Origin of the sequence: Marinilactibacillus sp. GCM10026970 (assembly GCF_042660675.1) — a bacterium.
Classification (GTDB): Bacteria; Bacillota; Bacilli; order Lactobacillales; family Carnobacteriaceae_A; genus Marinilactibacillus.
This window is the reverse complement of sequence record NZ_JBHSUL010000027.1, coordinates 115,344-327,255: the sequence shown is the minus strand read 5'-3', so window position 1 is coordinate 327,255 and position 211,912 is coordinate 115,344. Positions and strand designations below refer to the sequence as shown.

212 protein-coding genes, 2 tRNA genes, 1 rRNA gene, 2 other RNA genes, 2 pseudogenes, 2 riboswitches and 2 other annotated features (1 of these 223 running past the window's edge) are annotated in these 211,912 nt (G+C 37.6%); of the genes and pseudogenes, 193 read left to right on the top strand and 26 right to left on the bottom strand.

The genetic code is table 11. The annotated features are described in order from the left end of the window. Positions 1-113 precede the first annotated feature (113 nt). The 7 genes from rrf to ACFP65_RS08965 all read left to right on the top strand — a co-directional run bounded on the left by rrf (position 114) and on the right by ACFP65_RS08965 (position 5,089). A 5S ribosomal RNA gene (gene rrf / locus ACFP65_RS08995) occupies positions 114-229 on the top strand. Positions 230-249: 20 nt separating this feature from the next. Then, positions 250-322, top strand: a tRNA-Val gene (locus tag ACFP65_RS08990). Positions 323-329: 7 nt separating this feature from the next. Continuing rightward, positions 330-402, top strand: a tRNA-Lys gene (locus ACFP65_RS08985). A gap of 311 nt (positions 403-713) precedes the next feature. Next, positions 714-1,187 carry a CtsR family transcriptional regulator gene (locus ACFP65_RS08980; protein WP_225744599.1) on the top strand — a complete coding sequence of 158 codons (474 nt, stop codon included), beginning with the start codon at positions 714-716 and terminating at the stop codon, positions 1,185-1,187. Positions 1,188-1,205: 18 nt separating this feature from the next. Next, complete coding sequence (locus ACFP65_RS08975; protein ID WP_379917833.1) at positions 1,206-3,707, top strand: ATP-dependent Clp protease ATP-binding subunit; 2,502 nt, start codon at positions 1,206-1,208, stop codon at positions 3,705-3,707. A 138-nt stretch (positions 3,708-3,845) separates the two neighbouring features. After that, positions 3,846-4,667 carry a manganese catalase family protein gene (locus ACFP65_RS08970; RefSeq protein WP_379917831.1) on the top strand — a complete coding sequence of 274 codons (822 nt, stop codon included), beginning with the start codon at positions 3,846-3,848 and terminating at the stop codon, positions 4,665-4,667. Positions 4,668-4,750: 83 nt separating this feature from the next. Then, a complete protein-coding gene (locus ACFP65_RS08965; protein WP_379917829.1) occupies positions 4,751-5,089 on the top strand; it encodes a hypothetical protein in 339 nt (112 codons plus the stop codon). A gap of 55 nt (positions 5,090-5,144) precedes the next feature. Here the strand turns inward: ACFP65_RS08965 and ACFP65_RS08960 are convergent, their stop codons facing one another. Continuing rightward, positions 5,145-6,008 (bottom strand): helix-turn-helix domain-containing protein, encoded by an 864-nt coding sequence (locus ACFP65_RS08960; RefSeq protein ID WP_379917827.1) that lies wholly within the window; start codon positions 6,006-6,008, stop codon positions 5,145-5,147. A 100-nt stretch (positions 6,009-6,108) separates the two neighbouring features. On the opposite strand from ACFP65_RS08960, the gene tadA reads away from it, so the two are divergent. Continuing rightward, positions 6,109-6,648, top strand: coding sequence for a tRNA adenosine(34) deaminase TadA (gene tadA, locus ACFP65_RS08955; protein ID WP_379917825.1), 540 nt, complete (start codon positions 6,109-6,111; stop codon positions 6,646-6,648). Between the two features lie 17 nt (positions 6,649-6,665). On the opposite strand, the gene proC is transcribed toward tadA, so the two are convergent. Further along, positions 6,666-7,457 carry a pyrroline-5-carboxylate reductase gene (proC, locus tag ACFP65_RS08950; protein WP_379917823.1) on the bottom strand — a complete coding sequence of 264 codons (792 nt, stop codon included), beginning with the start codon at positions 7,455-7,457 and terminating at the stop codon, positions 6,666-6,668. Between the two features lie 394 nt (positions 7,458-7,851). Here proC and ACFP65_RS08945 point away from each other — a divergent pair, with 394 nt between their 5' ends. The 4 genes from ACFP65_RS08945 (at position 7,852) to ACFP65_RS08930 (ending at position 12,355) form a co-directional block, all read left to right on the top strand. Then, entirely contained in the window at positions 7,852-8,865 is a 1,014-nt protein-coding gene (locus ACFP65_RS08945) for a PTS transporter subunit IIC (RefSeq protein ID WP_379917822.1), read from the top strand. A gap of 38 nt (positions 8,866-8,903) precedes the next feature. Next, positions 8,904-9,938 (top strand): branched-chain amino acid aminotransferase, encoded by a 1,035-nt coding sequence (locus tag ACFP65_RS08940; RefSeq protein WP_379917820.1) that lies wholly within the window; start codon positions 8,904-8,906, stop codon positions 9,936-9,938. Positions 9,939-10,182: 244 nt separating this feature from the next. Continuing rightward, on the top strand, positions 10,183-11,082 hold the full coding sequence (locus ACFP65_RS08935) for an ABC transporter ATP-binding protein (protein WP_379917818.1): 900 nt from the start codon (positions 10,183-10,185) through the stop codon (positions 11,080-11,082). After that, the gene (locus ACFP65_RS08930; RefSeq protein ID WP_379917816.1) at positions 11,075-12,355 is read left to right on the top strand and encodes an ABC transporter permease; all 1,281 of its coding nucleotides are present in this window, start codon (positions 11,075-11,077) and stop codon (positions 12,353-12,355) included. The genes ACFP65_RS08935 and ACFP65_RS08930 overlap by 8 nt, the downstream gene beginning before the upstream one ends. A gap of 58 nt (positions 12,356-12,413) precedes the next feature. Here the strand turns inward: ACFP65_RS08930 and ACFP65_RS08925 are convergent, their stop codons facing one another. Beyond that, positions 12,414-14,228, bottom strand: coding sequence for a S9 family peptidase (locus ACFP65_RS08925; RefSeq protein WP_379917814.1), 1,815 nt, complete (start codon positions 14,226-14,228; stop codon positions 12,414-12,416). 171 nt (positions 14,229-14,399) lie between these two features. Here ACFP65_RS08925 and ACFP65_RS08920 point away from each other — a divergent pair, with 171 nt between their 5' ends. From ACFP65_RS08920 to ACFP65_RS08835, 18 genes are all read left to right on the top strand, one after another. After that, positions 14,400-14,969: a GNAT family N-acetyltransferase gene (locus ACFP65_RS08920; protein ID WP_379917812.1), complete on the top strand. Its 570-nt coding sequence runs from the start codon at positions 14,400-14,402 to the stop codon at positions 14,967-14,969. Between the two features lie 208 nt (positions 14,970-15,177). Beyond that, positions 15,178-16,452: a cytochrome P450 gene (locus ACFP65_RS08915; protein WP_379917810.1), complete on the top strand. Its 1,275-nt coding sequence runs from the start codon at positions 15,178-15,180 to the stop codon at positions 16,450-16,452. A gap of 57 nt (positions 16,453-16,509) precedes the next feature. Continuing rightward, positions 16,510-16,608: signal recognition particle sRNA small type (gene ffs, locus ACFP65_RS08910), an RNA gene on the top strand. 223 nt (positions 16,609-16,831) lie between these two features. Then, on the top strand, positions 16,832-18,565 hold the full coding sequence (gene dnaX, locus ACFP65_RS08905; RefSeq protein WP_379917808.1) for a DNA polymerase III subunit gamma/tau: 1,734 nt from the start codon (positions 16,832-16,834) through the stop codon (positions 18,563-18,565). Between the two features lie 32 nt (positions 18,566-18,597). Further along, entirely contained in the window at positions 18,598-18,918 is a 321-nt protein-coding gene (locus ACFP65_RS08900; RefSeq protein ID WP_379917806.1) for a YbaB/EbfC family nucleoid-associated protein, read from the top strand. A gap of 74 nt (positions 18,919-18,992) precedes the next feature. After that, positions 18,993-19,589 carry a recombination mediator RecR gene (gene recR / locus ACFP65_RS08895; protein ID WP_379917804.1) on the top strand — a complete coding sequence of 199 codons (597 nt, stop codon included), beginning with the start codon at positions 18,993-18,995 and terminating at the stop codon, positions 19,587-19,589. An 11-nt stretch (positions 19,590-19,600) separates the two neighbouring features. Beyond that, the gene (locus tag ACFP65_RS08890; RefSeq protein ID WP_379917802.1) at positions 19,601-19,819 is read left to right on the top strand and encodes a YaaL family protein; all 219 of its coding nucleotides are present in this window, start codon (positions 19,601-19,603) and stop codon (positions 19,817-19,819) included. Between the two features lie 206 nt (positions 19,820-20,025). Then, entirely contained in the window at positions 20,026-20,676 is a 651-nt protein-coding gene (gene tmk, locus ACFP65_RS08885) for a dTMP kinase (RefSeq protein ID WP_379917856.1), read from the top strand. Positions 20,677-20,692: 16 nt separating this feature from the next. Further along, positions 20,693-21,022, top strand: coding sequence for a cyclic-di-AMP receptor (locus ACFP65_RS08880; RefSeq protein WP_208560255.1), 330 nt, complete (start codon positions 20,693-20,695; stop codon positions 21,020-21,022). An 18-nt stretch (positions 21,023-21,040) separates the two neighbouring features. Beyond that, on the top strand, positions 21,041-22,024 hold the full coding sequence (gene holB / locus ACFP65_RS08875; protein WP_379917800.1) for a DNA polymerase III subunit delta': 984 nt from the start codon (positions 21,041-21,043) through the stop codon (positions 22,022-22,024). Positions 22,025-22,222: 198 nt separating this feature from the next. After that, on the top strand, positions 22,223-22,567 hold the full coding sequence (locus tag ACFP65_RS08870) for an initiation-control protein YabA (protein ID WP_379917798.1): 345 nt from the start codon (positions 22,223-22,225) through the stop codon (positions 22,565-22,567). Positions 22,568-22,979: 412 nt separating this feature from the next. Further along, a complete protein-coding gene (gene nrdH, locus ACFP65_RS08865; RefSeq protein ID WP_379917796.1) occupies positions 22,980-23,213 on the top strand; it encodes a glutaredoxin-like protein NrdH in 234 nt (77 codons plus the stop codon). Positions 23,214-23,218: 5 nt separating this feature from the next. Then, the gene (nrdI, locus tag ACFP65_RS08860; RefSeq protein WP_379917794.1) at positions 23,219-23,590 is read left to right on the top strand and encodes a class Ib ribonucleoside-diphosphate reductase assembly flavoprotein NrdI; all 372 of its coding nucleotides are present in this window, start codon (positions 23,219-23,221) and stop codon (positions 23,588-23,590) included. Continuing rightward, positions 23,577-25,763, top strand: coding sequence for a class 1b ribonucleoside-diphosphate reductase subunit alpha (nrdE, locus tag ACFP65_RS08855; protein WP_379917792.1), 2,187 nt, complete (start codon positions 23,577-23,579; stop codon positions 25,761-25,763). The genes nrdI and nrdE overlap by 14 nt, the downstream gene beginning before the upstream one ends. Before the next feature lie 112 nt (positions 25,764-25,875). Then, positions 25,876-26,838: a class 1b ribonucleoside-diphosphate reductase subunit beta gene (gene nrdF / locus ACFP65_RS08850; protein ID WP_327757948.1), complete on the top strand. Its 963-nt coding sequence runs from the start codon at positions 25,876-25,878 to the stop codon at positions 26,836-26,838. 97 nt (positions 26,839-26,935) lie between these two features. Continuing rightward, positions 26,936-29,128, top strand: coding sequence for an anaerobic ribonucleoside-triphosphate reductase (gene nrdD, locus ACFP65_RS08845; RefSeq protein ID WP_379917790.1), 2,193 nt, complete (start codon positions 26,936-26,938; stop codon positions 29,126-29,128). After that, positions 29,118-29,678: an anaerobic ribonucleoside-triphosphate reductase activating protein gene (gene nrdG / locus ACFP65_RS08840; protein WP_379917788.1), complete on the top strand. Its 561-nt coding sequence runs from the start codon at positions 29,118-29,120 to the stop codon at positions 29,676-29,678. The genes nrdD and nrdG overlap by 11 nt, the downstream gene beginning before the upstream one ends. Before the next feature lie 134 nt (positions 29,679-29,812). After that, positions 29,813-31,165 carry an APC family permease gene (locus tag ACFP65_RS08835; protein ID WP_379917786.1) on the top strand — a complete coding sequence of 451 codons (1,353 nt, stop codon included), beginning with the start codon at positions 29,813-29,815 and terminating at the stop codon, positions 31,163-31,165. A gap of 97 nt (positions 31,166-31,262) precedes the next feature. Here ACFP65_RS08835 and ACFP65_RS08830 read toward each other — a convergent pair whose 3' ends face one another. Beyond that, positions 31,263-32,804, bottom strand: coding sequence for an ATP-binding cassette domain-containing protein (locus tag ACFP65_RS08830; protein ID WP_379917784.1), 1,542 nt, complete (start codon positions 32,802-32,804; stop codon positions 31,263-31,265). 141 nt (positions 32,805-32,945) lie between these two features. Between ACFP65_RS08830 and ACFP65_RS08825 the strand changes: the two genes are divergently transcribed. From ACFP65_RS08825 to ACFP65_RS08815, 3 genes are read left to right on the top strand one after another with little or no spacing between them, the layout of a single operon-like run. Beyond that, positions 32,946-33,434, top strand: coding sequence for a helix-turn-helix domain-containing protein (locus ACFP65_RS08825; protein WP_379917782.1), 489 nt, complete (start codon positions 32,946-32,948; stop codon positions 33,432-33,434). Between the two features lie 6 nt (positions 33,435-33,440). Next, positions 33,441-33,887: a hypothetical protein gene (locus tag ACFP65_RS08820; protein ID WP_379917780.1), complete on the top strand. Its 447-nt coding sequence runs from the start codon at positions 33,441-33,443 to the stop codon at positions 33,885-33,887. Further along, positions 33,880-34,776: a YtnP family quorum-quenching lactonase gene (locus tag ACFP65_RS08815; protein ID WP_379917778.1), complete on the top strand. Its 897-nt coding sequence runs from the start codon at positions 33,880-33,882 to the stop codon at positions 34,774-34,776. The genes ACFP65_RS08820 and ACFP65_RS08815 overlap by 8 nt, the downstream gene beginning before the upstream one ends. A 29-nt stretch (positions 34,777-34,805) precedes the next feature. Here the strand turns inward: ACFP65_RS08815 and rpmF are convergent, their stop codons facing one another. Beyond that, a complete protein-coding gene (gene rpmF, locus ACFP65_RS08810; protein ID WP_379917776.1) occupies positions 34,806-34,973 on the bottom strand; it encodes a 50S ribosomal protein L32 in 168 nt (55 codons plus the stop codon). A gap of 195 nt (positions 34,974-35,168) precedes the next feature. On the opposite strand from rpmF, the gene ACFP65_RS08805 reads away from it, so the two are divergent. The 19 genes from ACFP65_RS08805 (at position 35,169) to recQ (ending at position 67,028) form a co-directional block, all read left to right on the top strand. After that, positions 35,169-35,678, top strand: a complete 510-nt coding sequence (locus ACFP65_RS08805; RefSeq protein ID WP_379917774.1) for a helix-turn-helix domain-containing protein — start codon at positions 35,169-35,171, stop codon at positions 35,676-35,678. Beyond that, positions 35,629-36,693 carry a M protein trans-acting positive regulator PRD domain-containing protein gene (locus tag ACFP65_RS08800; protein ID WP_379917772.1) on the top strand — a complete coding sequence of 355 codons (1,065 nt, stop codon included), beginning with the start codon at positions 35,629-35,631 and terminating at the stop codon, positions 36,691-36,693. The genes ACFP65_RS08805 and ACFP65_RS08800 overlap by 50 nt, the downstream gene beginning before the upstream one ends. Before the next feature lie 249 nt (positions 36,694-36,942). Next, positions 36,943-46,482 carry a SpaA isopeptide-forming pilin-related protein gene (locus ACFP65_RS08795; RefSeq protein ID WP_379917770.1) on the top strand — a complete coding sequence of 3,180 codons (9,540 nt, stop codon included), beginning with the start codon at positions 36,943-36,945 and terminating at the stop codon, positions 46,480-46,482. 511 nt (positions 46,483-46,993) lie between these two features. After that, positions 46,994-47,107, top strand: a riboswitch (TPP riboswitch). A 126-nt stretch (positions 47,108-47,233) separates the two neighbouring features. Then, positions 47,234-47,992: a 3-oxoacyl-ACP reductase gene (locus ACFP65_RS08790; RefSeq protein WP_379917768.1), complete on the top strand. Its 759-nt coding sequence runs from the start codon at positions 47,234-47,236 to the stop codon at positions 47,990-47,992. Positions 47,993-48,188: 196 nt separating this feature from the next. Next, positions 48,189-48,911 carry a tRNA1(Val) (adenine(37)-N6)-methyltransferase gene (locus tag ACFP65_RS08785; protein ID WP_379917854.1) on the top strand — a complete coding sequence of 241 codons (723 nt, stop codon included), beginning with the start codon at positions 48,189-48,191 and terminating at the stop codon, positions 48,909-48,911. Continuing rightward, entirely contained in the window at positions 48,886-49,239 is a 354-nt protein-coding gene (locus tag ACFP65_RS08780; RefSeq protein WP_379917766.1) for a GIY-YIG nuclease family protein, read from the top strand. The genes ACFP65_RS08785 and ACFP65_RS08780 overlap by 26 nt, the downstream gene beginning before the upstream one ends. Then, positions 49,217-50,092, top strand: coding sequence for a 16S rRNA (cytidine(1402)-2'-O)-methyltransferase (gene rsmI / locus ACFP65_RS08775; RefSeq protein WP_379917765.1), 876 nt, complete (start codon positions 49,217-49,219; stop codon positions 50,090-50,092). Before ACFP65_RS08780 ends, rsmI begins: the two co-directional genes overlap by 23 nt. Positions 50,093-50,155: 63 nt before the next feature. Then, a complete protein-coding gene (locus ACFP65_RS08770; RefSeq protein WP_379917763.1) occupies positions 50,156-50,980 on the top strand; it encodes a hypothetical protein in 825 nt (274 codons plus the stop codon). A gap of 141 nt (positions 50,981-51,121) precedes the next feature. Continuing rightward, the gene (locus ACFP65_RS08765; protein ID WP_379917761.1) at positions 51,122-52,072 is read left to right on the top strand and encodes an NAD(P)-dependent oxidoreductase; all 951 of its coding nucleotides are present in this window, start codon (positions 51,122-51,124) and stop codon (positions 52,070-52,072) included. 224 nt (positions 52,073-52,296) lie between these two features. After that, positions 52,297-52,558, top strand: a binding site (T-box leader). Between the two features lie 60 nt (positions 52,559-52,618). Beyond that, positions 52,619-53,890, top strand: coding sequence for an argininosuccinate synthase (locus ACFP65_RS08760; protein WP_379917759.1), 1,272 nt, complete (start codon positions 52,619-52,621; stop codon positions 53,888-53,890). Then, positions 53,887-54,927: an N-acetyl-gamma-glutamyl-phosphate reductase gene (argC, locus tag ACFP65_RS08755; RefSeq protein ID WP_379917757.1), complete on the top strand. Its 1,041-nt coding sequence runs from the start codon at positions 53,887-53,889 to the stop codon at positions 54,925-54,927. Before ACFP65_RS08760 ends, argC begins: the two co-directional genes overlap by 4 nt. A 16-nt stretch (positions 54,928-54,943) precedes the next feature. Then, positions 54,944-56,194: a bifunctional glutamate N-acetyltransferase/amino-acid acetyltransferase ArgJ gene (gene argJ / locus ACFP65_RS08750; protein WP_379917755.1), complete on the top strand. Its 1,251-nt coding sequence runs from the start codon at positions 54,944-54,946 to the stop codon at positions 56,192-56,194. After that, the gene (gene argB, locus ACFP65_RS08745) at positions 56,157-57,053 is read left to right on the top strand and encodes an acetylglutamate kinase (RefSeq protein WP_379917753.1); all 897 of its coding nucleotides are present in this window, start codon (positions 56,157-56,159) and stop codon (positions 57,051-57,053) included. Before argJ ends, argB begins: the two co-directional genes overlap by 38 nt. A 36-nt stretch (positions 57,054-57,089) precedes the next feature. After that, a complete protein-coding gene (locus ACFP65_RS08740; RefSeq protein ID WP_379917751.1) occupies positions 57,090-58,265 on the top strand; it encodes an aspartate aminotransferase family protein in 1,176 nt (391 codons plus the stop codon). Beyond that, positions 58,265-59,188: an ornithine carbamoyltransferase gene (gene argF / locus ACFP65_RS08735; protein ID WP_379917749.1), complete on the top strand. Its 924-nt coding sequence runs from the start codon at positions 58,265-58,267 to the stop codon at positions 59,186-59,188. The genes ACFP65_RS08740 and argF overlap by 1 nt, the downstream gene beginning before the upstream one ends. Next, entirely contained in the window at positions 59,178-60,566 is a 1,389-nt protein-coding gene (argH, locus tag ACFP65_RS08730) for an argininosuccinate lyase (RefSeq protein WP_379917747.1), read from the top strand. Before argF ends, argH begins: the two co-directional genes overlap by 11 nt. Positions 60,567-60,878: 312 nt before the next feature. Next, the gene (gene pepF, locus ACFP65_RS08725; protein WP_379917745.1) at positions 60,879-62,684 is read left to right on the top strand and encodes an oligoendopeptidase F; all 1,806 of its coding nucleotides are present in this window, start codon (positions 60,879-60,881) and stop codon (positions 62,682-62,684) included. Between the two features lie 427 nt (positions 62,685-63,111). Continuing rightward, positions 63,112-64,752, top strand: coding sequence for a ribosomal protection-like ABC-F family protein (gene abc-f / locus ACFP65_RS08720; RefSeq protein ID WP_379917743.1), 1,641 nt, complete (start codon positions 63,112-63,114; stop codon positions 64,750-64,752). A 125-nt stretch (positions 64,753-64,877) separates the two neighbouring features. Continuing rightward, positions 64,878-67,028 (top strand): DNA helicase RecQ, encoded by a 2,151-nt coding sequence (gene recQ, locus ACFP65_RS08715; RefSeq protein ID WP_379917741.1) that lies wholly within the window; start codon positions 64,878-64,880, stop codon positions 67,026-67,028. Positions 67,029-67,075: 47 nt separating this feature from the next. On the opposite strand, the gene ACFP65_RS08710 is transcribed toward recQ, so the two are convergent. Continuing rightward, positions 67,076-68,353, bottom strand: a complete 1,278-nt coding sequence (locus ACFP65_RS08710) for an NAD(P)/FAD-dependent oxidoreductase (protein ID WP_379917739.1) — start codon at positions 68,351-68,353, stop codon at positions 67,076-67,078. A gap of 266 nt (positions 68,354-68,619) precedes the next feature. On the opposite strand from ACFP65_RS08710, the pseudogene ACFP65_RS08705 reads away from it, so the two are divergent. From ACFP65_RS08705 to ACFP65_RS08650, 12 genes and pseudogenes are all read left to right on the top strand, one after another. Further along, positions 68,620-69,045, top strand: a pseudogene (locus ACFP65_RS08705) (RDD family protein). A 133-nt stretch (positions 69,046-69,178) separates the two neighbouring features. Continuing rightward, positions 69,179-70,612 carry a 6-phospho-beta-glucosidase gene (locus ACFP65_RS08700; RefSeq protein WP_379917737.1) on the top strand — a complete coding sequence of 478 codons (1,434 nt, stop codon included), beginning with the start codon at positions 69,179-69,181 and terminating at the stop codon, positions 70,610-70,612. Between the two features lie 123 nt (positions 70,613-70,735). Further along, complete coding sequence (locus ACFP65_RS08695; RefSeq protein WP_379917735.1) at positions 70,736-71,125, top strand: GFA family protein; 390 nt, start codon at positions 70,736-70,738, stop codon at positions 71,123-71,125. A gap of 12 nt (positions 71,126-71,137) precedes the next feature. Further along, on the top strand, positions 71,138-72,586 hold the full coding sequence (locus ACFP65_RS08690) for an amidase (protein ID WP_379917733.1): 1,449 nt from the start codon (positions 71,138-71,140) through the stop codon (positions 72,584-72,586). A 20-nt stretch (positions 72,587-72,606) separates the two neighbouring features. Then, positions 72,607-72,966: a DUF2200 domain-containing protein gene (locus ACFP65_RS08685; RefSeq protein WP_379917731.1), complete on the top strand. Its 360-nt coding sequence runs from the start codon at positions 72,607-72,609 to the stop codon at positions 72,964-72,966. Between the two features lie 581 nt (positions 72,967-73,547). Continuing rightward, the gene (spxB, locus tag ACFP65_RS08680) at positions 73,548-75,329 is read left to right on the top strand and encodes a pyruvate oxidase (protein WP_379917730.1); all 1,782 of its coding nucleotides are present in this window, start codon (positions 73,548-73,550) and stop codon (positions 75,327-75,329) included. Positions 75,330-75,523: 194 nt separating this feature from the next. Continuing rightward, on the top strand, positions 75,524-75,937 hold the full coding sequence (locus ACFP65_RS08675; protein ID WP_379917728.1) for an RrF2 family transcriptional regulator: 414 nt from the start codon (positions 75,524-75,526) through the stop codon (positions 75,935-75,937). Between the two features lie 70 nt (positions 75,938-76,007). After that, complete coding sequence (locus ACFP65_RS08670; RefSeq protein WP_379917726.1) at positions 76,008-76,910, top strand: NAD(P)/FAD-dependent oxidoreductase; 903 nt, start codon at positions 76,008-76,010, stop codon at positions 76,908-76,910. A 12-nt stretch (positions 76,911-76,922) separates the two neighbouring features. Next, positions 76,923-77,522, top strand: coding sequence for a class I SAM-dependent methyltransferase (locus tag ACFP65_RS08665; RefSeq protein ID WP_379917724.1), 600 nt, complete (start codon positions 76,923-76,925; stop codon positions 77,520-77,522). Positions 77,523-77,659: 137 nt separating this feature from the next. After that, the gene (locus tag ACFP65_RS08660) at positions 77,660-78,256 is read left to right on the top strand and encodes a TraX family protein (protein WP_379917722.1); all 597 of its coding nucleotides are present in this window, start codon (positions 77,660-77,662) and stop codon (positions 78,254-78,256) included. Positions 78,257-78,272: 16 nt separating this feature from the next. Next, positions 78,273-79,151, top strand: coding sequence for a ribokinase (gene rbsK, locus ACFP65_RS08655; RefSeq protein WP_379917720.1), 879 nt, complete (start codon positions 78,273-78,275; stop codon positions 79,149-79,151). Positions 79,152-79,344: 193 nt separating this feature from the next. After that, the gene (locus ACFP65_RS08650) at positions 79,345-80,961 is read left to right on the top strand and encodes a Mur ligase family protein (protein WP_379917718.1); all 1,617 of its coding nucleotides are present in this window, start codon (positions 79,345-79,347) and stop codon (positions 80,959-80,961) included. A 49-nt stretch (positions 80,962-81,010) separates the two neighbouring features. On the opposite strand, the gene ACFP65_RS08645 is transcribed toward ACFP65_RS08650, so the two are convergent. Then, on the bottom strand, positions 81,011-81,217 hold the full coding sequence (locus tag ACFP65_RS08645; RefSeq protein WP_379917717.1) for a glycine zipper family protein: 207 nt from the start codon (positions 81,215-81,217) through the stop codon (positions 81,011-81,013). 162 nt (positions 81,218-81,379) lie between these two features. Between ACFP65_RS08645 and ACFP65_RS08640 the strand changes: the two genes are divergently transcribed. The 19 genes from ACFP65_RS08640 to smpB all read left to right on the top strand — a co-directional run bounded on the left by ACFP65_RS08640 (position 81,380) and on the right by smpB (position 101,343). Beyond that, entirely contained in the window at positions 81,380-82,159 is a 780-nt protein-coding gene (locus ACFP65_RS08640) for a MurR/RpiR family transcriptional regulator (protein ID WP_379917715.1), read from the top strand. Between the two features lie 115 nt (positions 82,160-82,274). Beyond that, a complete protein-coding gene (gene malX / locus ACFP65_RS08635) occupies positions 82,275-83,843 on the top strand; it encodes a maltose/glucose-specific PTS transporter subunit IIBC (protein WP_379917713.1) in 1,569 nt (522 codons plus the stop codon). Beyond that, a complete protein-coding gene (locus ACFP65_RS08630; protein WP_379917711.1) occupies positions 83,836-85,017 on the top strand; it encodes a MalY/PatB family protein in 1,182 nt (393 codons plus the stop codon). The genes malX and ACFP65_RS08630 overlap by 8 nt, the downstream gene beginning before the upstream one ends. Before the next feature lie 141 nt (positions 85,018-85,158). Continuing rightward, the gene (locus ACFP65_RS08625) at positions 85,159-85,635 is read left to right on the top strand and encodes a nucleoside 2-deoxyribosyltransferase (protein ID WP_379917710.1); all 477 of its coding nucleotides are present in this window, start codon (positions 85,159-85,161) and stop codon (positions 85,633-85,635) included. 22 nt (positions 85,636-85,657) lie between these two features. Then, a complete protein-coding gene (locus tag ACFP65_RS08620; RefSeq protein ID WP_379917708.1) occupies positions 85,658-85,996 on the top strand; it encodes a hypothetical protein in 339 nt (112 codons plus the stop codon). A 126-nt stretch (positions 85,997-86,122) separates the two neighbouring features. Continuing rightward, positions 86,123-86,719, top strand: coding sequence for an ATP-dependent Clp endopeptidase proteolytic subunit ClpP (gene clpP, locus ACFP65_RS08615; protein ID WP_225744526.1), 597 nt, complete (start codon positions 86,123-86,125; stop codon positions 86,717-86,719). 208 nt (positions 86,720-86,927) lie between these two features. Continuing rightward, complete coding sequence (locus ACFP65_RS08610; protein ID WP_379917706.1) at positions 86,928-87,479, top strand: DsbA family protein; 552 nt, start codon at positions 86,928-86,930, stop codon at positions 87,477-87,479. 270 nt (positions 87,480-87,749) lie between these two features. After that, complete coding sequence (locus ACFP65_RS08605; RefSeq protein WP_379917704.1) at positions 87,750-88,787, top strand: sugar-binding transcriptional regulator; 1,038 nt, start codon at positions 87,750-87,752, stop codon at positions 88,785-88,787. A gap of 29 nt (positions 88,788-88,816) precedes the next feature. Then, entirely contained in the window at positions 88,817-89,809 is a 993-nt protein-coding gene (gap, locus tag ACFP65_RS08600; protein ID WP_379917702.1) for a type I glyceraldehyde-3-phosphate dehydrogenase, read from the top strand. Positions 89,810-89,906: 97 nt separating this feature from the next. After that, entirely contained in the window at positions 89,907-90,908 is a 1,002-nt protein-coding gene (gene gap, locus ACFP65_RS08595) for a type I glyceraldehyde-3-phosphate dehydrogenase (protein ID WP_379917700.1), read from the top strand. 298 nt (positions 90,909-91,206) lie between these two features. Next, positions 91,207-92,394 (top strand): phosphoglycerate kinase, encoded by a 1,188-nt coding sequence (locus tag ACFP65_RS08590; RefSeq protein WP_379917698.1) that lies wholly within the window; start codon positions 91,207-91,209, stop codon positions 92,392-92,394. 117 nt (positions 92,395-92,511) lie between these two features. Then, entirely contained in the window at positions 92,512-93,267 is a 756-nt protein-coding gene (tpiA, locus tag ACFP65_RS08585) for a triose-phosphate isomerase (RefSeq protein ID WP_379917696.1), read from the top strand. A gap of 1 nt (position 93,268) precedes the next feature. After that, positions 93,269-94,804 (top strand): 2,3-bisphosphoglycerate-independent phosphoglycerate mutase, encoded by a 1,536-nt coding sequence (gpmI, locus tag ACFP65_RS08580; protein WP_379917694.1) that lies wholly within the window; start codon positions 93,269-93,271, stop codon positions 94,802-94,804. Positions 94,805-94,887: 83 nt separating this feature from the next. Beyond that, a complete protein-coding gene (eno, locus tag ACFP65_RS08575) occupies positions 94,888-96,186 on the top strand; it encodes a phosphopyruvate hydratase (protein WP_379917692.1) in 1,299 nt (432 codons plus the stop codon). A gap of 198 nt (positions 96,187-96,384) precedes the next feature. Next, positions 96,385-97,206: a ZIP family metal transporter gene (locus tag ACFP65_RS08570; protein ID WP_379917853.1), complete on the top strand. Its 822-nt coding sequence runs from the start codon at positions 96,385-96,387 to the stop codon at positions 97,204-97,206. A 127-nt stretch (positions 97,207-97,333) separates the two neighbouring features. Beyond that, complete coding sequence (secG, locus tag ACFP65_RS08565; protein WP_379917690.1) at positions 97,334-97,564, top strand: preprotein translocase subunit SecG; 231 nt, start codon at positions 97,334-97,336, stop codon at positions 97,562-97,564. A 199-nt stretch (positions 97,565-97,763) separates the two neighbouring features. Next, the gene (locus tag ACFP65_RS08560) at positions 97,764-98,513 is read left to right on the top strand and encodes an alpha/beta hydrolase (protein WP_379917688.1); all 750 of its coding nucleotides are present in this window, start codon (positions 97,764-97,766) and stop codon (positions 98,511-98,513) included. Continuing rightward, complete coding sequence (rnr, locus tag ACFP65_RS08555) at positions 98,510-100,852, top strand: ribonuclease R (RefSeq protein WP_379917687.1); 2,343 nt, start codon at positions 98,510-98,512, stop codon at positions 100,850-100,852. The genes ACFP65_RS08560 and rnr overlap by 4 nt, the downstream gene beginning before the upstream one ends. Before the next feature lie 29 nt (positions 100,853-100,881). Continuing rightward, complete coding sequence (gene smpB, locus ACFP65_RS08550; RefSeq protein ID WP_225744514.1) at positions 100,882-101,343, top strand: SsrA-binding protein SmpB; 462 nt, start codon at positions 100,882-100,884, stop codon at positions 101,341-101,343. Between the two features lie 64 nt (positions 101,344-101,407). Here smpB and ACFP65_RS08545 read toward each other — a convergent pair whose 3' ends face one another. Beyond that, the gene (locus ACFP65_RS08545) at positions 101,408-102,235 is read right to left on the bottom strand and encodes an ABC transporter permease (RefSeq protein WP_379917685.1); all 828 of its coding nucleotides are present in this window, start codon (positions 102,233-102,235) and stop codon (positions 101,408-101,410) included. A 93-nt stretch (positions 102,236-102,328) separates the two neighbouring features. Further along, positions 102,329-103,234, bottom strand: coding sequence for an ATP-binding cassette domain-containing protein (locus ACFP65_RS08540; RefSeq protein WP_379917683.1), 906 nt, complete (start codon positions 103,232-103,234; stop codon positions 102,329-102,331). Positions 103,235-103,465: 231 nt separating this feature from the next. On the opposite strand from ACFP65_RS08540, the gene ACFP65_RS08535 reads away from it, so the two are divergent. Both ACFP65_RS08535 and ACFP65_RS08530 read left to right on the top strand, forming a co-directional pair. After that, positions 103,466-104,146, top strand: a complete 681-nt coding sequence (locus ACFP65_RS08535) for a histidine phosphatase family protein (RefSeq protein ID WP_379917681.1) — start codon at positions 103,466-103,468, stop codon at positions 104,144-104,146. Between the two features lie 29 nt (positions 104,147-104,175). Further along, a complete protein-coding gene (locus ACFP65_RS08530) occupies positions 104,176-104,952 on the top strand; it encodes a Cof-type HAD-IIB family hydrolase (RefSeq protein WP_379917679.1) in 777 nt (258 codons plus the stop codon). Between the two features lie 62 nt (positions 104,953-105,014). On the opposite strand, the gene ACFP65_RS08525 is transcribed toward ACFP65_RS08530, so the two are convergent. Both ACFP65_RS08525 and ACFP65_RS08520 read right to left on the bottom strand, forming a co-directional pair. Then, positions 105,015-105,539: a hypothetical protein gene (locus ACFP65_RS08525; protein ID WP_379917677.1), complete on the bottom strand. Its 525-nt coding sequence runs from the start codon at positions 105,537-105,539 to the stop codon at positions 105,015-105,017. Positions 105,540-105,653: 114 nt separating this feature from the next. Beyond that, positions 105,654-106,064, bottom strand: a complete 411-nt coding sequence (locus ACFP65_RS08520) for a hypothetical protein (protein ID WP_379917675.1) — start codon at positions 106,062-106,064, stop codon at positions 105,654-105,656. Positions 106,065-106,545: 481 nt separating this feature from the next. Between ACFP65_RS08520 and ACFP65_RS08515 the strand changes: the two genes are divergently transcribed. The 4 genes from ACFP65_RS08515 to ACFP65_RS08500 all read left to right on the top strand — a co-directional run bounded on the left by ACFP65_RS08515 (position 106,546) and on the right by ACFP65_RS08500 (position 108,932). Then, entirely contained in the window at positions 106,546-106,743 is a 198-nt protein-coding gene (locus ACFP65_RS08515) for a hypothetical protein (RefSeq protein WP_379917673.1), read from the top strand. A 157-nt stretch (positions 106,744-106,900) separates the two neighbouring features. Then, positions 106,901-107,242, top strand: a complete 342-nt coding sequence (locus ACFP65_RS08510; protein ID WP_379917671.1) for a hypothetical protein — start codon at positions 106,901-106,903, stop codon at positions 107,240-107,242. Positions 107,243-107,279: 37 nt separating this feature from the next. Beyond that, on the top strand, positions 107,280-107,678 hold the full coding sequence (locus tag ACFP65_RS08505; RefSeq protein WP_379917669.1) for a VOC family protein: 399 nt from the start codon (positions 107,280-107,282) through the stop codon (positions 107,676-107,678). A gap of 207 nt (positions 107,679-107,885) precedes the next feature. Then, positions 107,886-108,932, top strand: coding sequence for a YrzE family protein (locus ACFP65_RS08500; RefSeq protein WP_379917667.1), 1,047 nt, complete (start codon positions 107,886-107,888; stop codon positions 108,930-108,932). A 180-nt stretch (positions 108,933-109,112) separates the two neighbouring features. Here the strand turns inward: ACFP65_RS08500 and ACFP65_RS08495 are convergent, their stop codons facing one another. Continuing rightward, positions 109,113-110,252, bottom strand: a complete 1,140-nt coding sequence (locus ACFP65_RS08495) for a hypothetical protein (RefSeq protein ID WP_379917665.1) — start codon at positions 110,250-110,252, stop codon at positions 109,113-109,115. 412 nt (positions 110,253-110,664) lie between these two features. On the opposite strand from ACFP65_RS08495, the gene ACFP65_RS08490 reads away from it, so the two are divergent. The 17 genes and pseudogenes from ACFP65_RS08490 (at position 110,665) to ACFP65_RS08410 (ending at position 123,051) form a co-directional block, all read left to right on the top strand. Beyond that, positions 110,665-111,477: a hypothetical protein gene (locus ACFP65_RS08490; protein WP_379917663.1), complete on the top strand. Its 813-nt coding sequence runs from the start codon at positions 110,665-110,667 to the stop codon at positions 111,475-111,477. Between the two features lie 196 nt (positions 111,478-111,673). Then, a complete protein-coding gene (locus ACFP65_RS08485; protein WP_379917661.1) occupies positions 111,674-112,087 on the top strand; it encodes a hypothetical protein in 414 nt (137 codons plus the stop codon). Between the two features lie 262 nt (positions 112,088-112,349). After that, the gene (locus tag ACFP65_RS08480) at positions 112,350-113,150 is read left to right on the top strand and encodes a formate/nitrite transporter family protein (protein ID WP_379917659.1); all 801 of its coding nucleotides are present in this window, start codon (positions 112,350-112,352) and stop codon (positions 113,148-113,150) included. Between the two features lie 221 nt (positions 113,151-113,371). Continuing rightward, on the top strand, positions 113,372-114,298 hold the full coding sequence (locus ACFP65_RS08475) for a sugar phosphate isomerase/epimerase family protein (RefSeq protein ID WP_379917657.1): 927 nt from the start codon (positions 113,372-113,374) through the stop codon (positions 114,296-114,298). A gap of 39 nt (positions 114,299-114,337) precedes the next feature. Continuing rightward, positions 114,338-115,711, top strand: a complete 1,374-nt coding sequence (locus ACFP65_RS08470) for a PTS transporter subunit EIIC (protein ID WP_379917655.1) — start codon at positions 114,338-114,340, stop codon at positions 115,709-115,711. Positions 115,712-115,735: 24 nt separating this feature from the next. Beyond that, the gene (locus ACFP65_RS08465) at positions 115,736-116,197 is read left to right on the top strand and encodes a PTS sugar transporter subunit IIA (protein ID WP_379917653.1); all 462 of its coding nucleotides are present in this window, start codon (positions 115,736-115,738) and stop codon (positions 116,195-116,197) included. Positions 116,198-116,230: 33 nt separating this feature from the next. Then, positions 116,231-116,890, top strand: coding sequence for a ribulose-phosphate 3-epimerase (gene rpe, locus ACFP65_RS08460; protein WP_379917651.1), 660 nt, complete (start codon positions 116,231-116,233; stop codon positions 116,888-116,890). Further along, entirely contained in the window at positions 116,890-117,327 is a 438-nt protein-coding gene (rpiB, locus tag ACFP65_RS08455) for a ribose 5-phosphate isomerase B (RefSeq protein ID WP_379917649.1), read from the top strand. Before rpe ends, rpiB begins: the two co-directional genes overlap by 1 nt. Positions 117,328-117,446: 119 nt before the next feature. After that, positions 117,447-118,187: a DeoR/GlpR family DNA-binding transcription regulator gene (locus ACFP65_RS08450; RefSeq protein WP_379917648.1), complete on the top strand. Its 741-nt coding sequence runs from the start codon at positions 117,447-117,449 to the stop codon at positions 118,185-118,187. Positions 118,188-118,283: 96 nt separating this feature from the next. Further along, the gene (locus ACFP65_RS08445) at positions 118,284-118,706 is read left to right on the top strand and encodes a GNAT family N-acetyltransferase (protein WP_379917646.1); all 423 of its coding nucleotides are present in this window, start codon (positions 118,284-118,286) and stop codon (positions 118,704-118,706) included. 623 nt (positions 118,707-119,329) lie between these two features. Next, positions 119,330-119,464, top strand: a pseudogene (locus tag ACFP65_RS08440) (tail fiber domain-containing protein); the annotation flags it as partial. 450 nt (positions 119,465-119,914) lie between these two features. Further along, entirely contained in the window at positions 119,915-120,079 is a 165-nt protein-coding gene (locus ACFP65_RS08435; protein WP_379917644.1) for a hypothetical protein, read from the top strand. A 161-nt stretch (positions 120,080-120,240) separates the two neighbouring features. Further along, the gene (locus ACFP65_RS08430) at positions 120,241-120,543 is read left to right on the top strand and encodes a hypothetical protein (RefSeq protein WP_379917642.1); all 303 of its coding nucleotides are present in this window, start codon (positions 120,241-120,243) and stop codon (positions 120,541-120,543) included. A gap of 673 nt (positions 120,544-121,216) precedes the next feature. Beyond that, positions 121,217-121,444 (top strand): hypothetical protein, encoded by a 228-nt coding sequence (locus ACFP65_RS08425; RefSeq protein WP_379917640.1) that lies wholly within the window; start codon positions 121,217-121,219, stop codon positions 121,442-121,444. A gap of 627 nt (positions 121,445-122,071) precedes the next feature. Then, the gene (locus tag ACFP65_RS08420) at positions 122,072-122,299 is read left to right on the top strand and encodes a hypothetical protein (protein WP_379917639.1); all 228 of its coding nucleotides are present in this window, start codon (positions 122,072-122,074) and stop codon (positions 122,297-122,299) included. Positions 122,300-122,407: 108 nt separating this feature from the next. Continuing rightward, positions 122,408-122,632, top strand: a complete 225-nt coding sequence (locus ACFP65_RS08415; protein ID WP_379917637.1) for a hypothetical protein — start codon at positions 122,408-122,410, stop codon at positions 122,630-122,632. A gap of 149 nt (positions 122,633-122,781) precedes the next feature. Continuing rightward, positions 122,782-123,051, top strand: a complete 270-nt coding sequence (locus ACFP65_RS08410) for a hypothetical protein (protein ID WP_379917635.1) — start codon at positions 122,782-122,784, stop codon at positions 123,049-123,051. A gap of 223 nt (positions 123,052-123,274) precedes the next feature. Here the strand turns inward: ACFP65_RS08410 and ACFP65_RS08405 are convergent, their stop codons facing one another. The 4 genes from ACFP65_RS08405 to ACFP65_RS08390 form a co-directional block, all read right to left on the bottom strand. Next, complete coding sequence (locus ACFP65_RS08405) at positions 123,275-124,420, bottom strand: site-specific integrase (protein ID WP_379917633.1); 1,146 nt, start codon at positions 124,418-124,420, stop codon at positions 123,275-123,277. Between the two features lie 114 nt (positions 124,421-124,534). Continuing rightward, positions 124,535-125,095, bottom strand: a complete 561-nt coding sequence (locus ACFP65_RS08400; protein WP_379917631.1) for a hypothetical protein — start codon at positions 125,093-125,095, stop codon at positions 124,535-124,537. An 11-nt stretch (positions 125,096-125,106) separates the two neighbouring features. Further along, positions 125,107-125,544 (bottom strand): ImmA/IrrE family metallo-endopeptidase, encoded by a 438-nt coding sequence (locus tag ACFP65_RS08395; protein WP_379917629.1) that lies wholly within the window; start codon positions 125,542-125,544, stop codon positions 125,107-125,109. A gap of 4 nt (positions 125,545-125,548) precedes the next feature. Next, positions 125,549-125,986, bottom strand: coding sequence for a helix-turn-helix domain-containing protein (locus tag ACFP65_RS08390; protein ID WP_379917627.1), 438 nt, complete (start codon positions 125,984-125,986; stop codon positions 125,549-125,551). A 302-nt stretch (positions 125,987-126,288) separates the two neighbouring features. Between ACFP65_RS08390 and ACFP65_RS08385 the strand changes: the two genes are divergently transcribed. The 10 genes from ACFP65_RS08385 to ACFP65_RS08340 all read left to right on the top strand — a co-directional run bounded on the left by ACFP65_RS08385 (position 126,289) and on the right by ACFP65_RS08340 (position 132,445). After that, on the top strand, positions 126,289-126,486 hold the full coding sequence (locus tag ACFP65_RS08385; RefSeq protein ID WP_379917625.1) for a helix-turn-helix domain-containing protein: 198 nt from the start codon (positions 126,289-126,291) through the stop codon (positions 126,484-126,486). 11 nt (positions 126,487-126,497) lie between these two features. After that, positions 126,498-126,695 carry a hypothetical protein gene (locus ACFP65_RS08380; RefSeq protein ID WP_379917623.1) on the top strand — a complete coding sequence of 66 codons (198 nt, stop codon included), beginning with the start codon at positions 126,498-126,500 and terminating at the stop codon, positions 126,693-126,695. A gap of 117 nt (positions 126,696-126,812) precedes the next feature. Further along, positions 126,813-127,031: a hypothetical protein gene (locus tag ACFP65_RS08375; protein ID WP_379917622.1), complete on the top strand. Its 219-nt coding sequence runs from the start codon at positions 126,813-126,815 to the stop codon at positions 127,029-127,031. After that, positions 127,015-127,233: a hypothetical protein gene (locus ACFP65_RS08370; protein WP_379917620.1), complete on the top strand. Its 219-nt coding sequence runs from the start codon at positions 127,015-127,017 to the stop codon at positions 127,231-127,233. The genes ACFP65_RS08375 and ACFP65_RS08370 overlap by 17 nt, the downstream gene beginning before the upstream one ends. Beyond that, positions 127,230-127,490, top strand: coding sequence for a helix-turn-helix domain-containing protein (locus tag ACFP65_RS08365; protein ID WP_379917618.1), 261 nt, complete (start codon positions 127,230-127,232; stop codon positions 127,488-127,490). Before ACFP65_RS08370 ends, ACFP65_RS08365 begins: the two co-directional genes overlap by 4 nt. A gap of 14 nt (positions 127,491-127,504) precedes the next feature. After that, positions 127,505-127,768 carry a hypothetical protein gene (locus ACFP65_RS08360; RefSeq protein ID WP_379917616.1) on the top strand — a complete coding sequence of 88 codons (264 nt, stop codon included), beginning with the start codon at positions 127,505-127,507 and terminating at the stop codon, positions 127,766-127,768. 17 nt (positions 127,769-127,785) lie between these two features. Further along, a complete protein-coding gene (locus ACFP65_RS08355; RefSeq protein ID WP_379917614.1) occupies positions 127,786-129,120 on the top strand; it encodes an AAA family ATPase in 1,335 nt (444 codons plus the stop codon). Next, complete coding sequence (locus ACFP65_RS08350) at positions 129,121-130,284, top strand: ATP-binding protein (protein ID WP_379917612.1); 1,164 nt, start codon at positions 129,121-129,123, stop codon at positions 130,282-130,284. A gap of 16 nt (positions 130,285-130,300) precedes the next feature. Continuing rightward, positions 130,301-130,852, top strand: coding sequence for a hypothetical protein (locus tag ACFP65_RS08345; RefSeq protein ID WP_379917610.1), 552 nt, complete (start codon positions 130,301-130,303; stop codon positions 130,850-130,852). Positions 130,853-130,867: 15 nt separating this feature from the next. Further along, a complete protein-coding gene (locus ACFP65_RS08340) occupies positions 130,868-132,445 on the top strand; it encodes a DEAD/DEAH box helicase family protein (RefSeq protein WP_379917608.1) in 1,578 nt (525 codons plus the stop codon). A gap of 10 nt (positions 132,446-132,455) precedes the next feature. Here ACFP65_RS08340 and ACFP65_RS08335 read toward each other — a convergent pair whose 3' ends face one another. After that, complete coding sequence (locus ACFP65_RS08335; protein ID WP_379917607.1) at positions 132,456-133,259, bottom strand: Abi-alpha family protein; 804 nt, start codon at positions 133,257-133,259, stop codon at positions 132,456-132,458. An 81-nt stretch (positions 133,260-133,340) separates the two neighbouring features. Between ACFP65_RS08335 and ACFP65_RS08330 the strand changes: the two genes are divergently transcribed. The 10 genes from ACFP65_RS08330 to ACFP65_RS08285 all read left to right on the top strand — a co-directional run bounded on the left by ACFP65_RS08330 (position 133,341) and on the right by ACFP65_RS08285 (position 139,910). Continuing rightward, complete coding sequence (locus ACFP65_RS08330; RefSeq protein ID WP_379917605.1) at positions 133,341-135,551, top strand: AAA family ATPase; 2,211 nt, start codon at positions 133,341-133,343, stop codon at positions 135,549-135,551. A gap of 323 nt (positions 135,552-135,874) precedes the next feature. After that, the gene (locus tag ACFP65_RS08325) at positions 135,875-136,048 is read left to right on the top strand and encodes a hypothetical protein (RefSeq protein WP_379917603.1); all 174 of its coding nucleotides are present in this window, start codon (positions 135,875-135,877) and stop codon (positions 136,046-136,048) included. A gap of 14 nt (positions 136,049-136,062) precedes the next feature. Continuing rightward, a complete protein-coding gene (locus tag ACFP65_RS08320; RefSeq protein ID WP_379917601.1) occupies positions 136,063-136,425 on the top strand; it encodes a hypothetical protein in 363 nt (120 codons plus the stop codon). Then, the gene (locus ACFP65_RS08315; protein WP_379917599.1) at positions 136,422-136,589 is read left to right on the top strand and encodes a hypothetical protein; all 168 of its coding nucleotides are present in this window, start codon (positions 136,422-136,424) and stop codon (positions 136,587-136,589) included. Before ACFP65_RS08320 ends, ACFP65_RS08315 begins: the two co-directional genes overlap by 4 nt. Beyond that, a complete protein-coding gene (locus ACFP65_RS08310; RefSeq protein WP_379917598.1) occupies positions 136,586-136,996 on the top strand; it encodes a RusA family crossover junction endodeoxyribonuclease in 411 nt (136 codons plus the stop codon). Before ACFP65_RS08315 ends, ACFP65_RS08310 begins: the two co-directional genes overlap by 4 nt. Then, positions 136,996-137,208, top strand: a complete 213-nt coding sequence (locus ACFP65_RS08305) for a hypothetical protein (protein ID WP_379917596.1) — start codon at positions 136,996-136,998, stop codon at positions 137,206-137,208. Before ACFP65_RS08310 ends, ACFP65_RS08305 begins: the two co-directional genes overlap by 1 nt. Then, positions 137,205-137,612: a hypothetical protein gene (locus tag ACFP65_RS08300; protein WP_379917594.1), complete on the top strand. Its 408-nt coding sequence runs from the start codon at positions 137,205-137,207 to the stop codon at positions 137,610-137,612. The genes ACFP65_RS08305 and ACFP65_RS08300 overlap by 4 nt, the downstream gene beginning before the upstream one ends. A gap of 139 nt (positions 137,613-137,751) precedes the next feature. Next, the gene (locus ACFP65_RS08295) at positions 137,752-138,099 is read left to right on the top strand and encodes a hypothetical protein (protein WP_379917593.1); all 348 of its coding nucleotides are present in this window, start codon (positions 137,752-137,754) and stop codon (positions 138,097-138,099) included. Between the two features lie 55 nt (positions 138,100-138,154). Further along, the gene (locus ACFP65_RS08290) at positions 138,155-138,664 is read left to right on the top strand and encodes a terminase small subunit (RefSeq protein ID WP_379917591.1); all 510 of its coding nucleotides are present in this window, start codon (positions 138,155-138,157) and stop codon (positions 138,662-138,664) included. After that, positions 138,657-139,910, top strand: coding sequence for a PBSX family phage terminase large subunit (locus tag ACFP65_RS08285; RefSeq protein WP_379917589.1), 1,254 nt, complete (start codon positions 138,657-138,659; stop codon positions 139,908-139,910). Before ACFP65_RS08290 ends, ACFP65_RS08285 begins: the two co-directional genes overlap by 8 nt. 4 nt (positions 139,911-139,914) lie before the next feature. Here the strand turns inward: ACFP65_RS08285 and ACFP65_RS08280 are convergent, their stop codons facing one another. After that, positions 139,915-140,460 carry a hypothetical protein gene (locus ACFP65_RS08280; protein WP_379917587.1) on the bottom strand — a complete coding sequence of 182 codons (546 nt, stop codon included), beginning with the start codon at positions 140,458-140,460 and terminating at the stop codon, positions 139,915-139,917. A gap of 47 nt (positions 140,461-140,507) precedes the next feature. On the opposite strand from ACFP65_RS08280, the gene ACFP65_RS08275 reads away from it, so the two are divergent. From ACFP65_RS08275 to ACFP65_RS08155, 25 genes are all read left to right on the top strand, one after another. Continuing rightward, positions 140,508-142,007, top strand: coding sequence for a phage portal protein (locus tag ACFP65_RS08275; RefSeq protein ID WP_379917585.1), 1,500 nt, complete (start codon positions 140,508-140,510; stop codon positions 142,005-142,007). Next, positions 141,973-142,896 carry a phage minor head protein gene (locus ACFP65_RS08270; protein WP_379917583.1) on the top strand — a complete coding sequence of 308 codons (924 nt, stop codon included), beginning with the start codon at positions 141,973-141,975 and terminating at the stop codon, positions 142,894-142,896. Before ACFP65_RS08275 ends, ACFP65_RS08270 begins: the two co-directional genes overlap by 35 nt. A gap of 28 nt (positions 142,897-142,924) precedes the next feature. Further along, complete coding sequence (locus tag ACFP65_RS08265) at positions 142,925-143,473, top strand: ADP-ribosyltransferase (protein ID WP_379917581.1); 549 nt, start codon at positions 142,925-142,927, stop codon at positions 143,471-143,473. Further along, positions 143,466-143,636, top strand: coding sequence for a hypothetical protein (locus tag ACFP65_RS08260; protein ID WP_379917579.1), 171 nt, complete (start codon positions 143,466-143,468; stop codon positions 143,634-143,636). The genes ACFP65_RS08265 and ACFP65_RS08260 overlap by 8 nt, the downstream gene beginning before the upstream one ends. 58 nt (positions 143,637-143,694) lie before the next feature. Then, a complete protein-coding gene (locus ACFP65_RS08255) occupies positions 143,695-143,883 on the top strand; it encodes a hypothetical protein (protein WP_379917578.1) in 189 nt (62 codons plus the stop codon). Positions 143,884-143,968: 85 nt separating this feature from the next. Continuing rightward, positions 143,969-144,169, top strand: coding sequence for a hypothetical protein (locus ACFP65_RS08250; protein ID WP_379917576.1), 201 nt, complete (start codon positions 143,969-143,971; stop codon positions 144,167-144,169). 136 nt (positions 144,170-144,305) lie between these two features. Beyond that, the gene (locus ACFP65_RS08245; RefSeq protein WP_379917574.1) at positions 144,306-144,929 is read left to right on the top strand and encodes a phage scaffolding protein; all 624 of its coding nucleotides are present in this window, start codon (positions 144,306-144,308) and stop codon (positions 144,927-144,929) included. Continuing rightward, a complete protein-coding gene (locus ACFP65_RS08240) occupies positions 144,929-145,813 on the top strand; it encodes a P22 coat protein - protein 5 domain protein (protein WP_379917572.1) in 885 nt (294 codons plus the stop codon). The genes ACFP65_RS08245 and ACFP65_RS08240 overlap by 1 nt, the downstream gene beginning before the upstream one ends. Before the next feature lie 45 nt (positions 145,814-145,858). Then, positions 145,859-146,395, top strand: coding sequence for a hypothetical protein (locus ACFP65_RS08235; protein WP_379917570.1), 537 nt, complete (start codon positions 145,859-145,861; stop codon positions 146,393-146,395). Continuing rightward, entirely contained in the window at positions 146,392-146,712 is a 321-nt protein-coding gene (locus tag ACFP65_RS08230) for a head-tail adaptor protein (protein ID WP_379917568.1), read from the top strand. Before ACFP65_RS08235 ends, ACFP65_RS08230 begins: the two co-directional genes overlap by 4 nt. Then, on the top strand, positions 146,705-147,136 hold the full coding sequence (locus tag ACFP65_RS08225; RefSeq protein ID WP_379917566.1) for an HK97-gp10 family putative phage morphogenesis protein: 432 nt from the start codon (positions 146,705-146,707) through the stop codon (positions 147,134-147,136). Before ACFP65_RS08230 ends, ACFP65_RS08225 begins: the two co-directional genes overlap by 8 nt. A gap of 4 nt (positions 147,137-147,140) precedes the next feature. Further along, positions 147,141-147,518, top strand: coding sequence for a hypothetical protein (locus ACFP65_RS08220; protein ID WP_379917564.1), 378 nt, complete (start codon positions 147,141-147,143; stop codon positions 147,516-147,518). Continuing rightward, on the top strand, positions 147,509-148,141 hold the full coding sequence (locus ACFP65_RS08215; protein ID WP_379917563.1) for a hypothetical protein: 633 nt from the start codon (positions 147,509-147,511) through the stop codon (positions 148,139-148,141). The genes ACFP65_RS08220 and ACFP65_RS08215 overlap by 10 nt, the downstream gene beginning before the upstream one ends. 2 nt (positions 148,142-148,143) lie before the next feature. After that, positions 148,144-148,578, top strand: coding sequence for a hypothetical protein (locus tag ACFP65_RS08210; protein ID WP_379917561.1), 435 nt, complete (start codon positions 148,144-148,146; stop codon positions 148,576-148,578). 29 nt (positions 148,579-148,607) lie between these two features. Beyond that, positions 148,608-148,889, top strand: a complete 282-nt coding sequence (locus ACFP65_RS08205; RefSeq protein WP_379917559.1) for a hypothetical protein — start codon at positions 148,608-148,610, stop codon at positions 148,887-148,889. Next, a complete protein-coding gene (locus ACFP65_RS08200; protein ID WP_379917557.1) occupies positions 148,890-152,084 on the top strand; it encodes a tape measure protein in 3,195 nt (1,064 codons plus the stop codon). After that, entirely contained in the window at positions 152,081-152,764 is a 684-nt protein-coding gene (locus ACFP65_RS08195) for a distal tail protein Dit (RefSeq protein WP_379917555.1), read from the top strand. Before ACFP65_RS08200 ends, ACFP65_RS08195 begins: the two co-directional genes overlap by 4 nt. Next, the gene (locus tag ACFP65_RS08190) at positions 152,761-157,089 is read left to right on the top strand and encodes a phage tail spike protein (RefSeq protein ID WP_379917553.1); all 4,329 of its coding nucleotides are present in this window, start codon (positions 152,761-152,763) and stop codon (positions 157,087-157,089) included. The genes ACFP65_RS08195 and ACFP65_RS08190 overlap by 4 nt, the downstream gene beginning before the upstream one ends. Then, entirely contained in the window at positions 157,089-157,532 is a 444-nt protein-coding gene (locus ACFP65_RS08185; RefSeq protein WP_379917551.1) for a DUF1617 family protein, read from the top strand. The genes ACFP65_RS08190 and ACFP65_RS08185 overlap by 1 nt, the downstream gene beginning before the upstream one ends. Next, positions 157,529-157,921: a hypothetical protein gene (locus ACFP65_RS08180; protein ID WP_379917549.1), complete on the top strand. Its 393-nt coding sequence runs from the start codon at positions 157,529-157,531 to the stop codon at positions 157,919-157,921. The genes ACFP65_RS08185 and ACFP65_RS08180 overlap by 4 nt, the downstream gene beginning before the upstream one ends. A 99-nt stretch (positions 157,922-158,020) precedes the next feature. Beyond that, positions 158,021-158,323, top strand: a complete 303-nt coding sequence (locus tag ACFP65_RS08175) for a hypothetical protein (protein ID WP_379917547.1) — start codon at positions 158,021-158,023, stop codon at positions 158,321-158,323. A gap of 46 nt (positions 158,324-158,369) precedes the next feature. After that, entirely contained in the window at positions 158,370-158,873 is a 504-nt protein-coding gene (locus tag ACFP65_RS08170) for a phage holin family protein (protein ID WP_379917545.1), read from the top strand. Between the two features lies 1 nt (position 158,874). Next, positions 158,875-160,029, top strand: a complete 1,155-nt coding sequence (locus ACFP65_RS08165; protein ID WP_379917543.1) for a hypothetical protein — start codon at positions 158,875-158,877, stop codon at positions 160,027-160,029. 116 nt (positions 160,030-160,145) lie between these two features. Next, complete coding sequence (locus ACFP65_RS08160; RefSeq protein WP_379917541.1) at positions 160,146-160,946, top strand: DUF5677 domain-containing protein; 801 nt, start codon at positions 160,146-160,148, stop codon at positions 160,944-160,946. A 72-nt stretch (positions 160,947-161,018) separates the two neighbouring features. Next, positions 161,019-161,285 carry a hypothetical protein gene (locus tag ACFP65_RS08155; RefSeq protein ID WP_379917539.1) on the top strand — a complete coding sequence of 89 codons (267 nt, stop codon included), beginning with the start codon at positions 161,019-161,021 and terminating at the stop codon, positions 161,283-161,285. 188 nt (positions 161,286-161,473) lie between these two features. Here the strand turns inward: ACFP65_RS08155 and ssrA are convergent. Then, positions 161,474-161,841: a transfer-messenger RNA gene (gene ssrA, locus ACFP65_RS08150) on the bottom strand. Between the two features lie 165 nt (positions 161,842-162,006). Here ssrA and ACFP65_RS08145 point away from each other — a divergent pair. Next, the gene (locus tag ACFP65_RS08145) at positions 162,007-162,744 is read left to right on the top strand and encodes an NAD-dependent protein deacylase (RefSeq protein ID WP_379917537.1); all 738 of its coding nucleotides are present in this window, start codon (positions 162,007-162,009) and stop codon (positions 162,742-162,744) included. A 54-nt stretch (positions 162,745-162,798) separates the two neighbouring features. Here the strand turns inward: ACFP65_RS08145 and ACFP65_RS08140 are convergent, their stop codons facing one another. Next, positions 162,799-163,155: a hypothetical protein gene (locus ACFP65_RS08140; protein WP_379917535.1), complete on the bottom strand. Its 357-nt coding sequence runs from the start codon at positions 163,153-163,155 to the stop codon at positions 162,799-162,801. A 539-nt stretch (positions 163,156-163,694) separates the two neighbouring features. Between ACFP65_RS08140 and ACFP65_RS08135 the strand changes: the two genes are divergently transcribed. From ACFP65_RS08135 to ACFP65_RS08100, 8 genes are all read left to right on the top strand, one after another. After that, a complete protein-coding gene (locus ACFP65_RS08135) occupies positions 163,695-164,924 on the top strand; it encodes a M20 metallopeptidase family protein (RefSeq protein ID WP_379917534.1) in 1,230 nt (409 codons plus the stop codon). Between the two features lie 42 nt (positions 164,925-164,966). Further along, on the top strand, positions 164,967-166,151 hold the full coding sequence (locus ACFP65_RS08130) for an amidohydrolase (RefSeq protein ID WP_379917532.1): 1,185 nt from the start codon (positions 164,967-164,969) through the stop codon (positions 166,149-166,151). A 45-nt stretch (positions 166,152-166,196) separates the two neighbouring features. Continuing rightward, entirely contained in the window at positions 166,197-167,147 is a 951-nt protein-coding gene (locus ACFP65_RS08125) for an ABC transporter permease (RefSeq protein ID WP_379917531.1), read from the top strand. A 13-nt stretch (positions 167,148-167,160) separates the two neighbouring features. Then, positions 167,161-168,117 (top strand): ABC transporter permease, encoded by a 957-nt coding sequence (locus ACFP65_RS08120; protein WP_379917529.1) that lies wholly within the window; start codon positions 167,161-167,163, stop codon positions 168,115-168,117. 124 nt (positions 168,118-168,241) lie between these two features. Then, entirely contained in the window at positions 168,242-169,924 is a 1,683-nt protein-coding gene (locus tag ACFP65_RS08115; RefSeq protein WP_379917527.1) for an ABC transporter substrate-binding protein, read from the top strand. 88 nt (positions 169,925-170,012) lie between these two features. After that, the gene (locus tag ACFP65_RS08110) at positions 170,013-171,107 is read left to right on the top strand and encodes an ABC transporter ATP-binding protein (protein ID WP_379917525.1); all 1,095 of its coding nucleotides are present in this window, start codon (positions 170,013-170,015) and stop codon (positions 171,105-171,107) included. Beyond that, a complete protein-coding gene (locus tag ACFP65_RS08105; RefSeq protein ID WP_379917523.1) occupies positions 171,091-172,071 on the top strand; it encodes an ABC transporter ATP-binding protein in 981 nt (326 codons plus the stop codon). The genes ACFP65_RS08110 and ACFP65_RS08105 overlap by 17 nt, the downstream gene beginning before the upstream one ends. Positions 172,072-172,275: 204 nt before the next feature. Continuing rightward, on the top strand, positions 172,276-173,643 hold the full coding sequence (locus ACFP65_RS08100; protein ID WP_379917521.1) for a M20/M25/M40 family metallo-hydrolase: 1,368 nt from the start codon (positions 172,276-172,278) through the stop codon (positions 173,641-173,643). Positions 173,644-173,688: 45 nt separating this feature from the next. Here the strand turns inward: ACFP65_RS08100 and ACFP65_RS08095 are convergent, their stop codons facing one another. After that, positions 173,689-174,966 (bottom strand): MFS transporter, encoded by a 1,278-nt coding sequence (locus ACFP65_RS08095; RefSeq protein ID WP_379917851.1) that lies wholly within the window; start codon positions 174,964-174,966, stop codon positions 173,689-173,691. A 576-nt stretch (positions 174,967-175,542) separates the two neighbouring features. On the opposite strand from ACFP65_RS08095, the gene ACFP65_RS08090 reads away from it, so the two are divergent. Beyond that, entirely contained in the window at positions 175,543-177,255 is a 1,713-nt protein-coding gene (locus ACFP65_RS08090) for a Na/Pi cotransporter family protein (RefSeq protein ID WP_379917519.1), read from the top strand. 62 nt (positions 177,256-177,317) lie between these two features. On the opposite strand, the gene ACFP65_RS08085 is transcribed toward ACFP65_RS08090, so the two are convergent. Next, positions 177,318-178,211, bottom strand: a complete 894-nt coding sequence (locus ACFP65_RS08085; RefSeq protein WP_379917517.1) for a fumarylacetoacetate hydrolase family protein — start codon at positions 178,209-178,211, stop codon at positions 177,318-177,320. A 184-nt stretch (positions 178,212-178,395) separates the two neighbouring features. Here ACFP65_RS08085 and ACFP65_RS08080 point away from each other — a divergent pair, with 184 nt between their 5' ends. The 16 genes from ACFP65_RS08080 (at position 178,396) to ACFP65_RS08005 (ending at position 191,967) form a co-directional block, all read left to right on the top strand. Beyond that, positions 178,396-178,626: a DUF2969 family protein gene (locus ACFP65_RS08080; RefSeq protein WP_225744478.1), complete on the top strand. Its 231-nt coding sequence runs from the start codon at positions 178,396-178,398 to the stop codon at positions 178,624-178,626. A gap of 178 nt (positions 178,627-178,804) precedes the next feature. Beyond that, positions 178,805-179,848 carry a YihY/virulence factor BrkB family protein gene (locus ACFP65_RS08075; protein WP_379917515.1) on the top strand — a complete coding sequence of 348 codons (1,044 nt, stop codon included), beginning with the start codon at positions 178,805-178,807 and terminating at the stop codon, positions 179,846-179,848. Between the two features lie 122 nt (positions 179,849-179,970). Then, complete coding sequence (locus ACFP65_RS08070; protein ID WP_379917513.1) at positions 179,971-180,342, top strand: Spx/MgsR family RNA polymerase-binding regulatory protein; 372 nt, start codon at positions 179,971-179,973, stop codon at positions 180,340-180,342. Next, positions 180,339-180,698 (top strand): glycine cleavage system protein H, encoded by a 360-nt coding sequence (locus ACFP65_RS08065; protein WP_379917511.1) that lies wholly within the window; start codon positions 180,339-180,341, stop codon positions 180,696-180,698. Before ACFP65_RS08070 ends, ACFP65_RS08065 begins: the two co-directional genes overlap by 4 nt. Before the next feature lie 69 nt (positions 180,699-180,767). Continuing rightward, positions 180,768-181,024: a binding site (T-box leader), on the top strand. A 119-nt stretch (positions 181,025-181,143) separates the two neighbouring features. Beyond that, positions 181,144-182,175, top strand: coding sequence for a methionine ABC transporter ATP-binding protein (locus ACFP65_RS08060; protein WP_379917509.1), 1,032 nt, complete (start codon positions 181,144-181,146; stop codon positions 182,173-182,175). Then, positions 182,168-182,869, top strand: coding sequence for a methionine ABC transporter permease (locus ACFP65_RS08055; RefSeq protein WP_379917507.1), 702 nt, complete (start codon positions 182,168-182,170; stop codon positions 182,867-182,869). Before ACFP65_RS08060 ends, ACFP65_RS08055 begins: the two co-directional genes overlap by 8 nt. A 55-nt stretch (positions 182,870-182,924) precedes the next feature. Beyond that, positions 182,925-183,788: a MetQ/NlpA family ABC transporter substrate-binding protein gene (locus ACFP65_RS08050; protein ID WP_379917505.1), complete on the top strand. Its 864-nt coding sequence runs from the start codon at positions 182,925-182,927 to the stop codon at positions 183,786-183,788. A gap of 154 nt (positions 183,789-183,942) precedes the next feature. Further along, positions 183,943-184,122 carry a 2-hydroxymuconate tautomerase gene (locus ACFP65_RS08045; RefSeq protein WP_379917504.1) on the top strand — a complete coding sequence of 60 codons (180 nt, stop codon included), beginning with the start codon at positions 183,943-183,945 and terminating at the stop codon, positions 184,120-184,122. Between the two features lie 132 nt (positions 184,123-184,254). Next, positions 184,255-185,673: an SLC13 family permease gene (locus ACFP65_RS08040; protein WP_379917502.1), complete on the top strand. Its 1,419-nt coding sequence runs from the start codon at positions 184,255-184,257 to the stop codon at positions 185,671-185,673. Between the two features lie 287 nt (positions 185,674-185,960). Next, on the top strand, positions 185,961-186,914 hold the full coding sequence (locus ACFP65_RS08035; protein ID WP_379917500.1) for a substrate-binding domain-containing protein: 954 nt from the start codon (positions 185,961-185,963) through the stop codon (positions 186,912-186,914). Between the two features lie 309 nt (positions 186,915-187,223). After that, the gene (pstC, locus tag ACFP65_RS08030) at positions 187,224-188,063 is read left to right on the top strand and encodes a phosphate ABC transporter permease subunit PstC (protein ID WP_379917849.1); all 840 of its coding nucleotides are present in this window, start codon (positions 187,224-187,226) and stop codon (positions 188,061-188,063) included. A gap of 2 nt (positions 188,064-188,065) precedes the next feature. Further along, positions 188,066-188,881, top strand: a complete 816-nt coding sequence (pstA, locus tag ACFP65_RS08025; protein ID WP_379917498.1) for a phosphate ABC transporter permease PstA — start codon at positions 188,066-188,068, stop codon at positions 188,879-188,881. Beyond that, positions 188,882-189,646, top strand: a complete 765-nt coding sequence (gene pstB, locus ACFP65_RS08020) for a phosphate ABC transporter ATP-binding protein PstB (protein ID WP_379917496.1) — start codon at positions 188,882-188,884, stop codon at positions 189,644-189,646. It abuts the gene before it with no gap. A 33-nt stretch (positions 189,647-189,679) separates the two neighbouring features. After that, complete coding sequence (gene phoU, locus ACFP65_RS08015; protein WP_379917494.1) at positions 189,680-190,357, top strand: phosphate signaling complex protein PhoU; 678 nt, start codon at positions 189,680-189,682, stop codon at positions 190,355-190,357. A gap of 110 nt (positions 190,358-190,467) precedes the next feature. Continuing rightward, on the top strand, positions 190,468-191,133 hold the full coding sequence (locus tag ACFP65_RS08010) for an alpha/beta fold hydrolase (RefSeq protein WP_379917493.1): 666 nt from the start codon (positions 190,468-190,470) through the stop codon (positions 191,131-191,133). A 63-nt stretch (positions 191,134-191,196) separates the two neighbouring features. Next, a complete protein-coding gene (locus tag ACFP65_RS08005) occupies positions 191,197-191,967 on the top strand; it encodes a GNAT family N-acetyltransferase (protein WP_379917491.1) in 771 nt (256 codons plus the stop codon). Between the two features lie 60 nt (positions 191,968-192,027). On the opposite strand, the gene ACFP65_RS08000 is transcribed toward ACFP65_RS08005, so the two are convergent. Continuing rightward, positions 192,028-192,768 (bottom strand): gamma-glutamyl-gamma-aminobutyrate hydrolase family protein, encoded by a 741-nt coding sequence (locus ACFP65_RS08000; protein WP_379917489.1) that lies wholly within the window; start codon positions 192,766-192,768, stop codon positions 192,028-192,030. Positions 192,769-192,896: 128 nt separating this feature from the next. Further along, entirely contained in the window at positions 192,897-194,075 is a 1,179-nt protein-coding gene (locus ACFP65_RS07995) for a cation:proton antiporter (protein WP_379917487.1), read from the bottom strand. Positions 194,076-194,153: 78 nt separating this feature from the next. Beyond that, positions 194,154-194,225, bottom strand: a riboswitch (Fluoride riboswitch). A gap of 154 nt (positions 194,226-194,379) precedes the next feature. Between ACFP65_RS07995 and ACFP65_RS07990 the strand changes: the two genes are divergently transcribed. From ACFP65_RS07990 to ACFP65_RS07920, 15 genes are all read left to right on the top strand, one after another. Then, the gene (locus ACFP65_RS07990) at positions 194,380-194,673 is read left to right on the top strand and encodes a hypothetical protein (RefSeq protein WP_379917486.1); all 294 of its coding nucleotides are present in this window, start codon (positions 194,380-194,382) and stop codon (positions 194,671-194,673) included. Positions 194,674-194,717: 44 nt separating this feature from the next. Further along, entirely contained in the window at positions 194,718-194,990 is a 273-nt protein-coding gene (locus ACFP65_RS07985; protein ID WP_379917484.1) for a hypothetical protein, read from the top strand. A gap of 271 nt (positions 194,991-195,261) precedes the next feature. Further along, complete coding sequence (sufC, locus tag ACFP65_RS07980; protein ID WP_379917482.1) at positions 195,262-196,038, top strand: Fe-S cluster assembly ATPase SufC; 777 nt, start codon at positions 195,262-195,264, stop codon at positions 196,036-196,038. 20 nt (positions 196,039-196,058) lie between these two features. Beyond that, positions 196,059-197,357: a Fe-S cluster assembly protein SufD gene (sufD, locus tag ACFP65_RS07975; protein WP_379917480.1), complete on the top strand. Its 1,299-nt coding sequence runs from the start codon at positions 196,059-196,061 to the stop codon at positions 197,355-197,357. Further along, on the top strand, positions 197,354-198,592 hold the full coding sequence (locus ACFP65_RS07970) for a cysteine desulfurase (RefSeq protein WP_379917478.1): 1,239 nt from the start codon (positions 197,354-197,356) through the stop codon (positions 198,590-198,592). The genes sufD and ACFP65_RS07970 overlap by 4 nt, the downstream gene beginning before the upstream one ends. Further along, positions 198,579-199,055 carry a Fe-S cluster assembly sulfur transfer protein SufU gene (sufU, locus tag ACFP65_RS07965; RefSeq protein ID WP_379917477.1) on the top strand — a complete coding sequence of 159 codons (477 nt, stop codon included), beginning with the start codon at positions 198,579-198,581 and terminating at the stop codon, positions 199,053-199,055. Before ACFP65_RS07970 ends, sufU begins: the two co-directional genes overlap by 14 nt. Positions 199,056-199,095: 40 nt before the next feature. Then, positions 199,096-200,490, top strand: coding sequence for a Fe-S cluster assembly protein SufB (gene sufB / locus ACFP65_RS07960; protein WP_379917475.1), 1,395 nt, complete (start codon positions 199,096-199,098; stop codon positions 200,488-200,490). Positions 200,491-200,976: 486 nt separating this feature from the next. Beyond that, entirely contained in the window at positions 200,977-201,369 is a 393-nt protein-coding gene (locus ACFP65_RS07955; protein ID WP_379917473.1) for a hypothetical protein, read from the top strand. Next, positions 201,350-202,528, top strand: coding sequence for a hypothetical protein (locus ACFP65_RS07950; RefSeq protein WP_379917471.1), 1,179 nt, complete (start codon positions 201,350-201,352; stop codon positions 202,526-202,528). Before ACFP65_RS07955 ends, ACFP65_RS07950 begins: the two co-directional genes overlap by 20 nt. Before the next feature lie 179 nt (positions 202,529-202,707). After that, entirely contained in the window at positions 202,708-203,397 is a 690-nt protein-coding gene (locus ACFP65_RS07945; protein WP_379917470.1) for a hypothetical protein, read from the top strand. Positions 203,398-203,399: 2 nt separating this feature from the next. Further along, positions 203,400-203,672: a hypothetical protein gene (locus tag ACFP65_RS07940; RefSeq protein WP_379917468.1), complete on the top strand. Its 273-nt coding sequence runs from the start codon at positions 203,400-203,402 to the stop codon at positions 203,670-203,672. Positions 203,673-203,691: 19 nt separating this feature from the next. After that, positions 203,692-204,105, top strand: a complete 414-nt coding sequence (locus ACFP65_RS07935; protein ID WP_379917466.1) for a protein-export chaperone SecB — start codon at positions 203,692-203,694, stop codon at positions 204,103-204,105. 400 nt (positions 204,106-204,505) lie between these two features. Next, on the top strand, positions 204,506-205,432 hold the full coding sequence (locus tag ACFP65_RS07930; protein WP_379917847.1) for an ATP-binding protein: 927 nt from the start codon (positions 204,506-204,508) through the stop codon (positions 205,430-205,432). Between the two features lie 348 nt (positions 205,433-205,780). Further along, a complete protein-coding gene (locus ACFP65_RS07925) occupies positions 205,781-207,367 on the top strand; it encodes a type I restriction-modification system subunit M (protein WP_379917464.1) in 1,587 nt (528 codons plus the stop codon). Next, positions 207,364-208,566, top strand: a complete 1,203-nt coding sequence (locus tag ACFP65_RS07920; protein WP_379917462.1) for a restriction endonuclease subunit S — start codon at positions 207,364-207,366, stop codon at positions 208,564-208,566. Before ACFP65_RS07925 ends, ACFP65_RS07920 begins: the two co-directional genes overlap by 4 nt. A gap of 171 nt (positions 208,567-208,737) precedes the next feature. On the opposite strand, the gene ACFP65_RS07915 is transcribed toward ACFP65_RS07920, so the two are convergent. After that, positions 208,738-209,667: a site-specific integrase gene (locus ACFP65_RS07915; protein ID WP_379917460.1), complete on the bottom strand. Its 930-nt coding sequence runs from the start codon at positions 209,665-209,667 to the stop codon at positions 208,738-208,740. Between the two features lie 82 nt (positions 209,668-209,749). Further along, entirely contained in the window at positions 209,750-210,964 is a 1,215-nt protein-coding gene (locus ACFP65_RS07910) for a restriction endonuclease subunit S (protein ID WP_379917845.1), read from the bottom strand. Positions 210,965-211,044: 80 nt separating this feature from the next. Here ACFP65_RS07910 and ACFP65_RS07905 point away from each other — a divergent pair, with 80 nt between their 5' ends. Continuing rightward, positions 211,045-211,912, top strand: partial view of a type I restriction endonuclease subunit R gene (locus ACFP65_RS07905; protein ID WP_379917458.1) — the start only. The gene runs 2,294 nt beyond the window's last position; only the first 868 of its 3,162 coding nucleotides appear in the window; the start codon lies at positions 211,045-211,047; the stop codon falls past the right edge of the window.

The window sequence follows — 211,912 nt, the reverse complement described above, 5'->3', positions numbered from 1 at the left end:
ACCACAAAACGGGGTTAAGAGTATGAAGGTGTTGGATCAAAACATGTGCGTGAACAGTCAACTATCTAGTTTTCAGAGAACGGAGTTCTCTTATAAAAAGAAAAGAGTCATTGTGCGGTAATGATGGCGGGAAGGATCCACCTGTTCCCATTCCGAACACAGCCGTTAAGCTTCCCAGCGCCGAGGATAGTGAGGGGTTTCCCCTTGTGAAAGCAGGACGTTGCCGTGCAAGGCTTTTTTTTCTTTAAAGGAGGTTTAGCTCAGTTGGGAGAGCATCTGCCTTACAAGCAGAGGGTCAGCGGTTCGAGCCCGTTAACCTCCATTTTTTTGAGCCGTTAGCTCAGTCGGTAGAGCATCTGACTTTTAATCAGAGGGTCGCAGGTTCGAACCCTGCACGGCTCATCTCAATAGATATGATACAAATAGATTAGTTAAAGCCAATGTATAATTATGATGCAATGGCTTTTTTTGTTTACTCTATTTGCTGTAACTTTACTGAGAAAAGAGTGGATATTTAATTATTCTGTTCAAGAAAAATAGCAATGGTGACAAGAGTTCTTGCTCTTTTAAAATTCATGTAACACTGGTATAATGTGTTTAGTCAAAGTTAGTCAAAGAAAGAAATTGGTTTGAAAAGGAGGATATTGAAACGTAGTTTATTGATCACTATAGCTATTAGTGAAAGGTAACAATCGTTTTGATAATGATTCAACATGGAAAATCAAAACATGTCAGATATTATAGAAGCTTATTTGAAAAAAGTTTTGAAGCAGCAAGAAAAAGTTGAAATCAGACGTAGTGAGATCGCACAATTGTTTGATTGCGTTCCTTCTCAGATAAATTATGTAATCAATACAAGATTCACAATCCAGCAAGGCTATCTCGTTGAAAGTAAACGCGGAGGTGGCGGATACATTCGGATTATCAAAGTTCGTTTGCTTGATGAGTCTGATTTAATGGATACGATGATTGAAATAATTGGGAAGAGTATCTCTGAAAGAGATGCACAATCCATTGTACAAACGTTGTACGAGGATGATATCATATCCAAAAGAGAAGCGAAGTTAATGCTAGTAGCTGTTGACAAAACATTGTATACTGGAGACCGAATAATTGATAATCAGATTAGAGCTAATTTGTTGAAAAGTATGATCGCAAATTTGAAGTATGAAGAGCCAAGAGAATAGAAGGGCGGATTAAATTTTATGAATGAGTTATTTACGGATAAGGCCAAAAAAGCCTTGTTAATTGCACAAGAAGAAGCGAAGGGATTCCGCCACCGTACTGTAGGAACTGAACACATCCTATTAGGCTTGGTAATGGAAACTGAAGGAATCGCTGGAAAAACTTTAAGACAATTGTCCCTTTCAGAAGAAGAAGTAAAAGAAGAAATCGAACATTTTACAAGTTATGGACCGGGTAAGGCACTACCTTCTAGTGCGGTACTACCGTACTCTCCTAGAGCGCGTCAAGTCATTAAGTATGCTACTGATGAAGCGAGAAGAATGCAACGTCCGCAAGTTGGAACAGAACATCTACTTTTAGGACTTTTAAGAGATGATGATATTCTTTCTTCTAAAATTATGAATAATCTAGATATCAACTTATCTAAAACAAGACAAATGGTATTGAAAAAACTAGGTGTTCAAGAGAATAAAGGAAGAAATGGATTCAAAGGTCGTAGAGCAGCAAAAGGCCCGAAATCTGTAGAAGGAACACCTACGCTAGATTCTTTAGCTCGTAATTTGACGCAGGCAGCAAGAGAAGACCGTCTGGATCCAATTATCGGAAGAAACAAAGAAGTTCGTAGAATTATTCAAATTTTGAGTAGACGTACAAAAAATAACCCTGTACTAGTAGGGGATCCTGGTGTCGGTAAAACGGCAATTGCTGAAGGGCTTGCGCAAAAAATCGTTGCGGGAGAAGTACCTCCTGTATTGAGAAACAAACGATTGATGACATTAGATATGGGTTCTCTTGTTGCAGGAACTAAATACCGTGGAGAATTTGAAGAGCGTATGAAAAAAATCATTGATGAGATTTATGAAGATGGAGAAGTTATCTTGTTTATCGATGAATTGCATACGTTAATAGGCGCCGGTGGAGCTGAAGGCGCGATAGATGCATCTAATATCTTAAAACCGGCATTAGCTAGAGGTGAGTTGCAAACAATTGGTGCAACGACGCTTGATGAGTACCAAAAGCATATTGAAAAAGATGCTGCACTTGAACGCCGTTTTGCATCTGTGCAAGTAGATCCGCCATCAGAGATTGAAGCGGAAGCGATCCTAATGGGATTGAGAGAACGTTATGAGGAACATCATGGTGTATCGATAAAAGATGATGCTGTGCATGCAGCTGTACACTTCTCAACACGGTATATTACTTCAAGACAATTACCTGATAAAGCGATTGACTTGATGGATGAGTCAGCTTCCAAAGTCCGTATAGATGCTAGTGATCAACCAACAACGATGTCTAAAGCAAATCAAAAATTGGAAGATCTGACTAGAATGAAAGAAGAAGCTATACAAGATCAGAACTTTGAAAGAGCAGCACAAATTCGAGAAAAAGAGATGAAACAACGTAAGCGTATTGAGACACTTGTTCAAAATGAACAGACTTCGGATGAAGATCAACTTGAAGTAACAGCTAAAGATATCGCCGAAGTTGTTTCTCAATGGACAGGTATTCCTATCCAGCAAATGGAGCAAAAAGAATCTGATCGATTACTCAATCTGGAAAAAGTACTACATGAACGCGTTGTAGGACAAGAGAAGGCTGTTGTAGCGGTCTCCAAAGCAATCAGACGCGCTAGAAGTGGATTGAAAGATCCAAATAGACCAATTGGTTCGTTTGTGTTCTTAGGACCTACTGGAGTCGGTAAGACTGAACTGGCAAAATCTTTAGCTGAAGCTATGTTTGGTAGTGAGGATTCTCTGATTCGAGTAGATATGTCAGAATATATGGAAAAATACAGTACAAGCAGACTAGTAGGATCTCCTCCTGGCTATGTAGGATATGATGAAGGTGGACAACTGACAGAGAAAATTCGTCAGAAACCATATTCTGTCATTTTACTAGACGAAGTGGAAAAAGCGCACCCAGATGTATTTAATATTTTACTACAAGTACTGGATGATGGTTTATTAACTGACGGAAAAGGTCGTCAGGTCGATTTTAAAAATACCATTATTATCATGACATCCAACCTTGGTGCAACTGCGTTGAGAGATGAAAAATCAGTAGGCTTCGGAGCTGTTGACAAAAGATTCGATCATACAGCGATGGAAAAGAAAATTCGCGAAGAGTTAAAAAATGCTTTCCGCCCAGAATTCTTGAACCGAGTAGATGATACCATCGTATTCGAATCACTTAAAAAAGAAGAACTACGTGAAATTGTTAAATTGCTTACTCAAAACATTGTTAAAAGAATGGATGAACTGGGTATCACTCTTAAAATTACTTCATCAGCAATGGATGTTATTGCTAAAGAAGGATTTGATCCTGAGTATGGTGCTAGACCTTTACGAAGAGCTATTCAATCTAAAATTGAAGACAAACTAAGTGAAGAATTACTATCAGGTAATATTGTTTTAGGAGATAAACTGACGATTGGTGCTTCTAAAGGTGAAATTACACTGAAGATAAAAAATCAATCTAGTGATAAAGACACAAAAGAAGCGATTACAGTTAAAAATCGTTAATAAGAAAAAGATCAGCTGAAAAATAAGCTGATCTTTTTTTATAATCAAAAGTAGCAAGCCCTATTATTTGTCTGCTTTAATTGATGATGATATAGTTCTTTGTGTACAACACTATCATAAAAGGAGATGTTTATTTTTATGTTCATGCACAGTAAAAAATTACAATATCCTGCAAAACCAGATCGTCCGGATCCAATTATGGCAAGAAGACTCCAAGAGATTCTCGGTGGGCAATGGGGCGAAATGTCCGTTATGAATATGTACTTGTTCCAAGGTTGGAATGCACGTGGAAATGAAAAATATAAAGACTTATTATTAGACACAGCAACAGAAGAAATCGGACACGTTGAAATGATTGCAACAATGATTTCACACCTTCTTGAAGGCGCACCACTTTCTGCACAAGAAGAAGCTGTTAAGGATCCTGCAACTGCTGCAATTATGGGTGGAATGAATCCACAACACGCTATTGTATCTGGACTTGGAGCAGCTCCAAGAGATTCCAACGGTAATCCATGGACTTCTAATTATATCGTTTCCAGTGGTAACCTGTTAGCAGATATGAGAATGAACGTAACAGCTGAATCACAAGGTAGACTACAAGTTGCGAGACTTTATGAAATGACAGATGACAAAGGAATCAAAGATATGCTAGGTTTCCTACTTGCTCGTGATACACAACACCAACTTCAGTGGATTGAAGCGATCAAAGAACTTGAAGGAAAAGAAGGTATTGTAGTACCTGGACAAGTTCCTGAAAGTTATGAAGTCAGTGATGTTTCGCATATTCTTTACAACTTCTCAGAAGGTGAAGATAGCAAGAAAGTCGTAGACGGTAAAAAAGCTTTAGATGGAAAAGAATTTAAGTACGGCGAAAAACCAGAAGCAATGGGAGAAAAACCAATGCTGAAACCTGTAAGCAAAGACGTGTACAATACACCACCAAGTGACTTACTTTAATGAGTTAAAAAGCATATCTTTAGTTAAATAACAAGTTTTCTGTTATCCTGTATATAACAGTTCGAGGAAGGATGACACATTTTATGAAAAATATGGACAATTCAAACAAGGGTATTTTCTTAGGAATCGGTCTTGCCGTTTTAGTGGGTGTCGCAGCATTTGTATTTTCTTCTGAAGATGCAATGGAAAAAACACAATCTGCTGTAAACCGCCAGAAAGCAAAACATTTATTCAAAAACAAAATGCATGGTGGGAAAAAATCTTCTAAAGTTGTTGATAAATTATCAGATAAAGAAATCAATAGCTTGATGGGAACAGTCAGTAAAGTTAAAGATATTGAAAATAGCTTATCTGACGTGTCATCTGACTTCAAAGATTTTTTCAATGATAAAGTGAAAGATGCAAAAAAAGCCATAAAATAAAATAAAAGACCGTACAGTTGTTTCTGCTGTACGGTCTTTTATATGGAATAAATACTTAAAGGGTCAGCAGATAACAAAGCGCTAACTCATCGATTTGTTTTAAAGCTAGACCAGTTAACTCGTGGAATCGTTCGATTCTATATTGAAGTGTATTCCTATGAACGAAAAGTGATTTAGCGGCCATACTGACATTACCTTGATTTTCCCATAAGGCACGAATCAATTCTTTAGCATCTTCTATAAGATCAATTTTTTCTTTTAAGGCTTGGATGAGATGACTTTTACTAAGTGCACTCTCCGTAAAGTAATGAAGCGATACATCGGTCAACGAACCCATACGTCCATTAAAATGAGGGGCTTCTTGTTGAAAAATCATACGTTCTTCTTGAAAAAGCTGACGAAGTTCCAATATAGGGTCCCAATATTGGCCTACATAACAGATTGTTTTTAATGAGAAATCGTCTTCAAGAGTCTGTAAAGTACCTTCGATCTCATCATTATCTAAAATAGCTGCTTCAACAGGTTGTATGATGGTGTATAAGTCGTCTGACCAGAAGAAACTGTCAATAAGCGGTTCAAATAGAGTCTTGGCAGATTCGGACCACAAAGTAGGATCAAATTGACTATCTTTTTTTTCAAGTTTAAGTTGAATCATTCTAATTTTACCGGTAGTTTTAGGAATGCCTTTTCGCTTACCAATCAAATACTCATACCAATGAGAAGTTTGATGTTGAGTAAAGGAAGACTCCTGATTCTGATAAAACATCGTCAATAAATCGATTTCATTTTTCGAAAGCCCAGATTTAGGTATTTGAATCCATTTGTTTTTATAAGGTAAAGATAGTAAATTTTGTTTAATCGTTGCGGTATCCACTAAAGTGGCTTCAGGATAAAGCATTTTTAAATTTGAAAACTTCACAATTGGTCCTCCAGATGATGATGTGATTAAATTCATTTTAACACTGTTCAGGAGAATAAGAAACTACGGTATAATGTAGAAAAGGCATAGGAGATAGTCGATGGATCAATATGAAAAAGAACGATGGATGCAAGAAGCAATTGCTGAAGCAAGGAAAGCTGAAGCTATAGGAGAAGTCCCAATTGGCGCAGTAGTGGTTCATAAGGGAAAAATTATTGGTAGAGGTCATAATTTGAGAGAAACCTCACGGAATGCTACAACCCATGCTGAAATGATTGCGATACAAGAAGCTAATCAGCACTTAGACAACTGGAGACTTGAAAATTGTCAGCTGTTTGTAACGCTTGAACCATGTGCTATGTGCAGTGGAGCGGTTTTACTTTCTAGAATTGGGGAAGTGTATTACGGACCGGGAGATCTTAAAGGTGGGACGGCAGGTACTTTAATGAATTTGCTGGATGACTCCAAAATGAATCATAGAGCAACTGTTGAAAGTGGTATCCTTGAAGAAGAATGTAAGGCGCTACTGACTGATTTTTTCAGATCTTTAAGAGAAAAGAAAAAAAGGTTGAAACAAGCACGTATCGAGATAGAGGCACAAAAAATCGAATCCGTTGATTCAGAAAAAGACTCTCCTTAGAAAGGAAAGTCTTTTTTTTATTTAGACATTTGATCGTTCTTTTCAACCATTTGATCAACAGAGGTGATTATGGAAGAAGAAAAGTCTGATTGTAAAAGGGATAATATACCATCTATTGTGATGCCACCTGGGGAAGAAACCTGATCAATCAGTGTCCAAGGTGTATCCTCAGATTCTAAAACAGTTTTTCCACTACCTAATACAGCCTGAGCAGCAATCATCGTAGCCTTGTCTTTTGGAAGCCCATATTTTACAGCAGCGCGAGCCAAAGTATCTATAAACATAAAAACTAGTGCGGGAGAGCTTCCAGCAATTGCAATAAAAGCACCTAACTGAGACTCAGGTAAAACAACAGTTTCTCCTACTGCTGAAAATATTTTCTTTGATTGCTCCAGTTGATCAACAGTTAAATCATTTTGTTCAATGATTGCGGTTATGCCTTCGCCTACTTGAGCATTTAAATTCGGCATTGTTCGAACAAATGCTGATCCACTCAAAAGGTGATTTAATTGAGCATTCGTGATACCAGCAACCACTGAAATAATGAATGGTTTATTCTGCTGATCGATTTCATTCAACACGGTTTCTACTTGATAAGGTTTCACAGCTAAGATAATCACTTCTGACTGATCCCAGACGTTTTGGTTGTTAGAATAACCTTTTATATTAAAACGGTCTTCCAGTTGTTTTCTTTTGGACTCTGTTTTATTTGAAAATAAAAGGTCTTCTGGTTTTGCTAGGTGATTTTTGAGTAGTCCGGTAGCGATAGCTTGTGCCATATTTCCAAATCCAATAAATCCTATTTTCATAATTAAGCCTTCTTTCTTACATAGTAGTTAAAGTATAGCATATCAGATATCACGGAAAGTAGAGGTGAAAACAAAAGAAAATATATAGATTAAATTAATTTAATGATTATGGTTGACTTATCTGATAGTACCCTTTATGATTGTCATAATATAAAAAAGAGAGGAGATGGACAGGAATGAATTTTAAAAAAGTAAAATCACTTAAAGCTTTTTCTGGTTCATCTATTCTCTTATTAGTCAGCCCATAAACAGGATTCTATTGTCATAATAGAGTCCTATTTCGTATTTTGAATGGGCTCGCGGTAAAGTGCACAATCGCCGGCCTATTTAAAATATAGGCTGGCTTTTTTATATAAAATTAAAGATCTGTAAAAAAAGAAAGGGGATAGGTCAAATGAAACAGTATATAAAGAATAACGTATTGAAGGTATCATCGGGAGTTGCGAATGCCATTTTTGTAACAATAGGAATCGGCTTTTTATTTGGAACGTTAGGAGATATGTTTAATTTACCTATTCTAGTGACTATAGGAAGTTTTACACGCGTACTTCTTGCACCGGCTTTGGGTGCAGGGATCGCCTTCAATATGCAAGCGAATAGTTTAACACTATTTTCGGCAATGGCTGCTTCAACCATCGGTGGTGGAGCGCTGACAGCTACAGATGCCGGGTTCACAATTGTAGGGGGAGATCCAATCGGTGCGTTGATTGCCGGGGTCATTGCAACTTGGATCGGTAAAAAACTAACAGGCACCTCCCCGCTAGATATGATGTCAATCCCGACATTGTCTTTACTGGGTGGTGGTATAGCGGGAATAGGTCTCGCTCAGGTCATCCAACCCATATTACTGGCCGTTAGTGAAACTGTATCAGGGGCAGTAGCTGGAAGTCCGGTGATTGGTTCGTCTGTAATGGCTGTCTTATTCGGTCTATTCCTGATGTCACCACTATCTTCAGCAGCCTTGTCTATAGCACTGGCACTTAGCCCAATGGCGAGTGGAGCGATGCTGATTGGAACAACTGCACAATACTTCGTATTCTCGATTCTTTCAATGAAAGAGAATAACTTAGGTGGTTATATCGCTCAAGGATTGTGTACACCAAAGGTACAATTACCCAATATCATCAAGAATCCTAAAATACTCATTGGACCCACGATTGCTTCGGCTATATGTGGCCCCATTGCAACAGTACTTTTTGGATTTGAAACTATTCCTGAAATGGGTGGTGTTGGCTTTGCGGCCGGCGTAGCACCACTATGGGTAATCAACAATTCAGGTCTACAAGTATTTGGTGTATACTTATTATGTGGAGCCATTTTGCCTATCGTGATTACGCTGTTCGTGAATAAACTATTGTATTCTGCATCAGCTATAAAAGTTGGAGATATGGCGCTAGAAGTCAGTTAAGGATTATTAATTTATTAAAGAATAGGGGAAACAAGTTCATGACAGAAGCATTAAGACCAGAAACGATTAAATGGGAAGAGTTAGGATTCTCATACATCAAAACAGATTACCGATTTATCTCTCACTACAAAGAAGGTGCATGGGATGAGGGGGCATTAACAAAAGACAATCAACTTCACATCTCAGAAGGATCGACAGCACTCCATTATGGACAACAATGCTTTGAGGGGTTAAAAGCATATCGAACAGCTGATGGATCCATTCAGTTATTTCGCCCATATGAAAATGCTAAGCGGATGAAGATGAGTTGCGAGCGACTACTCATGCCTGTTTTTCCAGAAGATAAATTTGTAGAAGCTGTTAAAAAAGTCGTTAAAGCTAATGAAGCTTGGGTTCCTCCATATGGTACAGGAAGTTCTCTTTACATTCGTCCTTACATCATAGGTACAGGAGATAATATTGGTGTTAAACCTGCAGATGAATATATCTTTTCTGCATTTGTTATGCCGGTTGGCCCTTATTTTAAAGGTGGATTGAAACCAACGAATTTCTTGGTAACCGATTACGATCGTGCTGCACCAAAAGGAACAGGAGCAGCCAAAGTTGGAGGGAACTACGCAGGCAGCTTACTGCCAGGAAAAGAAGCCAAAGAACGTAGCTTCAGTGATGCTGTATATCTAGATCCTGAGACGCATACTAAAATAGAAGAAGTAGGCGCAGCAAACTTTTTCGGAGTTACAAATGATGATTTGTTTATTACACCGAAGTCTTCTTCTATTTTACCGAGTATTACAAAATATTCTTTGCTTTGGTTAGCGGAGAATCGTCTGAACATGAAAGTTTCTGAAGGAGACGTTTACGTTGATCAACTTGATCAGTTCAAAGAAGCCGGAGCTTGTGGAACAGCTGCAGTCATTGCACCAATCGGTGGTCTTCAAATTAAAGATGATTTCCATGTGTTTTATTCTGAAACAGAAGTAGGACCAGTAACAAAACGTTTGTACAATGAACTCGTTGGAATTCAAACTGGAGATATAGAAGCACCTGAAGGCTGGATAGAAAAAGTATCATAGTAAAGATTAAAAAGACTTGGTCCATCGGGATCAAGTCTTTTTTCATAACGACTGGAAATATCGATGATGAATGTTGAAGTTCTTAACCGGATCAGAAATAGTATTATCAAGAAAGTATGAATTTTTTATGAAATTTCGTCCTTTAGACGGATGCATTAAGAAAGAAACAATAGTACAATGAATTCAGAGTCCGGGGAACAATGCTGGATAATCATACATAAAAAAATAGGAAAGGAAGGATAAAATGCTAGAAGTTCATAATCTTCGAAAGACTTTCGGAGACGTAACAGCCGTTGATAATATCGGATTCAAAATCGATAAAGGCGAAATCATGGGGTTAATTGGTCAAAACGGAGCGGGAAAAACAACAACGTTTCGTATGATACTAGATCTACTTACTCCAGATCAAGGGGAAGTTCTATGGAAAGGTCAAGCCCTAACGAACCGCGTTTTCAATCAGATCGGATATTTACCAGAAGAGAGAGGTTTATATTCCAAAGTATCAATAGAAAATCAGATTTTATACTTTGCACAACTAAGAGGAAAGTCTAAAAAAGAAATCAAGCCATTGATTGATGTCTGGCTGAAGAAATTCGAAGTGAAGGGTAAAAAAGGCGATAAAGTCAAAACACTATCCAAAGGGAATCAACAAAAAGTTCAATTGATTACAACATTGATTCACCAGCCGGAACTAATCATTTTAGATGAGCCGTTCAGTGGTTTAGATCCTGTCAATGCCGATTTACTTGAAGAAGGAATCAAAGAAGCACAAAAAAATGGTGCAAGTATTATTTTCTCTAGTCATAATATGAATAACGTTGAGGAATTATGTGATAGTCTGATTATGCTCAAAGATGGTAAGCAGATACTAGAAGGCTCTATTAAAGAAATCAGAGAAACCTTCGGAAGAACGAAATTATTCCTTGAATCACCACTTACACTTGAAGAATTGCACCAATTTCCAGGTGTAGAAAGTGCACGTATCAATAAAGATGAAATCACAGAAGTGAAATTAAGTTATGCAGAAGATGGAAAAGCCATCTTTGATGCAGCAACAAAGAACGGTTATATTACAACATTTAGCCAGCAACCACCAACATTAGAAGAAATCTTTAAACAGATGGCAGGTGAAAAACATGAGTAAATTCTGGATTATCACAAAAGAAGTATACAAGAAAAATGTCAAATCTTTTGGATTTTTAATCATGGTCTTGTCTCCCCTAATTGTTGCTGGAATTGCCATTGCAATTGGGTATTTCACATCACAAGAAGCAGAAAATGCTGAAGCACCAACTATTGCGGTGATATCCGAAAGTCCAGGCATCCAAGAGGTGCTGAATCAGGAAGGTAGCCCATTTGATGTTCAAGTCGACATTACCACTCAAGAAGCGGCTGAAGAGGCATTGGTAGACGAATCACTAGATGGTTACTTAACTGTAGATGAGAGCGCAGGTTCAATTCAAGCCAGACTTTCTCATACAGATTCATTAACCGATTACGTTCCCTTATTGAATGAACAACTAGCAACTTATCAAGCGATGTTAAGAGCGAGTGAGTTGGGGTTGTCGCAAGAAGAAGTGATGTCCTTATCTGAGCCGGTAGAAGTAGAAGAATCTATCATTACAGTCGAAGATGGTATGCTGACGACTGAAGAAAACAATGACACATTCGTGCAAGAATTTGGCGCTTACTTTGTCTGTATCGGAATCTTTATTTTTATTATGACCTATGCTTCTATCATTGCTGAAGAGGTTGCCAATGAAAAAGGTACACGGATTATGGAAGTCATCTTATCGAGTGCGACAGCAGGTAACCATTTCTTCGGTAAGTTAGCAGGCGTTATTCTAGTCATTCTGACTCAAATTGCTGTATATGTTGTGGTTGGAGTCATTGGATATTTCTTTGCAAAAGATATCGCATTCGTACAAGAGATTATCCGTTCAATTGATATTTGGGACGTTATTCAGCAATTGTTAGGTTACACGATCATCTTCTTCATCACAGGTGTATTGATGTATGTCATTCTGGCCGCTTTCTTTGGGTCTCTGGCATCTAAAATGGAAGATGTAAATAAAGCTGTAACACCAATCGTTATGATTGCGTTAGCTGGATTTTACGTAGGACTGTTTGCGTTTATCTCTCCAGAAAATATTTTACCAGTGGTATTCTCCTATATTCCGCTGTTTACACCTTTTGTAATGCCTTTTAGAATTGCTTCTGAAACGGTTGGAACACTAGAAATTTGGATTTCAATTATCGGAACAGTAGCCTTTACTGTAGTATTAACAGCTGTATCTTTAGCATTCTACCGAGCAAATGTACTGATTTACTCGGATTCAGGCATTATTGGAACAATGAAACGTTCTTACGCCGTGATGAAGAGTAACCGAAAAGCTAAAAAAATGAATAAAGCTTAAACGAAAAAGAAGCGACTCGCCGTCACGTAGCGAGTCGCTTCTTTTTTTTGAAATGTATTTATACAGTAGTAGATTCAGAAGATTTTTGATGCTGTTCTAAAAAGTTCATGACTTTTTTGTATACCGCAATTTCGTTTTCTTTTTTTGCAAATCCATGTCCTTCATTTTCTAAAACAAGGTACGTAACATCTCGTTGCTTTTCTTTAAGTTTTTCTACGATTTGATCCGATTCTTCTTTTACCACTCTAGGATCTTTTGCACCTTGGACCACTAACATAGGTTTGGTCATGGTCTCCAAGTAAGTAATAGGGGAATCTTCTATAAATTTCGCTCTGTCTTTTACTGGATCTCCAAGCCATAAGGTCATAATGGGCTTCCAGTGAGCTGGAACAGACTCATAAAAAGAAAACAAATTAGAAGGGCCGAACAAATCAACCACTGCTTGGAAGTATTCTGGATGGCGTCCGTGGAGTAGCAAACTCATATAGCCACCATAACTGCCACCAACTAAAAACAGAGAATTTCTGGTGGCGATTTTTTGGTCAAATAGCCATTCAATGGCTGCAACGTTATCTAGACGGGGAGCGTTGCCCCAATCTTGTTCAACAAGTGTTGCAAAAGTCTTCCCATAACCCGTACTTCCACGAAAATTCGGTGCGAAAAGGGAATAGCCATTATAAAGTAATGCTTGAAAGATAGATCGGAAACTTTGTCTTTCTGCAGCTTGAGGGCCACCGTGAGGCCAAAAAATTGTATAACCATTTGCTTTTTCCTCATCAGCTTTAAAGAGTAAAGCTTCTATTTTCAGCCCATCAAATGACGGGAAAGTAACGGTCTCTGGTTGGATCATTTCAGTTGATTCAATTCCTAATACACGGTTTTCAGTTAAGGACTCCCAGTGAGTACCATCAACTGAACGAAATAGGTTAACCGGCATGACAGGACTAGATCCTGAAAGATAAATCGTACCATTCTTAGCGACTTTGATTTCATTAATGACATGAATAGGCGCAACCAACTCTTCTAAATCTTGGGTGAATGGATCAAACCGATAGAGATTATCTGTTGAACCTGAAGTCGTCATCAACACAAAAGTTTCCGATTCTTTATGCCAAATAGCTTCCGAGATACTTTCGTTTTTAAAAGAGAGAACAGTCTCGCTTTGTTTTGTTTCGATATCATAGCGAACGAGATGACATTGTTCATTCATATAGTCTGTAGTAAAGTATACCTTGTGATCATCTGTGATGGTTGTGTTACTAATGGTATAGGGTGTTTCAGTATTTTCAGGGAGTAAAGGAATAATCTCTTCACCTGCTTTAAGATAAGCAAACTGGCTTGTATTTGAATACATTTTGGTAAAGACAAACAATTTTTCATCTTTCGAAACGGCTGTCAGGTAAGTCGGTGCTGCTTCGCCTTTTTCAATCAACGTGTCTTGCCCCGTCTCTAAATCTCTAACATAGGTAGAAAGGAAATTGGGGTTTTCTTTTGAAGTTGTATAATACAGTCGAGTACCATCTTCGGAGAGTTCAGCAAAATAGAATTTATCAGAGGGATCGCCTGTAACAAGTGGTTCTGGATAGCCGCCCTGACTAGGAAGTACGTAAATTTGAGTATTTTCGTCCCCGTCTTTATCAAACCCAGCCAGAACATAAGAGTGATCTGGACTGATCTGAACAAAGGAAATGGATTCATCATACTTGGAGAACAAGTAAGGAGACGTACTTTCTTTTAAATCGATTGCCCAAAGGTTCGGATCCCCGGAAATATCTGTCATATAAATGAGTTTTGTTTCATCGCTTGCAATAGTGAAAGTACCGATACGATTCGTATGAAAAAATTGTTCGAATTGTGCCTTTTTAAGATTCATCTTTTTCCCTCCTCAGGGTGGTTTAATGTATGTATCGTTAATTTTAGCTTACCATATTCTAATGATGATAAACAGTGTATATCCTATATTGAAAGTGGAAATTTAAAAATATAGTAGAACTATTTTTCTTTTTTATGATAAAATGATTAAAATTTTAAGGAGTGAAAAAATTTGGCGAATCTAGATACGATATACATAAAACATCATACAATTGAAACGGACCGTCTTTTATTACGTCCAGTAACCTTAAACGATGCAGAAGATATGTATGAGTATGCTTCAGACGAACAAACTGTGTTTTATGTATTCAAACAAATTCATCAGTCTGTTGAAGATACTGAAGATAATATTGTGGCCTATTTCTTAAAAGATCCAATTGGAAAATACGCAATGGAAGTAAAAGAAACAAGGAAAATGATTGGAACGATTGATTTGAGAGTGAAAGAAAAACAGTTTCAGGCAGAAATAGGCTATATCATGAACAAGGCTTATCAGGGTAAAGGTTATATGACGGAAGCAGGTCAGGCTCTAATTAAATTGGGCTTTGAGACATTAGGTCTCGAAAGAATATACGCACTGCATGATGAGCGAAATGCAGCTTCTGGTAAGGTGATGCAGCGATTAGGCATGATAAAAGAAGGCACCTTGAGACATGCGAGCAAAGATCACGAAGGAACTTATGTAAATGACGTTTATTATTCTATTTTGAAAAAAGAGTATAGAGCAAATCAAGATATTTAAAAGAAGAGGACTGACAAGAGTATGCATGTTGATGGAATAAAATAAAGGTAAATACAATGATGATTTTGAGCATATGAGCGGGCGTACATAGTCTTTTAAATTGGAATTATAAGGAATATCATTTGAAACTCTGTTTTCATTAAGATTATACTTAAAGGAGATGCAAGAAAATCGAATAGATCCGAATGATTCCAAGGGGGAAGTATGCATGCAAGAGATTAAACCATTTCCAAAAGAAGAAGGACTTGAGAACGGGTTGAGTGTGCTGCGCGAAGGGTACCTTTATGTACCAAACCGGTTGAAAATCTACCAGTCTGATGCAGTCAGAACACGTCTACTTGGACAAGAAGCAATTTTATTAGGTGGAGAAGAAGCAGCTGAACTATTTTACGATGAGGACAAGTTTAAAAGAGAAGGGGCAGCACCGGAACCGGCAGTAGCTACTTTACTGGGTAAAGGTGGTGTGCAGCAACTGGATGATGAAGCACATCGTCACCGTAAAAAATTGTTTCTCGACTTGATGTCCAAGGAGCGGATTGAAATATGGGCTAAGCTTGTTGAAAAACAGTTATATATAGCTACTAAAGAGTGGATTGTTAAAGACTCCATCAACTTCTACGAAGAAAGTCAAAAAGTTTTAACAAAAGCAGCTTGTGAATGGTGTGGCGTACCACTAAAAGACAAGGAAGTAGATAAACGTACAAAACAACTAATCAGTATGATCGAATCACCAGTTGCGGTCAGTAAAAGACATATTGAAGGTCGTATTGGAAGAAAGAAAGCAGAAAAATGGATAGCAGATTTGATTGATCAAGTCAGAAAAGGCGAACTACATCCTGCTGAAGAAACAGCACTTTATCAGATTTCATGGCATGAAGAATTAAATGGCGAAAAGATGGATCTTAAGACCGCTTCAGTAGAATTACTGAATGTCATTAGACCTTCAGTTGCTATAGCCCTTTATTTTGCCTTTACAGCCTTGACACTACAGCAATTTCCAGAAGAAAAAGCGAAGCTCAATGGAGACAATCCCTACTATCTGCACATGTTTATTCAAGAAATTAGACGTTATTATCCGTTCTTTCCTTTCAACGGTGCAATTACGCGTAAAGATTTCGTATGGAATGGATATCAGTTTGAAAAAGATACGTTAGCAATATTTGACTTCTATGGAACAAATCATGATCCGAGAATATGGGAAAATCCCAATCAGTTCAAACCGGAGCGATTTAGTGACTGGCACCAGAGTCCAACAGATCAAATTCAGTTCAAACTGCTGGCACAAGGTGGCGGTAGCTATACAGCGGGACACCGATGTCCCGGGGAATGGAACACCGTTCGCGCAATGGAGATCGTGACGGATTTTCTAGTCAACAAAATCGACTATACTTTGCCAGAACAAGACAGTGGATTCAGTCTAGTGAATATGCCGACCACTCCTAAAAGCGGCATGATCTTTGAGAATATCCAGCTCAAAGGTTAAGAATTTTTAAAATTACACTGGATATCTTGTTCTTTCTATAGTATACTTATAAGTGCCGAGAGGCCACATGACAATGGCGGGTGTATGAACCGTGTCAGGTCCGGAAGGAAGCAGCACTAAGTGCAGTCCTCCATGTGTTATGTGATACATAGTTATGAACAATGGATAGTTGTGCATATGAGAAAAGAGATGTCCCTTTTATTAGGGCATCTTTTTTCTGTTTCTGAAGCATTAAGTAGAAGCAATGATTTCAAAATAAATCAAAAATTTAGGTTTCATTCACTTGTATTTCGCTTATAATAAAAGAGGAAAGTTATACGGTGCAACTATAAATACGTTCAGAAGTAAGTAGATTTAGGATAAAGAAAAGAGGCGAAATATGAGTTATCAAGCACTATATCGTGTCTGGAGACCCCAGCGCTTTGAAGATATAGCCGGACAGCAGGCCATCACAAGAACGCTGAGAAATGCCTTAGTTCAAGATAAGACGAGCCATGCCTATCTATTTACCGGTCCTCGTGGAACAGGTAAAACGAGTGCTGCTAAGATTTTCTCCAAAGCAATCAACTGCCCGCACGCGCAAGATGGTGAGCCTTGTAATACATGTGAAATTTGTGAGTCGATTACGAAAGGAAAACTCGGCGACGTTATCGAAATTGATGCAGCGAGTAATAATGGCGTAGAAGAAATCAGAGATATTAGAGACAAAGCGAATTATGCACCGACACAAGCAGAATATAAAGTGTATATCATCGATGAGGTCCATATGCTGTCTATGGGTGCCTTTAACGCTTTACTGAAGACTTTAGAGGAACCACCTTCAAATGTGATTTTTATTTTGGCAACGACGGAACCGCATAAAATTCCATTGACGATTATTTCAAGAACGCAACGCTTTGATTTTCGAAGAATTTCTCCTCAAGATATCGTGGAACGGATGCGGTATATCTTGACTGAGAAAGGTGTCGGCTATGAAGAAGATGCTTTGATCACAATCTCAAAAGCGGCTGAAGGTGGGATGCGGGATGCACTTAGTATTCTTGACCAGGCATTATCATTTTCAGATGGCGAGTTGAAAACAGAAGATGCCATGCGCATCACTGGAAGCATCACACAAGAACTTCTTATAGACTACATTCGAGCTCTGCACAATCGTGAGACCGAAAAAGGATTAAATATTTTGCATGAACTGATTGCGGAAGGAAAAGATCCTTCGCGGTTTGTGGAGGATATGATTTTATTTAGTAGGGATATCCTTCTGTATCATACGGCTCAGTCAGACACGTTACTTAAAATGGCAAAAGTGGATGATCCTTTCGAAACATTGGTGTCCGAATTATCTCCGGAATTACTATATGACGTCATCCAAGTCTTTAATGGAACGCAACAAGAAATGCGGTTATCTAATCATGCAGAAGTTTACTTGGAAGTCGCCACTGTTCGCCTGACTCAAGTTAAAAAAAATGTACAAGCGGAATCTATGCCCGTTCAAAGTCAACCATCAGCCGGGCAAGCAGAAGAAGTTGCTTCGCTTATGAAGCAAGTCGCTGAAATGCAAAAAATGATGCAGACGATGAGCTCAGGTGAAGGAGCAGTCAAACAAGCAGCACCTAAAGCTAAGCGTCCTGCCAAAAACGGAGCGGTCTTCAAAGTGAACAGACCATCCGTTTATAATATTTTGGAAAAAGCAACAAAACAGGATTTGGTTCAGTTGAAAGATGTTTGGCCGGATTTGATGAATTTCTTGGAAACGAGCCAGAAGGCTATCATGAATACATCTACTCCAGTTGCTGCTAGTGCTCGAGGGTTGGTCGTGACCTTTGATTATGATATTCTATGTGAGAGAGCGACAAATGACAAACTTCTGATCCAAACAGTTGGAGATTATCTGGAGAAAGTGATCGGCCATAGAGCTGAAATGGTCAGCGTACCTGCTGAGCAGTGGCCAACGGTTCGTCAAGATTTCATCAAGCAAATGAAAGCTGAGGAAGTGTCAGAAGAACCAGAACCATCCGGAGATACTCCAAAAGACGTCAAAGAAGAACCGGAAGACATTGTTTCCGAGGCGGTCAAATTTTTTGGAGAAGATTTAGTCAGAATTGAAGAGTCATAAAAATGAATGGATAAAAGAGAGGGAGAAATAATATGCGCGGTGGAATGGGAAATATGCAAGGTATGATGAAAAAAATGCAGAAGATGCAAAAAGAAATGGCATCTGCTCAAGAATCATTAAATGAAACAACTTTTACAGGAACAGCGAATGATGATTTAGTAACGGTTACGTTTACAGGAGATAAGAAACTGACAAACGTTTCTATCAAAGAAGAAATCGTAGATCCAGAAGATGTTGAAATTATCGAAGATCTTGTATTACTTGCTGTAAATGATGCATTAGAAAAAGTGGATGCTGAAACAGAACGCGTTATGAGCAAATACACAAAAGGAATGGGTATGCCAGGACTATAGTCTGACTGGACAGCCTAATTGACCTTTGAAATTGTGAGCTTTTATTAAGAGAACTTTCTAGAAAGGAACCGGTCATGCATTATCCAGAACCGATCTCAAAATTAATGGAAAGCTATATGAAATTGCCAGGAATTGGGGAGAAAACAGCTGCCCGCCTGGCTTTTTATACAGTTAACATGAATGAAGATGATGTAACAAAATTTGCTAGATCACTAATCAGTGTGAAACGTGATCTACATTACTGCTCAATCTGTGGCAATATGACAGAACAAGACCCTTGCGAAATCTGTCAGGACAAAACCAGAGACCGATCACTAATTTTGGTGGTTGAACATCCTAAAGATGTGATCTCTATGGAAAAAATGCAAGAATTCAAAGGGCTGTACCATGTTTTACAAGGTGTCTTGTCTCCTATAGAAGGAACCGGTCCAGAAGACATCAATATACCTGATTTAATCAAAAGACTTCAAAATGAAGAAGTTAAAGAAGTCATCATCGCTACCAATGCGACAGCAGAAGGTGAAGCAACAGCGATGTATCTTTCAAGATTGATCAAACCTTCAGGTATTAGTGTGACACGTCTTGCACATGGTCTTTCTGTAGGAAGCGATATAGAGTACGCTGATGAAGTGACCTTGCTGAAAGCAGTCGAAGGCCGTAGAGAGATGTAGGAGAAGAATCAATGGGACTATTTAAAAGAAAATCCAAATTAAAAAAACAGTACGATGATCGGCTATTGTCTCTCATGAATAGACAAAAAGAAGCTTGGGAAGATTCCAAAGTTATGGAAGAAATCATCGTGGAAGAGCACCCAAGATTGAAAGCCGAGAGGAAATTGGCTCAAGCAAAATACTTCTACCTTTTCAAAGAAGCTAAAGTAAGACAAATCAAAGGAAAATAAAGAATGTTAAAAGCAGACAGTACAGATAGATCAGTAAAAGCTTAGAGATAAGACTTTTCTGATCAGTCCGTAGTGCGCTGCTTTTTTTATTTTCAAAAGAGACAGTTCACTACATAAACAAATCCTTTTGCAAAATCCGTAGACATTCCAGTAAGTTCTACCGTATAATGAAAGAAATAGCAATTATTAGAATTGAGGAAATGAACGTGACAGGGTTGTTTATTACAATAGAAGGTCCCGATGGAGCAGGGAAATCGAGTCTAGTCCAAAAACTGATTCCAGCAATTGAATCCATGATTGATTGTCCACTAGTGGTTACAAGAGAACCTGGAGGGAGTGAGATTGCGGAAGAAATTCGAGAAATTTTACTAAATCCAGCACATACAGCCATGGATCCTAGAACAGAAGCCTTGCTACTTGCAGCAAGTCGTAGACAGCATGTCGTTGAAAAGATTTTACCCGCTTTATCTAGAGGTGAAATTGTACTTTGCGACCGATTTGTTGATAGCTCAGTGGCCTATCAAGGACAGGCTAGAGGGATAGGCATGGAAAAAGTCCTTTCCATAAACGAATTTGCAATTGAAGGATTGACACCGGATATAACGCTTTATTTAGATGTAGAAGCTGAAGTAGGACTTGAAAGAATTAAAGATAAAAACTCCAATCGAACGCAGGATCGTCTGGAAATGGAAGCTATAACGTTTCATGAAGAAGTTCGAAATGCGTATCAGATGATGATAGAAAAAGAACCAGAACGGTTTGTCGTTATCGACGCCGCTAAGAGTCAAGATAGTGTATTTGATGCAGCTAAGAAAGCATTGGAGAGTGCTATTCAAGACTTCAAGAAAAACGAATGAGAAAGGATGAATCAAAATGAAATTAATCGTAGCGATCGTTCAGAACCAAGACAGTAAGAGGTTAGCAGACGAATTCGTAGAAAAAGGTGTACGGGCAACAAAACTATCTTCTACTGGAGGATTTTTAAGAGCTGGGAATACGACTTTCTTAATGGGGGTTGAAGACCGCAAAGTTGATAGCGTACTAGCCTTGATCAAAGAAAATTGTTCTACAAGAAGTCAGACAATGATGAGTCCACCTTCTTATGATTTCACTTTGGAATCAGACTTAACCTATCCTGTAGATGTAGAAGTTGGTGGTGCAACACTGTTTGTTCTTCCAATCGAGCAATTCCAACAATATTAAAGGTAAGGGAGACGTTCAATGTCGACCATCGTTGAAAAACAGTCGAGTATCAGTCGACTGTTTTCTAAATTAATCAGTAATCAGACCATGCAGCATGCCTATGTTTTTGAGGGGGTTGCAGGTACAGGAAAAAAAGAAATGGCTCTTTGGATCGCTCAAGCTCTTTTCTGTCAGAACTTTGAGAAAGAGCAGCGTCCATGTGGAGAATGTAGCCAGTGTCAAAGGATTCAAACGCATCAGCATCCTGATATTATTGAAATCAAACCAGATGGATTATCCATTAAAGTTGCTCAAGTAAGAGAACTGAAAGAAGAATTCTCTAAAAGTGGAGTAGAAAGCAAACGTAAACTGTTCATTATAGAAGATGTCGAGAAAATGACTCAGAACGCCGCGAATAGCTTGCTTAAATTTTTGGAAGAGCCAGATGGAGAAACGACGGCATTATTGCTCACGACAGCAAAACAGCGGTTACTGCCTACTATCCTTTCGCGTTGCCAGATCGTCCATTTCCCAGTTCAACCACTTGGAGATCGAATAGATGAATTGAAAGAGCGTGGACTGACGGATTCGCAAGCAGCGCTGACTGCAAGAGTGACCCATGACGCAGAGAAAGCGATTGAACTAGCTGGAGATGAATCCTTTCAGAATTTGGTGAAAGCGACTTGGAACTGGTTCAAGTTTTTATCGAAAAAAGATGACCAGGCTTTCGTATATGTTCAGACAGATTTAATGGGAACGGTCAATGACAGAGAATCAAACCAGCTCGTAGTTGATCTACTCATTATTTTATACCGAGATCTATTGAATCTAACCTATTCTGATTCGGTTATCGTAGCGTTTTTAAATTATGAAGCACAACTTAAACAAATAGCGGAACAGTATTCTAGTAGACAAATTATCTATATCCTAGAACAATTGCTGGAAGCGAAAAAGAAATTGAACAGCAATGTAGCTGCCCAAGGTGTTTTTGAAGATATTTCACTTCAAATGATAGCTGGGTAAACTTATTCGATAAATGGTCACGAAAACTGTCCCTTTACAAAAATCAGCAAACTTTATGCATTGAGTGTTTGCCATTTCAATTCTAATCATGTTATGCTATTACAAGGCAGTAGATTGAAAAATAGACTGCCTACTGACAATCAAAGTTAAAGTTGAAACCGATAAACACTCTGTAGAGAAATGAAAAAGTGGTGAACAATGAATAAGAAAGAATTACATGACACATTTTCTGATTTGGAAACCCAAGCAGAAGCCACTCTGAAGACGCTCAAGCAAGTGAAAGTAGAGCTGTCTCAGTTAACTGAAGAAAACCATGCATTAAGTATGGAGAATCAGCATCTGAGAGACAGATTAGCTGAAGTTATCAAACAGCAGTCGATTGAAAAACAATTAAGTGATACAGGTATGACAAAATCTCGGATGAATCTTGAAAAAATATATGAAGATGGTTTTCATGTATGTAACCTGTTTTATGGTTCTAGAAGAGATGGCGATGAGCCTTGCGCATTTTGTTTGGAAGTTATTTATGGTGAACGGAAATAAAGTCTATCTGCTTCAAAAAAAATTACCACTATATATAGTTATGAGGCAAAAAAACAAAAAAGCATTTTTCAAGTGCAAATCCTTGTACACTCTCGTTCTGCTCGAATTATTGAGCAAAATAGCGAGAGTGTATTTTTGTGCCTTGACACAACATGTAGTGTTCGGTTTAAAAATCTTTCCCATATACAGTGTTTTAGACTTGAAATTTTTCTATAGTCATGTAGAATAATAGATACGATAGAAGAAGAGCTGAGCGCTGAAAAGTACACATGTTCGATAACGAAGTGGTACCATATATAGATTAGCTCTTCTGCATTGAAGCGAACAGAATTTGTGTTTTAAGACAAGAGATTCAGTCGCTTATCACATTGAGCTCAACAACCAGCAGGTTACTTAATAGGAGGAAAACATCATGTCAAACAAAACAGTCATCGTATATTCAAAACCAAATTGTATGCAGTGTAACTTTACAAAGAAATTTTTAGAGGATAAAGGTATCCCATTTGAAATTAAAGATATTGCTGAAAACGAAGCAGCAATCGAAGAAGTTAAAAGTTTAGGATTCAGCTCTTTGCCAGTTGTTCTTGCTGAAGGACTAGAAGCATTTAACGGCTTTCGCCCAGATATGCTGAATCAATTAGCGTAATCATTATGAAGGTAGTGTATTTTTCTCTGACAGGACAGACCAGAAAATTCGTAAACAAACTTGAGATGGATTCGTTGGAATTAACGCCAACCAATCCATTTATTCCTGTAAACGAACCTTACATCGTTATAACTCCCACGTATGATAAAGAAATGACCGAAATCTTAAACGATTTTATTGAGACAGAAAACAATCAATCTTTTTTAAAAGGAGTAGCTGGCGGAGGAAATCTTAATTTTGCACAGCTATTTGTTTTTACTGCGAAAGATTTGGCAAAAGAGTATAACGTTCCGTTAATTCATAGTTTTGAATTTCAAGGAAACGAAGAAGACGTATCAAAAATAAAGAAAGTGGTGGATGATCTTGGCTACAAATAGTCCAGTAAAAGAACAATCTAAAGAAGTGACGTATTTTCAATTAAACAATGAAATCAATCGCCCGGTAAATAATCAGATTCCCCTTCATAAAGATCGCGAAGCTGTAAAAGCTTATTTTATCGAGCATGTAAATCCGAATACAGTTTCGTTTGACAGTATTAATGAAAAAATCGATTATCTGATCAAGCACGATTTTATTGAAGAAGCGTTTATTGGAAAGTACTCAAGAACATTCATTACAGAATTGATCGAAGGACTCTATAACCAGAAATTCCGTTTCCGCTCATTTATGTCTGCGTATAAATTCTATACTCAGTATGCTTTGAAAACAGATGATGGTAAACGTTTCTTGGAAAGATTCGAAGACCGTATCGCTTTCAACGCACTGTATTTAGCACATGGGGACGAAACTCTGGCAACGAATATTGCTGAAGAAATCATCAATCAGCGTTATCAACCAGCGACACCAACATTTCTGAATGCAGGTAGAAAACGTCGTGGGGAATTGGTTTCTTGCTTCTTGATTCAAACAACAGATGATATGAACAGTATTGGACGCGCAATCAACTCAGCGCTTCAATTGTCTCGTATTGGTGGAGGCGTTGGAGTAAATCTTACAAACCTTAGAGCAGCTGGAGATCCTATCAAGAAAATTGAAAATGCTTCTAGTGGTGTTTTACCTGTTATGAAGTTATTAGAAGATAGCTTTAGTTATTCCAACCAGTTAGGACAAAGAAATGGTGCTGGCGCGGTTTATTTGAATATTTTCCATCCGGATATCATGAGTTTCCTTTCTACTAAAAAGGAAAACGCAGATGAGAAAGTTCGTGTGAAGACACTTTCTTTAGGTGTTACCGTTCCAGATAAATTCTATGAATTAGCAGCACATAATGAAGACATGTACTTGTTTAGTCCTTATGATGTTGAAAGAATTTATGGCGAGCCATTTGCATATATCGATATTACTAAAGAATACGACAATATGGTAGCGAATCCTGAAATCACTAAAACAAAGGTGAAAGCACGTGACCTTGAAAATGAAATTTCTAAACTTCAACAAGAATCAGGCTATCCTTATGTGATCAACATCGATACAGCAAACAAAGCGAATCCTGTATACGGAACAATCACAATGAGCAATTTGTGTAGTGAGGTCCTCCAAGTACAAGAGCCTTCACTGATTAAAGATAATCAAGAGTATGAAACGCTTGGAACAGATATCAGCTGTAATTTGGGTTCTACTAACGTAGTAAACTTGATGAAAACACCTGACTTTGAAAAGTCAGTAGATGCAATGGTTCGAGCATTAACATTCGTTACAGATCAATCAAATATTGAAGCTGTACCTTCTGTAAAAAATGGTAACGACAAATACCACACAATTGGTCTTGGCGCTATGGGACTACACACTTTCTTTGCGTTGAATCAAATGCACTATGGCTCACCTGAATCAGTAGAATTCACAGATGCTTACTTTATGCTTTTAAATTACTATACGCTTAAAGCAAGTAACAAACTGGCAGCAGAAAGAAATCAAGTGTTCTTTAATTTTGAAAAGTCAGATTATGCAAATGGTTCTTATTTTGACAAGTACACATCGGCAGATCATACATTTGAATATGATAAAGTTGCAGCTATCTTTGCGGATAATGGTATTCATATTCCTTCAGCAGCGGACTGGGATGCTTTGAAAAAAGATGTTCAAGAAAATGGACTATATCACCAGTACAGAATGGCCGTTGCACCGACTGGATCTATCAGTTATGTAAATGAAACGTCTGCAAGTATTCATCCGATTACACGTCTGGTAGAAGAACGTCAAGAAAAACTGACTGGTAAAACATACTATCCTGCACCATATCTTTCAAACGAAACAATGCCATACTATAAGAGTGCCTATGATATGGATATGCGTAAAGTAATCGATATCTATGCAGCAGCTCAAAAGCACGTCGATCAAGGTATGAGTCTTACACTCTTTATGCGTTCAGATATCCCAGAGGGAATATACGAATGGAAAGAGGGCAAGACAACAAAACAAACGACTCGTGACTTAAATATTTTAAGACATTATGCCCATAAAAAAGGGATTAAATCGATTTATTATGTTCGTACGTTTACAGATGATGCAGAAGAAATCGGATCAAATGCTTGCGAAAGCTGTACAATCTAATCCACTTGATTAGGTAAAGGGGTATAGCTAGAAAGTGGTATCCCTTCTACCTACAGGTTGTTTGTGCAGAGACTAAAGAGCAGATTAAACGATGGGACAAGGAGAATAAAGAATGGTTGAAACCTATAAAGCAATTAACTGGAACCAGATAGAAGATATGGTCGACAAACTGACTTGGGAAAAACTGGTTGAACAGTTCTGGACAGATACACGAATTCCACTATCTAATGACTTAAGTGACTGGCAAAAATTGCCTCTTGCAGAAAAAGATATGGTTGCGAAAGTGTTCGGTGGACTGACACTACTAGATACACTTCAATCTCAAGATGGTATTGAAGCACTGAAAAAAGATATTCGTACACAGCACGAAGAAGCTGTTTATAACAACATCGAATTCATGGAATCGATGCATGCTAAAAGTTATAGCGCGATTTTCAGTACGTTGAATACAAAATCAGAAATCGATCAGATTTTTGAATGGACACATTCAAATGAAATGCTTCAAAAGAAAGCGCAAATCGTTAATGCCATCTATCAAGAAGGTACAGATTTACAGAAAAAAGTAGCAAGCGTGTTTCTTGAGTCTTTCTTATTTTATTCAGGGTTCTTTGCACCGCTACATTATCTTGGAAACAGTAAGATGACGAATATCGCAGAAATCATCAAGCTCATTCTAAGAGACGAATCGGTTCACGGCACATATATTGGATATAAATTCCAAATTGGATACAATCAACTTTCTGAAACAGAACAGGAAGAACTCAAAAACTGGACCTATGATTTGTTATTCAAACTTTATGAGAACGAAATGGAATACACAGAGTATCTTTATGGAGAAATTGGTTGGACGGATAGAGTGGGTGTATTCTTACGTTATAATGCCAATAAAGCGTTACAGAATCTTGGATTTGATCCATTATTCCCGGATCAGGCAAATGATGTCGATCCAATTATTATGAACGGAATTTCTACAGGCACAAGTAACCATGATTTCTTCTCGCAAGTTGGAAATGGTTATTTATTAGGTATGGTAGAATCAATGGAAGATGAAGACTACGTGAAATGGTATTCTTAAATCAATAAACAAGCTTTCCTGCTGAAAAGTGGGATTTGCTTTTAATATTAATTGTGAAAAAACCATCAAAGTTATAAAGCTCGAAAGGAGAATTATTATGAAAACAATAGATAAAGCTAGAACAATGAGGAAAAGAACTCTAAAAGAATTGAAGGTAAAAAAGCGTGATGGAAGAATACAAGATTTTTCAATCGATAAACTGCTAAAAGTATACATAAATATCAATAAAGATAATGTAGATATTAAAAAAGACCAACAAATGCTTTTGAAAAATAGACTTGAAGAAAGAATCAATAAACGAACCTATTCTATTATACATGTTTGTGAAATAGAACACATTTTTAAAAGCGTGCTAAATGAAATAGGTCAACCAAAGCTGATTTTTCAACTAAATGCTCAAAAAGAACAAAAAAAAAGCGACAAAGAGAAGCGAAGAGATGTGAATCAAATGATTCGGCATCTTTTGGATAAAGATAAAAGTATTGTAAATGAAAATGCGAATAAAGACAGTAAGGTATTTAATACACAACGAGACCTAACAGCAGGAGTGATTGGAAAAGCAATAGGACTGAAGTGGCTTCCAGAACACGTAGCGAATGCTCATGAAAAAGGAGAAATCCATTACCATGATCTAGATTACACTCCCTATGCACCTATGAGTAATTGTTGTTTGATTGATTTCAAAGAGATGTTTGAAAAAGGATTTCAAATCGGGAACGCAGATGTAGAGTCTCCTAAATCCATTCAAACTGCAGCGGCTCAGACAGCTCAGATCATTGCAAATGTAGCTTCTAGTCAATATGGGGGATGTAGTTTTGACCGAATCGATGAAGTGCTGGCACCTTATGCAGAGTTGAATTACAAAAAGCATCAGAAAATAGCTGTAAAGTGGATGAAAAATTCTATAGAACAACAAGCATTTGCCACAGATCAAACAAAAAAAGACATCTACGATGCTATGCAGAGTTTGGAGTACGAAATTAATACCTTATACACATCCCAGGGACAGACACCTTTTACGAGCATCGGTTTCGGACTCGGTACCTCTTGGGTTGAGCAAGAGATTCAAAAAGCAATCTTGAAGGTACGACTAAATGGGCTTGGAAAAGAGAAAAGAACGGCCATTTTTCCTAAACTGATTTTCACACTGAAAAGAGGTATTAACTTAAATAAAGAGGACCAGAATTATGCAATTAAACAGCTTGCGCTAGCGTGCTCCGCTAAAAGGATGTATCCAGATGTCTTATCATACGACAAAATTGTGGAGCTGACAGGTAGCTTTAAAGCGCCGATGGGATGTAGATCTTTTCTACAAGGATGGAAAAACGAAGAAAACAAAGAAATCAACGCGGGGAGGATGAACTTAGGTGTTGTGACTTTAAATGTTCCAAGAATAGCTCTGGAAGCAGAGGGCGATCAAGATAAATTTTGGTTTATTTTGAAAGAACGTCTAGAGGTCTTGCGTGACGGTCTAATCTTTAAAGCAAGAAGGGTCATGGAAGCCAAGCCTGAGAACGCACCCATCCTTTATATGCATGGTGCCTTTGGCAATAGGCTAAGTAGAGAAGAAGCTGTTGAAAGTCTATTTTTAAATAGAAGAGCGACTGCATCAATAGGGTATATTGGTTTATACGAAGCCGCAGCTTCTTTCTTTGGTAGTGACTGGGAGCAGAACAAAGCGGCAAAAATCTTTACTTTAAGCATATTAAAAATACTGAAACAAGCAGCGGATAAGTGGAGCGAAGAAATAAATCTTCATGTCAGTGTTTATGCAACACCGAGTGAGAGTCTGACGGACCGATTCTGCCGACTAGATACAGAGAAGTTTGGCGTAATCAAAGAGATTACAGATAAAGGGTATTACACTAATAGCTTCCACTACGATGTTAGAAAAAATCCAACACCATTTGAGAAGATTGAATTTGAAAAAGACTATGCACCTTTTACGAGCGGAGGGTTCATCCATTATTGTGAATATCCTAAACTACAGACCAATCTTAAAGCTTTGGAAGCTGTTTGGGACTTTGCATATGACAGAGTCGGTTACTTAGGAACAAACACACCGATTGATCATTGTTATCAATGCGACTTTGAGGGAGACTTTAGACCTACAGAATATGGTTTTAAATGTCCACAATGTGGAAACTCAGATCCCAAGACCTGTGACGTAGTGAAAAGAACATGTGGATATCTCGGTAACCCACAAAAACGCCCAATGGTAGAGGGTAGACACAAAGAAATTTCTTCTAGAATAAAGCATATGGAAAGTTGTGAGAACGATGAGAACTGATCCAATAGCGTGGACATCTGAACAATTTAGTAAACACTATATCGCAGATTACAAACCTTATAACTTTGTAGACGGAGAAGGCGTAAGGTGCAGTATTTATGTCAGTGGCTGCCCATTTGCCTGTAAAGGATGCTATAACAAAGTCGCACAAAATTTTGCATATGGCAAGCCTTATTCCAATGAACTGGAAGATCGAATCATCGAAGATCTACGTGCAGATTACTGTCAAGGGATGACCTTATTAGGTGGAGAGCCATTCTTGAATACCGGGGTTACAATCCGGTTGAGCAAACGCATTAGGGAAGAGTTTGGAAACCAAAAAGATATTTGGTCATGGACGGGTTATACGTGGGAAGAATTAATGTCCGGAACAGAGGATAAGCAGATGTTGTTGTCTTATCTGGATGTAGTCGTAGACGGACGATTTGAGTTGGAAAAGAAGGATTTGGGTCTGGCATTTAGAGGGAGTTCGAATCAGCAAATCATCGACGTTCAAAAGTCATTAAAGACTGGAAAGTGTGTATTGTGGCAAGATGGACACTACTTATGATTTAAAGCAAAACATTCTTTTCTTAAGCTGTGATTTCTGTTATATTCTCTATTATACTGTATTCAGTATAATTATTGATAATATGAATAAAGTATAATAAAAAATACTTTTCAACAGTAAAAAGGAGAGAAACAGTGGGAGATAAGAAGATTGAAATAAAACAGCATTATGGATTACTGACAGCACTGTCTATGATTGTCGGTATTTGTGTAGGTTCAGGTATCTTTTTCAAGTCAGATGATATTTTAGCTTATACGGGTGGCGATGCTTTACTAGGCGTGCTTGTATTCTGTATTGGTGCTTTATGTGTGATTTTTGGGAGTATCACATTAACTGAATTAGCTAGTAGAACAGAAAAAACAGGTGGCGTAGTTGGATATTTTGAAGATTTTATATCACCTGCGGCAGCTAGTGCATTCGGCTGGTTCCAAGTATGGGTTTATTTTCCGACAATCACCGTAGTGGTTGCATGGGTAGCGGGAATTTATACCACCATGTTATTTGATTTACCATCGACTCTTGAAACACAAGTGGGTATTGGCCTTATTTATTTAACATTCTTGTTTGGGATGAATTATGTTTCACTTAAAGCAGGTGGACGTTTCCAGAATCTTACGACGTTCATTAAACTGATTCCCTTAATTGGGATTGGACTTGTGGGATTGTTCTGGAGCGCACCAAACCCTGAAATTCCAAACGAAGTGGCTGTAATTGGAACAAGCTCTGTTGGGCTCGGCTGGCTTGCAGCCTTAGCACCAATGGCCTTTTCTTTTGAAGGATGGGTCATCTCGACAACCATCACACCAGAAGTTAAAAATGCTAAACGCAATATGCCAATCGCGTTGACCATTGGACCTTTGATTGTACTCGTTGTTTACCTAGCGTACTTTTTGGGAACAGTATCGATTGTTGGAGAAGAATATATCTTGTCCACAGGAGATGCTGCAATCAGTCAGATTGGTACAGCTATACTCGGTGCGAATGGTGAATCGATCATGCTTACATTTGTTTTAATTGCTGTTTTAGGTGTAGTGAACGGATTGACTTTAGGGTATATCCGGCTGCCTCAAGCACTGGCAACAAAAAATATGATTCCGATGAGCGACAGGATCAAAGTAATGGATGCAAAAAGAGAATTATCACCCGCTTCTACTATTTTTGCTTTTGTAGTCAGCTTGGTGTGGATGGGATTACATTACATCTCACAAAAAACGTCCTTGTTATCGGGCGGAGATATCAGTGAGATTGCGATTGTATTCAGTTACTTGGCATACGCTGTTCTTTATTTGAAAGTTATCCAATTGAAACGAGAAGGCGTCATCAAAAATGTCTTCTTAGGTTACGTTGCACCAGTGCTCGGAACACTTGGCTCACTTGTGATTTTAGTAGGAGGTATCTTCTCTAATCCAACATTTGTACCATTCTTCCTAATTTTTTCTTTACTTGTCTGTATCGCAGGATTCGTCTATTACCAAAAGAAAAATTAAAGCGTATAATCATTTAAATAAACCATCCTCTAACTTACGGCTCAGCTGAAAGCGAAGAGGATGGTTTATTCTTTTAGTGGGTAATCCTACAATAGAATCAACTTAAAGATAGTAAGCCATCTAATTGAGACCTTATAGAATCTCTTAGATGATGCGTAATCATCAAAACAGTTAATTTGGGATTGCTCATAAGATGCTGTTCAATTTTGATTGCACTGGCTTCATCTAAGCTGGAAGTTCCCTCATCGATTAAAATAATGGATTTACCGCGAACCAATCCGCGAGCTAAAGCAATGCGTTGACGTCGCCCACCAGATAAAGAGCGGCCGCCCTCTCCAACAGGCGTATCCAGACCTTCAGGAAGTTGTAGAATGAATTCATCTAGTGCACTTTGTGCCAAAGCTGTTTTCAAAATATCGTCTCCGAAAGTCTCACCCAGTGTGATATTATCTCTGATTGTACCATCAAATAGATAAGGGACTTGCTCAACGTAGAGCACATGTTGCCGCAACTGTTGGCCAGTTAAAGTTTCTAGCTCGTGCCCAGCGAAAGAGACCGAACCTGAATAGTCTGTTAGTTTACCGCTTAAAACATTAAATAAGGTAGATTTACCGCTACCGCTGGCGCCAGTAATTGCATACTTTCCGCCAAGAGAGAAAGAATAAGAGAGTTGATCAAATAGGGGGGGACCACCGTACGAGTAAGAAACATTGGATAGTTCGAAACCACTACGACAAGAAATATGCTCATTAACGTGCTCATCAAGAGAATCTATTTTTTCAAACTTTTCAAAAATAGGGCGCGTTGCTCGAATACCAGCGATACGTTGACTAAGGTTGCCCACCGTATTAAAAATGGTGCTTGCTAAATTACCGGTAGAGGCAATCGAGCCAAGACTCAGTAAAGACTGAAAGGCTAAGAATCCAGTTAAGGCCAGTACCGATAACTGTCCAAGGATGTTCCCGAAAGCACCTAGACTCACCACAAAGCTCATGACTCGTGCCTGGCGATTTTTTGCCTCGGCTAGCTCTAATGAGGCAAGACGTACAGATGAAGTGATTCGACTCAATAAATTAAAAGAAAACAGAGTATCAAAACCAGATAGTGCGTCAGAAGACTTGCTCAGAAAGACTTCATTTTGCCGAGTAGTTTCAAGCGACGCAGTAGCCAGTTTCTTCTCAAATAATTTGGGCAACCAAAGGGTCAGAGCCCCGATAACAAAACTTAAAATCACGATACTCCAATGGAAAAAGAAGAGTGCAAATACTGAAGTTGCAGTAGCGATAATACCTGAGAGAACAGCATAGAACTCATCAAAAGCATCCACTTCGATTGTATTCATATCGTTGCTTAACCAAGATGCATATGTACCCACTTGCTTTTCGTGAAAAGTCTTGTAGCTGACTTTTTCAAGCCTTTCAGTAATGGACCGGCGAATGGACGTTAGCATTCGCTGTTTGACTCGACTCATAGTGTTGATCTGCAAAAATGTAAAAAATAGGAATAACATAAAAATCATAAACATCTGTAGAGTTGTCCAGAAAAATAGTTCAAAATCTAAGTCAATCAGTGCATTGAATGCTCGTGCATTCAAAACGCTCACAACGGTTTGACAAGATGCGGTTATAAGTAACAACATGCCAATCCATACATTTTCTTTCCAAAATCGTTTAACAATCGAAAACATTATCTCACGTCCTTTTTTATTTGTACCTTTAGTGTAAGTGAGGTAAACTAATCGCAAGTATAAAGTTGCAGATGTGCAAAAAAGGAGGTCGCTATGTACGGTCAATTATTTAAAAAAATCAGAAAGGGCAAAGGGATTACATTGAAAGAAGCTTGTGGATCAGTTCTTTCCGTTTCACAGTTATCCAGGTTTGAAAACGAGAAATCTATGATTCCAGTAGACTTATTTTTTCAGTTATTAGATCAAATCAATACGACAGCAGAAGAATTTTTGTACTTAAGAGGATCAGATTTGGAAACCGATATCCGCTATTATTTTATTCGTATAGAAGACTACGTAAATAATAATCATTATCAGCAACTCAAGAAACTAAAAGAGGAAATCAAGGCTGCTCGTCCAGCCCCTTATAGCTGGCAACAATTTTTACTCTATTTTATCGAAGGCGTAGAAGATATAAATGAAGAAAAACATAATAGTAATCTACTGGTATTAGATTACTTGATGCAAGTTGAAGACTGGGGAGAGATGGAATTAAGACTATACGCTATATTTGGTTTCAATCTTGATGTCGAAACGACTTAGGTTTTAATGCGGACAGCCCTGAAAAGAAGTAAAGTATACCAATCGATTCCAAGAGACAGCAAATTACTACATACGATTTTAACGAACAACTTTTCAACGTTTATCTATCACGGTAAAATTGACTATGCAGAAGAAACGATCAAAGCTTTTGACCGGCATTATTCCAAAAATGTCGACTTACTTAGTCCACATATTGATTTCATCTTTAATAAAGGCATACTGGAATTTAAAAAACAAAATGAAGCAAAAGGGAGACAGTATTGCGAACAAGCTCTTGAAATTTGTACATTATTCAATCAAGAACAGATGCTAAAAGTGCTTCAGAAAAGGTACAAGGTATGGTTGAATCGACACAAAGATCCTGAATTCAAAGAACTTACAATCAATATTGGATTTATTGATGATTGGAAAACAGAAAAAGACTTCAGAGAAAAGGGGAAATTGAATGACTGACCGATTAGATACATTAATATTTCACGATATAAAGTTGACATGGATAGACGGAGGCATTACTTCAATGGATGGGGGTGCCATGTTTGGTCCTGTTCCGAAACCACTCTGGTCAAAAAAATATCCCGCAAATGAAAAGAACCAAATAGAATTACCAACAGATGCAATTTTAATACAATACAAAGATAAAAATTACTTGATCGATGCAGGGGTAGGTACTGGCAAGCTTACAGATAAACAGATTCGAAATTACGGTGTGCGAGAAGAAACAAAGATTGAAGAGAGTCTGAATCAAGTTGGATTGACCGTTCAAGATATTGATGGGGTGATTATGACCCATATGCATTTCGATCATGCGGGAGGGTTAACCCAATTAAAAGAAGGGCAGTATGTATCTACTTTTAAAAACGCAGTGATCTATGTAAATGCTATTGAATGGGACGAAATACGCCATCCCAATATTCGCTCAAAGAGTACATATTGGAAAGAAAATTGGGAAGCGGTAGAGGAACAAGTCAGAACCTTTGAAAAGAGTCTTGAGATTGTACCTGGTATCGAACTATTTCATACAGGTGGGCATAGCAAAGGACATTCTATTGTAAAGCTGACACAAGACGGAGAAACGGTCCTTCATCTAGCCGATATTATGCCGACACACGCTCATCAGAATCCGCTTTGGGTACTTGGATTCGATGATTACCCGATGAATTCTATTACAGCTAAACAGTATTGGATGGAAGAAGCACGCAAGCTCGGTGCAAAATTTATCTTTTACCATGATGCTTTTTACAGGATGGTGCAGTGGAATCATAGTGGGAAACAAATCATTGATAGACTGGAAAGAAGCAAAGAACCTTATATAAATTTCGATACGAAAAAAGACAACCAGTAAGCTATGGTTGTCTTTTTCAATCGTTTTGATTAATCGATCACTTTCTTTCCGTTATAGTAACCACTTTTAGACACGCGATGACTCATACGGTATTCTCCCAATTTTTCATCATAAGAGATATTTGGAGCTTTCAATTGCTTATGTGTACGTTGTTTCTTTTTCTTAGAAGTCGACCTTCTACGTTTTGGTACGGCCATATTTGATATCGTCCTTTCTAGTCATCTTCAGAATATTTATAAAACGTAAACGTTACGATTTAGATTATATAAGAGATATTCATAAATTGCAACTGATGAATTTATAAGAATGTTGGAAATCGGACAAGATTAACTAGTAGAAAAAAAGAATTAAATTGTATAATGTTCTAAACAGTATACTGAGAAGGTGAAAAGATGTTAAGAAAGTTGCTAGATTCAAATGAATTAAGAAAGCTAGAAATTATTGAATATCTCGATTCGAAAGAAAATTGGGTCACTTTAAAAGAATTATCAGAACAAACGGGCTATTCAGAAAATGTTTTGAAGAAAGATATTAGTCTGATGAAACAAGACTACGTTGAGGGCACTTGGGAGACATCTCATAAAGGAATCTATTTCAAATTATCGGAAAACGACAGTATAGACACTATTTATCGCTCTTTTTTAAAAAATAGTATGGCTTTTCAACTATTAGAGCTTTTACTCTACGAAAACGAAGCGCAAATTCCTGAGTTGGCTGAATCTTTGTTTACGAGTTCATCTACTCTAACTAGATTAATCAAAAGAATGAATGGACTACTAGTAGATACAGCGATTCAAATAGAAATAAATCCTTGTAGGGTCGTTGGTAACGAAGGAACGATACGTAATTTTTATGGTCATTACTTTTATGAATGTTATTCTCCTTTTGGAGTGGCCGTTTGATTCCATTAATCAGACATTGGTTGAAAAATTACTCACAACAGTAGTGAGATTATTACATATGAATTTGGATTACGCTGATTATACTAGAGTCAAGCATTGGATCATAGTCGCCTATTTTAGAGCGAAAAATCTGCATCATGTAACGGTGAGACAAACCGCTTTTGCGGACAAAATATACTCCATCGTATCCAAACAACCGATCAAATTAATCATGGAAAAGACACTCAAAATAAAAGTGACTAAAGATATTGTTGAACAGTTGCTGGCTGGATTTATTAATTCTAATTTTATTCCAAACTATGAATCACTAGAAGAATCAAGTTTGGAAGACCAAAAGATCCGTAATAGTATAACCATATTAGATCAGTCACTTGCAGAATTATCAGAAATAATGAACATTCCACTTTTAAATAAAGAGGATATTATTTTAGATTTGTACAATATTGTAAATTTATTGGGTTTATTGAATAAAGGGAAATTGAACTCCGCTTCAAGCATTTTATTTAGTCAGAAAAAATTATTTGTTCAGCAAATGAAACAAGAATTTCCAGAATATACGAGCGCTACTTTTGATATGATTGATGAGACATTAGATAGAACAAATACTTATTTGAATCGAAAAGGAAAAAATGAAGTCTTTTACATCCTAACTATTGGTTGGAAAGGCTTGATTCCAGCTTTAATCGATCAAGAAGAAAAAACGACGGTTATGGTTATCAGTAGATATGATCAAGAACATGCAGAGATGATCCAAGATGTCATGAATCAACATTTTCATGGAACAGTTTCTGTGGAGTTATATGACAAAATGCAGTTGACGCCACATCTTCTAGAGGGGATAGAACAAGATCTAATCATTACTACTTTTTCATTAGGAACATATTCAGATAAACCATCCGTTGTGATTAACAGTTACCCTACCAAAAAAGATTTAAGACGAATTCAAGAAAAAATTGATACAATCAAACTAAATAAATCAACTAATAAGCTCGATGAGCTTTTAATACAAAGTTGAACATAATATTACCAAATAAGCTGAGAGTGCCTTACTTTCAGCTTATTTTTTTGTGTAAAAATACTCAATGTCAAAAAGGATCTAGTTACGGACCTTTAATGATTTGAGAGCAAGTGGTGAAATGAATAGTATATTAATACGGAAGGTCTATCACGTGGAGGAAGAAAAAGAAAGGAGTAACGGGTGATATAAAGAACCAATACTTAAAGAAAAAAGAACAGTATCATCTATAAGAAAAAGGAGAAAAAGATGAAAAAGAAAATACACATCAGTATGCTAATGGTTCTGTTATTACAGACGCTCTGGCCATCGATGACGGCTATTGCGGAAATGATTGAGTCAAAGGCACTAGTCAGTATAATAGACGTCACACAAGAAGGAAGCGATGATTCATCGGTATTAAGCTTCGATGAAAGTGAACAAGAACTACAACTCGAACTTGAAATTGAATCAAAAGCAGCGCAAGAGACGAAAGAAGTTGTCATAAGCGTATCAGAAAACTTCGAACTTGCTATGATGCAAGAACAAGTTATTATTTCGGAAGCAGAAGAAATTGGTACGTATAGAGTTGAAGGACAGAATGTCTACTTATCTTTCAACGATAAAGAATATAGTGGAACGACTTCAATTACAGTAAAAGGTCTGTACATTACTACACCAGGGAAAACAACAGACATACTTGGAGTATCCCTCTTAGGGAAAAACTTTGAAAAGACAATTCAATATACGTTAAATGAAAGCGTTACAGAAATTTCCGAACAAAATGCAGAAGAAAGTGACAACGAGGCTACTGAAAGTATCCAAGAAGTTGAAGTAGTAACTATCGAAGAGGAAACAACAGAAGCGACTACGACTGAGGAAGAATCAGTCATTAGTGAAGAGTTTAATGAACTTGAAGAATCACAGATGATGAGTGCAATGAATATACAAGCGACAGACTCCCAAATGATGCTGAGGAATGTGAGATTCACAGATAGTCAAGATAAAGTCTTTGGAGCAGATTACCCGTATGACTTGAATGCAAAGCCAGTTGGGAGACTTTCTTTTGACTGGTTATTATCAGAAGGTCATACAGTATCCGGCGGAGATGTATTTAGTTTCAACTTACCAGCACAGTTTAGACCGGTTTCTGGAACGAATGGTACATTAGGTGACGTAGGAACATGGGCGGTGAATAACGCTGGAGTAGTGACTTTTACATTCAATGATAATATTGATGGAGATGATGCAAGTGGTGATTTCTGGTTTGAGATTATTTTGGATGAATCTGCACTAAGTGACGCAATAGAACAAGAAATTATTTTTGAAGATCTTCCTGAATTTACGATTAATTTCCCTGTTATTCCAAAAGGTGGAAGTCTAGTTGATAAAAGTGGAACAATCAACAAAGAAGGATTCAATTCTAGTGAAGCGTCTTGGACGGTAGATATCAATACAACGTTAGCTACATTGATAAATGCTTCAGTAACAGATGAGTTACCTCGTAATATGATTTATAAAGAAGAATCTCTAGAAATCGTCCGCCTACAAATGACGTCATCTGGGAATAAGACAGAAGTAGAGGTATTGGATCCAAGTAAATACTCATTGAATATAGATGAAGAAGGCAATCCTCTCATAACCTTTGATGGACTTAACGAAACAGAATCTCAACAAGCATACCGTATAAAATATGTCACTGAGATCGTAGAACCAAGTGAAGGTTTTGATGGAAATCAAACCTTTACTAATAATGCCGTTCTTAGTAATAACAATCAAAATCATAATGCAAGAGCCACTGTAAGTAGCGGGTATGGTAAAGCGATTGAGAAACTTGATCCAAAATATGATGCTACTAGTCAAACTTTTGAATGGACAATCAATTACAACTACAATGAAAAGTATATTGATGCTGATAAAGCGACCATTCAAGATAACTGGTCACCAGTCGGATCAATGGGACTAAGTGAAGATAATCTGAGTGTATATCCAGTTATGATTGATGAAAATGGTGCAGCTACGGTAAGTGAAACACCGATTGATAACAACAATTATAAACTAGAAATTCAATCAGACTTTTCAGGATTTAACCTTGAGTTCTTAGAAGATATTGACCAGCAAGCTTACCAAATCCGATATACAACTAACCTTAGAGGCTCAAAAGGCACAGGTATAGTAGATAATAGTGGAGCAATTTCAAATAATATTGAGACGGGAACTGAAAAAAACGACGGTAGTAGAGGGACTTGGACACAACAGGGCTTAATCAAACGTCGAACAAATACCAATATTGATCAAAAAACGATTTCTTGGAATATAGCTATTAACGGAAATAGTTATCGGATGGATAACTTAGTGCTTACAGATACCTTTACTGGTGATGGTTTGACTTTAATAAAAAATGAAACAAATCATTCGAAATTTGAATTGAGAATTATGAATGGAGAAGAAGAATTTACAGACTATACATTAGTTTATAATGAACCTGACCAATCCGAAGGCAGAGCTGGAGGATTCGTTATAGAATTCACCCAACCAATTAACCAGCCACTTAATTTGCAATATACAACTCATTTTGAAAGAAACTCAGATGGATCAGGAGTCTACAGAAACCATGCTTCTATAGATTGGGAATTAGCCGATAGAAAGTATACTATAGAAAGTGGACAGGTTGATGGTGGGAATACCCGTTATACAGCAAGTAACGGAGTGAAATCAGGATCCTACAACGCTGTAACTCAAGAAATTACATGGGCAGTGAACACAAACTATGCACGTCTACCGATTCAGGAAAATTATAAAATTTCAGATAAAATACCCGCAAATCAAGAAATGGTTGAAGAATCTTTAACTGTATATGAATATAGAATCAATGAATCTGGAGCAATTATCAGTAAAACAGACCTGAACGTTGAAAATTATACTATGACTTTTCCAAACCAAGATAACGATGAAACACTGGATGTTAGCTTATCTGATTCTATGATAGGTGAGCATACAGCGATTGGAGTTGAGTTTAAAACTCGATTCAAGAATAATCTGGCACAAGACAGTAGAGTTGAAAATACAGCGGTCGTTACAAATGGAGAAACGTTTACATTGCCGGCTTTAGTTAGTATTCCAAATGGTGGTTTATATGGGAAGAAATTTGGGAATCAAGCCGGGGAATCTAATGAGAGAATTGACTGGACAATAGAAATGAATCCAAATCAATCAACGATTTCCCAATTTAAGTTAACAGATAATCCAGACTTGAATTCAATTTTACTAGAAGAAACGTTTAGAGTTTACGAGGCATCTGTTAATGCTTCAGGAGAACTTTCTAAAACAGAAGTCATTCTTGAAGAAGGCAAAGAATACAATTTAACAATTGATACTGATAGTGAGACAGGCTACCAAGAATTTATATTATCTTTTAACGATGAAATTAATAAAGCTTACATTTTAGAATATAGTTCGTTTATTGATCCTTTAGTTGGAAGAGGTGAAAATATCACCAACCAGTTTAAAATTGAGGGGTTAAACGTAAGTTTTGCTACTAATACAGAAGAAGAGATTAATATAGTCAAAAGCAATGCCGGAGGCGGGTCTGGTTCAGCTGTTCGAGGAAGCTTTGTGATTCAAAAAGAAAATGAATCAGGAGAACAATTAGCTGGAGCGGTCTTCAATCTATATACTAGTAATGGCCAACAATTATTGCGTACTGGAGAAACGAATGCTGACGGTGAATTAGAATTTGGAAATCTTAGAAGAGGGAATTACCTATTAAGAGAAGTCCAAGTACCAGAAGGATATGTAATCAGTGATGAACTAGCAGAAGGCATCAGAGTTCAGCTTGCTCATACTGACGATAATCCAATGATGAATGTAACTTATGTAAATGCGCTCACTAAAGTAACAATCAATAAAGTGGACGATCGCGGTCAAAGAATTAATGACAATGTAATCTATAGAATCTTTGATTCTGAACAAACACTGGTAAGGGATAACGTTGTTGCTGAAGACGGAACGATTACCGTTGAAGATTTAGCACCAGATAATTACTTTATAGAAGAAGCTGAAGCACCAGAAGGATATATTTTAAATACTAGACGATCGGAATTTGTTATTCGACTGGAAGACAACGGGACACAAGAGATCCCTACTGTTGAATTTAGAAATTATCAAGGTTCAGCACAGCTGAAAAAAACAGATGCAGCTAGAGGGAATGTGAGTGGTGGAACTTTTGAAGTAATCGACGCAGAAACTAAAGAAGTGGTTGCAAGTGATCTGACAAGTGTAGAGGGTGTGGTTACAGCAACTGGTCTAGCGCCAGGAACTTACCAGTTTAGAGAAGTCACAGCACCTACTGGTTATATTAGAAACACAGATTCTAGTGCACCGTTTACGATTGCAGAAACAGCAGATGGCGCACCATCTGTAGTAGAAGTAGAAGAACCATTCGTAAACTACCAAGGGTCTATTCAATTTGTTAAAACAGATGGAGCAACTGGCTTAGAAAATGCTATTTTTGAAATTATGGATGCTAATCAAAATGTGATTCAAGGAAATCTTGTTTCAAATAGTGAAGGTGTGGTTACAGCAACTGGTCTAGCACCAGGAGCATACACCTTAAGAGAGACAGAAGCACCAGAAGGATATATCTTGGATACGAAGACGATTGATTTTGACATTCCAGAAAAATATGCCGGAGCTATAGGTATTAAATCTTTAGGAGATATTAGAAACTACCAAGGAGAAGTTCTGTTAACGAAAACAGACTCAACGGGTACAATAGACTTAGAGAATGCTGTCTTTGAATTGTACACTGGGGATAACGTTCTAATAGGGGCATTCACATCGAACGATCAAGGACAAATCCGTGTAAAAAACTTGGTACCTGGTGAATATAAATTTGTGGAGAAAACAGCGCCAGAAGGCTATATCAGAAACACAGAATCTATAGACTTTACGATTAATCCAATTTCTGACGGAGTGCCTGAATTAAAAACGTTAATAGCCGTTAATTATCAGGGTTCTATTGAATTCAATAAGGTCAGTGGTTCAAACGAAGAAACTCAAACCTTATCTGGAGCAGAATTCCGAGTAGTGAATGCAGAATTGAATCCAGATGATGAAAACTATGTCGTACAAGAAGTCATCATCTCTCAAGAAGATGGAAAAGTAGAAGTAACAGATCTTGCACCGGGAAGATATTATTTTGAAGAAACTCAGGCGCCAGCAGGTTACTTGATCAATACGGAACGAGTAGAATTCATAATTGATGAAACAGCAGAAGGCGAACCAGAAGTTCAGTCACTATCTGATTTCAATAATTATCAAAGAACGGTCCAATTAACTAAACGATCCGTTGAAGAAGTACCAATCACAACGGGTGCGGTATTCAATTTAGAAGATTCTGAAGGAAACCTATTACAAAGTGATTTGCGAACAAATGATGAAGGAATCATTATCGTAGAAAACTTGGCTCCAGGAGCTTACAGATTTGTTGAAAAGGCAGCACCGGAAGGCTATATTTTAAATACTGAACCCATTACCTTTAATATAAAAGAAGAAGCTAAAGGCGAACCATCAGTTCTTAATGTAGAAGCAATCAATTATCAAGGTGTTGTGGAACTAGAAAAGGTAGATGCCTCAGGGAACAAACTTGCAGGAGCTGTATTTAATCTGGAAACAGAAGATCAATCTGTTATCCGAGAAGATTTGATAACTGAGCCAGATGGTAAACTTACAGTAAGTAACCTAGCACCAGGAACTTATTACTTCAGAGAAACAACAGCACCAACAGGATATCTTATTAACGAAGATCTTATTAAGGTAATTGTCGGAGCTGAAGCAGATAAAACGCCAGCTCTAATTAAAGTAGAAGCGGTCAACTATCAAGGTAGTGCCCAACTGATCAAGACTTCTAATTCTGGAACAACTTTATCTGGAGCAGTATTTGAGGTTATTAACAGTAATGGTGAACTTCAAGAAGGTAACCTTATATCAAACGATGATGGTCTAGTTGAAGTCGATGACTTAGCACCAGGGGATTATCAATTTATCGAAACATCAGCACGAGAAGGATACATTAGAAACACAAAACCGATAGATTTTAAAATATTAAACTCAGCAGGTGGAGCACCAGAAATGGTTGTCGCTGATAACAACTTTATTAATTATCAAGGTAATATTCAATTTGTAAAAATCGGAAATGACAATGTTGGTTTACCAGGAGCGGTTTTCCAGATTCTCAATGATCAAGAAGATGTTGTTCAAACGGTAACTTCTGATAGCGAAGGTGTCGTTAGAGCTACAGGACTAATTCCGGGTAGCTATTCTTTACAAGAAATAGAGGCACCAAATGGTTATCTAGTGAATTCTAGAGCCATTACGTTTGTAGTGGAATCTGAGTATGAAGGTGATCCTGGTATTCAGTCGCTAGGTGATTTCCAAAATTACCAAGGATCCGTTCGTTTAACAAAACGAGCAGCAGATTCAACCTTACTACAAAATGCAGAGTTCCGTTTAGAAACGACCAGTGGATTTGTCTTATACACAGATTTACGAACAAACGAAAATGGAGAACTACAAGTCGATGGATTAGCGCCAGGTTCTTATCGCTTTGTTGAGATAAATGCACCAGCAGGCTATGTTTTAAACACGAATCCAATTACATTTGATATCGATTCATCGGCGTTATCAGAACCTAGCACAGTAGAGGTTGAAGCAATCAATTATCTAGGATCTGTTGAATTAACTAAAATAAGTGCAGATGATACGTTACTAGAAAATGCAGAGTTTGTTTTGGAAAGCGAAGAAAATGGCGTAATCCAAGAGAACTTATCAACTGATTCTGAAGGCAAAATAAGAGTTGATGGTTTAGTACCGGATAACTACTTCTTCAGAGAAACCAAAGCACCAGAGGGGTACGTTGTGAATAACGAATTGGTGAAATTTACAATTGATCCTGAAAGTAAAGGAATACCGGTTTTACAAGAAGTTGAAGCAATCAATTATCAAGGATCCGTTCGTTTAGTAAAAACAGACCAGACAGGTAGAGTACTAAGCGGCGCAGTGTTTGATCTAGTAGATAGTGAAGATCAAGTGATTGAAAATAACTTAGAATCAACAACTACTGGTGAAATTTTAGTAGATGGCTTAGCTCCGGGAGAGTATCATTTTATCGAAACACAAGCACCAGAAGGATATATCATAAATACATCACCAGTAGGTTTCACGATTGTGGATTCAGCACTTGGGGAGCCCGTTGAAGTAACGGCTGATGCAGGTTTTATGAACTATCAAGGGAGCATTCAGTTCATTAAAGTCGATAACAACATAGGTATATCAGGAGCGATTTTCCAGATCGTCAATGATAGAGATGAAGTGATTTTATCAACTCTGATTTCTGATGCAAATGGAGTCGTGCGTGCAGACGAACTTGCACCAGGCACTTATTACCTGGAAGAAACAGCTGCACCAGTAGGATACGTTCGTAACACAGAACGCATTCAATTCACCATCGCTGCTGAAAACGCAGGAGACCCTGGGGTTCAGGCGTTAGGAGACTTCCATAATTACAAAGGATCAGTCACTTTGACGAAACAGTCTGCAAATCAGACAGTCCTTGAAGGAGCAGAATTCCGCTTAGAAACAATTGATGGACAAGCCCTTCAATCAGGATTAGTCACTGGGGCAAATGGAGAACTAACCGTAGCTAATTTAGCACCGGGTTCATACCGATTCATTGAAACGAAAGCACCAGCAGGACATGTCCTGAATACGGAACCGATTGAATTTACGATTGATCCAACGGCTTATGCTATACCACTAAATAAATCAGTAAACGCCGTCAACTATCAAGGTTCTGTCGAATTAACGAAGGTTAGCAAAAACGACGAACCACTGGAACAAGCCGTGTTCAGTTTGATGAATCAAGACAGTAAAATGATTCATGAAACTTTAACGACCAACTCTGAAGGAAAAATTCGAGTCGATGGTTTAGCTCCAGGAACGTACACGTTCAAAGAAATCAAAGCACCAGTAGGTTATATCTTAAATGAAGAAGAAGTCACTTTTACGATTGATGCACTAGCAGAAGGAACACCAAATGTCCAAAGTGTTGAAGCTATCAATTACAAAGGACAAGCGCGTCTAGTTAAAACGGATGCAGCCGGAGAAATTTTAAGTGAAGCGACATTTGATTTATTAGATCAGGCAGGAAATGTGATCCGTGAGTCTCTTATTTCAGACGTTAATGGTCTGATCACAGTTAGTGATTTAGCACCGGGAGACTATCGTTTCATTGAAACAAAAGCACCAGATGGCTACATTTTAAATACAATGCCAGTGGACTTCACAATAGAAGCATCAAGCTTAAAAGAGCCGGTTGAAGTTATTGCTGACGCTAGCTTTGAGAATTATCAAGGAAGTATTCAGTTTGCAAAAGTAGATCAAGAAACGGGGATTCCAGGGGCGATATTCCAGATCGTGGATGAGTCGGATTTAGTGGTTCAAACAGACCTGATCTCTGATGAAAATGGGATCGTCCGTGCAGAAGGGCTCGCACCGGGAACCTATTACCTGAAAGAAACAAAAGCACCAAACGGGTATGTTTTAAATACGGAGCAAATTGCCTTCACAGTAGAAGCCGATCATGCAGGAAACCCAGGTGTGATGACTTTAGGAGACTTCCCGAATTATCAAGGAACGGCTAGGTTAACGAAATATTCTTCGGAAGAAACGGTACTTGAAGGAGCAGAATTCCGCTTGGAAACAGTAGCTGGATTTGTTCTGGAAACAGGATTAATAACGGATAAAAATGGTGTGTTGAGTGTAAACACTCTTGCTCCAGGCGCATACCAATTCGTAGAAACAAAAGCGCCAACTGGTTATGTACTCAATACAGAACCAGTTGAATTCGAAATCGAATCTGTAGCAAAATCAGAACCCGTTATTGTTGAGGTAGCAGCTATAAACTATCAAGGTACAGTACAATTAAGTAAAGTAACAGAAACAGGCGAAGCCTTACCGGGCGCAACATTTGCCTTATTCGATGCAGATAGTTTAGATGTTGAGCAAGAGGTCGTTTCAGACGAACAGGGGATCGTTCGCTTCGCACAACTTGCACCAGGAAATTATATTATTAGAGAAACACAACCAGTCATAGGATATATTCGAAATACTAGAGAAGTAGAAGTCATTATTGAAGATTCGTCAAGTGGACAACCTGTTGTTACAGATTTAGGAGAATTTACAAATTACCAAGGTGCAGTCTTATTGACTAAACGTGATTCAGCAGATGCGACAATTACATTAGCAGAGACAGCTTTCACCTTATTTGATCAGTCAGGTACAGAGCTGATGGCCGATATAGTCACGAATGCAGATGGTCAAGTAGAAGTTGATGGCCTAGCACCAGGGGAATACCACTTTATTGAAACTCAGGCGCCACCAGGATATGACATTTCTTATATCCCGATTGAATTTGAAATCGAACCTGAGACAGTAGATAAACCAGAAATGGTTTTAGCGACAGCAACAAATAGTAAGCTCATTATTACTGAACCGACAGAAGATTCAGAATTGATCATTAAAACACCAAAACCAGTTCTGAACCAAGAGTCGAATAGAGGGCTGAACTCAAATGTGATCACAAAACTGACGACTGATCCAGAAGTCATTAAACCAGTAAAAACGAATCAGTCTCAGTCTAAGCTTCCGCAAACCGGATTCCAACAATATGGTGGAATCGCGCTTCTGGGAGGGGTCCTAACATTGATGGGTACAGGTATCTTCTTATCAAATAGAAAAAAAGTAAAATAATCAATTAACGACCGAAAAAGCCAGGGCTCTATAGCCTGGCTTTTTTCTGTGACAAATTCTTAATTTTAATATAAGAATAGTTTTGGATGAAATAACCTTTAAGATAAACCTTTTTTATTATTCGTCCCGAACCGTCCGAATTGATTATTTTTAAATGTATGGTATAATGTAACTACATTAAGAATAAATATGAAGTATTATATAAAATCGTTTTAACGAAGTTTAATCGATCTGGCGCAACTATAGAGTTGTAAGGACACAGTAGAGGTAGGGACTGTGTTGTTTAAATGAGAAACTCAGTCATATAATTTGAATAGTAATTTAGCACGAATTAACTGTATAAGTCATTTATTTTTAATCAGAGAGCCGCTCCCTTAATTGGGAGGGGCTTTTGTCAATTCTAAGGCAATTTAATCCAGGTACTTTAGATGCGCATCGGGATGAGCAATTTTTTATAATACAGTATATTATTTTAAAAGCATATGATATGATTTATGTAATTGAATACACAATAGACCACTAGGGGAGCTTCTTGTTGAAAAGCTGAGGCTGAGATAGGTAGAAACCTGACCCTTAGGACCTGATCTGGATAAAGCCAGCGTAGGAAAAGTGGAATGATGATTTGACTCTAGCACTCTCTTTTGAGAAGGCTTTATTAAGATTGTAAATGAACCCACACCCTTTTTCTGTCTGCTTAAGACAGAGAAGGGGTGTTTTTTGTTTATTCAAAAAAGCGAAAAGAGGGCAAGGAATGAGTGAACAGAAAACCGTTTTAGTTACAGGATCAAGTCGAGGACTAGGAGCTATGATTGCGAAACAGTTTGGTGAAAAAGGATATAAAGTAGTAGTCAATTACTTTAAAAACAAAGAAAAGGCGCTTAAAGTTATTGAGGAAATTGGAAAAGACAACGCAATCGCCATTCAGGCAGATGTTAGAGATGAACAGCAAGTAGAAGCTATGGTAAAAAAAGCCACAGAACATTTTGGAACAATTGATATCGTCATCAACAATGCTTTAATCAATTTTGAATTTAATCCAGTCACCCAAGGAACAGTGGAAGAATTGACTTGGGAGAATTATAATGAACAGCTTCAAGGAACAGTCCAGTCTGCCTTAAACACGATTCAAGCTGTCCTTCCTGAAATGAAAAAACAGCAATACGGTCGGATAATCAACATAGGTACAAACTTATTTCAAAATCCCGTAGTCCCCTATCACCAATACACAACGGCCAAAGCGGCACTCGTAGGATTTACTAGGAATATGGCGAAAGAACTCGGAAAAGATCAAATCACAGTTAATATGGTGTCTGGTGGCTTGTTAGAACGAACAGATGCTAGTGCAGTTACTACGCCAGAAGTCTTTGATTTGATTGCAGCAAGTTCTGCACTAAATCGCGTGACAGAACCAGCAGATGTAGCGGAAGTCGTTGTTTTCCTAGGGTCTGAGGCTTCCAGAGGTGTCACGGGACAGAATATTGTTGTAGACAGCGGATTAACAATGAATTAAGAAATAAATAATGTGTAGAAAGTGTTTGATCATTTTATTGATGAGAAGTAAAAAGCTGCGCCTTAGTGGGTGTAGCTTTTTACTTGTTCGGGGTAATGTTCACTAGAAAATTTTGGTATACTATAAGAAACTGATAGATAAGGAAGCTAAGCTATTGAAAGACTTACTTAAAGATGACGAACGTATTGATCAGTTGATGCAATACGATATAGAAATTATACAAAGCCCTTCAGTCTTCTCTTTTTCACTAGATGCCGTATTATTAGGAGAATTTGCTCAAGTACCCAAGCATAATCGTGCTAAAATTGTTGATCTCTGTTCTGGAAACGGTGCAGTTGCACTCATGCTTAGTCAAAAGACGGCTAGTCCGGTGACTGGGGTTGAAATTCAAGAAAGACTTGTGGATATGGCAAATAGAAGTATTGAATTGAATCAATTACAGGAACAAGTAATGATGAAACATGCGGATGTTAAAGAAGTCAGAGAACTGATTCGACATGATTCAGTGGATGTCGTGACGTGTAACCCGCCTTATTTTAAAGTGACAGAAGAAAGCCTTCAGAATCCAAACACAAACCTTGCGATTGCCAGACATGAGATTCACTTGTCTTTAGGTGAAATGATGAAAGCAACGGCATTTTTACTTAAGACAAAAGGAAAAGCTTATTTTGTACACAGACCGGATCGGTTTCTAGAAATTCTAGACGCTATGCGTGCCGTTAATCTTGCACCTAAAAGAGTGCGATTTGTCTATCCTAAAGAACATAAAGAAGCAAACATGATATTGATTGAAGGCATTAAAAATGGAAAAGAAACAGGCTTCACTGTGCTCCCGCCTTTATTTGTGTTTGATCAAAATGACCAATATTTACCTGAAGTGAGAAGGATGATTTATGGAGCCGAAAGAAGTGAAGAATAGCTATTTTTATGTACTACATTGCAAAGACGGTTCATTTTATGGTGGGTATACTACAGATTTAGAACGAAGACTGGATGAACATAATTCTGGTACGGGTGCGAAATATACAAAACCAGCCTACAGACGCCCTCTTAAAATGATTTATGCTGAGATTCATCCAACAAGAAGTGCAGCGACAAAAGCCGAAGCAGCCTTTAAAAAACGAACAAGGATCAGCAAAGAACGGTATTTAAAACAGAACGGAGTGAGTTTGCCGTTTAGTCAACAAGACCGATGTAAGATTGTAAGAAGAGAGGATGCAGTTGATGCAGACGCAAAAGAGTTATGAGAAAACAGAAACAGGTATGCTATATCTAGTACCGACACCGATTGGTAACTTAGAAGATATGACGTTTAGAGCCATCAGAATGCTAAAAGAAGCAGATCTAATTGCTGCTGAAGATACAAGAAATACACAGAAATTATTGAATCATTTTGAAATTCAGACAAGTCAGATTAGTTTTCACGAACACAATTCACAGGAGCGTACACCAAAACTGGTTGAAAGAATGATTGCTGGAGAAACGATTGCTCAGGTGAGCGATGCGGGTATGCCTTCTATCAGCGATCCAGGTGTTGACTTGGTCAAGGCAGCTATTGAAGTGGGGATTGCAGTCGTCCCATTACCGGGAGCAAATGCTGCACTGCCAGCACTCATTGCTTCTGGCATTTTACCCCAACCGTTTTACTTTCATGGGTTTTTACCGCGGAAGAAAAAAGATTTGCATACTGAGTTGGAAACACTAAATAAGCGCCAAGAGACCATCATTTTTTATGAATCGCCACATCGATTAAAAGCGTTACTGGAACAAATTGAAAAAGTCATGGGTTCAGATCGAAAGATTGTTCTAGCTAGAGAGTTAACGAAAAGATATGAAGAATTTATTAGAGGAACGGTTTCTGAAGTGTCTGACTGGGCACAAGCAGAACAAATTCGAGGAGAGTTCTGTGTGATTCTTGAGGGGAATGCTGATCCGATTTTAGACCAAGAAATAGTGGAATGGCAGAATTGGTCTGTAAAAGAACATGTCGAAAAATTAATGGAATTAGATGGGTTAAATAGCAAGCAGGCAATAAAAGAAGTGTCTATTTTAAGAGGACAGCCTAAAAGGGATATTTATTCTGAGTACCACGAGATTTAAGACAATTATAGTATTCTTAAAAAAGATACAGTATACTATAGTCAAATGAAGGAGGTAGTCTTTATGAAAAACTGGACGAAACTAATCACACTTTTAACTGTTGGGGCTGCGCTAGCTGCATGTAGTAACGATAATGATGAAGCCGTAGTGGCACCTGAAACAGAACAAGAAACGACTACTGAAACAACAGAATTAGTAGATGAAACGGATGATCTAGCAGTCGCGTATCAAGCTGAATTAGATCAGGCGCAAGCACAATTTGATAATGAGCAGCTGGATGAATCAGCTGGAACGTTATCTGTTTTACTTAAAGAAGATTTAACAGAATATCAAGCAATTAAGGTTGAAGCTGAAGGACTTTTAGAAAAAGTCACGCTCGCTCAAGCGGAACAAGCAAGACAAGTAGCGGGAACCTCTTCTGACAAAACTGAGTATCAGACAGAGCGTAGTTCTTCCGTGCTTGCAGAAAAATACTTAGCTGAAACAGGTCAGTCTATCGAAGCTGCAACAGATGAAGAATTGGGAAGCTGGTTATCTGCTCAGGATAAGAAAGCAGAAGAAACAAGTTCGAATTCAGAAACAGACTCAGAAGAAACGACAGAAACAGAAGCTGAACCAGAAAATAAATTTGCTACTGACGAAGAAGCGGAAGATTATGCATTTAATCAACTAATTGGAAGACTAGGATTATCGAATGAAACCTACTCTTACTTTGTGAATAAAACAGATGATCAGTGGGTAACAATTGAAGCAAGAGAGTCAATGGAACAAGACGGCGTAGAATGGTCGAACATGATTGGGATGTACCGTTATAACCTTGAAAATGACTCCATTGAAAAACTGAATTCTGTTTCTGGAAACTACGAAAATGTAAATAAAGGTATTTAAACTCTAAATTAAAATTGGTCTCTTAAAGACATTGACGCTCTAAAAGGTCAATGTCTTTTTTTTATCGTATTTTCTTAAGAAGCGGATAATAGAAATTTGAAGCTCCCTATGTCATAATAGAAAAAAGGAGTGGAAGAATCTATGTCAAAATATATTTTAGCATTAAGAGAGCTTCAGCCAGAACATCAAAAACGGGTGGAAGAAATAGCACCAGATCATAAGGTTGTTCGTTCAATAGAAGAAGCGGATGCCATTGAAGATATTGAAATTCTGTATAGTTGGAAAAAAGATCAAGGAACAACACTACTTAATAACGATAAAAATCAGATCAAATGGATTCAAACAGCCTCTGCAGGAATAGATTATCTGGACCTTGAAGAACTCGAGAAACAAGAGATTGTCTTAACCAATTCAAGTGGAATTCATGCAAAAGGTATTGCAGAATCCACTATGGCCATGATTTTGAATTATACTAGAGGAATTGGCCACTCTTTAAAAGCGCAGCTTAACGCTGAATGGTCTGAACTGGAGACTTTGATTGAACTTGAAGAAAAAACGATTATGATCGTTGGAACAGGAGAAATAGGTAAGCAAATTGGAAAACTAGCGAAAGCTTTTGATATGAAAACAATCGGAATTAACCGAAGTGGCGATCATGCAGAGCATATGGACGAACAACATACGCAAGACGATCTTTCAAAAGCGATCGGTCAGGCGGACGTTGTGGTCAATATCTTACCTCTTACAGATGAAACCGAAGACTTTTTCGATAAAAAACGATTCAGCGAGATGAAAGAACAGTCAATTTTCATCAATGTTGGTAGGGGTGGATCCGTTGTCACGGACGATCTAATTGATGCACTAGAAAATGGAAAACTGGCTTATGCAGGATTAGATGTACTACACGAAGAGCCACTTCCAGAAGATCATCCTTTGTGGAAAAGAGATGACGTATTAATTACGCCACATATTTCAGGTCATTTAGAGAATTATGACCGTCACCTTTTCCCTATTTTTGAAAAAAATCTTAAGGCATTTGTAGATGGTGAATCATTACCAGTCAATGTGGTTGATTATTCAAAAGGATATTAATCTCAGAGTTATATAATGATTTGATTGAAAAGCGAGAGAAAGCTACTTTGTAGCTTTTTCTCGTCTTTTTTTATGTAATATTTCTAGAATCATTTAAGTGTATATGAATTATAAATTTGTATAAAAATTTATATTTAACGAATTTAATTAATAATATGTATTAAAATATGCAAAAATAAGTATAAAAGTGTTGACTTCTATTTTTAGCTATTGTAGACTACGTCATAACATCAATGAACAAGAGAGTAAGTGAATGATTTCATAAATGCTTAAAGCAGTCAGCGAGTCGACACAGAGTGGAAGGTCGGCATGAAGTTTTCACTGAACCGCACTTGGAAGATGCTGTTTCAACTGATTTTTTGTTAAAGAATTCAGGAGAGATAGCCGCTTTGCAGCGTTAGCGCACTGAGGTGGCAGACACCCGAAAATAGTTAATAATAGTGGTCTGCAAGTAGAGTGGTACCGCGATGAACAATCGTCTCTGTGTAAAAACAGAGGCGATTTTTTTTATACCCAAAGACTAAAATGAGAAGAGGAGCAGACATCATGACAGAAAAAACATACAACAAAATCGTATTAGCTTATTCGGGAGGGCTCGATACTTCGGTCATCATACACTGGTTAAAAGAGCAGTATAACTGTGAAATTATAGCCGTTACCGCTAATGTTGGACAAGAAGATGAACTAGAAGGATTAGAAGAAAAGGCTTTGAAAACGGGCGCTTCAAAGTTCTATCTAGCAGAAATTGAAGAAGCGTTTGTTTATGATTCCATCTTTCCTACACTGAAAGCAGGAGCGGTTTACGAAAACAAATACCTTCTCGGAACAGCAACGGCTCGTCCCGTTATTGCAAAAGCATTAGTGGATATTGCCAAACAAGAAGGAGCAGATGCGATCTGTCATGGTTGTACTGGAAAAGGCAATGACCAAGTTCGTTTTGAAATGGGGATCAAGGCACTCGCGCCGGAAATCGAAATTATCGCCCCGTGGAGAACTTGGGACATCACTTCTCGTGAAGAAGCAATTGAATATGCAGAGAAAAATGAAATTCCTTTGAAAATTTCTCGTGAAACCAATTATTCCAAAGATAAAAACCTTTGGCACTTGTCTCACGAAGGATTAGATCTTGAAGATCCAATGAATGAGCCAAAATACGATGCGATTCTAGAAATGAGCGTTACACCAGAACAGGCACCAGACAAAGCAACTTATGTCAGTATCACATTTGAACAAGGCATTCCAGTAGCGATAGATGGAAAAGAAACAGACGGCGTTCAGTTAATCAAACAATTAAACAAAGTAGGAGGCGTCAATGCGATTGGGATACTCGATATGATTGAGAATCGTCTTGTTGGGATGAAGAGCCGTGGGGTATATGAAACACCAGGTGGCACACTCCTTTACTTTGCCCATGAACAACTAGAGATGATTACGCTAGACAAAGAAACCTTACAGTACAAGCAAGATCTCGCTCAAAAATATGCGAACCTGATTTACAATGGACAGTTTTTCACACCTTTAAAACAAGCGATGGATGCTTTTATTGATGAAACACAACAGACCGTTACAGGCACTGTTCAATTGAAATTGTATAAAGGGAATATGGTCATTTCAAGTGTGGAATCACCATTCAGTCTTTACTCAGAAGCTTTTGCGACCTTTGATGAAGATGATGTATACAACCAAGAAGATGCAGCTGGTTTCATAAATCTTTACGGCTTATCCAGTGTGATCCAAGCTGAAATGAAACAGAAAACACAATTTGCAAAAGAAGCACAAAATCAATTCACTACAAAACAAGAAGGTCTTAAAGTATGAAAAAAGTAAAAGTTGGGGTGATTGGAGCAAGCGGCTTTGTTGGAGCGGAACTAATCGGAATCTTACTGACTCATCCAAACGTGCAGCTGACTGGTCTATCTTCAATGAATCATATAGGAGAGCCACTTTCATCGATTTTTCCAGCTTTTACAGGCGTTTATGATTCAATTTTTTCAGACAATGAAACGGTCATCGAACAGTCTGACATGTTGTTCCTTTGCTTACCACATGGAAAAAGTGAAGCATTGGTTAAACAATGTTTGGATAAAAGCAAAAAAGTGATTGATATTGGAGCGGATTTCAGATTAAAGAATCTGACTGCTTACGAGGATTGGTATGACGTTACAGTGGACTATCCCGAGTTACGAGAAGCAGCCGTTTATGGCTTGCCGGAGCTAAACCGTGAGGACATTAAAAAAACTCAGCTGGTTGCCAATCCTGGTTGTTATCCGACAAGCATTTTACTAGGCCTTTATCCAGCAATCGCCAAGCAATTAATTGATCCAAGCCGTTTGATTATTGATTCCAAGTCAGGTGTAACTGGAGCTGGGAAATCCTTATCTGAAGCAACACATTTTGCTTTTAAAAATGAGGGATTCAATGCTTATAAAGTAGGCAGTCACAGACATACGTCAGAAATCGAAGAAACGATTCAAGTTATGGGTGGCGGAAAGATTCAATGTTCTTTTGTGCCACATCTTCTTCCAGTCAATCGGGGGATTTTATCCACACTCTATGTGGATATCAAGGAAGGCGTGACTGCTGAAGAAATTTATACCGCTTATAGAACATTCTATGAGAAAGAACCTTTTGTAACCGTACTTGAAGAAGGAAAGTTACCGGATATCAGTCATGTGAGTCACTCCAATCAGTGTCATATTGGCTTAACGGTGGATTCAAGGACCAATCGACTGATTATCGTCAGTGTGATCGATAATATGCAAAAGGGCGCTGCAGGACAAGCCGTGCAGAACTTTAATTTGATGACAGGAATAGATGAGACAAAAGGACTTTCGATGGTAGCACCATCGTTTTGAGGGGAGAGGTGAACGGATGCAAGCCAATACGAAACAAAAACCAGAGCAGCAATTAGAGTGGATCGAAGGAAATGTCTGTGCACCTAAAGGATTTTTAGCTTCTGGAATACATGCCGGATTTAAACGGAGAAGAAAAGATTTGGCACTGATTTACAGCGAGCAGCTGTGTTCAACGGCCAGTGTGTACACCCAAAACAAAGTAAAAGGTGCGCCGCTTATCGTAACGCAAGAGCATAGTGCAAATGGTTATGCGCAGGCCATTATCTGTAATAGTGGAAATGCGAACACTTGCAATGCGAATGGGATCGAAATTGCACATCAAGTCTGTGAATTACTTGGAGAGTCACTTGATGTATCCAAAGAAGATGTGATTGTAGCGTCAACAGGCGTTATCGGACAACCGTTGGATATTGAACCTTTTAAATACGGGATTCCGGAACTAGTGGATAAACTAGATGAAGCAGGTGATCAAGAGGCTGCAGAAGCCATTTTAACCACAGACACAGATATCAAAGAAAGTGCTGTTGCCTTTGAAATAGAAGATACAGTTGTCAAAATCGGGGGGATGTCAAAAGGCAGTGGCATGATTCATCCCAATATGGCGACAATGCTTGGCTTTGTAACAACAGATGCGGCGATTGAACCGGAGATTTTATCAATGGCACTTAAGTCTGTCGTAAAAGATACCTTTAATATGATCAGTGTAGATGGAGATACGTCTACAAATGATATAGTCACTGTACTAGCGAATGCAGAAGCCGGAAACGCAATTATTGATTCCGTGGAACACTCTGGTTACGCTATTTTCAAAGAAGCATTACACCAAGTCTGCAAAGAACTGGCTATTGCCATTGCTGAAGACGGAGAAGGGGCAAGTACATTGATCACATGCAATGTACTAGAAGCAAGTACGGAACATGATGCAAAGTTGATCGCAAAAGAAGTGATCAGCAGTAGTTTGGTCAAAACGGCTGTACACGGAAGAGATGCAAATGTCGGTCGTTTGCTGTGCGCGATCGGATACAGTGGAGCAGAGTTTGATCAACAGAGCATGGATATATACTTACGCGCAGAAAACTATCAAAGCATCTGCGTATGTGAAGCAGGATCCATTTTGTCATTTGATGAAGAGAAAGCTTTTGAAATCTTAGGAACAGATCAGCTGAGTATTGATATTTATTTGTATAGAGGACAAGAAAAAGCAACAGCTTGGGGGTGCGACCTGACCTATGACTACGTCAAAATCAACAGTGCTTACAGAACATGATCAGGCATTAGATTCATTTAAAGTAGCAGAAATCCTTACCAATGCGCTCCCTTATATTCAGCGTTATGATCAAAAGATGGTCGTTATCAAATATGGCGGTTCAGCTATGCAAGATGAAATGCTGAAACGAGCGGTTCTTTCTGATATCTTGTTGCTAGCCAAGGTAGGTATCAATGTGGTGATTGTACATGGGGGCGGTCCAGCGATCAATCATTGGCTTGATAAGGCCGACGTGCAAAGTACTTTTGTAAATGGACTCAGAAAAACAGATGCAGCTACAATGGAAATTGCTCAAATGGTCTTGGCTGGGAAAATCAATAAAGATTTGACTCGTACAATACACAATTTAGGTGGAAAAGCCATGGGCATCAGTGGGATCGATGGCGGAATGATTTCAGCAACTTTAAAAGATCCAGAACACTTAGGAGCGGTCGGAGAAATCACAGGAGTCCATACACAAGTGATCAAGGACCTCGTCCAAAATGGGTATATACCGGTCATTGCTTGTATTGGAACAGATGAAAACGGGGAAAGCTGTAACATTAATGGAGATGAAATGGCTAGCGGTATCGCAAAAGCACTGGGTGCAGATAACTTTGTCCTGATGTCAGACGTTGCCGGCGTACTTGAAGACCCTAATGACTCAGAAACGTTGATCAAACAAATCGATATCGATGCAGTGTCTTCCCTTTATGAAAATCAGATCATAAGTGGCGGAATGATACCTAAAGTTCAGTGCTGCGTGGAGGCGGTTAGAGAATCTGTTAGACAAGCGGTTATTTTAGACGGACGCATACCGCATTCTCTGATCGTAGAATTTTTAACGGATAGTGGGATTGGAACCTTGTTTTATAAATAAATCAAGAAATGGAAATGAAAGGAAGTGTGCACACAAATGGATAGTATGACTTGGACGGATGACTATATAACACCAACTTATGAGCGCGTAAATGTCGCCTTGGAAAAAGGAGACGGTTATTATGTATACGATGAAGATGGAAAGCAGTATTTGGATTTTACGGCTGGTATTGGCGTCAACTCCTTAGGTTATCAACATAAAGAATGGGTGACGGCTACACAAAATCAACTCAGCCAACTTCAACATACCTCAAATCTTTACTATACGACTCCCGCGGCAGAGCTTGCTAAAAAATTGTGCGAAAAAACTGGGATGAAGCATGTACTATTTGTGAACTCTGGTGCAGAATCAAACGAAGTAGCCATCAAAGTGGCCAGAAAATATGGTCATCTTAAAAATTTGAATAAGCATAAGATACTGACACTCAGTAATTCTTTTCATGGTCGTACTGTAACAACTTTATCGGCAACTGGACAAGATGTTTTTCATCAATACTTTGATCCATTTACGGAAGGTTTTGACTTTGTGGAAACCAATAACCTTGAAGATCTACATGAAAAATTTGATGAAACGGTCTGTGGAATCATGATTGAGCTGGTTCAAGGTGAAGGAGGCGTCATTCCTTTAGATCAAACGTTTGTTGAAGAAATTAAAATACTTTGCGCACAAAATGACTGTTTGTTAATGATTGATGAAGTACAGACAGGGATGGGGCGTACTGGGAAATTATTTGCCTATGAACACTTTGAATTAGAACCAGATATGGTTACGAGCGCAAAAGGACTTGGAAATGGCTTACCCATTGGAGCAGCGTTACTGGGAGAAAAAGTACAACATGTACTGGAAGCAGGAGATCATGGATCGACTTTTGGAGGGAATCCCGTGGTAACGGCTGGTGCGAATGTGGTGATGGATACCTTAACGGATTCTTTTTTAGCACATATCACAGCTAATGGCGAATGTTTAAAAGCAAAGCTGCTAGCCTTAGAAGGCGTTCAATCCGTTTCAGGTATGGGACTGATGATTGGAGTGACCTTTAAAGATATTTCTGCTAAGGAAGTGGTAGCCAAAGCTAAAGAAGAAGGTGTATTATTTCTGACAGCCAAGGAAAAATTGCGATTATTGCCACCGCTCATTATCGACGAGCGAGCAATCGATGAAGCTGTGAATTGTTTGAAAAAGATTTTAACAGTACAAGTGGGGGTCAGTTAATGGAACATTTACTTAAACTATCAGATTTGACAAAAGATGAACTGCTCATACTTCTTGAAACAGGACATGACTTGAAAAAGAAACTCAAGGCAGGGATTGAAACACCCTATTTGAAAGGGAAAACGCTGGGGATGATTTTTCAAAAAGCCTCTACGCGTACACGTGTATCTTTTGAAGTTGGCATGAATCAGTTAGGCGGACATCCACTATACTTGAGTGTAAATGATCTTCAAATGGGGCGCGGAGAATCGATTGAAGATACAGCTCGAGTCTTGTCTAGATATTTGGATGCGATCATGATTCGTACATTCGATCAGGAAGATGTCGAAACACTTGCAGAATTCGGGTCTATACCAATTATTAACGGACTGACTGATTTATATCATCCTTGTCAGATTCTCGCAGATTTAATGACAATCCAAGAAGTGAAAGGGACTCTAGAAGGCTTAAAATTCGCTTTTGTTGGAGACGGTAATAACATGGCAAATTCACTGATTGTTGGTGCCCTACTTGCCGGCGCATCAATTGCTGTGGCGTCACCAAGAGGGTATCAGCCTAATGAAGCTATTTTAGATCAGTACATTGATCATCCCGATTTTCTATTAACAGAAGATCCATATGAAGCTGTACAAGATGCGGATGTCGTTTTTACAGATGTATGGGCAAGTATGGGAGATGAAGCAGAAGCGGAAATCAGGAAAAAAGTCTTTCAAAGTATTTATCAAGTCAATCACGACCTTTTAGCGGTTGCTGATTCAGAGGTTATGGTCCAGCACTGTCTGCCAGCACATAAAGACGAAGAAATTTCTACAGATGTCTTTGAAGAGCATGCAAAGGTCATCTTTGAAGAAGCAGAGAATCGTCTCCATATTCAAAAAGCCGTACTGCTTCATTTGATGGGAGTGCCTGCCCATGTCAGCTAATTCCAACAAAGTATGGAAAGGGCGTTTCAGCGGTAAAAGTGCTCATGAAGTAGATGTATTCAATTCTTCTATCAGCTTTGACTATGTTTTATTTGAAGAAGATATCGCTGGAAGTATTGCCCATGCCAAGATGCTGGGACAGCAAAAAATCATTTCCAGTGAAGACACACAACAAATCATCGAAGGTCTGCAAACTATCTTAAATGATTTAAAAAGTGGTCAGCTAGCATTTGATGAGCAAGCTGAAGATATTCATATGTTTATTGAAGCAGAGTTGACAAAACGTATCGGTGACGCTGGGAAACGACTTCATACAGGAAGAAGTCGTAATGACCAAGTAGCTTTAGATCTGAGACTATATGTCAAGAAACAGATCACTGAAATCAAATCACAATTGATTCAGTTCGAGCAAGTCATCATTCAACAAGCTGAACAGCATATCGAAACGATCATGCCAGGTTATACGCATCTTCAAATTGCTCAACCGATCACCTTTGCGCATCATATTTTGGCATACGGTCAAATGGTTGCCAGAGATATTCAGAGACTGGACGAAACGATGGAACATACAGATTCAATGCCGTTAGGGAATGGTGCTTTAGCTGGAACAACGTATCCACTAGACCGTCAGTTTGTTGCAAAACAGTTAGGCTTCAAAGAAGTTACGGCTAATAGTCTGGACGGGGTTTCGGATCGAGATTTTGTACTGGATACGGCTTATGCATTGAGCATGATTATGATGCATCTCTCTCGTTTGTCAGAAGAGATTATTCTTTGGTGCACGCAGGAATTTCGATTTGTTGAATTGGATGATGCTTTTGCGACAGGGTCATCTATTATGCCACAGAAAAAGAATCCGGATGTAGCTGAGCTTGTTCGGGGTAAAACAGGTAGAACGTATGGGAATCTTCAAACCCTACTAACGATGATGAAAGGAATGCCACTAGCTTATAACAAGGATATGCAAGAAGATAAAGAAGCCTTGTTTGATAGCATCAGTACAATCAAGATCGCCTTATCAGCTATGATTCCCATGGTAGAGACGATGACAGTCCATAAGGATCGTATGAGAGTAGCCGCTTCAAAAGGCTTTATCAATGCGACAGATTGCGCTGACTATTTAACTAAAAAAGGTGTTCCATTTAGAGAAGCTTATGAAGTGATTGGTTCACTAGTCCAGACTTGTATCGACAACAAACAGACATTAGAAGAAATTTCGCTGGAACAGTATCAAGTCCTGCATCCAGTTTTTGAAAAAGACTTATATAAAGCCATCGATCTAGATGAATGTGTCAATAAAAGAAATCTTGAAGGTGGACCAGCGCCAGAAGCGGTCAAAAAGCAAATCAATAGATTAAAAAAACAACTCCATATCTGAATCGCTATCCGTTGTTTCTCCAAGATGAGAAGTAATGGATAGTGCTTTTGTCGTGATAAAGATTATAACCAGAAGTAATATTATGACATTTTGTTTCTAAGTGTTTAATTTGAAAAATCTTAAATTTTCTCACACAACTATTAAAAAGAATGCTATAATAGTCAGAAATAGCGAATAGTTTGATGAGGATACACAAAGAACTTCCAAGAAACGCAAAGGAATCTAGGATATATTTTGGATCCTGTAAAAAGTTATATTATTATAACTGAAACGATTTGCCATATACTTATAAGATTAAAAGGGGAGAACAGAATGGCTGAACAATTAAAACCACGTACAGAAATACCTGAAGAATTAACATGGGATTTATCCGCAATTTTTAAAACGCAAGAAGATTTTGAAGCAGCAGCCGAACAACTTCCAAAAGATGTTCAAGCTTTTGCAAATCAGTATGATGGAAAGCTAGACAGTGTAGATAGCTTAGTCGCAGCGATAAAAGAATACGAAGTTTTAATGGCGAAAGCCTCTCATTTAGGACAATACGGCATGTTGCCGGTATCTGTAGATATTTCAGATAGTGAAGCACAACAACAATCTCGTCACGTATCCAACGTGCTTGCTAATTTCGGTGCAGGAATGAGTTTCTTTAATTCTCAAATCCAAGAAGTAGACGAAGCAACGTTAAACGAAGTTGTTGAAAAAGAAGCGAAATTTGGACCATTCATTAGAGAAGTCAAAGCAGCTAAAAAAGCGAAGTTGGCTCCTGAAGTTGAAAAAGCGTTAGCACAACTGGATCCTATCTTTGAAGCGCCATCAGAAATATTTGAACAAGCGCGCTCAGCTGATGCAGATTACGGAACATTCGAAGTTGATGGTGAAGAATATGAGTTAAGTTTTGTATTATATGAAGAAGTTTATATGTATCACGAGAATCCAAAAATTCGACGTGCAGCGTATGATCAATTCAACAAAGTTTTAGCTCAATATCAAAATGTTGTCGCAACAGCTTATTATACACATTTACAAAGCGAAAAAACGCTGGCGACGATGCGTGGATATGATTCTATTTTTGATTACTTATTAGAGAGTCAAGAAGTAGATCAAGAATTGTATCACCGTCAGATTGATATGATCATGAATGACTTCGCACCGGTCATGCGTAAATTCATTACGCATTTAAAAGACGTTCATGGATTAGAAAAAATGACCTATGCGGATCTGAAAGTAGATTTGGATCCTGAGTACACGATGCCAGTTTCCATTGAAGAGTCTAAAGATCTTGTTCAAGAAGCGTTAGCTCCTCTTGGAGACGACTATGTAAACATGATCATGCGCTCTTATCCAGAACGTTGGACAGACTTTGCACAAAATATCGGAAAACGTTCAGGTGCCTTCTGCTCAACAACTTACGGAAAACATCCATATGTAATGGTGACTTGGACAGGTCAATTGACAGATGCTTATACCTTATTCCATGAATTAGGTCACGCTGGTCAAGGTGTATTATCAAATGAGAACAATCCATTAACGAGTGCACGTCCATCACTTTACTTGATTGAGGGACCATCTACCTTCAATGAATTATTACTGACTGATTATCTGAAAAATAAAACAGATGATCCACGTATGGAGCGTTCGATTCTTTCTAAAATGATCTCACGTACGTATTTCCATAACTTTGTGACTCACTTACTGGAAGCTGCTTATCAGCGTGAAGTCTATAAACTGATTGATGCTGGTAAGAGTTTCGATGCTAAGAAATTGAGTGAATTAAAATTAAGCGTACTAAAACAGTTCTGGGGTGATTCTGTTGAACTTGAAGCGGGCGCAGAATTGACTTGGATGCGTCAGATTCACTACTACATGGGATTGTATCCTTACACTTACTCTGCTGGTTTAACGATTGCAACGCAAGCATTCCTTAAAATCAAGAGTGGAGAAGAAAAAGTAGATGGCTGGTTAGAGTTTCTTGCATTAGGTGGACAAAAAGTTCCAGCTGAAGCAACCCTTGTAGCAGGTGTAGACATCACAACCGATCGTCCGCTTTCTGATACAATCAAATATCTAGATGAATCTGTAGATCGTATTATTGAGTTAACTGGCGAATTAGAAAAATAAGTAGCTTCAAAGAAAAATCTTCACGTTTATAGCGTGGAGATTTTTTATTAATTCTTGAATAGAATAAGGTATTGTTTTTAATATCAAAAGATTATAAAATAGAAGTATCTTAAATGAACGGAGGTGGAGGTTAGATGTTTCTAACTGCGAAAAAGCACGGAAAACAAGAATATTATTTATATATTTGCCGTGCTGAATTTTCTATTGTCGTTGCGTAATTGGACCAGTCTGTCCATTTTTAGCAACTGAATAGTAGAATCGCAGAAAAAACATCTTACCCCTACCATTTATATGCAGATTAGAAAGTTAAAACAGGCTTTTTGATTTGTAGCAGAATAGCCATAGGAGAGGACTCTTTTCTATGGTTATTTTTGTATGCTTTGACTTTTGTCTAATGAAGAGGGTGTAAGACAAAAGGAGCCGGAAAATGATGATATGTAATGTAAATGCAGTTTCTCAACAATATGGAGGAACAACCATCTTTGAAAATGTCACCTTAGAGATCGAACAAGGAGAAAAAATTGGACTTGTCGGTCGAAATGGAAGTGGCAAAACAACTTTAATGAAATTACTCGCACAAGTTGAAACGCCAACTTCTGGTCAGATTCATTGGAAAAAAGGATGCTCTATTGGATACTTGGAACAGATTCCAGCTTATTCAGATGACATGAGTGTCAATGACGTTTTGAAAACCGTTTTTGAAGAGTTGCTGGAAAAAGAAACAGCGATGAAACAATTAGAAATAGTAATGAGTCAAACAGAGAGTCAAAACCAACTTCAAAAGTTTATGGATCAATATGGAAAAATTCAGGAAGCCTATCTTCAAGAGGGTGGATACGAGATAGAGTCACGGATTCATCAAGTCACACAAGGGTTAAATATAAACCATTTAATTGAAACTTCTTTCAATTTATTGAGCGGTGGAGAACAGACAAAAGTTGGACTAGCCATGACTTTACTGATCAATCCTGATTTACTGTTACTGGATGAACCCACCAATCATTTGGACTTTGCAGCAACTGAATGGCTGGAACAATTTGTTTCCAACTACACTGGAACAGTCGTGATGATTTCTCATGACCGATATTTCTTGGATGAAGCGATTCAAAAGATTATAGACGTAGAAGATGGTGAGTGTACGGTTTATCATACAAACTTTTCGAATTATGTGACAGAAAAAGAAGAGAAAGTTGCCAGAGAATTTCAAGTATATGAAGAACAGCAGCGTAAAATAAAGAAAATGAAAGAACGTGCAAAAATCCTGAGAGAGTGGGCTAACCGAGCGGTACCGCCTAATCCAGGTTTGCATAAGAAGGCAAGACATATGGAAAGAATGATCGAAAGAATGGAAAAAGTGAAAAAACCTTTATTCCATAAGCAAATGAGCTTGGATATCACGGCATCAGAACGCAGTGGAAAAGATGTAGTCATCGCCAAAGCTGTAACCAAACGTTATAGGAACAGACAGATTATAAAAGAATCAGATATACACATTCGCTTCGGTGAGAAAATTGGATTGATTGGAGAGAATGGCGCAGGTAAATCAACTTTATTGAAGTTATTACTAAAAAAAGAAATACCAGATTCAGGTCTGATCAAAATAGGAGAGAATTCGAAAATAGGCTATCTCTCCCAGCATCTTTTCACAGATAAAAAAGACGAACGGTTGATAGATGTTTTCAGAGAATCCCTCCAAATAGAGGAAGGACAGTCCAGACATCAGCTTGCTCGATTCATGTTTTATGGAAGTGACGTATTCAAGCCCGTATCGAGTTTAAGTGGCGGAGAAAAAATGCGCTTAAGACTAGCGCAACTGATGCATGAAGAGATCAATTTCTTGATTTTAGATGAGCCAACCAATCACTTGGATATTGAATCGAGAGAGTTAGTGGAAGAGACATTAGATCATTTTCAGGGAACTATTTTAGCGGTGTCTCATGACCGCTTTTTCTTAGATCAAACCTTCAAGAAAATTTTTTGGATTGAAGATCATAAAATAGAAACCTTTGAAGGCGGCTATTCTTGGGCTAAAGAAAAGAAAGCAGAAAGGTTAAAGAGAATGGAGTAAAAGCCAGCATTAGAATTCCGAATCGAATGTAAAAAAAGAAGACCAATTATGTTACAATTATAAAGCAGAAAAGGGCACAAATAGCCCCCTAATAATAGAATCGGAATTAGAGTGTTGGAGGCAGTATGGAAAGCATCTTTAAAACATTAAAACAGTATTATGGTTACGAGGCTTTTCGTCCAGGGCAGCAAGAACTGATTGATGCGATTATGGAAGGAAGAGATGTGCTGGGCGTTATGCCTACGGGAGGCGGAAAGTCTCTTTGTTACCAGATTCCAGCTATATGTATGGAAGGCGTGACACTCGTCATCTCGCCATTGATCTCGTTGATGAAAGATCAAGTCGATACCTTGCAAACGATGGGTGTGCGTGCAGCTTACATCAATAGTCAGTTGTCTTATTTTGAACAGCAAGCCATTATAGATGAAGCGATTAGAGGAGATTTGGATCTGCTGTATGTTTCTCCAGAGCGACTAGGAAATGATCAGTTCCTTTACGCTGCGAGACAAATGGATGTAAACCTAGTTGCGGTAGACGAAGCGCACTGTGTGTCTCAGTGGGGACACGATTTTAGACCAAGTTATCAGGCGATTCCGCAAATCATGAATGCCTTGACCAATCGACCACCATTTGCAGCTTTCACAGCAACGGCTACAAATATCGTGCAAGAAGATATGATCCGACAATTAAATCTAGAGCAGCCTTATCAGCATATCGCAAGTTTTGATCGCCCAAATCTTTATTTCTCAGTGATCAAGCCCGATAAGAAATTGAATGAGCTGAGTCGAATTCTAGACAAGAAAGAATCCAGTATCATTTATTGTAATACGCGGAAAAATGTAGATACCGTCTATAAAAACTTAAATAAAAAAGGCTTTCCTGTAACTTTTTATCACGCTGGGATTGATCCTGAGGTGCGCGCAATGAATCAGGAACAATTTCTGTATGATGAAAAACCAATTATGGTAGCGACAAATGCTTTTGGAATGGGCATCGACAAATCCAATGTTCGCCGAGTCATTCATTATAATATGCCGCTCGATATGGAAAGTTATTATCAAGAAGCTGGGCGTGCTGGTAGGGACGGGGCTTCTGCGGAAGCGATCCTATTTTATTCAGCGCAAGATATCATTACAAATACTATGCTGATTGAACAAGGGAACTCACCCCATGCCAAGAAAAACTTGAATTCCATGATTACGTATTGTAAAACCGGTAACTGTCTTCGTAAAAGCATTTTAAAATACTTTAATCAAGAAGTAGAGTGGCAAGCGTGTGATTATTGTACGAACTGTGATGAAGAGACGGTTACAACGGATATTACTGTGGAATGTCAGAAAATTTTGTCTTGTATTTACCGAATGAATCAGCTTTATGGAACAGGTTTGATTACGGATGTCTTGAGAGGGAAGAAGACAAGTCGAATCGAGCAGCTGAAGTTTGATGGTTTAAGTACGTACGGGATTATGTCTGACTATACGGATAGTGATATCAAAGATATGATTTCGATTATGATTAGTGAAGACTATCTGAAAGTTGGCGGAGATGGCTATCCGATACTGGAATTCACCGGGAAAACTTCGGAGCTGCTGAAAGGTCAGACGACATTGGCAATCCGTAAGCAATTAAAGCAAGAACCCACGCATAAAACCAAAGCGATGGAAAATATTGAAAATTATGATGCGCAGTTATTTGAACGCCTAAGACAACTAAGAACAACGATTGCGCAAGAAATTGGTAAACCTCCTTTTGTCGTTTTTACAGACAGAAGTTTGATCGATATGTCGGCTAAGTTTCCGCAAACGGATGATGCTTTTCTAGCGACAAATGGTGTAGGGGAAGCGAAATTAGCAGAGTACGGTGAACAGTTTATTTCGTTGATTAAAGAGTATGTAGAAGAGCAGGATATTGATACTGAGCAAGAAGTCCATCAGAACGTTTCAGTCAAAGAAGTCACAAAACCGGCTAAATTAGCGAGTAAGCATACAGTTGAAGAAACCTTGCGACTGTTCGATGAAGGGGAAGACGTTGCGGCGATTTCTGAAATGAGAGGCTTGTCGACCAATACGATTATTAATCATCTTTGTAAAGCGATTGAAGAACACAAGCAAATTGATTATGACCAGCTCGTCTCTAAACAGGCAGATACTGAAATTCGAGAAGCCATTGAGGCAGTAGGAGACGGTTTCCTTAAGCCGATCAAAGAAGCTGTAGACGATTCAATCACCTATGATGAAATCAAATTTGTTTTAGCTAAGATTAAAAGTGAAAAATAAAAACAGTAGTGATGATAGAAGTGATTTTCTACCATCCTACTGTTTTTTTATTGAGCAATTGCCATACTTGCCTGAGCAGCGTGCATGCCAGCAACACGTCCGGTAATAAAGGCACCTGTGATATTATAACCACCAGTGTAGCCGTTATAGTCAAGAATCTCTCCAGTAAAGTAAAGATTCTGCATCTTTTTACTTTCCAGAGTTTTCGGATTCACTTCTTTTGTATCAACTCCGCCACCTGTAACAAAGGCTTTCTCTATCGGAAGAGAGCCATTTACAGTGAACTGAAAATCTTTGAAAAATTCAATGATTGAGTAGATTTGAGTCGGCGTTAATTGTTTTAATGGCAGACCGTCTTCAATACTTAGTTTTTCTAATCCAAACAAGAGATAACGTTCCGGAACAAGTCCTTTAAGTGAATTTTTTACACTTTTATCTCCGGCATCTTTGATTAGTTTAGCCATATCTTGTCTAAGTTCTCCCACAGATTGATCGGGTAAGGCATCGATTTTGATGGTTGCTTTATCAGATTTATCGCGCTTCATCACTTGATGTACAAACATCGAGCAGCGAAGAACGGCAGGACCGGAAATGCCAAAGTGAGTAAAGATCATATCCATACGATGTGAAATCGCGGGCTTACCTTTTTTGTTCAATACACTCATATTCGCATCTCTTAAAGCTAGCCCTTGTAAGACTCTTTCCTCTATAAAAGGTTCATCAGATGTGATGGGGACTTCAGTTGGATATAGAGGTTTCAATGTATGTCCAGCTTTTTTAGCCCATTGGTAGCCATCTCCAGTTGAACCGGTTTTAGGCATAGCACGTCCACCAGTCGATAGAATCACGCTTCTTGAAAGAAGCGTGCGTCCATCTTTCAATAAAACACCTTGCGCTTTTCCCTCTTCATATAGGACAGTTTCTACAGGGGCATTCAAGAAGACTTCGATTTTTTGTTCATCCATGATTCGCTTCAAGGCATCCACGATTGTTCTGGATTTATCAGTGGTTGGAAACATTCTTCCATGATCTTCTTCTTTTAAAGCAATACCATTTGATTGGAAAAAGTTCATAATATCGTAATTGTCATATTGGTAAAACGCGCTATATAAAAAGCGTCCGTTTCCAGGGATATGGGTGATAATTTCTTCTTTATCACGGTTGTTTGTCACGTTACAGCGACCATTTCCCGTTACTAAGAGTTTTCTACCCAGTAATTTATTTTTTTCAACGACAGCGACTTTGGCGCCGGCTTCTGCAGCTGAGATGGCAGCCATCATTCCACTTGTTCCGCCTCCAACGACGAGTACATCGTAGTGAGCCATGTAATTTCCTCCTACTTGTTCATTAAGCTATCCGTAACTGTATCATAATTCTTGTGCTATAACCATAGAATCAAAAGATATGTTAACGTTTCTTTAACAAAATATGACAGATTCAATAAAGTGCCGAAGTTCATTGTGTAAATCGGCAAAGTAAAAGCTTTAGTATAAAAGTAGTTCATTTTATATCTTGTAAAATAGAATGTCATTCTCTACACTGAGGTTATAAAAATGAGTAGTTCATAATTCAAAAGTACGGAGGGATTTGTATGGTCTTTGAATCTGACAGAAGTAGCTTTGGTATAAGAGTCATGGCTTTTATCATAGATGGTACATTAATGACGCTACCTATTGCACTCTTTATCTTCTTAGTTAATGGACGATTTTCGCTTGATTTTACGCAAGGCATGATCTGGAATTTATTATATGTTGTTTACTCTACCATTACTCCGGTATATTGGGATGGTTACGTCATCGGTAAGAAAATCATGAATATTAAGATAGTATAAGCGAACGGATCGGCGCTCACATTATCTGATATGTTTCTTCGAGAAGTAGTAGGTGTTTTTATTCTGGGCTATCTAACAGCGGGCATGAGTACACTAGTAAGCGGACTTATGGTGCTGTTCCGAAAGGACAGGCGTGCGATTCATGATATGTTAGCGGGTACCTTTGTGGAAAATACTTACGATTGATTCTTGAGTCAAGAAGTTGAATCCATACAAAAAATTTACAATATTGTTCTTGTGTGTAATGGATTACACCATTTACTATAAATATAGAATCAATTGATAGCGAATACAATAGACTCAAGGAGGAAAATCAATAATGGGATTTAGAAAAGACTTTTTATGGGGCGGCGCTACTGCAGCCAATCAACTTGAAGGTGGATACGATCAGGACGGACGTGGACTAGCAAACGTAGATGTCGTGCCAGTCGGAGAAGACCGTGGACCGATCATCACTGGACAAGTGAAACATTTTGATTTTGACGATGAACATTTCTATCCAGCAAAAGGTGCAATCGATCACTATAATCGCTATAAAGAAGATATTGCATTGTTTGGAGAAATGGGCTTCAAAACCTATCGTCTTTCAATCGCATGGACTCGTATTTTCCCGAAGGGTGACGAGACAGAACCAAACGAAGCAGGGTTGAAATTCTATGAAGATTTATTTAAAGAGTGTCACAAATACGGAATCGAACCATTAGTTACAATTACTCACTTTGACTGCCCAATGCACTTGATCAAAGAGTATGGCGGATGGCGTAACCGTAAGATGGTTGGGTTCTACGAGAACCTTTGCCGTGCGATTTTCTCACGCTACAAAGGTCTTGTAAAATACTGGTTAACATTCAATGAAATCAACATGATCCTACATGCACCATTTATGGGTGCTGGATTAGCCTTTGAAGAAGGGGAAAACCAGAAACAAGTGAAATATCAAGCAGCTCACCACGAGTTAGTGGCTAGTGCTTTAGCAACTAAAATTGCGCACGAAGTAGACCCTAACAACCAAGTAGGTTGTATGCTTGCGGCAGGTAAATACTATCCAAATACACCGAATCCAGAAGATGTATTTGCAGCACAACAAGAAGATCACGAAAACTATTTCTTTATTGATGTACAGTCTCGTGGACAATATCCTGCTTATGCAATCAAAGAACTTGAACGTGAAGGTATCGAAATTCCGTTTGAAGAAGGCGACAAAGAACTACTAATGGAAAACACAGTAGACTTTATTTCATTCTCGTACTACTCTTCTCGTGTAGCTTCTGGAGATCCGAAAGTGAACGAAAAAACGGCTGGAAATATTTTTGCTTCAATCAAAAACCCTTACTTGGAAGCAAGTGAATGGGGATGGCAAATTGATCCACTTGGATTACGTATCACAATGAACGATATTTATGATCGTTACCAGAAACCATTGTTCATTGTAGAAAATGGACTAGGTGCTGTGGATGAGCCAGATGAAAATGGATACGTTGAAGATGATTACCGTATCTCTTACATGGCTGAACACATCAAAGCAATGAAAGATGCCGTTGAATTAGATGGTATTGATTTGATGGGTTACACTTCTTGGGGATGTATTGACCTTGTAAGTGCCGGAACTGGAGAAATGAAAAAACGTTACGGTTTCATCTACGTTGACCGAGATAACGACGGTAACGGAACATTGAAACGTACGAAGAAAAAATCATTTGACTGGTACAAAAAAGTCATCGCCTCTAATGGTGAAGACGTTAGTAACGGTTAATTGTTTTTAGAATAAAATACTGAGCCTATCAATTCCTCATGAGTTGATAGGCTCTTTTCTTATTGTATCAACAAGCACTTTTAGCTAAAATAAGATTAAAGAACGATTAGGGGAGTGGTGCAATTGAAACAAGTTAAAGGAACTTGTCTATGCGGGGCAACGGTTATTACAGTTGCTGAGCTTGGAAATCATGTAACGGCTTGTCACTGCAAGATGTGCAGAAAACAGAATGCTTCTGCGGCATTTTTTACTGAAGAAGTAGCAGTAGAAAGCTTGATAGTTAACCAAGAAGAGACAATCAGTATTTATCCTTCTTCAGAATGGGCTGAGAGAGGTTTTTGTAATCGATGCGGAACATTTTTGTTTTATCGTTATCGTAGGGAGAAACAGATGCATTTAAATATCGAACTATTCGATGACTGGTTAAAAGAAGCTCATTTCGGCGAACAGATTTTTTACGGAAATAAACCAGACTACTATGAGTTTGCGAATACTACAGAAAAACATATTTAATGGGAGATAAAAATGAGTGAACAGACAAGTTGGGTTGAAGAAAAAACGGTTAAAAATTTACAAGAAGCGTTGGAATCAGGAGAACTCACTTCTAGAAAATTAGTCTTGACCTATCTGAAACGAATATCAGAACTAGACTCTACAGGACCAAATCTGAATAGTATCATTGAAGTGAACCCAGATGCCCTATACTTAGCGGACAAACTGGATACAGAAAGAAAAGAAGGAAAAGTTAGAGGGGCTTTACATGGCTTACCTGTAGTTATCAAAGATAATATTGATACCAATGATAAGATGCATACCTCAGCCGGTTCTTTATTGTTAAAAAATCATGTTGCAAAAGAAGATGCTTTTATCGTTAAGCAATTAAGAAAAGCTGGCGCCATCCTATTAGGAAAAGCCAATCTGACAGAATGGGCTAATTTTATCGCGGAAGATATGCCAACTGGGTACAGTTCTCGCGGTGGGCAAACGTTAAATCCTTACGGTAAGGACTTCATGGTCGGAGGATCAAGTGCAGGTACGGGAGCCGCTATTACCTCAAACTTAGCGGTCGTCGGAATCGGGACAGAAACATCGGGTTCCATTTTAAGCCCGGCAAGTCAAAATTCTCTTGTGGGTGTTAAGCCAACCGTTGGCTTAATCAGTCGCAGTGGTATTATTCCAATATCTCACACGCAAGATACTGCGGGACCAATGACACGAACAGTTGAAGATGCAGCAATTTTGCTTTCGGTCATACAAGGAAAAGATGAAAACGATCCAGTGACAGGTATTGGTCCATCAACAAAAATAGACTATACAAATCATTTAAAAAAAGGTGGCTTAAAAGGAAAACGAATCGGAATTGCACGTAAACCTTATTTTGACTACGTAGAAAAAGAGAAACAGCAATTAATGGACGAAGCAATTGAACAATTAAAAGCTCAAGGCGCTGAAATCGTTGAAAATATTGAAGTTCCTTCCGCAGGCGTAGATTGGGATATCAACGTGATGTTATATGAGTTCAAACCCGCACTAGAAGCGTACTTGAAGACAGTCGATTCAAGTTTTGGCTTAAGAACACTAAACGACCTGATCAATGGTAACCGGAACCTAGGAAGTAAAGCATTGAAATATGGACAAGCCCTATTCTATCAGGCTGCTGCAACGAGTGGACAGCTAACGGAATCAGCGTATTTAAATAGTTTGATTTTTGATCAAGAACAGTCCAGAGAAAAAGGGATAGATGCCGCTCTCGAAAAAAATCAATTGGACGCAATTGTTACACCAAATAATGCAGGTGCAATGATACCGGCCAAAGCAGGCTATCCATCTATTACAGTTCCGGCTGGATATACCACTGAAGGTGAACCGGTTGGTCTAACCTTCACAGCAAGTGCTTATGCTGAGCCCACTCTTTTTGAGTGTGCTTATGGCTATGAACAAGCGACAAATTGCCGAAAAGCACCTCAGTTCTAGAAAAAAAGGAGGAAATCATCATGGCTGAACATAAAATTTATTCAATGAGTTTTGGAAAAGTTTATCCACTTTATATAAAAAAGGTAGAGCGAAAAAATCGGACTAAAGAAGAAGTAGATCAAATCATTTATTGGTTAACAGGATACGATGCTATTCAATTAAAGAAAATAGTGGAAGAAGAAAAAGACTTTCGAACTTTTTTCAAAGAAGCGCCGCAACTGAATCCGAATAGAGAGCTAATTAAAGGCGTAATTTGTGGCGTTAGAATTGAAGAAATCGAAGAACCGCTTATGCAAGAAATCAGATATATGGACAAATTGATCGATGAATTAGCAAAAGGTAAAAAGATGGAAGCTATTTTACGATCAGAAAAGTCGTGAATAGAGGAGAAAGAACGATGCAAAATCATTACCGATTTGATTCAATAAATGAGCTCGAAGTACAGAAAATCATGCAGTGGACTTATCCAGAAAAATACAAATTTTATAGCATGACAGACGATTCTTAGACATTGGCTTAGAAAATTACAGTCAAAGCGTATGCGCGAGTAGACTTTGATAAAAAGCAAGTCTTTGAAAACGGAGAAGCTGAAAATAAAGTCAGCTTTGTATCAATGGAGAAAAAATAGTACTTTCTAGCAAATATAAAAGCTAAAATGAATGGTAGAATCCTATCCTTCGTTTTAGCTTTTTGTTTTAAAGAAAATAATTCTAAAAACATTCAAACGCAATGAACCTCATTTTAAAATTACATAAGGCGTTATTTTAATGGGAGCGGTTTCCGTAATCGTGAATACGTTTTCTGTTATTTTCCAGCAATAAATATGTACAATAAGTGACGTTTTTTTTAATATTTATCGTTGATTTATGCTAGTTAATGAAAATGAACTTTGAATTTTCATAAAATCATGATAATATATTCTAGCATTTATCAGTTTTAATATTGTAGGAGGATTTTTTGAATGACAAATGGAAAGACTAAAGTTAGTACAGCTTCACTTAAAGTTTTAGAAGGATGGGGAATTGACACAATTTACGGAATTCCTTCTGGAACGCTAGCGCCTTTAATGGAATCTTTAGGTGAGCAAGAAGATACTGATATTAAATTTATTCAAGTAAAACATGAAGAAGTTGGCGCAATGGCAGCCGTAATGCAACGTAAATTCGGTGGAAACATCGCTGTTTGTGTTGGATCAGGTGGCCCTGGTGCTTCTCACTTAATCAATGGTCTTTATGATGCAGCAATGGATAACACGCCTGTTTTAGCTATTTTAGGATCTCGTCCTCAAAAAGAGTTAAACATGGATGCATTCCAAGAGTTGAACCAAAATCCAATGTTCGCAAGTATTGCAGTATACAACCGCCGTGCGGCTTACGCTGAACAAGTACCAAAAATGATTGACGATGCAATCCGTACTGCTATCTCTAAACGCGGTGTATCAGTAATCGAACTACCTGGTGATTTTGGTTACCACGAAATCGATAACGATGCATTTTACTCTTCAGGTCACAGCTACCGTGATTATGTATCTCCAGCAATCAACGAAGCGGATGTTGACGCTGCAGTTGAATTATTAAACAATGCTAAACGTCCTGCAATTTACGCAGGTGTCGGAACAATGGGACATGGTCCAGCTGTTCAAGAATTATCTCGTAAACTTAAAGCGCCAGTCATTACAACTGGTAAAAACTTTGAAACTTTTGAGTATGATTTTGAAGCATTGACTGGTTCAACATACCGTGTAGGTTGGAAGCCAGCTAACGAAACAGTTAAAGAAGCAGATACAATTTTATTCGTTGGATCAAACTTCCCGTTTGCTGAAATCGAAGGTACATTCTCAAACACTGAAACTTTTATCCAAATTGATAACAACCCAACTATGCTTGGTAAACGTCACAATGCAGATGTTGCGATTCTTGGTGATGCAGGCGAAGCAGTTCAGTCATTACTTGAAAAAGTAACAGCTGTTCCAGAATCAGCTTGGTGGAATGCTAACTTGAAAAACATTCAAAACTGGCGTGACTACATGACTAAGTTAGAAACAAAAGAAAGTGGCGCGTTACAACTTTATCAAGTATACAATGCAATCAACAAATACGCTGATGAAGATGCGATTTATTCAATCGACGTTGGTAACTCTACTCAAACATCTATCCGTCACTTACACATGACACCTAAGAATATGTGGAGAACTTCTCCATTGTTTGCGACTATGGGAATCGGACTTCCTGGTGGTATTGGTGCTAAAAACGTGTATCCTGATCGTCAAGTCTTTAACATTATGGGTGATGGTGCGTTCTCAATGAACTATCAAGATATCGTTACTAACGTACGTTACAACATGCCTGTTATCAACATCGTATTCACGAACACTGAGTATGCATTCATCAAGAACAAATATGAAGATACAAACACAAATACTTTCGGTACTGATTTTACTGATGTAGACTACGCTAAAATTGGGGAAGCTCAAGGTGCAGTTGGTTTCACAGTAAGCCGTATTGAAGATATAGACCAAGTAATGGCTGAAGCTGTTAAAGCTTATAAAGAAGGCAAAACAGTCGTAGTAGATGCTAAAATTACTAAAGATCGTCCAATTCCAGTTGAAACACTAAAATTAGATTCAACATTATACAGTGCTGAAGAAATTACAGCTTACAAAGAAAAATATGAAGCTGAAGAATTGGTACCATTTAGTGAATTCCTAAAAGCTGAAGGTCTTGAATCTAAAGTAGCTAAGTAATTTCTGCATTATAACAGATCATTTACTATTTTAGAGACTAAGATAGAAGTCTTTTTAAAGTCTTAAAATACAGAGAACCCCTGAAAGAGTTGTACTTACAATTCTTTCAGGGGTTTTTCTATTGACTTTACACCAAAGTAGCTTTATTATCTAATTAAAGACAAAATGAATCTGCAATTAAAAGGATGGCTTTTATGAAGTTTTCTAAAGCGACTAACTATGCTTTACATTCCATGGTTCACTTAGCTATGGAAAATACGGATGAAGCGGTTGGGGTGGATAGCTTGGCACAGCGCCAGAAATTATCATCTACCTATTTATCAAAGATCTTAACAAAATTATCAAAAGCGGGTTTGATCGAATCGACGCCTGGAGTTAAAGGTGGCTACCGATTAGTACGTGCACCAGAAGAATGCTCCTTTTTAGATGTAATACAGGCCACAGAAGGTTATGAATCTTTACTGAACTGTACAATGTCACATGACGGAAAATGGAGTCAAACGTGTTTAATTGAGCGTACAATGTCTGAAGTGGAAGATAAAATGAAAGAAGAATTAGCAAGTAAAACCATTGCAGGAATTCTTTCGCAAATGCCAAGAAAAAATTAGTGAGTCGCTAATTTTTAGTTTGATTATAGATATTAAAGATCTTTAATAGAGGTTATGGGAGGGTGTCAGAATGTTAGATGTTGTAGTGATCGGTGGAGGTCCTGCTGGGATGAGTGCAGCTTTAGTTGCCGGAAGAGGCAAAAAAGAAATTTTACTAATTGATGAAGAACAGCCAAGAAATAGCGTAACGCAAGAATCGCATGCCTTTTTAACAAGAGATGGTATAACGCCTAGACAATTCAGAGAAAAAGGTCGCAGAGATTTAGCTAAATATCCAACAATCAAAATAGAAAATACCAGAGTTTTATCTATTGATTCAAAACCTAAGGATATATTCGAACTCAAAATGGAAAATAGAAAAACGATACAAACAAGAGCGGTCGTTTTAGCCATAGGTTTCAAAGAAACGCTGCCAGCTATTAAAGGTATTGAGTCTTATTATGGCAAAAGTTTATTCTCTTGTCCATTTTGTGATGGATGGGAAATGCAAGATCGTTCATTAGTATTAATTATAGATAATAAAGAAGCGACGCATCTACCAATGATGCTGAATAACTGGTCAGATGATTTGATTGTTGCGACAAATGGTATGGATATTTTTGATAAACAGCAGAAAAAAGATTTAGAGTTGAATCAGATTAGACTGATCGAAAAAGATATTCGAGAGTTGAAAGGTGATAATGGAGCATTACAGAGTATAGTATTTGAAGATGGAGAAGAAATTATAAGAACAGGTGGTTTTTGTACGCCGATGATTGATCGAAACTTTCCTTTCATAGAACAGTTGGGTATTGAAATCAGTGAGTCAGGCTTTGTGGTAACAGATTCTATGGGAAGAACCAATAAAAAAGGGATTTATGCGGCAGGAGAGATTACAGGGCCTTCTCAGTTAATTGTATCTGCTAGTCAAGGACATATGGCTGGAATAGGCATAATTGCTGATTTCAGTGCCGAAAGTTACAAAAACGGTTAAAAGGAGCATGAAATGGGACATATAGAAGCATTTAACAGCATGGCAGCAACATACGATACACCAGATAGAATTCAGATGGCTAAACATTCTGCAGCGACCGTTCGCCGTTTATTGAATCAAAAAGTGTCTAGGACGGCCATTGATTTTGGTTGTGGTACAGGGCTTCTAAGTCTAGAGTTGTCAAACACTTTTGAGTCGATCCTGATGATTGATTCATCTTCTGAAATGATCAAAGAAGTGAAAAAGAAATTAAAAAAAGCTACACTTAGTCATTTAACAGCGAAACATTTAGATATCGAAACAGATCGTGTGCTTCCTGAAACAGTAGATACCATTTTTATGTCTCTTGTCTTGCATCATATCGCTGAGCCAGAAGATATACTATCTAAATTGTCTGATGCGATTCATCTGGGCGGACAATTGATGATTATTGAAATGGAGCGAAGCGATAACTCAAGTCATCATCACAGCTCACTTTCTAAAGCTGAATTGATGCGAAAACTAGATAAACAAAACTTTGTTAATATTCAGTCAGAATATTTTTATGAAACGATTGATGAAAAGTCGGGAGATTCGTTTAAACTTTATATTGTTACAGCGGAAAAAGTTTAAATTTATATAAGAGAGAAAAGCCAGGGAAATGACCTATTGTCATTTTCTTTGGCTTTTTTGTTTTGAATTGGAAACCTTATAAAATTCGAAACTGGTATAATACAGTCAAAGCAAATTACATTGAAAGGACGGATGAGATGCAGACAAATTTTGATTACAAACTGAATATGATCAAGTGGATAGGAATTATCACAATGACGATAGACCACGCTGGCGCTTTTCTTTTCCCTCAGTATTTATGGTTAAGATTAATCGGACGAATCGCTTTTCCTTGTTTTTTGTACAGCACAGTAGAAGGAACCTTGCGAACCAGAGATTATAAACAGTACATTATAAGATTATTGCTTTTGGGGATAATTTCTATGCCGATTACGCCAAATACTATCAACGTTGTATTTTTATTGGCAGTCTTCTCGCTTTCCATAAAGTATCAGCGGTATTTTTTAGTGTTCTTGTTATTAAGTATACCAACTGAATACAGTGTTTATGGTTTCTTGTTTGGTTGGAGTATCTATTGGATAAAAGAACGTAATGTACTGCAAGGGATAGTGGCTACTGGGATTGTCCAGTTTATTGTAGGCATTTCTTTACAAACCTATTCTTTACTGTCTATTCCAATATTTTTATCAGAAAAGGCCATTAAGTTGCCTAGATTACCTAAATATTTTTTCTATTGGTATTATCCATTGCATCAAGTTTTCCTTATCCTCTTGTCTATGTGGATGATTTACTAGAAAGGAATGAAATGACATGTCAAAACTGTTAGTAGTCGGAAGTATATCAACGGACTTTGTTGTAGAAACAAAAAGAGAACCCAAAGTAGGTGAAACGATATTTGGGGAAACCTTTCAAACCTATTTTGGAGGTAAAGGTGCTAATCAGGCAGTTGCAGCTGCTCGACTAGGTGCTGAAGTTGAAATGTTTGGAGCCGTTGGTTCTGATGTATTTGGAGAAAGTTTGATCAATAACTTAAAAGAAAACAATGTCGGAGTTGAATATGTACAGACAGTGGACCACTTACCATCGGGTTCGGCTTTTATAACAGTAGTGAACGGAGACAATAGCATTATTTACGTTGCGGGAGCAAATGATGCCTATACACCTGATTGTCTATTTCAAAATCAACAACAGCTAGACATGCTAAAAAGAAGTGACATGGTCATAGTCCAAAATGAATTACCGCAAGCTACGATTGAAAAATTGATAGATCAAAGCAATCAAAATCGTATTCCAGTATTATACAACCCAGCTCCGGCTAGAAAAATAACAGAAAAGTTGATGGAATTCATTACTTTCCTGACGCCGAACGAATCAGAATTTCAAGAAATGTTTCCTGGACAGTCGATAAGTGAGATGCTTGAGAAATATTCCAATAAACTGATTGTGACGCTAGGACAAAAAGGAGCAACATTTCACGATGGAGACAAAATCGTAACAGTGCCTGCCATAGAAGTAGAGCATGTTGTGGATACTACTGGAGCCGGAGATACCTTTAATGGAGCCTTTGCAGTAGCATATATGGAAGGACAGTCATTAGAAGAGTGCGTACGATTTGCAAACAAAGCCGCCGCTGTTTCTATACAGAAGCTAGGAGCACAAAACGGCATGCCTACTAAAGAAGAGATTTAAAAGATTTTGTAACATATAGAATTTTAAAAACCAAACAAAGATTTATCACAAGTGTTATTCTCTGACATCCTTGAGCAAATGATATGACATAAAATAGAAAAGATAGTAAACTAGAAGTTACGTAAAGGCTTAAATTGAACGAACACCTTACTATTAGACACTGTATGCATTCATTGGAGGAGTCAAGATCAACATGAACCTAACTGACCTATTGACCTCGGTAGAGATCGACTCTAGCCGTCCAGCTCAACTTGAGATGGAAAAAAAAAATATTCATATTGAAAAAATAGCTTATCATTCAAAAGAAGTAAAACCTCAAACACTATTCGTCTGTATAAAAGGGCATCAAGCAGATGGACATCAATATGCAAGAGACGCCGTAAAAAAAGGCGCGACAGTTGTAATTGTCGAACACTTTCTTGAAGAATTAGACGTACTACAGATCAAAGTTAAAGATAGCCGTGAAGCATTAGCGATTATATCCAGTAATTTCTTTGGTAATCCGTCTAAATCTTTAAGTGTATTTGGAATTACAGCGACCAATGGTAAAACAACGATTACTTATATGACAGAAGAAATCTTTAAAGCACAACAGCTGAAATCAGGTCTGATTGGAACAATTTTAGTAAAAGTGGATAAGGAAATTGAAATGAGTCGGTTAACGACACCTGAATCCTATGATTTGCAGCAGCATTTTGCAAACATGAGAGATCGTGAAATCTCTCATGTTTCTATGGAGGTTTCATCTTCAGCGCTTGAACTGAAGCGAGTTTATGGTACAGAGTTTGATGTTGTGGCATTTATGAACATAAGCCCAGAACACATTCGATTACATGAATCTTTCGATGCGTATTTTAATGCGAAAGCCGCATTAATCAGGGAAGCGTCCAAACAAAGCACAGCGATTTTAAATATTGATGAACCACTATTAGTTCCTTTAGAAAAGGAGACAGAGGCTCAAGTTGTCACGTTTGGTATCGAAAATCAGACGGGTACGATCACTGTTTCCGATCTTCGTTTTTCATCAGGGAAACCTCAATTTAAAGTGAACATTACGAAACCTTTTTCTTCCTTAACTGGGAAGCAAATCGATACGATAAGTTTCGATTTAAAGATGTCAGTTCAGGGATATCATTCTATTTACAATGCACTGACGGCGGTTGTTACAGGACTTGTCAATGATATACCTATTGATATAATTCAAAAAGGTATCAAAAATTTTACGGGTGTCGAGAGACGCTTCCAAATGCTTTATGACAAGAAATTTAAAGTCATAGATGATTTGTTATTAAATCAAAATAATATTGATTCATGTATGGAAACAATCAGCCATCTTGATTACAAGGATTTACATCTAGTTCACGCTATCCGAGGGAACAATGGACCGGAACACAGCACGGAAATTGCAAATTCCTTGGCAGAATGGTTCCATAAAATAAACGTTAATAAAATTATATTAACGACTGCGCCTTCTCATGTGGAAAAAAAAGATAAAGTGTCAGAAGAGGAATTAGATGCCTTTTTAAAAGTAATGAAACAAAATGACATTGACATCACATTTTATGAAGAATTGGATGAAACGTTACGTTTCGGCGTTGAACAATTAAAACCAGATGATATTTTATTGATTTCTGGAGCACACTCAATGGATCAAGGCGCTGGGAAAACGCTGGAACTATTAAAAGAAATACATCCTGACGTAGATCACGAGTCCATCAATCAAGTCTTGGATCGGAAATTGATTGGTATGGATCCGGATGATGTTACTAAAAAACTTCTACAATATAATTCTAGACAAGAAAATAGTTAGATTCATAAAACAGGCCTATTCTACATAAGTTGTAGAATAGGCCTGTTTTTTACTTATCTTTTTTGTCTTTTTTTGAATAACTGAATGCACCAATGCCTGAACCGAATACAAGACCTAATGCGATTCCGATAGCTAAGTTATTCGTAAGTATACCAAGTGCAGCGCCGAGTGCTAAGCCTACACCGAGATACGAGCTTGCTTCTGCGGCGTTCTTTTTGTTAGTGTCTTTATCTTGTTTTTGCTTATTAACGCTCATTACATCTAACCTCCTTCAACTCTTGTTTTAGGAACAGTCGCGATTATAATAATTGCAGTATAGAACAAGAATAGATAAAAGTAAATTGAAAGAGTAGATGGAATTTTTCTGAGACAAATATGGTATCATTCATCTTATAATAAATAGAAGAGAGAGGCATAAATGGACGCATTAATTAGCAAATTACAAAAACGGAAGTCTTATTTGAGTAATTTAGAAAACCAAGTACTTGAATACATTCTTGCGAATCCAAAAGAAGTATCTGAGAGTACTATTGAACAGTTAGCAGAGAAGCTATTCATTTCTACAGCCACAATTTCAAGAACAGCTAAGCACCTAGGGTTTAAAGGATTTCAAGAATTGAAATACGCTATATTGAATTATTATGATGTCGAGCGTGGAGAAATGAATACTGCTAGGCTAGCAAAGGAAGCCACTGTATTTGGAAATAATATATCAAAACAAATTGAAAAGTCATTTGAATCTTTAAGCGAAAGTCAGGTAGACGAAATTGTTTCTATTCTAATCCATTCCAATACGATTGAAGTAGTGGGCGTAGGTGGTAGCTTACCAGCTTGTGTAGATGTATCAAAAAAATTAATGGCTTTGGGTAAAAAAGCGACAGCTCGAACAGACTGGGATGAGCTTAGAGCAATATCCAAATCTTTGAACAAAAACGATTTAGCAATCCTAGTTAGTTTAAGTGGAGAAACCATTCACATTATTGAGTACGCAACAAACTATATTGAAAGAGGTGTTCCGATTATTGCTGTAGTAGGTGTCTCAGAAAGTACTTTAGAAAAAATTGCCACTTATACTTTAAAAGCTTTTGTGGAGCCAGTGTACTTTCAGGATGTAGATCTAAGTTCTAGAGCTGCCTTGAATAGTATATTAGATTTCATATTGATTAGAATGGCTGAGTGGAAAAAGCAAGACTTGTAAAGCTATACAAAAGGCTGTAAGGAAATACAGATTAATGTAAGCGGTAGCAATTTTAATGTTATCCCATTATACTTCTAGAGTAATGACAAATAAGAAGTAAAGGAAGGGATAAAGGATGGATAACAAGAAAAAAGTGAGCTTCTGGGAATTCTTTCAAGGATTAGGAAAGACTTTTATGTTGCCAGTAGCTTTATTAGCATTTATGGGATTATTGTTAGGAATTGGGAGTTCTTTTTCAACAGAGTCGACTATTGAAGCTTTACCATTTTTGGGAAATCCTATTTTACAGATATTATTTAGATTTATGTCGACTATTGGTTCATTTGCCTTTAGTTATTTGCCCGTTATGTTTGCTATGGCTATTCCGTTAGGATTAGTCAGAAAAGAAAAAGGTATTGCTGCTTTCTCTGGATTTGTCGGGTATACAATTATGAATTTAGCAATTAATTTTTATTTAACAGAAAATAATACCCTAGCTGATCCAGAAGCACTTAGAGAAGCCGGTCAAGGAATGGTATTTGGTATTCAAACGATTGAAATGGGCGTCTTAGGAGGTATTATTGCGGGATTAATTGTTTATCAACTCCACAAGCGGTTCTATAAAGTGCAATTGCCAGATAGCTTTTCTTTTTTCTCAGGAGTGAGATTTGTTCCAATCGTTACGTCTCTCGTCCTAGCTATTGTGGGGTTGATTATTCCGATTATTTGGCCAATCTTTGCGATGGTTATAACAGGTATAGGTACGTTGATACAGAGTGCCGGAATTTTTGGACCTTTTTTATTTGGAGCAGGAGAGCGACTTTTGCTTCCTTTTGGACTGCATCATATTCTTGTAGCGATGGTTAGATTTACAGAAGCGGGAGGAACAGCAGTCATTGATGGGAATCAGATATTTGGTGCTTTAAACATTTTTTATGCTGAATTACAACAAGGACTACCAATATCTGGAGATGCTACAGCTTTCTTATCTCAAGGTAAAATGCCTACTTTCATCTTCGGTTTACCTGCAGCAGCACTAGCTATGTATCGTGTAGCGACTCCTGAAAATAGACATAAAATAAAAGGATTATTAATATCAGGAGTAGTTGCAACAGCTGTTACAGGGATTACGGAGCCTGTTGAATTTCTCTTCCTATTTGTCAGTCCGCTTTTATGGATCTTTCACGTAATTATGACAGGTTTAGGATTTATGGTAATGCCATTAGTTGGAGTTGTTATCGGAAATACAGATGGTGGATTGTTAGATTTCTTGATTTTTGGAATTATGCAAGGTAGCTACACAAGATGGTGGATGGTCATTGTCGTTGGAGCTATATGGTTTATGATTTATTACTTTGTATTTAAAACTGTTATTCTAAAATTTAACTTAAAAACACCAGGAAGAGAACAGTTAACGACAGATACTGACTACACTGAGGAAGAAATAAGTTATGCCAAAAAAGGGAATTATGATGTAAAAGGCATGATTGATGCGCTCGGAGGTTCCGAAAATATTGAAGTGGTTGACAATTGTATCACTCGATTAAGATTAGTTTTAAAAAATGGGAAAATCGTAAATGACAATAGGCTAAAGGAGTTAGGTGCATTAGGGGTCGTTCATTTAGGAGAAAATAATGTACAAGTCATTATAGGAACTAAAGTAACCAGTGTTAGGAATGAATTGGATACATTACTGTATGGATAGGTTGTGGGAAGAAATGAATTTCAATCAAGTTATTGATCGTAGAGGAACACATTGTACTCAATGGGACTATGTCGAAGATCGATTCGGAGAGAAAGATTTATTACCGTTTACAATTTCTGATACAGATTTTGCTTTGCCTCAACCAGTCATTCATTCACTTTCTGAGAGGTTGAATCATGGTGTTTTTGGTTACACACGTTGGAATCATGATGACTTCAAGGAAGCTGTAGTAAAATGGTATGTAAATCGATTTGGATTCAAGGTAAATAAAGAATGGATACAATATAGTCCGTCTGTCATATATAGTGTTTCAGCTTTAATCAAAATGCACTCAAAAAAAGGAGAAGGGGTAATTATTCAAACCCCCGCATATGATGCATTTTTTAAAACAATCAAAGCAAATAAGAGAAAGCTTGTTCAAAATCCGTTACTATATAAAGAAGGTAAATACCAGATTGATTTTGATGATCTCGAGAAAAAATTATCGAATAAAAGCAATAAGATTCTGCTTTTTTGTTCACCACATAATCCTACAGGACGTGTCTGGAATGAAAAAGAGCTAACAACCTTGATTCATCTCTGTAGAAAGCATAATGTTTTTATTATATCTGATGAGATTCACATGGATGTTATTAGGAAAGGATTAAAACATAGTCCGCTTTTAAAATTTGGTGAAGATCAAGTGGCTATAGTTACATCAGGTTCTAAAACCTTTAATTTTCCGGGGCTCATTTTTTCTTATACACTCATTCCAAACAAGTATGATCGCGAAATGTTTTTAGAACAACTAAAAAATCAAGATGGTCTATCTTCGGCAAGTATATTAGGATTGGAAGCTACGATAACAGCTTACAGTGAGTGTGAAAATTGGGTAGAAGAATTGAATAGCTATATTGATCAGAATAGTGACTACGTTAAAAAAACTTTAAAGTTAAATTTTCCTGAACTTGACATATTTGAATCAGAATCTACTTATTTGATGTGGCTAGATATGACAGCTTATCCTGAAAAGATGACTGAGATTCAAAACAGATTAAGAAGTATCGGTAAAGTAGCGATTATGGATGGTGGGGTATATGGAGGAAATGGGAAACATTTTTTAAGATTGAATATAGGTTGCCCGAGATCTAAGTTGAAACAAGGTATAGAACGATTGGTCAGTAGTTTAATTTAAATAATGTTCAAAAGAGTCTAACTATCAAACTTAAAGATAGTTAGACTCTTTTGTATAAAATATAATGATTGTATCTATTGAAATATAAGTGTGCATGATAAGATGAATGATAGTAACGTTTAAATAAAAAGGAGAGTACAGATGAAAAAAATATACTTAGGTGGCCCGCTTTTCAGTGAAATGGAGGCTGAATACAACAAAAGTCTTGCAACTGAAATAAGAGTAGCGTTTGACGTTGAAGTTTATAACCCTGTTGAAAATGAAGCCATTAATGATAAGTCAGGTTATGCAGATAGCATCATGATTGCAGAAGGCGATAATGCACATATTGAAGCTTCAGACATCTTAGTAGCTTTACTAGATGGCCCAGTCATTGATCCAGGACTAGCAGCAGAAATTGGCTACTTTTACTCAATGAATAAACCGATCATTGGATTGTACACGGATTCTAGACAAGGAAGCTTCGGTAATCAGCAGAAACTAGAAGCAATAGACGAAGTTGCAGAATCTCAATTTTCTTATGTAAATCTCTATATTGTTGGACTCATCAAGAAACGTGGTAAAATCGTACAGTCGAAAAAGGGTCTGTTGGAAATTCTGAAAAACGAATTAAACTAATTGGGGGCTGAGAAAGGGATATATGCTAAATCAAGCGAACGATACAATATACAAAAAGTGCTTATTTCCATTATTTGGTGCACTAATGGGTTCGATTTGGAAATACGTATGGGGATTGAATGATACGGTATTGGATCTTATTTTAGGTATAATCGTAATCGGCTTATTTATTTTTGCGCTGATTAATATTAAAAAGATGATTGATCGTCAGTTATTTATGAAGCTGATTTCCTACACTTTGGTTTTTGTAGTAGTGTTTCAGATTGCTATTTACGCTATATCGATTGTTTTTCAAGGAATGATTGCGTTCATAATGGCCATTATTTTACTCAAAGGCTTTTGGGAAATAGTAACTTCTTAAAATCAGATAAAAGATCAAATTTATTATTTGACCTTTTTTGACCTTTGGAGTACAATATCTTTAGTTTCATGAATTTAAGTAAACATGATAGAATAAGTTTGACTGAATTAGAGGAGGACAATAAAAATGAATTTAGTACCAACAGTTATTGAACAATCACCCCGTGGTGAACGTGCTTATGATATTTACTCTCGTTTATTGAAAGACCGTATTATTATGCTTGGTGGACCAATTGATGATCAAGTTGCCAATTCTGTTATTGCCCAATTATTATTCTTGGATGCACAAGACCCTGAGAAAGATATCTATCTTTATATCAACTCTCCAGGTGGTAGTGTTACAGCAGGACTAGCCATTTACGATACAATGAACTTCATCAAATCTGATGTTCAAACTATCGCAATCGGACTAGCAGCTTCAATGGGAAGTTTCTTACTTGCAGCAGGTGAAAAAGGGAAACGTTTTGCACTTCCAAATGCAGAAATCATGATTCACCAACCATTAGGTGGCGCTCAAGGACAAGCAACTGAAATTGAGATTGCTGCTAAACATATCTTGAGAACACGTTCAAGATTAAATGATATTTTGGTTGAACGTACTGGACAACCTTTAGAAGTCATCGAACGAGATACAGATCGTGATAACTTCATGATGGCTGAAGATGCTAAAAATTATGGCTTAGTCGACCAAATCATGGATAGCGCTGCTGATTTAAACAAATAATTCTTCAATTTTAATAGAAAGCGAGGACATCCTAAACAGGGTGTCCTCTTTTTATACATAAAAAACTAGAAAAAGAAAATCTAGTTATTCTGGTCTTATTTCTACTATACAAAGTAAGACTCAACAAACCGGTAAAATACAACCGTCTGACTGGTTATCTAAGGCTTCTAGCGTTATACTGTACGGGTAAGAATGAAGAAAAGGAGAGATGTTATTGGATACTTCAATGATCAGAGCATCAGAAGTGACGACTGAAGGCGGTATACACATTGGGGACAAGAACGCTCCAATTAAAATCGTGGAATTTATGAATTTGAGATGTCCGTTTTGTAAGCAATGGTGGGAAGAATCTGCTCCTGTGCTAGATAAATATGTATCAGAAGGAAAAGTAGAACGAATCGTTAAACTCTTTGACAAGGAAAAACCAAGCTTGAAAAGAGGAAACGTTATTCATCATCACTTAGATTATACAGCTGGTAATAAAGTAAAAGAAGACATATCCTACTTCTTAGCACGTCAAGAAGAGTGGGGCAACCTTGAGGAAAACGATATCGTGGACTATGCCAATATTAGAAGAGGATTAAGCAAGCAGAGAAGTGAAAAAGAAGCTCAGCATGTAATTGATGAGGCTGAAAGAGCTAATGTAACACTTGTTCCTTCTGTCTTTATAGAAGACTATATTTTTGATGAACATATCACAAATGAAGAACTAAAAGAAATCATTGAAATAAAATTAAATCGCGGAAACATTGACCAGTAAGTTTTCGTAAATCATGGACGAAAAACGTCCCTAGAATTTGGTATTATGGGTTGAAAAATGCCCCACATCTTGTTACACTAAACATGTAATCAGAAAAGAAGTGTTCACTAGATCGCGAGCAGTTGAAATCTTTAATCAACTATGTAAAATGGATTTCGACATTATGCAGTTTAAACGCTGGCACTTTTTCGCTGCGAACCTTTGCGCTTTCGGTCGAGATGATAATCTCAGTTGAATACGCGCAAAAGTAGTCGAGAGAGAGGGCCTAGGATGCTGTCAGTTATCGAAAAAGTTGCACCCGATATGTTTCAAACGCTGAAAAGAAGATATCATATCTTGAAGCAGATTCAAAAATCCAGTCCAATCGGAAGAAGATCTCTTGCAGGAAGACTAGGATTTACTGAACGTGTTTTGAGAAGCGAAGTCGATATATTACGTAACCAAGGATTGATAGATATATCCTCTGCGGGAATGGAATGTACGTCTACAGGATTAGAAGTTTTTCGTCAGCTTGAACGTATGATGGGGCATCATGTCAGATCAAAAGACCAGGAGACTATATTGGCGAACAGGTTAAGCATTAGCCATTGTGTCATTGTACCTGGAAACTCGGACGAAGACCCCGCAATATTAGAAGATATAGGTTTAGCAGCAGTCAAAGCACTTGACTTCCTTCTTCCTGAAGGTAAAAACGTTATTGCAGTGATGGGTGGAACGACAATGGTCGAAGTTGCCCACGCAATGGACGAAAAGTTCGGTGAGAAAAGACAGTTATTGTTTGTACCTGCACGCGGAGGGCTCGGAGAATCAGTTGATATCCAAGCTAATGTGATCGCAGAAACAATGGCCCGGAAATCCGGTGGAAAAAGCAGGGCGCTATATGCTCCTGAACATGTCCGTTCTGATACGTACTCTTTACTATCAGAGGAGCCTGAAATTAAAGAAACACTTCAATTAGTTGAAAATGCTTCCTTAGTCTTGTACAGTATAGGTAGTGCTTTCGAAATGGCAGAAAGACGAGGCATGAATAGAGAGACACTTCAATTACTGAAAAATCAGAATGCTGTAGCAGAAGCATTTGGAGAATTCGTTAACCCCGAAGGAGAGATTGTTTACAAACTCTCTCGTATTGGCTTGCAATCAAGTCAAATGGGACGTATTCCACATGTGGTCGCAGTAGCCGGTGGTAAAAATAAAGCCAAGGCAATTGAAGCTTACGTGAAAACTGTCCCTCCTCACACGTGGTTAGTGACGGATGAGGCAGCCGCAAACGAGATTTTAAATGGGGGCAACCCTTTAAAAAATTAGTAATAAAAATTCCAAGGAGGAAATCATTAATGGCAAAGAAAGTAGCAATTAACGGATTCGGACGTATTGGACGCTTAGCACTTCGTCGTATTTTAGAGGCAGATACAGGATTAGAAGTTGTGGCAATTAACGACTTAACAGATAATAACGATCTAGCTTATTTATTGAAGTATGACACTGCACAAGGAAGGTTCCCTCATGAAGTAGAAGCGAAGGAAGATTCCATAACTGTTGCAAGAAAAGAGATTAAAGCTTACGCTGAAAAAGATGCTAGCCAATTGCCATGGGGTGACCTAGGTATTGATATCGTCTTGGAATGTACAGGATTTTACACTTCACCAGAGAAATCTCAAGCACATATTGATGCTGGAGCGAAGCGCGTATTGATTTCAGCACCAGCTAAAGGTGATCTTAAGACAATTGTATTCGGTGTGAATCACGAATCAATAGAATCAGACGATAAAATCGTTTCAGCAGCTTCATGTACGACTAACTGCTTGGCACCGATGGTTAATGTATTGAATAAAGAATTTGGACTTGACCACGGATTAATGAGTACAGTGCATGCATATACTTCAACGCAAACACTACAAGATTCACCAGGCGGACGTAAAAGTCGTGCTGGAGCTCAAAATGCCATTCCTGCTTCAACAGGTGCTGCTAAAGCAGTAGGTAAAGTTATACCTGAAGTTGATGGAAAAGTAGACGGAACAGCTGTAAGAATTCCGGTTGTAACAGGATCTATGGTTGAGTTATACTCTGTCTTGAATAAAGAAGTATCAGTTGAACAGGTTAATGCAGCAATGAAAGATTATGCTTCTGATGCCTATCTATATAATGAAGACGAGATTGTTTCCTCTGACATTATTGGTGTCCCTGCTGGTTCTGTATTCGATGCTACTCAGACTAAAATCATCGAAGGTGACTCAGGACAACTGGTTAAAACTGTCGCTTGGTACGACAATGAGTATGGTTTCACTGGCAACATGGTGAGAACATTAGATTATATGGCTAACTTATAATAAGTCGGTCTATCATAACGTGTTTAAGACTTAATTGATTCGTTTCGATTAAGATTTAAAATAAAAAATTTTGATTTTCACAGGAGGAAATCGTATTATGTCAGTAAAAGTAGCTATTAACGGATTTGGACGTATTGGACGTTTAGCATTCCGTCGTATTAACGAAGTAGAAGGTTTGGAAGTTGTTGCAGTAAACGACTTAACAGATCCTAACATGTTGGTTCACTTGCTTAAATATGATACAACTCAAGGTCGTTTCAACGGAGATGTAACTGTTGGAGACAACAGCTTCACTGTTGATGGACGTGACGTTAAAGTATTAAGCGAACGTAACCCAGAAGATCTTCCATGGGGAGACTTAGGCGTAGACATCGTTCTTGAATGTACTGGATTCTTCACTACTCAAGAAAAAGCAGAATTACACCTTAAAGCTGGAGCGAAACGTGTTGTTGTTTCTGCACCTGCAACTGGTGATATCAAAACTGTTGTTTACAACACTAACCACGAAGTTTTAGATGGTTCTGAAACTGTTATTTCTGGTGCTTCATGTACGACTAACTGTTTAGCTCCAATGGCTAAAGCATTAAACGACAAATTCGGAATCGAAACTGGTTTAATGACTACTATCCACGCATACACTGGAGATCAAATGACTCTTGATGGACCACACCCTAAAGGTGACTTCCGTCGTGCTCGTGCTGCTGCAGCTAACATCGTACCAAACTCTACTGGTGCTGCTAAAGCAATCGGTGAAGTATTACCTGAACTTAAAGGTAAATTAGATGGATCTGCTCAACGTGTACCAGTTCCTGCTGGATCATTAACTGAATTACAAGTTATTCTTTCTAAAGAAGTAACTGCTGAAGAAGTTAATGCTGCAATGAAAGAAGTTGCTAACGAGTCTTATGGTTACACTGAAGACCCAATCGTTTCTTCTGACATTTTAGGAATGACTTATGGTTCATTATTCGATGCAACTCAAACTAAAGTCATCTCTGCAGGTGGAAAACAATTAGTTAAAACTGTAGCTTGGTATGATAACGAAATGTCATACACTGCACAACTAGTTCGTACTCTTGAATATTTCGCTTCTCTATAAAAAGAAGTAAGTGTTCAAATAGTCAATTGATTTTTAATCAAACAGAACAAGAATGAATAAGCGGGGGAGCTCTCACTCTATGCGGTAGACTATGTAAGAAACGCGTGAACGATTACAATCGTTTCATCACGGATTCTTTTCAGATCTCTATCAGCTAGAGTATCGCGCTTCCCCGTTTTTTATTTTGTAAACAGAATGGTTTATAGTTCTTTTATTGACGTAATGACGAAACGGTTAATGCTTATTTTAAATATTAATGAAAGACAAAATCACGTATACAAAGGAAGGTTGAGTAACGATGCCTAAGAAAACTGTAAAAGATCTAGATCTTAAAGGGAAAAAAGTATTGGTTCGTGCTGACTTTAACGTACCAATGAAAGACGGTAAAATTTCTAATGATAACCGTATCCAAGCAGCACTTCCAACTATTCAATACGTACTTGAACAAGGCGGAAAAGCGATTGTATTTTCTCACCTTGGACGTGTTAAAACGGATGAAGACAAAGCTGGTTTATCTTTAGCACCTGTTGCTGAGCGTTTAGGCGAATTGTTGGAAAAAGATGTAACATTCGTAGCTCAAACTCGTGGAGAAGAACTAGAAACAGCTGTAAACAACTTATCTGACGGCGACGTTTTAATGTTTGAAAACACTCGTTTTGAAGACGTTGACGGTAAAAAAGAAAGTAAAAATGATCCTGAACTAGGTAAATACTGGGCAAGTCTTGGCGACGTATTCGTAAATGATGCATTCGGTACAGCTCACCGTGCACACGCATCTAACGTAGGAATTGCTTCTAACGTTGAATCAGCAGCTGGTTTCTTAGTAGAAAAAGAAATCAACTTTATTGGTGGAGCTGTTGATGAACCAAAACGTCCATTCGTAGCGATTTTAGGTGGAGCTAAAGTTTCAGATAAAATTGGTGTAATCGAAAACTTACTATCTAAAGCAGATAAAGTATTAATCGGTGGCGGAATGACTTATACTTTCTACGAAGCATTAGGAAAAGGTATCGGAAGTTCACTTCTTGAAGCAGACAAAGTATCACTTGCTAAAGAATTAATTGAAAAAGCTGGCGACAAATTAGTTCTTCCAGTGGATTCAGTAGTTGCTTCTGAATTTTCTAACGATGTACCTACAGAAGTTGTTGAAGGAGACGTTCCTGAAGGTAAAATGGGGCTAGACGTTGGACCTAAGACTGTTGAATTATTCGCTAAAGAATTAGAAGGCGCTAAAACAGTTGTATGGAACGGACCAATGGGCGTTTTCGAAATGTCTAACTTCGCTAAAGGAACAAGCGATATCTGTGAAGTGTTAGCTAAACTAGAAGATGCAACAACAATTATCGGTGGTGGAGACTCTGCGACTGCTGCACAACAACTTGGATTTGAAGATGACTTCAGCCACATCTCTACTGGTGGTGGAGCAAGTCTTGAATACCTTGAAGGTAAAGAATTACCGGGAATTGCTGCAATCTCAGATAAATAAATCTATTTAAAAATACTCTAAAAACCTGTAAACTATAGAGTGTAGTCAGGCGGTACTTAAGTGCTGCTTTGACCTCTGTAGTGAACACATAATATAATCGAAAGAAGGAATCGAATTATGCGTAAACCAATTATTGCTGGTAACTGGAAGATGAACAAAACTGCGGCTGAAGCTGCGTCATTCATTGAAGAGGTTAAAAATAATATCCCTTCTTCTGATAAAGTAGATGCTGTTATCGGAGCTCCTAACCTTTACACTCAAGCATTGCTTGACATGACTGCTGGAACTGAACTTAAGATTGCTGCTCAAAACTGCTACTTCGAAGACGAAGGTGCATTCACTGGGGAAACTTCTCCTGCAGCATTAGCAGATTTAGGAACTCAATATGTGATCATTGGACACTCTGAACGTCGTGAGTACTTTGGCGAAACAGATCAAGATGTAAACAAAAAAGCACATGCGATCTTCAACCATGGAATGGTTCCAATCATCTGTGTTGGAGAAACATTAGAACAAAAAGAAGCTGGCGAAACAAATGAACTTGTTTCTGACCAAGTAACGAAAGCGTTAGAAGGACTATCTGACGAGCAAGTTAAAAATTCTGTTATCGCTTATGAGCCAATCTGGGCAATCGGAACTGGTAAAACTGCGACTTCTGAAGAAGCAAATGAAACAATTTCTGTAGTGCGTCAAACAGTAAAAAAACTTTACAGTGACGCTGTATCAGAAGCTGTTCGTATTCAATATGGTGGTTCTGTAAAACCTGGAAACATCGCTGAATTAATGGCACAATCTGATATTGATGGTGCATTAGTTGGTGGAGCAAGTCTAGAAGCGGAGTCATTCCTACAATTATTGGAGGCGGCTAAGTAATATGAGTAAAGCACCTGTAGCGATTATTATCTTAGATGGATTTGGGTGGAGACCTGATCAATACGGTAACGCAGTAGAACAAGCTGAAAAGCCAAACTTTGATCGTTTCTGGAAAACATATCCACATGCAACCCTTCAAGCTTCTGGTCTACCAGTTGGCCTTCCTGAAGGTCAAATGGGGAACTCTGAGGTAGGTCATACGAATATTGGTGCTGGACGTATTGTTTACCAAAGTATTACTCGTATTGACAAAGCTATTTCAGATGGAGAATTTCAAACAAATGAAGTTTTGACCGGAGCGTTTAATCACGTTAAGGAAAATGATTCAGCACTACACTTCTTTGGATTGATTTCAGATGGTGGTGTGCATAGTCATGTTCGTCACCTAACAGCACTACTTGAAACAGCAAAAGAACAAGGAATCAGCAAAGTTTTTGTTCATGCATTTACAGATGGACGCGACGTTGCACCGGATTCTGGAGCTGGATTTATTGAAGATTTACAAAACGTTATTGCAGAATTAGGTATTGGCGCGATTGCATCTGTATCTGGTCGTTTCTACGCAATGGACCGCGATACTCGCTGGCCACGTGTAGAAAAAGCATATGACGCCATCTTTAATGGTGAAGGGGTAAAAGCCACAGATCCGGTAGAAGCTGTCAAAGCAAGTTACGCAAAAGATGAAATGGATGAATTTATTGTACCAACAGTTATCGAAAAAGATGGTCAACCTGTAGCAACTGTTCAAGATAACGATGCGATTGTGTTCTTTAACTTCCGTCCTGACCGTGCCAGCCAATTGTCTCGCGCGATCACTGAACCGGATTTCAATGAATTCGATCGTAAAAATACACCGAAGAATATCAAGTTTGTAACAATGACACAATACTCTGCTGACATGGATGCAGAAGTGATGTTCCCGCCAGTTCATTTGAAAAACGTTATTGGAGAAGTATTATCTAATCACGGTTTATCTCAATTGCGTATTGCTGAAACTGAAAAATATCCTCACGTTACATTCTTTATGAATGGTGGGACAAATGATGAGTTTCCTGGGGAAAATCGTATCCTGATTCCTTCTCCACAGGTCGAAACTTATGACTTGAAACCTGAAATGAGTGCGTACGAAGTAACAGACGCATTAGTAAAAGATATTGAAGACGATAAACACGATGCAATCATCTTAAACTATGCAAATCCTGATATGGTTGGACATTCTGGTATGCTAGAACCAACAATCAAAGCGATTGAAGCAGTAGATGAGAACTTAGGTAAAGTCGTTGATTTAATTCTTGAAAAAGGTGGATACGCAATTATCTTTGCGGATCATGGTAATGCGGATACTGAGTTAACACCAGATGGTAAACCGCATACTGCCCATACAACTGTTCCAGTACCGGTAATCGTCACTAAGCACAACATTCATTTGCGTGAAGACGGTAAATTAGCTGACGTATCACCTACTATGCTTGAGCTATTAGGCATCGAAAAACCTGAAGAGATGACTGGAGAAAGTCTGATCATTCAAGATAAATAATCACCAATGCAACACTAAAGCTGTATTTAACCACTTAAAAAGTGAGTATAAATAAAAAAACAATTTTAAAGGAGATCAATACAATGCCATATATTACAGATGTTATTGCACGCGAAGTTTTAGATTCTCGTGGTAACCCAACAATCGAAGTAGACGTATTTACAGAATCAGGAGCTTTCGGACGCGGAATGGTACCTTCAGGTGCTTCAACTGGTGAACACGAAGCTGTTGAATTACGTGATGGAGACAAAGATCGCTACCTTGGAAAAGGTGTTACTAAAGCTGTTGATAACGTAAACGATACAATCGCTGAAGCGGTTATCGGTATGGATATTCGCGATCAAATGGGTATCGACAAAGCGTTGATCGAATTAGACGGAACTCCAAACAAAAGCAAATTAGGCGCTAACGCTATTTTAGGTGTGTCTATTGCGGTTGCGCGCGCTGCTGCAGATTACCTTGACTTACCATTGTATAGATATCTTGGTGGAACAAACACTAAAGTATTACCTACACCAATGATGAATATTATTAATGGTGGTTCTCATGCTGATAACAGTATCGATTTCCAAGAATTCATGATCATGCCTGTAGGAGCACCTACATTCAAAGAAGCTATTCGTATGGGTGCGGAAGTATTCCACGCATTAGCAGCAATCTTGAAATCTAGAGGATTAGCGACTTCAGTTGGTGACGAGGGTGGATTTGCACCTAACTTGAGCTCTAACGAAGAAGGTTTCGAAGTCATCATCGAAGCGATCGAAAAAGCTGGATACAAACCAGGTACTGACGTTATGTTAGCAATGGATGCTGCTTCTGCAGAATTCTACGATGCTGAAAAAGGCGTTTACAACTTAGCTGATTCAGGCGAAGGTGAAAAAACTGCTGATGAAATGATCGAAATCTACAAAAACCTAGTTGAAAAATATCCATTAATTTCTATTGAAGATGGATTAGATGAAAATGACTGGGAAGGTACTAAAAAATTAACGGAAGCTTTAGGAGATAAAGTACAACTTGTTGGGGACGATTTATTCGTAACAAACACTGAAAAATTATCTAAAGCAATTGATATGGGTGTTGCAAACTCTATCCTTATCAAAGTTAACCAAATCGGTACATTAACTGAAACTTTCAATGCAATCGAAATGGCTAAAAAAGCTGGTTACACTGCAGTTGTATCTCACCGTTCTGGTGAAACAGAAGATGCTACAATTTCTGATATCGCTGTTGCAACTAACGCTGGACAAATCAAAACTGGTTCATTAAGCCGTACTGACCGTATTGCTAAATACAACCAACTATTAAGAATCGAAGATCAATTAGGTTCTCAAGCAGTATACGAAGGTCTTTCTGCTTTCTACAACCTTAAAAACAAATAATTTTAGTTTAAAAAGTTTCTCTTCAACCAGTAACCTCATTTGCTGATTGATGAAGAAAATAATCGAAACCTCTTGCTCACAATCTGAGTAAGAGGTTTTTGATTTATTTTAAAAGCTTTTCTTTGACTTATCTATTTGAAAGGATATACTTTTCTTTAGTTGCTCTATACATAAATTTAAAATAAAGGAGATAGTATCATTTTAGAAACGTTCAGTACCTTTCATCCAGTTTTACAAGCACTAATTGCCGGTCTCTTTACTTGGAGTTGTACGATAGTTGGGTCTGCATTTGTATTTTTGTTCAAAGAAATCAACCAAAAGTTTTTAGATATCATGAATGGATTTGCAGCGGGTGTTATGATCGCGGCATCTTTCTGGTCACTTTTAGCACCAGCAATTACCAATGCAGAAGAGAGTGGATACGGAGTCTGGTCTTTCTTTCCAGCAGCTGTCGGATTTTTAGTGGGGGGATTTTTCTTAAGATTGATAGATGTAGTTATTCCACATTTACATTTGAATGAGCCGGAAGAAAATAAAGAAGGACCCCAAACAAAAGCCTCTAAAAATTTACTACTCTTTTTAGCGATCACCATTCATAATATTCCAGAAGGCTTGTCCGTAGGTGTTGCATTTGGAGCGATTGCGGCAGGTGTGGCAAACGGAGATGCTTTTTTAAGTGCAGTAGGTCTTGCACTTGGAATAGGTATACAGAATATCCCAGAAGGATCTGCTTTATCTATGCCAATCAGAGCAGCTGGGACTAGCCGTTGGAGAGCTTTTAATATTGGGCAGCTGTCAGCAATCGTCGAACCGATTGCCGCAGTCATTGGAGCCATAGCTGTTATTTCAATCTCAGCTATTTTACCTTACGCTCTGGCTTTTGCAGCTGGTGCAATGATTTTTGTCGTTGTAGAAGAACTGATTCCTGAATCTCAAACAAATGGGAACAAAGATAGCGCGACATTGGCCTTAATGGGTGGTTTTACAATTATGATGATCTTAGATGTAGCGCTTGGGTAATCCAATTAAAATCATCGATGCTTAGGGTATTTTATTAAAAAATCAACTTGAATCCGGGCTGGCAATGCAGGTCAGTTTGTGCTATATTAATGAATGAGAGACTTATAAATGGGAGGTCAATTCCGAGATGTATGATTTTTTATTAGGATTTATGCTCGTATTATCAATATTTATTATAATCGTAGTGGCTATGCAGCCAACTAAAACTCAAAGTGCATCCAACGCTTTCTTAGGTGGAGCAAGCCAATTATTTGGGAAACAAAAAGCAAGAGGATTCGAAGCGGTTCTGATTAAGACAACAATCGTTTGTATCGTACTTTTCTTCGTTCTTGCATTAGCGTTAACTCGATTTTTCTAATTAATATAATATGATACTGATTAAGGAGCAGATCCAAAAGTACGTGAGCTGAATATCTCAGCTTGCAGAGTGTACAAATGGGCCGCTCCTTTTTATTGTCTTTTAGTTAGTAAGCCACTTGGATACGGTAGGCGTATTTCAGTATTAATATTTCACAAAGTAAGGTAAAATATAGGTATAGAGTTAAGGAGTGAACGAAGTGAGAGATCGAACAATATTTTTTGAAAAGGGACCGAGAGCGGTGATTTTATTCCACGCTTTTACGAGTACCCCAAATGACGTGAGAAGTTTAGCCAGGGCGCTGGAGCGTGCAGATTATACAGTCTATGCACCAACACTGTCTGGACATGGAACGGAAGATCCAGACGATATCTTTAATTATGGTATTGAAGACTGGAAGCGAGACGGTGAAAAAGCCTACTCATTTTTAAAAGAAAAAGGCTACAATGAAATTGCGACCTTTGGCTTGTCTCTTGGCGGTATCGTTGCAACGCATTTAATGTTGACACAAGATGTTAAAGCCGCTGGAACCTTTTCTTCACCAGTAATGGATAACGGAAAAAACAGAGTGCCGGAGAATTTTATGATCTGGTATGAACAAGTGAAAATGAATGCCGGATTTTCTAGAGAACAAATTGCTGGATTGAAAACAGCTTCAGAACCAAAATTGGAAATGATTTTAAATGGGTTAAACACTTTCGTTAAAACAATGGTGCCTCAATACCCAAATGAAACAGGAATGGTCTTTATTGCGCAAGGTGGCGATGATGAGATGATTAATCCACATCAATCTGGAGAATATAGAGATGCGCTGACGAATGCTACAGTTGATTTCCATTGGTATGAAGAGGCACCGCATGTGATCACAACTGGACAGTTCGGAAAACAGCTACAAATTGATTTATTAACATTCTTATCCACATTAGAATGGGATGGAGGGAATACATGAATAAAGAATTAAACGAAGACATAGAACAATTAAAAGAAACGATTCTGAATTTTATCGAGAATCATAAAGAAAATAGTGTAGAGGTTAAAGCGATTAGCGAAGGTGTAAATAGTACAGGCTCAAAAGCTTTCAAGAAAATGATTAACGCGATCGCTGAACTAGAACGTGAAGGCAGAATTGTACTGACTCAAGAAGGCCGATTTAAACTGAAAGATGCAGAACCGGTTATGCAAGGTGTCTTTAGTGGTACGGACAAAGGATTTGGGTTTGTTCCAATAGAAGAATTTGACGAAGATATTTTTATTCCACCCCACGAAACAAACTCAGCACTGAATGGCGATCTAGTCACGATTGAAGTGACAAAAGAGGCTGTTCCTTGGAAGGGTAAAGGACCTGTTGGGAGAGTTCTTGAGGTCGTTGAACGTGCAACAACAACGCTGATAGGAGAATTCCATGCTTACTCGGATGATGAAGTCTCAAATAGTGGACTATTCGGATATGTCAAAACTCAAAGCAAGAAAATTCCAAGCATGAAGATGCAAATCACAGACAAAGGAATTCGTCCTGTAGAAGGTAGCATCGTTCAGGTTGAAATTTCTAAATATCCTCGAAGCAATGATGAGGACATGTTTGGATTTGTTGTTCGTACGATTGGGCATAAAGACGAACCAGGAATTGAAATTCTTACAATCGTGAACAAATATAATATTCCTTCAGAATTTCCTGATGAAGTGATTGAAGAAGCAGAATCTGTACCGGATCAAATCACTGAAGCAGATTTAGAAGGCCGTAGAGACTTGCGAGATGAAGTCATTGTGACCATTGATGGAGCAGATGCAAAAGATTTAGATGATGCAGTTGTGGTCAAAAAGCTTGAGAATGGCCATTACCACTTAGGTGTTCATATCGCAGATGTTTCGCATTATGTAACAGAAGATAGCCCAATGGATCAAGAAGCTTTTGAGCGTGGGACTAGTGTGTATTTGACTGACCGAGTAGTACCAATGTTACCGCAACGTCTTTCAAACGGAATCTGTTCACTGCACCCAAATGTTGATCGTCTGACATTAAGTTGTGAAATGGAAATTGATCCGTCTGGTGATATCGTAAGCTATGAAATCTTTCCCAGTGTCATCCGTTCGTTCCGTCGGATGACGTATACAGCAGTCAATGAGATTTTAACAGAAAAAGACCCGGACACATTGAAGGAACATGCTGACTTAGTAGGTCTTTTCGAAACGATGGGAGAACTACATCATATTCTTGAGAAGAAAAGAGTCAGTCGTGGATCTATCGACTTTGATACAAGAGAAGCAAAAATCGAAGTTGATCCTGAAGGGATGCCTGTGGATATTCTTGTGCGCGATCGCGGCATAGGTGAACGTTTGATAGAGTCTTTTATGTTAGCAGCGAACGAAACAGTTTCTGAATATTATGCAAAGCAGCAATTACCTATTTTATATAGAATTCACGCGCGTCCAGATGAAGCAAAAATGCAGAGGTTCTTGGAATTTGTTTCAAGTTTTGGAATCAATGTAAAAGGGACAAAAGATAGTGTCTCTCCACTTGATTTACAAGCTGTGATGAATGAAGTTAAAGGGAAACCAGAAGAGACGGTTGTTAGTATGCTGATGCTGAGATCGATGCAGCAAGCAAAATATGACGTGGATCCTATTGGACATTACGGATTAGCAGCTGATTATTATTCTCACTTCACTTCTCCAATCAGACGTTATCCTGATTTGATTCTTCATCGATTGATTCATTACTATGATGAAGTCGGAAAAGATCAGAAAGCTCGTCAACGCTGGGAGAAAAAATTACCAGAAATAGCAGAGCACAGTTCCAAAACCGAACGTCGTGCAGTAGATGCTGAACGTGAAACTGATGAACTGAAGAAAACAGAATATATGGCTGGGAAAATTGGGGAAGAATTCGAAGGACTCGTTACATCTGTTACGAATTTTGGAATGTTTGTTCAATTACCGAATACAGTTGAAGGACTCGTGCATATCTCTAAAATGGATGATGATTACTATGAATTCAACGAACGTGGATTGATTCTGATGGGTCGTCGAACAGGTAGAACCTTTAAAATTGGAGAACCAGTCAAAGTTAAATTGACTGCAGCAAATATTGAAGGCTACCAAATCGACTTTGAGTTAGCTGATATTCCTGAAGATGAAAAACGAAAACAATCCAAACCCAAAAATCAATCAGGCAGAAATAAGAACCAAAGACGTGGCAAAAACTCAAAAGGGACTCAAAGATCTGATCGAAATCAACCGTCTTCTCAAAGAAGAACAACCAAGAAAAAAAGATCAGGAAAACGTAAGTAGTAGTCGTAGACAAAAGGAGGGTGATACAGGTGCCTAAAGGTGAAGGCAAGCTGATTGCTCAAAATAAAAAAGCAAGATTTGAATATAGTATTTTAGATACTGTTGAAGCAGGGATCGTCTTGAACGGAACGGAAATCAAGTCAATTCGTGCCGGCAGAATTAACCTTAAGGATGGTTATGCTGGCATTCGCAATGGAGAAATGTGGTTATACAATGTGCATATTGCGCCATTCGATAAAGGAAACCAGTTTAATCATGATCCTGTGAGAACTAGAAAACTATTGATGAAGAAAAAACAGATTGATAAATTTGTTGGAGAAACCAAACAAGGTGGGGTAACGATTGTACCGCTGAAGGTGTATATTCGAAATGGATATGCCAAAGTACTGATTGGTCTCGCAAAAGGTAAAAAACAATACGATAAACGCGAATCACTCAAGCAAAAAGATCAGAAGCGTCAAGTTGATCGTGCAATGAAAGATTACCGTTAACACTCAAACCCCCATCAACGCATTCGTTGATGGGGGTTTATTACTTTTTAAAAAGATAGGTGTATTAATTTTTGTTGTTATAAAGTCGCATAGTCAGTGGTGCAAAAATGACAAGCATGATACCTGACGCAATGAGTGTCCAAAAGATAGCAGTAGAGACATCATACCCATGCATCAGTCCTCTGACAGCATCTACAAGCATAGAGATTGGATTGATTTTAACAAAAGTTTCCAGAATGCGAGGCATTGTACTTGGGTCGACAAAAGCACTACTCAAAAAGGTCAAAGGAAAGATGACCATCATTGCACTAGCCATCAAAGCATTTTCAGATTTCAAAACGAGTGCTAAAACATTCCAAATCCATGAAAGACAGAAAGAAAACACAAGCAAAAGGCCCACTGCTAGAATAATACCGATTAAGCCACCTTCGGGTCTGAAGCCTAAGATCATAGCAAACAAAATCATGATCATTGAAGCAATGGTGTATCTGAGCGCATCGAAAGTCATTGCACCTACCAGAGAAGAAGGTCCCCAGATCGGTAACGTTCTTTGACGATCGAAAAAGCCTTTTTGAATATCTTTATTTAAATCAAGCCCGGTGTACATGGTAATCTGGGTGACAGTCTGTACTAAAATACCAGGTAGTATAAATTGAAGATACTCCTGAACCGAACCAGCAATAGCACCACCAAATAAGAAAGTAAACATCAGTAAAAATAAAATCGGCATAGCTGTAATATCCATTAGTGCCATTGGAGCATGTTTCGTTCTGAGTAGTGCACGCATGGCGAATATTTGTACAGACACAATCGGACTAGGGGGTGTTGGACGTTGTTTTGACAAGATTGCTTGTTGTAGCTTTTCTTGATTGATGGTCTGATTCTGAGCCATTTAAAATCCTCCTTTTATTTCACGATAGATGATTGCTCTGTAATAGATACTGTTTCCGACTCTTCTGTTAACGCTAAAAAGACTTCGTCTAAGCTAGGTTGACCTAAAGAGAAGGTAAGCCACATCAATTTGTTGTTCAGCGAGTGCAGCTAGCGCTTTTGTAGCATCAGAAGGGGTTGAAATCTTGATATGCAGCTGATCGATCTTAGAAGACTCATGTAGAATTTCTCCCGCGCTGTCTTCTAGGATTTCTTCAGCTCTGGATCTATCTTTTTGAGACTTCAATGTCACATGAAGCATGTTGTTTCCTAGGGAGGCTTTCAGATCATGGGCCGTTCCTTCGGCAATGATTTTACCTTTATTAATAACGGCTATTCGATCAGCTAACTGATCAGCTTCTTCCAGATATTGAGTCGTTAAAAGTACAGTCGTACCCGCGTCTGTCAATGCACGAATCACAGCCCAGACCTGGTTTCGGCTCCGTGGATCTAATCCCGTTGTCGGTTCATCGAGAAATAAGAGATCTGGAGTAATAACGATGCTTGCTGCTATATCTAGACGCCTGCGCATACCACCGGAGTAATCTTTCGCTTGTTTGTTAGCAGCTTCAGAAAGTCCAAAAGCATCTAACAATTCAGCAGCGCGTATTTTTGCTTCTTTTTTTGAATAGCCCACTAGTCTTGAAATCATCGTGAGGTTTTCTATTCCACTCAAATCCTCATCAACAGAAGCATACTGACCAGTTAAGGCAATTCGTGGACGGATTTTCTTTGGTTGTGAAGCAACATCGTAGCCAAAAACGCTAGCTGATCCACCGTCAATTGTTAATAAAGTAGCCAGCATTCTCAAAGTAGTTGTTTTTCCTGCACCGTTGGGGCCAAGAAATCCGTAGACAGATCCTTTAGTGATTTTAAGATCGATAGCATCAACGGCTGTAAAGTCTCCAAATTTCTTGACCAAGCCATTTACTTCAATTGCATAATCTTCTGTTTTGACCACAAAACACACCTCTTTATGTTTATACGAGCCTATTAGGTCAGTTCATCTTAAGTCTCATTTATTTAATTGAAATATACCTTACTTTAAAATGGGATACAACAATTATTTCACCTATAAAGGAGTTTTGCAAAGATTAATCAGGATAAGTTTGCTTTCATTCTCTTCGCATCAGCAAAGTAAGTCTGTTACAATAAAGTAGAAGATATCATTTTGGAAGGAGCAACAATTAAGATGACTACTAAGGGTGTTGAAATTTATTTTGTTCGTCATGGAGAAACGTATTTGAATCATTATGGACGCATGCAAGGATGGAGCAACGCGCCACTAACTGATGATGGCATTGTTGATGTACATCGTTGTGGACGTGGGCTAAAAGATGTCAAGTTTGATGCAGTCTACACAAGTGATTTAACCCGTACACAAGATACTGCTGGAATTATTCTTGAAGAAAACGGCCAAGCTGCAAACATGGATATGGTTCAGATGCCAGAATTCAGAGAAGTATTCTTTGGTTCTTATGAAGGGATGTATGGATCGGAAGCATGGGGAAATGTTGCTAAGCATATGGGGTACGAAACTTCACGTGATATGTTCTTGAATACAGATATTCCTGAGCGTATGAATGCATTTAGAGAAGCTGATCCTTACCATGACGCGGAAGACTTTATGATGTTTTGGAGTAGAGTTGAAAAAGGATTGCTTAAACTGATTGATAAACATCGTGATACAGGAGAGAGAATTTTACTTGTCGCTCATGGTGGAACGATTCGCTATATTCTACAAAACTTAATTCCTGATTTGGATGATACGACGGCTCTTTTAAATGCGAGTGTTTCTGTAGCAAGTTACCATGGCGGAAAATACCACTTAGATCGTTACAACGACGTGTCCCATTTCAAAGACGAAGCATAACCTAAACTGAAAGAATTGAGGCGTAATGATTGAAACCAACATCACTAGTATTTTTTGATTTAGATGGAACGTTACTGAATGAACAATCACAACTGGATACAGATGTGATTGAAGCGTTGTCTGAATTGAAGAGAAACGGCGGGGTACCTTTTATCGCCACCGGTCGTAGCCACCTTCAGGTAGAACATGTACTGAAAGAAACAGTGATCGATTCGTTTATTTCTCTCAATGGTCACTATATTCAGTATGAAGGACAAGATATTTACGAAAGTATATTTGATCAAGATTTATTGGACCGTATTCAAACTGAAGTTGAGAATCAGGACATTACGGTTGCTTATTATAGCAAAGAAGGATTTAAACTGACTAGAAGAGACGATAATGCCGTTGCAGCTTATCAGTTTATCCATACAGATACTCCAGAAATTGATGAATCCTATTATGAAGAAAAAGATATCTTGATGGTTTTATTATTCACACAAGATTTAGTAGTGGATGATGTTTTTCACAAGAATTTTCCAGAACTTTCATTTTATCGTAATTCACCTTATTCAATTGATACGATTCTCAAAGAAAACTCAAAAGCAATCGGTATTCAGAAACTAGTTGAAAAACTAGGTCTAGAAGGTGTACCGACATATGCGTTTGGAGATGGTCCTAACGACATCGAAATGCTTGAAGCAGCTGATTATAGTGTAGCGATGGGCAATGGAACACTAGAAGTGAAAACTTTGGCTGATTATGTTGCTAAAAAGAATACAGATGGTGGGATTATTGACGGTTTGAAGCATTTTAATTTAATCTAATAAAATAGGCACAGTCTACTTCACTGATTGAATGCAATCAGGAGAAGAGACTGTGCCTATTTTTAATCATTTTTAGGTATGATTGGTTCTTCGTCTTCTTCTACAAGAGAGACAGGGAAAAACTCTTTACTCGTGCATAACAAGAAATCTAGTGCGAAATCATTATGGAAACCTTGCAAGTTATACACGATGTTCTCACCATTTTGTAGTCTATCTTTTCGGAATAGAGAAGGATGAAGTTTCTTGACGACATCAATTAAAGCCAGCAAGAGCATGTCGGGTGTTTTAAGTAAGTTTCTGAAATCTTCTTTACTGAGTCGGTAACTCTTGAAAAATTCTTCGGTAAAGTCATTGTCCGGTCTCAATGCAGAGACGAAACGAAGACTAGTTGGTGTCATATATCTCAACTTAAATGAATCGCTTTCTCGATCATAAATGATAAAATCAGCTGAATAAAGCTCGTGGTCCATTTCAAATAGCAGCTTATACTTTTTAATATCGCTATTTTTTAATTCAGGATCTTCATCAATCATGGTGTTGAATTCCTTTAACAAACTATCTAAGATTCTCATTTGGTCAAAGTTCATTTAACTTACCTCCTTTTCGTTTTTATTATAGCACTAACAAATTCACAACGCACATCAAAACCTGCAAGTATCTATTACGTAAAGTGGGTTTTATTAGACATTAAATCAACGCTATTATTCAGATTCTGTTCGCTTGTTATGCCACTTAAGAACATTATAGAGTTTAATATGTCGAATCAGTTCTATATTCACTCGTTTAATCCTGCCATCTTTTAATTGTAAGATGATTTTTTCTCCTAAATATCCCATTACTAGACATTCAACATCCGGATAATATTGCCCGTCTTTGAGTACGTTTGCTTGAATGGAAACAGGAGATTTCGTAACATAAGCCTCATAAAGAATAGTGGAAATATCCTCTATGGTCATCTCTTCTTTAGGAGGAATATCGACTTGCTGATCTTCTGCCTTCATTTGTTTTAATGCTTCTGTATGATCTGATAACATCATACCCAACCATTTCATTTTCCCACGATCTATGTAACCTAGCTCGTCTGGGTTTAATAATACGACTTCTTCTGTCATATTTACCATTCCTTTATACGAAAGTATGTTCCTTTATTTAATAATAAGAACATTTGTTCGCAAAGTCAAGGTAAAAAGATCATAAGAAAAAACTAGAGAAAATGTTCTCCAGCTTTTATCAAGATTTTTTATATCTGTCTACAAGGTAATAGCTGATTCCGCTAGCAAAAAGAATAAACAACACCATCGCCATAGCACAAACACCTCTTTGAATTTGATGATGACTCATATGAATTTAGAGAAATACAATGTTGTACTTATTTATAGAGAACGTGCTTGTACTACATATAAGTAATATCAGCAATATATTGACCATATTTAAACTATTTTTCATTGATATTATACTCACTGTACCCTATGAAAAGCAATACTTGGAAAGTACGAATTTAAAATAAATTTTACTGAGGCATCTAGAAGTGTTGTATTTGAATGTAAAATGAGATATAGTTTTCGATAGAAACTTTTGAAGGGGTTTATGGATGTGAAGAAATCGGATGAAATTTTAATCAGATGGTTATTGGAACATAGTGATAGATCATTAAAGGAAATTGCTTCAAAAACGGAAATAGATCAGAACACCTTAATAGAACTAAAACAGACACCATCAAATATATCAGAAATTAACGAAGAAATTCTTTACAAGCTAGTTGCCTTTGCCAAAAGAGTGGGAGCAGAATAATCTGTTTCCACTCTTTTGATTTTAATAAAAGCTATTTAAAAATAAGTATAGAGTATAAGTGCTTATTGTAGCTATTTCAAAGTTGTTTTATATACTTTAACTATAAAGAAAGGATGTGTTCATAATCCGACTTAAAATCAATAAAGATATTTTAACTATGTACAAAAATAAGTACGGGAATAATCAAGCAATCACTGGATACGGAGAAGAAGTGAAAGCTCTTCCTTTTCTATTACCGAGACATTTTGTTGTCGTATTAGATAAAGAAGCGCTGACGATTGTTGAACTAGATAGAAAATTCAATGAAAAATCAGTTGGGAGTATACCGGTTTCTACTATACAGACAGTCAAAATAATAGGACCAGTTGTCAAATCCGTTACAGTCAAAACGACAGATAGAACAATCAAATTCGTTATCAAACCAACGATTATGGGAATCAGCAAGGAGCAGTCTGCTTTATTAACTTATTTGAAAACACATTTCAAACAATCCAAGTAAATACTGGCTACTGATGGTAGCGCTAAGGAGACCTACAATGAATCGGATTAATCTTATTGCATTAGGTGTTTTGAATATAGAAAAAGCAAGAACATTTTATAAAGGACTAGGGTTTCAGTGTTATGACGACTCGCCAGATGCTCCAATCATCTTTTTTAATAATCAGGGTACAAAGTTAGAATTATTTCCATTGGAACAATTGGCTACAGATATAGCTGGAGATGAACCTATGAAGATCAACAGAGAGGGATTCAATGGAATAACATTGGCCATGAATGCAAAGAAAAAAGAAGAAGTTGACGAAATCATGGAACGTGCATGCTCTTTGGGTGCTGAGATTGTTAAGGAACCAGTCTTTGTTTCTTGGGGAGGATATAGTGGCTATTTTAGAGATTTAGACGGTTATTACTGGGAAGTCGCTTATGCCGATACCTAGGCATTCGATGATCAAAATATGCTTGTTATTGATTCGTAATATTAGAATGTTTTGAAATTAAAATACCGTTTACAAAGAAAACTTGTTATATCAAGCATTTTCACTTAATAAAAGGATGGTTCTTAAGTCATATGAATTGATTGCACAACATACATGGTGTTATATTACAACTACGATATAATTACATTTTGTAAAGGAGAAATAACCATGAAAAAAAGAGTCAGACATTACCTGGGAGCAGGAGAAACAGAAGCAGGATTTAATTTATCTTGGGGCGCGGTAATTGCTGGTGTTGTGACAATATTAGCATTGATGTTAATGCTTAGCTTTATCACTTCTGCAATTGGACTTGGCGTCGCTGAACCAACTTCAAGTAACCCACTTGATGGTGTAGGTACAGGTGTTGCGATATGGACAGTCATTGCCTTTGTATTAGCTTTCTTCGGTGGAGGATTCATCGCTGGAGCTACATCAAGACGCGTTGGATTAGTTCACGGATTCTTAACTTGGGCATCAAGTTTAATCGTTTTAGTTATTATGCTTTCATATCTTGCCTCAGGTATATTTTCACTAGCGGGATCTGTTCTAGGAACTGTAACAAATGCAGTAGGATCAGCTGCTGAAACAACGATCGATTTAACAGGTAGCGCAGTAAGCACAGGCTTCGAAAGCGCAGCACAAGGTGTTGAAAATGTAGATTCGGATGAATTACAAACACAAGTAGATTCTGTATTACAAGATACAGACATTCCTGAATTACAACCTGACTATTTACAAGGTCAAGTTTCTGAAGCAACAGATGAAGTAGCGGCAGCTGGACAAGAAATTGTTACTAATCCAGATAACGCTGATTCAATTATTTCTGATTTACTAGATAGCTTAGAAGAAAGAGCGACAACAATTGGTGATGCAGCGGATGAAGATGCAATCGCAAATGCAGTTGAATCAAATACTGACTTATCGCAAGAAGAAGCAGATGAAGCAACTCAAAACATCGTTGAAGCTTACGAGAACACCACTACACAAGCACAAACAACAATCGAAAACCTACGTGGTGAAGTAGAAAACCTACAAACACAAGTAGATCAAACGATTCAAGATGCACGGGTTCAAGCAGAAGAAGCAACAGATGCTGGATCTAAATATTCAATCTGGGCATTTATAGCATTACTACTAAGCATGATTTTGACTTCAGTAGCTGGATTGTTAGGATCTAACACAGTGAAAATGTCTAAATCTGAAAGTAGAGTATAACCAATATAAATAGAAAAGAGAGCGCCTGGCGCTCTCTTTCTTTATGAAAAATTTAGTCAATAATTTCGACCGTAGGAAAAGTAAAGAAAGTAGCGCTGGATAGCTTAAAAATTCAAAAAAGAAGGAATCATTGAAGTTATTCGTAACTTCGATGATTCCTTCTTTTTTGTCGATAGCCTATTACCTTTCAGGTGCTCTATAGCCGGCTGCTTCTGCTTCCGCAGCTGTTTTGAACCATTGTACTACATTTTTAGTTCTACCATAATAAGTACTTCCAGGAATATGATAAATACCATTCACAGATCCTTTTATCGCACCTTCACCATTTTGTTGAACATAAGTCTGTCCGCCAGCATTTGGAGTTGTACTTTGAGTACTATTATTATTGGAATCGCCGTTACTTTCAGAAGAACTATAGCTTTCGCTACTTGTAGCAGCGGCCGCTTTTTCTTCATCAGCTTTTTTCTGTGCAGCTTCTTGGTCCGCTTTTTCTTGTGCGATACGGTTTTCTTCGGCTTCTTGAGCTTGGCGCTCTTCCTCCGCTTGTTGCGCTTCAACTTCAGCAATGGAAGTATCTAGTTTTGATAAACGAGCAGTTAACCCTGAGTCACTTGGAGATAAAGTAGATGAAATAGATACCGCAGCTTCATAATCTTCTCTAGAGTTTGATTCTTCAGCGACTTCTAGTTTGCTAATAGCGTCTTCAAGAGCTAACTCATATGCTTCAATTTCTGGTTCTAGTGCCAGTAGCTGATCTACTAAAGCTTGATTACCATCAGGTATGGCTGCGATAGCTTTATTGGCTAACTCAGCATTCTTGCGAGTAGGTGATTGTTCTACTCTTTTAATAGCAATCTCAGCTAATCTTGTTTTTTCATCAATATCATCTTGTTTTTCTTTTTCAAGACGTTCCTGTTCCAATCGCTGCTCTTCAGCAACACGTTCTTCTTCAATTCGTTGTTCTTCAACTTTTTGTTCTTCAGCAATGCGTTCGGCTTCGGCTGTTTCTACTGAAATATACGTAGTAGATACACCTAGAAGAAGTATACCGAATAATAAAACCAATAAAGAAGAACGTTTCTTTTTCCTTCTTATAATTGCGTAGATAAAATAAGTAATAGCAGATAGACATAATAATAAACCGGAAAATAATTGGTAATCAAATATAGTTCCAGTTGATAGCATATAGCCTAAAGCAAATGTACCAATAATAGCAATAATGATTTTCTTGATACGTGACCAGTCTGTTTCTTTAAACATAAAGTACAAACCGATAGGGAAAAAGCAGATAAGCCAAAAAATGACTTTCATATTTTGCATTGAGATAAACTCCTTAAAATGGTAGTAACAGTAAATTCTAATCGATTAACAGTTCAATATAAGTTTAAAATAGATCTTATAAAAAATGATAATAGATATAATGAAAGACTGTTCTAATAGTAAGAGTACATTAAATATTAATACAAACATAGCTTAACTTACGAAAGAATGAAAAACTCACTAAATAGATTGAATTATAAAATTGTCTAATTAAAAAGGTATAGTGAAGTTAAAGGGTTAGTCGTTTAAATTTAGCACTATTTTAATTAAAATATTTGTTTATAAGTTTATTTAAAATAAACACTTAAATAGATATAGTTTGAAATAAAAGTGAATATTTTGTTCACAACTATACGGTGAAAAGACGATACCTTATGCTATGCTCTTCTTAAATAAGAAAAGAGGTTAAAAGATGAAAAAACTAGTCGTAAGTATTATGACATCGGCATTACTATTGGTTGGGATTAGTTGGAATACAAACACTACAGTTGAAGCTCAAACAGTTCCATTGATGTATACAAGCCAGTCAGCAGTATCTAAAGCTATCAAACCTAAAACAGCCATAAGTACTACTAAAGTAGCTACTCGTTCCAAAACCAAAGAACCAATGAAAGTGAACTACTCAACGCTTATGCAGTCTTCTGGGTGGCAGCCGAAAGTAAATAACGGGAAAACCTCAGGTACAGTCGGAAAAGGTAAAAGACTAGAGGCGATTAAGATCGAACTCTCTAACCCTGAGTTTAAGGGAGGTATTACTTATCAGACCAATGTACAGTCAAAAGGCTGGTTAGGTTGGAAATCTAATGGACAGGTTAGTGGTACACAGGGAGAATCGAAGAGATTAGAAGCCATCAAGATCAAGCTTACGGGTGAAATGGAGAAAAAATACGATGTGTACTACCGCGTTCACTCTGAAACATTTGGTTGGCAAGGTTGGGCTAAAAACGGGGAAGCTGCTGGAACGGTAGGCTTTGGGTTCAGACTTGAAGGAATCGAAGTCAAGCTAGTCAAAAAAGGAAACAAAGCTCCTGGAACAATCAACAATATATTTAGAGATGGTAATAAAAAGTATGTAGATACTAAAGGAAAAGGATTGATAAAAGGATCTAACAATAAAATTTATCACATACCAAACTCTCAGTACTATAAAACGACAACAAAACCGAAAGCCATGTTTATCACAGAAGTTCAAGCTATAAAAGCAGGATATAGACCAGCCAAATAACTCGTCAATAAAGAGGCTTCTATAAGTCTCTTTTTTGTTTTGTTAAAAACAGAGTCATTTGACTAGTTTTTTTCTGTATGGTAACTTGATTAGAATGGAAGAGGGAAAATGAATAAATATCTAATGATTAGGGGAACCTACGGAAAGCAGTACATATATGTTCAAAATACAAGTAAATAGAAAAGAAGGTTTTAAGTTGATAAAATTAAAAAAAGTACTTATAAGTAAAAGTATGCTAACGGTAGCGCTTCTATCTGCATGTAGCATAGAATCCTCATCAGAAGTGGATCAATACATAAAAGAATCAGTTGAAGAGGGAGAGATGTATAGTATGTCTCGTGCTAACGGTGGACTCTTCCTAAGCTTTGATGAAAGAGGCTTGACCTATTATGGAGTTAGTACATATGAAGATCTATACGATACGCCCTTTGAATATTTAGAAAGTTACACAGACTATGAGCTCGAGTATGATGAAGAGGAAAGTCTTTTGACGATTGAAATTCCTGAAGGAAAATACGAATTGAAAGTTTATAGTCCAAAAGTATTTCGTGATGATTTGAACAACATTGATTTGACTACTCAAAAGTCGTTTATTTCAAATGGAACATAAAAAAAACTATCAAAATTTATATAAAGTATCTACTATCATTCAATTAGAAAATAGTAGATACTTTTATTTTTTTGAAAATAAGCGATTGTGTCAGTGATAAAGAGAAAGTTTTTCTTAATGGCAAAAACAAATGATCACTTAAATTATAGAGTGAAAATGAAACCGATTTTCTGAAAGTATTTTGAAAATCCTATTTTCAATTGATTCAATTGGTGGTAAAATACCTATATAGTGAAATGTTGAACAAAAGGGATGGATTATAATGGATGCCAATTATCAAGGATTATTTTATTCAATAGAAACAAGTATCGAAAAGAAAAAGCAATTATTTGAGAAGAGTCCTTCTCGTTATATCGTAAGAGCCATGCTAGCCACACTTTTTCTAACACTTGGAACGGCTATCGCTGTGATTACCGCCCAGTCAGCTGAAAAAGTAGCACACGGTTCTGGGAAATTTTTATACTCATTCATGTTCAGTTGGTCACTTGTCATGATTATCTATATGAATGCAGAGTTAGGAACCTCAAACATGATGTACACAACCATCGGTGTTCACCGCAAGTTGCTTACATTTAAGAAAGCCGTCATGATATTATTCGCGTGCCTAATCTTTAATTTAATTGGAGGAATCTTAGCAAGCTATCTTGTTTCTTTAACTTCAACTTTTCAAAATCTCCCAGCAGATCATTTCTTATTTACTGCAATAGAGCATAAACTCGAAAAAACACCGCTTCAAGTATTCACAGAAGGGATCTTTGCCAACGTTATCGTAAATACCGCAGTGTACTGTACGATTCGTATGAAAGATGATGCTGGAAAAGTCATGGCTATGATCTTTATTATCTTTATCTTTGCATTTTTAGGATTCGAGCACGTCATTGCCAACTTTTCTTCCTTCCCACTGGCTTATTTTGCTTCAGGTGGAGCAATAGCTGGAATGACAAGTACCGCTCTGGCAACAAACTTATTTTTTGCAGCATTAGGTAATTATGTAGGTGGCGGTCTGGTGATCGGTTTAGTCTATTCTTGGATGAACAGAGGAGATCATGTTTATCTAGACTAGTGTGGATCCGAATATAAGAATAACTAAATACGATGATTAAAAGAGGCGTAATCAGGAAAATGATTACGCCTCTTTCTTTATCCAGTAGTCCTTAGCTACTAGGTAAAATTGATTAATAATGAAATTAAATGGAAATATATGATTTAAAATGAAATAAAATGGTTGTTTTTGAATTTTGAAAGTGCTATTATGTGTTTAACAAAAATATTGGAGGTCATGAAATGAAGACTGCAACTAGAATTAATTCATTTTTACCAAAGTTTGATAATGATTTAGAAAAAGTATTTGAAGAATTTAGTCGTATCGGATTAACACATGTAGATTTAAATTACCCGGAACACACAAATGATTTTTCTCCAGAAGAGATGAAAGCATTACTGGAAAAAAATAACCTAAAAGTTAATGGGGTTGCTTTAAGATTTAGAAAAGATTTTATCAATGGAGAACTTGGAAATTCAGATCAAAAAATTTCTAAACAAGCTGTTCAATTATGTAAAGAAGCTGCTGATTATTGCCGCGCTATAGACGGAGAAATCGTTACAGTATGGTTAGGCTTTGATGGATTTGACTATTCATTCCAAATCAATTACGAAAAAGTCTGGGAACAAATCAAAAATTGCTTTATCGAAGTTGCAGATTATGCACCTGACTTGAAATTAAGTATTGAATACAAACCCTTCCAGCCAAGAGCTTATGCTTTCATAGATAGTTTGGGAATTGCAATGACCATGATGAGTGAAATCGATCGTGAAAACGTTGGAATTACATTAGATTACTGTCATATGTTGATGAAACACGAAAATCCGGCATATGGCGCTAGCATATTAGGAAGCCGTAATAAATTATTCGGAGTCCACTTGAATGACGGATACGGATTAAACGATGATGGCTTGATGATTGGTACAAGTAGTCCAGTGAAAACTTTTGAATTCATTTACTACGCTAAATTACACAATTACGACTCTGCCATTTATTTTGATACTTTCCCGATTATTGAAGATCCAGTTGCTGAATGTGAGCGTAACTTGAAAATGATCAAACTAATTGATGAAAAAATCGACCGTATCGGTATGGATAAAATCCAAAATATTATCAATCAAAACAGCGGTGTTAAAGTTAGCGAACTAGTCCTAGAAATCTTATCTTAAGATAAGATTTCTAGTTCTAACAAATCAGGAGGTATTAAAATGGACTATAAAAAAATGGCACAGGAAGTATTAGATGAAATCGGTGGACCAGAAAATGTTTCTAATATGACTCACTGTGCAACCAGATTAAGGCTTAATTTAAAAGACACATCGATTGTTGATGATAAAGCCGTTAAAAATATTGAAGGCGTAGTCAATGTTGTCAATAAAGCAGGACAGTATCAACTTTTGATCGGTACAGAAGTTCCAAAATTGTACGATGAATTTGAAAACCTTATCAAAGGAAATGGAAACATATCAACGGATGCTTCTAATGGAGAATCAGGCAGTATCATCAGTAATATCTTTTCAGCGATATCAGCAATTTTTGCACCCTTACTACCGGCATTAGCAGGTTCAGGTATTTTACGAGGTCTATTAATTTTAGGTGTTCAACTGGGACTAATCAGTGAGAACAGCGGCACATATTCAATCATGTTCGTTGCTTCAATGAGTGTTTTTTACTTTTTACCAGTATTGTTAGCGTTTACCTCTGCTCGAAGATTTGGGGCCAGTCCTTATCTATCAGCTTTGATAGGAGCGGCGCTGATCCATCCTGACTTTATTGGCTTGATGGGAGATGCAGGTAATGGTGTAGTGACCGACTTCTTCGGAGTCCCTGTTGTATTAATGAACTATAACTCTACAGTTGTACCAATCATCTTATCAATCTGGGCATTCTCCTATCTATATAAATTCCTAGATAAACATATCCCAGATACATTAAAGCTCGTTATCATCCCATTGATTTCTTTGGGAATCATGATTCCTTTAACCGTTATTGTTATTGGACCGATCGGTGTTTATAGCGGAGAGGCTGTTGCCGGAATGGTTAATTGGTTGATTGAAAGAAGTAGTATTCTAACAGGAATCGTCATTGGTGGTGGTTGGAGTGTGCTTGTAAGTCTAGGAATTCACTGGGCCGTTAATCCGATTATGATCAATAACGTTTCAACTTACGGATTCGACTATATCGTTCCATTCACATTCGCATGTAACTTTGCTGTTATCGGAACAACAATTGGTATTTACTTTAAAGCGAAAGATAAAAAGTTAAAAGGCTTTGCAGTAACAGGATTGATTACAATTGTTCTATCTGCAATCATCGAAGCTACCTTGTTCGGTCTATTAGTGAAAAACAAAAAACTATTTTTGGCACAAATTATTGGTGGTGCAGTTGGTGGAGCCTATCTAGGGCTGACAAAAGTTGTTACAAATGCATTCGTATTTGGTAGTGTTACAACTTTCCCAGCATTTGTAACTGAAAACAACTCTAACTTTATCAACGCAATGATTGGTTTAGCAATATCGTTAGTTGTATCAGGGATTCTAGCCTTCTTCTTTACGAGACAAGATGAAAAACTAGCAGAATAAATAATAGTTTTGAAAGGATTTAATATGAAATTTTTTGAGAAGAAACTTACGGTTTACAACCCGGTAAAAGGAACTGTGAAAAAAATATCTGAAGTGAACGACGAGATGTTTTCAAAAAAATTAATGGGTGATGGATTTGCTGTCGAACCAGACAGCAACGATATTTACTCGCCGATTAAAGGGAAAGTCATTTCTGTATTTCCTTCTAAACATGCCATCTCGATTAAGGCAAAAGGTAATCAAGATGTTTTGATCCATATCGGTATTGATACAGTAGAACTGAATGGTGATGGATTTGAATTAAACGTCACGGAAGGTGATACAGTAGACTACAATACGAAACTCGTATCAGTAGATTTTGATTATGTAAAAACGAATGGTAAAGAAACAGATGTGATTGTTGTATTTCCAGAAACAGAAGACAAAGAATTATCAGTTGAATATGGCGTAACGAATCAAAACAAAGAAATTGGGCTATTAAAATAGTCACTTTAAACAGTTAAGACAGGAGGAAGATGAATGTTATTTTGCCCTTCGATGATGTGTGCTTCTTTCAATCATCTTGAACAAGAAGTTAAAGCATTGGATGCTGCGGGAACGGATATTTTCCATATTGATATCATGGATGGAAACTTTGTACCTAATTTTGGTATGGGCACCCAGGATGTAACAGCAATAAGAGAAAGCACAGATAAACGAGTAGATGTGCATCTGATGATCTCTAATCCTGGTGATTATGTTGAGATGTTCGCAGATTTAGGAGCGGATATCATCTATATCCATCCTGAAACAGATATCCAAGCAGCAAGAACATTAGCTAAAATAAAGGAAAAAGGAAAGACAGCTGGTATTGCGATCAATCCTGGAACATCCATCCATCAAATAGAGGAATTATTACCACTGATTGATTATTTAATGGTCATGACCGTTAATCCTGGATTCGCTGGTCAGAAATATCTTCCGTATGTAGATCCTAAAATAAAGAAGTTAGTTGAACTCAAGGGGACATTTAGCTTTGAACTTATGGTCGATGGTGCCATCTCAGAACCCATTATTCAAAGACTGGCAAAAATAGGCGTAGATGGATTTGTCTTAGGAACATCGACATTATTTGGTAAAGAACAGTCTTATAAAGAGATATTGGACCGCTTAAAACAAGATAAAGAGGTGAGTGTATAATGAAAATTGCTATAGGATCAGACCATGTAGGATTTGAATTAAAACCAACTATCGTGGAGTATTTAACTGAACTAGGGCACACAGTAGAAGACTTTGGCGCACATTCGGGAGACCGTGTAGATTATCCTGACTATAGTAAAAAAGTTGCTGAAGCAGTCCTTTCTGACGAATTTGAAAGAGGTATCTTGATTTGTGGTACTGGTGTTGGGATTTCTATTGCAGCCAATAAGTTCAAAGGTATTCGTGCAGTGGTTTGTAGCGAACCGTATAGCGCAAAATTGTCTAAAGAACACAACAATACAAATATCCTCGCTTTTGGATCAAGAGTAGTGGGGCGAGAACTTGCTAAACTGATCGTCAAAGAATGGCTGGACGCCGAGTATGAAGGTGGGCGCCATTCAAAAAGAGTAGAGAAAATCGGAGAATTTGAAAACTGATTCGGTCTATAAATAAGTAAGATCAATGGTGCTTTGCATCTATTGATCTTATTTTTTTCAAGTAAAGCAAAAAGGTGTTAAAATAGAATTATACATTTAAATAAAAGGAGGAAAAAATAGTGATTCCTTACGAAAGGCAAGAAAAGATATTAGAAAATTTAAATAGAGAAGGTATTTTGAAAATTGAAAGTCTACATAAGCTCATCCCAAAAATATCGATTTCTACGCTTAGGAGAGATTTAAAGGAGCTAGAAAAGAACGGTAAAATTATTATGCTGACTGGAGGCGCTGTTAAAGCAGCTTCATCAGCGGTAGAGCTATCGATCAAGACTAAACAATCTTTATATTCCAAAGAAAAAGAAATGATCGCCAATTTAGCATTAGATCAAATCAACGATGGAGAAGTGATTTACTTAGATTCTGGAACAACTTGTACGGCATTCTTAAATAAAGTTATCAATAGAAAAATCACAATTATTACAACGAATGCGAGTGTATTAGGTATAGCTGAAGATATCGTAGCGGAAGTGATTATACTTGGCGGTAATTTTAATCCAAATATTTCTTCGCTCAATGGACCTTTAACCGATAGCAATTTACAAAAATTTAATTTTGATAAGGCTTTTTTAGGTGCAAATGGTGTAGATGTCAAAAAAGGTGTGAGTACACCTAATCTCGTCGAAGCCAATAAAAAGAAAAACGTGATCAAAAATTCTAAAAAAGCTTTCCTGCTTTGTGATAGCTCGAAATTTCATATTAATTCCACAGTCAAATCATTTGAAATAAATGAAGTGAGTATTATCTCAAATGCGTATGACGAAAAAATCGCTGAGAAAACGGAGTTGATCTGTAAAGCTTAAGTGTAAATTATAAGTTCAAAAAGAAACGCTTCTATAGAAGAAACAAATTAAAAGAAAGCATAATCATAAAAAAAGTTGAACTACGGAGGGTATTAAATGATCAACTTAAAAGAAATGGAATTTGAGAAGTTAGAACTAGAGATTGAAAAGATCTTTGACCAGCAGAATGAAGATACATTTGAGCAAGTACCAGAACGGAACGCCGAGAAAATCGTTATAGGCGCTTATGACGGAGAAAATCTAGCGGGCGGAATTATTGGAAGCAAACAGTACCAGAATGTTCATATCAATATGCTGGCAGTCAAAGACGACTATAGAGGTCACTCGGTAGGAAGTAAGCTTTTAAAAGAAGTTGAAAAAAGATCAAAAGAAATGGATATTATCCACATTACACTTTCTACAAAAAGCTACCAAGCAGAAGGTTTCTATAAAAAGCACGGTTACGAAGTATTTGGTATACTTGAAGACATGCCGTTTAAAGGGGTAACGAAATTTTATTTTTATAAAAGATTAGGGTAAACATAAGACTATCTTATGAATATATACCAATAAAGGTATATGCATGAGGTGGTTTTTTTTATGTCTATGAATAAAGTGAATGATGTGTCAATGTTTCATAAGTGACATGTACTATTACTATAAAAAAGAGAAGTTGGATATAAATGGATTTTATATGGCTGATCCCGGTAGCTATGATTCTGTATTTCGGTTGGAGTAAATCGGACAAAGACAAATAGTAAATTTTAAGTTCTTGTCCATAATTGAAATAGGACTTGCTTTTGGCTATATAGGGTTTATACCATGTTCGTAGGATAAATAAAAGAGGAACACCGCTATACCGGTATTCCTCTTTTTATTCTTCCTATACAGATGTTTTGATGTCGGTTTCTGGTGGATCTGTAAGAGTTATGGCTTATGGTGATGGAGGAAGTTACACTTCAGTCGAAGCTCTTATGGTTTACACCAATCATTCATTGGAGAAGTCAATAAGATATATCGAAAATAGAATAGAAACACCTCCTGATGGTGATAGGGAAATAATTATATCACCATAAGGCAATGCTGGTGTCAGAGTTAGAAATACTGCTGTAGGATATTACCTAGTTTATGCAGCAGGTTTTGTAAACTTATCTAGTAGGAAACTAAAGACAAATACAATTGAGTTCAGAAAGAATGACTTAGAGGTTATAAGCGACCTAAAAATTGTGGAATATAATTTGATAAGCGACTTAGACAATGGAGTTCGGCTTGGTTTGATAGCTGAATACAGTCCATGAGTATAATCTATGGATGGATTTGGAGTTGATAACTGTAGGGTGAGTGCTTACTTTATTAAGGTCATGCACGAATTATATGATAAGAAAATAAATTTTAGTTTAAAGTTACTTCTTTAAAGATGTATTTAAAAGGTCGAGCATCTCTCGGCCGCTCGAAATTGAAAAATAAGCTCATAAAAAATATGATTTATGATGAGGATGAAAGAGCCGTCATCATAGAATTCGGTGATCGGACATACAAATGGAAGGAGGAAAAGCTTAAGAGGGGAAAGAGACGCTCAAAGATTTAAAAGAGAAAGAAGGGGAAGCGGACTTGTCCAATTATAGGAAATGGTCTAAAGTGCTGAAGTAAAAAATTCTCAATTATGATGAAGCACTTTCTGGAATCAAGGCAGATACATGGGCAGTATTAGTCGAACAAATTGAAGACAACCAAGAGGAGGAAAAATAATGAATGAACAGCTTGAAATAAGAATGACGAGATATATTTTCAAAGTAGATCAAAACGGTGATACAGAAAATGTACTCGTTAATTATCAATCTTTCGCTGACAATAATCAATTTACTACGCAGGTAGAATTAAAGCGGAATAAATACGACTTAGACGATATGTAACGATTAGGATTTGATAAAGCCGATGGAGATAAAATACGCGGATGGTTAGGAGCAGGCGAATAAGTTTGCCTCTTTCAAGAAGCATAAACTGCGCTCCGGCTCCTTTTTTATAGTATAGTAAATACTGTTAAATAAAATATGTTATTTGAAGAGGGATTAAAGTGGAACAAATAGTAACTAGAGCAACTATTATTAGGGATAAAAATGATAAAGTCTCGAGTATCAAAGTTTTTGTTTCTGGAGAAGGCGTTGATAAGCAATATGAAATCAAAATTGGGGGACAATTCATATTAGAGTCTCCGCATGAGCGATTTGAAGGCTTAAGACACCGAATGGTCAGAGTTGAGGGGTTTGAAGAAATACCATCGGGGTATTGTGTTCGTGTATTTCAGATAGAAGCTCAAGAAGAGATAACTGTAGGTATAGAGGAATTAAAAAATATATTTAAAAAAAGTAGCCAATGATGGCTATCTTCTATTTAAAATACAACTAGTGTTATATTTTATTAACTATCACGAATGTGGTAGCTTTTAAAGAAGGTAGGATAGAGATATTGTATAGAAAAAATTTTGGATTATAAAATAAGAAATTTTCACAGAGAACTTGCAGTAAGCTATGAAGAACTAATAGAACAGATTGAAGAATATATTGAATAGTACAATACTACTAATGAAAAGAAAAAACTGGCTTAAGCTCAGTAGAATACCGAACTCAAGCCAACTAATCGGCTATATAATTTTAAATTTTTTGGTCAGCACCGTGCTTAATTGTATGAAGGCTTTTTTTTTCGAAAAAAACTGTTTGAATCCATATCTTGTAATTGCCCAAATGAAAATAAATCCTAATACAATCATTGGAAAATACAAGGCTCCCGTTATTTTTTAGGTAAAAGATGATTTACATGGTATGATTGTACGAGAAAAAATTCAAATGGATGGTTTTTATTTATTGATTATTTTTTAAGACCTCGATGTAGTCGGCTTATTGTCAAGGTTATATTTCGAAGAATACGTCTCTTACCCGATAAGCCTTTCGGAAAATCGAAATGTCAGTATCTGTCGTCAAACTAGTCGTATATTGTTTGAAAAGAGTTATGATATTACAAGCGTGATTTTAAAAAGATATAGGAGAATATTAATGAACAATAGTTACCGTTGGTTAGTAGAAAGAGTAAATAAAGATTTAGAGAAATTTGGGACAAGTCAAAAAGTATATACCATTTTAAGAGAAGACCCCGAAACAATTGTAGATTACTTTGTATCAATTAAGAAACTACCCGATATCGTACGTATAAAAAGCAATAAATTGAAAGTCAAACAAGTGACTTTGGAAGAGTTGAAAAGTATGATTGTATGCGATTCGTAATACTGACTTGTTTTTATTGAATATTATCGGTAAAATTCGGTTACATGGATAATATCTACCATCTGTCTATGGAATGAGGTCCTCGCCTCTAAGATGTGACCCTCGAAAAATACGAGGGTCTTTTTTTATGAACTGCATTCCCTAATACCTGTGTGTTACATTATCAATAGTTTAGACGTTATAAGTTCCCCTTTCGCTGTCTTTCAGAATAAGGTATGATTGACCGACACGATAGGAGAATACAAATTGAGAACTTATAAATGGCTGTTAGATAAGCTAAATAATGATCTTAATCATTACGGACCAACACAGAAAGTTTATGTGCTTATAAATGAAAAGAATCATATGTGTGAGGATTATTTTATATCTGCCAGAAAAGTACCTGATTCGATCAGATTAAGGAGATATTCTCAAAAAATTAAACGAATCTCTTTGTCGGAATTAAAGGAAAAAGTCACTTAAATGCTAATATTAACGATTAAGTAACAAAATCGCTATACATGACGTGCACGGTTCTATAATTTCTTGAATTTTATTAGTTTATTTTAGAAACGTATTAAGAAATACTACTTTGAAACACAAAAAAATGGTAAGCTTGTACACGCTTCAAAGTAGGAGGAGAGCACATTGGCAGAGACGAATAGTCTACTGATGATCAAAGTTCAAAAAGATCTCGGTGAGTTCGGACCAGATAAGATCGCTTTCGCGGTTGTATCAAATGGAGAGAAAAAAGTTATACAAGACTATTATCTAGACGTAGAGGAAGTTCCTATGATTATTGATTTGTTTATGAATGATCTTGAGGTAAAAAAAGTCCGGCTTGGATACCTCTACGAAGTACTATCTGGTGAGTAGATTTTTGAGAGAATCTACAAAAAATCCCCTTCATTATGAAGGGGATTTTCTATTTAAAGCGGATACAAAGGATGGTATACTTGCTTAAAAAGGTGGGAGAGGATTCGAATGGCGCTAATTTATAATTGGTTGTTAGAACGAGTTAAGCTTGATTTGAAAAAGTACGATCCCGACACGATAGTTTTTGTATTGGTAGATTTGAATAAAGAAAAAACGGTTAAAGAATATTACCATGACTCATCGAATGTTATTCCGCTTAAAGGTTACAACTACTTATTGCTCAATTTTGAGGAAATGACATTAGAAGAATTGTACATACTACTGAAAGACTAGCAATTACAAATTGATATATTTGACTATACATATTATACTTAGGCCACATAGTGCACTATCTTGTCATAGTCCTATGATGTGAGGTTAACGCCTCGTATATGTTTGGCCCTCGCTTTGGTGGGGGTCTTTTTTTATTGGAGGAATAGTAAATGTCAGACAACCTACACAACATAAGAAACGAATGGATTAAAACACAAGCTGATTTAGATGATTACAAGGACTTTCAGGTTTGGTTTAGTGGAGTTTTAGAAGAGAATATCAATGATGTAATATATGGCATTAAAGAAGGTACGGAAGCTATGAAGAATGGCCACGATAAGATTGAAATGTTCAGATTCATTCAAACTAACATAATGAAGCAAAACGATTTTTCTCTAACAATGTTTAAGCAGTATAAAGAAAAAGGAGTGGACAAATAGTCTGCTCCTTTTTTGGCTATGTTTTTGGCTGTGTCTGGCTATGTATTCTAACTTCTCATAGCATAAACAAAAGAAGAGGAACACCGTTATATCGGCATTCCTCTTCTTAATTATTCCTATACGGATGTTTTGATGGAGCTGAGGGGAGTCCGGTATACGTTAATTTAAGTTTGATACAAAGGCTTATTTTAGTTTTTGACTCTCCTTTTGACTCTCCTGGAAGTTAAAAGTCCAGATAATCAGAAAAGCGCTCAGCGGATTTATCGATGCTTGCTTTCGTAGTATGGGTATACACATTCATAGTTGTTTTTATGTCACCATGTCCAAGACGATCTTGGACTTCTTTCATTGTAGCACCAGACTCAAAGAGTAAAGAAGCATGAGTATGACGTAGGTTGTGAACAGGGATGAAATCTAAGCCGGCTTTATTAGCGCATCTTAGAAGCCATTTTCTTGATTTAGATGGACTGATCCATTTTCCAGATTCACTAGTAAAAACGAGTTTGAACGGATTTGTTTCTTTCCATTCTAATAACCACTCAATAGTCATGCTATCAAGGGTAACATCACGAGTGCTTGTATAATTCTTTGGATCTTTTAAGTAAAGTTCAGTTTTAGTTTTTTGATTCGTATTATGTTCGTCCTTTTTCTTTCTTCTACCAATAGCTTTATCAATCGTTAGTGTTTTGTTTTCAAAGTCTATATCATTCCAGGTCAGGGCCATAGCTTCGCCCATTCTTATGCCTGTAAAAGCTAACAGCCTAAGCAAAGCTTTACCCTGAAGGTTATCCCAGTCATCCATTTCTTTTACTAATAGCTTTAATTCTTCTTTTTCGTAAAACTCTTTCTTCTTATTTTTGATATCTTTTTTTACTTTGGGTTTAGTTACTAAGTCACAAGGGTTGGCTACTAATATATGAGCAATTCGTGCTCGTGTAAATACTCTACTAGTTTCGTCTAACCATTTACTCGCGTTTTTGTAATGACTCCATTCGTTGACTTGTCTTTGAATCATTTCTGAAGTAATGGAAGTAATCAGAAAATTTCCGAAAGCAGGTAGTATACGGTTATTAAACATACCATCATTTTTGAGAAGAGTAGACTCTGATACTGTTTTAATATAACCTTCTCGCCATTGCTCGTAAACGTCTTTGAATGTAAGTTTAGTTTTATCTTTAATTTCAAAGTAAGTACCTTCAGCTACTGCAGCTGTTATTCTCTTCAGTTCTATTGTGGCTTCTCTTTTGGTTCTAAATCCTCGACGAGTAGTCTTTGATTTTTTTCCGGTAAGAGGGTGAATTCCTGTATATACTGTAAATTCAAAGTTGGTTTCTCCATTTTTTTTAGTGTACTTCTTAATTTCAGCCATTATCAGACATCCTTATCTATGATATAATAAGGATAAGCAAATAAGCCTATCCTATAGGTTATTTTGTAGCAACGCATCCATCACTTCTTGGCGGGAGAGTGGATGCGTTTTTTGTTATTTTTTACTTACAAATGTTTGGCCACAATCTCTGCAGTGCCAGGTATTTTTTTTACCATCTTTTCCAGCAAATCCTGCAATTGTTCCAATCCCTCCAGTAAGAATAGCTCCAGCGGCAGCTTTCCCCACAGAAAAGTTTTTCTTGTTGTTTTTCATGAATTCAACATTAGTACTCTTACAAGATGTGCAACGTATAGCGTTTTTGTTTGCTTTTGGCTGTTTTTGTGTACTAGTCTTAACTGTTTGAGTTTTAGATTTAAGACTGTTACCTGGTTTGAATTCTACTTCTAATTCTTCCATAGAATCAATTAGGGTATTAACTAAATCTTGCTGTTTCTTGGTGTAGAAGAAACCTCTTTGAACAATATGAATAGAAGACGAAGGTTGATCACCAGTTTTGCTAAAGTAAACATATCCGTTTTCTATAGCAGAAGGTTTAAATACATAAATAATATCTAATTCATAATTATCGATAACGTTATTTTTACCTAACGTAATTCTTTTACCATCAAACTCAACCATTGTTTTTGGGAAAAAACCTAATTTTTCTGAAAACATATTTTCCTCCTTTAGTATTTATCTTCCTTATGTATAAATCTTTCCATTTCATAGGGAAGACCATAGTAATCCAGAATGTCATATTTACCCCTGATTTCATACTCTTCGTGAGATCCATCGATCAATAGTTTTGTTGCAAACTCATTTGCTTCACGTTCTACAGTCCACTCAGATTTTAACGTAGCTTTGGAGAGCTGAGGAGTGTTCTCATTTGGATGAATCAAAGCATGCCCTAATTCGTGAGCACAAACAAAGTTTTCTATATTTTTCTGAAGACTATTATTGATATGAATAAATTTTATTCTAGATACACTATTATAATATCCTAAAATATCACCTAAATCTTCGTATAAAACTAAAATATTTTTTTCTTCTGCAATTTCGAGAGGGTTTCTAGTCTTGAATTTTTTTATCACTCTATATAAATGCTGGTCAACTAGCTCGCTCAAACAATCACTCTCCACGATGCTTTCTAGGTGTGAATTTTTTCTTAGCCATCTGTTTACCTACTCGTAGAGAATTCTCCAATGAAATTAAAAGTAACTGCTTAGTTTCTTCGCTCATAGGCTCTTCACCTTTGGAAAAGGCTAATGATTCAGCATGTGCTAAGTCATCAATCAATCTTTCTAAATCTTTTTGTAGATCTCTTTCATCTGTATTTGATAACTCCCAATAGTTTCTTTTATCGGTTCTACCTAATAAATAATCAATAGAAACATTAAAGTAGTCAGCAATTAATGCTAAAGTTTCAGCTTTAGGCATAGATTTTTTCCATTTGCTAACACTTCCTTTTGAAATGTTGAGATCTTTTTCGAGTTGAGATACTGAAAACTTTCCTTTTTCTCTCTTTTTTTCTTCTATTAAAAATTCTAAGCGTTCTTGAAAGCCCATGGTTGTCATCCTTTTTAGGCTAACGAAAAAATATATAGAAAACTTTCAACTTTATAGTTGACTTAGTTGAAAGTTTTCAGTACACTGTGTTCGTAAGCTAATTTAATAAGCGAACAACGTACGCAAAAAGTTCCATCACTCAAACATCCTTGGCGGGGTAGGTTAGAGAATAGTGTAATTTTACACGTTTATTTGCTGTACTCTTATAGTAGAAAACTTTCAACTTAATGTCAATAGTTTTCAACTAAATTCGCTTATTTTTTTCGCTTACTGATTACTATATCAGGAGGTGACGACTATTGATGGTCGCAGAACATAAAGCAACCTTAGAAACCCGAGTAAGAATTGCATTGATAGAAAACGATATGACACAAACAGACTTAGCAAATGAGTTGGGCATATCAGCTTCTTATCTTTCGGATTTATTAAAACAGAAAAGAACTGGATCTAAAGCGCAAGAACGAATTAAAACAATGAAAAAATATTTAAACATATTCTAGGAGGGATTAGCTTGAGTAAGACAACCATGGTCAATGGAGGCCAGATAGTTAAAGCCTTTATTGAAGCGTTGAATGAATTCATAGAAGTTGAAGGCGACTTACCAGAAACTATAAGTGTAGTTGCAGCAGGTGGCAAAAAAGAACTTGGTCATATCCAAATTAAAAAAGTCGTTTTCGAACATCCGTTAGTGGAGGGGAATAATAAATGACCACTCTACAGTATCTAATAATAGTCTTACTAATCATGTCTGGAATCATTTTTAGTATTTGTGCTTTATTCCAACTTGAAAAATTAGATAAACAAATAAAGGAGTTGAAAGAAGAAAATGAAGCAATGCGTAGCATACGGAGTCAATTCGAAGAAAGTAATCGCTGAAGGAACTGAAGCAGAGATATATCGGAAAATAAATAAAAAGTATCCGTGTTTCAAAGTAGTAGTAAAACGCAGAGACGGCAGAACAGACAAAGAACGAATGGTAGATCCCGTTTTACCTGAAGCAATCCGAATAGTGAAAGCAGGTGACTTCTATGCTGGCATGGTTTAAATACACCATATGGACGCTATTAGGGATTCTACTAACACTCGAAGCTGTCAGATACGAGTTTGAAAGAAGAGGGTCGCTAGAATTTGGCGGTGAATATTTCTTCCTATTATTACCAATTATAGTGTATTTTATAAAAGCCATCTGGAGAGACAGTAAAGAAATGATGTCAGAAACTTTGTCAGAAGGGTGGATTGAAAGATGAATCTACTAAGTCCGGAAACGGAAAATCAGTTGTCAGAATTGATTATTAACCTCGTAGAAAAAACTGTGAGATCTGCAATTGAGACTGATGATGTTAGATATTTGCGACAAGCAGAATTAATGAAATATGCAGGTGGGGTAAGTAAAGAGACTGTGCGGAAGTGGGTAACGATGGGGCTGAAAGAAATAAAAATCGGTGGAGTTGTTATGTACGACAAGCAAGATGTAGATCGATTTATGATTCAACACAAGATTTAAAGGAGGTGATAATAATGCCAAAAGTACACGCCGAGAATGCACTGATTTTTCGTGAAAACGTTGGAACAGTTAAAACTGATTATGGGAAGGAAATTGAACTAACTACTTCAATGAATCGCTCACCAATCGTTCAAATAGAAGGACGGTTCATCAGTTTCGACTGGGAAGAGTTAATTGAACAAGCACAACAACCACAACAAGCACTAGATAAAAAAAAGAGTCCAACGCTGCCACGTCAGACTCAAAGAAATAATTTACTTGAACAGAGTATAGCATAAAAGGAGAGAAACTGAAAATGTCAACGAAGATTGCGAAGTTAGAAATTGAAAACGTCAAGCGGGTCAAAGCAGTAAAGATTGAACCAACTGCTAAAGGACTGACGATTGTCGGTGGGAAGAATGGCCAAGGGAAGACTTCTGTTCTAGATTCTATTGCTTGGGCACTCGGTGGAGATCGTAAGCGTCCATCGGATCCAGATAGACAAGGTAGCGTAAATAAACCTTACCTTAAAATCACGATGTCAAACGGGTTAGAAGTTGAACGTAAGGGAAAGAATAGCGATCTAAAGGTTATAGACCCTTCGGGTAACAAAGCAGGACAACAGTTGCTCAATTCATTCGTTGAAGAGCTGGCCATAGACTTGCCACGATTCATGGGTGCTACAAACAAAGAAAAAGCTGATACATTACTAAGAATCATCGGCGTAGGTGAGAAGCTAGCTTTGTTAGAACGAGACGAAAACGATCTCTACAATCAACGTCGAACAATCGGACAGATTTCCACACAAAAAGAGAAGTATGCAGCTGAGCTTCCATATTACCCAGATGTGCCAGAAGACTTCATCAGTGCTAAAGATTTAATCGATCAGCAACAGGAAATTCTGTCTCGTAATGGTGACAATCAACAGAAACGCCAAAGAGTAGCGGAATATCAATCGCAATTCCAAAGAGAAGAAGAATGGATTCAAGCAAAGAAAGGCGAAATTGAACGCCTACAGCAAGAATTAGCCAACCTAGAACAACAGCATCAAAGTACGACGAATGACTTGCAGACAGCACAAAAAACAGCTGAACAATTGCAAGATGAATCTACTGAAGAACTTGTAAGATCTATCGCAGATATCGAAGAAGTGAATGATAAAATCCGCACGAATCATTCAAAAGATACAGCTGAAGAGGATGCTCGTAATTATAAGAAACAATATGATCAACTTTCTGCGAAAATCGACGATGCTCGTAAAGAAAAATCGGATCTTCTCCATAACGCAGATTTACCACTCGAAGGATTATCCGTATCAGAAGGCGAATTAACATACAAAGATATGAAATGGGATAACATGTCTGGTGCTGAACAACTCAAAGTGTCGACCGCTATCGTCCGTAAATTGAAGCCAGATTGTGGATTTATCCTAATCGATAAATTGGAACAGATGGACCTCGATACGCTGAAGGAATTCGGAGAATGGCTTGAACAAGAAGACTTGCAAGCCATTGCTACACGAGTGTCGACTGGAGAAGAGTGTTCGATCATCATCGAAGACGGTGAAGCGGTTGGACAAGGTGAGGTCATTACAACAATCAGCGAAGCAACATCAGAAAATAACGCACCATCATGGAAAGGAGAATTTTAATTGTTTGAAATAAAAAGTGGAGTCATTTCAAAAGCTCAAAAAGTTATCTTGTATGGTCCTGAAGGTATCGGTAAATCTTCATTAGCGGCGAAATTTCCAAACCCTGTATTTATTGATACTGAAGGAAGTACAGACAAGTTAGAAGTTAATCGTATGAAGAAACCGAGCTCATGGACAGAGCTTATTCAAATGCTCGATTGGATTAAGAATCAACGCCAATTCTCTAGTGTAATCATAGATACAGCAGACTGGGCGCAACGCTTAGCTGAACAAGAAGTTTGCCAACAACATGGCGTTCAATCTATTGCGGATATTGGCTACGGAAATGGCTACGTCTATATGAAAGACAAGTTTGGTAATTTCTTAGATAAGATGCAAGACATGGCTGACGCCGGAATCAATGCTGTTCTTACTGCTCATTCTCAAATTACAAAGTTTGAGGATCCTGGAGAGATGGGCGCTTATGATAGATACGAATTAAAGTTAGCTAAACGAAGTAATGCAGATGTAGCTGGGATGGCTAAGGAGTGGGCTGATACTGTTTTATTCCTAAATTACAGAGTCATATCGGTAAAAGCGGATGAAGCAGGGAAAAAATTCAAAGCACAGGGTGGCCAGCGTGTTATGCATACGACACATCGTCCGGCTTGGGATGCAAAAAATCGTGACAGTCTTCCGGAAGAAATCACATTGGATTATAGCGCAATCGCTCATGTGATTCCGGATATGGTTCAAGCACCACCGGTACAACAACCTCAAACGCCAGTAGTTGGAAACGAACCGGTACTTGAGAAGAACGATACTCCACCAACTCAAGAAACAGTCAATAATGTAGAGCAGTCTCTTACAGGAGTTCCACCGGAGTATTTACCAAAAGCATTGCGTGATTTAATGATTTCTAGCAACGTAACCGAAGATGAATTACATGTTGTAGCTGGTATTCGGGGGCACTTCCCAATCGATACCGACTTTGCAACTATTGCTCAAACCACACCTGAATACTTCACAGGTGGACTAGTAGCAAATTGGCAACCACTTCTTCAAGTTATTGGTGAGTTTAGAGGGAACAGGCAAGTTGTTGAAGATCTATGGATGAAAGTCGTGGGAGATAATGACGTGGCTTACGATAAAACATCTGATATGAATATAAATTGGAACGAATAGAAAAGGAGAATGACAAATGGTAGATAACTATAACAATGCAGGTGCTTTAGGATGGGACGACGAGATTTCACAAGAATCCTCATTCGTTTTACTTCCTGAAGGGGAGTACGATTTTGTAGTTGAGAAAATGGAACGTGGACAGTACCAGCCTTCGCCTAACTCTAAAATCAATGTCGCAAGTCCTCAAGCGGAGCTAACGTTAAAAATTCAAACGCCTGAAGGTGAAGCAACCGTTTTTGAACGTTTGATTTTGCATACTGCTACGGAATGGAAACTTAGTGAGTTCTTTATCAGTATTGGACAAAAGAAAAAAGGGGAGCCTACTAGACCTAACTGGGGACAAGTACCGGGGTCACGAGGAAGAGCGAAAATTGAAATCAACAAGTATACAGATAAAAATAAGAATCCTAGAGAAAACAATCGCGTTGAAAGCTTTTTAGAACCAGTAGCAGGTCAACAGCCGCCACAGACGTATCAAGCTCCGCAACAAACAAATTATCAGCAACCGAATCAAACACAACAGACACCGCCGCAACAAACAAACACTAATCCAGGATTCGCATTTTAATAGAGGAGGACCTGTATGCAACTTAGACCATATCAGGTAGAAGCAAAAGAAAAGGTACTACTTGAGTGGGAAGCAGGGCACAAGCGAACATTGCTTGTGCTTCCTACTGGTACCGGTAAGACAATCGTCTTTTCTAAAACGATTGAAGAATGCGTAAGACGAGGCAAGCGAGTGTTGGTTATGGCACATCGTGGAGAGTTGCTAGATCAAGCTGCGGATAAGTTAGAAAAATCTACTGGACTCAAAACTGCTAAAGAAAAAGCAGAAGAAACGTCCATCGGTTCGTGGGAACGAGTCGTTGTTGGATCCGTTCAATCGATGATGCAGATGAAACGACTATCAAGGTTCAAACCAGATCACTTCGATGTCATCATCATTGACGAAGCGCATCATGCATTATCTAGTTCATACCAGCTTGTGCTGAATCATTTTGAAGAAGCAGATGTGTTAGGCGTTACTGCTACACCAGACCGTGGAGATATGAAGAATCTAGGCTCTTACTTCGAGTCCTTAGCTTATGAATATACGTTACCGAAAGCAATCAAAGAAGGTTACCTATCACCTATTAAAGCCTTAACGTTACCGATTCATTTAGACATCAGTAGTGTAAAGCAAACGGCTGGAGATTTTAGCGCTGGCCAAGTCGGTAATGTGTTGGATCCATATCTTGAAAGAATTGGAGAAGAAATGGTTAATCATTGTATGAACCGTAAGACAGTTGTATTTCTTCCGCTAATTAAAACTTCTCAGAAGTTTAGAGATATCTTGAATCAGTTGGGATTCAAAGCGGCAGAAGTAAACGGGGCTTCAAAAGATCGTGAGCAAGTATTAAAAGACTTTGAAGACGGCAAGTATAACGTGCTATGTAATTCGATGCTACTAACTGAAGGGTGGGATTGTCCATCCGTCGATACGGTAGTAGTACTCAGACCGACTAAAGTTCGTTCGCTTTATTCTCAGATGGTTGGTCGTGGTACAAGGCTTCATCCAGGTAAAGAAGAATTACTGTTGCTAGATTTCTTGTGGCATACCGACCGACATGAATTAGTGCATCCGGCTCATTTGATTGCTGAGGATGAAGAAGTCGCCAAGGCTGCAACGAAGATGATTGAAGAAGCTGGCATTCCAGTAGACATCGAAGAGGTACAAGAAGCGGCTGCAGAAGAAGCTACAGCACAACGTGAAGAAGCTTTAGCGAAAAAACTCGAACAATTAAAGCGTAAGAAGAAACGATTAGTGGATCCGTTACAATTCGCGATGAGTATTGAAGATAAGGACTTGGCCAACTATGTGCCGATGTTCGGACAAGAAGCAGAGCCGCCAAGTGCTGATCAGTTGAAACAAATAGAAAAAGCCGGCATCGATCCAACGGAAGTAGATTCCAAAGGAAAGGCCGACAAGATTCTAAATCACGTCAATCAACGTGAAGCGAATAATCTGTCATCTGCTAAACAGATCAAGCAGTTATCACAACGTGGTTATCAGAATGTAGAAAACTGGTCATTTGATCAAGCAAGTAAATTAATCAAGGACATTGCGGTAAACAAGTGGAGAACGCCTCATTCTAATCCGCAAAGATACGTTCCAAAATGATAAGAAAAAGCTAGCCAATTACAAATGAACAAAATGATTCTCCCAAAGAAGTTAATTTGTAAAAATAGTGAAGGGGTATATGTTGGTAGCCTGTACTTTTATTAGTGAATTCAGTTTCAACATATTTGTCAAAATGAATATACAATCTTTGATTGTCAGAATCAGATAAAGCAGTTTCTTTTAGTTCTATTAAATTGGCTCCTTTTAATAAAGATAAATCTAGCGTGTAAGAGTGATCTACAGTATCCCAATCATCAGGGTCACCTTCAATTTTGGTTCCATCAAAAATTAAAAAATCCTGTTTACCACTATTATATTGATGGAACTCACCTGCTCTTCGATTTATTTTTCCTACCGGAATAACTGTATCATTATTGAAAATATAATTAATTAAGTAAGCTTCCCTAGGGGTCATATTCGATAAAATCTCTGAGTATCTAGGTGTGATTTGATTATTTCTTCTATCATCTACTAGGTTAGCAATCAATTGGGCAAAAAGCTTCCTCATAGTATCATCGTTAAGTTGAAATTTTGAATCTTCAATAGTTTTTAATACTAACCCCATTTTCGAAGAATCTCTATTCTCGACTGGGATTTCAGATGTACTTTCATTAATTTCTTTAGCAAATTGCTCTAAATCACTTGTTTTGACAATATTGTATTTACGTAAAGGATGAAGAGTCAAATTGAATACTGAATTTAATATATCACCTACAGCATTTCCTAGAGATGTGGCTGCAGGTTTGAGCAACGCGTTTACTGTTTCCTCGGGAAGAAGGTGGATATCAATTAAAGAGTGTTTGTTTTCAGTCATATTAAGCTCTCCTTTTTATTTTAACTTTACCATTGAAAGTGTTTTACCACAATAACAAAACGAAAGTGTGAATCAAATGACATGAAAAAATTTAACTTACTAGACATGCTAGAAAACGTTGACCCTGCAGTGTTGGATTACCAGCAATGGGTTGACGTGGGCATGGCATTAAAAGCAGAAGGCTATACCGCAAGCGACTGGGACAAATGGAGTCAAAAAGACGGACAACGATATCGCTCCGGCGAGTGTTGGAATAAGTGGGATACTTTCCAAGATGCTGGCGTTACCGGAGCAACGATTACCCAGTACGCAAAAGACCAGGGATGGCGACCTCGAAGCGAACGACACGACGGTGGAGCATTGGACTGGGATTCGACAATAGCTGAAGAGTCTCTCATCATCGTTGATCAAGGATGGGTCGAAGATAAAGAAGTGTTAGAACCGACTAAATGGAATCCGTCAGAGCAGATGGTCAACTATATCAATGCTTTATTCGATTCAACGGACTACATCGGTATCGTGACGAAAACGTACGACAATGGAGATCGTAAGGTTCCGACTAAAGGAGAATTTCAGCGTACTGCAGGTCAGCTCGTTGAAGAAATTAACAAGTATAAAGAAGATTTAGGATTTGCCATTGGTGATTACGACGAGACTGTCGGAGCGTGGGTACGGTTCAATCCATTAGATGGCCAAGGTGTTAAGAATGAGAACGTGACAGATTATCGTTATGCCTTAGTAGAATCCGATACAACAGATGTCAGCAGGCAGAATGCATTGCTGCGCGAATTAGAATTACCCATTGCTATGCTCGTTCATTCGGGCGGTAAATCCTTACATGCCATCGTGAGAATCGAAGCGAATAGTATTCAGCAATACAAAGAGCGTGTCGACTACTTATATGATGTGTGTATGAAGAACGGACTAGAAGTCGATAGACAGAACCGCAATCCTTCTCGTTTAAGTCGGTTACCTGGTGTGACTCGTAATGATAATAAACAATTTATCGTTGATCAAAATATAGGGAAAAATACCTGGACTGAATGGCAAGAATGGATTGAATCAGTGAATGATGATTTACCAGATCCCGATAATTTATCAGATCGATGGGAAAACATGCCGGAGAAAGCGCCGGAATTAATTCACGGTGTATTGCGAAAAGGACACAAGATGTTGCTTTCCGGAGCATCAAAAGCGGGTAAGTCATTCGCATTGATTGAGTTGTCGATTGCATTAGCTGAAGGCAAAGAATGGATAGGCTGGCCATGTGAGCAAGGCAAGATTCTATACGTAAACATGGAGTTAGATGAAGCGAGTGCATTTCATCGATTTAAAGATGTATACGAAGCTTTAGGGTATGCACCGAATAATTTAAAGAACATTGATATCTGGAACTTACGTGGAAAGACTGCGCCAATGGATAAGCTGGCACCGAAATTGATTAGACGTGCGGAGAAACAAAACTACGTCGCCGTCATTATTGACCCGATTTACAAAGTATTGACTGGGGACGAAAACAGTGCAGAGGACATGGCCCACTTTACGAATCAGTTCGATAAGATTGCAAGCGAATTGAAGTCGGCCGTTATCTACTGTCACCATCATTCAAAAGGTACGCAAGGTGGTAAGAAGTCAATGGACCGTTCAAGTGGTTCCGGTGTATTCGCCCGAGATCCAGATGCGATTCTCGACTTAGTAGAGTTGGAAATCACAGAAGGACTTATGAGACAGCAACAAGACGAAGCCGTTTGTAAAGTATACGAAAAGTGGTTCCGTGAAAAGAATATGAACTATATGGACGAATATGTAAGTCGTGACGATTTATTAAGTGTGACAGCTTTAGTAGATCATAGTAAACGCGCATTAAAAGACTACCAGCAACAGATTGCTATCGAAACATTACAAGCTGCAGAAGATGTGAAGCTACGGACAGCTTGGAGAATTGAAGGAACATTACGAGAGTTTCCGAAGTTTGATGCGCGGAATATGTGGTTCGAGTTTCCGATTCACAGGTTAGACGATAGTGGATTACTGAAGAAAGCTGAACCAGAAGGGGACAAACCAGCGTGGCAGAAAAAAGGTCCGGAAGCTAATAAAAAGGGTAAAGAAGAACGTAAACAAGAGAAAATGGAAGCTTTAGAAGAAGCCTACGATACTGTTGTAGAAAATGACAGGGCAGATATCAAAGAGGTATCTGAAGTCATAGGTGTATCAGATCGGACAGTAAGAACTTATGTAAAACAACATGAGAATTATAAAATTCAAGACGGATTTATCGTTTTGAAGAAGTGAAAAAGATGGAACATTTTCAATTTCAAAATAGCAGTGAAGGAAATGAAAATGTCCATGAGTTTCAAAATGGTTGAAGTGAAAAAGTACCAACATTTTCAAATTTTCACAGTGAAAAAGATGCAACTTTTTCAATTTCACAAAACGTTTCAAAACAGCGCCGTATCAACGTTTGAAGAGTGAAATGAAAATGTACTCTCTAGAGAGAGTATACTAATGCTGCAAAACAGAAGTCGTAAGGAACGGTAGGGTCGGCTTGAATGCCCGACCCCCTAACCTTCCGAATTCTACGACAAGCGCGTGAGAAAAAATAGGAGGATGAAAAAATGAGTGATGAACAAAAAGCGATTGAACGTTCTGAAAAATTTATCGAAGACTACGAGAAACTATTAACTCAACCAACGTTGACGAACAGCACAAGAGTACGTGCTGAGAAAGACGTCGAAGCAATGAAAGAAGTTCTAGATATGGCTGTCCGGTATGCGGATCTGTTGGAATAGAGAGGAGAATCAAAGTGAGTTATAAATACAAACCATCCGGTAAATTATATGGACTGAGGTCGACTGGTCGGGTAGGCATACCAGATTTTAAAGAGATCAATATTGATAAAGTAGGGAGAAAATATATCTATGCTGGCGTTAACAAACTGATGTTAGTCTATGAAAAGAATCATTATCCTCAACATAGAAACGGCGATGTTATTGCTAGAGATGATTACTATGATTATTTTCATTCGGAGGAATCTAGAAAAGTATTTTTTAAAAGTAAAAGATTGATGAAAGAAATAACGCTACAAAGAATTAGAAATTGTACTCCAGATCAAGTGTTTGATATTGCAAAGATCATGAATATTGAAGATAAAGGAGAAACCGAATGAAAAAGCTGAAAATCTATATTGATTATCCTTTCTCTCTTGGTGAACAAGATAGGACTTTAGAGATTGAGTTAGAAGGAAACGAAACAGAAAAAGAAATTGAGGAAATGGCAAAAGAAGCTTTTCAAAATGAAGTTAATTATGGATATGAAGTGGTGGACGAATGACACAATTCTTCGTGCCTTTAAGAAATCCACCAACAACGACTCATCAACAGAAACAAGTAACCGTAAAGAATGGTAAGCCGTTCTTTTACGAGCCAGAAGCATTGGAGCAAGCTAGACACTTGTTGACTGCACATCTTGGGAAGCATATTCCAGATAAACCATTCAAAGGCAAAGCGCTGCAATGTACCGTGAAATGGTTCTTTCCGACTGAAGCTAAAAAGTATACTGATGGGCAGTATCGGAAGACGAAACCGGACACGCATAACTTGAACAAGCTGTTGTTCGACGTGATGACGGATTTAAACTTCTGGGAAGATGACGCTTTAGTCGCTAGTGAATTGATTCAAAAGTTTTGGGTAAAGGTGTCGCCACCAGGTATCTTCATCAAAATAGAGGAGCTGGAATAATGGACATTAAAGCTTTCTATCAAGATTTAGGAGAATGGGTATTATCAATCAATCAGAAAAGCCAGTCATTGGGACCCACTGAATATTGGGAGTATATTTTGACGACTGCTGGTGAGTTAAGCAAGAAGTATAATGAACGACCATTGATCAAGAAAGTCATTCATGCACATATTGATTATTTAGAAGAAGCTTGGAAGGAGCGAACTGATTGAAGGGAGCATACAGTTGGGTAGAACAAAAACTAAGAGATTACGCACAACTTGAAAAATTTATTAAAGAACGAAAGCTCGTATTACAATATCCTCCTAATGTAGATTACAATCCAGATAAGGTACAAACATCTGGTTATCAAGGAGATCCAGTAGCAGACGTTGTAGAAAAGTGGATGAGTGATAAAGAGCTGATCGATATGAAAAGAGAGTACGATACCATCAAAAAGTACTTAAGTGAGTTAGATGAGCTACCTCGTCGAATTCTTAAGCTGCGTTATATGAGTAGGCAAAAATACACTTGGAAAGAAATTATCAAAGAGATTCCATATACAAGAGAACACTGTATATCGATTCGTAAGAAGTGTTTAGATGAACTAGGCAATAGACTTTCTTGGGAAAAATAGAAACATCTTACATTTCTTACTTTTTAACGTGTTATATTACTAGTATGACATAAACGCATCTAATCTCCTTTTATACTTTTTCCACCTGTTTACGCAGGTGGTTTTTTGTTATAGTTAAAAGAAAAAAGGAGTTTTTAAAATGGGTTACTCCGATTTAAAAGAATTGTTAATAGATGCAAGGGGATTTGCAGAAGGTGCCAATGATATCAATTTAAAAGCGAAACTATTAGATATACAGGGCGCGGTGTATGAACTCCAAGACGAAAATAGAGAGCTTAGATTAAAAAACGAAGAGTTGCAAAATAATAAAATTACTGCTAGCGAACTAGAGGTCAGAGAGAATCATTATTATCTAAATAATCAAGGGCCTTATTGTACTAAATGTTGGGATACTGATAGTATTTTAGTTAGAGTATTAAAAACACCTATCCCACTTCGTAGACTTGGAGATTACAGATGTCCTTCCTGCGAAACACATACTGATTAAGGTAGACCTCTTATGAGGTCTTTTTTTATACATAAATTTAGGAGGTGAATAGGAATTGGCAAAGCTAACTGAAAAACAGCAGCGATTTGTAGACGAGTATTTAATCGATTTAAACGGGACACAAGCCGCTATTAGAGCAGGTTACAGCCCAAAAACGGCTGCTGAACAAGGTTCAAGAATGTTAAAGGTTGTTAAGGTTCGCGCACACATAGATAAGCAGCTCGCTGAACGTTCAAAAAGAACAGGAATCAACCAGGATCGCGTGCTGCAGGAACTAGCAAGAATTGCATTCGTAAGAGCTACTGATGTTATCGACTTAGAAACCGCCAGTATTCTTCCTGACGCCTCCGACGACGATCTAGCGGTCATTCAGTCAGTTAAGGTCAAGAATATGCATAGCGATAACGTAAGTGGTACCGAACGAGAAATCAAGTTTACAGACAAACTGAAGGCTTTGGATATGCTTGGCAAACATTTAGGCATGTTCAACGATAAGGTCACGCTAGACGGTCAAATAGGCATTGTACAGATAGTAGACGACATACCTAGTGATGGCGATGGCTGATGTACAAGTAAAATTATCTGATTTGATTGCACCAAGTTTTTACAGAGTTTACAAGGCGATCAAAAATCTAGAATATGCGCATTTTTGGTTAAAGGGAGGACGTGGATCAACCAAGTCCTCTTTTATTTCGCTTGTAATCGTACTCGGTATTATGCAGGATCCTAAGGCGAATGCTACGATACTTAGAAAAGTAGCATCCACTTTAAGGGGATCCGTATATGATCAATATTTGTGGGCAATCGATATGTTGGGTGTTGGACATCTTTGGAAAGAATCGGTAAGTCCCCTGCAGATTACGTATATTCCTACAGGACAAAAGATTATATTCAAAGGTGCTGACAAACCACGTAAAGTTAAATCCTCAAAGTTTCGAGTTGGGTATTCTAAGTTCCTGCATTACGAGGAAGTAGATGAATTCAACAGTGCTCAAGAGATTCGTACGTTAAATCAGTCGCTCATTCGTGGCGGTCCAAATATCCAAGTATTTTATTCATTCAATCCACCTAAGAGTCAAAACAATTGGGCGAATACCCAAGTTGAAGAACAAGGTATCAGAAGCGATACGATGGTCCATTCAAGCGATTATCTATCTGTTCCGGCAGAATGGCTTGGAGAACAGTTTATTCTCGACGCTGAGCATCTCAAGGAAATGCAGCCTAAAATATATGAACATGAATACTTGGGAATCGTTACAGGAACAGGCGCAGAAGTCTTTACGAACCTTACATTCAGAGAAATTGAAGATGAAGAGATTCAACGCTTTGATACGACATACAGAGGACTCGACTTTGGTTTCGCTGCAGATCCTTTGCATTATATGGAGAACTATTACGACAAGACTCGTAAACGTTTATACATATTCGTTGAGATCCATCAAACGGGTATGAAGAACGCAGCAGCTGTTAGAGAAATCAAGAGGCTTAATCCAGCTAATCGACGGATAACGGCAGATAGTGCCGAGCCTAGAACAATATCAGAATTTGAAGAACTAGGATTGATTATTGACCCTGCCAAAAAAGGACCAGGTAGTATTGACCATGGGATGAAGTTCCTCCAGGACATGAATGAAATTGTAATTGATCGTGCCAGGTGTCCGAATACGGCTAGAGAGTTTGAAGGATACGAACTTGAACGAGATAAGAACGGCAATCTAAAAGGCACATATCCAGACAAAGACAATCATAGTATAGATACTGCTCGTTATAGTTTAGAAGATGTAATGAGTATGGGCAGATGGCTCTATTAAAGTTTCACTTAAACGCTTTTATAATCGCATGAGCAGCTTTTTTTATTGCTGTTGCTTCAGAGGAATCAGAACTATCTTCTTTAGCAGACCAAAGTAATTTTGATGACATATCTGTTTTGATTATAAAATTATCCGAGTGAGTTTCACCTGATTGTTCTTGGTAACTAATAGAACAAGTTATCAGCTCTTTAAAACTATCGTTTAAATTTGTAGTGAATTTTTGATTAGGGGCAATTGTGCCACCAATCATTGAGTCAAAACTAATGGGTGGTTTTTCTTTTGTTAAGTCTTTATCAAATTTTATATCTATAATTTTTGCCGAAGTTTTACCAAAATTTTTTAAGACCAAGTGTTTTGAAAAATATACTGTATCAATGTTTTCGATATACATCGACAAATAAGGACGGTTGGCTTGTTTAGTAGATTCTTCTGTATTTTTTAAAGATTGTTCAGTTAGTTGAATTGACTTTCTAGAATAGTATAGAGCTACTAAAGATGCTACGACAGTTACGATAGACAACAACAAATTGATAGTATTTGATGCATTCATATAAACAACTCCTTTTTTTAAATAATACCATATAGTGAGGTGATAAAGTGGACAGTAAATATTTATTAAGTGACAATCCCGAAGTTGTTGCTCGTGGATTAAAGCACGCAATCAAAGAAGACAAAGTGTCACAGGAAAAAGAGAAGGCTAGAGTTGGTCAAAATTATTATGACTACAAGCATGACATTTTGAACCACAGAATATTCTACATTGATGACAATGACAGGCTTGTTGAAGACACGATGGCGAGTAACATAAAGATTCCGCATCCATTCTTCACAGAACAAGTTGATCAGAAAGTGCAGTATTTGTTGTCGAATCCGCTTGAATTAGAGGTTGAAGATGAAGTGTTCAAAGAACGACTCGAAGAATACTATAACGATGATACGCAGCTATTTCTTCAAGAAACGCTAGAAGGTTCATCTATCAAAGGATTCGAATATGCATACGCTAGAACAAACGCGGATGACCGATTGTGTTTCCAAGTGTCGGATAGCTTACAAACATTCGACGTCTATGACGACGACAACGTACGCATGGCCACGGTGAGATATTACAACAAAGACATCTATCGAGATGGTAAGAATACCAGCGTTGAGTTTGCTGAAATCTGGGACAGTGAGAAGGTAACGTTTTTCGTTGAAGATAAGAACAAAAACTTCAGGCTTGATGACAGAAGAGAGTTAAACCCAAGACCACATGTGGTCGCTATAACAGATGACGGTAAGCTTTTACAAAGAGACATGGGAACTATTCCTTTTTATCGTTTGTCTAACAACAAAAAAGAACGAACTGACCTAGAGCCTATCAAACCGTTAATCGATGATTACGACTTGATGGCTTGTTTTTTGTCTAATAACTTACAAGATTTTGCTGAAGCAATATACGTAGTCAGAGGATTCCGAGGCGATGACTTGAGTAAGCTGCGTAAGAATATTAAGGCGAAGAAAACGGTCGGTGTTAGTTCAGACGGTGGGGTAGATATTCGTACAATTGAGATTCCAGTTGAAGCACGTAAAACCAAACTAGGAATAGACAAAGAAGCAATCTATCACTTTGGTATGGCGTTTGATTCTACTCAAGTTGCTGATTCAAACGGTACGGTCACAAACGTGGCCATCCAGTCGGGATACTCGTTGCTAAACATGAAATGTAACAAAGCTGAAACACGCCTGAGAACATTGCTTTCTTGGATGAACGAATTGATCGTTGCTGACATCAATCGTCGCTATGGTACGTCTTACAAAACAAGTGACATTGAGATGACAATTACTCGTGAGACAGTCGTTAATCAAGCAGAGTTAGCTGAAATTGAAAAAATGGAAGCAGAAACAAAAGAAGTCATCATTCAGTCTATTCTAGCTGCATCTTCCAAACTCGATGATGAGTCTACCCTAAAGATGATTTGCGAACAGTTCGATTTAGATTTCGATGAAGTTCAGAAGCAAATAGAAGAACAAGAATATTTGCCTGGCATTCAAGCTAATACGGATCCAATAGAGGGTGACGAAGATGAATCAGTTGAACAAGTGGCAGCAAGAGCTTGAAAGTCTTTCTAGACGGGCCGAGTTTGAGACAAACAAGAAGCTTCACAAGTATTATCGTGATGCATTAAAAGAAATAAAGAAAGAAGTTAAATATTATATTGAACAGTACGACGAATTACCGTTCTCTAAAAGAATGGAAGCTGAACGATTACTTGATGTAGGAAAACAGATAGACGAAGTTTTACAAACGGTTTATTCGAAAGCAGATTCGGTAGTAGCAGACTTTGGTAAAGAGGAAGCTAAACGAGGATACTATGGCACGTGGTATGCGTTAGAGGGCGCCGAAAACATTCAGATGGATATGTCTTTTCTTCCGGATAAGTATATAGAACAGTTGGTTAACCATCCAATCAAGGGGAAAACGTTCTCCAAACGGTTATATGATCACAGAAATAACCTAGCTGAACAGGTTGGGAATACTCTCAACTATGCTGCAATCAGAGGAAAAGGTTATGCTTGGGCAGCGGAACGTATAGGCAACCTTACAGAAGCGTCTTATAAGCAAGCGTATCGCATAGCTAGAACAGAGGGCGGGAGAGTTCAATCAACTGCTAAACAGCGAAGTTATACTGAAGTTAAAGAAAAAGGCGTTAACCTCAAGAAAAAATGGTTATCGACAATCGACAACAAAACACGAGATACTCACCAGACATTGGATGGGCAAGTTGTGGAAGTCGATGAAGAGTTCGAGAGTTCTAGTGGTGCCAAAGCAGAAGGTCCAAGGTTGTTTGGAGTAGCTAGTGAAGATATTCATTGTCGTTGTACTACTATTGCTGAAGTAGAAGGTATTTCACCAGAATTGCGATTAGATAACGAATCTGGAGAAACATTTGATTATAAAAATTACGATGAATGGTTAGATGATAAAATTCGTGCATCTAAGCTATAATTACCTTGATAAGGGCAAGTACGAGGAAATGGTAGCTTCGGCTCCAAAGCTTAGTATCCTTGACAAAGCCAGACTATATAATCCTAAAACAGGATATATTAAAACAGCTAATAGTTTCAGGATCAATCAAGCCTTGAGAACGAATAATTTTGATTCTTTAAATTCTGAGTCTCAAGAAACTATAGAGTTGCTTGATACAAAAGTAAAAGAGTTTACTCTAGATTCTGACATCATAGCGACTAGGTATGAGAAGCCAGCTATGCTTGCTGATTTATTAAAGCAAAACAATCTTTTAGACGAGGCTGTTGAAGATTTACAGGAACTGTTCATGGACAATGACTTTAATTACTCGAATCCTGGGTATACATCTGCTAGTTTACTAAAAGATGCTAACGTTATGTCAAATAGACCAATAGAAGTTGCTATTAAGCTACCTAAAGGACATAGTCTTTATTTAACGGATAACGTCAATGAAAGTGAAGTCATCTTAAAGCGCAATGGCGAATATAGAGTTACTAATTTTGAAATAATTGATCAGAAATTAAAATTAACTATGGAGGTGGTAGTGGATGGATAGCGGAGTCATGGCGGACGAATTTCTAAAGTCAATGGGAATAGATCCAGGAGAAACAATAAAGCCTGAAGAAATGACAGATGAAGAGCTTGCACAGCTTAGGTTTACTACTATTTCAGATGAAGAAGCAAAAGCTGTTATTGAAGAACTAAATAAACGATTGTAGCACTTAACCAGTTATAGGTTGAGTGCTATTTTTATACTCATTTTTAGGAGGGATTACGATGTCACCATTTGAAAAAGCGTTAATTAAAGAGTTGTTGGGTATTCGTAAAGAGTTACACGAACTTAACCGACAAGAAGTAGCTACTCCAATTTTGATGGAAAGTCCGCAAGTAGAAAGACAGGTGAAAATAGATGGTTCACAAGCTTTTGAATCCATTAATCAACAAGCTCCTACTAATCTACGCTAAGTGGGACTTAAAGAAGTATAAAAGAAAGGATTAGTGATCCTATGCTGAAAGATGCTGTATCTAAATTATATTAAGGAGGATAAGAATGAATACAATAGTAGTGTTTTTAACAAATGGCGAGACACTTTACTTTGAAGAAGTTAAAACTTTTAATTCAACTGAAGATGGTATCGCATTTAATTATAAAGGCAAGCGTACAGAGACAGAAAGAGGTGCGGTATTCCTTTTCAGCAATATGGCGGGCTTTGCACTGAATAAGGACTACAAAGAACCAGAAGTAGACTAAGTCGCTAGCGTAAGCTAACGGCTATTTTTATTGTCCTGGAGAATGACGCTATAAAAGTCTCAACACCGAATGTGAGCGGAATATCTCACTACTCTAACTGGCACCGACCAGAATAAAAAGGAATGGAGAATGAACAATGGAATGGATTAAAACAATTATCAAGAAACACACTGACGAGAATGGGAAAGTTGATTTAGAAGCAGCGAATAAGGAGATTGACGCGGAATTTCCAAAGAACGCCGTTCCTAAAGAAGACTTTAATTCTAAAGTGGAAGAACTGAAGTCTGCTAACGATACTCTTAGTGTTCTCAAAAAGGATAATAAAGATGTCGAAAAACTGCAGACACAGATTACGGATTACGAAAAAGAAGTTGAACGTTTGCAGGCTGAACAAGCTGATACAAATAAGCAACACGCTGTAGAATCAGCATTACGTGATGCAGGTGCAAAAGACGTTGATTATCTTCGTTTTAAGCTAGGCGAAGTTGAATTGAATAAAGACGGCACCGTGAAGGATTTGGACAATAAAATCAAAGGTTTGAAAGAATCTACGCCGGACCACTTTGAATCAACTACAGATCCAGCCAATGATGACAATAAGCTAGGTGCCCCTGGTTATAAAGCTGTAGACAACAAATTAGATGGTGGCAAACAGAAAACTGCTTATTCATTTGATCAATTAGACAAATTAACACCACAAGAAATTAATGACAATTGGGATGCGGTCCAAGCTGCACTCGAACAAGGAGGAAATGAATAATGGCATTACCAAATTCAAACTTTAAAAACTTTATTCCAACAATCTGGAGCGCTCGGCTATTGGCGAATCTAGACAAATCTTTGGTAGCTTTACAGATGGTTAACCGTGATTACGAAGGCGAAATTCAGGCTTATGGTGACACAGTTAAAATCAATCAACTAGGAAACATCACTATCAAGGATTACGATGGTACCGACATTGACGATCCAGAAGAAATCGATTCAAAACAACAAACATTGACCATTGATCAAGCAAAATACTTCAACTTTGCTGTAAAAGATGTGGATAGAGCACAATCAAATGTGAACTTACTAGATGGTTCTATGCAACGTGCAGGATACAACTTAGCTGATGTTATTGATCAAGACGTATTCGATGTAGCAGCTACAGGTGCTGGTATTAAAGTTGGTACTGCTTCAAGTCCACAAGAAGTGTTCAAAGACACAGCTTATGATCTCTTAGTAGATTTAGGTGTGAAGCTAGACGAGAAAAATGTACCGAAAGCTGGACGTAAAATCGTATTGCCGCCATGGTATCTAGGACTATTAGCTAAAGATCCTCGTTTCACAAAAGACATGAACATCTTGGCTAGTGGTGTAGTAGAGGGTGCGCGAGTTGGTCGTTTCCAATTACTAGAATCAAACAACTTGAAAACTGGTGCAGGTGGATTAGTGCACATTCCAGCAGGAACGAACCAAGCAATTTCATTCGCCAATCAAATTGTGGAGACAGAAGCTTACCGTCCAGAGAAAAACTTCTCAGATGCGGTTAAAGGTCTATCTGTTTGGGGACGTAAGGTTATTCAAAAAGATACGTTGGCGGACTTCATTGTTAAACAAGGTACTTCACAAGCTGGCGGTACCGGAACTGAAACAGGGAACTAAGAGGGCTATTTTTAGCTCTCTTTTTCTTTAGATTGGGGTGAGTGTATGATCATCACATTGGAAGATGCAAAGAAAATCGATCCAAACATTATGGAAGATGACTTGCAAGCTTTTGAGAGTGCTGTCAGACGATTAACTAACAACAACTTTCAGCAAAATAACATTCGATTTTCAGATGTAACAGTATCCGAATCAGGATCGTTCATCCTTCAAGAAACTCCGAAAGGTCTTCGAGAAGGCGACACGATAGAGTTGAATTATAGCCATTATAACGATGGTTTGTATGTAGTCGATGAAATAGTCGATACAACAATCAAAGTCGACAGTGAGCGATTATTTGACGAAAATAGCAAGGATATCATAGTGACTCTAGTCCAGTATCCACCGGATATTAAACGAGGGATCAAGAAGTTGATTCAGTACGATTTGAAGATGGGTGATAAAGTCGGAATCAAATCGGAAACAATTAGTCGAATGAGTAAGACTTATTATGACGTCAACGCAACAGATAATACAGATGGCTATCCAAAGTCATTACTGTCTTTTTTAGATAAGTACGAAAAAATGCGGTGGGGTTCATGAATCAATTTGTAATTGAAGAATCTAAGAGAGAACCAGACGGAATCGGTGGCCATACTGATTCATGGTCAGAATTCAAGAAAGTTGATGGCTATTTAGATCTGATTACTGGGACGGATATGAATAGTGTCCAAAATGCTTTTATTGAAGAATCAACTCATATTCTTGTATTACCACAATTCACTGAAGGTATAACCGACAAAATGCGTGTAGTGGATAGCAATAAGAGATACTACACCATCACCTACTCAGATGATCCAGTAGGCGTTGGCCATCACAATGAAATTTATTGTAAGTTTGGCGGTGTACTGAATGGCTAGAGATAGTTTCAAATTTGAAGACAACTCACAACAGGCTAAAGAACAGTTAGGTAAAGCCAGTGAAGAAGGATTACTAGCGGCCCTATTGGTAGTAGAAGGTAGGGCAAAAGCATTAGCACGAGTAGATACCGGAGAACTAAGAGACAAGATTGACCACCGTATTACGTTTAAAGGCAATACGAAAGTTGGTCAAGTTGGGTCACCGAATATACATGCTTTTTATGTAGAATTCGGAACTGGAGAGTTTGCTGAAAACGGGGCAGGTAGAAAAGGCGGATGGGTCTATAAACATCCCGATGGTAGATGGATATTCACGTACGGGATGAAACCGAAACCGTTCTTGAGACCAGCATTCCGTGGTTCCAGGAAAGAAATAGAAAATTTGATCGGAACTAAATTAAAATCATCATTTAGAGGGAAGTGATAGGATGATCCCTTTTTTACAAGAACTCTACAAACAATTTACGAGTGTGCATTCTGAAAGTTATTTAGAAAGAAATTCATCTAGTACAGTCACTTATCCGTATTTGACGTATGACTTTGATTCAGAACCAATTGAGTTGCATACAGATGGATTTTACATTGACGTTGATATATTCGATGATTCAGGTAATTACCTGAAGATATTCAATATTGAAAGCAAATTGAAGGACCATTTCAAAAGAAACAGAGTGATGACGGATGATGTCTATATTCGGTTTAATTTTTTGCGTTCAGTAAAAATCCCTACAGGGGACGACATTATAAAAAGAAGAAACCTACAGTTTTACTGTAAGGTTGATTGGAGGAAGAAAGAATGGGTTTAGCAAAAACTGGATTTACAAAAGAAACACCGCAGCGTTATCTGATTGATGCAGCTGTCGTATATTTAAACTTAAAATTCGCTAATGGTGAATTTACAGGAACGTTAGCAGGCGCAACGAGTGGTGGGGTAACGGTAGCGGTAGAAAACACGTATCGTGACATTGAAACAGACGGGACGAGTCATATGCGTGTCAAAGGTCAAAAGATACTAGAAACTGCTGTGGCGACAGCTACAACGAATATGAAAGAAATCACGGCAGAAACAATCAAACGTTCGTTAAATGGGCGGATTACAACACCTTCACCCACGATTGCGCCTGAAGGTTACAAGGTAGTCTCTTCCAAACGTTACATCAACGACGCAGATTATATTGATAACATTGCTATCGTTGGTAGATTAAGCGGAAGTACACAACCCGTGATTGTAATCTTGGATAATGTCATTGTTAATAATGGTGTTGAGATTGCAACAGAAGACAATAACGAGGCTGTTATTGAACAGGTCTATGAAGCACATGCTACTCACGAGCAGCTTGGCAAAGACGAATATCCATGGCGTATTCTCTTCCCACCACAAGATGGATCATCAACGACTAGTCCAGATAATACAGAAGGAGATGAATAAGAATGGAATTACGCGAGTTAAAGGGCGATGACCTATTCGACTTATTGAACATTGTAGGTAAGCTAGACATCAAAGAAGAATTCATTCAGATGTTTGAGAAAAATGTAGAATCTACTGCAACCATTATTCCGATGGATCACAAAGAAAAAGAACCAACAAAAGCTGAAAAAGAAAAAGCTGAGAAACGTCAGAAGCAACTTGAAAAAGAAGCTGAAAAACGTGGAATGGAAGCAATGGCCGGTTTGCTACAGAAAGTTTTATTAAATTCGAAGAAACTGAAAGTAGACATTAATGATTTGTTGGCCAGTTTGACTGATACTAAGAAATCAGATATCGAAGAGCTTGGTTTAACTCAGTATACTGGGTTGATTATTCAGTTCTTTAAGAAACCTGAACTGAAAGATTTTTTTACCTCTATCGCGTCATTACTTCAATAGATGACGGTGAGTTTAAAATAAAAGATATCTTGTTTAAGAGATACGGAAATCCGAAAGACTTACTAGCGACATTCACGCTGGAAGGTCTTTCGGATTTTATTTTGTATCTGTTTGATCAAGAGAATCAGGACCAGCTATATGAGACTTGGTTGCATAAAGATCAAGAATCTAACTTTCAAGACTTCAAGAAAAAGCACTACAAGAAGATTAACAAAGAAAAATCCAAACAACTCACAGAACAAAAAGAGAAAGAAATCATTGCCGAATCCTTCAAATTTATCAAACCAATCAATGTGGAAGGTGGTGAGTAAGTGGGAGAAATATTCAAATTATTCGGCACGATTGGCGTAGACACGTCTGACGCAGAGAAAGGTATCGATAACGTTACAGGTAAAGCTAAAAAAGCCGGTAACGGATTCGCTGGTTTCTTTAAAACGGCAGCGGCTAACGTCGCAAAGTTCGTTACTGCAGTTGGTGTGTTCAAACTCTTAAACGGTGCCATTGGTCTTGTTAAAGGTTCAATTCAATCAGCTTTTGGTCGAATTGACGTTATGGAGCAATTTAATCGCGTAATGACAGTAATGCTCGGTTCATCTGATGCTGCAGCGAATAGTTTATCCAAGATCACAGAAATTGTAACGGGGACGGCTTACGGCTTAGATGTGGCCGCTCAAGGCGTCCAAAATTTTGTTACATCTAATATGGATATTGGAAGAGCAGAAAAAACTGTAGAGTCTTGGGGTAATGCTGTTGCATTCTATGGCGATGGATCCAACCAAACATTTGCCACTGTAAATGATGCGATGGCCAAGATGTCTGCTAAAGGTTCAATAAGTATGGAGCAACTAAACCGGATTATTGAATCAGGAATTCCTGCGCTACAGATATATGCTGATGCAACGGGAATGAGTGTTGAACAAGTTTCCGATGAAATTTCAAAAGGAAACATTTCTGCAGATAAGTTCATTGATACGATGAACAAAGCATTTGATGACGGGACAGCAAACTTTGCAGGTATTGCAGGTGCAGCAAAAGAGGCAGGGGCTTCTTGGGGAGCAGCCTTTGATAATATGAAAGCGGCTGTAACTCGTGGTGTTGTTGCGATTATTCAGCAAATTGATTTGATGTTAACCGAAAACGGTCTTCCTGATATGAGGACGATGGTATCAAACTTCGGTAAAGCATTTGAAGATACTTTAAAAAAAGCGGCGGAGTATATTGGGCCGTTAATTGAAAACTTGGTCAAACTGAAAAACCAAATTCAAGATTCGACCGCTTGGCAGTCTTTGAAAGAAGTTATCATAGCAGTTAAAGATGGTTTCAAAGACTTGTGGGGTCAATTACAAGATTCTGGGATATTAGATACCGTATGGGAGGCCATAACGCAACTATGGGAAGCGTTACTTGAGATAGATTTTAGACAGGTTATAACTGATGTGAAAGAGTTTATTGATACATGGTCGCCTCTAATATTGGGAATAATGGGTGCTATTGTAGCCTTTCAAGCGATTAGTGCAATCGTCCCTGTTGTCGTAGGAGCCTTTAAAGCTTTCTCAATCATTAAGACACTTGTAAGTAGCGTTGGACTTTTACAGACTGCTATTACGTTCTTGGCGCCTGTCTTGTTTGCTATAAACTGGCCACTCGTTGCTATTACTGCAGCAATTGGAGCTGTTATAGCTATTGGAGTTCTACTCTGGAAGAATTGGGATACAATCAAAGAAAAAGCTATATCAATTTGGGGAAGCATCAAAACATTTTTCTTAGATACTTGGAATAGTATTGTAGATTCGGTATTTAATTTTATTGATAATCTTACTCAAGGATTTACCGATAAAATGGAGTCTATTCGTAGCTTCTTTTATGATATTTGGAATAACATTTATGATACTATCGTAGGTTTTTTAACTAATATCCTAGATATGGGTAACGGCCACTTCCAAGACTTTGTCTATAATATTGAAATGGCGATGACCAATTTATGGCACATCTTTGAAACTTACTGGACATTCATTTACGACACATTTATGAACGTTACAGGCATGATATTGGCCATATTCTCAGGAGACTGGGCAACGCTTGGCGACATGGTTCGTCAACAAATGGATTTGATAAAGAACACTATCGTAACAATATGGACGCAAGTGACTGGATTCTTTAATTCCATAATAGAAGCTATTAAGTCTCTGGTATTAGGAGGATTTCAAAAGCTTGGGGAAAAATTGCAACCAATTTTTGATTTTATCTCCAATGTTATAACTATAGCATGGGAAGTCATTAAAACAATATTCATTGTGATACTAGGATTAATCATGACGGTAATTGCTTATTACTGGAATGCATATGCGTCAATCATCAATATAGCATTAGACTTTATTAAAGGCATAGTTTCTTCGGTGTGGGGGTTCATACAAACTGTCATCGAAACAACTATGAATTTTATTAGGGAAACGATTGTGCCTATTTGGGAATCTATCAAAGAAAGTGTTAGCAATACACTTAATGCAATAGCTACCTTCATAAGCAATGTATGGAACTCAATTAAAAATACGACGCAATCTGTATGGAATAGTGTTTCTACTTTTATAGGTTCAATTTGGGACAAAATCAAGTCGAAAGTACAAGGTGTCGCAAACACTATAGCGACTTTTATAAGTGGTGTTTGGAATTCTATTAAAACAAAAACACAAGCTGTTTGGAACGTTATTTCCACATTTATTAGTACTGTATGGAATAAAATTAAAACTATCATTACCAATGCAGCGAATATTGTTAAGAACGTAGTGACAAGTGTATTTAATTCAATTAAGAATACTGTTATGTCTATATGGAACGCAATTCGAAATACTATAAATAGCGTTTGGAATTCTGTTAAATCTATTATTCGAAACGCTACAAATACAGTCAAGAACAAAGTGACCAGTGCTTTTAATAGCTTGAAAACTTCCGTAACTAATACTTGGAATAATATTAAGTCAGCAATCGAAAAGCCAATTACAAAAGCTAAGAACACAGTTAAAACAATGATTGATAAGATGAAAGGCTTCTTTAATTTTCAGTGGAAGTTACCAAAGTTGAAGATGCCTAAGTTTAGTGTTTCGGGTTCTAAGAATCCCATTGACTGGATTACTCAAGGTGTACCAAAGTTGAAAGTTGATTGGTTCGCCAAAGGTGGGATTATGACTAAGGCAACAGCCTTTGGGATGAATGGCGACAGTATAATGGCAGGTGGAGAAGCTGGACGTGAAGCAATTCTGCCGTTAAATAAAGATACACTCGGTGGTATCGGTGATGGTATAGCTGCAACAATGGATATTGGAGCAGAGCAATTAAGTCAATTACTCGAACAAATCAAAGATCATTTATCAGAATTGTTGAATCAAAACCAAACTATTGTTATTCAAATAGATGGAAGAACGATTGCAAAAGTTACTAGAGATCCTATTGATAGAGAATTAGGTAAAAAGAACAAAAATAAATCATTGGCAAAGGGGCGTAAAAATTGATAGACGTATTATTTGATGAAGAAAGTATCAATAAAAAATTTAATATCCGTTTAGCAGAGCGCCCCGTAGTGCCAGTTGCTGAGATGGAATATGAATCAATCGAGGTACCTGGAAGACATGGATCTTTAACTAGAAAGATTGGTTATCGATCCAAGCCTTTTAGTTTGAAATTTAACTATATTGATATTAACGGTGCTAAACCGAAGTATAGAGATATCGTCAATTGGTTAACGAACAAACGTAAAATTCATTTTTCGGATGATAAAGACTATTACCGTGTTATCCAACAAATGAACCCAGTCGATGCTGAGAATGATATTAGAGAGTATGCGGACTTTGTAGTTGAGATGATAACTGAACCTTTTTGGTATAAAGACCACGGCATTCAATTAATTACTCAAAAGACTACTTTACAGAATCCTTCTGTAATTGAGACGTCCTTGAAATTGACAGTATACGGTGATGGAATATGTCGCGTACGAGTCAATGATAATCAAATGGTATTTACAGATGTTCAAGGGCACATCACCATTGATCGAGGGACTGCTCATCGAAATGGAATCAATCAAGATAATAAGATGAGTGGCCACTACCCTATATTTTTACCAGGTAATAATGAAATTGAAATTGGCGGATCCACAAGAAAAGTGGATATCGAAGTAAGGTGGTGTTGGCGATGATTACGATTCACCACGAGAAAGAAACGGATTTTTCTAAAAATGGATATGGAAATATTGATGAATTTATTTTTAACCAACAAGTAAGATGGGTAATGAATGGCGAATTCAATGTCACGTTTGAGTATCCTATGTACTTGGATAATTCAAAACAACTGATAAACAGGAATATCCTTAGAGTTCCAGTTCCATTTATGCAAGATCAGTTGTTTAGAATTGCTCGTATAACTAAAGTGTTAGGGTTTATTGAGGTCGAAGCTCATCATATCTTTTACGATCTCTTAGATAATCTAGTCGAAGATACTTTTATAGTAGGACAGAGTGGACAAAGTGCTATTCAGCAATTACTTCGATCTACTCAATACCCGCATCGCTTTGAAGGGTTGTCCAATATACAGACTTCAACAAATGCCAGGATCGTTAGATATAATCCGGTAGAAGCATTGCTGGACGATGGTAAAGCCAATTCATTCGTTAGTCGTTGGGGAGGCGAAATCCTTCGAGATAACTTCAGAATCAATATGATGACACAACTCGGATCTAACCGCGGAGTTCATATAGAACACAAGAAGGACCTGTTAGGTTACGAAGCATCTATTGACGAAACAACGGTAGTGACAAGAATATATCCTAGGGGTTTCGATGGACTAGAATTACCAGAAAGGTATATAGATAGTCCGATTATTGACAATGAACATCCTAAAATAAGAATCATCGATTATGAAGTGAAAGCTGCTATTGGAGAATACGCTAATGACGAGGACGCAATTCCTTTAGAAGAGGCTTATAAACTTCTGAGAGAATATGCCAGAGAAGAATACACTATTCACCACGTAGATGAGCCAGAGATGGTCGTAAACGTGGATTTTATTACGCTTAATAATACTTTGGAATATTCAGATTTAGCTCAATTGCAAGAAGTAAGGCAAGGAGACACAGTTAAAGTTTCTGTACCTGAAGAAAACTTCTCAGTAACTTCTCGTTTAGTTGAATACACATCTGATCCACTACAGAAGAATCATTATCTAAGTACGACGCTTGGAAATCATGTTTTAGAATTCACTTCTAGTGAAAGCAATATAGAAGATATTCGAAAAGAATTAAATACTATTCAAGAAGAGATTATTAGTGTTCGTCAATCTGCCAATGGTAAGACTCGAGTATTTAATGTATCGAAAAACCCTAATGAATTAGATCTAAAAGCGCAAGTTGGAGACTTGGCTTATCAGAATAACGGCGACGAAACTATCATGTGGTTGCTTGTTGAAGTCAATGGAGAAAAGTATTGGAAAGAGATTGGTAATACAGCTGACATCGACAAAGTCAAAAGAGAAGTAGAAGCCGTTATCGAAGAAGCTGAAATTGACCGGAAGAACACGCAAGAAGCTATCGAACAGGTATTAGTCGATGCTGAACAATATACAGATCAAAAAAGCCAAGAGTTCGAAATCGAATTCAATAGTGAATTGGACAAGGTACGAAACATTGCCGTAACGGCTCCTCGACAAATTGAGGATGCTATCCAACGTGCTGGGTTTGGCGGAACACTTGCGGACCTGACTGATCGAATCATCCAGCAGTCTAATACAGCTGATCAGACAGCGAGAGAAGCTTACAACAAAGCTATAGACTCATTTAATGAGACTGGTAAGTTAGATACAAAAATTAATGGTGTTGATCAAAAAGTTGATGAGGTTAACGGAAGTATTCGGAACCGAGTTTGGCAGACGGATATTACGAATGCAATTGGTGAAATAGACAACGGGACAAGAAATATACTGACGGCTAAAGATTTGCCAACAAGTCTGCAGATAAAAACTTTAGAAAAGTTTAAAGCAAAGTTTTGGGCAACGGGTCTTTATAGTAATAGTTGGGTAAAAGAAAACTTAAATCCTAATACGACTTATACCATTAGATATAAAGCGAAATTGATCAATAAACCTACAACTCCACAAAATAACCCTTGGGCTACAATTACTATCAATTTATATAGTGAATCTAGAGGGTCGTTCGTTTTAGGAAGCGTTGATTGGTCTCGATATGCTTCAATGGTTGTTGGTGATGAGATAGAAGTAGTCAAGACAGTTACCCTACCAAGTTACGTACATGATATGAGGATTCTTGCATATTGTCCTAGACATGATCCAGGAACAATTGCTGAAATTGAATTTTCAGAATTAAAACTGGTAAAAGGTAATACTACCTCTAAAGACTGGGAACCTTCTCCAGCAGATACAAGTAACGCTATTTCCACTGTCCAAACTGAAATGGAACAAACAGCGGAGCGATTCAGCCAATCAATTATTAGAGTTGAATCAACCTTGGATGGAAAAATAGAGACAAAAGCGTTCAATACTTTACAGTCTGATGTTGATCGCACGATTAACCGAATTGGAACAGCTGAAGGACGTTTGAATACAATTGAGAGCACTGCCAACGGTACCTTACAGACGGTAAGTGGACCAGGTGGGTTATCGACACAGGTAGCTACGTTAAGTAATGGGTTTAGTATATTGAGTAAGCAGACTGTACAAAATTTAGTTACTACGGGCGACGATGGCAGGGCACTGCATTCTATTTGGAGTCGTGGTGCTGAGGTTTCTCTAGCGTCAACAGCTGGAGATGGGTTTGTTGTCACTCAGTCTGTCAATAACCCTAATATGACGGGAAGCAACAGAATATTTTTACCTCCAGCAATGACCAATATGGCTAACGGTAAAATCTATACAATAATATTAGAAATCAATGCTGATCGCTTTACCGAAATTGCAATTGGACAGACTAGCGGAAATAATATTAAAGAAACATGTACTAGTGAGGCTAAAAGAATCACTTTTTCCTATGAATCTAATAGTACAAATTCTTTTTCTATATTCTTTCTGAGAGCTGCATCTTACAGAATAAGGTTCGTTTCCGTAGTTGAAGGGGGCGGTGCATCTCAAGGACAACTATCCGTACTGAAAGATCAAATTGATTTAGCCGTAACGGAAGGCGATGTCGTCGGCCGTATCAATATCCAAGCTGGAAGAACATTAATTCAGAACAAACAAATCGTAATGGATGCAGAGACGACTTACTTCACAGGTAAGGCGTTTATTCCTGATGCCGCTATTTTGGAGCTTAAAGCGAATAAAATATTCGGTACAGAAGGAGATTTCGTAACCTTACGTTCGAAAGTCCTCATCGCAAATACTATCTCTGCTGTTCACATCAAGTCCGATACAGCCATGATCGATAAGCTTTTTGCGACAACGGCATTGATTGATCGCCTGACTTCTAAACAAGCTTTTATTTCTAGTATCAAGGCGATTGATATATCAGCTGACAACATCACAACAGGGACTTTGAACGGTGCCCAGTTAAATATTATCAACATGAATGCTCGAGCAATCTCAACAGGAACAATCACTGGAGCGAATTCTAGTTGGAATCTAAATAATGGGCGGATATCAGTGACAAATCCTTCTACTGGAAATACTCTGACTTTGACACAAGGAAGTATTTTATTCAACCGCAATAACTACAGCATGTCATTAGAGTATACAACAGAGGGACTGGTTATCGCTCCAGGGATGGGAAATACAGGAACAGGTGCTAATGCTTCTATCTATTTAAATGGAGTAGGTAATAGTTCATACAAGTATATCCACTTTCAGGATAGAGGCTCAAATAACTCAACACAACGGATCCAGGCTATTGATAATCACATGGATTTAATGCCTGCAACTGGTGGGCGTGTTCGAGTGATGACGTATGGTACTAACAATTATGCTTCGATAGAAGCAAGTTTATTTTATACGAATCACGTCTCAGGAAATACGTTGAGATTAATTGGAGATCGTCTAGAAACACCAAGAAGCGGTACGAGAGATATTTATATTTCTCCCAATGGACAAGGGGCGGTTCGTATCAGTAATACCAACGGGGATTTCTATAATATACGTGCCAGTAATTTTTTAGTTTCCTCCAGCAGAAAATTAAAAACCAATATTCGGCCTGCAGATGTTGATGCATTATCTATCATCAATGGTTTGAAGGTTGTTAACTACTATTTGATCAAAGATTTAAAAGATGGTATTGAACATACGCAAATCGGCTTGATTGCCGAGGATAGTCGGATAGTTGCCTCGTTAGAGGGAGATAGTATTGACGGCTATAAAGTGGACGCTTATCTAATTAAAGCCGTACAAGAGGTAGATAACAAAGTCATCAATCTTAAAGAACATGTCATGAGTGAATTTGAAAGAATCGCATACGACAATTTACAAAGAGACATCGAAATCAAAAAACTTAAGAAGAGACTAGATCTCTTAGAAGGAGCAGCGTAATGAAAAAGTTAGTATTCAAAAATAGAGATTTACCTAAGATCGCAGGGTTTTTAAATTTCGCGACATTAGACCCAAAGCCAACTAGGGGGAAGCACAAATTACTTGACCGTGTAGAAGAAAAACGGAAAGAGTTCTCAAGTGATGAGATGGAGATCGTGAAGACGATTGCCCAGGTAGATGAGAATGGAGAAATCGAGTACAGTGATGATTCTAGGCCACTGGTGAAAAAGGATGCCACTAAAGTAGAACAGAAAGCTTTTACTGAGGCGATGGACGTTCTTTCAAATGAAGAAGTCGTTATTGAATTCGCAGAGTATAACAAAAAATATGAGGATTTGTTCAAGGCTTTAGAAGATTATGAAGAGAAAATCCCGGCAGAAGTTAGTTATGGCTATTCACTGCTCATGGATGCCTACGAAGAAAACAAGGAGGAAGAACAATGAACTTAACCAGTATCGATTTTAATGATCCGCAAGTATTGGCCAACTACGTTGTAGAAAAAGAGGGTTCAGCTTTTGATGGGAGACAGACATTAGAGCTTGAAAAGATTGAGGCACTATCACTGATTGAATTGAAAACAGAAATCGGAAGCGAAATTAAGGAGGAACTAGATATGATCAACTTTAGAATTAACAATGTTCGAAGAGTGTTTTCTACGCCTTCAGACTTTGAACCGAGTGCTTATGATGTCGATTTCTCAACGCCACAACCACAAGACGGCAATAGCCTTAGTGGTCGCGTACGATTGACAGCAGAAGAATATGAGAAAGCTGGCAGTGATCAGGAGAAGTTGAAAGTGAAGATTGGTGTATTGGTAGGGACAGGCGAATAAGCTTGTCTCACTTAAGAAGCATAATCTACCCTCGGTGGTCCCTATTTATAGTATAGTAAATACTGTTAAATAAAATATGTTATTTAAAGAGGGATTGAAGTGAGGCAAACTATAACTACCGCAACTATCATTCGAGATGAAAATGACAAGATATCTAGTATTAAGGTCTTCGTTAAAGGAGAAAAAACCGATAAATCTTACGAAATCAAAATTGGAGGCCAATTTATGTTAGAGTCTCCACATGAAAGGTTCGAAGGTTTGAGACATCGAATGGTGAGAGTTGAAGGGTTCGAAGAAATACCATCTGGTTATTGCATCAGAGTGTTTCACATAGAAGCTCAAAAAGAACTGACTGTTGGACTAGAAGAACTGAAAAGTATTTTTAAATGGAGTAGCCAATAGCGGCTGCTCTTTTTCTTTACACAAAATTATAGAAAAGAGGAAACCCGTGTTGATACTAGAATATTCAGATATCACAGGACAAGTTGTACAAATTTATAAGAATGGATTCATGCACGCGCTAATCTGGTGCGTGTTTTTTGATATCCTCACAGGGTTATTAAAGTCATTCAAGACAGGGGAAACGAGCTCAACCGTAAGTTTGTTTGGTATTGCCAAACATGCCTTAGTCGTACTTTTGATGTTCGTTTTAAACGTCTATTTGCCACTATTCGGCTTTGCTACCTATGCCCAAGGATTTACACTATGGATGATCATAACATACTTGATAAGTCTCACAGAAAATTGGGGACACTTGGGTTTGCCATTGCCTGATGTAGTCAGAAATTCATTGATTAAGTTGAAGAAAACGACGGAGAACAAAATTCATATTGATGCAGATGTAATGAAAATTGAAGGTAATAATGAAGAGACAGAAAAACGTGTGACGGATATTGAAAATTCGTTAAATAATAATACACCTGAGCAACTACAAAATAAGGAGGAAAAATAACATGACTAAACAAACAATCTTATTTATTGCAGGACACGGAAGAAGAAAGAACGGTACTTTTGATCCAGGAGCAACTGGGTTAATCGCTAAAGGCGAGCATAAATATATGAAAGAGGATCTCTTTCCAGCCATGAAGAAACAACTACCTAAAGGGGCTAATGTTGTTTTCTTCTCCGACTATAACGTTCTCTCACATGGTAATCTGGAACAGTTAGCCAAGTCTTATGGTCCAAATACAATCGTGATTGAAATGCATTATGATGCTGGAATGGCTGCTGCGCGTGGTGGACATGTCATTGTATGGCATGAATTTAAAGCTGATTCAATTGACTTGAGCTTAGTAAAAGCGATTAAGAGTCGAGTTCCGATTCGCTATTCCCACAAAGGTGATTTAGGTATCAGCGGTCGTAACTTAGGTAACGCTCGTATTGCTGCGAATAAAGGTATCAACTACCGTTTGGTAGAATTGGCTTTTGGTACGAGTTCACACGATGTCCTTGAAATGGTTCAGAATACGGATCTATTCGCTAAGGCGTTGCTTGAATCTGTATTGAATACTAAGCTAGATAAAGTGAATGTACCTGTTGAAGTTAAACCAATTAATCCAGAAGTTGTTCAACGTGAGCGTTCTATTGAACAGATGGCCACAGAAGTAATCAGTGGAGATCATGGTGACGGTCATAAAAATCGTCAAGAATCACTCGGTCTTACAGATGCGATGTATCAACAAGTGCGAGATCGTGTAAATGAAAGAACGCTAGGTACGAAGTTATCACCAAAACCAGTAAGCAAAACAATTAACCAAATGGCGCAAGAGATTCGAGAAGGAAAACACGGTGATGGTCATATCAACCGTCAGAATTCACTTAAAATTAGCGCTACAGAATATGAAAAAGTTAGAGCACGAGTAAATGAGTTAGAAGGTGTTAAAACTGCTCAAAAAGCTCAGGCGCCTGTAGCGATAAAAGTAGGGGATAAAGTCACCGCTAGTCAACTATACGGAACAAGTACTGCAGAGAGTCCAGCACGTAAATCGTCAATCACTGGATACGTAAATAAAATCGATAACGGTTGGAGAAATCCTTATCGCTTAGTTAAAACAAAGGGTAAGCAAGACTATCTTGGATTTGCTCGATTAGGTAACCTTAGCAAATAGTTTTAAACTAGTCGAAATCGACCAGTTATCAAAAGTAAGTAAGCCCTCGTCCTTAATTGGATTAGGGCTTTTTTTTGTATGTAATTAAGTTTATAATCCAAAGTAGGAGGTTGTAAATGTTAATATCAATAAGAGAAGTATATAAGTACGAAAAAATTCTAAAAAGTTGTTCTAATAAAATAGATGACGACTTCACGCGCACGTTCATTGAAAGTCAGATTCAAATATTACTTGAGAAACTTAGGGTTTACATAGAATCAATTAAAAAGAAAAGAGTGAATTCATCCAGAACATTAATTAGACCTATTTTAGAAAGTGTTGCAGACACACTTTATATACTCGAAGAAGAAGACAAAATTAATTTGAAATGTTATACATATAACGTTTGGCATACACAAAAGTTTATGTATAACATTACGAAAATTAATAAAGATGGTCAGATTATTGAACCAAAAGAATTGGAGAAAGCTATAAATGAGTTAATGTTAGATTTTAAACTGGGTGACAATTTCGATATGCTCAATGAATTTATAACAATGGAAAGAAACTATCTATTTAAAGGAAAGAATCGCAGGAATTGGTTTAACTTAGAAAACAAGTATGAAAACACAGATACATTTCTAATAAGCCAAGTAACTCCTTTAGGTTTATATTTGTACAATTTTTATTCAGAATACGTACATGGAAAAGACATCTTTTTTAGACTTGGAAAGGTAAAGTACGAAATAAATTACCAAGATATCATAGCTCAAATGGTGATATTGAATAGTCTTGGAGATATTTTTTACAGGCTAGTTAAAGTAACTGATACCTACGAAGAGTGTGCCAACGATATTAATGCATTAATTGCCTATAATAAAAGCTTAGAAAAGAAAAAAGAGAATGTACTGAGAAAGATCAATTATCAGGATAATTAAGTGAATAGACAAAAAGGAGAGTAACTTAATGAGTGCCTCCATTTGCTGGTATATATTGAAAGGAGAAAGGACATGTTCAAACCAAGATATGAAATAGGAGCTGCTGATTACGAAGAAATAGAAGTAGAACTTGCCGATATTATTGATGAAAAAGGCAACTTAGAAATAGTAGCTTATTATAAGGTAGTAGATGAGAAAATCATATACTATGACTTTCAATTTCCTGAAGATGATTTAGTGGGTGGGAAAGCACATAAAATGACCGCTTATGAATTAGGGGGAATCCTACAAAAACAAAGTGGGTACTTATACTTTGGAAGTGAGCAGCAAGATTTATAATACAGAGCCTGAAATACATAAGTTAATTTTTAGTTTAGACTTTACCACGGTGGGGTCTTTTGCATTTGAAACGACTCCCCTTTTGACTCCCCCTAACTAAAATTTCTACCTTCTCATAGCATAAACAAAAGAAGAGAAATGCCGGTTTATCGGCATTTCTCTTCTTTATTCTTCCTATACGGATGTTTTGATGGAGCTGAGGGGAGTCGAACCCCTGTCCAGACACATTGGCACTCAAGCATCTACGATCATAGTTATGCTATTAAGATTTCGCTTTACATTAGCCGCCTAACAGGCATCATGTATCGCTAGTCTGATAATCTCTTCTAATTCTTCCAGACGGAAAGAATTAGCGTATCCCACTTAATTATAGGACCCAAACGTGACACGTGGGTGATACCAGTTCGGATCACGCTAGCTACTTTTACGCAGCTAAAGCGTATGTGTTATTATTATTGTTTGCAGTTATATTTAACTGTGACGTTGGTATGCAGTCTCGTCACCTGCAGAACGCAACTCAAGCTCAATCTATGCCTGTCGAATCCGTAACAACCCCAATATAGAAAACAAAAACAAATGATAACGAATTGCTATCATTTCTAGATATATTATAGCATATCATCGATGGAAATGAAAGTCTGTTCGCTTATAATCTACTACAAGTGTCTTTCGTAAATTTAGTTGGTATAATAAACAGACACGTTTCAGAGAGGTGTTTATTATGGAAAGAACAGAAATCGAACAGTTAAAATCTTATATAGAAGAAGCTCAGATTATTGCCTTTTTTGGAGGTGCTGGAGTTTCTACAGAAAGTGGCCTACCAGATTATCGTTCAAAAGATGGAAGATACACAGAGCTTGAAAAGAAAGAACTTGATCCTAAAAAAATCATGAGCCGAAAGTACCTCATGGAACATCCAGAAGCTTTTTTCAACCGACCTCGTAACAAAAGGTTGGAACCTACCCCAAATGATGCACACAAAGTGTTGGCTGAAATGGAGAAAGCCGGTAAAGACATTCGCGTGATCACTCAAAACGTGGATGGACTTCATCAAAAGGCTGGGCATCGATTTGTTTTAGAGCTTCATGGGCATAACCGAACTTGGTATTGTATGGAATGTTCAAGAGTGTACCAGCCTCAAGAAGTACAAAAAGATGGACGGAATATTCCAAGGTGTCCAATAGAGAATGGAATCGTCAGACCATCTGTCGTCTTGTTTGGTGAAAATCCCAACAAAGAGATCGTTGAAAAAAGTAAAGCCACAATCAAAGCGGCAGATTTACTGATTATAGCGGGAACCTCTTTGAGTGTGAATCCAGCTCGCAACTATATTCATCAATTCAAGGGCAAGCACGTTGTCGTCATTAATAATGAGGAAATCAATACAGGAAATCTTGAGATTGATTTATTTATAGAAGGTAAAGTTGGCAAAACACTTGCGGCAGTAAGAGAAAGTTAAAAAACACGCTCCGCTTAGTATAGAATTGATATTCTATCTAAGTAGAGCGTGTTTTTATTTTTTGTTCATAATAGTCTTGGAGTCCTCATCGGAATCATATTGATAGTGCTCATACATTTGAGCCAGCAGCATAGGATCAGAGCTGATCTTAGCTAACAAGTCAGCGGACGCTTGCACTGATTGTTCTTTTCTCTCAGAAACAGCTGTATCGTCGTTCTCACCTGGTACAGTCAGACCATCCAATACATCATGAAATTCTTGTAAAAATTGTTTGAACCCTAAGCTGTCATCTAGCAGGATCGATTTAACAGCCTGGTTTTTGTGATGAAGATAAACGAGATAATCATCTGTCGACATACCTAAAGTACTTGCATAAGCAATTATTTCTTGAAATTCCTTATCGTTTCTCATTCAATTCATCCTCTACCAATTAAGTATGTGCTAAAACAAAAATATGATTCTTATAAATATAAATAAATAATCACTTTACAATAATAATCTATGAGAGAGACTATGTAAACAAAATCACTACATAAGTCATAAAACTGTAAAACGAAATAAGAATCATGACTACCGGTCAACTTAAATTAAAATTAGATAAGGGAATAGGATGACTAATTATCCAACAAATTGTATAAATATTGATCATCTTAAATCTGAATTAAATAAAATGAATATTTAGATAAAAGACAAGAAAGTAAAAATACTCGTAATACAAGGAATTCCCTTTAGTTAAAAGACATATTTCTGTCACAAAATAATGTAATCGATCCCAAAACCTTTAATAGCAAAGATGAATATTATAGATTGTGTTATATTAGAATATATACTTTTATTTACTGATAATTCATATTGACAATCTAATGTTTAAAAGATAAGATTTGAAAAACATTATAAAAATGTGTAATTACTAATTTAAGGTATTGCAGAGATGAAGGAGAGAATTGTGCATGAGTTATAGTAAATGGGAAGAAGCTTTGACTGCTAATTATGAAACGACTGTTTCATGGCGACGTTATTTACATGAACATCCTGAACCTTCTTTCGAAGAATATGAAACGAGAAAATATATTATAGAAACATTAAAATCTTTTGGATATGAAGAAATTGAAGAAAATATTGGTGGCGGAGGAATTGCTGCTTATCTTCGAGGGGCTGAAGATGGACCAACGATTGGCTTTCGAGCAGACTTCGATGCCTTAAGAATCCAAGAAGCAACAAATTTAGAGTTCGCTTCAAAGAATCCTGGTGTCATGCATGCATGTGGGCATGATGGACATACCGCAACGCTACTCAGTGTGGCAAAGGTATTGAAAGAAGAACAAGCAGAACTTTCAGGAACGGTTAAGTTCATCTTCCAACATGCAGAAGAAGTTTTACCAGGTGGTGGGAAAGCGATGATAGACGCCGGCGTATTGGAAGATGTGGATTATGTCTACGGACTTCATTTAAGATCACCGCTTGAATATGGGAAAGTCACTTATTGTTCAGGTTATGCCATGGCGGCTCCGGATTTCTTTGAAATCAATATCCAAGGAAAAGGCGGACATGCAGCGCACCCAGATACCACAGTAGATTCTGTTGTTGTCGCTTCTCATGTAGTAAACCAACTACAAACGATTATCAGTCGTAAAAAAGACCCCACTAAATCAGGAGTTCTGACGGTTTCTACTTTAAAAGCGGGAGATGGCGCGCATAACGTGATTTCAGACAAAGCACTTATTAAAGGAACCGTTCGAACCTTTGCACCAGAAGTTAGAGATATGATAGAAGAAAAAATCGGTACAATGACTCAGCATATCTGTGAAGCGCACGACGCAACTTGTGAGGTCACCTATACACGAGGCTATCCGGCGCTTTACAATCATGAAAAAGAAACAGAGTTGATTGCAGAGATTTTCAAAAATCAGTTTGGAGAAGAGACAGTGGAATCAACACCGCTTAGAATGGGCGGAGAGGACTTTGCTTACTTCCTTCAAGAAAAACCAGGCTCATTCTTCTTTGTGAACTCAGGTAATGAAGAAAAAGGCATTTCTTACCCACATCATCATCCAAAATTTGATTTTGACGAACGGGCATTATTACTTGGAGGAAAATGTTTCTTATCTATTGTAGAACATTATTTATTGAAAAAAGAAACCAGTAACGCTAAAGAGTCTGTAACAGTGGAAACTTATTAAACACTAGTAAATGATCAGTAATAAACGAGAAGGAGATGGATCATGGCCTACGAGACATGGACAGAAGAATTAAAACAGAATTTTGATGAAACAGTCAGCTGGAGAAGACATTTACATGAGCATCCGGAACCTTCTTTTGAAGAGAAAGAAACAGCTCAGTATATTCTAGAGCGATTACAATCATTTGGGATAAAAGATATCCAGACAAATGTAGGAAATGGATATGGTATCGTAGCAAAAATTCAAGGCGGTCATCCAGGGCCAACAATTGCATTAAGAGCAGACTTTGATGCATTAAGAATTCATGAAGAATCGAATGTACCATTCAAATCAAAAAATGCCGGCATCATGCATGCTTGTGGACATGATGGGCATACAGCTTCCTTACTCAGTGTAGCAAAAGTCATTTCGAATCATGCTGATGAATTACATGGAAATGTTGTTTTACTGCATCAGCACGCTGAAGAAGTTTTACCAGGTGGGGCTAAATCGATGGTTGAAGCGGGGGCGCTAAAAGAAGTCGATTACGTATTTGGTATTCACTTAGATTCAATGGAAGAACTTGGAAAAGTTTTCTATAATTATAGTTTTGGATCAGCAAACTCGGACACGTTCAAGATGAAGGTTCAGGGAAAAGGTGGCCACGGTGCTGCACCGCATGATACGCACGATGCCTTAACGATTGGGACACAAATCGTCACAGGTCTACAGCAAGTCGTCAGTCGATTAACGGATCCCGTCAAACCAGCAGTGCTGACCTTTGCAGGATTTGAAGCGGGAGGAGAAGCGTACAATATTATAGCTGACTCAGCTGAAATCAACGGTACCGTTCGAACGATGCACGGTGACATTCAAGATCTGATGGAAAGTAAATTGAAATCAATCAGTACACATATTGCGGAAGCATTCGATGCTACGTTAGATATCGACTATGAAAGAGGGTATCCATCGATTCAAAACGACGCGGTAGAAGTCGAGAAACTAAAAAATCGCTTTTTGACCGTGTTCAATGATTCTGAGGTGGAAGAAGTCGAAGGGGCAATGGGGGGAGAAGATTTCGCTTATTTCTTGAAAGAGAAACCAGGGGCTTTCCTAAGAGTAGGTGCGAAACATCCAGACGACGCGTCACCTTATCCGCATCATCATCCGAAATTCGTTATACATGAAGAATCCTTACTGCGTTCGGGGGAAGTGTTCTTATCCATTATTGATGAGTATTTAGGATAGACACAGCAGAGAGAGGATTCATTGAACTAAAAGGGGGAGAAAATGATGCAAAAATTTATTTTGAAGCGACTGCTGACAGCTATTCCAGTATTGCTGATGATTTCCATTGCAGCATATATGATGGTTAATTTAACACCAGGAAATCCAGCAGAACTATTTGTTTCACCAGATGCCACAGCGGAGCAAATCGCAGCGACTGAACGTGCACTTGGACTAGATCAGCCAGTACCTGTCCAGTATGTTCGTTGGTTAGGAAGAGCTTTGAGACTAGATCTCGGCAATTCATTCTCAACACGTTATCCAGTGTTACCAATTATTGTCTCAAGACTTTTTCCAACAGTTGTGCTTATGGGATCCACGCTACTATTCTCATATATTGTAGCCATCCCACTTGGAATCTTGAGTGCTAGAAAACAAGGCTCTTGGATTGACAATTTATTGACCAGTAGTTCTTTTATAGGTGTATCGATTCCGAACTTTTTCTTAGGTCTAGGATTGATTTATATCTTTTCTGTTCGATTAGGTTGGTTACCGACGGGTGGCATGTCCGAACTAGGGGGAGAGGGTGGATTCTTTGAAGTCTTACGTCACCTTGTACTACCAGTGATCGTTCTATCTGCCTTTTACATCGCGAATATGGCTCGCTATATGCGGTCGACCATGATTGAAGTTTATGGGGAAAACTACATGAGAACCGCAACAGCTAAGGGGTTAGCATCCAAAACGATCTTAACAAAACACGGACTTAGAAATGCATTGATTCCAGTTGTAACAATCATTGGAACTGATTTACCAAGACTGGTTGGGGGCGCAATTGTTACAGAACAGATTTTCCAGTGGCCTGGGATTGGTCGTTTAACGATCACGGCGATTCAGCAAAGAGATTATCCCATTCTGATGGCGGTCACGATGTTATCCGCAATCGTCGTACTTGTTGCGAATCTTCTGGTTGATGTCTTGTACGCTGTTGTTGATCCACGGATTAAATACAACTAAAGGGGGAAGAAAAATGGCTCAAAACGTAGGTAGAAATACACCAGCGGACTCACTGTTTCATTTAGTAGAGGATAGTGAACGTGCTCACTTCCCTGGAGTTGCAGCGGAACAAGTCGTTTCAGATGGGGATAGTTATGTTAAGACAATTGCCAAACGGTTTTTCAAAAACAAAGTAGCCGTTGTCAGTTTAGGTGTCTTCATTATCATGATCCTAGTCGCAGTATTCGCAAATCAGATCGCACCACATCCAAGAGATGCGTCTGTAGGACTATTTAGAGCAGCACCTTATGAAAACTTCTTTCTAGGAACAGATGATACAGGAAGAGATGTATTGTCAAGGTTGATTCATGGGACGCGAGTCTCTATGATCGTAGGGCTTTGCTCGGTTGCCATTTATGTTGTCATCGGAACAACGCTTGGTTTAGTTTCAGGCTATTTCGGTGGATTTATTGATGCAGTGATCATGCGAATTACAGAAGCCTTTATGTCTTTCCCGTTTTTCCTAGTTATTTTAACATTAGTCTCTCTTTTGGGATCGGGTATCTGGGTCGTAACGATTGTACTTGGAGCACTCAGCTGGCCTCCATTATGTAGGTTAGTCAGAGGGCAGGTGCTAAGGCTTAAAGGACAAGATTTTGTACTAGCGGCTGAAGCGACAGGGTATTCGACTTTTGGTATTTTATTTGTTCATATCCTACCGAATGTACTTTCGCCGATTTTAGTTAATGCAACGTTTGGGATTGCAACAGCAATCTTGACGGAAGCTTCACTAAGTTTCTTGGGTGTGGGTGTTAGACCGCCGCAACCAAGCTGGGGGAATATTCTTTCTCAGGCTCAATCTATTAGAGTATTGACCGCTGAACCGTGGAGGTGGGTTCCAGCCGGTATCCTGATCTTTATCGCTGTACTATCAATCAACTTTATCGGAGAAGGGTTGAGAGAAGCGATTGAAGGGGAAAATAAAGGATAAGTGAGTTTTCAATAAAAGCTTTAAAAGATTTCATGAAAAATGATTCAAGTAGAAGGTCTTGTCAATTTTAGGGGGACTAAAAGAGATGTTCTACGAAAGAATATAGTCATAAGGGGAGATTTTCATGTCAAATTGGAAAACAAGATTAAAGTATGGGACAACGATTTTTGCTTCAACATTGGTACTAGCAGCGTGTGGAGATTCAGCTGTTCCAGGACCAGATGATGTAGCTCAAGGTGAAACTGACGGAGAAAATGATGGGGAAGGCGCAGTACCACAAGCTGAAGAGGGCGATACAAGTACATTGATGGTTGGGTTAACAAACGCACCAGATAGTTTCAATCCTTTTTACGCACCAGGTGTTAGTGGTAAATGGATCCAACGATTCATGTATGACAGTTTACTTGTGATGCCAGAAGCAGACTCATGGGACAACGCCCTAGCATCCAAATTTGACACAACAGATAATCAAACATTTGAAATTGAACTCAATGAAGAAGCGAACTGGACAGATGGCGAACCGGTTACGGCAGATGATGTAGCGTTCACGCTTAATGCTATTGCGAACCCAGAGATCGAAACATCACTAGGAACAAGAATCGCTATGATTGAAGGAACAGATGATTCTGGTATTTTAGAAGAAGGTGCGGAATCATTATCTGGTGTAGAAGTAACGGGAGACAAATCCCTAACGATTACGACTAAAACACCTGTTGATTTGGCGTTAATTCAAGAATTTGTAGGCTTCGATGTATTGATTGCGCCTGAACATATCTTTGGAGAAATGGAACCAACGGAGATTTCAAACTCTGAAGCTGCAACACAACCTTCAGTCTTCAGTGGACCATATAAATTCGTTGAATATGACAACGATAACTATGTTCAGTTAGAAGCAAATCCTGATTACTACAGAGGCGCTCCGAAAATTGAGACGATCTATGGACGTATCATGAACGGAACAGCGCTCGTAACAGAATTCCAAGCTGGAAATCTTCACATGGCTGCAGGTGGCGGTATCGGTATGGTACCGATTCAAGATGTTTCATTACTAGAAGATATCGAAGGTCTGGAAGTCGTTGAGAACCCTAGTTTTAACGGTCAATATATGATCATTAATAATGATGTATTCCCAGATCCGGAAGTCCGTAGAGCCTTTATTCATGCGTTCGATCGTCAACTGACAGTCGATAATCTACTGGAAGGTCGCGGGGAAGTCTTGTCTAGTATGTACACATCAGCTAGTCCGTATAATTCTGATGATATCCAACCACTAGAATACAATCCGGAATTAGCGAAAGAAATGCTAGAAGACGCTGGCTTTGACTTTAGCCAAACCTTGAGACTAGGTGTCCCAACGGGGAATGCAATCAGAGAACAAAATGCTAACTTAATCCAACAATGGTTGAGTGATATTGACGTACAAGTTGAGATCCAACAATATGATTTCCCAACTTGGCTACAAGTAGCACAAGACCTTGATTATGATATTGGTATGATGGGATATGGTCATACAGTAGATCCGAACGTTGCGACATATGTCCAAACAGGTGCTACATCTAATAATTCAGCCCTTGCTGATCCTAAGATTGATGAGCTACTTGAAAGAGGAAACGAAGGCACAAGCTTTGAAGAAAGATTCCCAATTTATGAAGAATTACAACAATATATGCAAGATCAAGCTGTAATCGTTCCACTATATTCTGATTCTCAATTCTCAGTTCAAGTCGATTACTTGAACGGTGGAATCAATAAATACTGGGCAGGATCGCTTCATGATGTTCATGAATGGTCATTAGATCCTCAATAAAAAGTTATTGCAAAGTAGGAGTCGATGAAGAGTGTGCGACTGCACGCTCTTTATTGATAGCTCAAAAGGAAGATAGAGGTGTGAAGATATGGATAACACAAATGTGCTGGAAGTAAAGAACTTGGCCATTTCTTTTAAAACGTTTGAAGGTAAAGTCCAAGCTGTTCGAGGAGTGGATTTTGAACTAAAAAAAGGCGAAACGCTAGCAATTGTTGGCGAATCGGGTTCCGGAAAATCGGTATCAACAAAAGCAATCAATCGCTTGTTGCCTAAAAAGAATTCCATTATCGAGAGTGGCCAGATCTTATTCGAAGACAAGGATCTACTGACGATTTCAGATAAAGAAATGCAGAAGATTCGTGGAAATGACATCGCCATGATCTTCCAAGATCCAATGACCTCTTTGAATCCGACAATGCAAGTTGGTAGACAAATTGCTGAGCCGATGGTTAAACATCAAGGATTAACAAAAGAACAAGCTACTGAAAAAGCCATTGAATTAATGCAAATGGTCGGTATTAAGAATCCTAAGCAAACACATAAACATTACCCTCACCAGTTCTCAGGGGGAATGAGACAGCGGGTTATGATTGCAATTTCCTTAGCGTGTGAACCAAAGATTTTGATTGCGGATGAACCGACGACAGCTTTGGATGTGACCATTCAAGCACAGATTCTGAACCTTATGAATAATTTGAAAAAAGACTTAGAAACCTCTATCGTTTTTATTACACACGATTTAGGGGTCGTAGCGCAGATGGCAGATCGTGTAGCGGTTATGTATGCAGGTCAAATTGTTGAAATCGGAACAGCAGACGAAATTTTTTATAATCCAATGCATCCGTATACTTGGGGGTTGTTGGCCTCTATGCCGACCCTGGATATCCATCAAACGGATCTCTACAATATCCCGGGATCACCACCCAATTTGCTAGATCCACCTAAAGGAGACGCTTTTGCTTCAAGAAACGAATTCGCATTAGCAGTCGATTTTGAGCAAGAGCCTGAGATGTTCAAAGTCACAGATACGCATTTCGCCAAAACTTGGCTACTGCATCCAAAAGCGCCGAGTGTGACGCCGCCTGCGGAAGTGGTCAGGCGTAAGCAGAAATATGAACAATTATTTGGTGAAAAGAAGGTAAGAATTCAGTCAGGAGGTGAGGTCGTTGGTAGCAGAGGTTGAACAAAAAAAATCAATCGTTGAAATTACAGGTTTTAAACAGTATTTCAATGCGGGAAAGAAAAGTGAAGTCAGAGCAGTCAACGATGTCAGCTTCAATATCTATGAAGGGGAAACGTTTGGTCTAGTTGGAGAATCGGGTAGTGGAAAGTCGACGACTGGTAGAGCGCTTATCAAATTAGGAGAGTTCACGGGTGGACAAATTCTATATAAAGGTCAAGACATTTCTAAAATTCGCGGACGTAAAAAGTTGCTTGATTTCAGAAAATCGATGCAAATGATTTTTCAAGATCCATACGCTTCATTGAACCCAAGAATCACAGTGAAAGATATTATCGGAGGCGCTTTGAAAGTCCATGGGATTTACAAAAATAGTAAAGAGCGTACGGAAAGGGTTTATGAATTACTAGAAGCAGTGGGATTAAGCAAGGAGTTTGCGAACCGTTACCCTAAGGAATTTTCTGGTGGGCAATGTCAACGTGTTGGGATTGCGCGTGCATTAGCAGTAGAACCGGATTTTATTATTGCTGATGAGGCTATTTCAGCACTGGATGTATCGATTCAAGCTCAGGTAATCAATTTGTTGAAAGAGTTGAAAAAAGAAAACAATTTAACGTATCTGTTTATTGCACATGACTTGTCGATGGTTAAATATATCAGCGACCGTATTGGTGTCATGAATAGTGGACGGATGCTTGAAGTAGCAGAGGCAGACGAGTTGTACATGGCTCCGCTACATCCTTATACGGAGTCTCTACTCTCCGCTATACCAACGCCAGATCCAGAGAATGAGCGAAATCGTGTTAGAACAGAGTATGATCCGAAATACCATCAATACGATGATTTAACAAAAGTTGGTTTGCATGAGATTGCTCCAGAGCACTACATTTATTGCCATGAAAATGAAATAGAGGTCTACAGAAAAAAACGAGAAAGACTGTTACGTGAAGGTCAGAAATATGCTTAGGATGATTTAATACGAGCTCGAAATCCAAAGACTGTTTTCAAGTATGAACCCACTGATCTTAAGATATTTTAAAACAGTGGCCAGACTTGATGCAGTCTTTTTTTAGGACGAAATCAAATACTGAACAGAAAACCTCTACTAAAAAATGTAAGATAAACGAGAACTTAAACAGAAACTAATGGATGAAAGAAGGCAGAAGAGTAGATGAATGCACTAGAAGAGAAATTACAGAGTGTAATCGATAGTAGAATGGATGAATTTTTTGATTATTTAAGATTGGATTCTGTTTCCACACAAGACAGAAAAATACCAGAAACAGTCGCTTACGTTAAAGAAATGCTTGAAAAGACAGGAGGAGAAGTCCAAGTACTAGATGATTTAGGTGGAAATCCTGTTGTATATGGTTATTTCCCAGCTGGTAAAAAAGGGAATAGTGAAAAGACACTGTTGTTTTACAATCATTATGATGTTCAACCAGAAGATCCAATCGACGAATGGGATAGTGCACCATTTGAACCTACAGTAAAGGACGGTATTCTTTATTGTCGAGGTGTGGCGGACAATAAAGCGAATCTGATGGTTCGCTTAAATGCCATTCAAGCATTGCTGGATACGGATGAAGGCTTATCTTGTAATATCAAGTTCCTTATTGAAGGAGAAGAAGAAAACGGGAGTCCGTCCCTTGGAGCCTACTTAGAAAAATATGCAAATTTATTTAAAAGTGATGCGTGTATCTGGGAATTTGGTGGAAAAGATGAAGAAGAAAACTATGTGATTGAAGCAGGAATCAAAGGAATGGCGTATTTTGATTTGTTCGTGGAAAGTGCAGACGTAGATATTCATTCTTCTATTGGTGCAGTCGTGGATAATGCTGCTTGGAGACTGACGCAAGCGCTAGCTAGCTTAAGATCTGCAGATAACCAAGTACTCGTTGAAGGATTTTACGAAGATATCATTCCACCGACAGACTTTGAAAAAGAAGTGGTCGCACGAAAACCATTTGATGAAGAAAAAACACAGAAAGTTTATGGCTTGAAACATCCACTGATCACTAAAGACTTAGACTGGACGCCAAATGAAGCCTTAGCGTTTTATCCTACGATGACGATTTGTGGTATGATCTCAGGCTACACTGGACCAGGATCAAAAACGGTCTTACCGAGGGCAGCATCCGCAAAACTAGATTGCCGAATCGTGCCAGGACAGGATCCGGAAAAAATCCACGAATTGATTCGTAAGCATCTAGATAAACACGGCTTTGAAGATGTACGATTAGACTTGATCAAAGCTCAAAAAGCCTTTCGTTCAGACTTAACAAATGATTTTGTGGATGTGGTTGTTGACTCTGCTAAGAAAGCTTACGGAGCAGGAACAGAAATTGTTTTATCTCCTAATAACGCTGGAACAGGACCCATGTACAATTTCGACAAGTATTTACACCTTCCAGTATTAAGCAGCGGATGCGGTTGGGCGAATTCTAGAGCACATGCACCCAATGAATCTGTAAGACTCAAAGACTTTTTTGAGGGAACAGCGCATATGGCTTATCTACTTCAAAACTTTGGAAAATAACCACAAAAAAAGTGTCTCTTTTGAGAGGCACTTTTTTTGTGGAAATCAAATGATTGAAGACAACTCATCTACAGCAGTGGTTGTGTCTTCTTCAGGGACCTTGGTTAAGATGAAGAATCCGATAAAGAATAGTAAAATGAGACTAAAAACCCCGTAATTGGATTTTCCGGTTAGCTGAGTAATCGTTGCGACCATTGTGGGACCAATAATAGAAGCAAATCGGCCAAAAATGTCATAGAGCCCAAAAAACTCATTAGCCTTATGGTTAGGGATAATCCGTCCAAAATAAGCACGGCTTAAGGCTTGTATACCACCCTGAGAAGTCGCAATCAGCATCGCTAGTATCCAGAAGTCGACCAAAGTGGACATAAAGAATGCGTAGGTACATACACCAATATATACGACGATCGCTACATAAATCATCGTTTTACCAGGAAAACGGTCAGCAAGTCGACCATATAATATAGCAAATGGTGCAGCGACGATCTGAACAACGAACAATACGATAAGCAAGTCAGTCGCTTGCAAACCTAGATCTGTTCCATAAGCCGTAGACATTGAGATGATCGTTCCCACACCATCAATATAAAACATATAAGCAATCAAAAATAAAAAGGCTGCACGGTACTGCTTTAGTTGACGGAAGGTACTAAAAAGACGCTTAAAACTGTGCTTAACGAGCTTGGGTTGTCTTTCGATCCCGTGGATTTGATGAACATTTTTCAGCATCGGTAAACTAAACACAGTCCACCAAAGAGCTGTCAGTATAAATGCGAAGCGAGTTGCGCTGATCGTAGAAAAAGGTAATACACCATTTTGAGACAAGAGTATAATGCCGATACTGATCGAAAAAGGAATGCTGCTCCCGATGTAACCCAAGCTGAAACCTCTGGAAGAAACGCGATTCATACGTTCTGGCTTTGTAATATCAACTAGAAATCCATCATAGAATACATTTGATCCAGCCATTCCAATCGAGGCTACGGCATATCCGATTAATAAAACCAACCAAGAAGTGTCAGGAATAAAAGCGAGACTGAGCGTTCCTAGAACGCCGAGTGCAAAAAACGTGAAGAAAAATTTCTTTTTGAAACCTTTGACATCAGCCATTGTTCCAAGAAGCGGTGATAGTACTGCGATAATCAGAGTAAAGATAGAGATGGTGTATCCAAGATAGGCAGTAGAGTTTCCGGTCGACACACCAGACAGTTCAGCTGCGCTACTATAGTAGATAGGGAAAATAGCGGTTGTTACGATAATCGAAAAGGCCGATTCCGCCCAATCATAAAACATCCAACTATGTTCAGTTTTCGTATAAGTCATCTTCAAAATTATCACACTCCCTTGAGTATAGTTGAATTTATTTTATCAAATAAGTCAGAAAGATAGACAAAATCAATCAATAATTATCCTAAAGTTTACAATTGAGAAGTGGGTTTCATCTTTTTAAAAGAGGTAAAAGCATTTAATAAAATAGAACGGACTACCTTAATGAAAGACTTTTGATAGATAAAAAATTCAATTGTTAACTTTATGTGAACGTTATGTAAAGAATGATTGGATAGACAACTTTAGGGACGAACGAAGTCTATAGAAATGTAAGCGGAACACTGTTGGTGGATTGAAGTTTATGCCGAACTATTCTAACTATATACATAAAAGAATTCGGTTATGACGCAAAGGTCTCAAAAATCGGCTTAAAAGACCATCGTTATCATGTTCAAATACAAAGGGTATAAAATAAAAATCTTCTAATTTGTAAATTTAGTGTTCATTTATTGTAAAGATACATTTAAGATAAGAATGGAAACTCTGAATTCGAAAGTAATAGGTGTTCGATATTACTTCAAGTTATCCATCACTAAAGTACGTAATACATCTAATGGAGGAGTAAAAAAAGTGGATATACAACAAATCATTTTTCAGTTCGTTGGTGGACTAGGCATTTTCCTTTTCGGTTTGAAATATATGGGAGACGGTCTTCAACGATCCGCTGGAGATAATTTGCGAGATATTTTAAACAAGTTTACATCTACGCCATTTCGAGCGGTGCTCGCGGGAATCGTCGTAACGGTATTGATTCAAAGTAGTAGTGGGACAACCGTACTGACCGTAGGACTTGTTAGCGCCGGGTTTATGAAACTCAAACAAGCAATTGGAATTATTATGGGTGCTAATATCGGAACGACGATCACGGCATTTATTATCGGATTTGATATAGGTGGGTATGCTTTACCTATACTGGCTGTAGGAGCCATGTTGTTATTCTTCTTTAAACGTCCATTTGTGAATAGTATGGGACAAGTCGTTTTTGGCTTCGGAGCTCTATTCTACGGACTTGAGTTGATGGGGGAAGGACTAGCGCCGCTTGAAGATCTTCAAGTCTTTACGGATGCAATGGTCACACTATCAAACAACCCGATTCTCGGTGTAATCTCAGGAACTTTATTCACCTTTATGCTTCAAAGTTCTTCTGCAACAATTGGGATTTTACAAGAACTTTATAGCCACGGAAGTATCACGCTTGAAGCAGCTCTGCCCGTTTTATTCGGAAGTAATATCGGAACAACCATCACAGCGATTCTTGCAGCAATAGGGGCAAGTGTGGCAGCAAAACGTACATCAGCTTCTCACGTGATATTCAACATATTAGGAACTGTCATCATTTTGTTACTGTTGAGTCCATTTACAAGCCTTGTGAGCTTTTTATCTGTACAGTTCGGGCTAAATGCGCCTATGCAGATTGCCTTTGCGCATGGTATGTTTAATGTCTTTAACGTACTAGTACAAATGTGGTTCATTAGTCAAATTGCTGCTATTGTTACAAAAATCGTACCTGGAGACGATGCGTTGATCGAATACGATTCTTCGCATTTGGATTATTCTCTTATTCAGACAGCACCATCCATTGCTTTGAATCAAGCTAAACTCGAAATTGAGCAGATGGGTGAATTTGTAGTAGAAGAATTCAACTCAATGTTCAAGTATTATAAAAAACAAGACGAAAAAAGTAGGACAGATACACTCCAATTAGAAGAAGTCGTCAATAAAATCGATGTTCACTTAACAGAGTATTTAATGTTGATCTCAGTAGAAGATCTTCCGTTACAAAACTCAGCAGAACATGCACAACTCGTTGATGTGACAAAATATCTGGAACGAATCGGTGATCACTCTGAAAATATTATTAAAAATATTCAAGAAGCTGTAAAAGCAAACAAAAAGCATAACAAAAATTACAACAAAGAAGATAAAGTCTTTTTCGACGAAGACCTTGTCAGATTGTTTGAGCTAGTAGAACAAAATATCAAAGAAGCGATCACGTCATTTTCAACAGACAACTATTCTTTAGCAGGAAAAGTACTGAAACGTGAAAAAGAAGTCAATAAGCTAGAAGATGATATTCGTAGTAAATTTATTGAACGCCTGAACAAAGGTATTGGCTTACCATCAGACGGAATTTTATTTGTCGATATTGTTTCTAACCTTGAGCGAATGTCTGACCACTCGACTAAAATTGTTAAACATACTCTAGGTATGCGTTATCCATTCCAAAAACAATCAAAAGTACCAAAACATGGTTACGTCAAAGAAGTAACAGAGAGTTCTTAAAATTTTTTCAAAAAAACAGTCTTGTCTTTGGTCATTACGACTAGAGAACAAGACTGTTTTTTTCATTTTAATTGATTAGAAAGTGTACCAATATTTTGAATCGAAACTTCCAGCAAATCATTTTGTTTAAGCCATTGCCGCTCAGCTATCGGTTTTCCAGCAATAACCCCTTTAGGTGTTCCTGTGAAAATTAAGTCACCAGGTTTTAAGGTTATATGACGAGACAAGTAGCTAATAATATAAGGAATAGTAAAAATCATATCCTTTGTATTTCCTTGTTGCCTGATTTCATTGTTGACTTTCAACGTAATGGCTAAATTGGTGGGATCTACTAGTTCATCTGAAGTCAGGATAGTAGGACCGATCGGTGCAAAAAAGTTTAGTGTTTTACCAAGCATCCATTGAGAAGAGCTCATTTGAATAGTCCAATCTGTTAAATTGTTACCAATCGTATAGCCAAAAATATAATCACTCACTTGTTTCTCATTAATATTGGATGCTTCTTTACCTATAACTACAATTAATTCTGCAGAATAATCGACATCTCTAGCCACAGAAGGTACTGGGATCTCTTGTCGATGAGCGGCTAGTGCATTATTATATATATTATAAAAAATGGGTGTCACTGGCAATTCACCATCAACTTCTTTAACGTAATCTACATAATTCATGCCTACACAGATGATTTTCTCGGGATCTTGAACAACTGGAAGGTAATAGATGTGATCGCTTTGTTCAAGAAAATTTTCAGAGTCAAAGTCTTCATAATGATAACGTTCCAGCAGACGTTTCAGTTGTAGTTGAAAATGAGGTTTTTGAATGACGGAATTCATAGTATATTCAGAAGGGTCTTCGAAATGCTTTGCTAAAGTCTCGACGTTCAAAATACCAGAGGTTAATTCAATACCGAGCTGTACTTGAGTATTTGAAGCAGTATAGTATTGGACGAGTTTCATACGGATTTCCTCCTTAAAAGTATGGAACGATTTAAAAATAGTTTGTTCAGAGTATTATATCGAAAAGCTTAAAGATATAAAATTATAATGAATTTAAATCTGTTTCTTCTTGCTCAAAAGGCTGGTTTGAAGTATCCTTAAGAGACAAAAGATAAAGCGTATGGCTTATAAACGGAGGATACACATGTCTAATCGTAATAAAAATATTGAAGTTGAAATCAAAGAAACTGCTAATCAGTCAGATACTTTAACTGAACTTGAAGTTTTAGTGAAAAACAAAGTGATCGGTACAGTTCGTCAAGCTCAAGATGAGCAAGCGATGATCTGGTACAAATCTGATAAAGAAATGACTGCAAAAACCGTTGAAGAAGGTATTCAGATGATCATTTCTGAATACAACTTGCACGACCAGTAAGCGTAAATAACTGTCCCACATCAGGTCCCTTATGGAATCTGGTGTGGTTTTTTATTTATGTAGTCGATTTAAAAAGAATCCAAAATTGTAAATGCCTTTCAATACGGTTTGAGTATATGAATATGATATGATGAAACAAAGAACTGTTGGGGATCAACAGTATTAGGAAGTGATGAGTATGGAAAAAGTAGAAAAATTCGAGGACAAGATTCCTCATAAGAAGAAACTAATTCGACTGATTAATATTTTTCAGTCCAATTGGGAACGAGCAGATATCAATCAGAGTGCAGCTGGAATGGCGTATTTCCTTTTGCTATCTCTGTTGCCGGTACTGTTGGTTATCGCAAACGTGATACCTTTACTACCAGTAGCGACAGCGGATATCTTGGATTTTATGTCAGAAGTTATCCCGCAAGATATCTTCAATGTACTTGAACCAACACTCGCGAGTTACTTGGAAAGCGGAAGTGGAGGCGTAATCTCCATTGGTTTGTTAGGTGCAATCTGGTCAGCCAGTAAAGTGATCAATATACTCAGAAAAGTCTTGAATGATGTATATGGCGCAACGATGCAAAATAACTTTATCATTGCACGTATTATCTCAGTGTTTGTGATGGTCGCCATATTAGTAGTTATCGGTCTAGCTGTATTCTTATTCGTGTTTGGAGAACAAATTCTGAATATCGTACAAGATTTTGTCGGCCTACAACTACCGTTTATTGATGCTTTTTTAATCTTAAGATATGTTGTCTTGATTGCCATTTTGTTCATCGTATTCTTAATCGTATATCGGTTTATACCTAACCATAGTCTTACAATGAAATATTCTTTCCCTGGTGCGATTTTCTCTACTATTGGTTGGTTAATCCTTGTGCAAGGATTCTCACTTTATTTGAATCTTGCAGGTGGAGATGCCATAGCAAATGCGACTTTTGGAGCGTTCATCGCTTTGATGTTGTTTCTCTTTTTATCTAGTATCATTATTTTACTAGGTGGACTCTTGAATACGATTATTTTTGAATGGAAAAATGGCAAATCTGTTCCGGAATATGAATCAGACCTTAGAAGAGAAAAACAGATCAGTGACTCAGAATGGACGGGTTATCCAGACGAGGAAGATACAGTGATTCTGAAAAAAGTCATTTACAAAGTAAATCGGTTAAAAGAAGACGAACTTGAGACCATTAAGCAAGACAGTGATGAAGCAAAAATGGATGGTTAGTTTATTAAAGGCGAAGACGAGGCTAAGGGGAGACCTTCCTCGTTTTTCTTTTGTCCTCTTTTTCTTTTTAGTGAAATACCGTATAATAGATAGAGATGATTCAACGATAAGGAGTATTGAAAATGAAATTTTATTGCCACCCGACATGTACAACGTGTAAAAAAGCCCAAAAGTGGCTGGACGAAAGATCAATCGCATATGAGTGGATCAATCTAAAAGAGACATCCTTATCAAAAGAAGAATGGGCTGAATTGCTTGAAAAAACAGATCGTCCGATCAAACAGTTTTTCAATACAAGCGGACAAGTATATCGAGAAAAAAACTTAAAAGAAATAGTACCGAATCTAACGATTCAAGAAGCGGCAGAGTTATTGTCCCAAGACGGCATGTTAGTCAAGCGACCGCTAGCTTTCAATCAAAATAATCTAACAGTTGGATTTAAAGAAGCAGAATATGAAACAGTGTGGGAAAAAGAAAAGGAGGATCAAAAATGACGGTAAAATATCATGAGTCTGGTGTGTGGATCGAAAAAATATCAGACAACTATAGAATTGGACTATCAGAAAAAGGGCAAGATGATATTGGAGAAGTTATGTTTGTAGAATTGCCGGAAGAAGGCACAAATCTTAAAGCTGGAGACGTACTACTAGGTGTCGAGGGTGCTAAAGCCGTAACGGAGCTGACCATTCCTATCAGTGGAACCATAACTGCTGTTCATAAAGAAGTGGAAGATGAACCAGAATTATTGAATTCAGCGGACAAGACAGAAAATTGGATCGTAGAATTGGCTAGCTCAGATCACGATACAGTTCGTACATTTTCAGATAAAGTATGGGGAAACGAAAATTAAGCTTGACAGTCTTCCGGTATCTTGATATTATAAAAATCACATTAATACAACAAGTTATGCGAATCAAATAAACAAGCGATGATAAGTAGAGTACATCCAAGAAACATTCAAAGAGAGCTGCTAATTGGTGAAAAGCAGCAATGTAAACGGGATGGAAAATGAGCTTTGAGCAGATTAGGTGAATGAGCAATCATAAGCCTGATCCGGTTGCACCCGATAACGTGCCACGGTATACGGAAAATAGTCCAAGTACTGGTTGAGGTCTGATACGCGAGTACCAGACGAATAAAGGTGGTAACACGAAAGCTAAAGCTTTTGTCCTTTGGAATCTACGAATGGATTCTATAGGACAAAAGCTTTTTTTATTGTTAAAATCACTAAGAATAAGACATATTTATCTCTGAAATCGGCTGACGGGAACCACTTTTCTTTAGGAGGAAACAACATGATCGAATTAAAACAGATCAATAAAGTTTATAAGACAAAACAAGATGACGTCACAGCTCTAGACGATGTCAATATCGCGATACAGGATGGTGAGATATACGGAATCATCGGTTACTCTGGTGCTGGAAAAAGTACGTTACTTAGATTACTGAACGGACTGGAAAAACCAACATCAGGAGAAGTATCATTAGCCGGTAAAGCACTGAACACTTTAAAAAATGCAACGCTGAGAAAAGAAAGACAGAAAATTGGGATGATTTTCCAACACTTTAACCTACTTTGGAGTAGAACAGTTTTAGAAAACATTATGTTTCCGCTAGAAATCGCAAAAGTACCTAAGGCAAAGCGAGTGGATAGAGCGAAAGAACTGATTCGTTTAGTTGGACTGGAAGGCAGAGAAGAAGCGTATCCTTCACAACTTTCAGGTGGACAAAAACAAAGAGTCGGTATTGCTAGAGCCTTGGCGAATGATCCTAAAGTCCTTTTATGTGATGAAGCAACCAGTGCCTTAGATCCTAAAACGACGGAAGATGTTCTTGAATTATTACTAGATATTAATCGTAAGTTGAATCTGACCATCGTCTTGATTACACATGAGATGCAAGTGATCAGAAGAATCTGTGATCGCGTAGCAGTCATGAGCAAAGGGAAAGTCGTGGAAGAAGGAAAAGTTACACAAGTCTTCAGGAACCCTGAACAAGAAATTACAAAACAGTTTATTAGACAAGATACATCAGCTGATTCAGAAGATGTCATTACGATTTTGCATGAATTGGCTAGAAAATATCCTGAAGGGAAAATTGCTAGACTGGTTTTCGCAGGGGATCAAGTAAGGAATCCATTTATCTCTAAAATCTCCAGAACTTGTAATGTGGATATCAATATTATTCAAGGGAATATTCAAGAGTCACAAGAAGATGCAGTAGGTTCCCTTTACGTTCAAGTAACAGGAGATCCAAAAGATGTGGAGAAAGGCTTGAAACAGATTGAAGGATACGATATTGAAATAGAGGTGATTGATTATGCGTAGAGATCAAAGTTTATTGGAAGTGTTCCAGTCTTACACCAACTGGGAAGATGTTGACTTAACGAAACTGTGGGAAAACACTCAAGATACCTTGTATATGACGTTCGCCTCTTTAGTTGCAGTTTTCATTATTGGCTTAGTTTTAGGTTTGCTATTATATGAAACAAGTCGTAGAAATGGTGGGTTTGCAAAAATCGTTTACTATATAACTACATTTTTAGTTAATGTCTTCCGGTCCATTCCCTTTATTATCTTGATTGTTTTGATGATTCCATTTACTCGAGCACTACTGGGTACGATGACCGGTCCGACGGCGGGGCTACCGGCTCTGATTTTATCAGCCGCACCGTTTTATGCTAGATTAGTTGAATCAGGATTCAGAGATGTTGATAAAGGCGTGGTGGAAGCAGCCGAAGCAATGGGCGCGAGTAAGCTTCAGATCATCGGCAAAGTACTGATACCTGAAAGTTTGCCGTCACTTGTTGCAGGAATCACCGTCACAGCTATCTCATTGGTCGGTTTTTCAGCTATTGCTGGGATTATCGGAGCAGGTGGTTTAGGCAATATGGCTTATCTGGATGGATTTCAAAGAGGACGAAACACAGTGGTTCTCGTCGCAACGATCACAATCGTATTCATTGTATTTATCCTACAAGCGATTGGAGATATTGCCGTCAAGAGAATCGATAAAAGGTAACATCAATAACTATAGGAATAAACTTTTAAAAAATAGATTTATGGGGGAAAATAACATGACAAATTCATTATGGAAAAAAGTATTACTATCAGCAGGAGCGGTTGCACTATTAAGTGCCTGTGGCAATGGATCGGATGATTCAGCAAATGAGGGTTCAGGTGACACAACAGACTCAGCATCAGAAGAAACAACTATCAAAATCGGTGCGACAAACACACCACACGCAGAGATTTTAGAGTTCGTTAAACCAATACTTGCAGAAGAAGGTGTTGATTTAGAAATTATTACCTATACAGATTATCCATTAATCAACCAGGCTCTAGATGCTGGAGATTTAGACGCAAACTACTTCCAGCATGTTCCTTACTTTGATGCAGAAGTAGAACAGTTCGGTTATGATTTTGTTAATGCAGGTGGAATTCATATTGAACCGATCGCAGCTTATTCGCAATCTATTGACCGATTAGAAGATCTTCCAGAAGGTGCTGAAGTTTTGGTCAGTAGTAATGCATCTGATTATGGCCGTATCCTTGAAATTCTACAAGACCACGATCTAATCAAAGTAGATGAAAGTGTGAATATCACAGATGCGACATTTGATGATATCGTTGAAAACGAACGTAACCTTGACTTCCAGTATGATTATGCACCCGACTTGATGGTTCAACTTTATGAGAACAACGAAGGAGATGTTGTCTTTATCAACTCAAACTTCGCTGTGGATAATGACTTAAATCCTGTAGAAGATTCAATCGCGATTCAAGGAGAAGATTCTCCGTATGCTAATATTATTGCTGTTCGTTCAGAAGATGCTGAAAACGAAGCCATCATTAAGCTAGTAGACGAATTGCATAGTCAAGAAACACAAGACTTCATTCTAGAAACTTGGGGCGGTTCAGTTGTACCGGTTTCCAAGTAAATAATTTTCTAACAAAATATTCTTAAGTCAAAATAAGGATTAATCGCTTTTAATAAAGTGATTGATCCTTTTTGCTTAACATTCTAAAAAGAAGGCAGAGCGTTAGAAAAAGTATGCTATGATATTTCATACAAATCAAAAAGAGGTGAAACACATGCCAATCGTTCACGTAGAGATGATTGAAGGACGTTCTGATGAACAGAAAAAGCATTTAGTAGAGGATATCGTTAAGGCGGTAGAAACACACACAGGTGCTCAAAAAGACGCCATTACAGTCATCATCAATGATATTAAGAAAACCAATATTGCTACTAAAGGTCAGTATCAAGGATAATTTTGAAATACTAAATTGAATGAGTCCACAACAAAAATAGTGCTGCCCAGTAACAATTAAAGACTGGGTGGGCACTATTTCGCTGTGTGAGAAGTCTTTTTATAATAGATTCAAGAAATGGGGAGAAAGAAAATGATCGATACAAAAAAAGTAGGACTGATCTTTGGTCCACTGTTGTTCTCAGTACTCTATTTTTTACCCAACCTTACTGGGCTAGAAGATTCACCTAGAGCGGTGTTAGGCGTAACGGCTTGGGTGGCGATTTGGTGGATCACGGAAGCTTTGCCGATACCAGCTACATCCTTGTTACCCATTTTCCTATTGCCGTTAACAGGTGGAGCAGACCAAGCGACTGCCGCGGCAGCTTATGGGAACCCAATCGTTTTTATGTATATGGGAGGATTTACAATAGCCATTGCTATTGAAAAATGGAATCTGCATAAGAGAATTGCAATGACAATTATTTCGATTCTAGGTACAAGTAGTAATCGAATCATATTAGGCGTTGGACTGGCGACGGCATTTTTATCAATGTGGATCTCCAATGCGGCAACAGCACTGATGATGCTGCCCATTGCAATTGCTTTGATTTCAGAAATAAGAGAGAAGAACTTCTTTGATACAGAATCTATGGAAAACTTCTCAAAAGGCTTACTCTTGATGGTCGCTTATTCCGCTTCGATAGGGGGACTGGCAACAATCGTTGGTTCAGTTCCTAATGCAGCGTTCGTAGCTATCGCTTCGACTATGTTGGATCAAAATGTAACATTTTCGGACTGGTTTTTATTTGGTATCGTCATTACAATAGTTTTGATGATTGTTTTATACTTTTACATTACAAGGATCAAATTCAAAGTGAAACAGGTGGGAGAAATCTCTTCTGATTTTGCAAAGCAGCAATTAATTGATCTAGGACCGATGTCTATAGAGGAAAAAATGGTTTTAATTGTCTTCTCATTAATTGGCTTACTTTGGATCTTTGGTGGATTTCTTCCATTTGAACTTTCAGATACGACGATTTCAATCTTTGGAGCAACTTTACTCTTTTTGATTCCAAGCTCAAAAGGTGGTAGGTTACTGGATTGGATCGATATGAAGCATCTGTCTTGGGGGTTACTATTGTTGTTCGGAGGAGGGTTATCTCTTGCGGCGGCCTTTGAATCTTCTGGACTGACTTTATGGTTTGGAGAGATCTTGTCTAATCTCGATCAATTCAATTACTTTGTAATTTTGATTATTTTAACCACCACTGTCTTATTCATGACAGAAATTATGTCCAATACAGCTGTATCCAATATGCTGATGCCTATTAGTGTCGGTCTTGCAGCAGGGATAGGAGTCGCACCATACGGTATTATGGCTGTTGTTGCTTTAGCGTCTTCTTGCGCGTTTATGTTACCCATATCAACACCGCCTAATGCAGCTGTATTTAGTACTAACGAATTGAAAATAGAAGATATGGTAAAAGCTGGTTTCTGGATGAACATCGTCAGTATTGTCGTTATTGTACTAGCAGTCTATTTCCTACAACCAATCTTACTAAATTTTTAGAGATTTGAAGTTCTTGTCTTGATTTGTTCAATGTAAATTGAATGATTTGGGAGAAGAACTTTTTTGTTAATTCCACAAAATAAAGAGTGTTTACATTTGACAATGCTTTAGGTAAAGGATTTCAAATAAATGTTGTTTTGGAATTCCTTTTATATTTACATTAAATTTACATTCATTTACATGAACTACACATAATCTCAGCAATGAATCAACAATCGGATTGTAGTATAAGAACCGAGGGCAAGATAAACTGTCCATCACATAACTTAATCAGAAGGAGATTTAAAATGAAACTTAAGTACGCATCGAAATGGATTATGGCACTTAGTGCAACAGCATTATTAGCAGCTTGTGGAGACGGCGGATCTGATACAGGTTCTGGAGATACTGGTACAGATGATACTGATACTACAGAAACTGGTGGCGCAGCAACTGATGATGCAGCAACAAGTGACTTTGATACTTCAACTACAATGAACGTTGTTGTACGTGAAGACGGTTCTGGTACACGTGATGCTTTCAACGAAATCACTGGCGTGTTATCTGAAGACGGCGACACTGATAACACATATCAAGCAGCAACAATCCAAAACGGTACGAACGGAGTCATTACAACAGTTGCAGGCGATACTAATGGTATTGGTTACATCTCTATTGGTTCAATGAGTGACCAAGTAAAAGGTGTAAACGTTGATGGAGCTGCTCCGACTGATGAAGAGATTGTTGATGGAAACTATGGCATTTCTCGTCCATTTAACATGGCATACGGTGAAGACTTATCTCCAGTAGCTCAAGAGTTCTGGGACTTCATCTTCTCTGCTGAAGGACAAGATGTTGTTGAAGAAGCTGGTTACATTAAAGTAGATCAAGATGCAGCAGCATACGAAGAAGCTGAAGGAATCGAAGGAACAATCAGCCTTGCAGGTTCAACTTCAGTAGCACCAGTAGCAGAAGCATTATCTGAAGCTTTCTCTGCTATGTATCCGGATGTGAATTTTGATATTTCAGCAACAGGTTCAAGTGCTGGTGTAACTGCAGCTCAAGACGGAACAGCTGATATCGGAATGGCTTCTCGTGAAATCACTGATGATGAAGGTGCAACAATCTCACACGAAGCAATCGCTTTGGATGGAATTGCAGTAGTTGTAAATCCTGAAAACCCACTTGAAGATTTAACTTTAGACCAAGTTCAACAAATCTTCACTGGTGAAGTAACAACTTGGGAAGACGTCATGAACTAATCGTTCTATTTCAAATGTTCGAATGTTTTATAACAGATCAATCAATCACAAGTCTCCCCTTATAACAGATTCTGTTCGTTGAAAATAGTACAATTAAATAAATGATAGGTCTAGCTTTGGAGGGGTGGAGTCGAATTAGTTCTAATTCGACTCTTAACCCTTTTTATGCGTTTTTATTCAATTGAGCTTTTAGGTAGAGGTCATTGAATTTTAAGCTTGATTTGATCTGATATTCTATCAAAAATCTAAAATGAAATGATCTCTATCGCAGAAAGGATGTTAATTTTGAAGAATGGCAAAGAAACAGCTATGAAAGGAATCTTTTTCCTATCCGCTATCTTTTCAATCGTTGCATTATTATTAATTGTTATATTTATATTTGCTAATGGGGTACCATTTATAGCGGAATACGGATTTGGTGATTTCCTGTTCGGTCAAAAATGGACGCCTTCTAATAATCCTGCACTTTATGGAATTTTCCCGATGATTGTAGGTTCTCTTTATGTCACACTTGGTGCAGTGGTAGTCGGTGTTCCAGTAGGGATTTTGACAGCTGTATTCATGGCAGAATTTTGTCCGCCGATTCTTTATAAAATATTGAAACCGGCAGTGAATTTGATGGCCGCAATTCCTTCAATCGTATACGGATTCTTTGCTTTACAAGTATTCGTTCCTTTCGTTCGTGAGACTAGCTGGTTAGGTGGTACAGGATTCAGTGTGCTTACAGCTCAAGTTTTACTTGGAATCATGATTCTACCGACAGTTATTAGTTTATCTGAAGCGGCGTTAAGAGCGATTCCTAGATCTTATTACACAGGTAGTATCGCAATGGGTGCAACAAAAGAACGAAGTGTGTTTGCCGTACTGATTCCGGCTGCTAAATCGGGTATCGTATCCAGTGTTATTTTAGGAATCGGGCGTGCAATTGGCGAAACGATGGCAGTTGTATTGATTGCGGGAAATCAACCAATCATCCCGAGTAATTTGTTGTCAGGTGTCCGTACGTTGACGACCAATATTGTTCTCGAGATGGGTTATGCAAGTGGTCCACATCGTGATGCCTTGATTGCTACATCTGTTGTTTTGTTTGCGTTCATCTTAATCATTAATTCTATCTTTTTATACTTCAAAAATAAGGAGGCTAAATAAGTATGGGTTCAAAAATTTTACGTGGCTTAGTTTATTTAGCCTCAGCAATCACTTTCGGGATGCTCGGATATATTATTTTCTTCATTTTGTATAATGGTCTTAGATATATCACGCCAGATTTATTTGCATGGAATTATAACTCACAAAACGTTTCTATGATGCCAGCGATCATTACAACATTTTATCTAGTAGGTGGAACGTTACTGATTGCTACACCAATTGGCGTCTTTACTGGATTTTACCTAGTGGATTATGCCAATCGAAAAAATCCAATCGTTAAAGCCATTAGTATGGCTACAGATACACTAGCAGCGGTTCCTTCAATCGTTTATGGGTTATTCGGATTCTTATTCTTTGTAACGTTTTTAGGTTTAAGATTCTCATTATTGGCAGGGATCTTAACATCTGTAATCATGGCACTTCCTTTAATTATTCGTGCAACAGAAGAAGCATTGATTTCTACTGGACGTCCAATCCGTGAAGCCAGTTATGCTTTAGGAGCAGGTAAATTAAGAACGATATTTACAGTCGTATTACCTGTTGCGATGCCAGGGATTCTTTCTGGAGTCATTTTAGCGAGTGGACGTGTCATTGGTGAAACGGCTGCACTCTTATATACTTTAGGTTCATCAACGAACCTGCCAAATTCATTATTCAGTTCTGGTAGAACACTAGCGTTGCATATGTATGTTCTTTCAAGTGAAGGCTTCCATGTCAATGAAGCTTACGCGACTGCAGTTATCTTGTTATTATTTGTACTGATCTTAAACGGTCTTTCAACGTTTGTCAGTTCTCGATTATCTAAAGGAGGAAAATAAATGGCTACACAGACTTCAAAAATTAAAGTTCAAGATCTTAAATTATGGTACGGAGATTTCCAGGCATTACATGGACTGGATCTTGAGGTTCCTGAGAAAAAGATCACAGCGTTTATTGGACCTTCTGGATGTGGGAAATCAACGTTCATTAAAACATTGAACAGAATGAACGATCTCGTTGAGAACTGCCGTATTGAAGGAAAAGTAGAGCTAGATGGAAAAGATATCTACGGAAGTAAAACCGATATCAACCAGTTAAGAAAAAAAGTCGGCATGGTATTCCAACAACCGAATCCATTTCCAAAAAGTATTTACGACAATATTGCATACGGACCTCGTACACATGGAATCAAAAAGAAAGAAGAATTAGATGAAATCGTCGAACGCAGCTTGAAACAAGCTGCTATCTGGGATGAGGTCAAAGATCATTTAAACCGTAATGCTTTATCCATCTCTGGTGGACAGCAACAAAGGATTTGTATCGCTAGAGCCTTAGCGGTAGAACCAGAAGTCTTATTAATGGATGAACCGACAAGTGCCTTGGATCCAATTTCTACAGCTAAGATCGAAGAATTGGTTTCTCAATTGAAAAATGATTATACTATCGTTATGGTCACACATAACATGCAACAAGCTTCTCGAGTATCTGATGAAACAGCCTTTTTCTTGAATGGACACATCATTGAACACGCTGATACCCGTAAAATCTTTACAAACCCAGATCAAGAAGAAACTGAAAATTATATTTCAGGACGATTCGGTTAAGCAAATTTCAATGAAAATAGGAGGGTATATAAAATGAGAAGAGCATATGATGAAGAGTTAGAACAGCTGCACAGAAAGTTTTACCAAATGGGTTGTAAGGTGAATGAAGCCATTTATAAATCGATCAAAGCTTTTGTTAAGCATGACAAAGAACTAGCTAAGGGCGTCATTGATGAAGATAGTGAGATCAATCAATTCGAACACGATCTTGAACAAGCTTGTATTGAACTGATTGCTTTACAACAACCTGTGACCACAGATCTTAGAAAAATCGTTACCGTTATGAAAGCTTCTGCCGATCTTGAGCGTATGGGAGACCATGCCGTTAGTATCTCAAAATCAACGATTCGTGTTAAAGGCAACAAGCGTAATACAATGATCGAAGGTATGATTTCAGATGCTGGTGAGAAAATCAAAAAAATGGGCGAAGACGTATTAAAAGCTTATATAGAATATGATACAGAAAAAGCCATTGAAATCGCTAAATACGATTATCTAGTCGATAGCTTAGCTCACGATATCAAAGAAGCTTGTATCGCTGAAATGAAAAAAGATCCTGAATTGGTTTTAGGTGCAACCGACTATATGATGGCGAGCACATATATCGAGCGTATCGGAGATTACATCACAAATATCTCTGAATGGATCGTCTATTTTGAAACAGGCGAGATTCAAGAATTGAATACACACAATAGTTACGAAAATCTATAACATTGTATACAAAAGTGCTGGCTCCCAAAAGGGAAAAGGCACTTTTTTGTGCCTAAAAGTCAGTTCTTGCGGTATACTAAAGAAAGTAGCGCAGAGAGGACGGTGTACATATGAACATTAAAATCAATCAAAAAATTGAATTACATTACGAAGTGAGCGGAAAAGGTCCGAATTTGGTATTGCTACACGGAAATGGGGAAGACTTGCATATTTTTGATGCACTAGTATCTAACTTGGAAAAGTCATTCACCGTTTATGCTTTAGATAGTCGAGATCACGGAAAGAGCACCAAAATCAGTGAACGATACAATTACAATGACCTAGCAGAAGATATCCATCTATTTATTGAAAAACTAAACTTAAAAGAGGTTACGATCCTAGGATTTAGTGATGGTGGCATCATCGCTTTACTTCTTGGAATCAGACAAGAGCGCTACTTAAGCAAACTCATCAGTCTAAGCCCCAATCTTTCACCGAAAGACTGGAAGAAAAAACCACTAGACGATTTAACAAAACAATTCAATGAAACAAAAGACCCGGCATTTTACTTGATGTTAAATGAACCAAATATCGATCCCGAAGATTTGAAAAAGATCAACGTTCCTACATTAGTCACAGCGGGCGAACATGATCTTTTTTACAGATCGATGTATCAAACGATTGAAAAAAAGATACCAGTTGCGGAGTTGCAGGTTCTAAAGGGTGAAGACCACAGTTCTTATATTATCGATACAGACAAAATGGCCGAACCCTTCCGTTCTTTTATCCAGAACTAAAGACGAGCACACTTTATCTGCAGTCTCTTTTAAGCTGGTTCACTAACTTGAGAGAAGGAACTTATGTTGTATAAAGCAGATCAAACCGTTCAAAAGAAAATTGAATCCCTTTTTAAAGGACTAGAAAATACGATGATCCAAACTTATCTGGAAGGGCATATGGGAGAAGCTTGGGTAGATGATCTGGATAAGCCTACAGCCGCTCAGATCACCGTCAGCATTTTCACTTTTTATGCTGGAAATCATCATTCACCGGCAGCGGAAGAAATGCTGGAGAACCTACCAGAAGATGCTCTTGTTATTACAGAGTCAGAAGGCTGGAAACAAAAGCTGGAAGCTATGCACGAAGGCGCTTTTGAAAAATACTCTAGATACCGCTTCGAACATATTGCAGAATTTTTTGACCGAAACCATTTAAAAAAGCTGGTCACCCAATTACCTGAACCGTATTCAGTCAGAAAAATTGATCAGAGGGTAATCGAATTACCCTCTTTACATCAACTATCACCGGACTTTACAGGAAATTTCAAGTCTCACGAAGATTTTCTCAGTAGAGGTATGGGTTACGTTGTGCTACACGAAGGGAAAGTGGTGAGTGGGGCATCCAGTTTCAGTATTTTCGATGAAGGGATTGAAATTGAAGTGGGCACAGACCCTAATTATAGAAGACAAGGCTTAGCGGCCGTTGCTTCTGCGGCTTTAATGTTGGATTGCCTTGACAATAATGTTTATCCAGGCTGGGATGCAGAAAATATAGGCTCTGCTAAATTAGCAGAGTCACTAGGATACGTGCTAAAAGAAGCTTACGATACCTATTACGTTTCTACACGTTAATCCATTAAACAAAACAAAAAACGAAGCAGTGACCATTTCAGTCATTGCTTCGTTTTGGTTTTAAGCTTGTTTGTTTTTCCAGTCAATTACGGTTTGTACATAAGCATCAAATAATCCTTGGGCAGCGTCGCTGTTATGGATCATCAGTTCAGGATGCCACTGAACGCCAACTGTGATGTGCTTGTCGTCGCTACTTTCAAAGGCTTCAATCAGTCCATCATTCGACCAACCAACAGGACGTAAGCCATCTGCCAATTTCTTGATAGCTTGATGGTGATAAGAATTCACATTGGCTTTTTTACCATATAACTGGCCTAACCAAGAATCCTCTTCAAGGGTGACTGAGTGCGCAGCTGTTTCAGGAGTCGAGACCTGTACATGTTGCACGCCAAGTTTTGGATAAAGAGAAACATCTTGATACAAGGTTCCACCAAACGCCACATTAAAGATTTGTAGACCGCGACAGATTGCTAGTACAGGTTTATTTTCTGCCCAGGCTTCTTTGATAACGGCCATCTCAAATTTATCGCGCTCAAGACTGGTTTCTTCTAATTTTAAATGCGGCTCTTCACCGTAAGTCAAAGGAGACACATCTTGACCACCAGCTAGTAAAATGGCGTCCACACTCTTTACATACTGTCTGGCATTTTCTTCACTGGAGATAGGGAAGACAACAGGCAGTGCACCAGCGGCATGCAATCCTTCCACAAATCCATGAGGTGTGTAAGTGACAGGTAAACTATTATAGCGAGGACTAAAGTTCGTTAAAATATTTCCAGGTATTCCAATAACAGGTTTCATCGAGCATCATCCTTTCAAACACCTGATTATTCAGGTCTATATTAGTATACCGTAACGCTGTTTTAGTTCAAAAAAATTCTTTGTAAATTCATACCTACAAAAGAGAGTTGTCGAAATTTTGCAACAAGTTATTCAGCTTCCAGTAATTTTCTGTAAGACTGTTCAATCACAAAAGCACCAATGGGAGCCGTAATTAAAATAGACAAGACCGCGACCGTTACAATCAATTCACCACTAGCTAGTCCCATCGCTAAGGGCACACCACCAATAGCTGCTTGAACCGTCGCTTTTGGCGTATAAGCAATCATTGTAAAAAGCTTCTCTTTATTCGTTAACTTTGAAGGCGTTAAGCTGAGGAAAACTCCAAGCATTCTGAACACCAATGCACCCAGAACCAAAACGATCGCAGCCAATCCAGCAGTTAAAGCATAATTCAAATCAACCGTCGTCCCCACTAAAACAAACAACAAAATTTCTGCACCGATCCAAAGACCGGAATAGGTACGAGACAACTCTGCAGACAACTTAGGATACAACTGATTCAAGACGATCCCCATACTCATGATCGCTAGCAGTCCCGACAAAGCGACCGTTCCTTCTAAAATGTCTTCTAAGGTGAGTAGCGAAAAAGAAACACTTAACGTGATCAGCACTTGAATCAGCGTATTCAACGGAATTCTTTTAAATAATTGCCCCAGTAACAGTCCAGTAATAACACCAGCTAAGATGCCTAAAACAATCGAAACGGGTATGGTCAAGAAATGCGTCGCTGTCACCGTCCCACCAGATGCCAGTGACAAGAAAGAAGAAAACAAGACGATTACAAAAATATCATCCAAAGAAGCACCCGCAAGCACGAGTTGGGGAATCCCTCTTTTTTGACCATAGCCGGATTCTTTTATCTTGAGCATCAAAGGCACAATGACGGCTGGAGACACGGCCGCCACCACAGAACCCATCAAGGCCGACTCTATATAGGTCAACTCAAAAAACAAAGGTGCCAGCAAGGTAATCGCTGTAATCTCAAGCACCGCAGGCACAAAGCTCATCAATACAGCAGGTAGTCCAACTTTCTTAAGCTCCGATACATTCAAAGACAAGCCGGCACGTGTTAAGATGATCACCAGCGCAATCGTTCTTAGATCTGAAGAAATCGCCAACAAAGATTCACCCAACAAATTTAAAGCGTGTGGTCCAATCAAGACACCGGCAAAAATCATCCCAATCAAACCAGGCAAAGCGAGTTTTTTAGATAGTCCCCCTAGCACGATCCCCACAATAAAAATCAAAGCAAAACTCATTAACATCCAATCAGTCCTTTTCATTAGTCTGGCAGGCAACCAGTAGAATCGAGCATAAAAAAAGCTGAGACTCCTGGATGCATACACATCACAGAAGTCATCAGCTTTACAGCGGTTTAGGCTACGCCTTGGGAGACATTCATTCCCATTGATTAATAATAGTATAGCATAAATCAAAGTTGTTTTCTAGATGAAACATTGATAAATCAATCTTTCTACTGGGGGCAACGAATGGTTGCTAGCATTTTTTCGAAAAAGTGATAGTGTTCTCTTTAAGAAGGATGTGATCTACAAAAAGAGGAGTGAGCGTATGGAAGAAGAAAAAGCTTCACAAAGCAAAATTGAGGAGAAGAAAAAGACAGAAGACATAGAACAAGATGATAAAAGTAAGGGACGTTTCTATATTACGATGGCCTTATTAATTCTCTTATTTTTACCTGTACTCAGTTATCCTTATTTTTATCTGTATTTATACGATTACGTTGACACAACAGAATATTTATTTCGAAAAGGGTTGAATGTCTTAAGATACATAACACTCGCTGTATTCTTATTTACGATCGGCATTAGATACTTGTTTGAAAATAAAAGAAGTAAAGATTGACCAATTTGAAATGAAAAAACGACAAGAAAGAAGGAATACCTGTTATGAAAGAAGAGATGAGTCAAAAAACCAATCAAATAGAACTATTGAACAAAGCTGTAAAGTACATAGGAATGTTATTGATTCTGATAGCTGTATTCATTCCAATCTTTATGCCAAGCTTTGTTTATCCAGTTATTGATGAGATGGGAATGGATACGATTCAGTATGCATTGGAAACAAATGTAAACCTTGTAAGGTATATGGGCTTAGCGTTGTTTTTGCTGGTTATAGGGATTACTTGTTTAATTCTATCTAGATCCAAACACATAAAGTAAGCTCCATTCTGATGCGCTCTTAGGGAGATTCCTTAAGGGCGCATTTTTTTTATTGTAATAAAGGAAACGGACAACATTTTAGATTATTTCCTAGATAATAATTTTTACAATCTAGAAACATTGTTACATAAGCATTTTTCCGTGTTTGAGTAGTTTTGGAGGGCTTTTTGACCTTGATAATCTTTCTCAATTAAACTAAAATGAAAGAGTATACGCATAAGAATTTTAACGTGCGTAGCTAAAAAAATCCCAGAGAAAAGGAAGGTACATAATGGCTGTATTAGAAATCAAGAACCTACATGTATCCATTGAAGATAAAGAAATTTTAAAAGGCGTTAATTTAAAAATGCAGACAGGAGAAATCCATGCCATCATGGGACCCAACGGAACCGGTAAATCAACCTTATCCGCTGCAATTATGGGACACCCAAGTTATGAAGTTACAGAAGGAGAAGTCCTGCTTGACGGAGAAAACGTATTGGAACTAGAAGTCGATGAACGTGCTCGTGCAGGTCTATTTTTAGCGGTTCAATATCCAAGTGAAATTGCTGGGATCACAAATGCGGAATTTATGCGTGCAGCGATCAATTCTCGCCGTGACGAAGACGATAAAATGGGCGTTATGGATTTCATCAATAAACTGGATGAAAAAATGGCCTTACTTGATATGTCTGAAGAAATGGCTGAGCGTTATTTGAACGAAGGTTTCTCAGGTGGAGAAAAGAAACGTAACGAAATTCTTCAATTACTAATGATTGAACCGACTTTCGCGGTTTTAGATGAGATTGATTCAGGTCTAGATATCGATGCCTTACAAGTGGTTTCAAAAGGCGTGAATGAAATGCGTGGCGAGAATTTTGGGTCACTCATTATTACTCACTACCAAAGACTCTTGAACTACATCACTCCAGACGTTGTTCACATTATGATGGACGGCCGTGTAGTTAAGACCGGTGGCGCAGAACTCGCGCACAAACTGGAAGCTGAAGGATACAAAGGTTTGATGGAAGAATTGGGCATCGAATACAAAGAAGAAGAACACGAATAAAAAAAGAGGAGGCAAAACCTATGGTAACAAAAGAAAAGCAGTACGTAGATTATGCTGACGCTCTAACGGCCTTCTCGACAGGACTCCAAGAACCAGAATGGATGCTTCAGTTGCGTCTAGAAGCGCTGAACAGTATCGAGAAACTGGAGCTACCGATCATTGAACGACTACGTTATAACCGTTGGCCACTGTTTCAAGTGCCGAACTTGACTGGTGCACCAGCAGCGAAGTCAGTCGACATTACTCAGTTTATGGAAGACAAAGCAGATGCAGCGCGTGTTGTTCAAGCCGGTAATGATACGGTTATTGAGACCTTACCAGAATCATTGAAAGAAAAAGGCGTGATCTTTACCGATATTCAGACAGCTTTAAAAGAGCATTCTGAATTGGTTCAAGAAGCGTACATGCAAATTGCAGTGAAACCACAGAAAAACAAGATTTCTGCTTTCCATGCGGCTTTTATGAACTCAGGCTTATTCTTATATGTGCCTAAAAATGTCGTCGTAGACGAACCTTTGGAAGCCATCTTTATCCAAAACAGTTTAGTAGACGATAGCTTTATCAAACATGTACTGGTTTATGCGGATGTGAATTCTAGTTTCAACTATGTAGAGCGTTTCTTTACTGCTGGTCAGGAAAAGAATGCTGCTAACATCTTAGTGGAAGTTGTCGCTAAACAAGGCGCACAAGTGAAATTCTCTGCAGTAGACCAGTTAGGTGAAAATACAACAACGTACTTTAACCGTGCTGGACATACTTTCCGTGACGCTTCAATTGATTGGGCAATCGGGGTCATGAACAACGGGAGCACAATCGCTGACTTGGATACAAACCTCGTTGGAAACGGATCGAATTCAGACTTGAAAGCCGTTGGAATCAGTAGCGGTAGACAAACACAAGTGATTGATTCAAACGTTGTCAGCTATGGTAAAAACACAACAGGGAATATCTACCAACATGGGGTTATCCTTGACCGTGCAACACTGACTTTCAACGGAATCGGTCATATCATCAAAGGAGCTAAAGATTCTGATGCACAACAAGAATCTCGTGTATTGATGTTATCTGATAAGGCGCGTGGAGATGCGAACCCGATTCTATTGATCGACGAGAATGAAGTCACAGCTGGTCATGCGGCTTCTGTCGGTCGAGTGGACCCAGAAGAAATGTATTATCTCATGAGTCGTGGTATCGAGAAAACAGAAGCTGAACGCTTAGTCATCAGAGGATTTTTAGGATCTGTAATCTCAGCGATTCCTTTGAAATCGATTCGTGATGAACTAGTTGAAACCATTGAGAGGAAGTTGACGGCTAGATGACCGATTCGTTTGACCGATTAAAACAGGATTTTCCCATTTTAAACCAGGTCATTAACGATGAACCACTGGTTTATCTGGACAATGCAGCAACCACGCAAAAACCACAGACTGTACTGGATGCAGTCGAAACCTATTACCATACATCAAATGCCAATGTACACCGGGGTGTGCATACGTTGGCAGAACGAGCGACCAGTCAGTATGAAGGGTCCCGTGAAGTTATTCGAAACTTCATCAACGCCGCTGAAACAGCAGAAGTGCTTTTGACGCGCGGAACCACCACTTCACTGAACTGGGTTGCCAGAAGCTTTGGAGAAGTGGTCGTAGAAGCCGGAGATGAGATCTTGATCTCTTATATGGAACATCACTCTAATATCATTCCTTGGCAACAGTTAGCGAAAAAGAAAAAAGCGAAACTGGTGTATGCTGAACTGACAGAAGATGGTCAGCTTGATCTGGATGATTTCCAAACCAAACTCACAACTAAAACAAAAATTGTTTCTTTAACGCATGTCTCCAATGTACTGGGTGTGGTGAATCCGATACGTCAGATTGCCGACTGGGTACACGAGAAAAACGGCTATCTGGTCGTTGATGGAGCTCAAGCCGTTCCACATATGCCAGTGGACGTAGAAGCGCTCCACGCGGATTTTTACGCTTTTAGCGGACATAAGATGCTAGGACCAACTGGGATAGGCGTGCTTTACGGAAAACGTGCACTACTTGAACAGATGGAACCTATTGAATTCGGTGGCGAGATGATCGATTTCGTGGAAGAACAAGACAGTACTTGGAAAGAACTGCCTTGGAAATTCGAAGCAGGAACACCCAATATTGCGGGAGCAATCGGTCTAGCGGCTGCGGTTCAGTATTTGGAAAAAGTCGGTATGGAAAACATCGTTCAACACGAACGAGAACTGGTTGAATATGTGATGCCGAAACTAAAACAGATCGAAGGACTGACGATTTTCGGTCCAGAAGATTTGAGATTCAGAACTGGTGTAATTTCATTCAATATCGATGGCGTCCATCCACATGATGTGGCGACAGCGATGGATATGGAAGGTGTCGCAGTCAGAGCCGGTCACCATTGTGCTCAACCACTGATGACGTATCTAAATCAGCCCGCAACGGCTAGAGCCAGTTTTTATGTTTATAACAACAAAGCTGATGCTGATAAATTTGTAGAAGCGATTCTCGCTACAAAGGAGTTTTTCTTAAATGGCCTTAACTAAACTAGATCAACTATATAGAGCCGTTATCCTAGATCACTCCCAGTCGCCGAGAAGACGTGGGACACTGGATGAAAGCACCACACAGATCGAGCTCAGAAACCCGACTTGTGGGGATGTGATCCAAGTGCAACTCAATGTACAAGACGGAATGGTAAAAGACGTTAGATTTGATGGTAGTGGCTGTACAATTTCTATGGCCAGTGCCAGCATGATGACGGATGCGATCATTGGGAAACCGATCGAAGAAGCCTTGAATCTTTCAAAAGAATTTTCCCAAGTGGTTCAGGGTAACGAAACGCCAGACCAGAACGCCTTAGGCGACGCTATGATGTTGTCAGGTGTTTCAAAATTCCCAGCCCGCATCAAATGCGCCACACTTTCTTGGAAAGCATTGGAAAAAGCCTTGGCGAACCAGGGTACCGGAGTAGACGGACAACTGAGACATGAAGACATAACAGACTAGAAACCAACGAGCAACACACTCACGAGAGGGGCACGCAAACATGGTCGATGTACCAGAAAAAAGCGAATACCAATACGGATTCCACGATGATGTCGAGTCACTTTACGATACTGGTAAAGGACTAACAGAAAGCATTATCCGAGATATTTCAGCACGTAAAGAAGAACCACAATGGATGCTGGATTACCGTTTGAAATCTTATGATCACTTTTTGAAACGTCCAATGCCAAATTGGGGCGCGGATCTATCAGAAGTTGATTTTGACAATATCACCTATTACCGTAAATCCAGTGAACGTTCAGAACGTAGCTGGGATGATGTACCAGATAAAATCAAAGAAACCTTTGAACGTCTAGGCGTTCCAGAAGCAGAACGTCAATTTTTGGCGGGCTCTGGTGCTCAGTATGAATCAGAAGTGGTTTACCACAATATGAAAGAAGAATACGAAAAACTGGGGATCGTCTTTACCGATACCGATACAGCCTTAAAAGAATATCCAGAACTCTTCAAAGAACACTTTGGAACAGTTGTCCCACCAACAGACAACAAGCTAGCGGCTTTGAACTCAGCGACTTGGTCGGGTGGAACCTTTATCTATGTACCAAAAGGCGTCCGCTGTGACGTGCCACTACAAATGTACTTCCGTATCAATGATGAAGCGATGGGTCAATTTGAACGTACACTAATCATCGTAGATGAAGGCGCAAGTGTGCATTACGTTGAAGGTTGTACAGCCCCAACATTCTCTGAAAGCTCACTACACGCTGCCGTTGTAGAAATCATCGTTAAAAAAGATGCTTACTGCCGTTATACAACGATCCAAAACTGGTCAGATAACGTCTACAACCTCGTTACAAAACGTGCAACTGCCGCTGAAGGCGCAACGGTTGAATGGATCGATGGTAATTTAGGCGCTAAAACGACTATGAAATACCCAAGTATCCATCTGAACGGACGTGGCGCTCGTGGTACGACCATGTCGATCGCGATGGCTGGAGAAGGTCAGATTCAAGATACCGGTGCGAAAATGATCCACAATGCTCCAAACACGTCTAGCTCAATCGTTTCAAAATCGATCGCTAAAGATGGTGGAGAAGTCAACTACCGTGGACAAGTAACGTTTGGGAAAAATTCCGGCGGATCGATCTCACATATCGAATGTGACACGATCATCATGGATGACAAGTCGAAATCCGACACGATTCCTTACAACGAGATCCACAACTCGAACGTCGCCTTAGAACACGAAGCAAAAGTTTCTAAAATATCAGAAGAACAACTCTACTACCTGATGAGCCGGGGCTTGAACGAAGAAACGGCCACAGAAATGATCGTCATGGGATTCGTAGAACCCTTCACCAAAGAACTTCCTATGGAATACGCAGTCGAACTGAACCGTTTGATTAGCTACGAAATGGAAGGTTCAGTAGGGTAGTTTTTAATAAGCTAGGAATGTTGATTCAATAACATCCCTAGCTTTTTTATTCTTTTAATTTTAAAAAAGCTATCTAAAATACTATTTATTTATCAAAGATTAAAGTATTTTACTATTTTTAAATTTGTTGAGGCGCTACGTGGCTATAAACATTCATTGTTGATTTTAGATCAGAATAACCTACTCCTTTTTGAACTTCATTTATGAATGTACCTAATTCAAACATTAAAGAACAAGCGGTAATTGGAGGGGTACTTTGAGCTATATGTAACCTCTCAAATGGTAAGTACATAAAAAGGTTGTTTGGTTTTTGTCTCAAGAAAAAGTAGTTGAAAGCTTAATCAAAATTAATGCGTAACTCTATTTTATAATTTAACTACTTAATTCTAACAGTTTATTTGAGTTGTAGGGGTAGAAGCTATTGTTTTATTACCTTTGTTTTGTTTTAATAAGTATTAAGCGATTCTAATATTTAGGAGGTATAAAATGGAACTGAAATATGATGAATATCCCGAGAGCTGTCCCCCTTTAAACTCTGAAGAGGTGGAGGGTACTTTTTATAGGTTGTGCAAATCTTCACCTCCAACAGATGAAGATTTCAAAACTCACATAGATAGAGGTGTTTTGATAAAAGGTAAAGAGTGTGCCTCTATGGCACTATCATTTTATGATAGTCGAGGATCTACGGAAGAAATGAAAAAAAAATTTTCTAAGAAATTTGGTAATTATTACATATCAGAATTTTATTTGACAAAAGATTTAGGAAAAGCTCTATTAGAGGGAAACCATTTGAATTTATGGGAGTATAAAAATATTGGATGGTTAACCAGAGATAATTTATTAGCTGAGGAGGTAAGTAATGAAAGTGATAGACACTGACTTCATAAGGGAAATGGAATACGTATTTATTTTTGAATACTTTGACCAACCTTTAGCCTTTATATCCTCTAATAATAATAAGTATTATTTTTTATATACTATGGATGATAATCTTTATTTTATTAAAAGGCTTGACAGAGATAATATCGATCTGATTTTTTCGGATTCTTCAATTGGTGATATTCTCTATGAATTCAAAGAATCTGGAGATTTAAAAGTATTAATAATTGAAAATGAGCAGTCTAGAATTTTTTCTATAGAAGAATATGAATTTTCATTTTCTGACTCTATAGTTGAATACATACCAACAGAAGATGTGTTTTTCGAATATGATTATTTACGTAATGAGAGTCTTCAAGAAATATCAGCAAACTATAAGGAATATTTCCCTGATTATTTCAACATAACTCGAATTCTATACAAACTTATCGATAGAGAAAATTCTCATATCATGTCAGCAAGAAACGTATCGAAAATGATTGATTACGTACAAAAATTTATAAAACAGAAGAAGGAAGAGTTGGAAGAACTAGGTATTATTACTGATCAGGATTTAAATATAGTCCCGTTTACAGAGGGTTCTTTTGAAATTAATTTTTTAATAGATGAACGAGGACAACAAACTTTATTTGAAGAATCTTTAGTTTTCGATAATTTGGTAGATTTGTTTTATGGATTTGAAAATTATAATGCAAATTATTTATTTGATCATTACATTAATGAACATAAAGAATTTTATAATAAAACGAAAGATTTAATAAATTACTTGAATGATCAAGATCTAAATGTAGAACTTTTAGATAGTAGGAATAACAAAGTAGGAGCTATTAATCCAGTTGATACAACAATTAATAAAATAAAATTGATTGATAACTTAATAGTAGAACAGGAAAAATTAAAACTAGTATCAAATGTTAATAAATTTGTTGGAGAAGTTCGCTCTGCAAGTAACGAAAGAAATTACTTGAAACTTAGGCTACCAGATGGAAACAACATTAAAGCTAAGTTTACGAAGGAACTATTTAAGGAGATAAAACAATCAGTAAAATCAGTGACGGTGTCATCAAGTATAAGCGGTGAATTAAATATAGAACATTACTTTAACGACAAGGACGAATTAGTAAAAGAAAAATATATAATAACAAGTTTTGAGCAGTAATTTTTTCTATTTTGATTAGTCTAGCTTTTTGTAATAATATAAGTAAGATGTTTACTGTGACAAATTAGTTGTAAATGTTGAAGAAAGAATATGTACTAATAGTGAATCGATTTTTTATTTTATTTTTAAAAAATGTAAAAGTATTGCTTTTTTTTGAATAGTTCAATAAAATAAGGATAGTGTTAGCTTTAGAAATAGCTAATTATATTATTTTCAAACATAAATTAACAACCTACAAACATAGCTTAGGAATGGAAGTAATGACATATGAAAATTTAATTGGTTGGCACGGAACGACTAAAATACGACAAAAAAGTATATCAAGTGAATTTTTTAATTTTAATTCTTATATTTTTGGTAAAGAAAATCAAAGACAGCCCAACGATTTGGGTAATGGTATTTATTTTTATTTGCCATTTTTTAACGATAAAGGAAATATAATAGCTCAACAATATGTAAGAAAGTATAAAAATAAAGAATTAATAAGTAATAAAACATCAGTTTGTTTAGTTAAAGCGAATATAAAATACCTAAAAGAAAAATCATTAGATTTGAATAACGAAGATAACGTCGCTTTTTTAGAGGGTATTAGTAAATTGTTTGAAAAAGAACTTCTTGAAGAAATGAAAAATATTCGAGATGATGGAGCAAAGCAACGAGCTCAACAACAAGCGGACAATAAAGGATTGCTTATAGAATTAGTTTATCAGTTATATGAAAAAGAACATCCTGAAAAAAAATTTGATGTTGTGATTAAGGATACCTATACTGATATCCCTCATTTAAAATGTGATGATAAAGGAAATAACGGTAAAGAAATAGCCGTGAGAAAACTTGATTTGATTGAAATTATTCCAAAGGAGGAATAAAAATGGGATTAATATTGTCAGAAGACTTCGATCTTCAAAATCTTTCTTTAAAAGACCTTGAAGGATTTAAGAAAGTATTAAAACATATTGATACTGAAAATTATGTAAGTAATAAGGAAATTTATAATGACAATGAGTATGTCATCAACTTTGAAAACCAAGAATATACAGAAAATAAATCAATTGACAAGAAAAAAATCTTAAAATATTCTTGGATCGAGATTGAAAGTACACAATATTCAGAAGAAAATGCTGGAACTCCTCTAGCAGCTTAATAATAAAGTGGGTGAGATTATGGATAGAGAACAACCTGTAATAGAACTTGATAGTTATAGGATTACAGATGTAGATTTTACAGTTTATAACGGAATAGAAGAAATTGAAAATAAAGATATAAAACACGGTGATATTAATGCAACTATAGGTATCAACGAAGAATATCACAATAAAGCAATAGTGAAATTGAAAACATCTATTATTGATGAAGATAACTTAAGAGTTATTTCAGTGGAATTGTCAGGATTTTTTACTATAAATGAGGAAAACGAAGATAAGGCAAAAAATTATTTGTTAGTAAATGGTAGTGCAATTTTAATGCCATATCTAAGAGCTATTATCTCGATTATAAGCTCTCTAGATAACGAGTCAGCTATAGTTTTGCCTACCATGAATACTTATAATTTTGAAAAAAAGGATAAAAGTGAATGATAGGTTAAAGAAGAAGGAATGTACATCATCTGACGTGGATGAGTATGTATTAATAAATACTAAATAGATGATATGAAAAAACGTTTCATTTAAGCTTATGTGTTACTATTTTTAAACTATATGTAATAAAGAAGAATATTATCTAATCCATAGAAGGTGATTCCGGTAAGTAACTGGGGTCATCTTTTTTAAGTTCTTATAGTATTAGTAGTGAATGTAATATAATTCAATTCAATATCATACTGATTGCCATAGAAGTTGAAGTATTTTATGCTTACCAGAGAGGATTAAAACCTTCGTATGACCAAAAAAGAGTCCAGGGGGATAATTAACTTAATAATCACCTTTTTATACATAGATTGAAAAATTCTCGTTTTTTACACATCCATTGATAATTTAAATAATTATAATATATATCTTGATTAAAATAGTCAAGTCCAGGCTTCTGTTGTATTTTGTAAGATACTCTGTTTATCTTAAATTCAGTTCGTTTCAAATTGAATATAAACTTATCCAACTTTCATGGCCGTCCATTAGTACGGTACCGATTAGACGATTAGCTGAAGCAGTGTTAGGAAAATCAGTATATTTTTTATTCGATGAAATACAAGTTGTAGAAGGTTGGCAATGTGTTATTAATAGAATCCGGGTAAGTTACAACAGTGACATCATAATTACAGGTTCAAACGCAAATATGTTATCCGGCGAATTAGCCACTTTTTTAAGTGGAAGGTATATTGAGATACCGATTTATCCATTTTCTTTTCGTGAGTATTTGACAGTAAGAGGAATAGAACAAGATTCTCGCCATGTAGACAGTGCTTATAATCAATACGAAAAACATGGTGGATTTCTAAGCGTTATCATCGCAGAAGAAACGATCAAAGATACAATCTTATCAGGAATATTTGATACAATCGTTTTAAACGACGTTGCCTTAAGAGCAGGTGTAAAAGATGCGACTGCTTTGAAATTCATTATCCGTTTTTTAACCGATAATGTTGGACAGTTAATCAATGCTTCTAAAATTTTCAATACATTAAAAAATGAAGGCTTGAAAATAAGTGGTCATACAGTAAATCGGTATTTGGATTTATTAGAAAACGGTTATTTGTATTACCGAGCGAAACAATATGACATTAGAGGTCGAGAATATCTGAGTACAAATATGAAGTACTTTATTGTAGATGATGGATTACGTAGAAATGCGGTGGGTAGAAAAGATGGGAATTATAAAAAAATTGTTGTTACAGGTCGTTATCATGAGGTAGAGCAAATAGAAGGCATTCCGATTATTTATATTGTTGACTGGTTAATAGCAGAATAAGCGATAATTAATAGATAGGAGACCGCTTAAAGATAAAGCCAGTCTTCTTAAAAATATTTCATAATAGAATTACACTAAAACCCATTTGATTAGACCCGAAACTCCAACGACTCACTGGAACAAGAAGCGAAAGTTTCTGAAATGTATGAGAGAATAGTATTTAGACGAACTAATCCTAATATAAATTAATATCTGCTTACTATGTAAATTCAAAAGCCAATTATTTAGAAAGATAATATGGCTTTTTTATATGCTAATTTATATTATAAATCCGAACTGACTATCGCTAAACTACAGCGTAAATGTTATAATTATGATTAAAACATTTTTTTAAAGGAGAGTTTTAAATTGGGTGCAGATTTAAACAATCGTTTATTTAGTGCTGCGGACAACCTTCGTAGTAAAATGGATGCTTCAGAGTACAAAAATTATCTACTTGGTTTGATTTTCTACAAGTATCTGTCAGATAAACTGCTTGAAAAAGTTGTAGAATTAGCAGATGAAAACATCGATAAATACGATACACCGAATATCCAACTAACTTTATATAGAGAATTATTAGAAGATGAAGAAACAAAAAACGACTTGATTCAGACACTTGTTGATACGTTAGGATTTGAGATTGAACCAGAATATCTGTTTAATGTGTTAGCTGAGCAAGCGAAGCAAAACATATTTCAATTAAATGATTTAAATAAAGCTTTTATTCAATTATCCACTAAGTATGATCAGTTTAATGGTTTATTTGATGATGTGGATCTGCAATCAAAAAAATTAGGATCAGATGATCAACAACGGAATGTAACAATTACTGAGGTACTTAAGAAAATTAATGATGTAAATCTAACGAAACAAGATGGAGATGTTATAGGAGACGCTTATGAGTTTCTGATTGGCCAGTTTGCATCAGAGGCGGGTAAGAAAGCAGGAGAATTTTATACTCCACACATGATTTCCGACATGATGGCTCAAATTGTAGCGATTGGTCAAGAAGATAAGCGACTGTTTAGTGTATTTGATCCGACAATGGGCTCGGGCTCCTTGATGCTGAATGTGCGTAATTACCTTAATTACCCTGACAGCGTTAAGTATCATGGACAGGAATTAAATACGACAACTTTTAACCTTGCTAAAATGAATCTCATCTTGCATGGTGTTGATAAAGAAGATATCCACTTGCGAAATGGAGATACTTTAAATAAAGATTGGCCTTCAGATGAACCGTATACTTTTGATTCTGTTCTGATGAATCCACCGTACTCAGCAAAATGGTCAGCGGATAATTCGTTTCTAGATGATTCTAGATTTAACAAATTTGGTAAATTAGCACCTAAATCAAAAGCTGATTTTGCATTTTTACTCCATGGATTTTATCACCTTAAGGATACTGGAACGATGGCAATCGTCTTGCCTCACGGAGTTCTATTTAGAGGAGCTGCAGAGGGTGTAATCCGTAAGAAGCTTCTCGAAGACGGTAGCATATATGCTGTTGTAGGCATGCCATCCAATCTTTTTTTCGGTACGTCTATTCCGACGACTGTAATTATCTTAAAGAAAAACCGAATTAAACGAGATGTGCTATTTATTGATGCCAGTAAAGAATTTGTTAAAGGTAAAAATCAAAATAAACTTACTAAGGAAAATATTGATAAAGTTATCAATACATATAAAAATCGTGAAGACGTCGATAAATATGCTTACCTTGCAAGTTTTGAAGAAATTCAAGAAAATGATTTCAATCTTAATATACCCAGATATGTTGATACTTTTGAAGAAGAAGCTCCAATTGATATTGAAGCTTTAAGTAAAGAGATTGTTTCTCTTAATAATGAAATAAAACAGGCCGAGAGTGAGTTTCTCTCCATGTTAGATGAGTTAGAGATTACAGAAGATACTGAATCTTTAATTCGTGCTACCAAGGAGGTTTTTAGATGAGCCGTAGTGAGGGGGAAAAGTATCCCGAGATGCGGTTTAATGGCTTTACTGAAGCTTGGGAACAGCGTAAGTTCACAGAGATAGTAGATAGAGTAAAAACTTCTTCTAATTCTGACTTACTTCCCAAAGTTGAATTTGAAGATATTAAAGCTGGCGAAGGTAGGCTTAATAAAGATGTGAGTCATAAATTTGATACTAGAAAAGGAACTCATTTTAAGCCAAATAATATTCTCTTCGGAAAACTTCGGCCATATTTAAAAAACTGGTTGTTACCTGATTTTGAAGGAATAGCTTTAGGAGATTTTTGGGTGTTTGAACCAAAAAACTCCGACGCAAACTTTATCTATTACTTGATCCAAGCGTCTAAATATCAAAAAGTAGCAAATGATACTTCTGGAACAAAAATGCCACGTTCAGATTGGAAACAAGTCTCAACTACTTCATTTTCAGTTCCATGTTTTGAAGAACAGATAAAAATAGGATCATTCCTTAAACGACTAGACAACACTATCGCTCTTCATCAACGTAAGTTAGATAGACTCCAAAGACTAAAAAAGGCGTATCTACAAGTTATGTTTCCAAAACAAGAATACAAAATTCCTGAAGTTAGGTTTGCTAATTTTAATGACCCATGGGAACAGCGTAAATTGGAAGAGTTAGCTACTTTCAAAAAAGGTTCCGGGTATTCAAAAAGTGACTTAAGAAGTGAGGGAACTCCAGCAATTCACTATGGGCGATTATATACTGATTACGAAATATTGATCAAAGACGTAGATACATTTGTAGAAGTAAAAGAAAATTCTATTATTAGTCAGGGAAATGAAGTAATCGTACCAGCTTCTGGTGAAACTAGCGAAGATATCTCTAGAGCATCAGTTGTTGTTAAAGCGGGAATTATATTAGGTGGTGATTTAAATGTCATCAAACCTAATGTTCTAGTTGATTCTTCTTTTTTAGCTTTAACTATATCCAACGGAGAGCAACAAAAAGAATTGACTAGAAGAGCACAAGGAAAGTCGGTCGTTCATTTACGTAACTCGGATTTGAAAGAAGTAAATTTATCTTACCCAATAATAGATGAACAAAGAAAAATCGGAAGCTTTTTCGAGCGATTCGATAATATTATCGGTCTTAATCAAAAAGAGATAGATAAATTAAATTTACTAAAAAAAGCATATCTAAAAAAGATGTTTATCTAATATTTTTAATTTAAAAGACTCTGGGATAGAAATTTTTATTGAGTAAAAACACAAAATTCAAAACAATCACTCCCATCAAATTAAATGCTTAATTTGATGGGAGGACTTTTTTCCTAATTTTTCCTTAGCTTCTTCTTAGACAATTTGTTGTCTAGCTAATGTTGTATTTTACTACATCAACATAGCCAGATGTCTCATTATTTTATCGTTATCTTGATTTTCAAGTTCGTTAATTATATGGAGATAAGTTTCTTGAGTAGTTGTCATGCTTGAATGTCCCAGTCTTTTAGCAACACTTGCTATGGATACGTTGGCAAAAAGTAAAAGTGATGCATGTGTATGTCTTAGTCCATGAATTGTAATAATTGATATATCTGCTTTTTTACAGACAGCTCTCAATCGATTATTTACTGTAGAATTGAAAACTCTACTTTTTACGAATATTGGTTGATCAAGTTCGAATTTTTTAATTAATTGAGAGAATTGCATAGCAGTTTGCCAGTCTAACTGTACCTTTCTGTTAGAAGAAGTATTCTTTGTAGGTTGAAAACCTCCTTTTTTGTGTTTGTAATCCCAAGTTTTATTAACTAGTATTTTTTGAGTGGAAAAGTCAAAGTCATTAGGGGTCAATGCTAGTGCTTCAGAAAAGCGTAAACCGGTTTTTGTGATTAAAAGTATAAACCAATCCCAATTAATTTCTTCAGATAAATTTAACTCTCTAATCAAAGCTTGTACTTCAAATTGGTTTAAATATTGGTTTTTCTTCTCTCTCGGTTTTTTCCCTTTAATTATAATCTTGCGAGTAGGATTTTGTTTTATAAGACCTTCATCAACTGCATCAAGTATAGCTCCTTTTAATTGATGATGAAAATCCATAGTAGTTTGTTTTTCATGTGTCTCTGCATATCGATTTAATAAGTTTTGGTATGCTTTTCGATCTAACTCATTAATTCTCAGCTTCGGAGCTATTTCAGTAACTCTTTGCAAGCTCATATAGTATTTTCTAAGTGTAACTTGACGGACGGCACCCACCTTATATAATTCAATCCACTCCTCAAAATACTTTTTGAACAACTGTGTTTCTTCTTCGTATCGTGACATAAAAATAAAAACCTCCTGATAAAATATAGTGAGATAACCACTATTATTATTAGTCGGAGGTTTTCTGATATTTAAAAGTATTTTATACGAACATTTTTTTCAACATGCCTTTTTTTAGTTCTTTTAAAAGATTTAAGTTTTTTTGATGAAGAACGACATTCGCGTCTAATCCATATAAAAATTTTGAAATTTTTTTCTGTTCTTCTAAATTTGGTAATAAAGATTCAAATTTCATCAAGTTTGAAGCACTTATTCCGAAAACCTTCATACCCGTACCGACTTTATAACCATATCTTCTAAATATAGGAGAATGAATAAGGTAATATAAAAATAGAGAATTTAATATACTTTTTTTCGGCCTCAAAACAATAGTATGTAGTCCAGCAACAAGTTTATAGTTAGGAACAAATGCTACCAAAGATGGTAGTGCGATACCTTGATAATCTTCAGAAGCATCTGCTAAAATTAAATCTCCATCTTCTAGTAATTCGTATTCTCCGGAATTGATGTTTGGAAGGTTGCTTTTTGTTGTTATGATATCCGCAATTTTTCTGTGTATGTCACCGTAATGAACGTATTTATACCCAGTATACTCAAAGGTTTCAACGTCTCTTGAAAGAGAGTATGATTTCCCTCTCATTGCTACATCTTCCAACTTACGCTGTTCCCAACGATCAATAAAATTAGCAAACCTAACTTCAGGAATTTTGTATTCTTGTTTTGGAAACATAACTTGTAGATACGCCTTTTTTAGGCTTTGGAGTCTATCTAACTTACGTTGATGAAGAGCGATAGTATTATCAAGTAGTCTGAAAAATTCACCAACCACTTTTTGTTCTTGAAATTTTGGGACCTGTAATATGAAATCCGCATACTCTTTGGCGTTAATACCTGGTTGTCCAGATCGCTGAGAAGTAATTTCTACAAATCTCTTATATTCATCAGTTAGAGTATTTTGAAAGATAAATTCTGCATCGTAATTAGTATCAATTCTTGCTCGAATTAAAAAACCAGCGTAGTATACTTTTCCATCTGACTCTTGATAACAGTAACTCTTACCAACACTTGCTCCTGTTCTTGCGAATAAAATATCTCCTTTTTTGAGAAGATAATTTTCGGCTGAGCCAAGATCAATATTAGGTGATGTAAGATTGTCTTGAGCGAACGATCTGTTTTCTTCACTGATGTCTGTAATACGAATATATTTATTGATTCCATCGTACGAAGTAGCACTTGCGTTTAATCCATATTCAAAATTAGTGGATAATTCACCCAACTTATGCTGTTCCCAATCGATAATTTCATAAACTTTTTATCAAGAAACTTCTTCGTGTTATAATAATATTAAGTATTTCAAAAATAGGTAGGTGGATAGATTTGGTTAATCTCAAACATAACAACGAAGCTCAAGTAGAAGCTCAATTAATTGAAGTTTTAGGGGAAGGCCATAATCAATGGACCTTTAGGAATGACTTGAAGTCTGAAGAAGATTTATGGAAGAATTTACGCCAAAAAATTACACAAAATAATCAATCTGAAATTGGCGAACATAGAATTACGGATAAAGAATTTGAAATGATCAGAACAGAGTTACTGTTACATACTCAAACACCTTTCGAAGCAGCTAAATGGTTAAAAGGGGAAAATGGAATCGCAAGAATCACTCTAGAAAGAGAAGACGTTTCTTTAGGATCTATATCATTAATCTTATATTCCAATCAAGATATTGGTGGGGGAATCTCGACATATGAAGTTGTAAATCAAATTGCCAAGAAGGGTATAGACTTAGAAGGACGAGATAGACGATTTGATGTAACTTTGTTAATAAATGGGTTACCGATTGTGCAAATCGAATTAAAGCAGGCTAGTGCTAAGGACGGCGTGTACCAAGCATTCAACCAGATTAAAAAGTATGCCGAGGAAGGTATGTTTCGAAATAATATCTTTTCAACTGTTCAGTTATTTGTTGTATCAAATGAACACACGACTCGCTACTTCGCTAATGCTATGCCTAAAGATCTGCATAGAAAGTTTATGTTTAGCTGGAGAACAAAGAATAACACAAAAGTAAATAATCTTTATGAGTTTTGTAAGCAAGTATTGAATATCCCTGATGCGCATAGATTAATTGCGGATTATACTATTGTTAGTGAGGATCAGGATAATAAAACTTTAATGGTCCTTCATCCTTACCAGATTCATGCAATAAAGGAACTTTTTATAGCCGCTAATAAGCATAAATCTG

Coding starts and splice junctions, on each gene's coding strand:
- ACFP65_RS08970 (WP_379917831.1), top strand. CDS start 3,846: ATGTTCATGCACAGTAAAAAATTACAATATCCTGCAAAACCAGATCGT.
- argJ (WP_379917755.1), top strand. CDS start 54,944: ATGCAAGCCAATACGAAACAAAAACCAGAGCAGCAATTAGAGTGGATC.
- ACFP65_RS08500 (WP_379917667.1), top strand. CDS start 107,886: ATGAAAAAAAGAGTCAGACATTACCTGGGAGCAGGAGAAACAGAAGCA.
- ACFP65_RS08470 (WP_379917655.1), top strand. CDS start 114,338: ATGGACTATAAAAAAATGGCACAGGAAGTATTAGATGAAATCGGTGGA.
- ACFP65_RS08100 (WP_379917521.1), top strand. CDS start 172,276: ATGAATGCACTAGAAGAGAAATTACAGAGTGTAATCGATAGTAGAATG.
- rbsK (WP_379917720.1), top strand. CDS start 78,273: ATGTCAAAACTGTTAGTAGTCGGAAGTATATCAACGGACTTTGTTGTA.
- argC (WP_379917757.1), top strand. CDS start 53,887: ATGAAAAAAGTAAAAGTTGGGGTGATTGGAGCAAGCGGCTTTGTTGGA.
- recQ (WP_379917741.1), top strand. CDS start 64,878: ATGGAAAGCATCTTTAAAACATTAAAACAGTATTATGGTTACGAGGCT.
- ACFP65_RS08010 (WP_379917493.1), top strand. CDS start 190,468: ATGAACATTAAAATCAATCAAAAAATTGAATTACATTACGAAGTGAGC.
- ACFP65_RS08925 (WP_379917814.1), bottom strand. CDS start 14,228: ATGAATCTTAAAAAGGCACAATTCGAACAATTTTTTCATACGAATCGT.
- ACFP65_RS08280 (WP_379917587.1), bottom strand. CDS start 140,460: ATGAATGCATCAAATACTATCAATTTGTTGTTGTCTATCGTAACTGTC.
- ACFP65_RS08225 (WP_379917566.1), top strand. CDS start 146,705: ATGGCTAGAGATAGTTTCAAATTTGAAGACAACTCACAACAGGCTAAA.
- pstB (WP_379917496.1), top strand. CDS start 188,882: ATGGCTACACAGACTTCAAAAATTAAAGTTCAAGATCTTAAATTATGG.
- ACFP65_RS08220 (WP_379917564.1), top strand. CDS start 147,141: ATGATCCCTTTTTTACAAGAACTCTACAAACAATTTACGAGTGTGCAT.
- ACFP65_RS08310 (WP_379917598.1), top strand. CDS start 136,586: ATGACACAATTCTTCGTGCCTTTAAGAAATCCACCAACAACGACTCAT.
- rsmI (WP_379917765.1), top strand. CDS start 49,217: ATGCAGACGCAAAAGAGTTATGAGAAAACAGAAACAGGTATGCTATAT.
- ACFP65_RS08135 (WP_379917534.1), top strand. CDS start 163,695: ATGAGTTATAGTAAATGGGAAGAAGCTTTGACTGCTAATTATGAAACG.
- ACFP65_RS08930 (WP_379917816.1), top strand. CDS start 11,075: ATGAGTAAATTCTGGATTATCACAAAAGAAGTATACAAGAAAAATGTC.
- pepF (WP_379917745.1), top strand. CDS start 60,879: ATGGCTGAACAATTAAAACCACGTACAGAAATACCTGAAGAATTAACA.
- ACFP65_RS08260 (WP_379917579.1), top strand. CDS start 143,466: ATGGATAGCGGAGTCATGGCGGACGAATTTCTAAAGTCAATGGGAATA.
- ACFP65_RS08610 (WP_379917706.1), top strand. CDS start 86,928: ATGTTATTGGATACTTCAATGATCAGAGCATCAGAAGTGACGACTGAA.
- ACFP65_RS08240 (WP_379917572.1), top strand. CDS start 144,929: ATGGCATTACCAAATTCAAACTTTAAAAACTTTATTCCAACAATCTGG.
- ACFP65_RS08390 (WP_379917627.1), bottom strand. CDS start 125,986: ATGGGCTTTCAAGAACGCTTAGAATTTTTAATAGAAGAAAAAAAGAGA.
- ACFP65_RS08315 (WP_379917599.1), top strand. CDS start 136,422: ATGAAAAAGCTGAAAATCTATATTGATTATCCTTTCTCTCTTGGTGAA.
- ACFP65_RS08230 (WP_379917568.1), top strand. CDS start 146,392: ATGAATCAATTTGTAATTGAAGAATCTAAGAGAGAACCAGACGGAATC.
- nrdF (WP_327757948.1), top strand. CDS start 25,876: ATGGTTGAAACCTATAAAGCAATTAACTGGAACCAGATAGAAGATATG.
- ACFP65_RS08890 (WP_379917802.1), top strand. CDS start 19,601: ATGGGACTATTTAAAAGAAAATCCAAATTAAAAAAACAGTACGATGAT.
- ACFP65_RS08415 (WP_379917637.1), top strand. CDS start 122,408: ATGGCGCTAATTTATAATTGGTTGTTAGAACGAGTTAAGCTTGATTTG.
- ACFP65_RS08040 (WP_379917502.1), top strand. CDS start 184,255: ATGATCGATACAAAAAAAGTAGGACTGATCTTTGGTCCACTGTTGTTC.
- ACFP65_RS08070 (WP_379917513.1), top strand. CDS start 179,971: ATGAAATTTTATTGCCACCCGACATGTACAACGTGTAAAAAAGCCCAA.
- ACFP65_RS08210 (WP_379917561.1), top strand. CDS start 148,144: ATGGAATTACGCGAGTTAAAGGGCGATGACCTATTCGACTTATTGAAC.
- ACFP65_RS08740 (WP_379917751.1), top strand. CDS start 57,090: ATGGATAGTATGACTTGGACGGATGACTATATAACACCAACTTATGAG.
- ACFP65_RS08335 (WP_379917607.1), bottom strand. CDS start 133,259: ATGACTGAAAACAAACACTCTTTAATTGATATCCACCTTCTTCCCGAG.
- ACFP65_RS08370 (WP_379917620.1), top strand. CDS start 127,015: ATGCTGGCATGGTTTAAATACACCATATGGACGCTATTAGGGATTCTA.
- ACFP65_RS08690 (WP_379917733.1), top strand. CDS start 71,138: ATGAGTGAACAGACAAGTTGGGTTGAAGAAAAAACGGTTAAAAATTTA.
- ACFP65_RS08815 (WP_379917778.1), top strand. CDS start 33,880: ATGACTGACCGATTAGATACATTAATATTTCACGATATAAAGTTGACA.
- ACFP65_RS07950 (WP_379917471.1), top strand. CDS start 201,350: ATGAAAGTGATAGACACTGACTTCATAAGGGAAATGGAATACGTATTT.
- argB (WP_379917753.1), top strand. CDS start 56,157: ATGACTACGTCAAAATCAACAGTGCTTACAGAACATGATCAGGCATTA.
- ACFP65_RS08145 (WP_379917537.1), top strand. CDS start 162,007: ATGGAAAGAACAGAAATCGAACAGTTAAAATCTTATATAGAAGAAGCT.
- rpe (WP_379917651.1), top strand. CDS start 116,231: ATGTTATTTTGCCCTTCGATGATGTGTGCTTCTTTCAATCATCTTGAA.
- phoU (WP_379917494.1), top strand. CDS start 189,680: ATGAGAAGAGCATATGATGAAGAGTTAGAACAGCTGCACAGAAAGTTT.
- pstC (WP_379917849.1), top strand. CDS start 187,224: ATGAAAGGAATCTTTTTCCTATCCGCTATCTTTTCAATCGTTGCATTA.
- ACFP65_RS08110 (WP_379917525.1), top strand. CDS start 170,013: ATGGATAACACAAATGTGCTGGAAGTAAAGAACTTGGCCATTTCTTTT.
- ACFP65_RS08870 (WP_379917798.1), top strand. CDS start 22,223: ATGAATAAGAAAGAATTACATGACACATTTTCTGATTTGGAAACCCAA.
- ACFP65_RS08490 (WP_379917663.1), top strand. CDS start 110,665: ATGAAAAAACTAGTCGTAAGTATTATGACATCGGCATTACTATTGGTT.
- ACFP65_RS08965 (WP_379917829.1), top strand. CDS start 4,751: ATGAAAAATATGGACAATTCAAACAAGGGTATTTTCTTAGGAATCGGT.
- ACFP65_RS08425 (WP_379917640.1), top strand. CDS start 121,217: ATGAACAATAGTTACCGTTGGTTAGTAGAAAGAGTAAATAAAGATTTA.
- ACFP65_RS08535 (WP_379917681.1), top strand. CDS start 103,466: ATGACTACTAAGGGTGTTGAAATTTATTTTGTTCGTCATGGAGAAACG.
- ACFP65_RS08305 (WP_379917596.1), top strand. CDS start 136,996: ATGGACATTAAAGCTTTCTATCAAGATTTAGGAGAATGGGTATTATCA.
- ACFP65_RS08900 (WP_379917806.1), top strand. CDS start 18,598: ATGCGCGGTGGAATGGGAAATATGCAAGGTATGATGAAAAAAATGCAG.
- ACFP65_RS08215 (WP_379917563.1), top strand. CDS start 147,509: ATGGGTTTAGCAAAAACTGGATTTACAAAAGAAACACCGCAGCGTTAT.
- ACFP65_RS08050 (WP_379917505.1), top strand. CDS start 182,925: ATGACAAATTCATTATGGAAAAAAGTATTACTATCAGCAGGAGCGGTT.
- ACFP65_RS08645 (WP_379917717.1), bottom strand. CDS start 81,217: ATGAGCGTTAATAAGCAAAAACAAGATAAAGACACTAACAAAAAGAAC.
- ACFP65_RS08605 (WP_379917704.1), top strand. CDS start 87,750: ATGCTGTCAGTTATCGAAAAAGTTGCACCCGATATGTTTCAAACGCTG.
- dnaX (WP_379917808.1), top strand. CDS start 16,832: ATGAGTTATCAAGCACTATATCGTGTCTGGAGACCCCAGCGCTTTGAA.
- argF (WP_379917749.1), top strand. CDS start 58,265: ATGGAACATTTACTTAAACTATCAGATTTGACAAAAGATGAACTGCTC.
- ACFP65_RS08035 (WP_379917500.1), top strand. CDS start 185,961: ATGAAACTTAAGTACGCATCGAAATGGATTATGGCACTTAGTGCAACA.
- ACFP65_RS08760 (WP_379917759.1), top strand. CDS start 52,619: ATGACAGAAAAAACATACAACAAAATCGTATTAGCTTATTCGGGAGGG.
- nrdD (WP_379917790.1), top strand. CDS start 26,936: ATGAAAACAATAGATAAAGCTAGAACAATGAGGAAAAGAACTCTAAAA.
- ACFP65_RS08270 (WP_379917583.1), top strand. CDS start 141,973: ATGAATCAGTTGAACAAGTGGCAGCAAGAGCTTGAAAGTCTTTCTAGA.
- sufU (WP_379917477.1), top strand. CDS start 198,579: ATGGCCTTAACTAAACTAGATCAACTATATAGAGCCGTTATCCTAGAT.
- ACFP65_RS08400 (WP_379917631.1), bottom strand. CDS start 125,095: ATGTTTTCAGAAAAATTAGGTTTTTTCCCAAAAACAATGGTTGAGTTT.
- ACFP65_RS08265 (WP_379917581.1), top strand. CDS start 142,925: ATGGTAGCTTCGGCTCCAAAGCTTAGTATCCTTGACAAAGCCAGACTA.
- ACFP65_RS08790 (WP_379917768.1), top strand. CDS start 47,234: ATGAGTGAACAGAAAACCGTTTTAGTTACAGGATCAAGTCGAGGACTA.
- ACFP65_RS08235 (WP_379917570.1), top strand. CDS start 145,859: ATGATCATCACATTGGAAGATGCAAAGAAAATCGATCCAAACATTATG.
- ACFP65_RS08385 (WP_379917625.1), top strand. CDS start 126,289: ATGGTCGCAGAACATAAAGCAACCTTAGAAACCCGAGTAAGAATTGCA.
- ACFP65_RS08710 (WP_379917739.1), bottom strand. CDS start 68,353: ATGGCTCACTACGATGTACTCGTCGTTGGAGGCGGAACAAGTGGAATG.
- ACFP65_RS08155 (WP_379917539.1), top strand. CDS start 161,019: ATGTTCAAACCAAGATATGAAATAGGAGCTGCTGATTACGAAGAAATA.
- recR (WP_379917804.1), top strand. CDS start 18,993: ATGCATTATCCAGAACCGATCTCAAAATTAATGGAAAGCTATATGAAA.
- ACFP65_RS08780 (WP_379917766.1), top strand. CDS start 48,886: ATGGAGCCGAAAGAAGTGAAGAATAGCTATTTTTATGTACTACATTGC.
- ACFP65_RS08510 (WP_379917671.1), top strand. CDS start 106,901: ATGTACAAAAATAAGTACGGGAATAATCAAGCAATCACTGGATACGGA.
- secG (WP_379917690.1), top strand. CDS start 97,334: ATGTATGATTTTTTATTAGGATTTATGCTCGTATTATCAATATTTATT.
- ACFP65_RS08765 (WP_379917761.1), top strand. CDS start 51,122: ATGTCAAAATATATTTTAGCATTAAGAGAGCTTCAGCCAGAACATCAA.
- ACFP65_RS08190 (WP_379917553.1), top strand. CDS start 152,761: ATGATTACGATTCACCACGAGAAAGAAACGGATTTTTCTAAAAATGGA.
- ACFP65_RS08660 (WP_379917722.1), top strand. CDS start 77,660: ATGCAGACAAATTTTGATTACAAACTGAATATGATCAAGTGGATAGGA.
- ACFP65_RS08830 (WP_379917784.1), bottom strand. CDS start 32,804: ATGTTGTTACTTATAACCGCATCTTGTCAAACCGTTGTGAGCGTTTTG.
- ACFP65_RS08590 (WP_379917698.1), top strand. CDS start 91,207: ATGCCTAAGAAAACTGTAAAAGATCTAGATCTTAAAGGGAAAAAAGTA.
- gap (WP_379917702.1), top strand. CDS start 88,817: ATGGCAAAGAAAGTAGCAATTAACGGATTCGGACGTATTGGACGCTTA.
- ACFP65_RS08665 (WP_379917724.1), top strand. CDS start 76,923: ATGGGACATATAGAAGCATTTAACAGCATGGCAGCAACATACGATACA.
- ACFP65_RS08625 (WP_379917710.1), top strand. CDS start 85,159: ATGAAAAAAATATACTTAGGTGGCCCGCTTTTCAGTGAAATGGAGGCT.
- rpmF (WP_379917776.1), bottom strand. CDS start 34,973: ATGGCCGTACCAAAACGTAGAAGGTCGACTTCTAAGAAAAAGAAACAA.
- ACFP65_RS08480 (WP_379917659.1), top strand. CDS start 112,350: ATGGATGCCAATTATCAAGGATTATTTTATTCAATAGAAACAAGTATC.
- ACFP65_RS08355 (WP_379917614.1), top strand. CDS start 127,786: ATGTCAACGAAGATTGCGAAGTTAGAAATTGAAAACGTCAAGCGGGTC.
- ACFP65_RS08670 (WP_379917726.1), top strand. CDS start 76,008: ATGTTAGATGTTGTAGTGATCGGTGGAGGTCCTGCTGGGATGAGTGCA.
- ACFP65_RS08435 (WP_379917644.1), top strand. CDS start 119,915: ATGAATGAACAGCTTGAAATAAGAATGACGAGATATATTTTCAAAGTA.
- ACFP65_RS07915 (WP_379917460.1), bottom strand. CDS start 209,667: ATGTCACGATACGAAGAAGAAACACAGTTGTTCAAAAAGTATTTTGAG.
- abc-f (WP_379917743.1), top strand. CDS start 63,112: ATGATGATATGTAATGTAAATGCAGTTTCTCAACAATATGGAGGAACA.
- ACFP65_RS08295 (WP_379917593.1), top strand. CDS start 137,752: ATGGGTTACTCCGATTTAAAAGAATTGTTAATAGATGCAAGGGGATTT.
- ACFP65_RS08975 (WP_379917833.1), top strand. CDS start 1,206: ATGAATGAGTTATTTACGGATAAGGCCAAAAAAGCCTTGTTAATTGCA.
- ACFP65_RS08000 (WP_379917489.1), bottom strand. CDS start 192,768: ATGAAACCTGTTATTGGAATACCTGGAAATATTTTAACGAACTTTAGT.
- ACFP65_RS08825 (WP_379917782.1), top strand. CDS start 32,946: ATGTACGGTCAATTATTTAAAAAAATCAGAAAGGGCAAAGGGATTACA.
- ACFP65_RS08445 (WP_379917646.1), top strand. CDS start 118,284: ATGATCAACTTAAAAGAAATGGAATTTGAGAAGTTAGAACTAGAGATT.
- ACFP65_RS08075 (WP_379917515.1), top strand. CDS start 178,805: ATGGAAAAAGTAGAAAAATTCGAGGACAAGATTCCTCATAAGAAGAAA.
- ACFP65_RS08160 (WP_379917541.1), top strand. CDS start 160,146: ATGTTAATATCAATAAGAGAAGTATATAAGTACGAAAAAATTCTAAAA.
- sufC (WP_379917482.1), top strand. CDS start 195,262: ATGGCTGTATTAGAAATCAAGAACCTACATGTATCCATTGAAGATAAA.
- ACFP65_RS08465 (WP_379917653.1), top strand. CDS start 115,736: ATGAAATTTTTTGAGAAGAAACTTACGGTTTACAACCCGGTAAAAGGA.
- ACFP65_RS08770 (WP_379917763.1), top strand. CDS start 50,156: ATGAAAAACTGGACGAAACTAATCACACTTTTAACTGTTGGGGCTGCG.
- ACFP65_RS08915 (WP_379917810.1), top strand. CDS start 15,178: ATGCAAGAGATTAAACCATTTCCAAAAGAAGAAGGACTTGAGAACGGG.
- pstA (WP_379917498.1), top strand. CDS start 188,066: ATGGGTTCAAAAATTTTACGTGGCTTAGTTTATTTAGCCTCAGCAATC.
- spxB (WP_379917730.1), top strand. CDS start 73,548: ATGACAAATGGAAAGACTAAAGTTAGTACAGCTTCACTTAAAGTTTTA.
- ACFP65_RS07985 (WP_379917484.1), top strand. CDS start 194,718: ATGAAAGAAGAGATGAGTCAAAAAACCAATCAAATAGAACTATTGAAC.
- ACFP65_RS08185 (WP_379917551.1), top strand. CDS start 157,089: ATGAAAAAGTTAGTATTCAAAAATAGAGATTTACCTAAGATCGCAGGG.
- ACFP65_RS08545 (WP_379917685.1), bottom strand. CDS start 102,235: ATGGCTCAGAATCAGACCATCAATCAAGAAAAGCTACAACAAGCAATC.
- ACFP65_RS08325 (WP_379917603.1), top strand. CDS start 135,875: ATGAGTGATGAACAAAAAGCGATTGAACGTTCTGAAAAATTTATCGAA.
- ACFP65_RS08065 (WP_379917511.1), top strand. CDS start 180,339: ATGACGGTAAAATATCATGAGTCTGGTGTGTGGATCGAAAAAATATCA.
- ACFP65_RS08085 (WP_379917517.1), bottom strand. CDS start 178,211: ATGAAACTCGTCCAATACTATACTGCTTCAAATACTCAAGTACAGCTC.
- ACFP65_RS08795 (WP_379917770.1), top strand. CDS start 36,943: ATGAAAAAGAAAATACACATCAGTATGCTAATGGTTCTGTTATTACAG.
- ACFP65_RS08165 (WP_379917543.1), top strand. CDS start 158,875: ATGACTAAACAAACAATCTTATTTATTGCAGGACACGGAAGAAGAAAG.
- clpP (WP_225744526.1), top strand. CDS start 86,123: ATGAATTTAGTACCAACAGTTATTGAACAATCACCCCGTGGTGAACGT.
- ACFP65_RS07970 (WP_379917478.1), top strand. CDS start 197,354: ATGACCGATTCGTTTGACCGATTAAAACAGGATTTTCCCATTTTAAAC.
- ACFP65_RS08375 (WP_379917622.1), top strand. CDS start 126,813: ATGAAGCAATGCGTAGCATACGGAGTCAATTCGAAGAAAGTAATCGCT.
- ACFP65_RS07940 (WP_379917468.1), top strand. CDS start 203,400: ATGGGATTAATATTGTCAGAAGACTTCGATCTTCAAAATCTTTCTTTA.
- ACFP65_RS07955 (WP_379917473.1), top strand. CDS start 200,977: ATGGAACTGAAATATGATGAATATCCCGAGAGCTGTCCCCCTTTAAAC.
- ACFP65_RS08180 (WP_379917549.1), top strand. CDS start 157,529: ATGAACTTAACCAGTATCGATTTTAATGATCCGCAAGTATTGGCCAAC.
- ACFP65_RS08405 (WP_379917633.1), bottom strand. CDS start 124,420: ATGGCTGAAATTAAGAAGTACACTAAAAAAAATGGAGAAACCAACTTT.
- eno (WP_379917692.1), top strand. CDS start 94,888: ATGCCATATATTACAGATGTTATTGCACGCGAAGTTTTAGATTCTCGT.
- gpmI (WP_379917694.1), top strand. CDS start 93,269: ATGAGTAAAGCACCTGTAGCGATTATTATCTTAGATGGATTTGGGTGG.
- sufD (WP_379917480.1), top strand. CDS start 196,059: ATGGTAACAAAAGAAAAGCAGTACGTAGATTATGCTGACGCTCTAACG.
- ACFP65_RS08125 (WP_379917531.1), top strand. CDS start 166,197: ATGCAAAAATTTATTTTGAAGCGACTGCTGACAGCTATTCCAGTATTG.
- ACFP65_RS08805 (WP_379917774.1), top strand. CDS start 35,169: ATGTTAAGAAAGTTGCTAGATTCAAATGAATTAAGAAAGCTAGAAATT.
- ACFP65_RS08880 (WP_208560255.1), top strand. CDS start 20,693: ATGAAATTAATCGTAGCGATCGTTCAGAACCAAGACAGTAAGAGGTTA.
- ACFP65_RS08785 (WP_379917854.1), top strand. CDS start 48,189: ATGCAATACGATATAGAAATTATACAAAGCCCTTCAGTCTTCTCTTTT.
- ACFP65_RS08060 (WP_379917509.1), top strand. CDS start 181,144: ATGATCGAATTAAAACAGATCAATAAAGTTTATAAGACAAAACAAGAT.
- holB (WP_379917800.1), top strand. CDS start 21,041: ATGTCGACCATCGTTGAAAAACAGTCGAGTATCAGTCGACTGTTTTCT.
- malX (WP_379917713.1), top strand. CDS start 82,275: ATGGATAACAAGAAAAAAGTGAGCTTCTGGGAATTCTTTCAAGGATTA.
- ACFP65_RS08620 (WP_379917708.1), top strand. CDS start 85,658: ATGCTAAATCAAGCGAACGATACAATATACAAAAAGTGCTTATTTCCA.
- ACFP65_RS08675 (WP_379917728.1), top strand. CDS start 75,524: ATGAAGTTTTCTAAAGCGACTAACTATGCTTTACATTCCATGGTTCAC.
- ACFP65_RS08945 (WP_379917822.1), top strand. CDS start 7,852: ATGAAACAGTATATAAAGAATAACGTATTGAAGGTATCATCGGGAGTT.
- ACFP65_RS08650 (WP_379917718.1), top strand. CDS start 79,345: ATGAACCTAACTGACCTATTGACCTCGGTAGAGATCGACTCTAGCCGT.
- argH (WP_379917747.1), top strand. CDS start 59,178: ATGTCAGCTAATTCCAACAAAGTATGGAAAGGGCGTTTCAGCGGTAAA.
- ACFP65_RS08080 (WP_225744478.1), top strand. CDS start 178,396: ATGTCTAATCGTAATAAAAATATTGAAGTTGAAATCAAAGAAACTGCT.
- ACFP65_RS07990 (WP_379917486.1), top strand. CDS start 194,380: ATGGAAGAAGAAAAAGCTTCACAAAGCAAAATTGAGGAGAAGAAAAAG.
- nrdG (WP_379917788.1), top strand. CDS start 29,118: ATGAGAACTGATCCAATAGCGTGGACATCTGAACAATTTAGTAAACAC.
- ACFP65_RS08980 (WP_225744599.1), top strand. CDS start 714: ATGGAAAATCAAAACATGTCAGATATTATAGAAGCTTATTTGAAAAAA.
- ACFP65_RS08360 (WP_379917616.1), top strand. CDS start 127,505: ATGCCAAAAGTACACGCCGAGAATGCACTGATTTTTCGTGAAAACGTT.
- ACFP65_RS08120 (WP_379917529.1), top strand. CDS start 167,161: ATGGCTCAAAACGTAGGTAGAAATACACCAGCGGACTCACTGTTTCAT.
- nrdI (WP_379917794.1), top strand. CDS start 23,219: ATGAAGGTAGTGTATTTTTCTCTGACAGGACAGACCAGAAAATTCGTA.
- ACFP65_RS08330 (WP_379917605.1), top strand. CDS start 133,341: ATGAAAAAATTTAACTTACTAGACATGCTAGAAAACGTTGACCCTGCA.
- ACFP65_RS08045 (WP_379917504.1), top strand. CDS start 183,943: ATGCCAATCGTTCACGTAGAGATGATTGAAGGACGTTCTGATGAACAG.
- tpiA (WP_379917696.1), top strand. CDS start 92,512: ATGCGTAAACCAATTATTGCTGGTAACTGGAAGATGAACAAAACTGCG.
- ACFP65_RS08255 (WP_379917578.1), top strand. CDS start 143,695: ATGTCACCATTTGAAAAAGCGTTAATTAAAGAGTTGTTGGGTATTCGT.
- ACFP65_RS08340 (WP_379917608.1), top strand. CDS start 130,868: ATGCAACTTAGACCATATCAGGTAGAAGCAAAAGAAAAGGTACTACTT.
- ACFP65_RS08365 (WP_379917618.1), top strand. CDS start 127,230: ATGAATCTACTAAGTCCGGAAACGGAAAATCAGTTGTCAGAATTGATT.
- ACFP65_RS08525 (WP_379917677.1), bottom strand. CDS start 105,539: ATGAACTTTGACCAAATGAGAATCTTAGATAGTTTGTTAAAGGAATTC.
- proC (WP_379917823.1), bottom strand. CDS start 7,457: ATGAAAATAGGATTTATTGGATTTGGAAATATGGCACAAGCTATCGCT.
- ACFP65_RS08115 (WP_379917527.1), top strand. CDS start 168,242: ATGTCAAATTGGAAAACAAGATTAAAGTATGGGACAACGATTTTTGCT.
- ACFP65_RS08700 (WP_379917737.1), top strand. CDS start 69,179: ATGGGATTTAGAAAAGACTTTTTATGGGGCGGCGCTACTGCAGCCAAT.
- ACFP65_RS08520 (WP_379917675.1), bottom strand. CDS start 106,064: ATGACAGAAGAAGTCGTATTATTAAACCCAGACGAGCTAGGTTACATA.
- ACFP65_RS07935 (WP_379917466.1), top strand. CDS start 203,692: ATGGATAGAGAACAACCTGTAATAGAACTTGATAGTTATAGGATTACA.
- ACFP65_RS08005 (WP_379917491.1), top strand. CDS start 191,197: ATGTTGTATAAAGCAGATCAAACCGTTCAAAAGAAAATTGAATCCCTT.
- ACFP65_RS08130 (WP_379917532.1), top strand. CDS start 164,967: ATGGCCTACGAGACATGGACAGAAGAATTAAAACAGAATTTTGATGAA.
- ACFP65_RS08820 (WP_379917780.1), top strand. CDS start 33,441: ATGCGGACAGCCCTGAAAAGAAGTAAAGTATACCAATCGATTCCAAGA.
- ACFP65_RS08630 (WP_379917711.1), top strand. CDS start 83,836: ATGGATAGGTTGTGGGAAGAAATGAATTTCAATCAAGTTATTGATCGT.
- ACFP65_RS08245 (WP_379917574.1), top strand. CDS start 144,306: ATGGAATGGATTAAAACAATTATCAAGAAACACACTGACGAGAATGGG.
- nrdH (WP_379917796.1), top strand. CDS start 22,980: ATGTCAAACAAAACAGTCATCGTATATTCAAAACCAAATTGTATGCAG.
- ACFP65_RS08685 (WP_379917731.1), top strand. CDS start 72,607: ATGGCTGAACATAAAATTTATTCAATGAGTTTTGGAAAAGTTTATCCA.
- ACFP65_RS08505 (WP_379917669.1), top strand. CDS start 107,280: ATGAATCGGATTAATCTTATTGCATTAGGTGTTTTGAATATAGAAAAA.
- gap (WP_379917700.1), top strand. CDS start 89,907: ATGTCAGTAAAAGTAGCTATTAACGGATTTGGACGTATTGGACGTTTA.
- ACFP65_RS07995 (WP_379917487.1), bottom strand. CDS start 194,075: ATGTTAATGAGTTTTGCTTTGATTTTTATTGTGGGGATCGTGCTAGGG.
- ACFP65_RS08640 (WP_379917715.1), top strand. CDS start 81,380: ATGGACGCATTAATTAGCAAATTACAAAAACGGAAGTCTTATTTGAGT.
- ACFP65_RS07920 (WP_379917462.1), top strand. CDS start 207,364: ATGAGCCGTAGTGAGGGGGAAAAGTATCCCGAGATGCGGTTTAATGGC.
- rpiB (WP_379917649.1), top strand. CDS start 116,890: ATGAAAATTGCTATAGGATCAGACCATGTAGGATTTGAATTAAAACCA.
- ACFP65_RS08095 (WP_379917851.1), bottom strand. CDS start 174,966: ATGACTTATACGAAAACTGAACATAGTTGGATGTTTTATGATTGGGCG.
- tadA (WP_379917825.1), top strand. CDS start 6,109: ATGGATCAATATGAAAAAGAACGATGGATGCAAGAAGCAATTGCTGAA.
- ACFP65_RS08285 (WP_379917589.1), top strand. CDS start 138,657: ATGGCTGATGTACAAGTAAAATTATCTGATTTGATTGCACCAAGTTTT.
- ACFP65_RS08935 (WP_379917818.1), top strand. CDS start 10,183: ATGCTAGAAGTTCATAATCTTCGAAAGACTTTCGGAGACGTAACAGCC.
- ACFP65_RS08250 (WP_379917576.1), top strand. CDS start 143,969: ATGAATACAATAGTAGTGTTTTTAACAAATGGCGAGACACTTTACTTT.
- rnr (WP_379917687.1), top strand. CDS start 98,510: ATGAATAAAGAATTAAACGAAGACATAGAACAATTAAAAGAAACGATT.
- ACFP65_RS08055 (WP_379917507.1), top strand. CDS start 182,168: ATGCGTAGAGATCAAAGTTTATTGGAAGTGTTCCAGTCTTACACCAAC.
- ACFP65_RS08140 (WP_379917535.1), bottom strand. CDS start 163,155: ATGAGAAACGATAAGGAATTTCAAGAAATAATTGCTTATGCAAGTACT.
- ACFP65_RS08495 (WP_379917665.1), bottom strand. CDS start 110,252: ATGCAAAATATGAAAGTCATTTTTTGGCTTATCTGCTTTTTCCCTATC.
- ACFP65_RS08800 (WP_379917772.1), top strand. CDS start 35,629: ATGGTCATTACTTTTATGAATGTTATTCTCCTTTTGGAGTGGCCGTTT.
- ACFP65_RS08475 (WP_379917657.1), top strand. CDS start 113,372: ATGAAGACTGCAACTAGAATTAATTCATTTTTACCAAAGTTTGATAAT.
- sufB (WP_379917475.1), top strand. CDS start 199,096: ATGGTCGATGTACCAGAAAAAAGCGAATACCAATACGGATTCCACGAT.
- ACFP65_RS08345 (WP_379917610.1), top strand. CDS start 130,301: ATGGTAGATAACTATAACAATGCAGGTGCTTTAGGATGGGACGACGAG.
- ACFP65_RS08940 (WP_379917820.1), top strand. CDS start 8,904: ATGACAGAAGCATTAAGACCAGAAACGATTAAATGGGAAGAGTTAGGA.
- ACFP65_RS08410 (WP_379917635.1), top strand. CDS start 122,782: ATGTCAGACAACCTACACAACATAAGAAACGAATGGATTAAAACACAA.